Source organism: Mesorhizobium sp. M0478 (assembly GCF_040321305.1).
Lineage (GTDB): Bacteria > Pseudomonadota > Alphaproteobacteria > Rhizobiales > Rhizobiaceae > Mesorhizobium.
The window spans coordinates 308468-533909 of the sequence record NZ_JAMYRH010000001.1 but is presented as its reverse complement, the minus strand read 5'-3'; the positions used below and the strand labels follow the sequence as shown (position 1 = coordinate 533909).

The 225442-nt window shown below is 63.3% G+C and carries 225 protein-coding genes, 2 tRNA genes and 1 riboswitch (2 of these 228 cut by a window edge); of the genes, 125 read left to right on the top strand and 102 right to left on the bottom strand.

What is annotated here, in order from left to right; translation table 11 throughout:
* The 5 genes from tolB to ftsH all read left to right on the top strand — a co-directional run.
* A protein-coding gene (tolB, locus tag NKI64_RS02600; RefSeq protein WP_352666392.1) for a Tol-Pal system beta propeller repeat protein TolB crosses the window boundary here: on the top strand, nt 1-143 show its 3' portion. The gene continues 1162 nt to the left of window position 1, outside the view; only the last 143 of its 1305 coding nucleotides appear in the window; the start codon falls outside the window, past its left edge; its stop codon occupies nt 141-143.
* A 249-nt stretch (nt 144-392) separates the two neighbouring features.
* Nucleotides 393-899 (top strand): peptidoglycan-associated lipoprotein Pal, encoded by a 507-nt coding sequence (pal, locus tag NKI64_RS02595; protein ID WP_023684182.1) that lies wholly within the window; start codon nt 393-395, stop codon nt 897-899.
* Between the two features lie 211 nt (nt 900-1110).
* On the top strand, nt 1111-2193 hold the full coding sequence (gene ybgF, locus NKI64_RS02590) for a tol-pal system protein YbgF (RefSeq protein ID WP_023694601.1): 1083 nt from the start codon (nt 1111-1113) through the stop codon (nt 2191-2193).
* A gap of 51 nt (nt 2194-2244) precedes the next feature.
* On the top strand, nt 2245-3651 hold the full coding sequence (gene tilS, locus NKI64_RS02585; RefSeq protein ID WP_023824258.1) for a tRNA lysidine(34) synthetase TilS: 1407 nt from the start codon (nt 2245-2247) through the stop codon (nt 3649-3651).
* A 103-nt stretch (nt 3652-3754) separates the two neighbouring features.
* Nucleotides 3755-5680: an ATP-dependent zinc metalloprotease FtsH gene (gene ftsH, locus NKI64_RS02580; RefSeq protein WP_023673598.1), complete on the top strand. Its 1926-nt coding sequence runs from the start codon at nt 3755-3757 to the stop codon at nt 5678-5680.
* 66 nt (nt 5681-5746) lie between these two features.
* Here the strand turns inward: ftsH and NKI64_RS02575 are convergent, their stop codons facing one another.
* Nucleotides 5747-6115 carry a winged helix-turn-helix transcriptional regulator gene (locus NKI64_RS02575; protein ID WP_023726185.1) on the bottom strand — a complete coding sequence of 123 codons (369 nt, stop codon included), beginning with the start codon at nt 6113-6115 and terminating at the stop codon, nt 5747-5749.
* Nucleotides 6116-6300: 185 nt separating this feature from the next.
* Here NKI64_RS02575 and NKI64_RS02570 point away from each other — a divergent pair, with 185 nt between their 5' ends.
* Nucleotides 6301-7065: an SDR family oxidoreductase gene (locus NKI64_RS02570; RefSeq protein ID WP_023726186.1), complete on the top strand. Its 765-nt coding sequence runs from the start codon at nt 6301-6303 to the stop codon at nt 7063-7065.
* Between the two features lie 28 nt (nt 7066-7093).
* Nucleotides 7094-7969 (top strand): NAD(P)-dependent oxidoreductase, encoded by an 876-nt coding sequence (locus tag NKI64_RS02565; protein ID WP_023726187.1) that lies wholly within the window; start codon nt 7094-7096, stop codon nt 7967-7969.
* 73 nt (nt 7970-8042) lie between these two features.
* Here the strand turns inward: NKI64_RS02565 and NKI64_RS02560 are convergent, their stop codons facing one another.
* Both NKI64_RS02560 and NKI64_RS02555 read right to left on the bottom strand, forming a co-directional pair.
* A complete protein-coding gene (locus NKI64_RS02560) occupies nt 8043-8495 on the bottom strand; it encodes a hypothetical protein (protein ID WP_023726188.1) in 453 nt (150 codons plus the stop codon).
* A 239-nt stretch (nt 8496-8734) separates the two neighbouring features.
* Nucleotides 8735-9739, bottom strand: a complete 1005-nt coding sequence (locus NKI64_RS02555; RefSeq protein WP_023755560.1) for a hypothetical protein — start codon at nt 9737-9739, stop codon at nt 8735-8737.
* Between the two features lie 343 nt (nt 9740-10082).
* Between NKI64_RS02555 and glmM the strand changes: the two genes are divergently transcribed.
* The 5 genes from glmM (at nt 10083) to serA (ending at nt 16659) form a co-directional block, all read left to right on the top strand.
* Nucleotides 10083-11435, top strand: a complete 1353-nt coding sequence (gene glmM, locus NKI64_RS02550) for a phosphoglucosamine mutase (RefSeq protein ID WP_023704880.1) — start codon at nt 10083-10085, stop codon at nt 11433-11435.
* 251 nt (nt 11436-11686) lie between these two features.
* Nucleotides 11687-12532, top strand: a complete 846-nt coding sequence (locus tag NKI64_RS02545; protein WP_023673590.1) for an outer membrane protein — start codon at nt 11687-11689, stop codon at nt 12530-12532.
* A gap of 229 nt (nt 12533-12761) precedes the next feature.
* Nucleotides 12762-13622 (top strand): outer membrane protein, encoded by an 861-nt coding sequence (locus tag NKI64_RS02540; RefSeq protein WP_023694608.1) that lies wholly within the window; start codon nt 12762-12764, stop codon nt 13620-13622.
* Between the two features lie 201 nt (nt 13623-13823).
* A complete protein-coding gene (locus NKI64_RS02535) occupies nt 13824-14999 on the top strand; it encodes a phosphoserine transaminase (RefSeq protein WP_023726191.1) in 1176 nt (391 codons plus the stop codon).
* 58 nt (nt 15000-15057) lie between these two features.
* Entirely contained in the window at nt 15058-16659 is a 1602-nt protein-coding gene (gene serA, locus NKI64_RS02530) for a phosphoglycerate dehydrogenase (RefSeq protein WP_023726192.1), read from the top strand.
* Between the two features lie 64 nt (nt 16660-16723).
* On the opposite strand, the gene NKI64_RS02525 is transcribed toward serA, so the two are convergent.
* Both NKI64_RS02525 and NKI64_RS02520 read right to left on the bottom strand, forming a co-directional pair.
* Nucleotides 16724-17188, bottom strand: a complete 465-nt coding sequence (locus NKI64_RS02525; protein WP_023755561.1) for a DUF2231 domain-containing protein — start codon at nt 17186-17188, stop codon at nt 16724-16726.
* A gap of 105 nt (nt 17189-17293) precedes the next feature.
* Nucleotides 17294-18199, bottom strand: coding sequence for a DMT family transporter (locus NKI64_RS02520; protein ID WP_352666386.1), 906 nt, complete (start codon nt 18197-18199; stop codon nt 17294-17296).
* 208 nt (nt 18200-18407) lie between these two features.
* On the opposite strand from NKI64_RS02520, the gene NKI64_RS02515 reads away from it, so the two are divergent.
* Nucleotides 18408-19706, top strand: a complete 1299-nt coding sequence (locus NKI64_RS02515) for an adenylosuccinate synthase (RefSeq protein ID WP_023684197.1) — start codon at nt 18408-18410, stop codon at nt 19704-19706.
* Between the two features lie 76 nt (nt 19707-19782).
* Nucleotides 19783-21444, top strand: a complete 1662-nt coding sequence (locus NKI64_RS02510) for a hypothetical protein (RefSeq protein ID WP_352666384.1) — start codon at nt 19783-19785, stop codon at nt 21442-21444.
* 26 nt (nt 21445-21470) lie between these two features.
* Here NKI64_RS02510 and NKI64_RS02505 read toward each other — a convergent pair whose 3' ends face one another.
* From NKI64_RS02505 to NKI64_RS02490, 4 genes are read right to left on the bottom strand one after another with little or no spacing between them, the layout of a single operon-like run.
* A complete protein-coding gene (locus NKI64_RS02505; protein ID WP_023673676.1) occupies nt 21471-21770 on the bottom strand; it encodes a CcdB family protein in 300 nt (99 codons plus the stop codon).
* The gene (locus tag NKI64_RS02500; protein WP_023693600.1) at nt 21770-22012 is read right to left on the bottom strand and encodes a type II toxin-antitoxin system CcdA family antitoxin; all 243 of its coding nucleotides are present in this window, start codon (nt 22010-22012) and stop codon (nt 21770-21772) included. Before NKI64_RS02500 ends, NKI64_RS02505 begins: the two co-directional genes overlap by 1 nt.
* Before the next feature lie 54 nt (nt 22013-22066).
* A complete protein-coding gene (locus NKI64_RS02495) occupies nt 22067-23887 on the bottom strand; it encodes an ABC-F family ATP-binding cassette domain-containing protein (RefSeq protein WP_023690493.1) in 1821 nt (606 codons plus the stop codon).
* Between the two features lies 1 nt (nt 23888).
* On the bottom strand, nt 23889-24548 hold the full coding sequence (locus NKI64_RS02490; protein ID WP_352666382.1) for a thiamine diphosphokinase: 660 nt from the start codon (nt 24546-24548) through the stop codon (nt 23889-23891).
* A gap of 162 nt (nt 24549-24710) precedes the next feature.
* Nucleotides 24711-24825, top strand: a riboswitch (TPP riboswitch).
* 43 nt (nt 24826-24868) lie between these two features.
* On the opposite strand from NKI64_RS02490, the gene thiB reads away from it, so the two are divergent.
* From thiB to NKI64_RS02470, 4 genes are all read left to right on the top strand, one after another.
* Nucleotides 24869-25876, top strand: a complete 1008-nt coding sequence (gene thiB / locus NKI64_RS02485) for a thiamine ABC transporter substrate binding subunit (RefSeq protein WP_352666380.1) — start codon at nt 24869-24871, stop codon at nt 25874-25876.
* 220 nt (nt 25877-26096) lie between these two features.
* Nucleotides 26097-27695 (top strand): thiamine/thiamine pyrophosphate ABC transporter permease, encoded by a 1599-nt coding sequence (gene thiP / locus NKI64_RS02480; RefSeq protein ID WP_352666378.1) that lies wholly within the window; start codon nt 26097-26099, stop codon nt 27693-27695.
* Entirely contained in the window at nt 27692-28426 is a 735-nt protein-coding gene (gene thiQ, locus NKI64_RS02475) for a thiamine ABC transporter ATP-binding protein (RefSeq protein ID WP_352666376.1), read from the top strand. Before thiP ends, thiQ begins: the two co-directional genes overlap by 4 nt.
* Before the next feature lie 361 nt (nt 28427-28787).
* Entirely contained in the window at nt 28788-30194 is a 1407-nt protein-coding gene (locus tag NKI64_RS02470) for a M48 family metalloprotease (RefSeq protein ID WP_245260137.1), read from the top strand.
* Nucleotides 30195-30276: 82 nt separating this feature from the next.
* On the opposite strand, the gene NKI64_RS02465 is transcribed toward NKI64_RS02470, so the two are convergent.
* Nucleotides 30277-31134 (bottom strand): RNA polymerase factor sigma-32, encoded by an 858-nt coding sequence (locus NKI64_RS02465; protein WP_023693606.1) that lies wholly within the window; start codon nt 31132-31134, stop codon nt 30277-30279.
* A 396-nt stretch (nt 31135-31530) separates the two neighbouring features.
* On the opposite strand from NKI64_RS02465, the gene NKI64_RS02460 reads away from it, so the two are divergent.
* The 3 genes from NKI64_RS02460 (at nt 31531) to NKI64_RS02450 (ending at nt 33886) form a co-directional block, all read left to right on the top strand.
* Entirely contained in the window at nt 31531-32304 is a 774-nt protein-coding gene (locus NKI64_RS02460) for an amino acid ABC transporter substrate-binding protein (RefSeq protein WP_023702802.1), read from the top strand.
* A gap of 137 nt (nt 32305-32441) precedes the next feature.
* Nucleotides 32442-33122, top strand: a complete 681-nt coding sequence (locus tag NKI64_RS02455) for an amino acid ABC transporter permease (RefSeq protein WP_023693608.1) — start codon at nt 32442-32444, stop codon at nt 33120-33122.
* A complete protein-coding gene (locus tag NKI64_RS02450; RefSeq protein ID WP_023685808.1) occupies nt 33119-33886 on the top strand; it encodes an amino acid ABC transporter ATP-binding protein in 768 nt (255 codons plus the stop codon). The genes NKI64_RS02455 and NKI64_RS02450 overlap by 4 nt, the downstream gene beginning before the upstream one ends.
* Nucleotides 33887-34082: 196 nt before the next feature.
* Here NKI64_RS02450 and NKI64_RS02445 read toward each other — a convergent pair whose 3' ends face one another.
* From NKI64_RS02445 to NKI64_RS02420, 6 genes are all read right to left on the bottom strand, one after another.
* A complete protein-coding gene (locus NKI64_RS02445; RefSeq protein ID WP_023673664.1) occupies nt 34083-34664 on the bottom strand; it encodes a CarD family transcriptional regulator in 582 nt (193 codons plus the stop codon).
* Nucleotides 34665-35090: 426 nt separating this feature from the next.
* On the bottom strand, nt 35091-35429 hold the full coding sequence (gene fdxA / locus NKI64_RS02440; RefSeq protein ID WP_013529180.1) for a ferredoxin FdxA: 339 nt from the start codon (nt 35427-35429) through the stop codon (nt 35091-35093).
* Between the two features lie 253 nt (nt 35430-35682).
* Entirely contained in the window at nt 35683-36069 is a 387-nt protein-coding gene (locus NKI64_RS02435; protein WP_023673663.1) for an RNA-binding S4 domain-containing protein, read from the bottom strand.
* 75 nt (nt 36070-36144) lie between these two features.
* Nucleotides 36145-39654 (bottom strand): helicase-related protein, encoded by a 3510-nt coding sequence (locus tag NKI64_RS02430; protein ID WP_352666373.1) that lies wholly within the window; start codon nt 39652-39654, stop codon nt 36145-36147.
* A gap of 695 nt (nt 39655-40349) precedes the next feature.
* On the bottom strand, nt 40350-41075 hold the full coding sequence (phbB, locus tag NKI64_RS02425; RefSeq protein WP_023698448.1) for an acetoacetyl-CoA reductase: 726 nt from the start codon (nt 41073-41075) through the stop codon (nt 40350-40352).
* Between the two features lie 129 nt (nt 41076-41204).
* Nucleotides 41205-42389: an acetyl-CoA C-acetyltransferase gene (locus NKI64_RS02420; RefSeq protein ID WP_352652190.1), complete on the bottom strand. Its 1185-nt coding sequence runs from the start codon at nt 42387-42389 to the stop codon at nt 41205-41207.
* 302 nt (nt 42390-42691) lie between these two features.
* Here NKI64_RS02420 and phaR point away from each other — a divergent pair, with 302 nt between their 5' ends.
* A complete protein-coding gene (phaR, locus tag NKI64_RS02415; protein WP_023731809.1) occupies nt 42692-43306 on the top strand; it encodes a polyhydroxyalkanoate synthesis repressor PhaR in 615 nt (204 codons plus the stop codon).
* A 45-nt stretch (nt 43307-43351) separates the two neighbouring features.
* Here phaR and NKI64_RS02410 read toward each other — a convergent pair whose 3' ends face one another.
* A complete protein-coding gene (locus NKI64_RS02410; RefSeq protein WP_196813634.1) occupies nt 43352-43648 on the bottom strand; it encodes a GNAT family N-acetyltransferase in 297 nt (98 codons plus the stop codon).
* A gap of 224 nt (nt 43649-43872) precedes the next feature.
* Nucleotides 43873-44292 (bottom strand): rhodanese-like domain-containing protein, encoded by a 420-nt coding sequence (locus NKI64_RS02405; RefSeq protein ID WP_023707263.1) that lies wholly within the window; start codon nt 44290-44292, stop codon nt 43873-43875.
* A gap of 89 nt (nt 44293-44381) precedes the next feature.
* Between NKI64_RS02405 and ftrA the strand changes: the two genes are divergently transcribed.
* The gene (gene ftrA / locus NKI64_RS02400; RefSeq protein WP_502901364.1) at nt 44382-45374 is read left to right on the top strand and encodes a transcriptional regulator FtrA; all 993 of its coding nucleotides are present in this window, start codon (nt 44382-44384) and stop codon (nt 45372-45374) included.
* On the opposite strand, the gene NKI64_RS02395 is transcribed toward ftrA, so the two are convergent.
* The gene (locus tag NKI64_RS02395; RefSeq protein WP_352666370.1) at nt 45371-46510 is read right to left on the bottom strand and encodes a citrate/2-methylcitrate synthase; all 1140 of its coding nucleotides are present in this window, start codon (nt 46508-46510) and stop codon (nt 45371-45373) included. The genes ftrA and NKI64_RS02395 overlap by 4 nt on opposite strands.
* A 93-nt stretch (nt 46511-46603) precedes the next feature.
* Between NKI64_RS02395 and NKI64_RS02390 the strand changes: the two genes are divergently transcribed.
* The 9 genes from NKI64_RS02390 (at nt 46604) to NKI64_RS02350 (ending at nt 57546) form a co-directional block, all read left to right on the top strand.
* Nucleotides 46604-47692, top strand: a complete 1089-nt coding sequence (locus NKI64_RS02390; RefSeq protein ID WP_023727618.1) for a citrate synthase/methylcitrate synthase — start codon at nt 46604-46606, stop codon at nt 47690-47692.
* A gap of 385 nt (nt 47693-48077) precedes the next feature.
* Nucleotides 48078-49208: a patatin-like phospholipase family protein gene (locus NKI64_RS02385; RefSeq protein WP_023825035.1), complete on the top strand. Its 1131-nt coding sequence runs from the start codon at nt 48078-48080 to the stop codon at nt 49206-49208.
* Nucleotides 49209-49725: 517 nt separating this feature from the next.
* Nucleotides 49726-50904: an efflux RND transporter periplasmic adaptor subunit gene (locus tag NKI64_RS02380; protein WP_023713273.1), complete on the top strand. Its 1179-nt coding sequence runs from the start codon at nt 49726-49728 to the stop codon at nt 50902-50904.
* An 81-nt stretch (nt 50905-50985) separates the two neighbouring features.
* Complete coding sequence (locus NKI64_RS02375; protein ID WP_352666368.1) at nt 50986-54156, top strand: efflux RND transporter permease subunit; 3171 nt, start codon at nt 50986-50988, stop codon at nt 54154-54156.
* 95 nt (nt 54157-54251) lie between these two features.
* Nucleotides 54252-54410 carry a DUF3309 family protein gene (locus tag NKI64_RS02370; protein WP_023702789.1) on the top strand — a complete coding sequence of 53 codons (159 nt, stop codon included), beginning with the start codon at nt 54252-54254 and terminating at the stop codon, nt 54408-54410.
* Between the two features lie 348 nt (nt 54411-54758).
* Nucleotides 54759-55175 carry a DOPA 4,5-dioxygenase family protein gene (locus NKI64_RS02365; protein ID WP_245260353.1) on the top strand — a complete coding sequence of 139 codons (417 nt, stop codon included), beginning with the start codon at nt 54759-54761 and terminating at the stop codon, nt 55173-55175.
* Nucleotides 55176-55709: 534 nt separating this feature from the next.
* On the top strand, nt 55710-56318 hold the full coding sequence (locus NKI64_RS02360) for a hypothetical protein (protein WP_023696785.1): 609 nt from the start codon (nt 55710-55712) through the stop codon (nt 56316-56318).
* Nucleotides 56315-56707, top strand: a complete 393-nt coding sequence (locus NKI64_RS02355) for a phage holin family protein (RefSeq protein ID WP_023693628.1) — start codon at nt 56315-56317, stop codon at nt 56705-56707. The genes NKI64_RS02360 and NKI64_RS02355 overlap by 4 nt, the downstream gene beginning before the upstream one ends.
* A 56-nt stretch (nt 56708-56763) precedes the next feature.
* Nucleotides 56764-57546, top strand: coding sequence for a hypothetical protein (locus tag NKI64_RS02350; protein ID WP_245261172.1), 783 nt, complete (start codon nt 56764-56766; stop codon nt 57544-57546).
* A gap of 274 nt (nt 57547-57820) precedes the next feature.
* Here the strand turns inward: NKI64_RS02350 and NKI64_RS02345 are convergent, their stop codons facing one another.
* The 5 genes from NKI64_RS02345 to NKI64_RS02325 form a co-directional block, all read right to left on the bottom strand.
* A complete protein-coding gene (locus NKI64_RS02345) occupies nt 57821-58066 on the bottom strand; it encodes a MoaD/ThiS family protein (RefSeq protein WP_023684042.1) in 246 nt (81 codons plus the stop codon).
* A 24-nt stretch (nt 58067-58090) separates the two neighbouring features.
* Complete coding sequence (locus NKI64_RS02340; RefSeq protein ID WP_352666365.1) at nt 58091-60355, bottom strand: xanthine dehydrogenase family protein molybdopterin-binding subunit; 2265 nt, start codon at nt 60353-60355, stop codon at nt 58091-58093.
* Entirely contained in the window at nt 60352-60834 is a 483-nt protein-coding gene (locus NKI64_RS02335) for a (2Fe-2S)-binding protein (RefSeq protein ID WP_023822301.1), read from the bottom strand. Before NKI64_RS02335 ends, NKI64_RS02340 begins: the two co-directional genes overlap by 4 nt.
* Entirely contained in the window at nt 60834-61694 is an 861-nt protein-coding gene (locus tag NKI64_RS02330) for an FAD binding domain-containing protein (protein ID WP_352666363.1), read from the bottom strand. Before NKI64_RS02330 ends, NKI64_RS02335 begins: the two co-directional genes overlap by 1 nt.
* 178 nt (nt 61695-61872) lie before the next feature.
* A complete protein-coding gene (locus NKI64_RS02325; RefSeq protein ID WP_352666361.1) occupies nt 61873-62829 on the bottom strand; it encodes an SDR family oxidoreductase in 957 nt (318 codons plus the stop codon).
* Between the two features lie 94 nt (nt 62830-62923).
* On the opposite strand from NKI64_RS02325, the gene NKI64_RS02320 reads away from it, so the two are divergent.
* The gene (locus NKI64_RS02320; RefSeq protein ID WP_352666359.1) at nt 62924-63832 is read left to right on the top strand and encodes a LysR family transcriptional regulator; all 909 of its coding nucleotides are present in this window, start codon (nt 62924-62926) and stop codon (nt 63830-63832) included.
* Here the strand turns inward: NKI64_RS02320 and NKI64_RS02315 are convergent.
* The 3 genes from NKI64_RS02315 to NKI64_RS02305 form a co-directional block, all read right to left on the bottom strand.
* The gene (locus NKI64_RS02315) at nt 63796-64971 is read right to left on the bottom strand and encodes an MFS transporter (RefSeq protein WP_352666357.1); all 1176 of its coding nucleotides are present in this window, start codon (nt 64969-64971) and stop codon (nt 63796-63798) included. The two genes, NKI64_RS02320 and NKI64_RS02315, sit on opposite strands and share 37 nt — an antisense overlap.
* Before the next feature lie 155 nt (nt 64972-65126).
* Nucleotides 65127-65435, bottom strand: a complete 309-nt coding sequence (locus NKI64_RS02310; RefSeq protein ID WP_352666355.1) for a DUF1244 domain-containing protein — start codon at nt 65433-65435, stop codon at nt 65127-65129.
* Nucleotides 65436-65447: 12 nt separating this feature from the next.
* On the bottom strand, nt 65448-66245 hold the full coding sequence (locus NKI64_RS02305) for an N-formylglutamate amidohydrolase (protein ID WP_023737013.1): 798 nt from the start codon (nt 66243-66245) through the stop codon (nt 65448-65450).
* Between the two features lie 246 nt (nt 66246-66491).
* Between NKI64_RS02305 and NKI64_RS02300 the strand changes: the two genes are divergently transcribed.
* Both NKI64_RS02300 and pyk read left to right on the top strand, forming a co-directional pair.
* Nucleotides 66492-66980, top strand: coding sequence for a DUF1036 domain-containing protein (locus tag NKI64_RS02300; protein WP_023737012.1), 489 nt, complete (start codon nt 66492-66494; stop codon nt 66978-66980).
* Nucleotides 66977-68422, top strand: coding sequence for a pyruvate kinase (gene pyk / locus NKI64_RS02295; protein WP_023690053.1), 1446 nt, complete (start codon nt 66977-66979; stop codon nt 68420-68422). The genes NKI64_RS02300 and pyk overlap by 4 nt, the downstream gene beginning before the upstream one ends.
* Here the strand turns inward: pyk and NKI64_RS02290 are convergent.
* The 4 genes from NKI64_RS02290 to ykgO form a co-directional block, all read right to left on the bottom strand.
* Nucleotides 68380-68886 (bottom strand): hypothetical protein, encoded by a 507-nt coding sequence (locus NKI64_RS02290; protein WP_023822298.1) that lies wholly within the window; start codon nt 68884-68886, stop codon nt 68380-68382. The two genes, pyk and NKI64_RS02290, sit on opposite strands and share 43 nt — an antisense overlap.
* A gap of 5 nt (nt 68887-68891) precedes the next feature.
* Nucleotides 68892-69956: an alpha/beta fold hydrolase gene (locus tag NKI64_RS02285; protein WP_023822297.1), complete on the bottom strand. Its 1065-nt coding sequence runs from the start codon at nt 69954-69956 to the stop codon at nt 68892-68894.
* A gap of 115 nt (nt 69957-70071) precedes the next feature.
* Complete coding sequence (locus NKI64_RS02280) at nt 70072-70653, bottom strand: tetratricopeptide repeat protein (protein ID WP_352666353.1); 582 nt, start codon at nt 70651-70653, stop codon at nt 70072-70074.
* A gap of 113 nt (nt 70654-70766) precedes the next feature.
* A complete protein-coding gene (gene ykgO, locus NKI64_RS02275; protein ID WP_006327841.1) occupies nt 70767-70892 on the bottom strand; it encodes a type B 50S ribosomal protein L36 in 126 nt (41 codons plus the stop codon).
* A gap of 242 nt (nt 70893-71134) precedes the next feature.
* Between ykgO and NKI64_RS02270 the strand changes: the two genes are divergently transcribed.
* Complete coding sequence (locus NKI64_RS02270) at nt 71135-71563, top strand: lysozyme inhibitor LprI family protein (RefSeq protein ID WP_023684031.1); 429 nt, start codon at nt 71135-71137, stop codon at nt 71561-71563.
* A 38-nt stretch (nt 71564-71601) separates the two neighbouring features.
* On the opposite strand, the gene NKI64_RS02265 is transcribed toward NKI64_RS02270, so the two are convergent.
* From NKI64_RS02265 to NKI64_RS02230, 8 genes are all read right to left on the bottom strand, one after another.
* On the bottom strand, nt 71602-72678 hold the full coding sequence (locus NKI64_RS02265) for a 5-(carboxyamino)imidazole ribonucleotide synthase (protein WP_023698471.1): 1077 nt from the start codon (nt 72676-72678) through the stop codon (nt 71602-71604).
* Entirely contained in the window at nt 72675-73172 is a 498-nt protein-coding gene (gene purE, locus NKI64_RS02260; protein ID WP_023754121.1) for a 5-(carboxyamino)imidazole ribonucleotide mutase, read from the bottom strand. Before purE ends, NKI64_RS02265 begins: the two co-directional genes overlap by 4 nt.
* 74 nt (nt 73173-73246) lie before the next feature.
* Nucleotides 73247-74452, bottom strand: a complete 1206-nt coding sequence (locus NKI64_RS02255) for an aminotransferase class V-fold PLP-dependent enzyme (RefSeq protein ID WP_031244798.1) — start codon at nt 74450-74452, stop codon at nt 73247-73249.
* A 20-nt stretch (nt 74453-74472) separates the two neighbouring features.
* Nucleotides 74473-74934 (bottom strand): RidA family protein, encoded by a 462-nt coding sequence (locus NKI64_RS02250; RefSeq protein ID WP_023673109.1) that lies wholly within the window; start codon nt 74932-74934, stop codon nt 74473-74475.
* Between the two features lie 117 nt (nt 74935-75051).
* Nucleotides 75052-75846: an amino acid ABC transporter ATP-binding protein gene (locus NKI64_RS02245; RefSeq protein WP_352666350.1), complete on the bottom strand. Its 795-nt coding sequence runs from the start codon at nt 75844-75846 to the stop codon at nt 75052-75054.
* 4 nt (nt 75847-75850) lie between these two features.
* Nucleotides 75851-76501, bottom strand: a complete 651-nt coding sequence (locus NKI64_RS02240) for an amino acid ABC transporter permease (protein WP_023754124.1) — start codon at nt 76499-76501, stop codon at nt 75851-75853.
* A 1-nt stretch (nt 76502) separates the two neighbouring features.
* Complete coding sequence (locus NKI64_RS02235; protein WP_023673106.1) at nt 76503-77168, bottom strand: amino acid ABC transporter permease; 666 nt, start codon at nt 77166-77168, stop codon at nt 76503-76505.
* Nucleotides 77169-77237: 69 nt separating this feature from the next.
* Nucleotides 77238-78068, bottom strand: a complete 831-nt coding sequence (locus tag NKI64_RS02230; RefSeq protein ID WP_023673105.1) for a transporter substrate-binding protein — start codon at nt 78066-78068, stop codon at nt 77238-77240.
* Nucleotides 78069-78224: 156 nt separating this feature from the next.
* Here NKI64_RS02230 and NKI64_RS02225 point away from each other — a divergent pair, with 156 nt between their 5' ends.
* The gene (locus tag NKI64_RS02225; RefSeq protein ID WP_023673104.1) at nt 78225-79040 is read left to right on the top strand and encodes an IclR family transcriptional regulator; all 816 of its coding nucleotides are present in this window, start codon (nt 78225-78227) and stop codon (nt 79038-79040) included.
* A 24-nt stretch (nt 79041-79064) separates the two neighbouring features.
* Here NKI64_RS02225 and NKI64_RS02220 read toward each other — a convergent pair whose 3' ends face one another.
* Entirely contained in the window at nt 79065-79268 is a 204-nt protein-coding gene (locus NKI64_RS02220; RefSeq protein ID WP_023673103.1) for a YdcH family protein, read from the bottom strand.
* Nucleotides 79269-79507: 239 nt separating this feature from the next.
* Here NKI64_RS02220 and NKI64_RS02215 point away from each other — a divergent pair, with 239 nt between their 5' ends.
* The 6 genes from NKI64_RS02215 (at nt 79508) to NKI64_RS02190 (ending at nt 84791) form a co-directional block, all read left to right on the top strand.
* Entirely contained in the window at nt 79508-79687 is a 180-nt protein-coding gene (locus NKI64_RS02215) for a YdcH family protein (protein WP_023684024.1), read from the top strand.
* A 287-nt stretch (nt 79688-79974) separates the two neighbouring features.
* Nucleotides 79975-81228 (top strand): flavodoxin-dependent (E)-4-hydroxy-3-methylbut-2-enyl-diphosphate synthase, encoded by a 1254-nt coding sequence (ispG, locus tag NKI64_RS02210; RefSeq protein ID WP_023822294.1) that lies wholly within the window; start codon nt 79975-79977, stop codon nt 81226-81228.
* Between the two features lie 3 nt (nt 81229-81231).
* The gene (locus NKI64_RS02205; protein WP_352522058.1) at nt 81232-82089 is read left to right on the top strand and encodes a transglycosylase SLT domain-containing protein; all 858 of its coding nucleotides are present in this window, start codon (nt 81232-81234) and stop codon (nt 82087-82089) included.
* A 14-nt stretch (nt 82090-82103) separates the two neighbouring features.
* Nucleotides 82104-82655 carry a chloramphenicol phosphotransferase CPT family protein gene (locus NKI64_RS02200; protein ID WP_023693645.1) on the top strand — a complete coding sequence of 184 codons (552 nt, stop codon included), beginning with the start codon at nt 82104-82106 and terminating at the stop codon, nt 82653-82655.
* Between the two features lie 166 nt (nt 82656-82821).
* Nucleotides 82822-83958, top strand: coding sequence for a sterol desaturase family protein (locus tag NKI64_RS02195; protein WP_031208758.1), 1137 nt, complete (start codon nt 82822-82824; stop codon nt 83956-83958).
* Between the two features lie 80 nt (nt 83959-84038).
* Nucleotides 84039-84791 (top strand): Stf0 family sulfotransferase, encoded by a 753-nt coding sequence (locus tag NKI64_RS02190; protein WP_352666346.1) that lies wholly within the window; start codon nt 84039-84041, stop codon nt 84789-84791.
* Here NKI64_RS02190 and NKI64_RS02185 read toward each other — a convergent pair whose 3' ends face one another.
* The 3 genes from NKI64_RS02185 to NKI64_RS02175 all read right to left on the bottom strand — a co-directional run bounded on the left by NKI64_RS02185 (nt 84792) and on the right by NKI64_RS02175 (nt 88462).
* The gene (locus NKI64_RS02185) at nt 84792-87134 is read right to left on the bottom strand and encodes a response regulator (protein ID WP_352666344.1); all 2343 of its coding nucleotides are present in this window, start codon (nt 87132-87134) and stop codon (nt 84792-84794) included. It lies immediately after the preceding gene.
* An 85-nt stretch (nt 87135-87219) separates the two neighbouring features.
* Complete coding sequence (locus NKI64_RS02180; protein WP_023684018.1) at nt 87220-87405, bottom strand: hypothetical protein; 186 nt, start codon at nt 87403-87405, stop codon at nt 87220-87222.
* Nucleotides 87406-87442: 37 nt separating this feature from the next.
* Nucleotides 87443-88462: a LacI family DNA-binding transcriptional regulator gene (locus NKI64_RS02175; protein ID WP_031195645.1), complete on the bottom strand. Its 1020-nt coding sequence runs from the start codon at nt 88460-88462 to the stop codon at nt 87443-87445.
* 218 nt (nt 88463-88680) lie between these two features.
* On the opposite strand from NKI64_RS02175, the gene NKI64_RS02170 reads away from it, so the two are divergent.
* The 6 genes from NKI64_RS02170 (at nt 88681) to NKI64_RS02145 (ending at nt 95440) form a co-directional block, all read left to right on the top strand.
* A complete protein-coding gene (locus NKI64_RS02170) occupies nt 88681-89514 on the top strand; it encodes an inositol monophosphatase family protein (protein ID WP_023806515.1) in 834 nt (277 codons plus the stop codon).
* 61 nt (nt 89515-89575) lie between these two features.
* Nucleotides 89576-90601 carry an ABC transporter substrate-binding protein gene (locus tag NKI64_RS02165; RefSeq protein ID WP_023806516.1) on the top strand — a complete coding sequence of 342 codons (1026 nt, stop codon included), beginning with the start codon at nt 89576-89578 and terminating at the stop codon, nt 90599-90601.
* 90 nt (nt 90602-90691) lie between these two features.
* On the top strand, nt 90692-92896 hold the full coding sequence (locus NKI64_RS02160) for an ABC transporter permease (RefSeq protein ID WP_352666342.1): 2205 nt from the start codon (nt 90692-90694) through the stop codon (nt 92894-92896).
* Between the two features lie 14 nt (nt 92897-92910).
* A complete protein-coding gene (locus NKI64_RS02155) occupies nt 92911-94011 on the top strand; it encodes an ATP-binding cassette domain-containing protein (RefSeq protein WP_050588942.1) in 1101 nt (366 codons plus the stop codon).
* Between the two features lie 98 nt (nt 94012-94109).
* Nucleotides 94110-94583 (top strand): carboxymuconolactone decarboxylase family protein, encoded by a 474-nt coding sequence (locus NKI64_RS02150; RefSeq protein ID WP_023673089.1) that lies wholly within the window; start codon nt 94110-94112, stop codon nt 94581-94583.
* On the top strand, nt 94583-95440 hold the full coding sequence (locus tag NKI64_RS02145) for a sigma-70 family RNA polymerase sigma factor (RefSeq protein ID WP_023684011.1): 858 nt from the start codon (nt 94583-94585) through the stop codon (nt 95438-95440). Before NKI64_RS02150 ends, NKI64_RS02145 begins: the two co-directional genes overlap by 1 nt.
* Before the next feature lie 115 nt (nt 95441-95555).
* On the opposite strand, the gene NKI64_RS02140 is transcribed toward NKI64_RS02145, so the two are convergent.
* Complete coding sequence (locus tag NKI64_RS02140) at nt 95556-96140, bottom strand: TetR/AcrR family transcriptional regulator (RefSeq protein ID WP_023690068.1); 585 nt, start codon at nt 96138-96140, stop codon at nt 95556-95558.
* Nucleotides 96141-96241: 101 nt separating this feature from the next.
* Here NKI64_RS02140 and NKI64_RS02135 point away from each other — a divergent pair, with 101 nt between their 5' ends.
* Entirely contained in the window at nt 96242-97057 is an 816-nt protein-coding gene (locus NKI64_RS02135) for an oxidoreductase (RefSeq protein ID WP_352666339.1), read from the top strand.
* Nucleotides 97058-97125: 68 nt separating this feature from the next.
* Nucleotides 97126-98127: an NADP-dependent oxidoreductase gene (locus NKI64_RS02130; protein WP_023730811.1), complete on the top strand. Its 1002-nt coding sequence runs from the start codon at nt 97126-97128 to the stop codon at nt 98125-98127.
* Nucleotides 98128-98222: 95 nt separating this feature from the next.
* Here the strand turns inward: NKI64_RS02130 and NKI64_RS02125 are convergent, their stop codons facing one another.
* On the bottom strand, nt 98223-99140 hold the full coding sequence (locus NKI64_RS02125) for a polyprenyl synthetase family protein (protein ID WP_352666337.1): 918 nt from the start codon (nt 99138-99140) through the stop codon (nt 98223-98225).
* A 132-nt stretch (nt 99141-99272) separates the two neighbouring features.
* On the opposite strand from NKI64_RS02125, the gene NKI64_RS02120 reads away from it, so the two are divergent.
* The 4 genes from NKI64_RS02120 to NKI64_RS02105 all read left to right on the top strand — a co-directional run bounded on the left by NKI64_RS02120 (nt 99273) and on the right by NKI64_RS02105 (nt 102055).
* Nucleotides 99273-99980, top strand: a complete 708-nt coding sequence (locus tag NKI64_RS02120; RefSeq protein ID WP_050587122.1) for a biosynthetic peptidoglycan transglycosylase — start codon at nt 99273-99275, stop codon at nt 99978-99980.
* 153 nt (nt 99981-100133) lie between these two features.
* Entirely contained in the window at nt 100134-100316 is a 183-nt protein-coding gene (gene rpmF / locus NKI64_RS02115) for a 50S ribosomal protein L32 (RefSeq protein WP_008834724.1), read from the top strand.
* A 196-nt stretch (nt 100317-100512) separates the two neighbouring features.
* Entirely contained in the window at nt 100513-101460 is a 948-nt protein-coding gene (locus NKI64_RS02110) for an agmatinase (RefSeq protein ID WP_027050780.1), read from the top strand.
* A 193-nt stretch (nt 101461-101653) separates the two neighbouring features.
* Nucleotides 101654-102055: a hypothetical protein gene (locus NKI64_RS02105; protein ID WP_023670154.1), complete on the top strand. Its 402-nt coding sequence runs from the start codon at nt 101654-101656 to the stop codon at nt 102053-102055.
* A 122-nt stretch (nt 102056-102177) separates the two neighbouring features.
* On the opposite strand, the gene NKI64_RS02100 is transcribed toward NKI64_RS02105, so the two are convergent.
* The 3 genes from NKI64_RS02100 to NKI64_RS02090 all read right to left on the bottom strand — a co-directional run bounded on the left by NKI64_RS02100 (nt 102178) and on the right by NKI64_RS02090 (nt 103625).
* Nucleotides 102178-102609 (bottom strand): GlcG/HbpS family heme-binding protein, encoded by a 432-nt coding sequence (locus tag NKI64_RS02100; protein WP_023690074.1) that lies wholly within the window; start codon nt 102607-102609, stop codon nt 102178-102180.
* A 175-nt stretch (nt 102610-102784) separates the two neighbouring features.
* A complete protein-coding gene (locus NKI64_RS02095; RefSeq protein WP_023684002.1) occupies nt 102785-103018 on the bottom strand; it encodes a hypothetical protein in 234 nt (77 codons plus the stop codon).
* A 79-nt stretch (nt 103019-103097) separates the two neighbouring features.
* The gene (locus tag NKI64_RS02090) at nt 103098-103625 is read right to left on the bottom strand and encodes a winged helix-turn-helix transcriptional regulator (protein WP_352666335.1); all 528 of its coding nucleotides are present in this window, start codon (nt 103623-103625) and stop codon (nt 103098-103100) included.
* 115 nt (nt 103626-103740) lie between these two features.
* Here NKI64_RS02090 and NKI64_RS02085 point away from each other — a divergent pair, with 115 nt between their 5' ends.
* The 5 genes from NKI64_RS02085 to NKI64_RS02065 all read left to right on the top strand — a co-directional run bounded on the left by NKI64_RS02085 (nt 103741) and on the right by NKI64_RS02065 (nt 106558).
* Nucleotides 103741-104574, top strand: a complete 834-nt coding sequence (locus NKI64_RS02085) for an alpha/beta fold hydrolase (protein WP_023727309.1) — start codon at nt 103741-103743, stop codon at nt 104572-104574.
* Between the two features lie 116 nt (nt 104575-104690).
* Complete coding sequence (locus NKI64_RS02080; RefSeq protein ID WP_023683999.1) at nt 104691-105347, top strand: glutathione S-transferase family protein; 657 nt, start codon at nt 104691-104693, stop codon at nt 105345-105347.
* Between the two features lie 5 nt (nt 105348-105352).
* Complete coding sequence (locus tag NKI64_RS02075; RefSeq protein ID WP_023699361.1) at nt 105353-105679, top strand: ArsR/SmtB family transcription factor; 327 nt, start codon at nt 105353-105355, stop codon at nt 105677-105679.
* Nucleotides 105680-105702: 23 nt separating this feature from the next.
* Nucleotides 105703-106077, top strand: a complete 375-nt coding sequence (locus NKI64_RS02070; RefSeq protein WP_032893136.1) for a nuclear transport factor 2 family protein — start codon at nt 105703-105705, stop codon at nt 106075-106077.
* A 16-nt stretch (nt 106078-106093) separates the two neighbouring features.
* Entirely contained in the window at nt 106094-106558 is a 465-nt protein-coding gene (locus tag NKI64_RS02065; protein WP_023670148.1) for an SRPBCC family protein, read from the top strand.
* Nucleotides 106559-106587: 29 nt separating this feature from the next.
* Here NKI64_RS02065 and NKI64_RS02060 read toward each other — a convergent pair whose 3' ends face one another.
* From NKI64_RS02060 to NKI64_RS02050, 3 genes are all read right to left on the bottom strand, one after another.
* Complete coding sequence (locus tag NKI64_RS02060) at nt 106588-106851, bottom strand: ArsR/SmtB family transcription factor (protein WP_352666330.1); 264 nt, start codon at nt 106849-106851, stop codon at nt 106588-106590.
* A gap of 32 nt (nt 106852-106883) precedes the next feature.
* Nucleotides 106884-108122 carry an MFS transporter gene (locus NKI64_RS02055; RefSeq protein ID WP_023683997.1) on the bottom strand — a complete coding sequence of 413 codons (1239 nt, stop codon included), beginning with the start codon at nt 108120-108122 and terminating at the stop codon, nt 106884-106886.
* Between the two features lie 96 nt (nt 108123-108218).
* Nucleotides 108219-108413 (bottom strand): DUF1192 domain-containing protein, encoded by a 195-nt coding sequence (locus tag NKI64_RS02050; RefSeq protein WP_023670145.1) that lies wholly within the window; start codon nt 108411-108413, stop codon nt 108219-108221.
* Between the two features lie 136 nt (nt 108414-108549).
* Here NKI64_RS02050 and NKI64_RS02045 point away from each other — a divergent pair, with 136 nt between their 5' ends.
* The 3 genes from NKI64_RS02045 to NKI64_RS02035 all read left to right on the top strand — a co-directional run bounded on the left by NKI64_RS02045 (nt 108550) and on the right by NKI64_RS02035 (nt 111141).
* On the top strand, nt 108550-109560 hold the full coding sequence (locus NKI64_RS02045; RefSeq protein ID WP_032903975.1) for an NAD(P)H-quinone oxidoreductase: 1011 nt from the start codon (nt 108550-108552) through the stop codon (nt 109558-109560).
* Nucleotides 109561-109981: 421 nt separating this feature from the next.
* On the top strand, nt 109982-110122 hold the full coding sequence (locus tag NKI64_RS02040) for a DUF1127 domain-containing protein (RefSeq protein ID WP_023670143.1): 141 nt from the start codon (nt 109982-109984) through the stop codon (nt 110120-110122).
* 326 nt (nt 110123-110448) lie between these two features.
* Nucleotides 110449-111141 carry a DUF1013 domain-containing protein gene (locus tag NKI64_RS02035; RefSeq protein ID WP_023670142.1) on the top strand — a complete coding sequence of 231 codons (693 nt, stop codon included), beginning with the start codon at nt 110449-110451 and terminating at the stop codon, nt 111139-111141.
* Between the two features lie 63 nt (nt 111142-111204).
* Here NKI64_RS02035 and NKI64_RS02030 read toward each other — a convergent pair whose 3' ends face one another.
* The 3 genes from NKI64_RS02030 to NKI64_RS02020 all read right to left on the bottom strand — a co-directional run bounded on the left by NKI64_RS02030 (nt 111205) and on the right by NKI64_RS02020 (nt 112814).
* Nucleotides 111205-111924, bottom strand: coding sequence for a helix-turn-helix transcriptional regulator (locus NKI64_RS02030; RefSeq protein ID WP_023683994.1), 720 nt, complete (start codon nt 111922-111924; stop codon nt 111205-111207).
* Between the two features lie 126 nt (nt 111925-112050).
* A complete protein-coding gene (locus tag NKI64_RS02025; protein ID WP_031199867.1) occupies nt 112051-112461 on the bottom strand; it encodes a hypothetical protein in 411 nt (136 codons plus the stop codon).
* 182 nt (nt 112462-112643) lie between these two features.
* Nucleotides 112644-112814, bottom strand: a complete 171-nt coding sequence (locus tag NKI64_RS02020; protein WP_023670139.1) for a hypothetical protein — start codon at nt 112812-112814, stop codon at nt 112644-112646.
* Between the two features lie 204 nt (nt 112815-113018).
* On the opposite strand from NKI64_RS02020, the gene NKI64_RS02015 reads away from it, so the two are divergent.
* Nucleotides 113019-113180, top strand: coding sequence for a hypothetical protein (locus tag NKI64_RS02015; protein WP_023683991.1), 162 nt, complete (start codon nt 113019-113021; stop codon nt 113178-113180).
* A 9-nt stretch (nt 113181-113189) separates the two neighbouring features.
* Here the strand turns inward: NKI64_RS02015 and NKI64_RS02010 are convergent, their stop codons facing one another.
* The 8 genes from NKI64_RS02010 to tkt all read right to left on the bottom strand — a co-directional run bounded on the left by NKI64_RS02010 (nt 113190) and on the right by tkt (nt 122970).
* A complete protein-coding gene (locus NKI64_RS02010) occupies nt 113190-113510 on the bottom strand; it encodes a hypothetical protein (protein ID WP_155924185.1) in 321 nt (106 codons plus the stop codon).
* Nucleotides 113511-113535: 25 nt separating this feature from the next.
* Entirely contained in the window at nt 113536-114249 is a 714-nt protein-coding gene (locus NKI64_RS02005) for an SGNH/GDSL hydrolase family protein (RefSeq protein ID WP_023683989.1), read from the bottom strand.
* A 62-nt stretch (nt 114250-114311) separates the two neighbouring features.
* Nucleotides 114312-115052 (bottom strand): DUF899 domain-containing protein, encoded by a 741-nt coding sequence (locus NKI64_RS02000; protein ID WP_023752897.1) that lies wholly within the window; start codon nt 115050-115052, stop codon nt 114312-114314.
* Nucleotides 115053-115226: 174 nt separating this feature from the next.
* Complete coding sequence (locus tag NKI64_RS01995; protein WP_023727302.1) at nt 115227-116252, bottom strand: class I fructose-bisphosphate aldolase; 1026 nt, start codon at nt 116250-116252, stop codon at nt 115227-115229.
* Nucleotides 116253-116372: 120 nt separating this feature from the next.
* Nucleotides 116373-117575 carry a phosphoglycerate kinase gene (locus NKI64_RS01990; RefSeq protein ID WP_352666326.1) on the bottom strand — a complete coding sequence of 401 codons (1203 nt, stop codon included), beginning with the start codon at nt 117573-117575 and terminating at the stop codon, nt 116373-116375.
* Between the two features lie 145 nt (nt 117576-117720).
* The gene (locus NKI64_RS01985) at nt 117721-119607 is read right to left on the bottom strand and encodes a potassium/proton antiporter (RefSeq protein WP_023670131.1); all 1887 of its coding nucleotides are present in this window, start codon (nt 119605-119607) and stop codon (nt 117721-117723) included.
* A 205-nt stretch (nt 119608-119812) separates the two neighbouring features.
* Nucleotides 119813-120823, bottom strand: a complete 1011-nt coding sequence (gene gap, locus NKI64_RS01980; RefSeq protein ID WP_023683984.1) for a type I glyceraldehyde-3-phosphate dehydrogenase — start codon at nt 120821-120823, stop codon at nt 119813-119815.
* 155 nt (nt 120824-120978) lie between these two features.
* On the bottom strand, nt 120979-122970 hold the full coding sequence (gene tkt, locus NKI64_RS01975) for a transketolase (protein ID WP_023670129.1): 1992 nt from the start codon (nt 122968-122970) through the stop codon (nt 120979-120981).
* A gap of 273 nt (nt 122971-123243) precedes the next feature.
* Here tkt and NKI64_RS01970 point away from each other — a divergent pair, with 273 nt between their 5' ends.
* The 4 genes from NKI64_RS01970 to NKI64_RS01955 all read left to right on the top strand — a co-directional run bounded on the left by NKI64_RS01970 (nt 123244) and on the right by NKI64_RS01955 (nt 125761).
* On the top strand, nt 123244-123516 hold the full coding sequence (locus NKI64_RS01970; RefSeq protein ID WP_023670128.1) for a DUF4164 domain-containing protein: 273 nt from the start codon (nt 123244-123246) through the stop codon (nt 123514-123516).
* Between the two features lie 12 nt (nt 123517-123528).
* The gene (locus NKI64_RS01965; RefSeq protein ID WP_023670127.1) at nt 123529-123894 is read left to right on the top strand and encodes a cell division protein ZapA; all 366 of its coding nucleotides are present in this window, start codon (nt 123529-123531) and stop codon (nt 123892-123894) included.
* A 190-nt stretch (nt 123895-124084) separates the two neighbouring features.
* Nucleotides 124085-124744 carry a peroxiredoxin gene (locus NKI64_RS01960; RefSeq protein ID WP_023727298.1) on the top strand — a complete coding sequence of 220 codons (660 nt, stop codon included), beginning with the start codon at nt 124085-124087 and terminating at the stop codon, nt 124742-124744.
* A 144-nt stretch (nt 124745-124888) separates the two neighbouring features.
* Nucleotides 124889-125761: an MBL fold metallo-hydrolase gene (locus NKI64_RS01955; RefSeq protein ID WP_031199864.1), complete on the top strand. Its 873-nt coding sequence runs from the start codon at nt 124889-124891 to the stop codon at nt 125759-125761.
* A 308-nt stretch (nt 125762-126069) separates the two neighbouring features.
* Here NKI64_RS01955 and rpoH read toward each other — a convergent pair whose 3' ends face one another.
* Together rpoH and NKI64_RS01945 are read right to left on the bottom strand one after the other, a co-directional pair.
* Nucleotides 126070-126981 carry an RNA polymerase sigma factor RpoH gene (gene rpoH / locus NKI64_RS01950; RefSeq protein ID WP_023670124.1) on the bottom strand — a complete coding sequence of 304 codons (912 nt, stop codon included), beginning with the start codon at nt 126979-126981 and terminating at the stop codon, nt 126070-126072.
* A 244-nt stretch (nt 126982-127225) separates the two neighbouring features.
* The gene (locus NKI64_RS01945; protein ID WP_023735223.1) at nt 127226-128284 is read right to left on the bottom strand and encodes an RluA family pseudouridine synthase; all 1059 of its coding nucleotides are present in this window, start codon (nt 128282-128284) and stop codon (nt 127226-127228) included.
* Between the two features lie 26 nt (nt 128285-128310).
* Between NKI64_RS01945 and NKI64_RS01940 the strand changes: the two genes are divergently transcribed.
* The 6 genes from NKI64_RS01940 to tolA all read left to right on the top strand — a co-directional run bounded on the left by NKI64_RS01940 (nt 128311) and on the right by tolA (nt 132042).
* Nucleotides 128311-128691 carry a hypothetical protein gene (locus NKI64_RS01940; RefSeq protein WP_023735222.1) on the top strand — a complete coding sequence of 127 codons (381 nt, stop codon included), beginning with the start codon at nt 128311-128313 and terminating at the stop codon, nt 128689-128691.
* A gap of 13 nt (nt 128692-128704) precedes the next feature.
* A complete protein-coding gene (locus NKI64_RS01935) occupies nt 128705-129112 on the top strand; it encodes a VOC family protein (protein ID WP_023735221.1) in 408 nt (135 codons plus the stop codon).
* 91 nt (nt 129113-129203) lie between these two features.
* A tRNA-Glu gene (locus NKI64_RS01930) sits at nt 129204-129278 on the top strand.
* Between the two features lie 683 nt (nt 129279-129961).
* Nucleotides 129962-130543, top strand: a complete 582-nt coding sequence (locus NKI64_RS01925; RefSeq protein WP_023683976.1) for a VOC family protein — start codon at nt 129962-129964, stop codon at nt 130541-130543.
* A 25-nt stretch (nt 130544-130568) separates the two neighbouring features.
* Nucleotides 130569-131453 carry a glutathione S-transferase family protein gene (locus NKI64_RS01920; protein WP_352666322.1) on the top strand — a complete coding sequence of 295 codons (885 nt, stop codon included), beginning with the start codon at nt 130569-130571 and terminating at the stop codon, nt 131451-131453.
* 220 nt (nt 131454-131673) lie between these two features.
* Nucleotides 131674-132042 carry a cell envelope integrity protein TolA gene (gene tolA / locus NKI64_RS01915; protein WP_352666320.1) on the top strand — a complete coding sequence of 123 codons (369 nt, stop codon included), beginning with the start codon at nt 131674-131676 and terminating at the stop codon, nt 132040-132042.
* Between the two features lie 135 nt (nt 132043-132177).
* Here tolA and NKI64_RS01910 read toward each other — a convergent pair whose 3' ends face one another.
* Entirely contained in the window at nt 132178-132393 is a 216-nt protein-coding gene (locus NKI64_RS01910; RefSeq protein ID WP_023696431.1) for a hypothetical protein, read from the bottom strand.
* 292 nt (nt 132394-132685) lie between these two features.
* Between NKI64_RS01910 and NKI64_RS01905 the strand changes: the two genes are divergently transcribed.
* On the top strand, nt 132686-133597 hold the full coding sequence (locus tag NKI64_RS01905) for a DUF2865 domain-containing protein (protein ID WP_023754145.1): 912 nt from the start codon (nt 132686-132688) through the stop codon (nt 133595-133597).
* Nucleotides 133598-133715: 118 nt separating this feature from the next.
* Here the strand turns inward: NKI64_RS01905 and NKI64_RS01900 are convergent, their stop codons facing one another.
* Complete coding sequence (locus NKI64_RS01900; protein ID WP_023696429.1) at nt 133716-134072, bottom strand: hypothetical protein; 357 nt, start codon at nt 134070-134072, stop codon at nt 133716-133718.
* Between the two features lie 242 nt (nt 134073-134314).
* On the opposite strand from NKI64_RS01900, the gene NKI64_RS01895 reads away from it, so the two are divergent.
* The 7 genes from NKI64_RS01895 (at nt 134315) to phoB (ending at nt 145513) form a co-directional block, all read left to right on the top strand.
* Complete coding sequence (locus tag NKI64_RS01895; protein WP_023701342.1) at nt 134315-138823, top strand: PAS domain-containing hybrid sensor histidine kinase/response regulator; 4509 nt, start codon at nt 134315-134317, stop codon at nt 138821-138823.
* Between the two features lie 497 nt (nt 138824-139320).
* Nucleotides 139321-140349 (top strand): substrate-binding domain-containing protein, encoded by a 1029-nt coding sequence (locus NKI64_RS01890; RefSeq protein WP_023670113.1) that lies wholly within the window; start codon nt 139321-139323, stop codon nt 140347-140349.
* A gap of 96 nt (nt 140350-140445) precedes the next feature.
* Nucleotides 140446-141906, top strand: a complete 1461-nt coding sequence (gene pstC, locus NKI64_RS01885; RefSeq protein WP_023701343.1) for a phosphate ABC transporter permease subunit PstC — start codon at nt 140446-140448, stop codon at nt 141904-141906.
* Entirely contained in the window at nt 141903-143219 is a 1317-nt protein-coding gene (gene pstA / locus NKI64_RS01880; protein ID WP_352666316.1) for a phosphate ABC transporter permease PstA, read from the top strand. Before pstC ends, pstA begins: the two co-directional genes overlap by 4 nt.
* A 17-nt stretch (nt 143220-143236) precedes the next feature.
* Nucleotides 143237-144061, top strand: coding sequence for a phosphate ABC transporter ATP-binding protein PstB (pstB, locus tag NKI64_RS01875; RefSeq protein ID WP_023670110.1), 825 nt, complete (start codon nt 143237-143239; stop codon nt 144059-144061).
* A 41-nt stretch (nt 144062-144102) separates the two neighbouring features.
* A complete protein-coding gene (gene phoU / locus NKI64_RS01870; RefSeq protein WP_023670109.1) occupies nt 144103-144807 on the top strand; it encodes a phosphate signaling complex protein PhoU in 705 nt (234 codons plus the stop codon).
* Nucleotides 144808-144823: 16 nt separating this feature from the next.
* Complete coding sequence (gene phoB, locus NKI64_RS01865) at nt 144824-145513, top strand: phosphate regulon transcriptional regulator PhoB (RefSeq protein WP_031193203.1); 690 nt, start codon at nt 144824-144826, stop codon at nt 145511-145513.
* 30 nt (nt 145514-145543) lie between these two features.
* On the opposite strand, the gene NKI64_RS01860 is transcribed toward phoB, so the two are convergent.
* Complete coding sequence (locus NKI64_RS01860; protein WP_352666314.1) at nt 145544-146779, bottom strand: ROK family protein; 1236 nt, start codon at nt 146777-146779, stop codon at nt 145544-145546.
* A 266-nt stretch (nt 146780-147045) separates the two neighbouring features.
* Between NKI64_RS01860 and xylF the strand changes: the two genes are divergently transcribed.
* The 4 genes from xylF (at nt 147046) to NKI64_RS01840 (ending at nt 152159) form a co-directional block, all read left to right on the top strand.
* Nucleotides 147046-148086, top strand: coding sequence for a D-xylose ABC transporter substrate-binding protein (gene xylF / locus NKI64_RS01855; protein WP_023683968.1), 1041 nt, complete (start codon nt 147046-147048; stop codon nt 148084-148086).
* A 143-nt stretch (nt 148087-148229) separates the two neighbouring features.
* On the top strand, nt 148230-149546 hold the full coding sequence (locus NKI64_RS01850) for a sugar ABC transporter permease (protein WP_352666312.1): 1317 nt from the start codon (nt 148230-148232) through the stop codon (nt 149544-149546).
* Between the two features lie 12 nt (nt 149547-149558).
* On the top strand, nt 149559-150356 hold the full coding sequence (locus tag NKI64_RS01845; protein ID WP_352666310.1) for an ATP-binding cassette domain-containing protein: 798 nt from the start codon (nt 149559-149561) through the stop codon (nt 150354-150356).
* 156 nt (nt 150357-150512) lie between these two features.
* Nucleotides 150513-152159, top strand: coding sequence for a CHASE domain-containing protein (locus NKI64_RS01840; RefSeq protein ID WP_352666308.1), 1647 nt, complete (start codon nt 150513-150515; stop codon nt 152157-152159).
* A gap of 39 nt (nt 152160-152198) precedes the next feature.
* Here the strand turns inward: NKI64_RS01840 and NKI64_RS01835 are convergent, their stop codons facing one another.
* From NKI64_RS01835 to NKI64_RS01810, 6 genes are all read right to left on the bottom strand, one after another.
* A complete protein-coding gene (locus NKI64_RS01835) occupies nt 152199-152441 on the bottom strand; it encodes a YMGG-like glycine zipper-containing protein (RefSeq protein WP_023670102.1) in 243 nt (80 codons plus the stop codon).
* Nucleotides 152442-152524: 83 nt separating this feature from the next.
* Nucleotides 152525-152851: a hypothetical protein gene (locus NKI64_RS01830; RefSeq protein ID WP_023670101.1), complete on the bottom strand. Its 327-nt coding sequence runs from the start codon at nt 152849-152851 to the stop codon at nt 152525-152527.
* Between the two features lie 142 nt (nt 152852-152993).
* Complete coding sequence (locus NKI64_RS01825; protein ID WP_023690108.1) at nt 152994-153170, bottom strand: hypothetical protein; 177 nt, start codon at nt 153168-153170, stop codon at nt 152994-152996.
* Between the two features lie 128 nt (nt 153171-153298).
* Nucleotides 153299-154333: a sensor histidine kinase gene (locus NKI64_RS01820; RefSeq protein ID WP_023670099.1), complete on the bottom strand. Its 1035-nt coding sequence runs from the start codon at nt 154331-154333 to the stop codon at nt 153299-153301.
* A 163-nt stretch (nt 154334-154496) separates the two neighbouring features.
* Nucleotides 154497-154664 (bottom strand): DUF1328 domain-containing protein, encoded by a 168-nt coding sequence (locus NKI64_RS01815; RefSeq protein ID WP_023670098.1) that lies wholly within the window; start codon nt 154662-154664, stop codon nt 154497-154499.
* Between the two features lie 220 nt (nt 154665-154884).
* Nucleotides 154885-155679, bottom strand: coding sequence for a response regulator (locus NKI64_RS01810; RefSeq protein ID WP_023670097.1), 795 nt, complete (start codon nt 155677-155679; stop codon nt 154885-154887).
* A gap of 212 nt (nt 155680-155891) precedes the next feature.
* Between NKI64_RS01810 and NKI64_RS01805 the strand changes: the two genes are divergently transcribed.
* Together NKI64_RS01805 and NKI64_RS01800 are read left to right on the top strand one after the other, a co-directional pair.
* Complete coding sequence (locus tag NKI64_RS01805) at nt 155892-156095, top strand: NepR family anti-sigma factor (RefSeq protein ID WP_023670096.1); 204 nt, start codon at nt 155892-155894, stop codon at nt 156093-156095.
* A gap of 3 nt (nt 156096-156098) precedes the next feature.
* Nucleotides 156099-156650 carry a sigma-70 family RNA polymerase sigma factor gene (locus NKI64_RS01800; RefSeq protein WP_023670095.1) on the top strand — a complete coding sequence of 184 codons (552 nt, stop codon included), beginning with the start codon at nt 156099-156101 and terminating at the stop codon, nt 156648-156650.
* Between the two features lie 56 nt (nt 156651-156706).
* On the opposite strand, the gene NKI64_RS01795 is transcribed toward NKI64_RS01800, so the two are convergent.
* The gene (locus NKI64_RS01795; RefSeq protein WP_050485906.1) at nt 156707-157024 is read right to left on the bottom strand and encodes a response regulator; all 318 of its coding nucleotides are present in this window, start codon (nt 157022-157024) and stop codon (nt 156707-156709) included.
* A gap of 339 nt (nt 157025-157363) precedes the next feature.
* Here NKI64_RS01795 and NKI64_RS01790 point away from each other — a divergent pair, with 339 nt between their 5' ends.
* From NKI64_RS01790 to NKI64_RS01780, 3 genes are all read left to right on the top strand, one after another.
* The gene (locus NKI64_RS01790; protein ID WP_023670093.1) at nt 157364-158125 is read left to right on the top strand and encodes a Crp/Fnr family transcriptional regulator; all 762 of its coding nucleotides are present in this window, start codon (nt 157364-157366) and stop codon (nt 158123-158125) included.
* Between the two features lie 124 nt (nt 158126-158249).
* The gene (locus NKI64_RS01785) at nt 158250-158576 is read left to right on the top strand and encodes an ElaB/YgaM/YqjD family protein (protein WP_023670092.1); all 327 of its coding nucleotides are present in this window, start codon (nt 158250-158252) and stop codon (nt 158574-158576) included.
* Between the two features lie 11 nt (nt 158577-158587).
* Nucleotides 158588-159049 (top strand): hypothetical protein, encoded by a 462-nt coding sequence (locus tag NKI64_RS01780; RefSeq protein ID WP_023683962.1) that lies wholly within the window; start codon nt 158588-158590, stop codon nt 159047-159049.
* A 58-nt stretch (nt 159050-159107) separates the two neighbouring features.
* On the opposite strand, the gene NKI64_RS01775 is transcribed toward NKI64_RS01780, so the two are convergent.
* Entirely contained in the window at nt 159108-160682 is a 1575-nt protein-coding gene (locus tag NKI64_RS01775; protein ID WP_084627206.1) for a sensor histidine kinase, read from the bottom strand.
* Between the two features lie 115 nt (nt 160683-160797).
* On the opposite strand from NKI64_RS01775, the gene NKI64_RS01770 reads away from it, so the two are divergent.
* Entirely contained in the window at nt 160798-161025 is a 228-nt protein-coding gene (locus NKI64_RS01770; RefSeq protein ID WP_023683960.1) for a hypothetical protein, read from the top strand.
* 26 nt (nt 161026-161051) lie between these two features.
* On the opposite strand, the gene NKI64_RS01765 is transcribed toward NKI64_RS01770, so the two are convergent.
* The gene (locus NKI64_RS01765; protein WP_023701350.1) at nt 161052-161972 is read right to left on the bottom strand and encodes a diacylglycerol/lipid kinase family protein; all 921 of its coding nucleotides are present in this window, start codon (nt 161970-161972) and stop codon (nt 161052-161054) included.
* 256 nt (nt 161973-162228) lie between these two features.
* Between NKI64_RS01765 and NKI64_RS01760 the strand changes: the two genes are divergently transcribed.
* The gene (locus NKI64_RS01760) at nt 162229-163533 is read left to right on the top strand and encodes a PRC-barrel domain-containing protein (protein ID WP_023715017.1); all 1305 of its coding nucleotides are present in this window, start codon (nt 162229-162231) and stop codon (nt 163531-163533) included.
* Between the two features lie 104 nt (nt 163534-163637).
* Here the strand turns inward: NKI64_RS01760 and NKI64_RS01755 are convergent, their stop codons facing one another.
* Entirely contained in the window at nt 163638-165176 is a 1539-nt protein-coding gene (locus tag NKI64_RS01755) for an alkaline phosphatase family protein (protein WP_031197104.1), read from the bottom strand.
* A 217-nt stretch (nt 165177-165393) separates the two neighbouring features.
* On the opposite strand from NKI64_RS01755, the gene NKI64_RS01750 reads away from it, so the two are divergent.
* The 4 genes from NKI64_RS01750 to NKI64_RS01735 all read left to right on the top strand — a co-directional run bounded on the left by NKI64_RS01750 (nt 165394) and on the right by NKI64_RS01735 (nt 168563).
* Nucleotides 165394-166326, top strand: a complete 933-nt coding sequence (locus tag NKI64_RS01750) for a VOC family protein (RefSeq protein WP_023724468.1) — start codon at nt 165394-165396, stop codon at nt 166324-166326.
* Between the two features lie 4 nt (nt 166327-166330).
* A complete protein-coding gene (locus NKI64_RS01745) occupies nt 166331-166963 on the top strand; it encodes an alpha/beta hydrolase (RefSeq protein ID WP_023727286.1) in 633 nt (210 codons plus the stop codon).
* Nucleotides 166956-167255: a GNAT family N-acetyltransferase gene (locus NKI64_RS01740; RefSeq protein ID WP_023683956.1), complete on the top strand. Its 300-nt coding sequence runs from the start codon at nt 166956-166958 to the stop codon at nt 167253-167255. Before NKI64_RS01745 ends, NKI64_RS01740 begins: the two co-directional genes overlap by 8 nt.
* Nucleotides 167256-167504: 249 nt before the next feature.
* Entirely contained in the window at nt 167505-168563 is a 1059-nt protein-coding gene (locus NKI64_RS01735) for a dipeptidase (RefSeq protein WP_352666303.1), read from the top strand.
* A gap of 3 nt (nt 168564-168566) precedes the next feature.
* Here the strand turns inward: NKI64_RS01735 and NKI64_RS01730 are convergent, their stop codons facing one another.
* The 4 genes from NKI64_RS01730 to NKI64_RS01715 are packed head-to-tail and all read right to left on the bottom strand — an operon-like array spanning nt 168567 to nt 173264.
* Nucleotides 168567-168812, bottom strand: a complete 246-nt coding sequence (locus tag NKI64_RS01730; protein WP_023690115.1) for a hypothetical protein — start codon at nt 168810-168812, stop codon at nt 168567-168569.
* Between the two features lie 2 nt (nt 168813-168814).
* Nucleotides 168815-170041 carry an aminomethyl transferase family protein gene (locus NKI64_RS01725; protein WP_352666301.1) on the bottom strand — a complete coding sequence of 409 codons (1227 nt, stop codon included), beginning with the start codon at nt 170039-170041 and terminating at the stop codon, nt 168815-168817.
* 51 nt (nt 170042-170092) lie between these two features.
* The gene (locus NKI64_RS01720; RefSeq protein WP_352666299.1) at nt 170093-171658 is read right to left on the bottom strand and encodes a phytoene desaturase family protein; all 1566 of its coding nucleotides are present in this window, start codon (nt 171656-171658) and stop codon (nt 170093-170095) included.
* Nucleotides 171645-173264 carry a phytoene desaturase family protein gene (locus NKI64_RS01715; protein ID WP_352666297.1) on the bottom strand — a complete coding sequence of 540 codons (1620 nt, stop codon included), beginning with the start codon at nt 173262-173264 and terminating at the stop codon, nt 171645-171647. The genes NKI64_RS01720 and NKI64_RS01715 overlap by 14 nt, the downstream gene beginning before the upstream one ends.
* 201 nt (nt 173265-173465) lie before the next feature.
* Between NKI64_RS01715 and NKI64_RS01710 the strand changes: the two genes are divergently transcribed.
* The 5 genes from NKI64_RS01710 (at nt 173466) to NKI64_RS01690 (ending at nt 178597) form a co-directional block, all read left to right on the top strand.
* Nucleotides 173466-174266, top strand: coding sequence for a class I SAM-dependent methyltransferase (locus tag NKI64_RS01710; protein ID WP_023754158.1), 801 nt, complete (start codon nt 173466-173468; stop codon nt 174264-174266).
* A 27-nt stretch (nt 174267-174293) separates the two neighbouring features.
* Complete coding sequence (betI, locus tag NKI64_RS01705; RefSeq protein WP_352666294.1) at nt 174294-174974, top strand: transcriptional regulator BetI; 681 nt, start codon at nt 174294-174296, stop codon at nt 174972-174974.
* A 58-nt stretch (nt 174975-175032) separates the two neighbouring features.
* The gene (locus tag NKI64_RS01700) at nt 175033-176115 is read left to right on the top strand and encodes an ABC transporter substrate-binding protein (protein ID WP_352666292.1); all 1083 of its coding nucleotides are present in this window, start codon (nt 175033-175035) and stop codon (nt 176113-176115) included.
* Between the two features lie 113 nt (nt 176116-176228).
* The gene (locus tag NKI64_RS01695) at nt 176229-177305 is read left to right on the top strand and encodes an extracellular solute-binding protein (RefSeq protein ID WP_023670074.1); all 1077 of its coding nucleotides are present in this window, start codon (nt 176229-176231) and stop codon (nt 177303-177305) included.
* Nucleotides 177302-178597, top strand: a complete 1296-nt coding sequence (locus tag NKI64_RS01690) for a flavin monoamine oxidase family protein (RefSeq protein ID WP_023831997.1) — start codon at nt 177302-177304, stop codon at nt 178595-178597. Before NKI64_RS01695 ends, NKI64_RS01690 begins: the two co-directional genes overlap by 4 nt.
* A gap of 40 nt (nt 178598-178637) precedes the next feature.
* On the opposite strand, the gene NKI64_RS01685 is transcribed toward NKI64_RS01690, so the two are convergent.
* The 3 genes from NKI64_RS01685 to NKI64_RS01675 all read right to left on the bottom strand — a co-directional run bounded on the left by NKI64_RS01685 (nt 178638) and on the right by NKI64_RS01675 (nt 181541).
* On the bottom strand, nt 178638-179711 hold the full coding sequence (locus NKI64_RS01685) for an ABC transporter ATP-binding protein (RefSeq protein ID WP_023824984.1): 1074 nt from the start codon (nt 179709-179711) through the stop codon (nt 178638-178640).
* 91 nt (nt 179712-179802) lie between these two features.
* Nucleotides 179803-180627, bottom strand: coding sequence for an ABC transporter permease (locus NKI64_RS01680; RefSeq protein ID WP_023693704.1), 825 nt, complete (start codon nt 180625-180627; stop codon nt 179803-179805).
* Nucleotides 180624-181541, bottom strand: a complete 918-nt coding sequence (locus tag NKI64_RS01675; RefSeq protein WP_352666289.1) for an ABC transporter permease — start codon at nt 181539-181541, stop codon at nt 180624-180626. Before NKI64_RS01675 ends, NKI64_RS01680 begins: the two co-directional genes overlap by 4 nt.
* A 292-nt stretch (nt 181542-181833) precedes the next feature.
* On the opposite strand from NKI64_RS01675, the gene NKI64_RS01670 reads away from it, so the two are divergent.
* Nucleotides 181834-183246, top strand: coding sequence for an aminotransferase (locus tag NKI64_RS01670; protein WP_023751674.1), 1413 nt, complete (start codon nt 181834-181836; stop codon nt 183244-183246).
* A gap of 15 nt (nt 183247-183261) precedes the next feature.
* On the opposite strand, the gene NKI64_RS01665 is transcribed toward NKI64_RS01670, so the two are convergent.
* Complete coding sequence (locus NKI64_RS01665; protein WP_023751675.1) at nt 183262-184464, bottom strand: aromatic ring-hydroxylating oxygenase subunit alpha; 1203 nt, start codon at nt 184462-184464, stop codon at nt 183262-183264.
* Nucleotides 184465-184966: 502 nt separating this feature from the next.
* Between NKI64_RS01665 and NKI64_RS01660 the strand changes: the two genes are divergently transcribed.
* On the top strand, nt 184967-185347 hold the full coding sequence (locus NKI64_RS01660; RefSeq protein ID WP_023751676.1) for a hypothetical protein: 381 nt from the start codon (nt 184967-184969) through the stop codon (nt 185345-185347).
* 236 nt (nt 185348-185583) lie between these two features.
* On the opposite strand, the gene NKI64_RS01655 is transcribed toward NKI64_RS01660, so the two are convergent.
* Both NKI64_RS01655 and NKI64_RS01650 read right to left on the bottom strand, forming a co-directional pair.
* The gene (locus NKI64_RS01655; protein WP_352666287.1) at nt 185584-187668 is read right to left on the bottom strand and encodes an ATP-binding protein; all 2085 of its coding nucleotides are present in this window, start codon (nt 187666-187668) and stop codon (nt 185584-185586) included.
* Nucleotides 187669-187890: 222 nt separating this feature from the next.
* Entirely contained in the window at nt 187891-188667 is a 777-nt protein-coding gene (locus tag NKI64_RS01650; RefSeq protein WP_198018604.1) for a response regulator, read from the bottom strand.
* Between the two features lie 46 nt (nt 188668-188713).
* Between NKI64_RS01650 and NKI64_RS01645 the strand changes: the two genes are divergently transcribed.
* A complete protein-coding gene (locus tag NKI64_RS01645) occupies nt 188714-189418 on the top strand; it encodes a response regulator transcription factor (RefSeq protein WP_023670063.1) in 705 nt (234 codons plus the stop codon).
* 71 nt (nt 189419-189489) lie between these two features.
* Here the strand turns inward: NKI64_RS01645 and NKI64_RS01640 are convergent, their stop codons facing one another.
* Both NKI64_RS01640 and NKI64_RS01635 read right to left on the bottom strand, forming a co-directional pair.
* A complete protein-coding gene (locus NKI64_RS01640) occupies nt 189490-189660 on the bottom strand; it encodes a hypothetical protein (protein WP_023670062.1) in 171 nt (56 codons plus the stop codon).
* Nucleotides 189661-189693: 33 nt separating this feature from the next.
* Entirely contained in the window at nt 189694-190026 is a 333-nt protein-coding gene (locus NKI64_RS01635) for a hypothetical protein (protein ID WP_023713277.1), read from the bottom strand.
* Nucleotides 190027-190359: 333 nt separating this feature from the next.
* Between NKI64_RS01635 and NKI64_RS01630 the strand changes: the two genes are divergently transcribed.
* Complete coding sequence (locus tag NKI64_RS01630; RefSeq protein ID WP_023711689.1) at nt 190360-190821, top strand: L,D-transpeptidase; 462 nt, start codon at nt 190360-190362, stop codon at nt 190819-190821.
* A 165-nt stretch (nt 190822-190986) separates the two neighbouring features.
* On the opposite strand, the gene NKI64_RS01625 is transcribed toward NKI64_RS01630, so the two are convergent.
* Both NKI64_RS01625 and NKI64_RS01620 read right to left on the bottom strand, forming a co-directional pair.
* Nucleotides 190987-194070: an efflux RND transporter permease subunit gene (locus tag NKI64_RS01625; RefSeq protein WP_352666284.1), complete on the bottom strand. Its 3084-nt coding sequence runs from the start codon at nt 194068-194070 to the stop codon at nt 190987-190989.
* The gene (locus NKI64_RS01620) at nt 194067-195371 is read right to left on the bottom strand and encodes an efflux RND transporter periplasmic adaptor subunit (protein ID WP_023683944.1); all 1305 of its coding nucleotides are present in this window, start codon (nt 195369-195371) and stop codon (nt 194067-194069) included. The genes NKI64_RS01625 and NKI64_RS01620 overlap by 4 nt, the downstream gene beginning before the upstream one ends.
* A gap of 149 nt (nt 195372-195520) precedes the next feature.
* On the opposite strand from NKI64_RS01620, the gene NKI64_RS01615 reads away from it, so the two are divergent.
* From NKI64_RS01615 to NKI64_RS01580, 8 genes are all read left to right on the top strand, one after another.
* Nucleotides 195521-196057 (top strand): TetR/AcrR family transcriptional regulator, encoded by a 537-nt coding sequence (locus NKI64_RS01615; protein ID WP_023683943.1) that lies wholly within the window; start codon nt 195521-195523, stop codon nt 196055-196057.
* Nucleotides 196058-196391: 334 nt separating this feature from the next.
* On the top strand, nt 196392-197180 hold the full coding sequence (locus NKI64_RS01610; RefSeq protein WP_023683942.1) for a 3-hydroxybutyrate dehydrogenase: 789 nt from the start codon (nt 196392-196394) through the stop codon (nt 197178-197180).
* 140 nt (nt 197181-197320) lie between these two features.
* A complete protein-coding gene (locus tag NKI64_RS01605) occupies nt 197321-198139 on the top strand; it encodes a chromate resistance protein ChrB domain-containing protein (protein ID WP_023683941.1) in 819 nt (272 codons plus the stop codon).
* The gene (chrA, locus tag NKI64_RS01600; protein WP_023683940.1) at nt 198136-199527 is read left to right on the top strand and encodes a chromate efflux transporter; all 1392 of its coding nucleotides are present in this window, start codon (nt 198136-198138) and stop codon (nt 199525-199527) included. The genes NKI64_RS01605 and chrA overlap by 4 nt, the downstream gene beginning before the upstream one ends.
* Nucleotides 199528-199764: 237 nt before the next feature.
* Nucleotides 199765-200751 carry a methyltransferase gene (locus NKI64_RS01595; protein ID WP_023696403.1) on the top strand — a complete coding sequence of 329 codons (987 nt, stop codon included), beginning with the start codon at nt 199765-199767 and terminating at the stop codon, nt 200749-200751.
* 379 nt (nt 200752-201130) lie between these two features.
* Nucleotides 201131-202336 (top strand): pilus assembly protein TadG-related protein, encoded by a 1206-nt coding sequence (locus NKI64_RS01590; protein ID WP_348529196.1) that lies wholly within the window; start codon nt 201131-201133, stop codon nt 202334-202336.
* A gap of 19 nt (nt 202337-202355) precedes the next feature.
* A complete protein-coding gene (locus tag NKI64_RS01585; RefSeq protein WP_245260130.1) occupies nt 202356-202781 on the top strand; it encodes a TadE/TadG family type IV pilus assembly protein in 426 nt (141 codons plus the stop codon).
* Entirely contained in the window at nt 202771-203181 is a 411-nt protein-coding gene (locus NKI64_RS01580) for a TadE/TadG family type IV pilus assembly protein (RefSeq protein ID WP_023708223.1), read from the top strand. Before NKI64_RS01585 ends, NKI64_RS01580 begins: the two co-directional genes overlap by 11 nt.
* Before the next feature lie 278 nt (nt 203182-203459).
* Here NKI64_RS01580 and NKI64_RS01575 read toward each other — a convergent pair.
* Both NKI64_RS01575 and NKI64_RS01570 read right to left on the bottom strand, forming a co-directional pair.
* A tRNA-Arg gene (locus NKI64_RS01575) sits at nt 203460-203536 on the bottom strand.
* Between the two features lie 106 nt (nt 203537-203642).
* The gene (locus NKI64_RS01570; protein ID WP_023699100.1) at nt 203643-204806 is read right to left on the bottom strand and encodes a M20 aminoacylase family protein; all 1164 of its coding nucleotides are present in this window, start codon (nt 204804-204806) and stop codon (nt 203643-203645) included.
* Between the two features lie 233 nt (nt 204807-205039).
* Here NKI64_RS01570 and NKI64_RS01565 point away from each other — a divergent pair, with 233 nt between their 5' ends.
* Together NKI64_RS01565 and NKI64_RS01560 are read left to right on the top strand one after the other, a co-directional pair.
* The gene (locus tag NKI64_RS01565; protein WP_023694057.1) at nt 205040-206218 is read left to right on the top strand and encodes a D-alanyl-D-alanine carboxypeptidase family protein; all 1179 of its coding nucleotides are present in this window, start codon (nt 205040-205042) and stop codon (nt 206216-206218) included.
* Nucleotides 206219-206221: 3 nt separating this feature from the next.
* The gene (locus tag NKI64_RS01560) at nt 206222-207319 is read left to right on the top strand and encodes a CobW family GTP-binding protein (RefSeq protein ID WP_352666280.1); all 1098 of its coding nucleotides are present in this window, start codon (nt 206222-206224) and stop codon (nt 207317-207319) included.
* Nucleotides 207320-207322: 3 nt separating this feature from the next.
* On the opposite strand, the gene NKI64_RS01555 is transcribed toward NKI64_RS01560, so the two are convergent.
* The 5 genes from NKI64_RS01555 to NKI64_RS01535 all read right to left on the bottom strand — a co-directional run bounded on the left by NKI64_RS01555 (nt 207323) and on the right by NKI64_RS01535 (nt 211293).
* Nucleotides 207323-207580, bottom strand: a complete 258-nt coding sequence (locus NKI64_RS01555; protein WP_352666614.1) for a sulfurtransferase TusA family protein — start codon at nt 207578-207580, stop codon at nt 207323-207325.
* Nucleotides 207581-207638: 58 nt separating this feature from the next.
* Nucleotides 207639-208934: a L,D-transpeptidase family protein gene (locus NKI64_RS01550; RefSeq protein WP_023751683.1), complete on the bottom strand. Its 1296-nt coding sequence runs from the start codon at nt 208932-208934 to the stop codon at nt 207639-207641.
* Nucleotides 208935-209168: 234 nt separating this feature from the next.
* Nucleotides 209169-210119, bottom strand: coding sequence for an acetyl-CoA carboxylase carboxyltransferase subunit alpha (locus NKI64_RS01545; protein ID WP_023670665.1), 951 nt, complete (start codon nt 210117-210119; stop codon nt 209169-209171).
* 88 nt (nt 210120-210207) lie between these two features.
* Nucleotides 210208-211119, bottom strand: a complete 912-nt coding sequence (locus NKI64_RS01540; RefSeq protein ID WP_027050748.1) for a site-specific tyrosine recombinase XerD — start codon at nt 211117-211119, stop codon at nt 210208-210210.
* 21 nt (nt 211120-211140) lie between these two features.
* Nucleotides 211141-211293, bottom strand: a complete 153-nt coding sequence (locus tag NKI64_RS01535; protein ID WP_023670666.1) for a hypothetical protein — start codon at nt 211291-211293, stop codon at nt 211141-211143.
* 172 nt (nt 211294-211465) lie between these two features.
* Here NKI64_RS01535 and NKI64_RS01530 point away from each other — a divergent pair, with 172 nt between their 5' ends.
* Genes NKI64_RS01530 through NKI64_RS01520 form a run of 3 tightly spaced genes read left to right on the top strand, consistent with a single transcriptional unit; the run spans nt 211466 to nt 214100 of the window.
* A complete protein-coding gene (locus NKI64_RS01530) occupies nt 211466-212077 on the top strand; it encodes a shikimate kinase (protein ID WP_023670667.1) in 612 nt (203 codons plus the stop codon).
* On the top strand, nt 212074-213207 hold the full coding sequence (aroB, locus tag NKI64_RS01525; RefSeq protein WP_023694054.1) for a 3-dehydroquinate synthase: 1134 nt from the start codon (nt 212074-212076) through the stop codon (nt 213205-213207). Before NKI64_RS01530 ends, aroB begins: the two co-directional genes overlap by 4 nt.
* Nucleotides 213204-214100, top strand: coding sequence for an HlyC/CorC family transporter (locus tag NKI64_RS01520; RefSeq protein ID WP_023670669.1), 897 nt, complete (start codon nt 213204-213206; stop codon nt 214098-214100). Before aroB ends, NKI64_RS01520 begins: the two co-directional genes overlap by 4 nt.
* Before the next feature lie 41 nt (nt 214101-214141).
* On the opposite strand, the gene NKI64_RS01515 is transcribed toward NKI64_RS01520, so the two are convergent.
* The 3 genes from NKI64_RS01515 to NKI64_RS01505 are packed head-to-tail and all read right to left on the bottom strand — an operon-like array spanning nt 214142 to nt 218976.
* The gene (locus NKI64_RS01515; RefSeq protein WP_023685369.1) at nt 214142-215692 is read right to left on the bottom strand and encodes a SpoVR family protein; all 1551 of its coding nucleotides are present in this window, start codon (nt 215690-215692) and stop codon (nt 214142-214144) included.
* A 9-nt stretch (nt 215693-215701) separates the two neighbouring features.
* Nucleotides 215702-217009: a YeaH/YhbH family protein gene (locus NKI64_RS01510; RefSeq protein WP_023685368.1), complete on the bottom strand. Its 1308-nt coding sequence runs from the start codon at nt 217007-217009 to the stop codon at nt 215702-215704.
* A gap of 17 nt (nt 217010-217026) precedes the next feature.
* Entirely contained in the window at nt 217027-218976 is a 1950-nt protein-coding gene (locus tag NKI64_RS01505; protein ID WP_023686732.1) for a PrkA family serine protein kinase, read from the bottom strand.
* 173 nt (nt 218977-219149) lie between these two features.
* Here NKI64_RS01505 and NKI64_RS01500 point away from each other — a divergent pair, with 173 nt between their 5' ends.
* Nucleotides 219150-219401 (top strand): hypothetical protein, encoded by a 252-nt coding sequence (locus NKI64_RS01500; protein WP_352666277.1) that lies wholly within the window; start codon nt 219150-219152, stop codon nt 219399-219401.
* Between the two features lie 113 nt (nt 219402-219514).
* A complete protein-coding gene (locus NKI64_RS01495) occupies nt 219515-221068 on the top strand; it encodes an acetolactate synthase large subunit (protein WP_352666275.1) in 1554 nt (517 codons plus the stop codon).
* Between the two features lie 11 nt (nt 221069-221079).
* On the opposite strand, the gene NKI64_RS01490 is transcribed toward NKI64_RS01495, so the two are convergent.
* Nucleotides 221080-221382: a BolA family protein gene (locus tag NKI64_RS01490; protein ID WP_352666273.1), complete on the bottom strand. Its 303-nt coding sequence runs from the start codon at nt 221380-221382 to the stop codon at nt 221080-221082.
* 169 nt (nt 221383-221551) lie between these two features.
* Between NKI64_RS01490 and NKI64_RS01485 the strand changes: the two genes are divergently transcribed.
* The 4 genes from NKI64_RS01485 to NKI64_RS01470 form a co-directional block, all read left to right on the top strand.
* The gene (locus tag NKI64_RS01485) at nt 221552-222181 is read left to right on the top strand and encodes a J domain-containing protein (protein ID WP_032887126.1); all 630 of its coding nucleotides are present in this window, start codon (nt 221552-221554) and stop codon (nt 222179-222181) included.
* Between the two features lie 123 nt (nt 222182-222304).
* Nucleotides 222305-223291, top strand: a complete 987-nt coding sequence (cobS, locus tag NKI64_RS01480) for a cobaltochelatase subunit CobS (RefSeq protein ID WP_023670677.1) — start codon at nt 222305-222307, stop codon at nt 223289-223291.
* A gap of 11 nt (nt 223292-223302) precedes the next feature.
* Entirely contained in the window at nt 223303-225201 is a 1899-nt protein-coding gene (gene cobT, locus NKI64_RS01475) for a cobaltochelatase subunit CobT (protein WP_023706318.1), read from the top strand.
* Nucleotides 225198-225442, top strand: the start of a protein-coding gene (locus tag NKI64_RS01470; RefSeq protein ID WP_352443954.1) for an esterase-like activity of phytase family protein. The gene runs 781 nt beyond the window's last position; only the first 245 of its 1026 coding nucleotides appear in the window; the start codon lies at nt 225198-225200; its stop codon lies off the right edge, out of view. The genes cobT and NKI64_RS01470 overlap by 4 nt, the downstream gene beginning before the upstream one ends.

The following is a 225442-nucleotide window of genomic DNA, read 5'->3' as shown; positions in this document are numbered from 1 at the left end:
CCAACGGCCGCGTGCTGATGTTCTTCCGCGACTCCGCCGGCGGCCCAAAACTGGTTTCCGTCGATCTCACCGGCCGCAACGAACAGTCGATCCCGACCGCGAATTTCGCGTCGGATCCCGCCTGGTCGCCGCTGCTGGAGTAGGTTCGGCCGAATTGCCACACCTGCTAAAAAGGGGCCCGTTTGGCCCCTTTTCCATTCATTAGTCGCGTTTCGGCCGCATTTCCGCCTAGGGTCCGCGCCAACTGTGACCGTGGATTTGAAGGTCGTGGACGGACGATCGAAACCAAACATTAACCGTATTTCTTGAATGCCGGTTAACCCAAACGTGGTTACTGGGTGATCAACGAAATCACTCGAAATACGATCACTCGAATACGAAGGAGAGGCGGCATGGGCCGTATCGCAGCACTTACCAGAAACCCGGCGATGATCGCCCTGATCGCGATGCTCGCCATCACCGGTTGCGCCTCGAAGAAAACCCCGAACAACGCTGCCGATCTCGGCCTCAATGGCGCGGGTGCCGCAACGCCGGGCTCGGCGCAGGACTTCACCGTCAACATTGGCGACCGCATCTTCTTCGACACGGACTCGACCGCGATCCGCGCGGATGCGCAGACGACGCTGTCGCGCCAGGCGCAGTGGCTCAACCAGTACAAGCAGTACGCCATCGTCGTCGAAGGCCATGCCGACGAACGTGGCACACGTGAATACAATCTGGCTCTCGGCGCCCGCCGCGCCGCCGCCACCCGCGACTTCCTGGTCGCCAGGGGCGTTTCGGCGAGCCGCCTGAAGACCATTTCCTACGGCAAGGAACGTCCGGTCGCGGTCTGCGACGACATCTCCTGCTGGTCGCAGAATCGCCGCGCCGTCACCACGCTCTCCGGCGCCGGCTCCTGATGAGTAAGACGGCGGCCTTAGTCGCATAATTGCAACACTTCCATGCGAAAGGCGGCCTTGTGGCCGCCTTTTTCAGTTTCGGTCCCGGAAACAAACCCGGAAACAAAATTTGGCCGAAGTCTCGCCTCCTGCTAAGAGCCGAGGGCGTCGTGCCGGTCCCACTGTGATCGGAAGGCGCGAACAGGCTCACGATATTCACGGCGAGAGGCACATGCATTTCAGATCGGTCTTGAGCGGCACGCTTGCGCTGCTGCTCGTATCAGGCTTCGCGGCTTCCGCGAGCGGCACCGGACAACCCGCGGATAGCGGCTTTTCCTTCCATCTGCCGACGCTCGGCATTTTCGGCAAGAAGGAGAAGCCGGAGCAGCAACAGATCGCGCAGCAGCAGGACGGCACCGCCGCCGCGGGGCTGGAAGATCAGCTCCGGCAGATGAACGGCAAGCTCGAGGAACTCAACTTCCAGATCCTGCAGATGCAGGAGCAGATGCGCAAGCAGCAGGAAGACAACGAGTTCCGCTTCCAGCAGTTGGAAGGCGGCTCCAGCGGGCAGCCGCCGGCCCAGAAGAAATCGGAGGCCGCGCCGCAGGACGGTGGCGCGGGCACCGGCGTCGCCGAGGCCCCGGCAGACCAGGCGCCGGCCGATGCCGGCGCGCAGCCGGATGGCGGCCAGAGCGTCGGCGAGGTCATCGTCGAATCGCAGACCGGCGATCCCGGCAAGGTGATCAACGGCACGCCGCCCAAGACCTTCGGCACCATTACCGTCGACAAGAACGGCAATGTAATCGACGCCGGCGGCAACACGCAGGCAGCGGCGCCGGCGGAAGGTGCGGCTCCCGCCGCCGAGGCGCCGGCTGCCGGGGCTAAGACCGGCAAGTCGGACGGCACGGTGGTGGCGGCGCTGCCTGCCACCAACAACCCGGAAGAGATCTACCGCAACTCCTACCAGTTCATCCTGTCGGGCGACTACAGCACCGCCGAGCAGGGTTTTCGCGACCACATCGCCCGCTTCCCGAAGGACGCCAAGGCGGCGGACGCGCATTACTGGCTTGGCGAATCGCTGCTTGGCCAGCAGAAGTATCATGACGCTGCCGAGGTTTTCCTCTCCGCCAGCAAGGACTATCCGAAGGCCAAGAAGGCGCCTGACATGCTCCTGAAGCTTGGCGTGTCGCTGGTCGGCCTCAAGCAGAAGGATGTCGCCTGCGCCACCTTCGGCGAGATCGGCAAGCGCTATCCCGATATTTCGGCCGCGCTCAAGGAACGCGTCAAGCAGGAGAGGGCGCTGGCGGCGTGCTAGTCTTTGCCGTGTTGTCCCAGAACCGGGACCACTTTTGCGCGACATGCATTGATGCTCGATACCGAGCCTGACCTTTCGAATTTTTCGCAGATCGACTTTACCAACGGCGCGCTTGCGGCCGTGTCCGGCGGCAGCGACTCGACCGCCCTCCTTCTTCTCCTCAAGGCTCACCTCGACCGCAGCGCCCCGACAGCCCGGCTGCTGGCGGTGACGATCGACCACGGCCTGCGTCCGGAAGCAGCAGTCGAAGCGCGCAGCGTGGCAAAGCTTTGTGCCGAGCGCGGCATCGCGCACCGGACGCTCAACTGGTCCGGCGCCAAGCCGTCGGCCGGCCTGCCCGCGGCGGCGCGCGAGGCGCGCTACCGGTTGCTGGCCGAGGCAGCGCAGGCGCAAGGCATCGGTGTGATCGTGACCGGCCACACCGCCGACGACCAGGCCGAGACCGTCCTGATGCGAGTCGCGCGGAATGACGGGCGAGAGCTTGCAGGCCGAGGTCTCGCCGGCATGGCGCCGGCCACCCTCTATGACTGGCGGATCTGGATCGCGCGGCCGCTGCTCGGCGTACGGCGCGCGGCGTTGCGCGCCTTCCTGCAGCGCGAACATGTCGGCTGGGCGGAGGATCCGACCAACATCGACACGAATTTCGAACGCCCGCGCATCCGGGCCGTGCTCGGCGAAGACCGGAGCGGGCAGCGTTTTGCCGAGGCAATCGGCCTGGCTGGGCGGGCTGCCGGCGATCGCGAGGAACTCGGTCGCCGCGCCGCCGCCCTGATCGGTGAATTTGCCAGCCGGCCGGCGAGGGGTCTCATCCGTCTCGATCTCGGTTTGGCGGAAGCGGATGACACGCAAGCCGCGGTCTATGCGCTGCGTGTTCTGCTGGCGGTGACGGGCGGCACCGCCTTGTTGCCGGACCAGGCGCGCAGCGAAGCGCTGTTCGAGCAAATGCGGGCCGGTCGGCTTTGCGCCACATTGTCGCGGGCGGTCGTCGATATCAGGCGAAACGGCATCTTCCTGCGCCGTGAATCGCGCGACCTGCCGCGTCCCGCGCCGGTAGCTGGCACTCTGCTTTGGGACGGTCGCCGGCGGATCACGCCACACATCGAAGCCGGGGCGATCACATTGGACGACAGTCCGGGTGCATGGTTGATCGCGCCGCTTGGCGCCGCTGCCGCCGCCAAAACGCCGATTGCCGGGGATGGCGCGCCGCCAAGCCTTGTGCGCGCCGCCCTGGCTGCGGAACCGGCGCTGTGGCGCGGCGGCGAATGCCGTGGTTTTGCAGGGGATGTAGCGGCGGCGGCGGCAATCGCGGTCAGCCCCGCCGCTGCCCCCTTTGCCCGTTTCCTGCCTTGCTTCGATCTGGTGTTGGCGCAGCCCGTCGCCGAGTTGATCGGCGCACCGCCTGTTCCGGCTTGCCCTTTGGCCGCCACAGTGCCGGTTGATCATGGCGCGAAAGCTTAACCCAGACGTGCTGTTATGCTTGGCAAGGGGGGGCGCTCTCCCTATGTTAGGCGCAAGTTTCCTCTCATGACGCGTGTCCCAGCGGGCACCAACGGGACAATTGATGAATCCGAATTATCGCAATCTCGCGCTCTGGGCGATCATAGCGGTCCTGCTCATTGCTCTCTTCAATCTGTTCCAGACGCCGCAGACTCGCGGGGCCTCGACCGACGTTCCCTATTCGCAGTTCCTGCAAGAGGTCGCGGCCGGCCGGGTCAAGACGGTGGTCATCGCCGGCGCCCGCATCACGGGCACCTACGCCGACAACGCCAATGGCTTCCAGACCTATTCGCCTGGCGATCCGCAGCTGGTCTCGCGGCTGCAGGACAAGAACGTCACCATCAATGCGCGGCCTGAGTCGGACGGTTCCAACTCGCTGTTCAGCTATCTGATCTCCTACCTGCCGATGATCCTGATCCTTGGCGTGTGGATATTCTTCATGCGCCAGATGCAGTCCGGCTCCGGCCGCGCCATGGGTTTCGGCAAGTCGAAGGCCAAGCTTCTCACTGAGGCGCATGGCCGCGTCACCTTCCAGGATGTCGCCGGCGTCGACGAGGCCAAGGAAGATCTGGAAGAGATCGTCGAGTTCCTGCGCGATCCGCAGAAGTTCCAGCGCCTCGGCGGCAAGATCCCGCGCGGCGTGCTTCTGGTCGGACCTCCCGGCACCGGCAAGACGCTGCTCGCCCGCTCCGTCGCCGGCGAGGCCAATGTGCCGTTCTTTACCATTTCGGGTTCCGACTTCGTCGAGATGTTCGTCGGCGTCGGCGCAAGCCGTGTCCGCGACATGTTCGACCAGGCCAAGAAGAATGCTCCCTGCATCATCTTCATCGACGAAATCGACGCTGTCGGCCGCCATCGCGGCGCCGGCCTCGGCGGTGGCAATGATGAGCGCGAACAGACGCTGAACCAGCTGCTGGTCGAGATGGACGGCTTCGAGTCCAACGAGAGCATCATCCTGATCGCCGCCACCAACCGGCCCGACGTGCTCGACCCGGCGCTGCTGCGTCCGGGCCGTTTCGACCGCCAGGTGGTGGTGCCGAACCCCGACATCGTCGGCCGCGAGAAGATCCTCAAGGTGCATGTGCGCAACGTGCCGCTGGCGCCGAATGTCGACCTCAAGGTGATCGCACGCGGCACGCCGGGCTTCTCGGGCGCCGACCTGATGAACCTGGTCAATGAATCCGCTCTGATGGCGGCGCGCCGCAACAAGCGACTTGTCACCATGGCCGAGTTCGAGGACGCCAAAGACAAGATCATGATGGGCGCCGAGCGCCGCTCGTCGGCCATGACCCAGGCCGAAAAGGAACTCACGGCCTATCACGAGGCCGGCCACGCCATCCTGGCGCTCAACGTGCCGTCGGCCGATCCGCTGCACAAGGCGACCATCATCCCGCGCGGTCGCGCGCTCGGCATGGTCATGCAGCTGCCGGAAGGCGATCGCTATTCGATGAGCTACAAATACATGATCTCGCGGCTTGCCATCATGATGGGCGGCCGCGTCGCAGAGGAGTTCAAGTTCGGCAAGGAGAACATCACCTCCGGCGCCTCTTCGGACATCGAGCAGGCGACAAAGCTGGCGCGCGCCATGGTCACGCGCTGGGGCTTCTCCGACAAGCTCGGCCATGTCGCCTATGGCGACAACCAGGAAGAGGTTTTCCTCGGCCATTCGGTGGCGCGCACGCAGAACGTCTCGGAAGAGACCGCGCAGATCATCGACGCCGAAGTGCGCCGGCTGATCGACGAGGCCTATGTCACGGCCAAGTCCATTCTGACCAAGAAGAAGAAGGAATGGATCGCTCTGGCGCAGGGCCTGCTCGAATACGAGACGCTTTCGGGCGAAGAGATCAAGCAGCTGATCGCCGGGCAGAAGCCCGCGCGAGATTTGGGGGATGACACCCCCACAAGCCGCGGCTCGGCTGTGCCGAAGTCCGGCCGCCGCAAGAAGGGTCCCGAGCCCGAAGGCGGCATGGAGCCTCAGCCGTCGAGCTGAGCTGACATCACTTGATGCAAGAAAACGCCGCGGCTCAATCCGCGGCGTTTTGCTATTCAGGGTCTCTCAAATAGCATGCGGGACGGATGCATTTGCTTTGCCGGGGCGCACACCGTCAGTCCGGCCAGCATGTTGCTTGCCCCATCTGGCCAGCGGGATCAGGGCATTGTCCAGCTCGATGCCGAATTCGGTAATCGAGTATTCGACCCTCGGCGGCACCTCGGGAAAGATTTCGCGATGGACGATGCCGTCGGCCTCCATTTCGCGCAGCTGTTGGATCAGCATCTTTTCGCTGATGTCAGGCACCAGCCGCTTCAGCTCACCGAATCGTGCCGGCGCCTTGTGAATCTGCCAGAGCAGTAGCGCCTTCCATTTGCCGCTGATGACCTCCAGCGCCGGCCCCAATCCGCAACTATCTGGCTGTTTCTTTCCCATGTTTCATCCAATTCTGAGCAATCGGTGGGTAGCTTACATTTTTGTCGGTACTTGAGAAAAACCAAGCCGGTCCATAGCTTCAAACCAGCTCGCCGGCATCGGCGAACACCACAACATCATATCGGTACCTCGCTTCGACCTGCAAAGGCCGTCGGCGGCCGGATTTTGTCAAAAAGGGATGGATCATGACACGATACGCAAACAAGAAGGCCGTTGTCATCGGCGGGACGCACGGCATGGGGCTCGCCGTTGCCGAAGCCCTGATCGAAAGCGGCGCCGAGGTCCTGGTCACCGGCCGCGACCAGCGCAACATCGAGGCCGCGCGAGTCAAGCTGTTTTCGCGAGCTCATGTCGTGCGGTCCGATATCTCAGACATGGCCGATATCGTCACGCTCGGTGCCGAAGTGGGGCAGAAGCTTGGCCAGATCGACTTCCTTCACGTCAATGCCGGGGTGGCCAATCTCGAACCCGTCGAGCGGGTCACCGAGGACAGTTACGATCGCACCTTCGACATCAACACCAAAGGCGCTTTCTTCACCGCGCAGCGCCTGCTGCCCCTCATCAGGGATGGTGGCGCCATAGTCTTCACCTCGTCGATCGCCGACGAATCCGGCACTGGCGGCATGAGCGTCTATTCCGGATCGAAGGCGGCACTGCGCGCCTTCGCCAAGGTCCTGGCCGCCGAGCTTCTGCCGCGCCGGATCCGCGTGAATGTGGTCAGCCCTGGTTTCATCGATACGCCGACGATGGGTGTGGCCGACGCGTCGGCCGAGGAGCGGGCCGCCTTCATGGCGATCGGCGACGCGGTCACGCCGATGAGGCGCCACGGCACGATGGAGGAGGTGGCGCGCGCAGTGCTGTTCCTGGCGTTCGACGCGACCTTCACCACGGGCGCGCGGCTGACCGTGGACGGTGGCCTTGGCCAGGACCTGAGCCCGACACCGGCGTAACCGCGCAACCAAACCAAGGAGAAGCAGAATGAGCGACATAACAGTGATCGGTCTCGGCGCCATGGGCACGGCGCTTGCCGAAGCCTTTCTGAACCAGGGACATGCGGTGACGGTGTGGAACCGTTCTCCGGCAAGGGCTGAGGCTTTGGCAGCCAAGGGCGCCATTGTGGCCAAGAGTGTCGAGGAAGCCGTCAGATCGAGTCCACTGATCGTGGCGTGCCTGCTTGTCTATGACACCGTTCGTGAGGTGCTCGGCCCAAGCCGAGAGGCGCTGTCGGGCCGCACATTGGTCAATCTCACCAACGGCACGCCCGAGCAGGCGCGGGCGATGTCGGGCTGGGCGGTGAGCCAAGGCGCCAGCTATATCGACGGCGGCATCATGGCGGTGCCGCCGATGATCGGCGGGCCGCACGCACTGATTCTCTACAGCGGTTCGCGCCAGGCGTTCGATGCCTGTTCGGGGCAGCTCGGAGCGCTCGGCACCAGCAAATTCCTCGGTGAGGATGCTGGCCTCGCGCCGCTCTATGATATCTCGCTTCTGACCGGCATGTACGGCATGTTCGCGGGCGTTCTGCAGGCGTTGGCATTGACGGGCGCAGCAGGAATCCCGGCCGGCGAGTTCATGCCGCTGCTGGCCTCCTGGCTTCAGTCGATGCAAGGCCTGCTGCCGAAGTGGGCCGAACAGATCGACAGTGGCGATCACACCAGCAATGTCGTTTCCAATCTGGGCATGCAGGCTGATGCCTACGTCAATCTCATCGATGCCAGCAGGTCGGCTGATGTCAGCACCGAACTCGTCCTGCCGATGCAAAGCCTGATGAAGCGCGGGGTGGCTGCCGGCCAGGCCAATGCCGATCTTACAAGCCTGGTCGCACTGCTCCAGCTCTCGAAACAAGGCGCTTGACGGGGCAAGACCCGAGAGAAGGCCCGCCAACCTTGCGGTTGGGGGCCTTCGATCTTCAAACGCTGCTGGTCGATCAGCTCTTCAGCTTGGCGTTGCAGAGGCTGTAATAGCCGCCGCCCTTCTGGATCCAGCGAAGGCCGTTCAACGTACCCGCGTCCTTGTTGCCGTGGTAGCCCTGCAGGCAGGTCTTCATCCGCGCCTTCGAGGGCTTCTCGGTCTTGAATTCGGCGGCGAGGGTGGTCGGGAATGTCACGCCCGTCGGCGCTACAGCGGGGGCGATCCCCGCGCTGGCTTCCTTCTCCGGCTGCGGCTGGGTTTTGACCGCATCCGTACTGGCACTCTCCGCAGCTGACGTCGCGCATTTCTCGGTGCGGAAAGCGGTCCAATCCATGCCGTTCAGAGTGCCGCCTTCCTTGGCTGTGCGATAGGCCTCGCCGCATTCCTTCATCGTCAGTGCGCTTGCAGGGGCGACGCTCCAAGCAATCCATACCGTCACAGCGAATGCCGCCAATTTCAATCTGGACATAAGACCCTCCTGGTTGACAAAAGTTCGATGTCCTTTTGTATACCATTTGTTCTACATATGTTCAATTGGAATCTTGCGAACCACCGATATGTCTGGCGGTGGGCAGTGTGGGCGATAGATGATGCCGACAGCTTCCGCGGTATGTAGACGCGAGCAACTCCGGGTGTGTTCGAGCGCAACAAAAAGGCCCGCGCATGCTGCGATGCGCGGGCCTCTGTCTGGAGAATATGGCTACGCGATCAGCTCTTCAGCTTGGCATTGCAGAGGCTGTAGAAGCCGCCGCCCTTCTGGATCCAGCGCAGGCCATTCAGCGTGTTGGCATCCTTATTGGCGTAGTAGAGTTCGAGGCAGGTGTGCATGCGGCCCTTGGCCGGCGTCTCGCCGGCGTATTTCTTCGAGATCGCGGCCGGGAACTTCACGCCCTTGGGAGCGGTGACCGAGGGCTTCTCGGGCTCGCTGGTATAGGTCGCCTCGCTCGGAGCGGGCACGGTGTCGTCGTCATCTGCGCCTGCGCCGCATTCGGCCTTGCGGAAGTCGTTCCACTTCTTGCCGCCCAGAGTATTGGCAGACTTGGCAGCCTGGTACTTGGCGCTGCAATCGGCCATGCTCAGGCCCTTGCCGCTGCTGTCGGCAGCTGCCTTGGTGGTTGCCTTGGCGGGTGCTGCCGCGGCCGAGGCCCCGGCGGCGCATTCGGTCTTGCGGAAGTCGTTCCACTTTGCGCCATTGAGCGTACCGGCGGCCTTTGCCGCCTGGTACTTGGTGCTGCATTCCTTGGCCGTCAGGCCCTTGGCGCCATCGTCGGTTGTGGCTGCGGCCTTGGTCGTGGCCTTGGCGGGTTCTGCCGCGGCGGATGCGCCGGCGGCGCATTCGGTCTTGCGGAAGTCGTTCCACTTTGCGCCATTGAGCGTACCGGCGGCCTTGGCAGCCTGGTATTTAGCGCTGCATTCCTTGGCCGTCAGACCCTTGGCGCCGTCATCAGCAGCGGCGGCGGCCTTGGTCGTGTCCGTCTTGGCCGCAGCGGCCTTCTTGGCCGCCGGCTTTGCGGTCTCGGTGGTGGCCGCCGCGTCGGTGCCGCACTCGGCCTTCCGATACTGATTCCAGGTCTGCCCGTTCAGCGTGCCGGCGTCCTTGGCGGCATTATACTTGGTACTACACTGGGCCATGGTCAGCGCGCTGGCGGGCGCCGCCATGAACAAGGTTGCGACGGCAAGACCCGTCAAAGTTGCAAGTCGGTGGATGAGCATGGCGTTCTCCCGTTGCTGTGCCCATAGGTTGTACCTGTGTCAATCAATAGCTCTCAACGCTAGGCTGCGCCAGATGCTAAACGGCGTTCTCCCGATAAGGTGATGGACCCTTGCGATCTGCCGCTCCAACAGTCCGGCTTACCGGCCCAATCTGCGCAGTGTGGCCCAGTGTGAATGCTATATTGCGGCAACACCGTGTCATGATACGCTGCCAACGCTCCGAACAGCCTGCTACAATGATTTTCTAAGAATTGGTAATATACAATCACACAATGTGATAGTCGGGCTCGGACCAATTGTGGCATTACGAGCCGGCTGAAAACCGACGGGGATTCTGGCAAGCATGGCAGGACGTTATTTTGGCACCGACGGCATTCGCGGGCGCGCCAACAAGTTTCCGATGACGGCTGAGATCGCGATGCGGGTCGGCATGGCCGCCGGCCTGTCGTTCCAGCGCGGCAGCCATCGCCACCGCGTCGTGCTCGGCAAGGACACCAGGCTGTCCGGCTACATGATCGAAAACGCCATGGTGTCCGGCCTGTGCGCGGCCGGCATGGATGTGTTCCTGCTCGGCCCGATCCCGACACCGGCGGTCGCCATGCTGGTGCGCTCGCTGCGCGCCGATATCGGCGTCATGATCTCGGCCTCGCACAACCCTTATTACGACAACGGCATCAAGCTGTTCGGTCCCGATGGCTACAAGCTCTCCGACGAGATCGAGGAGCGCATCGAGAGCATGCTCGACAAGGATATCGAACTGGCGCTCGCCGATTCCGACGGGCTCGGCCGCGCCAAGCGCGTCGACGGCGTGCATGACCGCTACATCGAATTCGCCAAGCGCACGCTGCCGCGCTCGATGTCGCTGTCGGGTCTCAGGATCGTCGTCGATTGCGCCAATGGCGCAGCCTACAAGGTGGCGCCCGCCGCACTTTGGGAACTGGGCGCCGAGGTCATTGCCATCAATGTCGATCCGAACGGTTTCAACATCAACAAGGAATGCGGCTCGACCCATCCGGCCGGCCTGCAGAAGAAGGTGCATGAAGTGCGCGCCGATATCGGCATCGCACTCGACGGCGATGCCGACCGTGTCGTCATCGTCGACGAGAACGGCACCATCGTCGACGGTGACCAGATCATGGCGCTGATCGCCGAGTCCTGGCACCAGAGCGGGCGACTGGCCGGCGGCGGCGTCGTCTCGACGGTGATGTCCAATCTCGGCCTCGAACGCTTCCTTGGCGACATGAAGCTGCAGCTGCATCGCACCAAGGTCGGCGACCGCTATGTCGTTGAGCATATGCGCGCGCACGGGTTGAATGTCGGCGGCGAGCAGTCGGGCCACATTGTGCTGTCCGATTTCTCGACCACTGGCGACGGGCTGGTCTCGGCGCTGCAGGTGCTGGCCTGCATCAAGCGGCAGAACCGGCCGGTCAGCGAATTGTCGAAGAAATTCGAGCCGGTGCCGCAACTGTTGAAGAATGTCCGCATCGCCGGCGGCAAGCCGCTTGAAGAAGCCTTGGTCAAGGCGGCGATCGAAGATGCGCGCAACCGTCTAGGCAAGGCCGGCCGCCTGGTTATCCGGCCCTCGGGCACCGAGCCGCTGATCCGCGTCATGGCCGAGGGCGACGACCCACAGCTGGTCGAGGCCGTGGTCAACGACATCGTCGACATCATCTCGGAAACGCGCAGCGCCGCCTGATTGCGCTGCCTCCGACGGGAGGGGCGAACTGCCGGCTCAAGACTTCAAGCCCGCCTGCAGGCGGGCTTTTTGTTTCGGCCAGGGTTGGTCCCAGCGTCATGGCGGCGGAGGCCGTTTGCTAAAATGTCGAGAATTCGTGGTTAATCGACAGGGTTAAACGCCTTTTAACTTTTGCAATTCATTATCCACAACTGAGGTCAAACACATTCGAGCGGATTCAAAGTTCCGACGGGTTCTCAGGGGTGACAAACATGTTCAATGCAGCAAAAATGGCTTTCCTTGCCGCGCTGTTCGCAGGCGTGGCCGGGCCAGTATTCGCCGCCGATCTGGCGGAGCCGCCAGTGGTCGAAGAGGCGCCGGCGCCGATCGCCTATGAACAGCCGGCCGATTTCGGCGGCTGGTACATCCGCGGCGATATCGACTATCACTGGTCGAAGTTCCGCGGTGGTGACTACACCACCTACAGCCCGGCACCGCCCCAACTCCCCGGTTCGTTCGCCTCCGGCAAGTTGAAGAGTTCCTTTTCGGCCGGCGCCGGTGTCGGTTACCAGGTCAACCGGTACTTCCGCACCGATCTGACCTTCGACTGGATGGGCAAGTCCAATTTCCGCGGCTCGACCAATGGTTTCTGCGGCGGCGGCATAGCTTGTACCTCCGTCGACACATCGTCCTATTCGGCGATGCTGCTCCTGGCCAATGCCTATGTCGATATCGGCACCTGGCACGGCGTGACGCCCTATGTCGGCGCCGGCATCGGTGGTGCCTGGGTCAAGTGGGATACGCTGCACAATACCGATCTCGATGGCTCCTTCGAGCACAGCGGCGGCAAGGGCTGGCGCTTTGCCTATGCCCTCATGGCCGGCGCCTCCTACTGCCTGACCGACCGGGTCAAGCTCGATCTCGGCTATCGCTACAGCCACATCAATGGTGGCAAGATGTTCAACTACGCCTCCGACAGCGATGTCGGCCCGGGCTTCGATCGCGGCATCAACGTGCACGAAGTGCGCGGCGGCCTGCGCTACCAGTTCGGCCGGTCGGACTGCGCCCCGCCGCCGGAGCCCTACGTTCCCGAACCGGAGCCGGTCTACACCAAGTAGTCGCTTCGAAATCCAGGAATTTGCGAACCGCCCGGCCATGCCGGGCGGTTTTTGTTTGCCGATTGCGGTGCACTTCCAGGCCGCGGCGTGCGGAGAGAAAGCCTATCGAAATCAAATCGGTAACGTCGCGTTATCCTTAACCCGCACTTAACCACTATGGTTAACAATGCCTACTGAAACGGCGCTTGCGATCAAAATGAAGAGCGCCAATTTCAGGAGCCGGGGACCCATGAATTTCAAATTGCTGACAGCGCCGGCACTTGCCGCACTCGCGCTTGCGCTGCTGACGCCGGCGCAAGCCGCGGACTACGATCCGCCGATCTATGTCGATCAGGCGCCGGACTATCAACCGGTCGAGGTCGGCTCGGGCTGGTATCTGCGCGGCGATGTCGGCTACGCGTTCAGCCATCCCTTCGAGCATGAGGAAGCGACAACCGGCCCGCTTAACAGCTTTACCGATGAGAGCAGCCTTTTCACAGGCAGTTTCGGTATGGGGTATCATGTCAACGACTATCTTCGGGTCGAGCTGAACGGCGGGATTCTTCCGACCGACAAATTCGGGGAACACGCCAAGTTGGCAGCCACTTGCGACGGCCATACGCTTGTGGACGACGGTTTTGGCACCATCAATTCCGTCGCGGCTACGCAGGCATGCGATCTTTCCGACAATGCTTCCAACAAAGGCTACAGCATCATGGCCAATGGCTATGTCGATCTCGGCACCTATGTTGGAATCACTCCATATCTTGGCGGAGGGGTCGGTGTCGCATACAATAAATATTACAGGAGCATTGGGGCGAAGGATTGCGTGGAAGTGGCCCCCAATTCGTCCGGCACGGGCGGGTTCTCTTGTGATGATCCGGCCGGTTACGAGGGTGCAACGGATAAGGAGGGCAAATTCAACCTTGCCTATTCGATCGGGGGCGGTCTTTCCTATCAGGTGGCCAAGAACGTGTCGGTTGACCTTGGCTACGAATATTTCTCGGTGCCGGGCGCCAAATACGTCGCTTATGACAGCGGCGCCTTCAACATCCACAAGGGCATCAATTATCAGACGGTCAAGCTCGGGCTGCGCTACGACCTCTGGTAGGCTGGCTGCAGATACGAAACCCGACGGCGGATCTCTTCGATCCGCCGTTTGCGTTTGGGCTCACCAAATCCTGATCCCGGACTGCTTCTATCTTGTCAGCGACAAAAACTTTCCTCTTGACGCCTGAGGGCTGAACGCATATCGCCGTCCGTGGGCCACCCCTCCCCAACGAGGGGCCACTATCTGGAAGGATAGACCACGATGACGACGCATACGAAGCCCGGACTCCGTCCGGCAAACCCCAATTTCTCCTCAGGTCCCTGCGCAAAACGCCCCGGCTGGTCGGTCGAGGCGCTGAAGAATGCTGCGCTCGGCCGTTCGCACCGCGCCAAGATCGGCAAGACCAAGCTCGAACAGGCCATCGAGTTGACGCGCGAGATTCTCCAGGTTCCGGCCGATTACCGTATCGGCATCGTGCCGGCGTCGGACACGGGTGCTGTCGAGATGGCGCTGTGGTCGCTGCTCGGTGAACGCGGTGTCGACATGGTGGCATGGGAAAGCTTTGGCTCGGGCTGGGTGACCGATGTCGTCAAGCAGCTGAAGCTCGCCGATATCAGAAGGATCGAGGCAGGCTATGGCGAACTGCCGGATCTCACCAAGATCGATTTCGACCGCGATGTGGTCTTCACCTGGAACGGCACGACCTCAGGCGTGCGCGTGCCGAATGGCGATTTCATACCGGCGGATCGCAAGGGCCTGACCATCTGCGATGCCACCTCAGCGGCATTCGCGCAAAAGCTCGATTTCCAGAAGCTCGATGTCGTCACCTTCTCCTGGCAGAAAGTGCTGGGCGGCGAGGGCGCACACGGCATGCTGATCCTGTCGCCTCGCGCCGTCGAGCGACTGGAAACCTACAAGCCGGCGTGGCCGCTGCCGAAAATCTTCCGCCTGACCTCGGGCGGCAAGCTGATCGAAGGCATCTTCAACGGCGAGACCATCAACACGCCGTCGATGCTGTGCGTCGAGGACTATCTCGATGCGCTTCATTGGGCGAAGTCGATCGGCGGTCTCGATGCGTTGATTGCCAGAGCCGATGCCAATGCCGCCGTGCTCGATGGCTTTGTCGACAAGTCGTCCTGGCTCGGCCATCTCGCGGTCGATGCGGCGACACGGTCCAACACGTCCGTATGTCTGTCCTTCACCGACGCCGATGTCGCGGCGCTCGACGCCGACGGGCAGGCGGCTTTCGCCAAGGCGATCGTCTCTATGCTCGACAAGGAAGGCGTCGCGTACGACATCGGATCCTATCGCGATGCACCTTCCGGCCTGCGCATCTGGTGCGGCGCCACCGTCGAGACATCCGATCTCGAGGCGCTGCTGCCTTGGCTCGACTGGGCCTTCGCCACGCAGAAGGCTTCGCTGAAGGCCGCAGCCTGAGATTTCGTGGTGGCCTGCGGGCCGCCCTTTCCCGACAATCCAGTTCAAGGAGGCCGCCATGGCGCCCCGCGTTCTCGTCTCTGACAAACTCTCCACCACCGCCGTCCAGATATTCAAGGACCGCGGCATCGAGGTCGACTATTTGCCCGATCTCGGCAAGGACAAGGAAAAGCTGCTCGAAGTCATCGACCAGTATGATGGCCTTGCCATCCGCTCGGCGACCAAGGTCACGGAAAAACTGATCAACGCAGCGACAAGACTCAAGGTCGTCGGCCGCGCCGGCATCGGTGTCGACAATGTCGACATCCCCGCGGCGAGCCGCAAGGGCATCATCGTGATGAACACGCCCTTCGGCAATTCGATCACCACGGCCGAACATGCGGTGGCGATGATCTTTGCACTCGCCCGGCAGATCCCGGAGGCCAATGCCTCGACCCATGCCGGCAAATGGGAAAAGAACCGCTTCATGGGCGTCGAGATCACCGGCAAGACGCTGGGCGTCATCGGCTGCGGCAATATCGGCTCGATCGTTGCCACGCGCGGCGTCGGCCTGAAGATGCATGTCGTCGCCTTCGATCCGTTCCTGTCGGACAAGCGCGCCGAGGAACTCGGCGTCGACAAGGTCGAGCTGGACGAGCTTTTCGCCCGCGCCGATTTCATCACGCTGCACACGCCGCTGACCGACAAGACGCGCAACATCATCGACGCGGCGGCGATCGCCAAAATGAAGAACGGCGTGCGCATCATCAATTGCGCGCGTGGCGGGCTCATCGTCGAAGCCGACCTGGTCGCGGCGCTGAAGAGCGGCAAGGTGGCGGGCGCCGGCGTCGATGTGTTCGAGGTCGAACCGGCGGAAAACAACGCGCTGTTCGGCATGGAGAATGTGGTGGCAACGCCGCATCTCGGCGCCTCGACAGCGGAAGCGCAGGAAAATGTCGCGCTCCAGGTGGCCGAGCAGATGGCCGACTATCTGATCAAGGGTGCGGTTTCGAATGCCATCAACATGCCCTCGATCACGGCCGAGGAAGCACCGCGGCTAAAGCCGTTCGTCAAGCTCGCCGAAGTGCTCGGCGCCTTTGTCGGCCAGGTCACCGAGGACCCGATCAACGAGGTCGAGATCCTGTTCGACGGCTCGACCGCGACGATGAACACGCGTGCCTTGATCAGTGCCACGCTTGCCGGACTGATCCGGCCGCAGGTCGCCGACGTCAATATGGTGTCGGCGCCGATCATGGTGAAGGAGCGCGGCATCATCGTCGCCGAGGTCAAGCGCGACAAGTCGGGCGTGTTCGACGGCTACATCAAGCTGACGGTGAAGACCGAGCACATGACGCGCTCGATCGCCGGCACCTGCTTCTCCGACGGCAAGCCGCGCTTCATCCAGATCAAGGGCATCAATCTCGACGCCGAGGTCGGCCAGCACATGCTCTACACAACCAATGCCGATGCGCCCGGCATTATCGGCCTGCTCGGCACGGTGTGCGGCGAGAACGGCGTCAACATCGCCAACTTCCAGCTCGGCCGCAACCGGCCGGGCGGCGACGCGATCGCGCTGCTCTATCTCGACGCGCCGTTCCCGGAGAAAGTGCTGGAACAGGTCAAGGCGCACAAGTCCATCGACTCGGCCAAGCGGCTGCAGTTCGACGTCAACGCAATGTAGTTGACGGCGTGGCGGATGCGGCGGTCCTCCCCCCATCATTGGGGCGGCCGTCGCAGAGGCCGGTTCAGGTCAATTCGTCTGAGCCGTCGGAGACGCCCACGCGATGCCGATAGACCAGTTCCCAGCCCTTCCACCCTGTAAACAGCAGGATCAGCACCACGATCAGCGACAAGATAAAGCCGGTCGGGATCACAGCCGCCGCTCCACCGACATAACGCGAGTACCAGTTATAAAGCTCGATCAGCACGACGAGCACGTTGCCGCCGGCATGGAGCCATGCCGTCGTGAGATTGCGGATCTGAACATCGCCGAGGACATCCGTCAGGCCGGTAAGAGCGGCCAAGGCGCCCATGATCAGGCCGGCGCCGAGAAGCCAAAGCGATCCGGTGACCCACCCGGGATCGGCTGTTTGCCAGAAAATCAGATCGCAAACGAAGGTGCCGACAAAGAAGGCGATCGGAAACGGAATCAGCATTGGATGAATGGGGTGACCGGCAATGCTTGCTGTGCTGCGAGGGTTGTGGCTCATCTTGTTGCCTCCCACGCAAGCAAACTCCGCCAGAGGTAAAATGTTCCAGGTCGGCGCGCGGCAGCAGTTATCGCGACGGCGGCGCAGCGCGGCGGCAGCCAAATGTTATCCGCGGCGGTTCGGTGCCGCCATCTTGCGCCCGCTGTATTCGGCGAGCGAAATGCCGCCCAGCACCAGGACGAGCGCCAGCGCCTGGTAGAGCTGGAATGTCTCGCCGACGATCAGCACTGACAGCAGCGTGCCGAAGATCGGCACCAGATTGATGAACAGCCCGGCACGGTTGGCGCCGATCAGTTCGTTGCCCCTGATGTAAGTGATCTGCGAAATGACCGAGGCGCCGATCGCGGTATAGACGATGACCACCCAGCCGCTGATATCGGGGACGATAACCTTGCCGGCGGCGACCTCCCACAGGAAGAACGGCAGCGAGGTGATGAGGGCAGCGATCGCCAGGGACAACATCAGGCTCTGCCAGCGCATCACCGGCTTCAGCCGCAGCCCGACCGAATAACCGCTGTAGAGGACGACCGCGACCAGCATGATGGCGTCGCCGAAATTGAGTTCCAATGTGAGCAGCCGGCGCGGATCGCCGTGGCAGGCAGTCAAGATGACGCCGAAGATGGTCAGCACCACGCCCGCAATCTGAGCCCATCTCACGCGCAGGCGGAAGAAGAAGAAATTGGCAATGATGATCAAGACCGGCATCGCCGCCTGTTCGATCGAGACATTGATCGCCGTCGTGTAGTTGAGCGCGGTGTAGAAAATGGTGTTGAACAGAGTGAAGCCGCTGGCGCCAAGTGCAGCCAGGACGAACCAGTGTTTGCGCACCACCGGCCAGTCCTCCCTGATCGTGCGCCAGCCGATCGGCAGCAGGATCGCGACGGCCAGCACCCAGCGCAGGAAGACCAGCGTCATCGGCGAGACGTGACCGACCGCCAGCTTGCCGGCGACGGAATTGCCGCCCCACAGCAAGGTGGTCAGCAGCAGGAACAGGTAGGCGCGTCGATGCATGCGGGATTCCGGCCGCCTGGGAAGTTGTGTTTGCCGGCCTATTGCCCCCGCCGACGCAAGTAAATGATGTCAAAGCCGAAAATTGTTGTGCCTCAGGGCATTTTCGACGGCAAAGAAAGGTCGCGCTTGCGAGGTCTTGACGCTATAGAGGCCTGTCGTTTCGAACCATATCCAGGCCGCCAGGGCGGCATCTCAAGGGAAAAGAAACATGGCCAATGTGGTGGTCGTCGGCTCGCAATGGGGCGACGAAGGCAAGGGCAAGATCGTCGACTGGTTGTCGGAGCGCGCCGACGTGGTCGTGCGCTTCCAGGGCGGCCACAATGCCGGCCATACGCTGGTCGTCGATGGCAAGGTCTACAAACTGTCGCTGCTGCCGTCGGGCGTGGTGCGGCAAGGCAAGCTGTCGATCATCGGCAATGGCGTCGTCTTCGACCCGCACGCCTTTGTCGCCGAAGTGGCAAAACTCAAGGCGCAAGGCGTCGAGGTCACGCCGGACCGCCTGAAAATAGCCGAAAACACCGCGCTTATCCTGTCGCTGCACCGGGAGCTGGACGGATTCCGCGAGGACGCCGCCTCCAATTCCGGGACGAAAATTGGCACGACGCGTCGTGGCATCGGCCCAGCCTATGAAGACAAGGTGGGCCGGCGCGCGGTTCGGGTGATGGATCTGGCGGATTTGGAAACGCTGCCCCTCAAGGTCGACAGGCTGCTGACGCATCACAATGCGCTGCGTCGCGGGCTTGGCCATGGCGAAGTCACGCATGAGGCGATCATGACCGAGCTGACCTCGGTCGCCGATGAGATCCTGCCCTATATGGACCGCGTCTGGAAAATCCTCGACGACAAGCGCCGCGCCGGCGAACGCATCCTGTTCGAGGGCGCGCAAGGCACGCTGCTCGACATCGACCACGGCACCTATCCGTTCGTCACCTCGTCCAACACCGTTGCCGGCCAGGCAGCCGCCGGCTCGGGGGTGGGCCCCGGCGCCATCGGCTATGTCCTGGGCATCACCAAGGCCTATACGACGCGTGTCGGCGAAGGCCCGTTCCCGACCGAGCAGAAGAACGAGATCGGCGAATTTCTCGGTACGCGTGGCCACGAATTCGGCGTCGTCACCGGGCGCAAACGCCGTTGCGGCTGGTTCGACGCCGTGCTGGTGCGCCAGGCCGTCGCCGTCAACGGCATCAAGGGCATCGCCCTGACCAAACTCGACGTGCTCGACGGGCTGGATGAGATCAAGGTCTGCACCGGCTACCGTCTCGATGGCGAAACGATCGACTATCTGCCGGCCAGCCAGGGCGCGCAGGCGCGTGTCGAGCCGGTCTACGAGACGCTCGAAGGCTGGAAAGGCACCACAGCCGGCGCACGCAGCTGGAACGACCTTCCGGCGCAGGCCGTCAAATATGTCCGTTACATCGAGGAGCTGATCGGGGCACCCGTCGCGCTCCTTTCCACCAGCCCGGAACGGGACGACACGATACTTGTGACCGATCCGTTTCAAGACTAGTTTTCTGAAGCCTTTCCGGGCATCGCGGCCGATTTGCGGGGGCCGGCGCGGAAACACAATACAGGTCGACTGAAGCATGGCAGATTTCGTTGCTATTCTGAAAAAGGCGCTCGACAAGCACGGCGACGAAACGCCCGAAAAGCGTACGCGGATCTATGAAAGCGTTCGTACCATGCTGGCGAAGAAGCTTGCGGAGTATTCGCCGCCGCTCGCCGCCGAAGCCATAAGCACGCAGAAGCGATCCCTGGAAGATGCCATCTCGAGCGTCGAGCGCGACTATGCCAGGGCACTGCCGGCATCCGACCCACTGGCGGAGCTGGAGCACATCTTCTCCTCCATCGACCGCAACAAGAACCAGTCCAGTCATGTAAAGCCTTCCGCCACGCCTGCGCCGGCCTGGCAGCCGGCGAAACCCGTGCAGCCGGCGCCGACCACCAGGACAGAGCCGAGCTGGCAGAGGCCCGCTCCGACACCGCCTCCGCCTGTGGCGCGTGCAGAAACCATCGACAAGCAAGCCGCGGAGCTGGACGCCGACGACGATAGCGCCGATGTCTTTGCCAATGACGAGCAGCCGGCGGCGGACACGTTCCAACGCCTGCGCCCCGCCGAGCGCAGGCGCAGCTATGGCGGGTTGATCGCGGCTGTCGTCGCGCTTCTGGTGGTCGCCGGCGGCGGCTATGGCATCTGGCTGAACAAGGATGCCTTTGGCTCGATGCTGGGCCTTGGCGGCGACACCAAGACGGTCTCGACCGAACCGCTGGTAAAGCCGGCGCCGGCCAAGCCCGCGGCCGATGCACCCGCACCGGCTCCTGCCGGCGAGGGAACGAAGTTCACCCAGCGCCTGTCGCCCGAAGGCGGTGAGACCGACCCCGGTCCCGCGGCCGGTCAAAGCGGCATCGGCGAGGGCGAGTCCGTCGCCGCGCTGACCACACCGCCACCCCCGGCTCCAGCACCGCCTGCGGCGGCGCCAGCGCCTGCGACCCCGCCGGCCGGCGACGCCGCAGCCACGGGCGCGCCCACCACGCCGGCGCCCGCCGCTTCCGCCACGCCACCGGCAACGCCGCCCGCCGATGGCGCCGCTCCGCCGGCCAATGGGGCAGCACCGGCTGATGCCGCCGCCACGCCGCCCGCGGCCGGCACGCCGCCCGCTGCGCCGGCGGCCGCCGCTCCCGCGCCGACCGTTGCGGTCGGCCAGAAGGCGATCTTCTACGAGGAACGCACCTCGACCGCGCAAGGTTCGGCCGAACCCGGCAGCATCGTCTGGTCGCTGGTGCAGGAATCGCCCGGCGGCGACCTGCCGCCCGAGCCGGCGATCCGCGCCGAGGCGACCATTCCCGGCAAGGACATCCAGCTGCGCATGACCATCCGCCGCAATACCGACCAGACGCTGCCGGCCAGCCACATCATCGAGATGATCTTCCTGACGCCCGAGGGCTTTGACGGCGGTGGCGTCGACAACATCCTGCGCGTCGCCATGAAGAGTTCGGAACAGGATGCCGGCAGCCCGCTGATCGGCATTCCGGCCAAGATCGCCGACGGCTTCTTCCTGGTGGCGCTCAACGACACCAAGGCCGACGAGGACGCCAATATGACCTTGCTTCGAGGCCAGGACTGGATCGACGTGCCGGTGGTCTACAAGACCGGACGCCGGGCGCTGCTGACCATGGAAAAGGGCATTCCGGGCGAGAAGGTGTTCGACGAGGCGCTGAAGGCCTGGCAGGCCAAGACGGCAGGTTGACGGGCGGCAGTAGCGGCTGCCTTCGCTCAGAAGCCCTGGAACAGCATGTCGAGGGCGGCGACGATGTCGTCGTGATGTCTAGAAAGGTTTCCCTCTGGCATCCGCAATTCGGACGCGCTGAAGGCCGACACAAACTGTGTGACCATCACAAGATCTTTGCCGTTTATAGCGAAGGTCGGGTTCAGGCGGCGGCCAGGAAGCGGGGCAATCTCGGGCGGCATCAAAGGAACGACCACCCTCGTGCTCAGCCCTTCAAGCATATCTGACTGCACGTCGAGAAGATAACCGTCGCTCTCGGTACTCCGATAGAAATCGTAACGCGCCATCAGAACGGCCGGTGTTTAGCCAATGGCAGTCCGTTCTTTCGGACATATTCGTTGGAGCTTTCGATGGCTTCCCTGTTTTCTTCTTGCCATCGACGCGTTTTCTCCGCCGCAATCGCTTTCGCGATCCCTGCTTCGGCAGCGCGGGAGATGTTGATGCCCAACGCTTTGGCGTCCTTGATCAACTGAGAGTCAATGGACGTGTTGACAGAGGTCCGCTGAGTTTTTGGCGTCGATTGAAGCACGGAGATGCCTCCTTTCATGCGCACAATATACGCGCATAAAAGACGCAGGCAATGCTACCCCTCCATCTCCTCACGCAGCATTTCCAGTTCCAGCCACTCTTCCTCGAGTGCGGCCAGCGTGGCGCGTTCCTTGTCGAGGGCGGCGATGGTCTTTTGGAACGAGGCCGGGTCGCGCTCGTAATAGGCGGGATCGGCGATGTTGTTTTCCAAACGCGAGATCGAGGCCATTACCGCCTCGATCTTCTTGGGCAGCGATTCCAGGGCGAATTTCTGCTTGAACGACAGTTTCTTCGACGGCCCTTTTGGCGCTGCCGGCTCGCTCTTGCCCGGCGCCGGCGCATCGCTGGCTTCGGCCTTGGCGCGCGCCTTGCGGTCGTCGAGCCGGGTGCCGCCGCGCTGCGCCAGCATGTCGGAATAGCCACCGGCATATTCGATCCAGCGGCCGCCTCCGTCCGGGGCGATGATGCTGGTGACGGTGCGGTCGAGGAAGTCGCGGTCGTGGCTGACCAGGATGACCGTGCCGGCAAAGCCGGCGACAAGTTCCTGCAACAGTTCCAGCGTCTCCATGTCGAGATCGTTGGTCGGCTCGTCGAGCACCAGAAGGTTGGCCGGCCGCGCCAGAACACGCGCCAGGAGCAGCCGCGCCCGTTCGCCGCCGGACAGCTCGCGCACCGGGGTGCGCGCCTGTTCCGGCTTGAACAGGAAATCCTTCATGTAGGACACGACATGGCGCTGCTCGCCATTGATGACGAGGTTTTCGCCGCGCCCGTCCGTGAGATACTGCGCCAGGGTCTCGGCCGGATCGACCGCCTCGCGCTTCTGGTCGAGCGTGGCGATTTCCAGATTGGTGCCGAGCCGCACCGAGCCGGCATCGGGCTTCATCTCGCCGGTAAGCATCTTCAACAGCGTCGTCTTGCCGGCGCCGTTCGGCCCGACAAGGCCGACGCGATCGCCGCGCTGAATGCGGGTCGAGAAGCCCTTGACCACGGTCAGGTCGCCAAAACTCTTCTCGATGTTCTTGGCCTCGATCACCAGCTTGCCGGATTCGGCGGCGTCGCTGGCCACCATGGTCGCCGAGCCCTCGGCGCCGCGATGGCCGCGAAAACGCTGGCGCATGGTCTGCAGTTCGCCCAGGCGGCGCATGTTGCGTTTGCGGCGAGCCGTCACGCCATAGCGCAGCCAATGCTCCTCGCGCACGATCTGGCGGCCGAGCTTGTGCTGTTCGCGCTCTTCCTCTTCCAGCACAAGGTCGCGCCATTCCTCGAAATGGCCAAAGCCCTTGTCGAGGCGGCGGGTCTGGCCACGGTCGAGCCAGACGGTGGCGCGCGAGACGCGTTCGAGGAAGCGTCGGTCGTGCGAGATGACGATCAGCGCCGAAGACGTCCGGACGAGCTCCTCTTCCAGCCATTCGATGACCGACAAATCGAGATGGTTGGTCGGCTCGTCAAGCAGCAGAATATCGGGTTCGGGCGCCATGACGCGGGCAAGTGCTGCGCGGCGCGCCTCGCCACCGGAGAGATCGTTGGGGTTCTCCGTGCCGGCGAGGCCGAGATGCTCCATCAGATATGTGGCGCGGTAGGGATCGTCGGCAGGCCCAAGCCCGGCCTCGACATAGGCACGCACATTGGCAAAGCCGTCCATGTCGGGCATTTGCGGGAGATAGCGCACCGTTGCCGAAGGCTGGCGGAAGACCTCGCCGTCTTGCGGCTCGATCAGACCGGCGGCAATCTTCAGGAGCGTCGACTTGCCGGAGCCGTTGCGGCCGACGAGCGCGATCTTGTCACCGGCGGACGCCGTCAGTTCGGCGCCATCGAGCAGCGGCGTGCCGCCAAAGGTCAGTCTTATGCCGTCGAGGTTGAGAAGGGGCGGGGCCATGTCAGCTTTCAGGCAAGGGGTAGGGGTGGGCGAGCAGCAGCGCGCGGCCATGGCCGAGCTCAATTTCGAGGCCGCCCCCGGTCTTGTTGGACTTGACCTCGTTCGAGATGGTCAGCGACGAGCCGAACACGACCTCGACATGGTCGAGCGGCCACTTCGCGCCGGACACGGTGAGGCCCGAAAGATCGGAAAAGCCGAGCACCGAAAACAGCGTTCCGTCGGCATAGTCGAAGCCGGCCTTGCCGGGCAGCAAAGGGGCGCCTTCCTGCGCTCCGCTGGTCAACAGCACTTTTGTGCCTGTCTCTGCCAGTTGAAGGCTGAGCGCCAGATGCAGGAAGGCGTGGTCGGCGCGCTTGCCGCCGAAAGCGCCGGCCAGCACCAGGCTGGTGGCGCCGCGTTCCAATGCCGCCGCGATCGCCAGCTCGCCATCGGTCTTGTCCTTTTCGGGAGGAAACACCTCCCGCGGCACGGCGGCGAGATCGGCAGGCAGGTCCGCCGGCACGGAATCGAAATCGCCGACCCACAGCTCCGGCATCAGGCCGATCAGGCGGGCATGACCGATGCCGGCGTCGGCGGCGATGACGCGCGTGCCCGCGACCTGGCGGTCGAGCCGCGGCGTGCGGACGAGATCGCCGCCAAGCAGGATGGTGAATGTGCTCATATCCGCTGGCCCTTACCAGCCCCGCCGACGAAACGGAAGGCCGAGCGGCACCGTCACTCTTTGTTGGAGCATGATCTTTTTCCGGAAACGGATTCCACTTTCCGGGATCATGCTCGGGCAAACTTCCGCTTGCGTGGCACCTTGGCCGAGCCTATGTGTCGAAACGCTCTAACGGGGTGCCGGACGCGATCTTCGCGGGCCGGCTGAGAGGCAGTCTCGCCAACCCGCTGAACCTGATCCGGTTTGTACCGGCGGAGGGATTAGACGCTTCGGACAGCCCGACGCCTCAATTCCTTTCAACACGAATGAAGGAGGCGCCGATGCGCATGTTTTTGTCCCGTCTTGTCCCAGCGCTGGGGCTTGCTGTTTCGCTACTGGCAAGCCCTGCGTCAGCGCAGGAAAAACTCACGATCTATACCTATGAGAGTTTCACTGCCGACTGGGGTCCGGGACCCCAGGTGAAGAAGGAATTCGAAGCCGAGTGCGGCTGCAGCGTCGACTTCGTCTCGGCGGCCGACGGCGTCGCGCTGCTCAACCGCGTCAAGCTCGAAGGTGCCTCGACCAAGGCAGATATCGTGCTTGGCCTCGACACCAACCTCACCGCGGAAGCCAAGGCTTCCGGCCTGTTTGTCCGACATGGCGCGGTGGCTGAAAACAACGTGCCGGGCGGCTGGAGCGACGACACTTTTGTGCCCTATGATTATGGTTATTTCGCCGTCGTCTACGACACCGAAAAGCTGAAGAGCCCGCCGAAGAGCCTGAAGGAACTGGTCGAGGGCGATGCCGCCGACAAGATCGTCATCCAGGATCCGAGGACGTCGACGCCGGGCCTCGGCCTGCTGCTGTGGGTCAAGTCGGTCTATGGCGACAAGGCGCCGGAAGCCTGGGCGAAACTCAGGGGCAAAGTGCTGACGGTGACGCCGGGCTGGAGCGAGGCCTACGGCCTGTTCACCAAGGGCGAGGCGCCGATGGTGCTTTCCTATACGACGTCGCCGGCCTACCACATGGTGGCCGAGAACACCGGGCGCTACCAGGCCGCCTCGTTCGAGGAGGGCGAGTATCTGCAGGTCGAGGTCGCGGGCATCACCACCACGGGCGCGAAGAACCCGCTGGCGGCGAAGTTCCTGGCCTTCATGACCGGGCCGAAATTCCAGGATGTCATTCCGGAGACCAACTGGATGTTCCCGGCCGGGAAAACCGACAAGCCGCTCAATCCGGCTTTTGATAGGCTGGTCAAGCCGGCGAAGACCTTGCTGTTCAGCCCGGAAGAGGTCGCGGCAAATCGCAAGGCCTGGGTGGATGAATGGCTGGCGGTGATGAGCAAGTAGATTTGGCTGTATAGTCAAAAGATGAGTGCTCTACGGCGCCCCCCTCTGTCCTGCCGGACATCTCCCCCACGAGGGGGGAGATTGGCCTTTACGTTGACTTTCGCCAATCTCCGAAGCTGCAGGAATGAGCGGAGCGCTAAAACCGCCAATCTCCCCCCTCGTGGGGGAGATGTCCGGCAGGACAGAGGGGGGCGCGAAGGAACGCGACGCCCGGTAAAGAGTGCAACGCTCTGACCCCCGCATCACGGCCGGCATTGTCGCGCTTGCGGCAATCGCGCTGCTGATCGGTGGCGCCTTCGCCGGCCTTATCCGCGAAGGCGCGCACGACCTTTCCGGCGCCGCGTCCGCCTTTGACCTCTATCTCCTGCGCGTTGTCCGCTTCACGCTCTGGCAGGCTGCGCTCTCGACTCTGCTTTCCGCCGTACCGGCGCTCTTCGTCGCCCGGTCGCTGTCGCGGCATCCGCGCTTCTTCGGACGCGGCTTCATCCTGCAGCTGTTCACTGTGCCCCTTGCCTTGCCGGCAATTGTCGGAGCGCTGGGCATACTGGCGCTCTATGGCCGCGCCGGTTATTTCGCCGCGATCGGTGGCCAGAGCTGGCCCGACATCTATGGGCTGTCGGGCATCCTCGTCGCCCACGTCTTCTTCAACCTGCCGCTGGCCACCCGGCTCTTCCTCGAAGCGCTGGGAACGGTGCCGGCCGATCAATGGCGGCTGGCGAGCCAGCTCGGCATGGGGGCGAGGCCAGCCTTCCGGCTGATCGAGTGGCCGGTGCTGCGCGCCGCGCTGCCGGGCGTCGCCGGGCTTGTCTTCATGCTTTGCATCACCTCCTTCACCATCGTGCTGATCCTCGGCGGCGGGCCGGCGGCGACGACGTTGGAAGTCGCCATCTATCAGGCGCTGCGTTTCGACTTCGATCCGGCGCGAGCGGTGACGCTGACGGTGCTGCAGATCGCGCTGACTTTTGCCGTCATGCTGGCGCTGACGCGGCTCGGCGCCAATGTGACCGGCGACGCCAATTTGCCTGTCGCGCCGCGCCGCTATCACTTGGCCGGCAAAGCAGAAACAGCGTTCAACGCCGTCCTGATCGTGCTCGCCTTGCTGTTCGTCGCCGGACCAATGGCGGCCACCGTCGCGTCCGGCCTCGACGCCGATCTCGGCCGGTTGGCGGGCGAGAGTGCCGTGCGTCAGGCGACGCTGACCAGCGCCGGTCTCGCCTTCTCGGCGGCGCTACTTTCGGTGGCGCTGTCGCTGTCGCTGATCATGGCGCGTCGGGCATTGTCGCTGCGCCGCCGGTCCAGTGCCCGTTCATTGCTCGAACATGCCACCGACACCGGCGCCGGCTTCGTCCTCGTCGTGCCGCCCATTGTCATCGGCGCCGGCTGGTTTCTCCTGCTGCGCACGGTCAGCGATGTCTTTGCCATCGCGCCGGTCATGGTCGTCACCGTCAATGCGGTGATGGCGATGCCCTTTGCCATCCGCGCGATGCGCCCGGCCTATGATGCGGCGAGCGAGCGCCACGAAAAGCTGTGCGCGCAGCTCGGCATTGCGGGCTGGAACCGGCTGCTTCTGGTCGACTGGCCATCGCTCCGGCGGCCGCTGGCCACCGGCTTTGCCTTCGCCATGGCGCTGTCGCTCGGCGATCTCGGCGTCATCGCGCTGTTCGGCAGCGATTCGGTGCAGACCTTGCCCTATCTCCTGCTGGCGCGCATGGGCAGCTATCGCACGGCCGATGCTGCCGGGCTGGCTTTGCTGCTCGGGGCGGTCTGCCTTGCATTGGTGGTCGCGGCAGACTGGCTGGGACGGGGAGAGAGATCGTGACGTCCGCTGTGGAGAAAGGCACGACTGTCCGGCTGGACGAGGTCTCGTTCAGCTATGGCGAAACGTCATTCCTGTTCGATGTCGAATTCGATACATCTAAGATCACCGCCATCATGGGGGCAAGTGGTTCGGGCAAATCGACCTTGCTCGATCTGGTGGCTGGTTTCGAGACGCCGGAGTCCGGTCGTGTGCTGATCGGCGCCGCCGATGTCGGCGCCAAGCCGCCTTCGGCGCGGCCGGTGTCGATGGTGTTCCAGGAAAACAATCTGTTTGCTCATCTCTCGGTGGAGAAGAATGTCGGGCTCGGCCGCTCGCCATCGCTCAACCTGACCGACGCCGATCGCGCCGCGATCGCCGAGGCGCTTGACCGCGTCGGCCTGGCCGGCAAGGAAATGCGCCTGCCGCGCGAACTCTCCGGCGGCGAAAGGCAGCGCGTGGCGCTCGCCCGCGTTCTGGTGCGCGACCGGCCAGTGCTGCTGCTCGACGAGCCGTTCGCTTCGCTCGGGCCAGCACTGCGCGACGACATGCTCGACCTGGTGGCCGGCGTTCATGCCGAGCGGGCGATGACGGTGCTGTTCGTCACGCATCAGCCGGAAGACGCTCGCCGTATCGGCGAGCAGATGGTTTTTCTGGACAATGGCAGGGTTGCCGCGACGGGACCTGCCGCCGATTTTTTCGACGGCACTGGCCCTGAAGCGTTTCGGCGCTATATCGGCGCAAGTTCGGGCTGATCACGCGATATTGCCCGGAAGCGGACATAATTTACGACCAAACCGGCTACAGGTGATGTGGCGCTTGCTTGCCATGGTCCAGTCGATGTGGCTAGGTCCGCTTAGTACTGGTCCGGCACGAGCCGTGATTTGCCCCCTACAGCGCCGCATCCGGCCGGATGCGTAAACGCTGTAGGTTTTTTGATGTGTGCAGGATTGCCAACGAAAACCGATTTTTCGCTGGCGCGGACCCCGGTCCAAATCATGCGCCGAGAGCTGAAGGAACGCCGTGCTGCCGACCGGCACTGACACTTTGAAACGCAGACCGCTGGTGCGCTTCCTCGCGCTGGCCGGCCTTGCCGTGGCGCTGGCCAGCTGCCAGATGTTCACGCCTCCCGAAGTGCAGGAATCCGGCTTCCAGCCTTCCGACAAGCCGATCACGGTCGACAATGTCGCCGCCAACAGCAAGCTTGCCGAACTGGCGAAGGCGCAACATCCGCGCATCCTTGCCACCTATGGCGGCGAATATTCCGATCCCAAGCTCGAGCGCATGGTGGCCAAGGTTGTCGGCAGCCTGACCGTGGTGTCGGCCAATCCGACCCAGACCTATCGCATCACCATCCTCAATTCGCCCAACGTCAACGCTTTCGCGCTGCCGGGTGGCTATCTCTACGTCACCCGCGGCCTGCTGGCACTGGCCAATGATTCGGCTGAACTCGCCGCCGTCATCGCGCATGAGATGGGCCACGTCACCGCCAATCACGGCTTGCAGCGCCAGCAGCTCGAGGCCGAGGAAGGCCTGGCGACCAAGGTGGTCTCCGATGTGCTGGGCGACAGCCCGACCGCCAAGCAGGCATTGATCCGCGGCAAGCTGAGGCTGGCGCAGTTCTCGCGCAACCAGGAGCTGGAGGCAGACGCCATCGGCATCAAGTCGATCGGCGAGGCCGGTTACGATCCCTATGCCGCCGGGCGTTTCCTGCAGTCGATGTCGGCCTATACCGATTTCCGCTCGATCAGCGGCGCCACCGACGCCAGCCTCGACTTCCTGGCCACGCACCCCAACACGCCGCAGCGAATTGATCTGGCGCAGCGCCACGCCCGTCAGTTCGGCGCGCCGGGCATCGGCACCCGCGACCGCGATTCCTTCCTGGCCGGGATAGACGGCCTGCTCTATGGCGACACGCCGGAAGAGGGCTATGTGCGCGGCCAGACCTTCCTGCATCCGGGCCTCGGCGTATCGTTCACGGTGCCCGACGGCTTCATCATCGACAATTCGGCGGCGGCAGTGACGGCGACCGGTCCCGGCGACATGGCGATCCGCTTCGACGGTGTGTCGATCGACAAGGATCGTGCGCTGACCGACTACATCAGAAGCGGCTGGGTGGCCGGTCTCGACGAGACCAGTGTGCGCCAGGAGACGATCGACGGCAACCAGGCGGCGACCGCGCACGCCGGCGCCGATGGCTGGCAGTTCGACATTGCGGTGATCCGCGCCGGCGGTCAGGTCTACCGGCTTTTGACAGCGGCCCCCTCTGCCAGCACGACACTCGATCCGGTGGCACGCTCGGTCAGCGGTTCGTTCCGCGTGCTCAGCCCCGCCGAGAAAGCGGCACTGAAGCCGCTGCATATCCGCGTCGTCACGGTACAGGCCGGGCAGACGATGGGCACACTTTCGGCGCAGATGGTCGGCGTCGACCGCAAGCTCGATCTGTTCCGCGTGCTCAACGCGATGTCGCCGGGCGCCTCGGTTTCGGCCGGCGACAAGGTCAAGATCGTCACGGACAGATAGCGCCGGTCTTCGTCAGAAACCCCAGCCTTCGCATGCTTTTTTCTGAGATAACTCAGGGGCGGTACCCCTGTTCCTGGCAATCTCAGGCCGCCATGAACTCCGGATTCTGCTTCACCAGCGCGAGCTTGAGCTTTTCCATGGCGCGGGCCTCGATCTGGCGGACACGCTCCTTGGAAATGCCGAGCGTCTCGCCGAGCGCCTCAAGCGTCGCACCTTCGTCGGTCAGCCGGCGCTCCTCGATGATCCTGAGTTCGCGGGCATTGAGCGCGCGGAGCGCCGTCTTAAGCCACATCAGGCGCCGTTCAACGTCGATAGTGTCGCCGGCGACCTCGTCAGGCAATGGATCGTCCGAAATCAGGAAGTCCATCCGCTCGGTGGTGCCGGCTTCGTCGGCGAGCGGTGCGTTGAGCGAAGAGTCAGGTGCTGAAAGCCTGGAATCCATCTTCTCGACATCGGCCTCGGAGACGCCGAGGGCTACCGAGACTTCGCGGTAGAGCGTGGCGTTAGAGATCGGCTCGGCGCCATTGGCAAGACGGGCGCGCAGGCGCCGCAGGTTGAAGAACAGCGCCTTTTGCGCCGAAGAGGTGCCGCCGCGAACGATCGACCAGTTGCGCAGGATATAGTCCTGCATCGAAGCGCGGATCCACCATGTCGCATAGGTCGAGAAGCGCACCTCGCGCTCCGGCTCGAAACGCGCGGCTGCTTCCAGCAGCCCGACATGGCCCTCCTGGACCAGATCGCCGAGCGGCAGGCCGTAATGTCGGAATTTCGAAGCCATGGAGATGACCAGCCGCATATGGGCGACGGTAATCTGATGCAGCGCCTGCTGATCCTGGTCTTCCTTCCAGCGCAAGGCGAGAACATGTTCCTCATCGCGCTCGAGGTAAGGGGCTTTCATTGCCGTGCGGACCATGGTCCGTCCTGCCGTGTCTTCGATCATGCCGCGCTCCTGCTCCCGGACATTTTCGGACGGCCTGGCGGCCGTTATCTCTGTTTGACGCAATTCCGAAGGAAACCGCTTTCCCACTTTCCTGGAATTGCTTCGGGCCTAGCGCAGCCAAGGGTTCTTGAAATGGAAACGCGGCGCCCTACAACAAGCCATGAACGTGCCACACCGGGGATTGGTTCCGCCGCCGATGGCGGTTGTTTTGTGCGGTCCGACAGGGCGCATCGGCACCGCAGATCGGGACTATTGGCACCGATCCGAGCTGCTTTGAGAATCTGATTTCTGGATCGCCGTTTTTTTGAAATCTGGTTCCTTATTTTGCTGCGCTGTATCTGTCAGTTTCCGGCTCTCACAAGCGCCGGACACCGGCCAAGACGGGATCACATAGAAATGAAATGGCTCAATTCGCTCATCGTCGCCGGAACGCTTCAGGTTCTGGCTGTTACATCAGGCCATGCCGGCGCCAATCTTGACCAGATCAAGCAGGCCGGCACCCTCAAAGTCGGCACCGAAGGCACCTATGCGCCCTTCACCTATCATGATGCTTCCGGCGCGCTGGTCGGCTTCGACGTCGAGATCGCCAAGGCGATCGGCGACAAGCTCGGCGTCAAGGTCGAGTTCCTCGAAGGCAAATGGGACGGGCTGATCGCCGGCCTCGACGCCAACCGCTACGACGCCGTGATCAACGAGGTTGGCATCACCGACGCGCGCAAGGCCAAGTACGATTTCTCCGATCCTTACATCGCCTCCAAGGCCGTGCTGATCGTGCGCGGCGACAATACCGACATCAAGACCTTCGCCGACCTCAAGGGCAAGAAGTCGGCACAGTCGTTGACATCGAATTTCGGCAAGCTCGCCGAGACCAACGGCGCCGAACTTGTCGGCACCGACGGCTTCGACCAGTCGATCCAGCTGCTGCTCACCGGCCGCGCCGACGCCACCATCAATGACAGCCTGTCTTTCCTCGACTTCAAGAAGCACAAGCCGGACGCCAATGTGAAGATCGCCGCGCAGGAAGAGAACGCCGACTATTCCGGCGTCATCGTGCGCAAGGGTGATCCGGAGCTGGTCGCGGCGATCAACAAGGCGCTGGCCGACATCAAGGCCGACGGCACCTACAAGAAGATCGCCGATACCTATTTCGGCCAGGATGTCTCGCAGTAAAGACCATCTCCCGGCGGTTTGCCGGCAATGACAAATAGCGGCGGGCCGTCTTTGACGGCTCGCCGTTATTCGCATGATATGAGAAGCACACAATCGCACTGCCGTCACCGCGGCGGTCTGTGAGGGAGGAGCCGTTCGTGCCGCACTGGCTACACCTGATGCTGGACTCGTTGCCGACACTGCTGTGGGCGGCGTTGATCTTCACCGTACCGCTGACATTGCTATCGTTCGCACTCGGCCTGTTCGTCGGCCTGGTTGTCGCCCTGGTGCGGCTGTTCGGCCCCAAGCCTCTGGTTGCCGTGGTCCGCTTCTATGTCTGGATCTTTCGCGGCACGCCGCTTCTGGTGCAGCTGTTCCTGATCTTTTACGGCCTGCCTTCGGTCGGCATATTGCTGGATGCTTTTCCGGCGGCGCTGATTGGCTTCACCCTCAACATAGGCGCCTACAGTTCGGAAATTATCCGCGCCGTGATCGGCTCGGTGCCGAAGGGCCAGTGGGAAGCGGCCTATTCGATCGGCATGACCTGGAGCCAGGCGATGCGGCGCACCATCCTGCCGCAAGCCGGCCGCGTCGCCGTGCCGCCGCTGTCCAACACCTTCATCTCGCTGGTCAAGGATACGTCGCTGGCCGCCGCCATCACCGTGCCGGAGATGTTCCAGGCGGCGCAGCGCATCGTCGCCACCACCTATGAACCGCTGATCCTCTATGTCGAGGCGGCGATCCTTTATCTGGCGATGAGCTCGGTGCTTTCGGCCTTGCAGACGCGGCTGGAGGAGCGGCTCAACCGCTATGGCGGCTTCCTGGAGGCGCGCTCATGATCGGCCTCACCGATATCGAAAAGCGCTTCGGCGACAATCTGGTGCTGAAGGGCGTGACGGTCACCATTGCCGAAGGCAGCGTCACCGCGCTTGTCGGTCCCTCCGGCGGTGGCAAGAGCACTCTGCTGCGCTGCATCAACCTGTTGGAGATCCCGACCTCGGGCATGGTGCGCATCGGCGACGAGACGCTGGAATTCCGTCCCGGCATCAAGATCCCCAGCCGCGACATCCAGCGCCTGCGGCTGCAGACCGGCATGGTGTTCCAGAACTTCCAGCTGTTCCCGCATCGCACCGCGATCGAGAACGTCATGGAAGGCCTGGTGACGGTGCTGAAATGGCCGACGGCAAAGGCGCGCGAGCGGGCACTGGCGCTGCTCGAGAAGGTCGGCATGGCGCACAAGGCGGATGATTGGCCGGCAACGCTGTCGGGCGGCCAGCAGCAGCGTGTGGCGATCGCCCGCGCCCTGGCGCCGTCCCCGAAAGTGCTGCTTTGCGACGAGCCGACCTCGGCGCTCGATCCGGAACTGGCGCAGGAAGTGGTCGACGTGCTGGGAAAACTCGCCAGCGAAGGCACGACCATGGTGATGGCCACGCACGACCTTCGCCTTGCCTCCAAGATTGCGCAGGAGGTGGTGTTCCTCGACGCCGGCGTCATCGTCGAGAAGGGGCCGTCCGCCGTGGTGTTCTCCAACCCGGAGCGTGAACGGACGAAGCGTTTTATTGCGACGCTGAAGCAGGAGGCGGAGAAGGAAGCCGGCGGCTGAGCCTTCTACCTCCCCCTTGTGGGAGGTCGGACGGAAGGTCCGGGTCGGGTCTGGTGCCGTCCCCCATCCTCGCTGCTTCGCAGCGACCCTGCCTGGGCGAGCCACGGGTCTCGCCCTTCCTTGGAACCCCACAAGGGGGTAAAAACAAAAACCCGGCACAAGGCCGGGTTTTTCATGAATTCGACGGTGAAAGCGATCAGGCAGCTTCTTCCTGCTCGGCTTCCTCATTGTCGGCCTTGGCGCCGCGCTTCGGGCCCTTGTTGAGGTTGACCTCGATCAGGCGCACGGCTTCGGTTTCCGACATGCGGTTGACTGCCGCGATCTCGCGCGCCATGCGGTCGAGTGCCGCCTCATAGAGCTGACGCTCGGAATAGGACTGTTCCGGCTGGTTGTCGGCACGATAGAGGTCGCGCACGACTTCCGAGATCGAGATCAGGTCGCCCGAATTGATCTTGGCATCATATTCCTGCGCACGGCGAGACCACATGGTGCGCTTGACGCGGGCGCGGCCCTGGACGACCTTCAGCGCGCGCTCGACATAATCCTCTTCCGACAGCTTGCGCATGCCGATGGAGGTCGCCTTGGCGACCGGAACCTTCAGGCGCATCTTGTCCTTCTGGAAGTCGATGACGAACAGTTCCAGCTTGTGGCCCGCAACTTCCTGCTCGTCGATCGAGACGATCTGGCCGACGCCGTGCGCCGGATAGACGATGTACTCGCCGGTCTTGAAACCGTGGCGTGCCGAGGTGGACTTCTTCTGCGGGGTGATCGTTGCCATTACGCCCTGAACTCCTTGTTGTGGCACCGGCGGCCTGCCGGTCCGAACGCATGCGACCGGGGACACCGATCGTTAGCCGCACAACAGATGAACCCATCGGAAAAAGCCGGGACCGGCAAACCGCATACATAGCGACTGCCTGGCCCAGATCGCTCTGGTCCGATTGGGGATTTCACCTTTCAGTGATTTGGGGCGCTTGCGCCATAAATCGACGTTGTGTCACCGGCATGTTTCAACTGGTGTAGCACAAAAAGTCGGAAGAATCAAGGTTTTGCTGCAAACGCGAAGGTCGAGCGCCATCGCCGCCTGTCAAGGCAGTTAATGTATGATGCGCGTTACGCAGCGTTATGACGATCCAATAGGCCGCACTTTTTTGCTTTGCGCATCACCCTTTCCGAAATCGATTCCGATTCCAGCGTCATGTGCTCAGTCGCCTTCGCCGGGCTCGGCGGAGAAATATTTCTCGAACTTGCCGGCCTCGCCGTCGAAGCTCTTGGCATCTGCCGGAGGCTCCTTCTTGGCGGTGATGTTGGGCCATTTCTCGGCGTATTCGGTGTTGACCTGCAGCCATTTGTCGAGGCCCGGCTCGGTGTCGGGCTTGATTGCATCGGCCGGGCATTCCGGTTCGCAGACGCCGCAGTCGATGCACTCGTCGGGATGTATGACAAGCATGTTCTCGCCCTCGTAGAAGCAGTCGACCGGACAGACCTCGATGCAGTCCATGTACTTGCATTTGATGCAGTTGTCGGTCACGACATAGGTCATTGGTCGGCTCCGGGACGTCCCGTTCTTGCTAGAGCGACGTGCGTCCAATTGGACGCACAAAGTACGCTCTGACACTTTGAATCTGCGCATCGTGCCTTCCGAAAAATCGATTTCCGATTTTCGGGCCGATGCGGCGGCTTTTTTGGTGAGGTAACGCCTTTGCCTGCCGCTTGCAAGGGCAGCCATTGCAGGCGGGGCCCGCGTGTCCGGAATGAAATTCCAGACCGCCGGCATGGCGCAGACGGCCAAGGCTTCAGTCTTCCCCGAACAGCCGGTCGGTTTGCCTGCGCTCTTTCTTGGTCGGCCGGCCGCTGCCGGCGTCGCGCAGCGCCGGAATGGCATCGGCAACAGCCTCGCCTTTCGGCGCCGGCGGCGGGGACATGTCCTCGTAGAGCGTGCGCGCTTCCTCGGCCGGACCGCGCCGCACGCCGGTGCCAAGCACCTTCCAAATGAAAATACGGCGCTCGTGCGTAATGGTCAAAACGTCGCCAGGCTTGACCAGATCGGAGGCCTGCGCTGCTTTGTCGCTGTTGATGCGGACGCGTCCGGCGACAACCAGCTTGGCCGCCAGCGAGCGCGATTTTATCGCGCGCGAAAAGAACAGCCACTTGTCGATGCGCTGACGACCTTCAGCAACCATCGCAGCGAGTTATCTCTTGTTGGAGCATGATCTTGTCCGAAAACCGGTTCCACTTTTCGGGATCATGCTCAGAGCCTACTTCTTCAGCTGGTCGCGCAAGGCGGCGAGCTTGGCGAAGGGCGAGTCCGGATCGAAGCGCGCAGGGCGTTCCTCGCGTGGCTTGGCCTGGAAAGCCGGCTTGGCGCCTTGCGGTCCGCCTTTGCCTTCCGGCCTGCCGCCTTTCCAGTCAGGCCGGCCCTCGCGCGGACGCTCGCCTTGCGGCTTGCCGTCGCGGCGCTGTTCGCCCTCGGCCTGCGGCTTGGGCTTGAACTTCGAACGGTCGAAGCGTGGCTTGGCGGCACCGTCGCGCTGGTCGCGCCGGCCCTGATAGGCCGGCCGTTCGCCCGGTGCCGGCTGTCCGCCGGCAGCGTCGGCCGGCGCATCGGCGCGGCTAGCCTGGCCGTTACGCGGGCGATTGTCCCGGCCTTGACGATGGCGCGGGCGCTGCTCGAAACGACCCTGCCGCCACAGCAAGATGGGCTTTGGCGCTTCGGCCTCGGGGACAGGCTCAGCGCTTCCACCCTCCCCCTCGTGGGGAGGGTCGGCGCGCAGCGCCGGGGTGGGGGCAGCGCCGGCGTCGGCGGTTGCGCCTGCATCGGCTACGCGGTCTGCACTATCGGTTTCGTCAGCGCTGTCACCCCCACCCGCGTCGCTTCGCGCCGCGACCTCCCCCATCGAGGGGGAGGTAAAAGCGTCGGCGCTTTCGGTGACAGTGTCGTCAGCCTCTGCAACGGCCGGAGCGTGTTCTTGCGCTGCAGGCTCTGCAGTTGTTTCGTCGATGGCTGGGACCTCGGCGGTAGCTTCAACGGCCGCAGCTGGCTCCGAACCCTCGGCAGGCGCTTCCGGCTGAGCGTCTGCAACAGCCTCCGCTGCGGCTTCGGCGACGGGCTGCTCAGCCGCAGGCTCAGCGGCGGCAACCGCATCCGGCTCCGATCCAACGGCCGGCGCTTCAGCGACGGCTTCGCTTGCAGCGGCTTCCGCCGCCTTGGCCTGTTCAGCTTTTGCAGCCGCGTCCGCAGCCAGCTTGGCGGCAGCCGCTTCCCGCACCGCGTTGTCCTGTGCTTCCAGCCGCGCCTTGACCTCTGCCGGCGGCTTCGGCTCGGCGCGATAGCCGAGACCTTTCAGGATCTCTTCCATGTCGTCGGCGGTTGCGCCGAGGATGGACATCATCGGCGGCGTCACCATGAAGGACTGGCCGTCATAGGCGCCGTCCGGGCGCTGTCCCAGACCGGGCTTCCAGTTGGTCGCAGGCCGGATCAGGTCGGCCAGCCGTTCCAGAATGTCGATGCGCACGGCGCGGCGGCCGAGATTGCGGTAGCCGGCAAGCTTGTAGAAGCTCTTGTCGAAAGCAGGATCGATGACCACCGAGGTGCGGCCGGAAGCCAGTGCGTGCACCACGTCGCCAAAGCCCGGCTTGTCCTTGCCGTCGTTCTTCAGCGCCCACAACAGCGTAATCAGTCCGGCGGGCGCCGGCTTGATCAGCGCCGGCACGAAGACGTGGTAGGCGCCGAAGCGCACACCGAGCCGGCGCAAGGCGGCGCGACCCTCCTGGTCGAGCGACTTCATTTCCTCGGCGATGTCGCGGCGGTTGATGAGGCCGAAATGCTCGACGAGCTGGAAGGCGATGCCACGGCCGATGCCGGCGATCTGCTCGGCATTCTTCAAGTCGACCAGCGGCTTCAGCAGCGACTCGATCTGGAAATTGACGAAACGCTCGGCGCGCGCGGCGACCTTGTCTCGGGCGGGGCCGGTCAACTGCTCGTCGGCCAAAAGCACCAGGCGCGGCTTCAGCGCGTCCTCGCCGGCAACCAGCGTGCCGATCGGCGCGCCGATCCAGCGCAGCGTGCCGTCGGAGCCGAGCGCAAGGTCGCCATTGGCGCAGGCGCCGAAGCGTTCGGCACGCGCCTCGAACTCGGCGGCCAGCGCTTTTTGCGCTGCCGTACGCACGGCCTTGGCGTCTTCGCCGCCGGCGCTCTGGTCGGCGGTGAAGCGGAACCCTTGCAACTCGCCGACATGATGGCCTTCGACAAGGACGGTTCCGGTAGGACTGATTTCGGCTTCAGGCATTGTATTTTCTCTAAGGCGCCGCATGAGGACGGAAGTCCTGCGGTCTACAAACCGTTTCGTCAACCGCTCATGCAGCGCATCCGACAATCTGTCTTCGATTTCGCGCGTCTTTTCCCGCCAGTGTGCCTGATCGGCCAGCCAGCCCGGCCGGTTGGACACGAATGTCCAGGTGCGGATCTGCGCAATGCGGTGCGACAGCGTGTCGATGTCCCCCTCGGTCGTATCGGCGCGGCGCACCTGCTCGGCCATGTAGTTCTCGTCGACATGGCCGTGTTTGGCGAGGTCGGTGTAGATAGAAGCGATCAGGTCGGAGTGCTGGGCCGGCGCGATCTTGCGGTAGTCCGGCAACGCGCAGGCTTCCCACAGCAGCGCCACGCGCTTGGCATTGGTAGCCAGCGCGCGGATGTCCTCGTCGCGGGAGAGATGTTCGAGCGCCTGCGCATCGACCGCCGGCAGCGCCCGCGTCAGGCCTTCGACCGGCGCGTTGGTTTCGATCGAGCGCTTCAGCGCGTCGAGGCTGGCGAAGTCGAAATGCGCGGTGCGCCATTGCAGCACCTTCACCGGATCGAACTCGTGCCCCTCGATGCGCTTGACCAGTTCCTCGTCCAGCGGATCGACCTGACCGGTGACGCCGAAGGTGCCGTCGCGCAGATGCCGGCCGGCGCGGCCGGCGATCTGGCCGAGCTCGGCCGCCGTCAGGTTGCGGTACTGGTAGCCGTCGAATTTGCGGTTCTGGGCGAAGGCGACATGATCGAGATCAAGGTTGAGGCCCATGCCGATGGCGTCGGTGGCGACGAGATAGTCGACGTCGCCTGCCTGGAACATTGCCACCTGGGCGTTGCGGGTGCGGGGCGACAGCGCGCCGAGCACGACCGCCGCTCCTCCTTGCTGGCGGCGGATCAGCTCAGCGATGGCATAGACCTCGTCGGCGGAGAAGGCGACGATGGCCGTACGCCGCGGCAGGCGGGTCAATTTCTTCGAACCGGCATAGGCCAAGTGCGACAGGCGAGGGCGCGTCACCACCGAGACGCCTCTCAGCAGCTTTTGCAGGATGCCATGCATGGTGGCCGCGCCGAGCAGCAGCGTTTCCTGGCGGCCGCGCAGGTGCAGGATACGGTCGGTGAAGATGTGGCCGCGCTCGAGGTCGCCGGCGAGCTGCACCTCGTCGATTGCGACGAAGGCAACGTCGGTCTCGCGCGGCATGGCTTCGACGGTGCAGACCGAATATTTCGCGCCGGGCGGCTGGATTTTTTCCTCGCCGGTGATGAGCGCCACCTTGTGGGCGCCGACCTTTTCGCAGACGCGGGCATAGACCTCGCGCGCCAGAAGGCGGAGCGGCAGGCCGATAATGCCGCTCTCATGCGCCACCATGCGCTCGATGGCGAGATGGGTCTTGCCGGTGTTGGTCGGACCCAGCACGGCAGTCACGTCGCGACCCGACAGGATCAGCGGCTCGGTGTGTTTCGGCTGGATGTTCATCGGCCTGGAGATGAGGCTTTCTGCATCGTGTTGTCGGGAGCGCGCCTCGCATGGCGCGTATGACAGGCGACACATAGGGATTTCAGGCGCGAAGCGAAAGCGGAATGTTCCGGCCGGCAGTCCCACGGTTCGTCGTTGAGGTCTCAATTAACAGTTGGAACGAGTCTGGAACGAATCGGCGACGAATCAGTGACTCCGGCAGATTCAGCTTTTGTTCACGGCTACATGTGGATTTTGCGAGCCTGAGTCTCACCATATGCTGAATCGCGGAAACTGGCCCGATTCCTGCAAGGCGACCATTGGCGTTAACCTTTGCCGGCCGGGCATCGTCGTGATCCGATACGCCTCGGCCAACATTATGAAATTGCTGAATTTTCTTAATCGGCCTTAACCATTTTCCGGTGGTATTCGGCCCTGGTCGTTAACGTTCCGCTCAAAGCCGGAACGAATGGGTGACGAATCAGCGATGGCGGGATTTTCCTGGTTTGTTCACCCCAACATCTTGTGTTATCCACAGCTTGTCCACCGAGAATTCTCAGCTTGCGAACCGGGTTTTGCACAGGGCGCCTGGAAATCGTTAATCTTTGCGTGCCGGAACGGGTCATTGTCTCGCGCGCAGCCCGGGAACATCGCCGGCCGGCGATGAAAAAAACGGGCCATAAGCCGGCCCGTCCTACCGGGCGAAATGCTGTCGTTCAGGCGAAATACTGGCCGCCATTGGCTGTGATGGTCGAACCGGTGATGAAACCGGCGTCCTCAGAGGCGAGGAAGACGACGCAACGCGCGATCTCTTCCGGTTCGCCGAGGCGGCCGACCGGAATCTGCGGGATGATGCGTTCATTCAGCACCTTCTCGTCGATCGCCTTGACCATCTCGGTGGCGATGTAGCCGGGGCAGATGACATTGACTGTGATGCCCGCGCGCGCGCCCTCCTGCGCCAGCGCCTTCGAGAAGCCGATGTCGCCGGCCTTTGCGGCGGAATAGTTGACCTGGCCGGCCTGGCCTTTCTGGCCGTTGATGGAGGAGATGGTGATGACGCGGCCGAATTTGCGGTCGCGCATGCCGCCCCACAGCGGATGCGTCATGTTGAAGACGCCAGACAGATTGGTGTCGATGACTTCCTTCCACTGCTCGCGCGTCAGCTTGTGGAACATGGCGTCACGGGTAATGCCGGCATTGTTGACCAGCACCGAGACCGGGCCGAGATCGGCCTCGACCTGTTTGATTCCGGCGGCACAGGCGTCGTAGTCGGCGACCGACCATTTGTAGGCCTTGATGCCGGTTTGTGCGCTGAACTTCCCCGCTGCCTCGTCATTGCCGGCATAGTTGGCGGCAACGGTGTAACCGGCATTCTTCAGGCCGATCGATATGGCGGCGCCGATGCCGCGCGATCCACCGGTGACGAGCGCTACTTTGGTCATTGAAAGTTCTTCCTCCCTTTGGTCGGAAGAAGGGAATAGGGAGTAGGGAATAGCGAGTAGGGATCGATATCCCGCCGCGCTGCTCCTTCTTCCCTATTCACTACTCCCTATTCACTACTCACTTCTTGTTCACAGCGCTTCCACGCACAGAGCGACGCCCATGCCGCCGCCGATGCACAGCGTGGCAAGGCCCTTCTTGGCGCGGCGGCGGCGCATCTCGAAAACCAGCGTGTTGAAGACGCGGGCGCCCGACGCGCCGATCGGATGGCCGATGGCGATGGCGCCGCCATTGACGTTGACGATCGACGTATCCCAGCCCATGCCCTTGTTGACGGCGCAGGCCTGCGCAGCGAAGGCTTCATTGGCCTCGACAAGGTCGAGGTCCTTGACCGACCAGCCGGCCTTCTCGAGCGCCCGCTTCGAGGCGGGAATAGGTCCGGTGCCCATGATCGCCGGATCGACGCCGGCCGTCGCCCATGAGGCGATGCGCACCAGCGGGGTGATGCCGCGCCGCGTGGCTTCGGCCTCGCTCATCAGCAGCGCGCCGGCGGCGCCGTCATTGATGCCCGACGCGTTGGCGGCGGTCACGGTGCCGTCCTTGTCGAAAGCCGGCTTCAGCTTGGACATGGCGTCGATGGTGGCGCCGTGGCGGATGTACTCGTCCTGGTCGACGACAGTGTCGCCCTTCCTGCCCTTGATCGTGAAGGCGACGATCTCGTCCTTGAACTTGCCGGCCTTCTGCGCGGCCTCGGCCTTGTTTTGCGAGGCCAGCGCAAACTGGTCCTGGTCGTCGCGGGTGATCTGGAACTGGCGGGCGACGTTCTCGGCGGTGTTGCCCATGTGGTAGCCGTTGAAGGCGTCCCACAACCCGTCCTTGATCATGGTGTCGATCATCTTGTAGTCGCCCATCTTGACGCCGGCGCGCAGGTGCTCGGCGTGCGGCGACAGCGACATCGATTCCTGGCCGCCGGCGATGATCACAGTGGCGTCGCCGGCGGCGATCTGCTGCATGCCGAGCGCGATGGCGCGCAGGCCAGAGCCGCAAACCTGGTTGAGCCCCCAGGCGGTGGTCTCCTGGGGCAGGCCGGCATTGATCGACGCCTGGCGGGCGGGGTTCTGGCCCTGCGCGGCGGTCAGCACCTGGCCGAGAATGACCTCGTCGACTTCACCCGGCTCGACGCCGGCGCGCGCCAAAAGCTCCCTGATGACGACGGCGCCAAGTTCATGCGCCGGGGTGGCGGCGAAGGCGCCGTTGAAAGAGCCGACAGCCGTGCGTGCGGCGCTGGCAACGACGATTGAATTGGAAGCGGACATTTTTCTCTCCAGACTTCGAGGTGTCGTGTTCTTGGGGGCTTGCTGGGACTTTTCTTGCCCGTTCCACACCCCAAGTCAAACCGGAAATGGGCATGCCGGCCAAGCGCCGCAAGCAGGGCGTGAGCGGCCGGCGGGATCGCCCAACCTTTGCTGCGCAGCATAATTGGCCGGCCATGCAGCAATAAATGATGCCGCACTGCACAAAGCGCTTGGAATTATAGAGCTTTTGCGCATATCCTTAAAAATGGCGCAATCGTTACCGGCGGCTTACTCAGGCGCGCCGGTGTCCCGGGAGGATGCTGATGGCCGCGAAAGACGACCCTATCATTATCAAGAAATATGCCAATCGCCGGCTCTACAACACCGGCACCAGCACCTATGTCACGCTCGAGGATCTGGCCGAGATGGTCAAGAAGGGCGAGGAGTTCACCGTCCAGGACGCCAAGACCGGTGACGACATTACCCATCCGGTGCTGACGCAGATCATCTTCGAACTGGAGAACAAGGATGGGCAGAACATGCTGCCGATCCCGTTCCTGCGTCAGCTGATCGCTTTCTATGGCGACCAGATGCAGCAGATCGTGCCGAGCTTCCTCGAACAGTCGATGATGGCCTTCTCCAAGGAACAGGAGCGGTTCCGCGAGCAGATGAAGGGCGCGATCGGCAAGTCGCCGCTGGATGTGATGAAGATCGCCACTCCGATCAAGGCGCTGGAAGAGCAGACACGCCGCAACATGGAAATGTTCCAGAACGCGATGCGCCTGTTCACGCCCTTCCCGACCGCCGCCACAAATGCTGCGGCCGCGGCTGCACCCGAGCCGGCCCGCAAGGACGTCGCGGAAAAGAGCGGCGACGACCTTCAGGAACTGAAGCAACAGATCGCCGCCATGCAGCGCAAGCTCGACACCATGTCGTAAGCGACCGCCGCATGGTCGATCGCCCTCAGTTGGTCGAGGCGGCCGTCACGGGTCGATTTTCAGCTGCCACGGTTCCCAGATATCGTCGGGCTGGCCGTCGAGCGAGCGGTAGAAGGCTTTGGCCGGCGAGTTGGATTTCAGCACCGTCCATTTGATGGCGGAGGCGCCAATGCTCAAAGCGTGTTGGCGAAGCTGTTCAACAAGCGCATGGCCGACCCCCATGCCGCGCGTCGCTTCAGTGACGTAGAGTTCCTTCAGCCAGACAACCGGCTTCAGGTCGTAGGTCCAGGGGATGAGGTAGTGGACGGCGATGCCGACGATCACGCCCTCGCGCTCCGCCACCAACACGCCGAACCGGGGCGATGGTCCCAGCCCGTGCTCGATGAGGTTCGCTTAGGTGACGCGAAGCTTGTCGTCATAACCCTAAGACGGCTAGCGCCCGCATGAGGGCGAGCACCGCACCGACATCCTGGCGCACGAATGGACGAATTCTAACCATCGCCTTTGCATGCTTGCTCCAGCCCGACCATATCGCGTGGACGCTGCCGCGCAGCCTGGCCTTGGCCTCACGCGTGCAAGACACCGGGCTCCTTGCCTGAAGCGAAAGGAAGGTCCTCGTCCTGCCAACCGGTTATGCCGCCGATCATGATCTTCACGGGACGACCGAGGCTGGCCAGCTTGAAGGCCGCCTGATCCGCGCCATTGCAATGCGGTCCCGCGCAATAGACGACGAACAGCGTCTTTTCGGGCCATTGCACCATCCGCTCGGCCGATATTTCGCGGTGGGGCAGATGCAGCGCGCCCGGCACATGGCGGCGTCCATAGGCTTCCGGCGAACCGACCACATGCAGGAGAACAAAGTCCGGCTCCCCGGCACGCAGTGCGGCGGCGACGTCGGAACAGTCGGTCTCGACGGAAAGCCGGCGCAGAAAATGGTCGCGGGCGATATCCGGCGATGCCGCCGGAATGTCTGTCACGTGGCTCATCCTCGTATCTCCATTGCTGATGCGACGGAGAGATAAGACAGGAAGCAGGGCGATTGCAGCTGGCAGCTTTGCCATATATCGTCAAGATCATGCCATCCTCTGCCAATCCGCGCCCTGCCAACCCTCTTGTCGTTGCCGTTGCCTATGACGGGCTGTGCACGTTCGAGTTTGGCGTGGCGGTTGAGATCTTCGCCTTGCCCCGGCCGGAAATGGGTGAGGATTGGTACCGTTTTGCGGTTGCCGGTATTGATACCGGTGAAATGCGCGCGCTGGGCGGCGTGCGTATTGTTGCCGACGGCGGGATCGATCTGATCGGCCAGGCCGGCACGGTGATCGTACCGGGATGGCGCGGAACGGAGGCTCCGGTGCCGCCGGCGCTGATCGAGGCGCTTCGAAAGGCACACGAGCGCGGCTCTCGCATTCTTTCGATCTGTTCGGGCGTGTTCGTGCTTGCGGCGGCCGGCCTGCTTGCGGGCAAAAGAGCGACGACGCACTGGCGCTATAGCGAGAAGCTGACGGAGCTCTACCCTGACATCACCGTGGTTCCGGATGTCCTGTACATCGATGAGGGCAATGTCCTGACTTCCGCCGGCAGTGCCGCGGGCATCGACCTCTGCCTGCATCTGGTTCGGCGCGACTTCGGCACCAAGGCTGCAAACATGGTGGCGCGCCGTCTGGTCGTGCCGCCGCATCGCGACGGCGGCCAGGCGCAGTATGTCGAAAGTTCCGTTCCCGAGCTGCACGAGCGCAGCCGGCTTGGACCGTTGATCGACAGGATGCGCGCCGATATTGCCGCCGACTATCCCGTCGCCATCTTGGCCGAGCTTGCCGGTATGAGCGAGCGGACGTTCCTGCGCCGGTTCGCGGCCGCAACCGGCGTCACGCCGGCGCGCTGGCTGCTCTCGGAACGGCTTTCGCGTGCGCGCACGCTGCTGGAAGACACCGCCATGCCGATCGAACGGATTGCCGAGACTGCCGGCTTTGGCGCGGCAGGCACGCTGCGGCATCATTTTCGTCAGCAGTTCGCCACGACGCCCGTCGCGTACCGTGCGCGGTTCGGGAACACGGCCAGGTCGGCTTAAGTCACGCGTCCCTCATAGCGGCCACGCGGCCTGATGATGCTGCCGCTAATGATCTGTTCGACCATATGCGCGGCCCAGCCGACACTGCGTCCGAGCGCAAACAGCTGGAACGGTGCATCGCGCGGCAAGCCAAGGCCGCGCGTTAGTGCGGCCAGGGCGAAGTCGATGTTGGGCTGGGCACCGACCGCCGCCATGGCGGCTTTTTGCAGCTGTTGCAGCGTCTCGTCGACAGGGATGACTTCCAGAAGTGCGGTGGCACGGGGATCGCCGTCGGGATAGAGCGGATGGCCGAACGCCGGCAAGGGCCGATCATGGCCGAGCCAGCGCCGGATCGCCGCATCCGCGCCGTGGGCTGCTGCATCTTCAGCCAGTTGCATCACCGCTTCGCCGGCACCACCGTGGCGCGGGCCGGACAGCGTTGCCAGGCCGGCCAGCAGGCATGCGGCAGGCGAGGCGCCTGTGGACGCTGCGACGCGGGCGGCGAAGGTCGATGCGTTGAGTTCATGATCGGCGAGCAGGACGAGGGCGCAGCGGATCGCTTCCGCGCCGGCATCATTCACCGACCAGCCCTGCGCCAGGCGCTTATGGACGGGCGCTGTGCCGGTTCCGGCGCCCAGCGACTGCGCCAGCGCTGCGACTGTGTGCGCGGCTTCAGTGCACAGCGAGGCGGCGCTGCGCCCGAGCGAAGGCCGCCCCTGGCCGGCAAGCATGGCAAGCTGCCCAAAGGCCGAGGCGCGGCCGACTGGATGAGGCGCTTCAGGTGACGGAGCTTTGAACGTCACTGGTTCGGCCGAGGCCCACAGCAGAGCGGCGGTTTCCTCCAGCGTCGCCGATTTGGCGAGCGCAACGGCGTCTTGCCCTCGGTAGATGAGGCGCCCGTGCAGAACGGTCGAAATTGCTGTTGCGATCGAGGGTTCGCCCCAGGCGATCGCACTCTCGGCGATGGCCGAGGGACTGCGGCCGCGCGCCCGGCGGGTCGCCAGTGCGGCGATGTCGTCGGCGCGGTACTGGCTGCGGCGCGGGTCGCTCTCATCCGGCCGCATGCCGATGCGGCCACGGCTGACATAGGCGTAGAGCGTCTGCGGCCGGACCTTGAGCCTTTCCAGCGCCTCTTCCCGCGACAGCCATTCGGACATTTTCAGCCCATACATTGATTATATTGATCAAGATTGATCGAGGCGCAGCCTAACCCTTATCTCCCATGCAGAAAAGCTGCAAGGAGATGAGATATGGCGAACGGGCTCGATGATGTGGTGGCGGCGGAGACCGTGCTCTCCGATGTCGATGGCCTTGGCGGCCGCCTGACGATCCGCGGTCATTCGCTGCCGGAATTGGCGGGACGCTGGCGCTATGCGCAAGTGGTTCGCCTGTTGCTCGACGGCTTCTTCGACGGCCTTCCCGGCGATGCCGAACTGGCAGCGAGGCTGGGCAAGGCTCGCGTCGAGGTGTTCGAGCGGCTTGCGCCCTCGCTGCCGCTGCTCGCACCGCTTGAGATCTATAGCGCCATGCGCGCCGGCATGGCGCTGCTGCCGGATGGCGAGACACCGACGGACGCCTTGCGGCTGATCGCGGCGCCCGCCGTGCTGACGCCGGCTCTGCTGCGCGTGGCGCGTGGCGAGCAGCCGATCGCACCTGACGCGAAGGCCGATCATGCCGCCGACATGCTGAGGATGCTCGAGGGATCCGTCCCGTCGCCGGCGCTGGCAAGGGCACTCGACACCTATCTGGTGACCGTCTGCGATCACGGCCTCAACGCCTCGACCTTCGCCACCCGCGTCGTCGCATCGACGCTGGCCGGTCTGACATCGTCGGTGCTGGCCGGGCTCGGCGCGCTCAAGGGGCCCCTGCACGGCGGCGCGCCCGGCCCGGTGATCGAGATGCTCGATGCAATCCAGGCGCATGGCGACGCGGCCGGTTGGCTGCGCGAGAAGGTCGCGCATGGCGAGCGCATCATGGGTTTCGGCCATCGTATCTACCGCGTGCGCGATCCGCGCGCCGATGTACTGAAAGCCGTCGTGCGGCAGCTCGGCAGCGAGGGCGAAGCCGGCCGCCGCCTGGCCTTCGCCGAACAGGTCGAGCACACGGCGCTCGAAGTGCTGCGGATCGCCAAGCCGCAGCGCTCGCTGCAGACCAATGTCGAGTTTTACACAGCGCTTGTGCTTGAGGCGGCTGGCTTTCCGCCACAGGCGTTCAGCAATGTCTTTGCCGCCGGACGTGTCGCCGGCTGGATCGCCCATGCGCGCGAACAGCAGACGACGGGGCGGCTGATCCGTCCACAGTCGCGCTATGTCGGGCCGGTGCCGGACCTCGTGGCCTGAGGTTCCAAGTTCAGATTGTTGCGAAGAGGACCCCACCCTAGCTTGCCGGGGCGAGCCACGAATCTCGCCCGTCCTTCGGACCCCCACAAGGGGAGGGCAGCTGGCGCGCGCCGCCGAAACGTCGGTGGTTTGCTGAGATCAGCGTCTACCAAGTCTCCCTCCCCCTTGTGGGGAGGGATCAAGGGTGGGGGTATTCGTAGGGCGAAGACCTGGGCGTGGAGGACCATTCCCCATGACCAAAATTTCATGTGATCACGCGACCGTGTTCGTGTTCTTGCCTTGGTCATCCCTTATATGCTGCACTGCAATATAAGTCCGCTGCCGTCGAACCCGCCCGATTTCCGGGCGGAATGAGGCAGCAGCGACCAAACTGAACAGGAACGCCATGACCAAAAACGGCAAGGCGGAGGAAACGAAGAAGATCAACATTGCGCTGCAGGGAGGCGGCTCGCACGGGGCTTTCTCCTGGGGCGTACTCGACCGGCTGCTGGAGGATGGCAGGCTCGACATTTCAGCCGTGTCCGGCACCAGCGCCGGCGCGATGAATGCGGTGGCGCTGGCCGATGGTTTTGTGCGCGGCGGCGTCGAGGGTGCACGGCAAAAGCTCGACGATTTCTGGCGCGCGGTGGCGGCCAAGGGCCGCTTCAGCCCGGTGCAGCGCATGCCGTGGGACGTCGCCTGGGGCAACTGGTCGATCGAGAACACGCCCGGCTATTTCTTCTTCGACACCATGTCGCGAGTGTTTTCGCCCTATGTCGCCAATCCGCTGGGCTTGAACCCGCTGCGCGACGTGGTCGAGCAGGAGATCGATTTCAAAAATGTCCACGCCTGCAAGTCGATGGAGCTGTTCATTTCGGCGACCAATGTCGAGACCGGCCAGCTGCGCGTCTTTTCCGACGGCGAGATCGACCTCGACACGGTGATGGCCTCGGCCTGCCTGCCGCAATTGTTCCGCGCCGTCGAGATCAAGGGCGTGCCCTATTGGGATGGCGGCTATGGCGGCAATCCGGCGCTGTTTCCGTTCTTCAAGACGGCGGCGACGGAGGATGTGCTGCTGGTGCAGATCAATCCGGTGGTGCGCGAGGGCACGCCGAAAAGCGCCAACGAAATCCAGAACCGCATCGACGAGATCACCTTCAATGCCGGGCTGCTGAACGAATTCCGCTCGATCGCCTTCGTCAAGGAGCTGATCGCCGCCGGCCGGCTGCCGCCTGGCGAATACCGCGACATCCGCATGCACCGCATCGATGCCGACGAAGCGTTCAAGGATCTGTCGGCGTCATCCAAGGTCAACGCCGAATGGGCTTTTTTGACCTATTTGCGCGACCTTGGCCGCATAGCGGCGAGCGACTGGCTGGAGGAGAATTACGACGCCGTCGGCAAGCGGCCGACGCTCGATCTTTCCGGCGAACTAGATGACGGCTTCAAACCGGTGCGCGGGCCGGCACCGGGACGGCGGGTGAAGGAATTTCTCGCCGCCCGCAAGAAGCCGGACGCGGAACGCCGGCGGGCCTGAGTCCGCCCGGATCGATCAAGACGATCAGCGAAGTGTTCGGAAATCGGAGTAGCGCCGATGACTTTCCGTCCCGGAACAACCGTTGCGTGTGACGGTATACAAAATCATACTGACGCCTGCTGCCATTCACTGAGTGGCTACGCAGGTCGCGCCCACATTTGAGCGTCAAAAACTAGTGCGGGCACAGGGGGTATCAGTGCTCAAAACGCCTTGAAAACAAAGCGCCTCCAACATCCGTATGGTTCCGAGACTGTCGTTCCGCCGCCTGACGGGGCGCCGATAAAACCGTTTTCGTTGGCCACACTACATCGCCTGGCACAATGTTCCTGCAACTTTTCGACTGTATTGCGATGCTACTTTGATGTAGAAGCCCGGCTTCGCCGTTCACGGCAAATTGAACACGGCCTGGCGCGCACCCATATCGGCGACGCGCCCGAGTTGGAAGACACGGTAGCTGTTAGACGACGGACTCCTGTTGGATAACGACTTGGCCGAACCCCGCAGTGGAAAAACAATGATGCCGAAGATCAGGTTTCACAAGCTTGCCGCTATTGTCGTGCTCATCGGCTTCGCCGCCTGGATGGGAACAGGCGCGTTCTCGTCCGTCGGCAGCGCCGCTGTCGAAGGTGCTGGCAAGGCAGGCGATCAGGCCAAGCCGGGCGATCAGGCCAAGGCACCGGATGCAACCAAGACCGCCGAGGCCGAACCGAAGGCGCCGCTGCGCACCGTCGCTGTGGTGACGCCGCCGCGCAAGACCTATGCCCGCGCCATCCGCATTTCCGGGCTGACCGAGGCCGACAAGCGCGCCGTGCTGGCGACGCGCGTCGCCGGCGTCATCGAAAAGCTGCCGGTCAAGCAGGGCGATCACGTCAAGACCGGCGACCTGGTGCTGATGCTGGCGGCCGAAGAAAAGATCTCGATGGTCGACAGTGCCAGGCAGCTCGTCGCGCAGCGCCAGGCTGAACTCGACGCATCGCTGCGGCTCATGAAGACCGGCAATCTGCCCAAGCTGCAGCTCGACACGGCGCGTTCGAACCTGACCGCTGCGCAGTCGCAGCTGGAAACGGCGCAGGCCGAACTCGAGCGCAATCTGGTCAAGGCGCCCTTCGACGGCGTCATCGACCGGGTGCCGGTGGAGCTCGGCAGTTCCATCATGCAGGGCGGCGAGGTGGCAACCATCCTCAAGCTCGATCCGGTGATTGCGCGCGGCGAAGTCAGCGAACGCGACCTCGGCTATCTCAAGCTCGGCGACAAGGCTGCTGTGCGGCTGGTCAGCGGCCAGACCGTCGAAGGCACGGTGCGCTACATCAGCCGCGACGCCTCGTCGGCGACCCGCACCTTCCGCGTCGAGATTGCCGTGCCCAATGCCGATGGCTCCGTGCCGGCGGGCATGACGGCCGAGATTTCGCTCAGCGCGCAGCCGACCGATGCCGTCATGTTGCCGCGCTCCGTGGTGACGCTGGGCGACAAGGGCGACCTTGGCATCCGTGCCGTCGACAAGGACAACAAGGTGGTGTTCTTCCCGATCGACCTCGTTGACGACTCGCCGAAGGGCCTGGTGCTTGGCGGCATTCCAGCCGATGCCCGCGTCATCGTCGCCGGCCAGGAACTCGTCAAGGAAGGCGACGTCGTCAAGCCGGTCGAGGCCGACCAGGCGACCATCCAGAAGCTGTTGGGCGAAGCGACAACGCAGTAGCGCCGGAGCGGCCCCGGCCGGGGACAGCCGGGGCGGGGACAACCGGCGGCAATGCGGCTCCTGAAATCTTGAGAACAGGCCATGGATATCGTCAAACTCGCGATCAACAATGCCCGGCTGACCATTGCGGTGCTGGTGTTCCTGCTGCTGGCGGGCTGGGTCGCCTATCAGTCGACGCCGAAGGAAGCGGAACCCGACGTTCCGATTCCGATGATGTATGTCAGCCTGATCTATCAGGGCATTTCGCCTGAGGATTCCGAGCGCCTTCTGCTGCGGCCGATGGAAAGCAAGCTGAAGAGCCTCAAGGGCCTCAAGGAAATGCGCTCGGCCGCCTTCCAGGGCGGCGGCTATGTGCTGGTCGAGTTCCAGCCGCAGACCAATCTGGCGACAGCACTTCAGGACACGCGCTCCAAGGTGCAGGACGGCAAGGCCGACCTGCCGCAGGCGGCCGAAGAACCCGTCGTCACCGAGGTCAACATCTCCGAATTCCCCGTGCTGGTGGTGACGTTGTCGGGCGAATTGCCCGAGCGCGTGCTGACGGCTGCCGCGCGCGAATTGCGCGACCGCATCGAGGAAGTGCCCGGCGTTCTCGAAGGCTCGCTGCAGGGCGCGCGCGACGATCTTGTCGAGGTCGTCATCGACCCGATGAAGCTGTCCTCCTACGGGCTGCAGCTCGACCAGCTGATCGGCGCCGTCGGCGCTTCCAACAGCCTGGTCGCCGCCGGCAACATCGAGGGTTCGGAAGGCAAATACGCGGTCAAGGTGCCGTCGCTGATCGAGACACCCGAGGATGTGGCTTCGCTTCCGGTGGTCGCCGGGCCTAATGCCGTGGTGCAGGCGAAGGACATCGCCACGGTGCGTTCGACCTTCGCCGACGCCGAGACCATCACCCGCCTCAACGGTAAGCCGGCCATCGCCATCGAAGTCAAGAAGCGCATCGGCGCCAATCTGATCGACACGCTGGCCAAGGTGCGGGAAGTGTCCGACGCCTATGTCAAGACCATGCCGGAAGGCATGAACATCACCTACACGCAGGACAAGTCTGTCTTCGTCAACCAGTTGCTGGGCGACCTGCAGAACCACGTGATGATCGCCGTCATCCTGGTGTTCATCGTCATCCTCTATGCGCTGTCCGGCCGCGCCTCGCTGCTGATCGGGCTTGCCATTCCGTCATCCTTCCTGATCGGCATCCTGCTCTTGGCGATGATGGGCTACACCATCAACATGATCGTGCTGTTCAGCCTTATCCTGGCGGTCGGCATGCTGGTCGACGACGCCATCATCGTCACCGAATTCGCCGAACGGCGCATGGGCGAAGGCATGCCGAAGGCGGAAGCCTTCACGCTTGCCGCCAAGCGCATGGCCGGTCCGGTCATCGCCGCGACGATGACGCGCATCGCGGCGTTTTCGCCGCTGCTGTTCTGGCCCGGCATCATCGGCGACTTCATGAAATACATGCCGATCACGCTGATCGTCACGCTGTCGGCCTCGATGCTTTATGCGCTGGTGTTCGCGCCGACGCTGGGCGCGCTTTTCGCCAAGGCGCCGGAGCATCACGAGGAACAAAATCGCGACGGCTGGTACATGGCGCTGGTCAAGCAGGCGGTGCGCTTCCCCATCACCGTGCTGGTGCTCACCGCCGTGCTGCTCACCGGCGTCGGCTTCGCCTATTCGAAATATGGCGCCGGCGTCGAGTTCTTCCCCAGCGTCGAGCCCGATTACGGCCTGCTCTATGTGCATGCCCGCGGCAATCTCTCCCTGGCCGAAATGGACACGGCGACCAGGATCGCCGAAAACCGGCTGCTTGGCTGGCCTGGCGTCAAATCGGTCTATACCCGCGTCGGCAAGACGCAGGGCGGCGGACAGGACGTGCCGGAGGACGTCGTCGGCGTCATCCAGTATGAGTTCATCGACTGGCGCGAGCGCAAATCGGCGAACAATATCCTGGATGAGCTGCGCACCGTCATGGCCGGCATTCCCGGCGTCGATGTCGAGGTGCGCGTGCCGGAGGCCGGTCCTCCGACGGGCAAGGCGGTCCAGCTCCGGCTTTCGGCCATCGATCCCAAAGGGCTCGACGACCAGGCCCGCGCGGTTGCGGCGCGCATCGCCAAGGTGCCCGGCGTCATCGACGTGTCGGACGGCCTGCCGCCGCCCGGCGTCGACTGGGCGCTCGAGGTCGACCGCGCCAAGGCGGCGCAGTATGGCATCAGCCCGACGGCCGTCGGCACGGTGGTGCAATTGGTGACCAATGGGTTGAAGCTGTCGGAATACCGGCCGGCCGGCGCCGACGATGCCGTCGACATCAGGCTGCGCCTGCCCGAAGACCGGCGCACGCTGTCGACGCTCGACGAACTCCGGGTGCAGACCGCGCAAGGCTCGGTGCCGATCTCGAACTTCGTCGTGCGCAAGCCGGAGCCGACCGTCGGCATCCTCAACCGCATCGATGGCGCCCGCACCGTGGTCGTCCAGGCCAACGTCGCCGCCGGTAACCAGGTTGCGGCGGTGCAGGCGGAGGTGACCAAGGCGGTCACCGACATGAAGCTCGACAACGGCATACGCTGGAAGCTGGCGGGGTCGAACGAGGACAGCGCCGAAGCCAGCGCCTTCCTCGGCAAGGCTTTTGGCGCCGCGATCTTCCTGATCTTCCTGGTGCTGCTAATGCAGTTCAACAAGTTCACCAGCGTGCTGCTGGTGCTGTCCTGCGTGGTCATGGCGACGATCGGCGTGTTCCTGGGGCTGCTGCTGACAGGCGAAGCCTTCGGCATCGTCATGTCGGGCATCGGCGTCATCGCGCTGGCCGGTGTGGTGGTGAACAACAACATCGTGCTCATCGACACCTATGACCGGCTGCGCGAAGAAGGCTGGGACAAGATGGAAGCGGTGCTGCAGACCTGCCGCGAGCGCGCCCGCCCGGTGGTGCTGACGGCGGTCTCGGCCATCCTCGGCGTTCTGCCGATCGCCTTTGGTCTCGGCCTCGAAATCTTCCATCACGAGACGACGATCAACGCGCCGTCGACGCAATGGTGGATTTCGTTGTCCTCGGCGATCGTCTTCGGCCTGTCCTTTGCCACGCTGCTGACGCTGGTGGTGACGCCGTCCATGCTGATGATCTTCACGCGCAGCAAGAACAGCCGCTTCTATGCCTTCTTCCGCCGGCTGTTCGGCCGCGACAAGAAACGGGATGCGTCCACGGGGCCGAAGCCGGGTCCGCTCGATGAGCCGGCAATCGCCTTCCCGAAAGCCGCGGAATAGCTGCATTCGACCAGTCGGACAAAAGGCCGCCCGGAACAACCGGGCGGCCTTTTGCATTGTCCCCTCGCATCTGAAGAGCAAAGCGAGGGACTCTTATGACCGTCAGCACCATTCTCATCATAGTTCTGATCCTGATCCTGATCGGCGCCGTACCGGCCTGGCCGCATTCGCGCTCCTGGGGTTATGGGCCGTCCGGAATAGTCGGCGTTGTGCTTGTGGTGCTGCTGATCCTGGTGCTGATGGGCAGGGTTTGATCGGGGCAGGAGACCTCTGCGATCAGCGGGTCCTCGCCCGATGAAGTGCTGGCAATAGGCATACGGCGGTGCCAACCCCCACTCCGGCCGCTGCGCGGCCACCTCTCCCCATGTCCATGGGGGAGAGGAAATGCCAAGCTTTTCAAGGCAGCGATCTTGGCGATTAGCATTTCCTCTCCCCCACGAATGTGGGGGTAGAGGTGGCTGGGCGAAGCCGAGACGGAGCGGGGGAGCTCCATATGCGATTGGCCCGAAATCGAGATGACGAGCACACGCTGTGCCCCCTTGGCCACCCCGCACCCTTGCGTATACGCTGCCGGCACGACAATCACCGAGGGAGCCATCAAGGTGAACACCGCCAGCCCGCCCAGGCCGCTCGCCGAGATCGCCAGCTATCACGCCCACATCTACTATGTCGGGCAAGCCGAACGGCAGCAGGCCGAATGGCTGCGCCTGCGCATCGGCGAACGCTTCCGCGTGCGCCTGGGCAACTGGCGCGACGAGCCGGTCGGCCCGCACGAACAGGCCATGTACCAGGTCTCCTTCGCCACCGAGATCTTCGCCACGCTGGTCCCCTGGCTGATGCTTAACCATGGCGGCCTGAGCATCCTCATCCACCCCAACACCACCAACCCCAAGCGCGACCATCTGGTCGATCCGATCTGGATCGGGCGGCCGCTGGGGGTGCATGGCGAGGTGCTGGGAGAAGAGGATGAAGCGGAAGAGGCGCTGGAGGTGAATACGGAACCGACCCTGGGGGCTTAGGGAGGGCGTTCTGCAAAGTAGAGACTTGGCCCATGGAGACGCGTTCACCAATAGCCCAGTTCAGGCATGCATGACCGGCCGCTTTACGCCTCAAGCCGTATCCTATGCCTTCATCATTGCTTCGTCGAAGATGCCGAACCAGCGTGGGGCCGTTGGAGCGATGGACCGTCGATGGATGGCAAGGGAGAGTTCTCCCTGGTCGCCGGTACGCCGAGGCGGGGCCGCCGAATAGGCAAAAGATTGCAATAAGGACGCAGCCGGCACTCGGTTCCCGCGGAGTCGGGCGCACCGGTTCGTACGGGAGCAACTGGCGCTCCGCACGAGGGACAGGGCAACTCACTGGTGACTGGGTGCGTGCCTGACGAAGCTCTTCGTTTCGGCTGAGATAAATGCTCTCACTTACGGAACATCGCAGGTTCGTCGAAGTTGGAAAGCTACGGAGGACGTGCACATGAACAGTGTCATCTATCTTATCGGCCTTATCGTTGTCGTGCTCGCGGTCCTCTCCTTCCTCGGTTTTCACTAGGTGGCCTCATGCAGCATGAGAACGATCAGGGCGGACAGCCCACCGATTTCGACAAGGCGAAAAGCGACGTCTCCGACAGACTTCGCCAGGAAAATGAGCGTGCCAGCGAGTTGCTTCACGACGCGCGGGACGAGGTGACCCGTAAGGCTGGCGACTATGCATCTGAAGCCACGCAGGTCATCTCCGACAAGGCGGAGGAGGCGCAGCGCGACATCGGATCGAGCTTGGCGGCGTTGGGTGGTGCACTGCGAGCCGCCAGCGATCACCTTGCCAGCAACGATGAAAGGAACGCATCGAAGTTCGCTTTGGATGCTGCCAGTGGCCTTGAGCGGCTTTCATCGTCCTTGAAACAGAAGCCCTTTAGCCAAGTCCTTGATGACGTGCAGTCCTTCGGCCGGCAAAATCCCGGTGTCCTGCTTGCGGGATCGGTGTTGGCCGGATTGGCTCTCGGGCGGTTCATCAAGGCTTCTCCGCCGGCAACGCCCGATTCTGAGGCCGCTCCGGGAGGCCTCAGATCACACACCGATCAGCCACAGGGTTGGTCCGCTGATCGTCCACAAGATTTTGGCGTGGTCGGCGATGATGGCGCCACGCAGATCGCGGAGCAGGACAGATGAACAACCAGGACAATCCCAGCCTTGCCGGGCTAGTCACCGATTTGGCCCAGAATGTAACCACTCTGGTGCAAACCGAGGCGAGGCTGTTTCGGGCCGAGCTCTCTGAAAAGCTTACCAAAGCCGGAGCAGGTGCCGCGGAAGTGCTGGGCGGCGCGATTTGCCTGCTCGCCGCGCTCTTGGTGTTGCTGCAGGCGCTCATTATCGCACTGACGCGGGCAGGGCTTGGCGCGGGGTGGTCTTCCCTGCTGGTCGGTGTGGTCGTGGCGGTCCTCGGCGTCATCCTGCTGCGGACCGGGACGGCCAGCATGGCGCCTTCGGAACTTACCCCCGACCGGACCCAGGGACAGCTGAAGCGCGACGCGAGCGCGATTAAGGAACAGGTGAGATGAAAGAGAAATCCGCAGCCGAACTTGAACGCGAGGCCGAGGCGGCGCGCGCCCGGGTGATGGAGACCGCCGAATCCATTCGAGGCAAGATGACGCCGGGACAATTGCTGGATGAGTTCACCGGGCTGTTCTCGGGAGGGGAGAGCGCGGCCATGCTCAGCAATCTCAGAACGCAGGTCCGAGACAATCCTTTGCCGGTCACCATGGTGGGCGCAGGTCTGGCCTGGCTGATGTTCGGCAGCGGTGCCTCAAACACCGCCCACCGTTCGGCTGGCTATCCATTGCCTTCAGCGCCGGGACGACATGATGTAGCAGGGGAGCGCGGCGGTTTGGGCGGCACGCTCTCCGACGCCGCGGAATCGCTCTCCTCGAGCGCTACCAGCGTCGGCGACACCATATCGAGCACCGCAAGAGCCGCTGCGGCGGGTCTGACGGGAAGCGCTGCCAATGCAAGCTCGACGACTGGGGACATGGCGGCGAAAGCCAGCCGCTCCGCGCAAGATCTGTTGGAGGACCAACCCTTGGCCGTAGCGGCCGTCGGTCTCGCCATCGGCGCCGCTATAGGTGCAATGCTGCCCCATACCGCAACGGAGGACGAGCAACTAGGCGCCTATGGCGACAAGCTTCGCGATTCCGCCGAAACTTTGCTCAATAGGGGCCTCGATGAGGCCAAGCAGGTCGCCGCCGAAGCCTATGAGACCATCAAGCAGGAAGCTGGCCGGCAAGATATGGAAGCAGACACGATAGCCGATCAGCTCGGCGAGATCGTGAAGTCCACAGCAGACAAGACCGAGCATGCCGTGCGCGAACGAATTTCCGATACGTCTCAGCGCCAAACCTAGCTTGATGATCCTGGATCAACGATAGCCGGCCTCTCCAGAAAGGGGCCGGTGTTGTCCGTCAAACGGTGACCCGCTCGAGTCACTTCAGAGCCGTGTGCGGACTGATGTCCCTTGCCGATAGTAATCCAGCGGATCAGGTTCTCTGGATTGTTGGCCCCCGCCGCCGATAAGACGCGGTCAGCAAAACTGGCATCTAGGCGAGGACCGACATTGCACTTGAAGTTCGCAGACCGAGGATGCCGGTCCGCTCTGGGACGTAGGGCGACACCCCACTTCACCCCCCAGCCAGCCGCGGCAGCAGAAAAATCTCCGCCCCCGGCGGCAGTTCCTTCGACCACGTATCGCGATAAATCGTCCCGTCGATCGCCACCGCGATGCCCTTCTCGATCCAGGGCTCGATGCCGGGATACTGTTCAGCCAGTTTCCTGAACAGCTCCCTGATGTCCTTGGCCTCGACCTCGACCTTGCTCTGGCCGCCGGCGAGCTGGCCCAGCGCGCCCCAGAGCGTGACTTCGACCATTAGGGCAAGAACCTCATTTTTGCCCTAGCCTCCCCGTTCCGCCTCGATCGCGGCGAGGACCCTTGGCGGCGACATCGGGATGTGGGTCATGCGCACGCCGGCTGCGTTGGAGACGGCATTGGCGATCGCCGCCAGCGGCGGCACGATCGAGGTTTCGCCGACGCCGCGCACGCCATAGGGGTGGTTGGGATTGGGTATCTCGAGGATCTGCGTGTCGATCATCGGCAGGTCCGAGCAGACCGGGATGCGGTAGTCGAGGAAGCCGGCGTTCTGGAGACGCCCATCCTTTCCGTAGATGTACTCCTCGTTGAGCGCCCAGCCGATGCCTTGCGCCGCACCGCCCTGGTACTGGCCCTCGACATAGGTGGGGTGCACCGCCTTGCCGGCATCCTGGATCACCGTGTAGCGGATCACCCTGGTCGAGCCGGTTTCGGGGTCGACCTCGATGTCGCATATATGGGTGGCGAAGGAGACGCCGGCGCCGTCGGCGACGAGTTCGCTGTGGCCGGCGATCGGCCCGCCGGTCTTGCCGGAAGCGGCGGCGATCTCCTTCAGCGACAGGGCTGCAAGATTGCCGTACTTCTCGCCCTTGGCGATGGCGTGGCCGTTTTCCCAGACCACGTCGTCGACGGGGATGTCCCACGTCTGGGCGGCGCGCTCACGCAGGATCTTGATGGCGTTGCGGGCGGCCGAGATGGTCGCCATCGACGACGAGAAGGTGCCGCGGCTCCCATCGGTCATGTCGTTGTAGCCGAGCGAGGACGTGTCGGCGACCACCGCCTTGAGCTGGGCATAGTCGATGCCGAGCTCCTCCGCCGCCACTAGCGACAGCGACGCACGCGAGCCGCCTACATCAACCGTGCCGACGGCCAGCGACACCGAGCCGTCCATGCCGATGTTCAGGTCCACGCAGGTCTGGCCACCGAAGTTGAACCAGAAGCCGCATGCCATGCCGCGGCCCTGGCTCTTGCCCAGCGGCGCCTTCATGTGCGGATGGTGCTTGGCCGCCTCCAGCGTCGGGCCGATGCCGATCGGGCCGTAGACCGGGCCGTAGGAAGAGCGGGTGCCTTCCTGGGCGGCGTTCTTGATCCGGAACTCGACCGGATCCATTCCAAGCTCCTTGGCCAGCTCGTCGACGGCGCTTTCCACCGCGAACGCAGCCATGGGTGCCGAGGGTGCGCGATAGGCGGCGGTCTTCGGCCGGTTGACCAGCACTTCGAAGCCGACCGTCTGGACGTTATCGAGCTTGTAGCAGGCGAAGGCCGTCATGGCGCCGATCTCGGCCCAGGCGCCGGCATAGGGGCCGCTGGTGTAGCGCAGCGTCGCTTCGGCGGCAGTGATGGTGCCATCCTTGCGGGCGCCGATCTTGACGTCGATCGAGGTGGCGCTGGTCGGACCCGAGGCGCGGAACACCTCGTCGCGGGTCATCACCAGCTTCACCGGACGGCCGGCCTTGCGCGACAGCGCCAGCGCCACCGGCTCGGCCCAGACATGGGTCTTGCCGCCGAAGCCGCCGCCGATTTCCGACGAGGTGACGCGCAGCTTCGAGGCTTCCAGCCCGAGCAGTTGCGCACAATGCTGGCGGTAGACGAAATGGCCCTGCGTGCAGACCCAGAGGTCGGCGGTGCCGTCGGACGAGACGCTCGCCACGCAGGCATGCGGCTCGATATAGCCCTGATGCGTCTGTTCGGTCTTGAAGGAGCGCTCGACGATGACATCGGCGTGGCCGAAACCCTGATGGACATCGCCATGGCCAAACTGGCTGCGCTTGGTGACGTTGGACGGCTTTACCGGCTTTTCCTCGAGACCCTCGGTGAAGATCGTGTCGTTGATCAAGGGGGCGGTGTGCTTCATCGCCTCGTCGACATCGGTGACATGCGGCAACAGCTCATACTCGACCTCGATGAGCTTCAGCGCCTGCCTGGCCGTGCGGGCATCGACGGCGGCGACCGCGGCCACCGCGTGGCCGTCATAGAGCGCTTTGCCGCGCGCCATGCAATTGTCGAGGACGTCATACATGGCGGCATCGCCATCGGTGAGATCGGGCAGGTCGGCGGCGGTGATCACCGCTTTCACGCCGGCGAGCTTTTCCGCTTTCGAAGTGTCGATCTTGAGGATCCTGGCATGCGCATGCGGGCTGCGCAGGACACGCCCGACCAGCTGTCCAGCCATGTTGAAGTCGGCGCCGTAGCGGGCGCGTCCGGTCACCTTGTCGACGCCGTCGGGACGGATAGGCCGCGTGCCGACGGAGGAGAATTTGCGGCCCGAAAAGCGTGGATCGAAGTTCATGCGTGCGCTCCCTTCATCACATTGGCCGCATCCTGGACCGCGCGCACGATCTTGTCGTAGCCGGTGCAGCGGCAGAGGTTGCCGGCGAGGCCGAAGCGGATTTCTTCCTCGGTCGGATCGGGGTTCTTGGCCAGGAGGTCCTTCGCCGCGATCAGGAAGCCCGGCGTGCAGATGCCGCATTGCAAGGCTGCGTGTTCGAGGAATTTCTGCTGCAGCGGATGCAACTGATCGCCATGCGCCATGCCTTCGACGGTCTCGATATGCCGGCCTTCGGCTTCAGCGCCAAGCACAAGGCAGGAGCAGACCAGCCGATTGTCGAGAATGATCGAGCAGGCGCCGCAGTCGCCCGTGCCGCAGCCTTCCTTGGCGCCGGTCAGCCCGAGCCGGTCGCGCAGGACGTCGAGCAACGTCTCGTCGGGCTGGCAAAGGTATTCGACGCTGTCGCCGTTGATTGTCGTTGAAACTGCTACACCGGCCATCATTTGCCTCCTGCGCGTGCGTAGGCGGTCGTCGCGGCCCGTCCGGCCAGCACGCCCGCAACTTTTCGTCTGAACTCGATCGTTCCGCGCTTGTCGTCGATGGGGCGGCAGGCCCCGGCGCAGACCTTGGCGAGCCGCTCAAGTGCCGCCTTATCCAGCTTCCTGCCGATGAGAGCCTCGGCTGCTTCTTCCACCAGAAGCACGGTCGGGGCCGCGGCGCCCAGCGCGACGCGGGCGGCTGTTATGACGCCATGCTCGTCGAGCGTCAGGTTCACGCCGGCGCTGACCACCGCGATGTCCATCTCGGTGCGCGGGATGAATCTGAGGTAGGCGTCGCCCGAACGCGGCGCGCGCTTGTCGAGCAGGATCGCCTCGACGATCTCACCCTTGGTGAGCGAGGTCTTGCCAGGCCCGATCGGCACAGCCTCGACCGGAATGGTGCGCTTGCCCGACGGACCGGCAACCACGGCCTTTGCGGCGGCGGCCACCAAGGCCGGGACGCTGTCGGCGGCCGGCGATGCGTTGCACAGATTGCCAACGATGGTGCAGCGGCCCTGGACCTGTTTCGAGCCGATCAGCTTCGACGCTTCGACGACACCGGGCCAGGCCTTCTTCAGAACCGAGCTCTCGCCCAGGACGGCGCAGGGGACGGTGGCGCCGATGCTGAAGCCGTCGGCCGTCTCCCTGATCTCGCTCAAGCCCTCGATCGCCTTGATGTCGACGATCAGGTCGGGATCGACAAACCCGCCCTTCATCCGAACGAGGAGGTCACTGCCTCCAGCGAGAATGGCTGATGTGCCGGAAGCGTCGGCCAGCAGGCCAACGGCGTCTTCGATTGAAAGCGGACGTATGTAACGCATCGTCTCCCCTTGGTGATGGTGATCTCGCCGACCGTTATAAACAGTCTCCTCATAATGACCATCCGGTTGCTGATTTCCAGCGATTGGGCCAGCACCGCGAGAGAGATTTTTGTCTAAAGTCTTTGTTTTGATGCATGTCGTTGTCCCAGAACCGCGCACACTTCTGGGCGACATGCATTCAAGCGGCGTCTTTTGCACGGTCGAGGCTGATGCCGATGTCCTTCAAGGCCTCGGCCACGGCCTCGTCCAGCGGGGTGTGCGGGACTTCGCCGATGATGCCTGCCAGCCGGTCGGACACGAGCCGGTGCGGTTCGAAGCGCAGATAGGACATCGAGACGATCTCGCGCCACATCGCCACGAACGGGCTGCCGGCGCGCAGCACCCACCAAGGCATGAAGGCCAGTTTCAGCGGACGTCCCAACGCTTTCTCGGCCGCGGCCTTTATGTCCATGTCGGTGACGGCGTGGCCGGGGAAGTTGAGCGCCTCAAAGAAGCCGAGCTTGCCCTGATTACGCGCCAGGCCGACGAAGCCGATGCCGAAGTCCGGCAAATAGGCCCATTCGTGCACGAGGTTGGCAGGGCCAGGCGCGGTGTAGACGCCCTTGCTCATCTTGGCGGCGACGACGAGGTCGAACCATGATCCGCTGCCGGTGCCGCCGAAGAAATCGCCGGCACGCAGGATGATGGTGCGGACGCGGCCGGCATCGGCCTCGCGGCGAAACAGCGCTTCCATGGCGCAGCGGATGCGGCCCTTCTCGGTGGTCGGACGGAATGGCGTGTCTTCGGTGACCACCTCAGGCATCGGCGAGCCGTAATTGTAGACAGTGCCGGGGAAAAGATGCAGCGCGCCATTGGCATGGCAGGCGGCCATGACGTTCTCCGCCATCGGCAGACACTTGCCCCAGTCGGTGTAGATCGGGTTGAGGCCGTTGAAGATGATGTCGACGCCTTGCGTGGCGCGGATCAGCGCCTCGCGGTCGAGCGCATCGCCGGCGACGGCGGTGGCGCCCTTGAGTTCGGCTGGGACCTTGCCGCTGCGGGTGACGGCGCGGACGTCGAAACCGGCGTCGATGAAGGCCTTGCCAACCACGCGGCCGAGCCGGCCATTGGCGCCTAGAATTGCGATCTTGGTCATTTTCTTCTCCGTGTTTGTGTTTGCACGGCGAATATGATGCCTCCATATGCGAACGAAAATTGACTAGGGATGCAGCTTTGTTATTCATAATTGAATGGAAGATATCGACTGGAACCTGATCAAGAGTTTCGTCACCGTGGCGGAGACCGGCAGCCTGTCGGCCGCGGCGCGCAAACTGTCGGCCAGCCAACCGACGCTCGGGCGTCACATCGGTGAGCTCGAACAGGCGTTGGGCGTCACCTTGTTCCGGCGCGGGCGGCGCGGCTATGCGCTGACGGAAGCAGGCGCCACGCTGTTCGAACGCGGCAGAGCGGTGAGCGAGCAGGCGAGCGCGTTCGCACTGTTGGCATTGGGCTCGGTCGAGGCGATCGAAGGCACGGTGCGTATTGCCGCCAGCGAGGTGGTGGCGGCCTATGTGCTGCCGAGGATGACGGCGCGGCTCGGCATCGAGGAACCCGGCATCGAGGTCGAGATCGTCGCCTCGAACCAGGTCGAGAACCTGCTGCGAAGGGATGCCGATATCGCCATCCGCATGGTCAAGCCAGCGCAGAACGAGCTGACGGCGCGCAAGGTCTGCGATATCAAGCTCTGCTGCTGCGCGGCGAAATCCTATCTCGACAGGCACGGACGCCCGCTCAAGCCCGCCGACCTTCTCGACCATCCGCTGATCGGCTTCGAGCGCAGCGACGAGATGATCCGGGGCTTTACCCAGGCCGGCATCCCCGTCACCCGAAGCAGTTTCCGCTTCAGGACCGACAACCAGATCGTTCTGTGGGAAGCGCTGCGGGCGGGAAACGGCGTCGGTCTTGGCCAGGAGCCGCTGGCGGACAGCGACCCGTCGCTGGAGAAACTGCTGCTCGGCCTGCCACTGCCCAGCCTGCCGGTGTGGCTGGCCATGCATCGCGACGTGCGCACCAGCGTGCGCATCCGCCGCGTAGCGGATTTCCTCTACGAGGAGCTGAAGCGCTATTCGGCGGGGGCGGCCGCGAATTCGGCGCGGTGAGCGAGCCCGGCCATCAACAGCACGACGGTCAGCAGCCCCGACATGGCGACGAAGATCGGCCCGAAGCTGGAATGCTCGGCGACGAAGCCGATCGCCGACGGCGCCACCAATATGCCGGAATAGCCCATGGTGGTGACGACGCTCATGCCGGTGCCCGACGACATGCCTTCCTGGTTGCCGCCGGCCGAGAAGATGATCGGCACCATATTGGCGATGCCGAAGCCGCAGAGAGCAAAAGCCGCGATGGCGATCCAGGGCGAAGGCGACAGGCCGGCGACCAGCATGCCGGCGGCGGCGACCACCGCCGAGCCGCGCAGCGTCGCCACCGCGCCGAAGCGGTTGCGCACGCCGTCGCCGAAAAAGCGCATGACAGCCATGACGCCGGAGAAGGCGGCGTAGGCAAGGCCGGCGATGGCGAGGTCGGCGCCGAGCTCCTGCCTGAGATAAAGCGCTGCCCAGTCGAGCACGGCGCCCTCGGAAATCATCGTCAGCAGCGCCATCAGCCCTACAAGATAGACCAGCGGGTTGGCCGGCAGCGTTAATCTGTGATGCTCGGCGGCCTGCGGCTTGTCCTCGGCGATGAGGTAGCCGACCGCCACGGCGATGACGGCAAAAGCAATGATCGTGACTACAGCCGCATGGGCGAGGTGGCCGTAAGTCTGGATGGCGTAACCGCCCAGACCGCCACCGGCGAAACCGCCGAGGCTCCAGAAGCCGTGCGAGGACGACATGATGGCGCGGGACAGCCGGCGCTCGACCACCACGGCATTGGCGTTCATGGCGACATCCATGCCGCCGATCGAGCCGCCGAAGATGATCATGGCGATCGCCGCCAGCGGCACGTTGGGCGCCAGCGCCACGATCAGCAGGCCGAGGCTGCCGCACAGGCCGAACCAGCGCAACACGGTGCGCGAGCCATGCCTGGAGATCAGATGGCCGCACCAGCTCATGGCCGCGACCGCGCCGACGCCGAACAGAAGGATCAGCAGACCGAGGGTGAATTTCGAGATGTCGAGCCGGGTCAGGAACACCGGTATCTGCGGCGCCCAGCTGCCGGTCAGGAAGCCGTTGGCGAGGAAGATCGCGGCTACGGCCCATCGCCCCTGAAGGGCGCTCTGCATGGTGTCTTGCGCGTCCATGGTTCGAATCCGGTCAAGGAATGGCTTTGCGCGGCAAATTAAATCGATTCAATTTCTCGTCAAGCGCTTGGCTGCGAAAAGCTTGTGGGCCACATCTAAGGGGAAACCGTTAGGCGCTGTCCCGCCGACGTCAATCCTGTGAACCGCGCGCTACTTCAGTGATCCCTCGGCCGTCTTGCCTCGAACTCCGCTTTCTTGGCGTCCGAAGCCTCGGTCTGGTTCAGCGCCTGCCATTGCGCATAGGGCATGCCGTAGACGATTTCGCGCGACTGATCCTTGCCGAGATCGACGCCCTCAGCCTCGGCCGCTTCGCGATACCAGTTCGACAGGCAGTTGCGGCAGAAGCCGGCGAGGTTCATCAGGTCGATGTTTTGCACATCGCTGCGCTCGCGCAGATGATCGACCAGCCGGCGGAAGGCCGCGGCCTCGAAATCGCGTTTATGGTCATCGCTGAGTTCGGTCATTGCCTTGGATCCTCACAGCGGCCCGGTGCGCGAGCCGAACATCTTCACCTGATGTATATCGGGACGGCGGTCGATGGCGTCAACGATCGGCGCCAGCCGTTCCGTCCAGGCCAGCGCCCCCTTGCGGTCTGATATCAGGTCCTGGCGGATCTCGATCAGCGCATGGGCAAAGCCGTTGACGATGGCGTGCTTGAACATGGTGTCGCCGCGCAAAGCGCCGTCATAGGGTTCATTGTCGCCAACGACGAGGTTTTTATCCTGCGCCAGCATGTCGATCAGCGGCCGCGCCACGCGGTCGTCGAGGTCCCACAATATGCCGACATGCCAAGGGCGGATGAAGCCCTGCATGACAGGGGTGAAGGAGTGTACGGAGAAGATGAACGGCGCTTTGCCTGAGGCGTGCGCCACCGACGCGATCATGGCGCCGACCGCGTCCTGATAAGGCCGGTAGAAGCCGTCGAGCCGCCTTTCGCGTTCTTGCGGCGCCATAGGGTAGTTTCCCGGCACGACAGTGCCGTCATAGAGCTGGCGGATCAGCGTCGGGTCGTCCTCGCCGCGATTGGGATCGATCAGCAGCCGCGAAAAATTGGCGATCACCGCCGGCGCGTCGAGCGCTGCGGCCAGTTCGCGCGTCACCGTCTCGACACCGATGTCGTAGGCGATATGGCGATCGAGTTCCGCCGCCGGCAAGCCGAGACTGCCATACTCCTCCGGCAGGTCGCGGCGGGCATGGTCGGCGACAAGCACGATGCCTCGCTTGCGGTCGCCTTCGACGATATCGAAAGGCGCGAAAACTGTGGATCGGGTCATTGGCTGGAAAGGTCTGTTCGCTGGCTTCCGGGGAGGGTGGTATCGTCATTCCCACGAAGAGGACTGTTGCGCAATGCCGTTGTTTAGCCACGGTTTCTGCGAAAAACCTGTGACGTGCGGCAGATCGCGTGTCGGGGGCCTTTCTAAATCGATTGGAATTGGACAGAACGGCGCGTTGACATGCGCCCGGACTTTTCCGAAAAGGGGCGTTGAGAGATGCAGATGACGTTATTGAGGGGTTTCGGGATGGGTTCCGCCGGCAGGCCGCGTGCGCGCACCGCCTTTGCCGTGCCGCTCCTGGCCCTGACGCTAGGGCTCACCGCGCTGGTCGCGGCTTCGCCTGCCCGCGCCGATTTCCGCGTCTGCAACGCCACGCAGAACCTGGTCGGCGTTGGCATCGGCTACCGCGCCAAGGCAGGCTGGATCACCGAGGGGTGGTGGCACATTGAAGGATCGAGCTGCAAGACGCTGATCGAAGGTCCGCTGTCATCGAGGTTTTACTATCTTTATGCAGAAGACGCCGAGCGCGGCGGGCGCTGGGATGGCCCGATCAACATGTGCGTGGCCGAAAAAGAATTCAAGATTGCCGGCGTTACCGATTGCGTCGCCCGGGGCTTCCAGCGCGCCGGATTCCAGGAATATGACACGGGCGAGCAGGCAAGCTGGATGGTCCAGCTGACCGATGAGTCCACAACGGGAGGCGCTCCAGCCGCCCCGGGAACAAACAGTCAATGAGACGTAGCCGCAAGGTCAAGATCCTCGCCACCATCGGTCCTGCCTCCTCGTCCGAGGAGATGCTGCAGAAGCTGTTCGAAGCCGGCGCCGATGTCTTCCGCATCAATATGAGCCACACCGATCACGAGTTGATGCGCACGCTGGTCGGCCGCATCCGCGCGGTCGAGGAAAAGGTCGGCCGTCCGATCGGCATCCTGGCCGATTTGCAGGGACCGAAGCTGCGCGTCGGCAAGTTCGCCAACGGCAAGGAGGTGCTGACCCCGGGCCAGACCTTCACCCTCGACAACAATCCCGAGCCCGGCACGTCGACCCGCGTCTACCTGCCGCATCCCGAAATCCTGAGTTCGGTCGAGGCCGGCCACCGTCTGTTGATCGACGACGGCAAGCTGGAGCTCAGGGCGGTGAAGAGCGACGGCAAGTCGATCACCTGCGCGGTCGTCGCCGGCACCACCATTTCCGACAAGAAGGGCGTCAGCCTGCCCGACACCGACCTGCCGGTCGGTGCGCTGACCGAAAAGGACCGCAAGGACCTCGATGCGGTGCTGGCGGAAAGCGTCGACTGGGTGGCGCTGTCGTTCGTGCAGCGGCCGGAGGATTTGGCGGAAGCCCGCAAGATCGCGCGCGGCCGGGCGCTTATCATGGCCAAGATCGAAAAGCCGCAGGCGGTAGCCCGGCTGGCCGAAATCATCGAACTCTCCGACGCGCTGATGGTCGCCCGCGGCGATCTCGGTGTGGAAATGCCGCTGGAAGCGGTGCCCGGCATCCAGAAGCAGATCACGCGCGCCGCGCGCCGCGCCGGCAAGCCGGTGGTGGTCGCCACGCAAATGCTGGAATCGATGATCACCGCGCCGGTGCCGACCCGCGCCGAGGTCTCCGACGTGTCGATCGCCGTGTTCGAGGGCGCCGACGCCATCATGCTTTCAGCCGAATCCGCTGCCGGCGCCTATCCGGTCGAGGCGGTGGCGATGATGAACCGCATCGCCACCAAGGTCGAAACCGACCCGACCTATGCCGGCATCATCAACGCGCAGCGCTCGGAACCGGAAGCAACCGGCGCCGACGCCATTTCGCTCGCCGCCCGCGAGATTGCCGAGACGCTGAAACTGTCGGCGATCATCACCTATACGGCGTCGGGCACCACCGGCCTGCGCGCCGCGCGCGAGCGGCCGCAAGTGCCGATCATCGCGCTGTCGCCGATCCTCAACACGGCGCGGCGGCTGTCGCTTTTGTGGGGCACGCATTGCGTCGTCTCGCCCGACGCCAGCGACCTCGACGACATGGTCGATCGCGCCTGCCGCATCGCTTTCGAAGAGGGGTTCGGCCAGCCGGGCGACCGCGTCATCATCACGGCGGGCGTGCCGCTGAGGACGCCGGGTTCGACCAACATGCTGCGCATCGCCTATGTCGGATCGGACGTGCAGGCCACCCGCAACATAGGCTGAGACCTCGTCACAGTTCGCTGCGCTCTTGCCGCACCTTCGGCGTGATCGATGCGCCGAAGGAAGCGGCGAGCCCGGGGAACGGGGTGGTGCAGGTACTGGTCCGGACCCAGCATCTTTCGCCGGTTGAGTTCGACTGTGTCGAGCAGATCGAAATCGACCGTGGCGATCGTGCAGTGCCACCCGGGATTGCGCGACGCCCAGCCCCTCTTGTGGTGTTCCAAAAGCCGCTCGCGGGCGGAATAGCCGTGGTAGTCGAACGCGATCACGCCGTTGGTCGCGTAAATATGGTTCCCGGAAAAGCCCTCGCCAGGAATGATCCGTTCGCCGTAGAATCCTTCCAGAGGAGCATGCTCGAGAAAGGCGCCAGCAAGAATGGCGCACGCGCCATAGCCGAAGAAGATGCGGTCCGGCAACGCCCATCGCTTCTCCGGGTTTCTCTTGACGCCGTGTTTCAGGACATACATTGCGATCAGGTCGGGGCCAGTTCCGCGTCGGGCACTGTGATGTCGGGGCATCGCCCCTCATTGTACGCATCGCCGGCGATGCGTGCTTCCACGGTTTTTGCCATTGCCTGCAGGTCGACGACCTTGCCGGCGACTTTCTCGATCGCGCCGACGACGAGGTCGGAGGCGATCCAATCCGGCTTGTGGCCGAGATTGTGGACCCAGATCAGTTCGGCGCCGGGGATGTCCCTGACCAGGCCGACCGAATGGATCGAGGCATAGACCACCTTGTCGCGATCGCCCGAGATGACGATCGTCGGCGCTGTGATGTCGCGGTAATGCGGCGCGGCCTTCAGCGTATAGTCGTAGAGGCCGGCGACATCGATGGCGTTGGCGCGGAAAGCGCCGGGACGCAGCACCAGCGGAATCGAGGCATTGCCGACATAGCCTTCCGGCACCTTGTTGGGAGAAAACACGCAGGCCGTGGCGCTGTCCATCTGCAGCGTGCCTGCCGGATAGGTCAATGTCTGCGAGAACAGCCAGCCGATGATGGGGGTGGCGGTCAGCTTGTAGTACCAGGCGGTCGCGCCGCCCGGCCAGGGGTGGCTGACCGGCGACAGAAAGACCAGCCCGAGCGTCTTCTCCGGGTGTTCGCGGCCAAAGGCGGCGGTGATCACGCCGCCAAACGAATGGCCGACCATGATCGCCTTGTGGATGCCGAGACGGTCCATCAGCCTGGCGATGGTGTCGGCCTGCCCCGACGGGCTCTCATTGCCGGGGCCGCGTGCCGACCAGCCGAAGCCCGGCCGGTCGAGGAAGACCATCTCGGCGCGGCCTTCGAGCAAAGGCCTGATCGGCAGCATCTGATCCCTGAGGTTGGCGCTGGCGCCATGGATGAAGACGATCGCCGGCAGCTCGGCATTTTGAGGCGCCGGCACGTGGACATAGTGGATGCGGGTGGCGTCGATGTCGGCAAATTCGCCGGCCGGCGGGTTCCGCCACTCGATCAGCCACGTGCCGGCGCGGGTGACACCGGCCAGGGCAAAGACGAGCGCGAGGAGCAAAGCACAGGCGGCGTAAATGAGGTTCATGCGCGGAGATACGGGGGTGGAGGGGGATAAGTTCTAGGGAGTAGGGAGTAGGGAGTAGGGAGTAGGCGTCTCGACCAATCTCTCTACTGACTAATCCCTAATTCCTACTGCCTAATCAAATTCCTTCGCCGGCAAGCTCTTCCGAAATTGCCGCGACCTGGTCCTGGGCGCTACGCATCATCGGATAGATGGTAAGCACCTTCTGCCAGGCTTCGAGCGCCGATTGCTTGTGGCCGGTGGCGGACATGATCTGGGCCAGGCCGGAAAGCGCGCCGAAATGGCGTGGTTCCAGCTGCAGCGTCTGGTCGATGTCGGACATCGACTTCCCGAAATTCTTCATCATGTAATGGACGGTGGCGCGCCGGTTCCAGCCTTCGGCATATTTTGGCTGCAGGATGACAACCTGGTCGAGGAAGTCGAGGGCGACGTCGAACTTCTGGTCGTCCATCGCCTTTTGCGACCATTGCATCATCAGGTCGATCGAGGCGCTGCCGGACTGGAACCATTCGCCCCAGATGCGCCCGGCCATGCGCTCGGCCGCCTTTTCGTTGCGCTCGCGCTTCAGCTCGGCAAACAGTTGGTCGAGCCTGGCTTCCCTGGTCAGGGCAACCGGCGGCTTTGCCGGCGGATCGTCCGCCGACGCCGGAGCGACGCCGAAAAGAAACAGGGTCGCCAAAAATGCAAAAAGAATCCGCATCGCCGGAATCTAACCCCGGACGGCGGATCGTCAAACTGAAATTAGCGTGAAAGTGCCTGAAACCAGGCAATTACCATCGTATGGACGGAGGCAACGAGCCTCCGGCCGAACACTCAGCCCTGGCGCGCCTTGTAGCGTGGAGCGGTCTTGTTGATGATGTAGACGCGGCCCTTGCGGCGAACCAGCTGGTTGTCGCGGTGACGCGCCTTCAGCGCCTTGAGCGAATTCTTGATCTTCATGGTCTTGCCCGTCGGTCTGGGCCCTGTCCGGGCCGAATTATTAAGGCGCGCCTGAAAAGCGCGCCTTTGAACTTGCGGTGGCTCATAAACGAGGAGCCTTGCCCGTGTCAACCGCAAGCGTGCTGGATAGAGGCCGAGAATGGCTTTGGCCATCAAATATCCGCCATCTCGGCTCCACGCCATTGCGCGGCCGAAGGCGGGCTGGAATGGTGCGGCACCCGCAAGCCGATTTGGAGACCTCCATGCGCCTGTTGTTTGTGTCCGCGAGCCTTGCCGTTATGGCAGCCGCCTCCATCGCGCAGGCGCAGGAATGCGACCGCAACGACGACAGCCAGCAGATGATGAACATCTGCGCCGGCGAGGACTATCGGGCCGCCGATGCCAAGCTCAACCAGGCCTACAAGGATCTCGTCGGTCGCAACGACGACAAGGGCAGGAAGCTGCTGCAGGTCGCGCAACGCGCCTGGATCGCCTTCCGCGACGCCGAATGCGCCTATACGACGACAGACAGCGAGGGCGGCTCCATCCATCCGATGGAGGTTTCACAATGCCTGACCGAACTGACGGACCAGCGCATCAAACAGCTCACCGCGGGCGCCAATTGTAGGGAAGGCGATGCGAGTTGCGCCAGCCCCGACGAGGACGGAGATCTGAACGACGAGCTGCAATAGGGCTCGAGCCACGCCCTCGCGCAAAGTGCCGGAATGGCTTAGCTACGGCGGCTGATGCGCGTGAAATGGCCCATCTTGCGGCCTGGGCGCGCTTCCGCCTTGCCGTAGAGATGCAGCATCAGATCGGGCTCGGCGAGCAAAGCGGGTACGCGCAGCACATCGTCGCCGATCAGGTTTTCCATGACGCAGTTTGAATGCCGGCCAGGGTTGCCCAGCGGCAGGCCGGCAATGGCGCGGATATGCTGCTCGAATTGCGAAACGATGCAGGCGGCTTCCGTCCAGTGGCCGGAATTGTGCACGCGCGGCGCCATTTCGTTGGCCAGCAGCGTGCCATCGGCAAGAACGAAGAACTCGACGCCGATGACGCCGACATAGTCGAGGGCCGACAGGATTTTCGCTGCCGACCCCTGTGCCGTCGCCGCCGTCTCCAGCCTGATCTGGGCCGGCAGGGTCGAGGTATGCAGGATGCCGTCGCGGTGGACGTTCTCAGCCGGATCGTAGGCGGCGACCGCGCCGTCCAACCCGCGCGCGGCGATGACCGAGATTTCGCGCTCGAAAGCGACGAAGGATTCGAGGATCAGCGGCACATTGCCCATGGTCTCGCATGTGCCGGCAAAGCCGCCCGTCTCCATGTTGCGGAAGACGCGCTGGCCCTTGCCGTCATAGCCCATGCGGCGGGTTTTCAAGATGCCGCTGCCACCGAACTCTCTCAGCGCCGCCGTCAGCTCGTCGTCATTGTCGACGGAGCGGAAATCCGCTGTCCTGATGCCGATGCCGTTCAGGAATAGCTTCTCCGCCACCCGGTCCTGGGCGACTTCCAGCGCCCTGGGTGGCGGATAGACCGGGACCTTGGCGGCGAGCGCGCCGGCAGCCGCTACCGGCACATTCTCGAATTCGTAGGTGACGACGGCGCTGACTGCCGCCAGTTCGGCAAGGGCGTCCGCATCGTCATAGGCGGCGGTGATCTGGCGGTTGGCGACCTGAGCCGCCGGGCAATCGGCCTGCGGTTCGAGGATAATTGTGCGGTAGCCGAGGCGCGCTGCGGCAACAGCCAGCATGCGGCCGAGCTGGCCGCCGCCGATGATGCCGATGCTCGATCCCGCGGGCAGACTCACGGCGCGTCCGTCGGTTCGGTGGCGACCCTGGCGGTTTGGGCGGTGCGCCAGGCATCCAGGCGGGCGGCAAGTTCTTCGTCGTTCAGCGCCAGCACGGCGGCCGCCAGAAGGGCGGCGTTGGCCGCACCCGCCTTGCCGATGGCAAGCGTGCCGACCGGAATGCCGGCCGGCATCTGGACGATGGAGAGCAGCGAATCCTGGCCTGACAGCGCCTTCGATTCGACCGGCACGCCGAACACCGGCAGCGGCGTCAGAGCCGCCGTCATGCCGGGCAGGTGGGCGGCGCCGCCGGCCCCGGCGATGATCACCTTGTAGCCGGCCGCCTTGGCGCCCTTGGCGAAATCATAGAGGCGGTCCGGGGTGCGGTGGGCGGAGACGATCAGCCGCTTGTGCGGAATGCCCAGCGCCTCCAGCGTTTCGGCGGCGTGGCGCATCGTCGCCCAGTCGGACTGGCTGCCCATGATGATGGCGACGTCGGCGCGGTGGTCGGTCAAGCGCATGCTCCCGGCGGTAAAGGCGCGCCTTAGCGGAATTCGGGCTGGCCCGCAAGGATGGCGGCCGCCGCAGCCTAGTCCGGCCAGCGCAGGGCGCCGGATGAATCCTTTCGCGGCTGTCTCATCGCATCCGCCGGCCTGTCGGCCGCGGTGAGCACGGCGCGCAGCTGCTCGGCGACGATCTCGGCCTCGCCGGGGTGCAGATTGCACGGGTCGAGGAAGAAATGGCCGCGCTCGGCCTCGTGGTTGCGCACGATGATGGGCGGCGATCCGGCCGCCAATGCCGAGGCGAGGCCGGCGGCGGTGAAGCGGCTTTTGGGCAAGACAAAGATTTGCAGCCGGTCGAGCGGATTGGCGGTCGGGTCGGGAATGATGTTTGCGACGATGCCGGGTATTCCCTGTAGCGAATCCCTCCACAGATTGAGCGCCGCTTCCTCGCGCCGGCGGATGCCGGCATGGTCGCGCTTTTCCCAGGCTTCGAGCGCAGCCATGGTGCCGGCGATGCTTTCCTTGCCGACCTTCATGGCGCGGGCGACGCCGCGGTTTTGCAGATAGGCGGCGCGGACCAGATCCTTGCGGCCGGCGACGATGCCGCTGGTTGGCCCCGACAGGAATTTGTGGCCGCTGTAGACGACGATGTCGGCGCCGCGGACCAGGAAGCTGCGCAGATCATATTCGGAAGCCGCGTCGACGATCACCGGCACGCCCCTGGCGTGGCAGATATCGCAGAATTCCTCGAGGGAAAGCATGCCGTATTGCACGGTGTGGTGCGCCACGACGTAGAGCGCCGCCGCCGTGCGCTCGTTGATAGCCTCGCGCACATGATAATCCTGCGTGACGCTGACCGTGCCAGCCGGAATGACCTTGGCGCCGGCGACGCGGATCGACTGGTCGATCGGTGCGCCGTAATTGACGATATGGCCGAGCTGGATGACGACTTCGGACTTCAGCCCTTCGGTATCGTCGGGCAGCCGTTCGATCGCCAGCAAATTGGTGCCGGTCATCGCCCCGGCGATCGCCATTGTGATGCCTGAGGCGCAGCAGGCGGTGATGAAGCCGGCCTCGCTGCCGGTGAGGCGGGCGGTGATCACGCTTGCGGCGCGCTGCAGATCGTCCATCTCCACCCATTGCGAGGCGATCTCGGCCATGGCGCTGATCGCCTCGGGAACGATGATCGAGGCGCCGAGCGTCGTCATCGTGCCGGAGACGTTGATGATCGGCCTCAGTCCCAGTCGTTCACGGATCGTGGTGTTGGAGCCGGTGTCGGAATAGGTTTTCATGTTCAGCAATCCCTTGACGGTCAGGCGGCGATCTCGACGACCGCTTCGATTTCGACGGTGATGTTTCCAGGCAGCGAGCCGACCCCGATCGCCGAGCGGGCATGGCCCCCAATCTTGTCGAAGACGCTGGCGAACAGGTCCGAGCAGCCATTGACCACTTTCGGGTGGTCGCTGAAGGTCGGCGTCGCATTGACGAAGCCGAGCAATTTGACGACGCGCACGATGCGGCCGAGATCGCCGGCGGCGGCGTGCATGACGGCGAGCAGGTTGAGGCCGGTGAGGCGGGCATGCTCATAGGCCTGCTCGACGGTGACGTCCTCGCCGACCTTGCCGGTGCACAGCGTGCCGTCGGCGCGCAACGGCCCTTGACCCGAAAGAAAGATCAGCCGGCCGCTTTCCGCATGGGTGACGAAATTGGCGATCGGCGTCGGCGGCTCGGGCAGCGTCAGGCCGAGTTCGGCGAGCCGGATGTAAGGCGTCATGTAAGAATTCTCCTTGGGCCGGCCTGTTGTTTTACGCAATTCCCAAGGCAAAGCGCTTCGCGCTTTTCCCGGGAAAACCGCTTACACTTTTCCTGGAATTGCTTTGGGCCGCCCATGTCAGAAATGCGAGGCGCGGAAGCGCGCCAGGAAAGAGCGCAGGCGCTCATTGGTGGTCTCTTCGGCAAGGATCTCCTTCGGCGGGCCAACAGCGCTGACACCGCCATCGGCCATGAAGACAATGCGGCTCGAAGCGTCGCGGGCAAAGGCCATCTCGTGCGTGACCATCACCATGGTCATGCCGTCTTCGGCCAGGCTGTGCACAACGGCCAGCACCTCGCCGACCAGTTCGGGATCGAGCGCGGAGGTGATCTCGTCGAGCAGCAGGATCTTCGGCTCCATGGCGACTGCCCGCGCTATGCCGACGCGCTGCTGCTGGCCGCCGGAGAGTTCCGCCGGCAGGCTGTCGGCCTTGTGGGCGAGGCCGACGCGGCTCAGCCAATGCTCGGCGATCTGGCGCGCCTCGGCCTTGCTCTTGCCGCGCACCTTGGTGAGGCCGAGCATGATGTTGCCGGCGGCGGTGAGGTGCGGAAACAGGTTGAAGCTCTGGAACACCATGCCGGTTTCGGCGCGCATATTGGCAAGGTCGCGCTCGCTGCGCCGCTTGCGCGCGCCGACCTCACGAAAACCGACCTCCTTGCCGTCGATTCGGATCGAGCCTGAGTCGTAGCTTTCGAGAAAGTTGACGCAGCGCAGCAGGGTGGTTTTGCCGCTGCCGGAAGGGCCGATGACGGTGACCACCTCGCCCCTGTCCACCTTGAGGCTGACCGCGCGAAGCACCTCGACCGAACCAAAGGCTTTCGAGACCCCGGCAATGTCGAGAAGGGCAGCATTGTCGTTCGAGCTTGTGGCCATCGTGCTAGTCCCGGATGAAGGCAAAGCGCCGTTCCAGCCGCCGGCTGGCGTAGGAAAGCGCATAGTTGACGGCGAAATAGATCAAGGCGCCGAGGATGTAGAGCGGCATCGCCTCATAGGTGCGGCCGATGACCTGGTTGATCGCCTGCATCAGGTCGGTGATGCCGAGCAGCGAGACCAGGGCGCTGCCCTTGACCGCATCGGTGACGCCGTTGATCCAGGGCGGCAGGAAGCGCCGGAAGGCCTGCGGAAAGATGACGTAGGTGAGCCGCTGGCGAAAAGTCAGCCCAATCGCCATCGCCGCCTCGGACTGCCCTTTGGGAATGGAGCCGACGGCGCCGCGGAGATACTCAATGACCTGCGCGGTCTTGAACAAGGTGAGCGCCAACACCGCCGCCGAGAAGGATTGCAGATGCAGGCCGATGGCCGGCAGGCCGTAATAGACGAAGAACATCAGCACCAGGATCGGGATGCCGCGGATGGTGTCGGAGAAGATGCGCACGGCCCAGCGCACCGGCGCCGGGCCGTAGACCAGGCCGACGCCGAGCGCGACGCCGGCAATCAGCGACAGCACCACGACCAGCAGCGACACCCACAAAGTGATGGCGAAGCCCTGGGCGAGGAACGGTACGGCGTAGAGGATCTGGCTCAGCATGTCAGCGCGCAGCCCTGAACCGGCGTTCGACCAGCCGCAGTCCGAACAGCAGGGTGTAACCGGTCACCAGATACATCGCCGTCGTCACCAGATAGACCTCGACGATGCGGAAGGTGTTGAAGTTGATCCACTGGGCGCCGAAGGTGAGCTCGGGCACCGAGATCACCGAGGCGATCGACGTGTCCTTGAACAGCGAGATGAAGGTGTTGGACAGCGCCGGCAGCGTGATGCGCAGCATGGTCGGCAGGCGCACATGAACCAGCCGCTGCCAGGGCGTCAGGCCGATGGCTTTGCCGGCATCGAGCTGGCCGCGCGGCACGGCTTCCAGGCCGGAGCGGAACACCTCGACCAGATAGGCGCCGCTATAGACCGACAGCGTCAGCACGAACGAGGTCGGCGCGTCGTAGGCGACGTCGATCACCGTCGGCAGGCCGTAGAAGACGAGATAGACGAGCAGGATCAGCGGCACGTTGCGGATGAATTCGACGTAAGCCGCAATGATGGCGCGCACCACGCGTCCGGCCGAGACATACCAGACCGCCAGCATCAGGCCGATGACGACGCCGATGGCAATCGAAATCACGGCAAGCTCGAGGCTGAGCAGAAGGCCGCCCCACAACTTGTCGAAATGCCGCCAGATCAGGTTGAAGTTGAGCGTATAGCCCATGCGTCTCCCGCAATAACCAAGGGGATGCGAACTAGAAGGCGGAAGGGCTAACCCTTCCGCCAGCGCTTGTCAGACAACCGGGAAACCCGGATGGCGGGCCGGCGGCTCTTGGCCGAAATAGTCCTTGAAGGCGGCGTCGTAGAGTGCGGTCTCATGGCCGAACATGGCGATGGTGAAGGTCTGGTTGACGAAGGTCAGCCAGTCCAGGTCGCCCTGCCTGACCGCCGCGCCGTAGAGCATCGAGTACCAGCTCTTGCCGGCATCGAAATATTTGTCGGGGTTGCGCGAGGCCAGCCAGCGCACGGTTGAAAGATCGACAGCGGCGGCATCGGCGCGTTTCGATTCCAGTGCCTGCAGCACATTGGCCTGGGTGTCGATCTGCAGCACCTGCGCCTCCGGCAGGGCGTAATGGACCGAGCTTTCGGCGTCGACATTCTGCAGGATCGAGATGCGCGTCGCCGAACCGCCGGCGAGCAGCTTGTCGAAGGTCTTGTTTTCCGCCGTCGGCAGCGTCAGCAGGGCGACGCCCTCGACATAGTATGGCCTGGAGAAGTGGATCAGCTGCGAGCGCTGCGCGGTCATGGTCATGAACTGGATGGTAATGTCGACCTTGTTGGTGGTGACATTGGGGATGCGCTGCGCCGGATCTTGCATGACGAACTCGACCTTGCTCGGATCGTCGAACAGACCCTTGGCCAGGATGCGGCCCATGGTGATGTCCATGCCGACCAGCTCGCCGGCATCGTTTTCGAAATGCCATGGCGCGTTGGTGCTGCCGGTGCCGACGATCAGCTTGCCGCGGTCAAGCGCGGTGCGCAGAACGCTGTCGGATGCGGCTTGTGCCGCCGCCTTTTCGGCGCTGACAGCGGTCATCACGCCCGCCGTTGCAAGCCCGGCCATGCCCAGTTTCAGAAAATCTCGCTTGGATGCGTCGTTCACTGCGACCTCCTGTTGTTTGAGTTCCCCTTACAGACACACGTGTCGCCGACCTGAATTGTCTCTTACAATAGACACATGTATCCTATACAAGACAGATACTAACATCAGGAATCAGTTATGCAAGACAGCAATGGACTCACGGATCGGGCGGAGCTTGGTCCAGCCGAGAGCCCGACGCCCGACAAGACCTCCGGCTCGCGCGAGAAGGGCCTCAACCGGGTGCTGGAGATCCTGGAATTCCTGCATGTCACGCAGCGCGCCATCGGCATTGGCGATCTCGCCAAGGGGGTGAATGCGCCGCGCTCCACCACCTATACGCTGGTGCGTTCGCTGGTCGATGCGGGTCTCCTGGAGATGGAGGGCGACGGCAACCGGGTCTATTTCGGCAAGAAGCTCTACCTCTATGGGATGGACTATGTCAGGGGCAACGACCTGCTTAGGCGGGGCCGGCAGGAGGTCGACAATCTGTCGCGCGAGACCGGCGAGACCTCCGAATTGTGCATGCTGCAAAGCGGGCGCTATACCATCGTCCATTCCAGCCCCGGCACCAGGCCGTTCCGCATCAGCTCGGCCACTGGCCTGCAGATCCCGCTGCCATGGACGGCATCGGGGCGGCTGCTTCTGGCCGGATTGGAAAGGGCCGCCATCCAGGACATGGTCTCGGAAGACGACCTTTTGCTGCCCGACGGCCGCAGGCTGCAGTTCGACGACTTCATTGCCGATATCGCGACGGCCAGAACGACCGGCTATTGCATCACTTCGGGGCTGGTCGACGCCTACACCAAATGCCTGGCCGCCCCTGTCTTCGCGGCCGCCGGCAAGGTCGAGGCGACGATGTGCCTGGTGGTGCCGATCGACACTTCAGCGGAGAAGACCGACGAATTGCTGACGTTGCTGCGCCATCGCGCGGCGCGGCTGTCGATAGCGGGGTGAGCAGTTAGGCCCCGAGGCCGTCGGCTAAGCGATGATGTCCGGAATGATCTTGTCTTCCAGCGCCATCAGCCGGTCCTTGAGGAAAAGCTTCTTCTTCTTCATGCGCTGGATCTGCAAGGGGTCGCAGCCCATGGCGATCATCGCATTGATGGCCGCGTCGAAATCGGCATGCTCCTGCTTCAGGCGGGAAAATTCGAGGCGGACATCGGCCTTTTCCTGGTCGGACATTCTCTACCGTCTGCATGTCTGCGGCGCCCGGCAATGGGCATGATTGGGCGGGGGCGGCATCAATTGCCGCCGGCGCGCAGCCAATATCACATATCACATTGTCGTGGAATGCTACCACGCAGCATTCGACATCGCAGCCGGATGGTGGCAGACTGTCGTGGTGCCGTCACAGATGCGACCTGCGGTGGACGTGCCTTTGACGGCTGCAATCGAGGAAACCATGAAAGGGAGAACCAATCATGTCTCTTGCATCCCATCTTGATGAGTTGCAGCGGAAACACGGTGATATCGAACGCGAGATCGACGATGCGATGAACCATCCATCGGTCGACGACCTCGAAATCGTGAATCTGAAGCGACGCAAGCTGGCACTCAAGGACGAGATTGAAAAACTGAAGGCGAAACCGACGAGACACTGACGCCCTTCCAGGATTAGACGCGCCGCCTTGGCGCGTGACTATCGCTCCGGTGGCGACATGCCGCCGGAGGCCTGTTTTTGCTACTGATTCCGATACTGTTGGCCGGCGAAACCCGTCTGTGGGGTCGCCGCGCTGCTGCGATTTGGCGGCTCTGCTTGTCTGTCGCCATTGACAAGCCATCTTTGCTCCTCCACCTCATGCCCGAACCTCAGCGCTATGCGCTGATAGCTGATTGAGCGTGCGTCGACGTGGACGTGTGTCGCTCGGTTGATCAAGAGGCTGCCGGCATGACCGGGTATTTTTCCTCCCCCTTTGCGCGCCGGACATCGGTCGGCGTCGATGTCGGCGGCGTGATCGTCGGCGGCGGCGCGCCGGTCGTCGTGCAGTCGATGACCAACACCGACACGGCCGATATCGACCAGACCGTCGCGCAGGTTGCGGCTTTGCATCGCGCCGGCTCCGAGATCGTGCGCATCACCGTCGATCGTGACGAGAGCGCCGCCGCCGTGCCGCGCATCCGCGAACGGCTCGAGCGGCTCGGCATCAATGTGCCGCTGGTCGGCGACTTCCACTATATCGGCCACAAGCTGCTGGCCGATCATCCGGCCTGTGCCGAGGCGCTGGCCAAATACCGCATCAATCCTGGCAATGTCGGTTTCAAGGACAAGAAGGACCGCCAGTTCGCCGCGATCGTCGAAATGGCGATCAGGCATGACAAGCCGGTGCGCATCGGCGTCAATTGGGGGTCGCTCGATCAGGAGCTGCTCACCCGGCTGATGGACGAAAACCAGCGCCAAGGCTTTCCGCTGACGGCGCAGGAAGTAACCCGCGAAGCGATCGTGCAGTCGGCGATCCTGTCGGCCGAAATGGCCGAAGAGATAGGCCTCGCCCGCGAAAAGATCATCCTGTCGGCCAAGGTCAGCGGCGTGCAGGATTTGATCGCCGTCTATGCCGAGCTTGCCACGCGCTCCAACCATGCGCTGCATCTTGGCCTCACCGAAGCCGGCATGGGATCCAAGGGCATCGTCGCCTCGTCGGCTGCCATGGGCATCCTCTTGCAGCAAGGCATTGGCGACACCATCCGCATCTCGCTGACGCCGGAGCCGAATGGCGACCGCACGCGTGAGGTGCAGGTCTCGCAGGAACTGCTGCAGACCATGGGCTTCCGTCAGTTCGTGCCGATCGTCGCCGCTTGCCCCGGCTGCGGTCGCACGACCTCCACCGTGTTCCAGGAGCTCGCCCAGAACATCCAGGCCGATTTGCGCAAGAACATGCCGGTCTGGCGGGAGAAATATCCCGGCGTCGAGAACCTCAAGGTCGCGGTGATGGGCTGCATCGTCAACGGCCCCGGCGAATCCAAGCACGCCGATATCGGCATATCGCTGCCCGGCACCGGCGAGACGCCGACCGCACCCGTCTTCGTCGACGGCAAGAAGTCGGCGACGCTGCGCGGTCCGTCGATCGCCGCCGATTTCGAGAAGATGGTTGCCGACTATATCGAGCAGCGGTTTGGCCAACACGGCAAGGCTGCGGCCGAATAAGCCATGCGGGGGCTGCTCAAAGCCGGTGTGATCCTGCTCTGCGGGCTGGGTGCCGGACAGGCGCTCGCCGATCCACCGCAATCGCGCTCGGCGGCGAAACGATTGATTGGCCGTGTCTGTGACCTGATCGAGACGCATGCCGAGCGGAACGGCCTGCCGAAGGATTACTTCGCCCGGCTGATCTGGAAAGAAAGCCGCTTCGATCCCAATGCGGTTAGCCCGGTCGGTGCCGAAGGGATCGCCCAGTTCATGCCGGGCACCGCCAAGATGCGCGGGCTGGCCGATCCTTTCGACATCGACCAGGCGATCCCGGCTTCGGCGAAATATCTCGCCGAAATGAAGACCGGCTTCGGCAATCTCGGCCTGGCGGCGGCTGCCTACAATGCCGGCGAGAGCCGGGTTTCGCGCTGGCTGGGTTCCGGCGGTTTCCTGCCCATGGAGACCGAGAGCTACGTCTTCGACATCATGGGCGAACCGGCCGACAAGTTCTCCGACAGCGCCTACGCCGGAACGATCGAGCCGCTCGACGCGAAAACCAGCTTTGCCGTCGCCTGCCGCAAGCTGCCGGTGATCATGTCCAGAACCGTGGCGATGGCCTCGATCAATGTGAAGCCATGGGGCGTCCAGGTGGCCGGCAATTTCCGCAGGGGAGCTGCGATCAATCAGTGGCTGCGGGTCAGGAGCCGGTTTCCGGCGCTGCTGTCCGGTCGTGACCCGGTGGTCAGCCGGGTGCGCACGCCGATCGGCCGACGCGGCATCTACGCCGTCAGGATCGGTGTCGACGACCGTGCCGCCGCCAACGTCATCTGCCAGAAACTGCAAAGCGTCGGCGGCGCCTGTATCGTCGTGCGCAACCGATAGGCCGAGGGGGCGACATGACGGCCAAAATCGTCCTGCTCAATGGCGTCGGCAGCGCCGGCAAAAGCTCGATCGCCAGGGCGCTGCAAACGATCGCCACCGAGCCGTTCCTGCATGTCCAGATGGATGCTTTCATCGACATGCTGCCGCCGGCGCTGCAGGATCATGCCGACGGGTTTTCCTTTGAGACGGTGCTGGAGGACGGCAAGCCGTCGGTGGTGATCAGGAGCGGGCTGATCGGCGCGCGAACCATGCGCGGCATGCGCCATGCCATCGCCGCCATGGCCGGGCAAGGCAACAATCTCATTGTCGACGACGTGATCTTCAATGACGAGATAGCGGAGTATGTCGAGTTGCTGTCGAGCTTTGACCTGCATCTGGTCGGCGTCATGGCGCCGCTGGAGGTGCTGGAAGCGCGCGAGGCCGCGCGCGCCGACAGGCTGCCCGGTCTGGCGCGCTGGCAATATGGACGCATCCACAGGGGCATAGACTACGACCTCGAAGTCGACACCAGCCGGCTGACGCCGCTTGAATGCGCCCGTCGCATCCAGGAAAGATTCCGACTATAGTGGCCGGTGTCTTTGACACGATCGCAGCTTTTACCAATTGCCCCAAAAGCCGATAGCCGTCTCTGGCCTGCAAAGTCGTGTCGATTAAATATTTATGAGCCCTGCTGTAGTAAGACGGTGGAAATTTCCGGCGAGACCTTTTGAAGGCCGTTAACGGGGGAGCATCATGGCGGTGGCAAATTTCCTTAGACGCGTTGTAAGTGAACTTGAAACGCCGCGCGCCAAACGGCCGTTCGGTTCTGGCTGGCTGTCCGGCTCGATTGGCTTGCTTGCCGGGGTCACCGCCCTGCTGATGGTCATCGTGCTGCGCTACCCGTCGCTTACATCGATGCCGGATCTGGCCCCCATCCACCAGATGCTGTTCTTCAAGCCGGTGCTCTATTTCGTCCTCATCTCCGGCTATATCCTGGCGATCCTCAGCATGACGCTGCGCAGGCAAAAGACGCTCGGCGCGGCAGCGATGTTCACTGTGCTGCTGGCGTCGCTGGTCGGCATGCTTCCGGTGCGCCATCAACTGCACATCGAAGGGGTGTTCTTCGGGCTTGATTTCTTCATCCTGAACGCCCTGTTCATGGGTGTGCTGTTCGTTCCGCTCGAACGTCTTTTCGCGCGCAACAAGGATCAGACCGTGTTCCGCGACGAATGGCGCGAGGACCTGTTCTACTATCTGGTCTCATCGCTGCTGGTGCAGATTTTGACCTACCTGACCTTGGCGCCGTCCAACTTCGTCAATGCGCAGGGCGCCCTTGGTTCGGTGCGCGCCTGGGTCCACGACTTGCCGTGGCTGGTGCAACTGCTGGCGGTAATGTTCCTGACCGACTTTGCCCAGTATTGGGTGCATCGGGCCTTTCATCGCATTCCCTGGCTGTGGAAGTTCCATGCCGTGCACCATTCCGCCAAGTCGATGGACTGGATTGCCGGTGCGCGCATGCATTTCCTGGAAATCATCATGCTGCGCAGCCTGACGGCAACCCCGATGTTCGTGCTGGGGTTCGATGAATCGGCTATCCAGACGTATATTTTGATCGTCTACGTCTATTCGTCTTTCATCCATTCCAACATCGGGACCAGTTTCGGTCCAGTCGAAAAGATGCTGGTGTCGCCGCGTTACCACCACTGGCATCACGGCCTCGAGAAAGAAGCGATCGACGTAAATTTCGCCATCCATTTCCCGCTGCTCGACCGGCTGTTCGGTACCCACCATATGCCCGAAGGGCGCTGGCCGAACGGCTACGGCATTCACGGACATCCCGTTCCGAACGGATATTGGCAGCAATTCCTCTATCCCTTCCGGCGCGGCTAGACTGGAGTCCTTCGCGAAGCGCGCGTGTCACCGCGCCTGGCGAGGTTAGCCCAATCCATGACAAGCGACAGAGCCCCGAGATGCGTGACGGCTACATAATCTGCGGCACGCCGAGAACCGGAAGCACCTTGCTGTGCGGCCTTCTGGCCTCGACGAAAACAGCCGGCGATCCGCACTCGTTCTACGGGCGGCAGGACAAGGCGGAATGGGCAGAAGAGTGGAAATTGCCGCATCCCGATACGATGAGCGCGCATGACTTCGATGTCGCCTACCTCAAGGCGGCAATCAGCGCGGGAAAGGGCGGAACAGCCGTCTTCGGCTTGCGCCTGATGCGGGAAAACCTGGGTGAACTCTCGGCCATCCTCGACCGGATCTACCCAGACCTGCCATCGGACAAAGCACGCTTTGAAAAGGCCTTCGGCCGGATCCTCTACATCCATCTTTCGCGCGAAAACAAGCTGGCGCAGGCGGTGTCGCTGATCAAGGCCGAGCAGACTGGGCTTTGGCACATCGCGCCCGACGGAACCGAGATCGAACGGGTCGCACCGCCGCAGGAACCCCGCTACGATTTCAAGCGGATCCAGCGCGAGCTTGCCGAACTCGAAGCCTATGACGCGGGCTGGAACGTCTGGTTCGCGGAGCAGGGGATCGTCCCGCTGCGCATCGGCTATGAGCGCCTGTCAGGCGATCCGGCAGCGGCATTGGCATCCATCTGCAAGGCCCTGGGCGTTCCGGCGCCGAATGCCGCCGACGTAAAGCCGGGCGTCGCCAAGCTCTCGGACGAGATTAGTCTGGACTGGATGCGCCGCTATCGTCTGGACGCGGCGATTTGATCAAGCCCTCTTTACCGCGACCGTTTCGCTGAGCCATGTGCCGATCTTACTGCCGAGGCGGTCGGGCGACACCGGCTTGGGCAGATAGTCGTCCATTCCGGACTCGATACATTTGTCGCGGTCGCCCTTCAGTGCGTGAGCGGTGACGCCGATGATTGGTGTGTGATTGCCACTCGCTGCCTCCGCCGCCCGGATGGCGCGGGTCGCCTCGTAGCCGTTCATCTCCGGCATGGAGACGTCCATGAGGATCAGCTTCGGCCGCAGCGCCCGGTACATCTCAACGGCCGTGCGGCCATTGCTGGCGATGCGGTAGCTGAGGCCAAGCCCATTGAGGATTTGGCCGAACACCAGCTGGTTAACGTCATTGTCCTCGGCGATCAGAATATCGATCGGGCCGTTTGGCGTGGCGATCGATTCAGGCACTGTGGCCGCCGGAATTGCCGGGCCGCGAATGACGGTGAAGGCGGGTGGCGTCACGGGTGCCGCCTGCTGAACAACAGGCTCGCGAACGAACTGGGCCTTGCCGATCTGGGCCCGCGCTTTCTGGATGGCCGAGATGACGGTGCCGAGCAGGATGGCCGAGCGCGCCGGCTTGGTGAGATGCGCGGCGATGCCGAAATCGATGACCATCTTGCCGAAATCGACCTGGTCGACGGAGGTCAGCAGCACCACCGGGATGGCGGAGAGACGGCTGTCGGCGGAAATCGCCTTGGCGACATCGGCGCCGTTCATGCCGGGCATCTGGTAGTCGAGGATGATGCAGTCGACCGCAGCACCGAGTTGGCTGGCCCGGTCTAGAAAGGCGAGGCCGACGGCGCCGCTTTCGGCGGCCGCGCAGTCGAAGCTCCAGCTTCTGAGCTGCTCCAGCAAGATCTCGCGGTTGACCGGGTTGTCGTCGATGACCAGCACGCGGGCGCCGGTGACATCGACCGGCACGATCTCGTTGCGCGTGTCCTGCTGATGCGCCGGCAGCGGCACGGCGAACCAGAACACCGAGCCGCGGCCGATCTCGCTTTCGACGCCGATCTTGCCGCCCATCAGGTCGATGAGGCGGGCGGCGATGGCAAGGCCGAGGCCGGTGCCTTCATGGCGGCGCGTCGACGAGCCGTCGACCTGCGCGAATTTCTCGAACACGTTCTCGAGCTTCTCGGCAGGAATGCCGATGCCTGTGTCCTCGACGCGGACCTTGAGCTGGACCATGCCGTCGACCACCTCGCCGCCGACATCGATCAGCACATGGCCCTTCTCGGTGAACTTCACCGCATTGCCGAGCAGATTGGTGACGATCTGACGGAACCGTCCGGCATCGCCGACGACATGGGCAGGCAGGCGCGGGTCGACGCGCACGATCAGCTCGAGGTTCTTTTCGGCGACGCGCGCCGACACCAGTGTGGCCACGTCCTCGACCGCTTCGGCAAGCCGGAAGGGTGCAGGATCGAGCGTCAGCTGACCGGCATTGATCTTGGAGAAATCAAGGATGTCGTTGATGATGGTGAGCAGCGCATTGCCCGATTTGACGATGACATCGGTGAAGGTCTTCTGGCGCGCGTTAAGCTCGGTCTTGGCGAGCAGTTCGGCCATGCCCAGCACGCCATTCATCGGCGTGCGGATCTCATGGCTCATATTGGCCAGGAATTCCGATTTGGCGCGGTCGGCCGCTTCGGCCTTGAACAAGGATACGGCGGATTCGGTGAAGGCGCGGCGGATCGCCTTTTCCATCGGCCGGAAGATCCAGAGGGCAACGATGGCAAGAACCGCGAACAGAAGGCCGCTTGCCCACAACAGCAGCCTGTCGCTGGAGGCGTCGGCCAGATGGCGTTCGCCATCCATGGCGGTCCGCACACGCATCAGCATCGGCTGGACGAACAGGTCGTTCTGGTTGAGGATTTCGCGCGAGCTCCATTCGTCGGTCTGTTGCGCGGCCGACATCAGGTTGAAGTTGCGCACGATGTCACGCGACGACCAGAACAGGTCGCCGTTGACGGCGGCCGACGAGAGTTCGTCCAGCGTTTTGGCCGACAGGCTCGGCTTGATCGCGGCCAACTCCGCGGACAGTGTTTCGATCTCGCTGGTCAGGCGTTGCGAATGGCCGCGCGCGGCGGCGGCAAGGCCGTCACGGGTTTCGGTGCGCCAGGCCGTGCTGGCGGTTTCGGCAAAGCTGGAGGCGTTGCGCAGGTCGCGGGTGAAGATGACGAGATTGCTGCTCAGCGCGTCGATGTCGTGGCGGAAGGAATTGACGCGATTGAGCGCAAACATCACCGCGGTGGAAGCCAGCGCAAAGATGAGCAATCCCGAGATGTAGCGGATCCGGATCGAGCGGATGAAGAAAGAATATTCCGGCATGCGCAACCCCAACACATACGCATCATTTTAACGGTCGGGATTACGCTTGATTTACATTAAAATTCCGTTCGCGCCTGGCGGGCCGTCAAGATCCTGGCTGCACGTGCCCGGAGTTGGCGCCATAGAGGGTGGCATCGCATTCGCGCATCATGCGCAGTGCTTCTTCCTCGGTCAGGCCAAACTTGCGCATCATGCTCCGGATTTCGGGGCCTACAGCTATTTCCACCGGTCTTGCCGCCTGGCGGGTCTTCCTGGCCTTTTTCTTGGACATCAGTACGTTTCCCGTCTTGACCGACACATGTTTCGCATCAGCCCTGGCCCGGCCTCACCGTGCTGCGCCAGACCATGGGCGCATGGCAGATCAGGCGGCTGCCAGCCTCCTCCCGCGCGCCGGTCGCGAGCCGCACGGCGCGCCTGGCGATCTCCTCGATCGGCGGCGAGAACGTCGTCAGCCGGTAAGAGGCCCAGTCGGCCTGCTCGATGTCGTCAAAACCGATGACGCAGAGATCGCGGGGTACGTTGATGCCAAACTCGTGGCGGGCCGCATCGAGAAAGCCGCACGCAATCAGGTCGGTCACGCAGAACGCCGCATCCGGCCGCTGCCGGCCGGAAAAGAGCCGCCTGGCGCCATCGGCTCCGGTGGCATAGCCGGTGCGGCCCTCGCGCCACACGGTCACCTCCAGCCCTTCCTTCTGCGCGGCGGTAAGGAAGGCGGTTTCGCGGGAGAGCAGGCTGGGCGTGCCGGCAGCCGAGGTCACCAGGGCGGGGCGGGTACAGCCGGCCCGGATGAAGGCATGCAGCGCTGCCTCTGCGGCTGCAGCGTTGTCGACACCGATATTGTGCGGGCCGTCGAAGCGGTCATCGCGATTGATCAGCACCAGCCGCTGGCCGTTCTCAAGACAGGTGCGGATCAGCAACTGCGGCGGCGAGCCGGACAGAACGATGCTCGCATCGGCGCGATAGTTCAGCGTGTTGCGCAACGCCTGGTCGACATGGTGGCTGGGGCCGGAGGTGTTGAACACCATGGCCATTTTGCCGGCGTCCCGCAGATGTTGGGTCAGCGCCTTCTGCAGGCGGGCATGATAGGGCGTGTCGCCATCGGCAACGATGAGGCAGACAATGCCGGTCGAGGCCCGCATCAGGCCGCGAGCCAGATGGTTGACGTGATAGCCGAGTTGCTCGGCCGCCAGCATCACTCGCTCGCGGGTTTCCCCGGAAACGGAAGCGCCGGGCGTGAAGGTACGTGACACGGCCGAGCGTGAAACCCCGGCGAGGTCGGCAACCTGCTGGGCGCTGGAAAATCCGGTGCGGATTCTCGGAACCGTCAAGCGAACGCTCTCGCTGCTGTTTTCGTGATTCTTTGCACGCCCGTGCAATGTAATGCAACTCTCCTGCCATTGCCACCCACCGCACTTGACAGGCATGGCGGAATGCAACAGCTTTGCACAGCCGTGCAATACAAGCGGGCTCAAGAGTGGCATCGGAGGAATACCCTGTCCATTTCGCCGAAGACGGCATTGAGGGCGCGACTGTCCGGACCGGCTGCATGAGCAGGGCGGCGGCGCATTCGAAGGCGGACCGGCTGTCCGAGGCCGAGATGGACAGGCGTGCCGAGGTCTGCCGGAAACTGCTTGTCACGGCCGGGCAACTGGCGATGGAAGGCTATGCCCGGCAGGGCGCCGTCCAGCCGGTGGCGATGAAAGGCCCGCAGGATTTTCTCACTGAAACCGACGGCAAGGTCGAGGAGCACATCCGCGCGACGCTGGCAGACGCTTTTCCGCAGGACGGGTTTTTGGGCGAGGAAGGCGGTGGCATCGGCTCTGCCCGCATGTGGGTCGTCGACCCGATCGACGGCACCGCCAATTTCATGCGCGGTATTCCGCATTTCTGCATTTCGATAGCTTTCGTCGAGGACGGCCGCAGCGAGATCGGCGGCATTGCCAATCCGGCCATCGGCGAAACGTACTTTGCCCGTCGCGGGCAGGGCGCGACGCGCAATGGCGCGCCGATCCATGTGTCGCCGACGCAAGCGTTCGACCGCGCCTTTGTCGAGTTCGGCTGGTCGCCCAGGATTCCCAATCGCGACTATCTGGACAAGGTGAGCCTTGTCTGGGCACTCGGCGCCAATGTGCGGCGCTCCGGCTCCGGAGCGCTTGGGCTGGCCTATGTGGCCGACGGCCGCTCGGATGCCTATGCCGAGCTGCACATCAATTCGTGGGACTGCCTGGCCGGATTGCTGCTGGTGGAGGAGGCCGGCGGCCGTGTGAACCGGTTCCTCGACGGCGACGGCATGGCGAAGGGCAATCCCGTGCTAGCGGCAGCACCCGGCGTTGCGGCGACATTGTCCCAGGTGATCGGAGTGCCGCTCGACGACGGGTAGATCGTTTCCAGTGAGAAGACAGGGAGGAATATCGATGAAGACATTTGACAGTAAGCAAGGCTTGCGCGCCGCCTGGCTTGGCCTTGGCGCGGCGCTGGCCTTGTTCGGATTGGCGAGTGCCGCCCAGGCGGCCGCCCGGAGCCTCACAATGTATTGCGCCGTCGACGAGGCCTGGTGCCGGGCGATGGCGACCACCTACCAGAAGGAGACGGGCGTCAGCGTCGACATGACCCGCATGAGCGCCGGCGAAATCTACGCCCGCCTCCGGGCCGAGAAGGACAATCCGCAAGCCGATATCTGGTGGGGCGGCACCGGCGACCCGCATCTGCAGGCGGCGGAAGAGGGCCTCACCCAGGAATACAAGTCGCCGCAACTGGCAAACCTGCGCGACTGGGCGCTGAAGCAGGCCGACAGGTCGAAGAACCGCACGGTCGGCATTTATCTCGGTGCGCTCGGCTACGGCTACAATGAGGAAGATCTGAAGCAGCGCGGGCTGACCGCGCCGGCGTGCTGGGCCGATCTGGTCAAGCCGGAATTCCAGGGCGAGATCGAGATGGCCGACCCGAATTCATCGGGTACGGCCTGGACCATGCTTGCCACCATCGTCCAGCTGATGGGCGAGGACAAGGCATTCGACTATCTCAAGCAGCTCAACAAGAACATCGCCGAATACACCAAGGCAGGGGCCGCGCCGGCGCTCGCCGTCGGCAAGGGCGAGACGCTGATCGGCATCTCCTTCCAGCACGACGTGATCAATGCCGCGAAACAGAACCCTGCCGTGAAGGTGGTGTCGCCTTGCGAAGGCACCGGCTTCGAGATCGGTTCGATGAGCATCGTGACGGGCGCCAAGCATGCCGAAGAGGCGCAGAAATTCTACGACTGGGCGCTGAGCCCGGACGCGCAGAAGCTCGCGGCGCCGAACGGCAGCTTCCAGATCCCGTCGAACACCGCCACGCCGGTGCCGCCCGAGGCGCCGGACCTCTCGAAGATCAAGCTGATCGACTACGACTTCGCCAAATACGGCTCGTCGGCCGAACGCAAGCGGCTGTTGAAGAAGTTCACCGATGAGGTCCGCAATGGCGGCTGAGCGCGTTCTTTTGCGCTCACTCTAGCATCTGATCGCCGGCTGCCCCTCGCGGCAGCCGGCGCACCATCCTTTGGCACAGAAAGACATTGAATGGCCGCGGCCGGTTCCATGGTCAGTTCCGCTCCTGGACGCAGCGCGCTCGCGTGGGTGATGGCCGCGTGGGCGAGCTTCGTGCTCTTGCCTTGGTACAAGGTCGAAGGCGGCTTCCTGTCGTTCGACTGGCTGGCACAGCCGGCGGATGCGACGCCGGCCATACTGCTGGTCCTTGATGGCCGGCTCTGGCTCTTGCCCCTCATTCTGCCGCTTCTGCTGGCGAGCTGGCTGGTGGCGCGCAACAACCCCAAGAGCCTGGCGGTTGCAGGCGCGGCGGGCCTGCTGTGGCTGGCCATCGAAGGCTTTTCCATCATCCATTCGGGCTGGGGATTTGGCTTGCTTACCCGGATCGCCGGCACGCCGGGACCGATACAGCCGGGGCTCGGCTGGGGCGCGACGCTCTATGCCGTGGCGATGCTGATGTTCATCGCCGAGGCGCTCGCCGCGCGCGGCTGGTGCAAGGGCGACCGTTTCGTCGTCGGCTCGCTCTCAATCGTGATTGCTTCGCTGATCCTTTTCGTCGCCTATCCGCTGCTGTCGATCCTCACCTCGGCCATCAAGGACAATGACGGCAATGTCGTGCCGGCGCTGTTCTTCGATAAGATCTTCAGCGCCAACATATGGAGCCTGCGCTGCCTCTATGGCGAGGGCTCCTGCGGCGTGGCGTGGAACACGGTGGCGATCGCAGTCCTCGTCGGCTTTTTCTGCACGGCGCTCGGCCTGGCCCTGGCGCTGATCGCGCTTCGCACCAAGCTGCCGGCCAAATGGCTGCTGCGCGGCCTGTCCATCCTGCCGATCATCACGCCGCCCTTCGTCATCGGCCTGGCGCTGATCCTGCTGTTCGGCCGCGCCGGCATCGTCACCAACCTCATGTCGGTGCATCTCGGCATTCCGCGCAGCCGCTGGATCTACGGCATGGCCGGCATCACCATCGCGCAGGTGCTGGCCTTCACGCCGATCGCCTTCCTGGTTCTGGTCGGCGTGCTGCAAGGCGTCAGCCCAAGCATGGAGGAAGCATCACAAACCCTGCGCGCCAGCCGCTGGCGCACATTTCGCACCGTCACCTGGCCGTTGATCCGGCCGGGGCTGGCCAGCGCCTTCCTGATTTCGTTTATCGAGAGCATGGCCGATTTCGCCAATCCGCTGGTGCTGGGCGGAAACTTCAACGTGCTGTCGACCGACATCTTCTTTGCAGTGGTCGGTGCGGCGCACGACCAGGGCCGCGCGGCGGTGCTGGCGATCGTGCTGTTGATGTTCACGCTGGCAGCCTTCGTCATCCAGCGCCGCTGGATCGGCAGCCGCAGCTACGTCACCGTTGCAGGCAAGGGCGATGGCGGCGTACCGGCGACGCTGCCCAAGGCCTTGCGGATCGGCTGCTACGCCACCGTCGTTCCGTGGCTGGTTCTGACCATCGTGGTCTACGGCATCATCCTGGGCGGCGGTTTCGTGCAATCGATCGGGCGCGACAACACGCCGACGCTCCAATATTTCCTCACCGCCTTTTCGATCGAGAAAGGCGTCAATGGCTGGTTTTTCAGCGGCTCGGCCTGGCCGTCGCTGCTGATGACCATCGGCCTGGCGCTGGTGGCGATGCCGTTCACCGCGGCGCTCGGCATCCTGACGGCCTATCTGCTCGACCGGCAGCGTTTCGCCGGGCGTACCATGTTCGAGTTCCTGGCCATGATGAGTTTCGCCATTCCCGGCACGGTGATCGGCGTCAGCTATATCCTTGCCTTCAACGTGCCGCCGGTGCAGTTGACCGGTACCGGGTTGATCATCGTCATCTCCTTCATCTTCCGTAACATGCCGGTGGCGATCCGTGCCGGGCTCGCCAATCTCGGACAGATCGACAAGAGCCTGGACGAGGCATCGCTGACGCTTGGGGCGCGATCCTTCGCCACCTTGCGGCGGGTGATCCTGCCGATCCTGAAGCCGGCGATCGTGACCGCGATGATCTACAGTTTCGTGCGCGCGGTTACGGCGGTCAGCGCCGTCATCTTCCTGGCGAGCGGCCGGTTCAACCTTGCCACGGTCTACATTGTCGGGCGCGCAGATGTCGGCGAATACGGCATCGCGATTGTCTATTCGGCGGTGATGATCGTCGTCATGATGGTCATCCTCATCGGCATCCAGCTGCTGGTCGGCGAACGCCGGCTCGGCCGGCGCCGTGCGGGTCCGGAAGCCGTCGTGGCGGCAATCTGATGGGGAGAAGCGGCGTGGATCAGACGGCGAAGAATGCTGCCCCGGTTGTCACGGACAGGCCGGCCGTGCGGTTCGAGGGCGTCACCAAGAAATATGGCGCGGTGACCGCCGTCGACAACGTCAGCTTCGACATCGCGCCGGCCAGCCTGGTGACGCTGCTCGGGCCCTCGGGTTGCGGCAAGACGACGACGCTCAGGTTGATCGCCGGGCTGGAACAGACCAGCACCGGGCGCATCCTGATCGACGACAAGGACGTCACCTTGCTGTCCGCCGCCGAGCGAGATGTCTCCATGGTGTTCCAGTCCTATGCGCTGTTCCCGCACATGAACGTGATGGAGAATGTTAGCTACGGCCTGCGGGCGATGGGGCTTGGCAAGGCGCAGGCAGCCGAGCGCGCCGCCGAAAAGCTGTCGCTTGTCGGCCTGTCCGGCTACGAGAAGCGCCAGCCGAGCGAGTTGTCCGGCGGCCAGCAGCAGCGCGTCGCGGTGGCGCGCGCCATCGTACTGGAGCCGAAGGTGCTGCTGTTCGACGAGCCGCTGTCCAATCTCGACGCCAAGCTGCGCCGGCGGGTGCGCGACGAAATCCGCGGTCTCCAGCAAGATCTGGCGCTGACCATGGTCTATGTCACGCATGACCAGGAAGAGGCGCTCGCCGTCTCCGACCGCATCATCGTCATGAACGCCGCTCGCGTCGCCCAGGACGGCACGCCGCGCGACCTCTACAACGAGCCGACCAACCGTTTCATCGCCGACTTCATGGGCGACGCCAATCTGCTCGACGTCGAGGTGCTTTCCAGCAATGCGACCAGTGCAAGGGTCAAGGTCGGACCCTTGCTGCTCGACATGCCGGGTCGCGGTAACGCTCCGGGGCCGGCGATGCTCGCTGTACGCCCGAATGCCGTGCGCATCTTGCCCGGCCAGGCAGCGGGCACCATGAAGGGCCGGGTGGTCAAGAGCTCGTATCTCGGCGCCCACATGGAATACCGGATCGCGATCAGCGATCCGGCGGTCGAACTGTTCGCGACATCGCCTGATGTCACACCCGCCGTGGCGGAAGGGACGATGGTCGGGATCGATTTCGATCCGGCGAAGATCGTGCTGATCAAAGACGATTGAACGCGCCGGGAAAGCACCTTCGAAAAAATCCAGCCTGAATGTCACACCGGCCGGTCTTGTCTCGTCATGATGGCGTACCCAACACAAGGACTGCAATCATGACCGCCAAGATCGACCTCTTCGCCGCCGCCCCTGCGCTGATCAAGCAGTGGCAGCGCGCATCGACCGAACTCTCCGTCGCCGCCGGGCTCGAGCACAGCCTCAACGAGCTGGTGAAGCTTCGGGCGTCGCAGATCAATGGCTGCGCCAACTGCATCAATCTGCATGCCACCGAAGCGCGCGAGAATGGCGAGACCGAGCAGCGCATCTATCTGCTGCCGGCCTGGCGCGAAGCGCCCTGCTACAGCGACCGCGAGCGTGCCGCGCTCGGCTGGACCGATGCGCTGACGCGCCTCTCGGAAGGACAGGACCGCGAAAGCGCCTATGATGATCTTAAGGCGCATTTCACCGAGGAGGAGCAGGTGAAGCTCACCGTTTTGATCAACATCATCAATGGCTGGAACCGCATCGCCGTTGGCTTCGGGCTCTACACCGACGCAGCAACGATACGCGCCAGCGCCAAGGCGGCCTGATGACGGCGACGGCACCCGACGACGCGGCAGCGGGCTTCGGCCCGCTGCGTCCGAAGCTGATGCGGGTCGCCTATCGCATGCTGGGCTCGGTGAGCGACGCCGAGGATGTCGTGCAGGATGCCTTCATCCGCTGGATGGGGACCGACCGCTCGCAGGTTCGCGAGCCAGAAGCGTTCCTGCGCCGCACGGTGACGCGGCTTTGCCTTGACCAGCTCAAATCCACGCGGCGCCAGCGCGAGACCTATATCGGCCCTTGGCTGCCCGAGCCGATCGTCGAAGAGGACGATCTTGAAGATGTCACCTTGCCGCTGATGTTGGCGCTGGAGCGGCTTTCGCCGCTCGAGCGGGCGGCCTTTCTGCTGCACGATGTGTTCGGGCTGGAATTCGAGGAGGTCGCGACCGCCATCGAGCGCGATTCAGCCGCCTGCCGCCAGCTTGCCGCTCGCGCACGGGGCCATGTCCGCGAGGCGCGGCCTCGCTTCAAGGTGGAGAAGCAGCGTGGCCTGGAGATCGCCGAAGCCTTTTTCGCGGCATCGCGCAGCGGCGACATGCAGGCGCTCGGCGCGCTGCTGACGGAAGATGTCAGCGCTCATGCCGATGGCGGCGGCAAGCGTCCGGCGGCTTTGGCGCCGGTGCTGGGCTTCGACGCCGTCATGAAGCAATACGCGCAAGTCGCGGCCTGGCTGCGCGACAATCGCTCGACGCTGGTGCGCATCGGCTTCGTCAATGGACTGCCGGGGTTCGTCACGCGGGAGGCCGATGGCGAACTGCAGACGACCGCGCTTGACATCGAGGACGGGAAGATCGCGGCCGTCTATGTCATGCGCAATCCCGACAAGCTCAGGCATCTGCGTTAGACCCGATTGAATCGGAGCGAAATACCGGTTCGGCCCGCCTCCAAAAGCCGGCCCTTCCTGTGTGCGACCCGAGGACGATGTCAGGGCTGCCCTTTGCCGCTGCCGCCACCGACCTCTAGGATGCCTTCTCCCCGTCACGTGGCTGGATCAGCCTGCGCGCGGCATCTGCTCCTGCCGCAAGGAAGCGATCCGACAATTCGGTCCCTGCCACCGCGCGGGCCAGTTGAAGCGCGCCGATGAGGGTCGCAAAGACGCCCGTGGCAACGCCTTCCGGATCCCTGGCCTGCGGAAGCGCTGCAGACAACTGGCGCACCAAAACCAGCAAGCGTTCGGTGTAGACTTGGCGCGTTTCGGGCGGCTGACGCGCGAGTTCCGGCAACAGGGCGGCCGACGCGCAGCCGGCTCCCGGATTGTCCCGGTGCTCAGCTGACAGATACGCCGCTATGCCCATCTCCGGACCACCGGCTGCCAATACCTCCTGCAGTTGCTGCGACTGGGCCTCCAGTGCCGCTACAAGGCTTTCACGCACAAGCTCCGCCTTGGACTGGAAATGCGGATAGAAGGCTCCGTTCGTCAGTCCGGCGTCGCCCATGATGGCTGCCAGTCCGGACGCGGCGATGCCGTCACCGCGAAAACGCTGGGCTGCGACCTCGACGATGCGATCGCGAGAGGCGTCCTTTCGGCCCTTTTCGTAGCGCATGGGCTCTTCCTTTCTGCTATTGCATTATAGGTGTAATGTGATATTACGATCATAATTCAATCAACGGCAAAAAGCTAGCCCTCATGTCTCTGGAGTATCAAATGAATACCCTTTCGGGAAGAACCGCAGTCGTGACCGGAGCCTCTTCGGGCATCGGCCGCGCAAGTGCCGAGGCCTTGGCGGGGGCGGGGTATACCGTCTTCGGGACAAGCCGCAGCAAGGCCGGCAACGGCCCGGCGCAGGTGTCCATGCTAACCTGCGACTTGACCGACGGGGAGTCGGTCAGCGCCCTGGTTTCAGCCGTGCTGGCCCAGACCGGCCGCATCGACCTCTTGGTCAACAATGCCGGTGTCGGCCTGCTTGGCGGCGCCGAGGAATCTTCGGTCGCACAGGTGCAGGCTCTGTTCGACGTCAATCTGTTCGGCGTCATGCGCATGACCAATGCGGTGTTGCCGTCGATGCGGCGCCGCGGCCAAGGGCGCATCGTCAACATCGGCTCGATTCTGGGATTGGTGCCCGCGCCATACTCAGCGCACTACTCGGCGGTCAAGCACGCGCTGGAGGGCTATTCGGAATCGCTCGATCATGAGGTTCGCGCCTTCAACATTCGCGTCTCGGTCATCGAGCCGGCATTCGTGCGCACCGTCTTCGACCAGAACGGCATCGAGCCGGATTCCCTGTTAAAGGAGTACGATCAAGCGCGCGCCGGGCTCAAGGCGCTGCTTGCCGATGTGATGCCCAAAGCCGATCGGCCGGAAGTGGTGGCGGATGTGGTCGTCAAGGCAGCGACCGACGCCCGTCCGCGACGGCGCTATACCGCAGGGAAGGCAGCGCGCCAGGTCAGCCTGCTGCGCCGCTTCGCCCCCGCGGGGATGTTCGACAAGACCTTGCGCAAGCAGTTCCGCCTGCCGGTCTGAACAACGGTGGGACGGAGAATTTCACGCACAGACAGCAGGCCAACAGACACTCTCAGAAAGTCACTGCCATGAAGGCATTCGTTGTCGACAAATATAGCAAGAAAGGCATTTTGCGGCTGGCCGAGATGCCGGAGCCGGAGCTGCTGGACAATGACGTCCTGGTCGAGGTCCATGCCGCCGGGGTGAACCTGCTGGATTCCAAAATCAGGACCGGCGAATTCAAACTCGTCCTTCCCTATCGCCGGCCCTTCATCCTCGGTCACGACGTTGCCGGGAGGGTTGTCAGGGTGGGCTCGAAAGTCCGCAAATTCAAACCCGGCGACGCCGTCTATGCGCGGCCGCGCGACGGCCGGATCGGGACATTCGCCGAATTCATCGCAATCGATGAAGCCGACGTGGCGCTGAAGCCGGCGAACCTCAGCATGGAAGAGGCGGCCTCGATCCCGCTGGTCGGTCTGACCGCCTGGCAGGCTCTCATCGAGAGGGCGGGTCTGAAGACAGGCCAGAAGATCTTCATCCAGGCTGGCTCCGGCGGCGTGGGGACATTCGCCATCCAGTTGGCAAAGCACCTCGGCGCGATCGTTGCGACAACAGCGGGCGCGGCAAGCAACGATCTGGTCAGGGATCTCGGCGCCGATGTCGTCGTCGACTACAGGAAGGACGACTTCGAGAAAATCCTGTCGGGCTACGACGTCGTCCTGAACAGCCAGGACGCCAAGACGCTTGAGAAATCCCTGACTGTGCTGAAACCGGGTGGGAAGCTCATCTCGATTTCCGGTCCTCCGGATCCCGAATTTGCCAGGAAACAGAGACTGAACGTGGTGCTAAGGCTGCTGCTGCGGCTGCTGAGCCGTGGTATCAGGACCAAAGCCAAGCGCCGGGGCGTGGGATTTTCGTTCCTGTTCATGTCGGCGCAAGGTGAGCAGCTGAGCAAAATCACGTCCCTCATCGAAGATGGGGCGATTCGCCCGGTCGTCGACAGGGTCTTTCCTTTTGAAGCGACCAATGAGGCGCTGGCTTACGTCGAAACAGGACGCGCCAAGGGCAAGGTCGTCGTCAAGGTCAGATAGCGCGCCCAGTTGCTTTGGGGCATTTGAGAGACACCAAGCAGGCAGCGCAAGGCCGACAAATTCCGAAAACGGTTCGGCATCCGATTGCCCAAACCTCAGTTGTTGCGGATTGCCACGAAGCTTGCCGCTGCCTTCAGCAAGGATGCCTGTTCACCGTATGGCTCAAGCAATTCATGGGCCTGCTTGACCAGCCCATGGAGCTGGCTGCGCGCCCAGTTCGCGCCATGCAGCGCCACCAGCGTCGCCTTGCCGGCGGCTGCGTCCTTGCCGGTCGCCTTGCCCATCTGGCTGGCATCGGCGGTCAGGTCGAGCAGGTCGTCGGCGAGCTGGAAGGCAAGCCCGACCGCCGAGCCGAATTCGGCCAGCCGGTCGCGGTTCTGCGGTGCGGCGCCGGCAATGATCGCGCCGGCTTCGCAGGCGAAGCGGATCAGCGCGCCGGTTTTCATCGCCTGCAGCCGGATAATGCCGGCTTCGTCCGGCCTGTTGCGCTCGGCTTCGAGATCGAGCGTCTGCCCGCCGACCATGCCCCCAGTGCCGGCCGCGCGCGCCAGCGCCAGTACCAGTGCCGCCCTGCGCTCCGCCGGCAGCGCCGTCGCCTCATCGGCGAGGACATCGAAGGCAAGCGTCAGAAGCGCATCGCCGGCAAGTATGGCGGTGGCTTGATCGAAGGCCTTGTGCACGGTCGGCTGGCCGCGGCGCAGATCGTCGTCGTCCATGGCAGGCAGATCGTCATGGATCAGCGAATAGCAATGCACGCATTCGAGCGCTGTCGCCACGCGAAGCGACGCCTCGCCATCGGCGCCGAAAAGGGCGGCACTTTCCATGACCAGGAAGGGGCGCAGCCGCTTGCCGCCGTTCAGCACGCCATGGCGCATGGCCGCCATCAGACGCTCCGGCCGGGCGATCTCGCCGGCAAGCGTGCGGCCGTCGAGCAGCAGCCTGAGCCCGGCCTCGATCGCCGCCGCCCGCCCCAGAAGTGCGGCCTCAAAGGCCAATTGCTCGTCTTTCGTCATGGCCGGGAGCGGTAGCCGACACTCAGACGTTGCGCAAGAAGCCTCGCGCCATTATGCCGGAGGCGGGAGAGTGGCGCGGGTGGGGGCGGCTTGACGGAACCGATCGTCGATCATGAAACCGAAGGGTTTGAGATGGCGCGACCAAGGCGCGTGAACCGCGCCGGTCTGAAGCGCCTGGCACGGCGCGGCCTGGTCGTCGCCGTCGTGCTGGCGGCGATACCCATTGTGCTGACCTTCCTCTATCTGCCGTCCTTCGTGCATCCGATATCGACCTTGATGGTCAAAGACCTCGCGACCTTCTCCGGTTACGACCGGCGCTGGGTGTCGATCGACGATGTGTCCCCGGTGCTGGCCAATTCGGTGATCATGTCGGAGGACGGGCAATTCTGCTTCCATCGCGGCATCGATCTCGGCGAATTGCGCGGCGTCGTCGACGATGCGCTGGCCGGCGAGGCGACGCGCGGCGCCTCGACCATCACCATGCAGACGGTGAAGAACCTTTTCCTGTGGTCGCGGCCGCTGGGCTCGGTGCGCAAGGTGGTCGAACTGCCGCTGGCCGTCTATTTCGACGCGGTGATGTCGAAACGGCGGATCATGGAGATCTACCTCAACATCGCCGAATGGGGGCCGGGCATTTACGGCATCGAGGCGGCGGCGCAGCACCATTTCGGCGTTTCGGCCAAACAGCTGTCGCGGCGGCAGGCGGCATTGCTGGCCGTCTCGCTGCCCAATCCGATCGCCCGCAATCCGGCCAAGCCCGGTCCGGGTCTGCGGCGGCTGGCGTCGCTGATCGAACGCCGCGCCGGCCGTTCGGGCGCGTATGTCGGTTGTCTTGATTAGGTAGAACCGCTGCCAGTTCAAAAAAAATCGCCACGGTGCTGGCCAAAACGGCGCAGGGCGTGTATAGGCACCCGACTTTCTCAGATTATGGCCCTGACGCGGCCCTTTCACGAGGGCTATCGGGGCATTTTGACCATGTAGTGGAGCATATCCATGGCCGTTCCGAAACGAAAAACCTCTCCGTCCAAGCGCGGCATGCGCCGCTCGGCCGACGCTCTCAAGGCCCCGACCTATGTCGAGGACAAGAATTCCGGCGAAATGCGCCGCCCGCACCATATCGACCTGAAGACCGGCATGTATCGCGGTCGCCAGGTGCTGACGCCCAAGGAAAGCTGAGACCAGCTTTCGAAGGGTTTGAATGCCAAAAGAACCGGCCATTGGCCGGTTTTTTTGCGTTTGGTGCGCGTCGCGCCGCCAACTATGCCAAAGACCGGGCGTCCGTGGCGATACAAGCTGCGGCGGCGGTGCTGTATTGAGTGATGCCTTGTCGCGGCGCTTCCGCGCGATGATCGGCCGGCTTCAGAGGGACCGCATGACCAAGCTCACCACAGCACCGCGCGATATCTTCCAGACCTTCATGAACTTCCCGCTGGTCGAGGACCTCGATGCGCTGAAGGCGGATGTCGCCATCATCGGCATGCCTTACGGCAGTCCCTACACGATCGACGAGCTGGTCAACGACCAGACCAACGCGCCGACCGCGGTGCGGCGCGCCTCGCAGCGCATCAGCCTCGGGCTCGACCGCTATGATTTCGACATTGGCGGAACCCTGTTCGACGGGCAGGACGTCAAGGTGGTCGATGTCGGCGATGTTCCCGGCGATGCCGCCGGCGGCCACTACAGGTTGGCCGAAACGGCGATCCGCAAGATCCGCGTCGCCGGCGCCTTGCCGATCACCATTGGCGGCGATCACGGCATTCCAATCCCGATCCTGCGGGCGCTTGACGACGAAGGGCCGATCACCCTGGTTCAGATCGATGCCCATCTCGACTGGCGCGACAATGTCAACGGGGTCAGGGAAGGCTATTCCAGCCCCATCCGCCGCGCTTCGGAGATGGCGCATATAGCCGGGATTTTCCAGCTCGGCATCCGCGGCCAGGGCAGCGCCCGGCTCGAGGAGGTCGAGGCGGCCCGCGCCTACGGCTCCAACATCGTCACCGCCAATGAATGGCAGGATATCGGTACGGCGGCGCTGCTCAAGCGCATCCCGGACCGTGGCCGCTATTACCTGACCATCGATGCCGACGGTCTCGATCCCGCTGTCATGCCGGCGGTCGAAGGGCCGGCGCCTGGCGGCATCAGCTACCGGCAGACGATCGAACTGATCAAGGGCCTGTTCGCCAAGGGACGTGTCGTCGGCATCGACATCGTCGAGATCGCGCCGGCGCGCGACGTCAACGAGATCACCTCGATGACCGCCGGCCTTTTCATCCTCAACGCTATCGGCGCCGCCGTGCGGACAGGCCAGTTCAAGCGCTGAATCCCGGCGTGTCGGTGGTCAGCCGGGGCAACTGTGGCTGACAGGGTTGTTTCGCGCGGTCTTTTTCCGTGTTTGCGGGCGCTAGCGAAAAATCTTGACGGCGTGCCTGCGGGGCATTCTACAGAAGGTGCCCCCATTGTTTAGGCAATTCCTTGGGAAACCGCTTTCCTGGAATTGCTAGAGGAGACGCCTGATGTTCGGTGCCATCCCGCTGCTGATCGTGCCCTTCGTGGCCTACAATCTCGGACTCCTCGGAATATTCGGCAGCGGCGACGATCCGTGGGCGACCGAGATCTTCTCGTTCAGCATGATGTCGGGCGGAGTGTTTTCGATGACGCTCGGCGACTTGATGGTCGTGATCGGGCTGATCTTCCTGTTCCTCGAAATGGTGAAGTCGGTGCGCACCACGAACGCTTCGATCATGGACCATCTGTTGTCGACGCTGGTCTTCGTGGCGTTCCTGGTCGAGTTCCTGCTGGTGAAGGGCGCGGCGCACTCCGTCTTCTTCACGCTGATGGTGATCGCCCTGTTCGATGTGCTGGCCGGGTTTTCGGTGTCGATGCGGTCGGCGAGTAGAGACATAAATTTGAACTAGCCGCCTTCGTTGGATGGTCGCATCCGTTCGCGATTGGCGTGGCTGCTCTTTCTGGTCGTCATCCCAGGGTCTTCGCGACGGAGTTTCGCTCCTGCTTCGCCCTGGGATGACGAAGCTCCCCCTCAGCCCGGATCGGCGGTGAAGCCCGCCGCTTCGATGCCGGCGATGGCGGCGGCCTCGTCATTGTCCGACGTATCGCCCGAAATTCCGACGGCGCCGATGACGGCGCCTGCCTTGTCGCGGATCAACACGCCGCCGACGACCGGCAATACGCGTCCACCCGAAACGTCCGAAATGCCGGCGACGAGATGCGGCCGCTCCTTGGCGAAAGCCTCGACACGGCGCGAGCCCATGCCGATGGCCAGCGCCCCATAGGCCTTGCCGGCCGACATTTGCGGGCGCAGGAACGAGGCGCCGTCCTGACGCTGGAAGGCGACGAGATGCGCGCCGGCATCCAGCACGGAAACGCCGAGCGGCTTGAGCTTCAGCTCGGCGCCCTTGGCGAAGGCGGCGTCGATGATGTGCTTGGCTTTTTCGAGGGTCAGTGCGGTCATGGCTGTCTCCTGATCAAAACGCGTCAATCATCGCCTGACATGCGGGATGCGAAATCCCGGTTGCGGTTGAAATTGCTTCGCGTGGGAAAGCGGAAATGGCGGGCATTGCTGATCGTGGCACATGGCCGATACGATCCGCCGGCATCCAGATCGGGCGTCGATGAAGAAGGCCGCGCTATTTTTTCTTGGCTCGGGGCGCTTTCTTGACCGGAACGGCAGGGGCGTTGGCGAGGTCTTCCGCTTCCTTGGCAAGGCGCAATGCCCGGAGCTTGTTGGTCTTGGCCTGGCGGGCGTCGGCCTCGGCGACATACTCCGCCATCGCCTTTTGCCGCACCGTGGCTGCCTCTTCCTGCTTCTTGAAACGCATATCTGCCCTGGCGCGGGCAGTATCCTTAGAGTTCTCGACCAAGAGCGTTATCCAATCCCGTAAATTATGTTTTTCAGCCCCTTGATAGCAGAGCCGGCCTGATAATGGGGAAATAAGTTGGTCAAGCGGCCGGGGCCTCGATGCCGCTCGACGCCTTGCGGGCTACCACCGCCTCATATCCGGCCTGCAATGTAGCGCGGACGGAAGGCTGCGCGGGTGTGGCGACAGGCGTGCCCAGATGGTCGTGGCGCAACTCGTCCATGAACTGCTCCCACATTGACGGCCCGCCTTTCTCCAGCAGCTCGGCGCGGATCGAAAGCTCCTCGCTCACCGGCAGCCAGACGCGGCCCCAAGCGCCGAGATGCGCCATGATCGGCACCAGCGTGATGGCCATCTCGGTCAGGCTGTAGATCGCCTTCTGCTTGTGCGAGGGGTCGTCGGCCTTGGTCAGCATGCCGAGTTCCATCAGCCGCTTCATCCGGTCGGCCAGGATATTGGAAGCGATGCCCTCGATCGAGCCGTTGAGCAGTTCGCGAAAGTGGCGTTTGCCGCCAAAAATCATGTCGCGCAGGATGATCAGGCTCCAGCGATCGCCGAACACTTCCAGCGACAGATTGATAGGGCATCCCGAGCGGTGTTCGGTTTTCATCCGACTCTCCTCAAAAAACCGGTTGCATTATCGTATCAGTTTTATTATCGTGCAACCGATTGCAAAATGCAACCAGTTTGATTGGCCTTTGATTGGCCGATAGGAGGAGAGTCCCATGACAAGGGCCGCAGCACCCGAAATCGTCTCCCAGACGTTTGGCGATCCCGGAGATCCAGCCATTCTGCTGATCATGGGCGCCATGGCCTCGATGCTCTGGTGGCCGGAGGCGCTCTGCAAAAAGCTCGCCGGCGAAGGCCACTTCGTGATCCGCTACGACAATCGTGACACCGGCCTGTCGACCAAATATACGCCGGGCGAGCCGCCGTATACGTTCGACGACATGGCGGACGATGCGGTGCGCGTCCTCGACAGTTGCGGCATCGGCAAGGCGCATGTGATCGGGATGTCGATGGGCGGCATGATCGCGCAACGACTGGTGTTGAAACATCCCTTGCGTGTCATCTCGCTGACCGTAATCAGCAGTTCGCCGGTGGGGATCGACACATCGCAGCTGCCGGGAACGACCGAAGCCTATATGGAGCACTCGGCCGATGGCGCCAGAGTCGACTGGTCGAACCGCGACCAGGTGGTCGGCTTCGTCGTCAAGGATGCGCGTGCGATCGCCAGCACCGCGCATCCCTTCGACGAGAAGGCGATGCGGGCGTTCGTCGAACGGGACTACGACCGATCCGGCGGCTTCCTGAGCGCGACTAACCATTTCATGCTGAAGAGCTGCGAGGATCTGAAAGGACGCCTGCGCGAGATCAAGGTTCCGCTGCTCGTCATTCACGGGACATCGGATCCGATCTTTCCGGTCGAGCATGGCGCAGCCCTTGCCGACGCTGTTGCCGGCGGGCGGCTTGTCCGCGTCGAAGGCGGTGGCCACGAACTGCATCCCGACGACTGGGGCACGATCGTTGCCGCCATCGTCACGCATACCAAACCCTGAAGGCAGTCTGGAACCTTGACACATTCGCCTCACGGAAATAGTTAAGTAATTGCTTCAGTGTCGGCGCAGGCTGGCACCGCTCCAGCATCGGCGAACCACAAACAGACGAGCAAAAAATGTCCCTGACCTTCCATTTCCATCCGCTGGCATCGTTCTGCTGGAAACCGCTGATTGCGTTCTACGAGAACGACACGCCCTTCACGCCGGTTATCGTCGACCTCGGCGACGAGCAGTCGCGGGCAGCATTCCTGAAGGTGTCGCCGACCGGCAAGATGCCGGCGCTGCGTGACGATGCACGCAATCGCACGGTGCTGGAATCGACCATCGTCATCGAATATCTGGCCGCGCATTATCCCGGGCCGGTCGAGCTCATCCCGGCCGAGGCCGACCTTGCTCTCCAGGTCCGCCAGGCCGACCGTTTCTACGATTTCTACGTGCAGGCTCCGATGCAGAAGATCGTCGGCGACAGGTTGCGCCCGCAGGACAAGACCGATCCGTTCGGGGTCGAGGAAGCGCGCGCGCAACTGCGCAACGCCTATGCGATCATCGAGGAGGAGATGCGTTCGAAAATCTGGGCGGCCGGCCCCACCTTCACCATGGCCGACTGCGCGGCCTCGCCGGCGCTGTTCTACGCCAACAAGGTCGAGCCGTTCGGCGACAGCTATCCGGCCGTGAAACACTACCACGACCGCCTGCTCAAGCGGCCGTCCTTCGCCCGGGTGGTCGAGGAGGCGCAGCCCTACTTCAAGTTCTTTCCCTACAATAACGGCTGATCGCGATGCTGCACGATCCCGCCCAGCTCGACCTGATGTTCCAGGCGCTCGCAGACCCGGCCAGGCGCAGCATGGTCGAACGGCTGTCGCGTGGGCCGGCCTCGGTCAGCCAGTTGGCCGAACCGCTGGCGATGTCGCTGTCGGCCGTCGTCCAGCATCTCAACGTGCTCGAAGCAAGCGGGCTGGTGCGCTCGGAAAAGCTCGGCCGCGTGCGCACCTGCCAGATCGCGCCGCAGGCGCTGCGCAGCGCAGAACACTGGATCAACGAACGGCGGCTGACATGGGAGCGTCGGCTCGACCGGCTCGGCGATTTTCTCGCCGGGACCGAATGACCTGAAGCAGAGGAGAAATGACCATGCCCGGCAAAAGCAGAGCGGAGTTGATCCGCGGCTATTTTTCCGCCTACCAGGCGAATAACAAGGCTGCCGTCGCGGCGGTGCTCGCCGACGATTTCACCTTCACCAGCCCCTATGACGACGCCATCGACCGTGCGACCTATTTCGAGCGCTGCTGGCCGGACAGCCCGGCCTTCAGCTCGATCGTCATCGAGCGGATATGCGAGGACGAGGACGCCGCCTTTGTCCTCTATCGCTGCGAGACGGCGGACGGAAAGACCTTCCGCAACACCGAACTGCATCTGTTCCATGGCGACAGGTTGCGCGCCGTCGAAGTCTATTTCGGCGCGTCCTATCGCGACGGCGTCTTCGTCGCGCAGAAACCATCAAGCTGACCAAGAGGACCCGACCATGGCCGAACGATCCGTCGTCCACTCCACCTTCGTCCTCGAGCGCCTCTATCCAGTTGCGCCGGCGAAAGTCTATTTCGCGCTCAGCGATCCGGCCGCCAAGCGGCGCTGGTTCGCCGACCCCGACAACCCGATGACCCACAGGCACGAAATGGATTTTTGCGTCGGCGGCCAGGAGGTCAATGCCGGCGGGCCGAAGGACGGGCCGATCCACACCTATACCGCCACCTATCAGGACATCGTGCCCAACCAGCGCATCGTCTACAGCTACGACATGCTGTTCGGTGATGTCAGAATCTCGGTTTCGCTGGCGACAATTGAGCTTCGCCCGGAAGGCACGGGCACGCGTCTGGTGCTCACCGAGCAGGGCGCGTTTCTCGATGGGCACGACACACCGTCATCGCGCGAGCATGGTACCGGATTCCTGCTCGATGCGCTGGGCAAGGCGCTGGCAACGGACACTTGAAAGCCAGGGAGGCGAGCTGGAATCGCGGCCTATGCTTCCCAGAACTGATCAAGCCAAATATTGAGCTTGAGGAAGCCGCCACTGCTGACTGTATAGACCCGCCTCGTGCCCTCGGCCCTGGCCTGAACCAGACCGGCGTCCAGCAACACTTTCAAGTGCTGGGACACGGCCGGGCGGGAGACTGGAAGGCCCGAAGCCAGCTCGTTGACGGTTTTCGGGCCACGCCGGAGCTCTTCCAGAAGATAGCGCCGGTTGGGGTCGGCAATCGCCATGAAGGCGTCAGAAAAGATCATGCCTATACTTGTGGGGCAAAGCTTTTCAAATCTCAACCGTCGGCTTCCGCTTTTCTGAGCCGCAGTGCTTCAGGGGTGACCGAGCGATCGGCCGGCTGGGTCTTGAAGGCATCGCGGTCTTCGATCGGCACCGGCGCGCGGCGGCTGATGCGCAGCAACGTGTAGGCGGCGAGGCTGAGATGCGCCAGCGCGGTGGCCAGGAACAGGCCTTCGGGGCGGAGCCAGCCCATCAGGGCGGCAGCCAGCAAGGGCCCGATCATGGTTCCGAAGCCATACAGAAGCAGCAGGCCGCCCGAGACCTTGACGAAATCCTCCGATCGGGCGTGGTCGTTGGCATGCGCCACGGCGATCGAATAGAGCGTGTAGGCAAAGGCGCCGTAGGCAGCGGCGAAGACAATGACGAGGACGGCGGAACGCGGTTCGAACAGGAAGATCAGGATGGCGAACAGTGCGGCGCCGAAAGCCGCGCCCGCCAGCACGAAACGGCGGTCGGTCTTGTCGGAGAGGCGTCCGGCCGGAAGCTGCATGGCCGCGCCGGCAATAACGACAAGGCTCATCATCAGTGCGATCTGGGCGGTGGAGATGCCGATACGGGCGCCGTAGACGGCGCCAAGCGTGCCCCAGGCGCCATTGGCGATGCCGACCAACAGGCAGGCGATCGCCGACACCGGCGAGTTGGCGTAGAGACCTTTGACGTCGAGCTTGACGTCCTGCAAAGGCTTGGGAGACGAAGCCGACGACACCGCGGTCGGGATCAGCGACAGGCAGAACAATATGCCGGTGATCATGAACAGCGATGCCGATCTGACGTCGCCGCCGGCAACGATCATCTGGCCGCCCATGATCGAGGCATAGGTGACCATCATATAGAGGCCGAAGACGGTGCCGCGGTTCTCGTTGGTGGCCTTCTCGTTCAGCCAGCTTTCGATGACCATGAAGGCTCCGGCCATGGTGAAGCCGGTGAAGGCGCGCAGCAGGATCCAGACATATTCGTCGATGATCAGGCCGGTAAGCAACGCCACGATGGCGCCCGAAGCGGCAAAGGCGCCGAACGCCCGGACGTGGCCGGCGCGGCGCACCAGGCGCGGTGCGAAGAAGCAGCCGGTGACGAAGCCACCGGCCCAGGCCGTGCCCATCAGGCCGAGCGATGCGGTCGAAAACCCTTCGAGCTGGCCGCGCAACGGCAACAACAGGCCGTGCAATCCCGAAGCCGCGAGCAGGAAAGCGGTGCCGCGAAGCAGCGAGAGGATCGGCCTGTAGCTTGCAAACATTGTTTGATCCGTCTGGAGATTCGGTGGCGGGGTCTGAAGACAGGCGCATTCGGGCTTTTCGGCGGCGGATGCTCAACGCCGAAACTAACGCGAAAACTAGCCGCGGCGAAACAGGGCTTCGGCCGCCGATTTGGTGCTGCCCTTGGTCTGGAGCTCGGCTTCGAGCCGGGCAATCTCCTCGCGCAGGATGCTGATCCGTTCGGTCAGGTCACCGACCGAAAGCAGCGACAGATCCTGTCCGATCTCATGCGGGCGGGCTTTCTTCTTGGGTTCGTCGTCGAAGATCGCCATCGTCGCTCCTCCCTATTCAGTATTGGGGCTGATTTGGCCATTTGCCTGATCCGGCAATCAGCATACATAGGGCAGGGGCGTAGATGCAAACAGCCGGCAAGAAGCTGGCAGCCGGCGGACCGAGACGGGAAATTTCATGGCGAGCGGACATAAAATTCCAGCCACGATGACGGCCATTGCAATCTCGCAACCGGGCGGGCCGCGGGTGCTGAAACCGGAAACGCGCGACGTGCCGGTGCCTGGTCCCGGCGAAATCCTGATCCGGGTGCGTGCGGCCGGCGTCAACCGCCCCGACGTGCAGCAGCGCAAGGGCGCCTATCCGGCGCCGCCCGGCGCTTCCGACCTGCCCGGTCTCGAGGCATCGGGCGAAGTGGCCGTCCTTGGCGACGACATATCGCGCTGGCGCATCGGCGACCGGGTCTGCGCGCTGACGCCGGGGGGCGGTTATGCCGAATATGTAAAGGTTCATGCCGGCAGCGTGCTGCCGCTGCCCGCCGGCTTCACCCACACGGAGGCGGCCGCGGTTCCGGAAAACTATTTCACCGTCTGGCACAATGTGTTCGAGCGCGGCGGCCTGAAAAAGGGTGAGACGCTGCTGGTCCATGGCGGCTCATCGGGCATCGGCACCACGGCGATCCAGCTGGCGTCGGCCTTCGGCGCCTATGTCGTCACCACCGCCGGCAGCAAGGAAAAATGCGACGCCTGCCTGAAACTCGGCGCCGACCGGGCGATCAACTACCGCGAGGAGGATTTCGTCGCGGCGGTCAAGGATGCGACCGGCGGCAAGGGGGCCGACGTCATTCTCGACATGGTCGGCGGCGACTATATCGCGCGCAACTACGAGGCCGCCGCGGTCGAGGGCAGGATCGTCCAGATCGCCGTCCAGGCCGGCGCGGTGGCGAGCGCCGATTTCTCGAAAATCATGGTCAAGCGGCTGACCCACACCGGCTCGACGCTGCGGCCTCGCACGGTCGAGTTCAAGGCGGCGCTCGCCGCCGCACTGGAAGCACAGGTGTGGCCGCTGCTCGGCACCCGGAAGGTAGCGCCGGTGATGGACATGATCTTCCCGCTGACCGACGCCTGGCGGGCGCATGAGCGCATGGAAGAGGGCGAGCATATAGGCAAGATCGTTCTCGACGTCGGCTAGATGGGGCGAGATTTAGGTGAGGCCGGCCTGCGAATGGCGGCTCCCTGCGCTTCCGGCCTTCGCCGGCCGAAGCCCTCATGAGGCGTTGCGGCAGTTAAGGCTACGGCCGGCGTAGGCCGGTGCTTCGTACTGAAGTACGCTTCGCTCCGGCCTTCGCCGGCCGAAGCCGTCATAAATGCCTCCGCTCTATGAAGGCTACGGCGGGCGTAGGCCGGTTCTCGGGAGCCGCCATTCTCTGCTCGGCCTGACCTGAACCTCGCGCCATGCTCCGCGCTCAGCCTGTCGGCAAGATGAACACAAGCTTAATGCTGCAATGCAGCATTTGCATTGCGGCTATGCAAAGACGTCTGTTCAATTCGTGGGCAGCACTGCCTATCTAAGCGTCATCGAAACGATTTGATCTAACAACTGGAGGACAACCATGAACCCGATCCGCGCTTTCCGTAACTGGCGTATGTACAACGAAACCGTGCGCGAGCTGAACAAGCTCAACGCCCGTCAGCTCAGCGACCTCGGCATCAGCCGCGGCGACATCGAGAGGATTGCCCGCAAGGCCATCTAATTCGAAGCCTGGTCGGCCGATGAGGCCTGACCACGCGGCAGAAGCAAGAGCCGCCGCAGACGGTATCCCGTCGCCGGTTCCGAGCCCGCTGGACCCTGTCCGGCGGGTTTTGTCGTCTTGGACCCCCTGTACAACTCGGCATCAATGATCGCCGGAGCCGAGGTCCTCCTGGCCTCCCCCGCTGTCCGGTGTCCGACGGCTGCGCCCTGCGCCAAAAACATTGCGAAACGGCAGCGGAGCGGTTATACAGGCCGCGAATTTCCCATTTTGGTGGCTCTAAACCACCGCCCGCGCGGGAACGCGGGCGAACGAGAAGGATTTTTGAAATGGCCAATACGCTGCTGATGCCCAAGGCGACCGCCGTCTGGCTGGTCGACAACACCGCGCTTTCCTTCGAGCAGATCGCGCAGTTCTGCGGGTTGCATCCGCTCGAGGTCAAGGCGATCGCCGACGGCGAATCGGCGCAGGGCATCAAGGGCATGGATCCGATCATGACCGGACAGCTGACCCGCGACGAGATCGCGCGCGCCGAGAAGGATCCGAACCAGCGCCTGAAACTGTCCGACCCCAAGGTGCGGGTGCCGGAATCCAAGCGCAAGGGTCCCCGCTACACACCGCTGTCGAAGCGCCAGGACCGGCCCAACGCCATCCTGTGGCTGGTCCGCAACCATCCGGAATTGAAGGACGCGCAGATTTCGCGCCTGGTCGGCACGACCAAGTCGACGATCGAACAGATCCGCGAGCGCAAGCACTGGAATTCGGCCAATCTGCAGCCGATGGACCCGGTGACGCTGGGTCTCGCTTCGCAGATCGACCTCGACATGGAAGTCAACCGCGCCTCGCGCGGCCGCGAGCAGGCGCAGCCTGTCGGCGACACGCTGCTGCCGGCTGCCGTGACCGAGCGCCTGGTGCCGGCGCCGGAGAAGCCGAAGGACGAGGATGCCGAGCTCGACGCAAACGCCGTGTTCGCCAAGCTCTCGGCGCTCAAGTCCAAGAAGGAAGATGCGGACGACGAGTAAGGTTTGCGACAGTTCATCAAAAAAGCCCGCTTCGAGCGGGCTTTTTCATTGATTATCGAAGTCTCAGCTGCGCGCCGCCCGGTCCGGCGTCATGCCATAGTCCTCCGAGCGTTCGACGGCGCGGTAGAAGTCGGCAAGCTGCTTGCCTCGCTCAGGCTTGAAGATGCGGCCGGCGATGACCACCGAGGCGATGCGGTCGATGCGGAAGGCGCGGAAATCGTCGCGCATCTCGCACCAGGCAACCAGCGTCCATACCTTGCCCCAGAACCACAGACCGAGCGGACGGATGTCACGCCCGGTGCCGCGGCCGGCCTCGTCGCGGTAGTCGATGGTCAGCACCTGTCGCTTCTCGACAGCGCGCTCGATCACGTCGATCGCCTCACGCGCGGCGTCGCTCACCACCCACATCGGCGTGTGGATCTCGGTGCGGGCGATGCGGTCCTTCTCGGCGTCGGGCAGGACGGCGCCGATCTTGACCAGCGCCTCGTCGGCCGCACGCGCCATGGCCGCGCCGCCAAAGGCCCGCACCATGCGGGCGCCGGCGACCAGCGCGACGATTTCGTCACGCGTGAACATCAGCGGCGGAAGGTCGAAACCCTCCCTCATCATGTAGCCGACGCCGGCCTCGCCGTCGATCGGCACTCCGGTCGACTGCAAATCGGCGATATCGCGGTAGATGGTCCGCTCGGAAACCTCGAGCCATGTGCCGAGCTTCTGGGCGGTGACCAGCCGGCCGCCACGCAGGTGCTGCACGATCTGAAAGAGCCTGTCGGCACGTCGCATCGTATGGTCCCTCGGCTGCTTGTCTATGAATGTCATGGGGCCAAAACCGGTTCCGGGTGACATCCATGTCCTGTTTTATGCTTGTCGTTCTCCCAAAAACCGCTGCGCACTTTTGGGCGACACGCATTATGGTTTAAGTCCTTCGCGCTTGCGCTGCACGGCGACGAATTCCGCGCCGAAGGACAACTTCTTCGTTGTCGGCGTGTTCACGTCGAGCACACGCCAGTACGGCGTGATATCGTTCAGCGTCATGCCGCGTTCGAGATCCTCATTGGCGGCTTCGGCGACGGTTCGCAGATGATAGCCGATGGTGACCGGACATGTCACTTGCGCCCCATGCTCGATGGCGAGCGCGGTGCGCAAGGCGCGTACATCCATCTCGAGGCCGTTGGGGATCGTGCGGATGAAATCATCGACCTGACGGGCCGTCGGCACCAGCATCGGCTGGCCCTCGACGACGTCGCCCATTGTGCGTGGCGTCGGCTTCACGCCGTTGACGCCCGGCGTGTTCAGCCTGTCGTTCCAGCTTTTCACCATTCATGTCTCCTGACACGTTTATGGCATGGTGCTCCTGACAGCATTCTGTCAGGAGCCTTCAGCATTGTCCGTAGCAGGCGCCAAAAGTCTTTGCGCCAGCCCAAGGCGTCGCCGCCCGGGGGTCCATGTCAATGATCCGGGCGTTGCGGGGTCCGCATCCAAGCATTGTCATGTAAAACGCCTCAGATCTCGCGAATGCGGCTGTGACCCTCATACATATCCGGCCAGCCAATGTCCTTGCGGATGTCCGCCGGCAAGGAGTTCAGGAAGCGCTGGGTACGGACTTCATTGCGCATCGTGCGGATCTTGCCGACATAGTGCTGTACGCTGTTCAAAATACCAAAGCTGTTCATGACCATCTCCTCTTCTCTGATGGAGACACTATCGCATACCCCTCCTGACAGCAGTCTGTCAGGAGCATGTCAGCTCGTTGAAGAAAGCTGCGAGGTGCTTGGCGGTCGGTTCGGAAACGAGCCTTTTGTCAGGAATGGCCAAGTCGACCGAGACCATGCAAGAACCGCTTTGACAGCCTGTCGCGATGCTGCTCAAAGGCGGGCATGTCGAAACTCCTCGCGCTCGTCATCATCGGCATGATGGCCATTCAGCTGATCAAGCCGCTCGGCTGGCCGGGCCTGAAGCGGCGCGGCGATTTCTGGAAGCTGGCCCTGATCGCCATGGCGGCCATCGCGCTGGCGGGTGCGCTGGGGCACTGGGCATAGCCTTGAGGGTCAGGTCGGGTCCACCGTTCCCATGGCAATCATCCGGATGGCGTTGAGGCTGGGCACGAAGAAGTAATCGCCACCGCGCGTCGTCATGAATTCCGGCAGGTTCGCCGCAATAAAAGGCGTGGCGTTGGCCGGGCCGGCCGGAATGACATGCTTGCTCGATTCGGCGCGGTTGCCGGTCAGCGTGCAGGTGTCGTTGCCGGTTTCGGAATCCAGGCCGTAGCTCGTCCATTGCTGCTGGATGATATTCTGGCTCAGATCCATTGGAAGCAGGCTGCAATCAACAGTATTTGGAAATACTCGCGTCAGTTCTCTGAAGCCCACCAGTCCGAGCTTGTGCCCCCTCAGGTCAATCGGCGAGCACCCATCCGACCAGATGTTCGGCCCAGGCGCGGTAACCGGCTTCCGAGGCATGAAAGCCATCGGAGGCAAAGCCGGCCTCAGGGTTGGTGATCGGCAGCCGTGGCGCCGGCACGGCGCCGCGCTCGAAACAGAGGCGCTCGCCCATGCGGTTCATTGCGGTAGCGCGGATTTCGAGTATCTTGCCGAGCAGCGGCGGCATGGCCGGCGCACGGGTGAATTCCAGCACCGGCGACCAGACGACGCGGGCCTCCGGCCATTTGGCGCGCAGCGCGTAAAGCAGGCCGCCGAACTCTTTCTTGAAGCGCGGCACCGAGTGGAAATTCTTGGTGTCGTTGGTGCCGATGGCCAGCACTATATGCGTCCACCGATCGGCCGACAGATTGGGCAGCACATGGTCGCGGATCTGGCCCGACGTTGCCGAGTTGAAGCCGGCGGCGCGCCAGCGCACGGCAAGGCCGGTTCGCTGCGCGATCATGACGGCAAGCTGCGCGGCAAGCCCGTTCTCGGAATTGCCGATGCCGACGGAAGCGGCCGAGGAATCGCCCAGCACCAGCAGCGAGATGGCCGGCGCCTTGCCCGATATTTCGTGCATGACCGGCCCTTGTGCCGGCAGCATGCGGGTGGTGCGGCGGCGCACGCCGAGGCCCTGCCAGACATAGACGGGGTAGGCGAGCCAGGTAAGAAGGGCCGGGAAGCGCATGGCAATACCGTTAGAGGTTAACGGCAGCCTTAGCGCATGTTTGGGCGCAGGTGAACGCGCTTCTAGTCGCAGCAGTTTTCCTTAGCCGCCTGCTTTTCCTGATATTCGTCATGCAGCCGCACCCAGTCCATCAGGCTTTGATAAGGGCCATTTTCGCCGCGGCCCTTCGGCGTCATATCGAGATAGTCATAGGTGCCGATCTGCGCCTCGCCGCCGCGGGCGCGCGACATAAAGGTGAGAAAGATGTCGCCGTTCTCGTCCTTGTAGAAAACACTGGTGCCGGGAAGGTCCTTTGACGTGCGCGGACGCGTCTCGAAATTGTAGGTGGTGTCGCCGGCCGCGATCTGCTTGTCGGTGAAGGAGACCTGCATGTCGAAGTTGAAATCCGAGGCGTAGGACGACACCCAGTCGAATTTCCAGCCCATACGCTGCTTGTAAGGCAGCAGTTCCGCCAGCGGCGCGCGCGCAACCACCACCAGCGACACGTCGTGGCGCCTGAGATGCTGATCGGCGCCGTCTATATGGTCGGCAAGGAAGGAGCAGCCTTCGCAGCGGTGGTTCGATCCTGGCGTCATCATGAAGTGGTAGACGATCAGTTGGCTGTTGGCGCCGAACAGTCCGGCCAGGTTCTTCGGACCCTGCTCGGTCTCGAAGACATAGTCCTTGCGGATTTTCATCCAGGGCAGTTCACGCCGCTCGGCGGCGATGCGCTCACGCAACCGTGTCAATTCCTTCTCGCGCGCCAGATGCGCCTTGTGCGCCTCAAACCAGTCTTCACGCGAAACCACCTTCTTGCGAGTCATGAAGTTCTCCCTGTCTGTTCACCCAAGGACGTTTGGGGTGGGCAGAAACCGACATCGCCGTCAGCTTTTGCCGAAAAGGAGATAAGGATGGGCGAACTCCGTCCCAAGCCCGCCTTGTCATAAACAAAACCCGGGCGCATCGGCCCGGGTTGTATGACAACGGGAGGACTGCGCTCAGGCGGCCTGTTCGAGGCTCGCCGTCCATCGTCCCAGCGCCGCCAGATGGTTCATGTGGGCACGATGGGTGAAGGCGGCCTGGCCGGAGGCGACGTTCGATGCCTTGCCGCTCCAGGCCTTTTGTGGGGCGGCCTGCAAGGCGCGGCCATAGGAGAAGGTCAGCTTCCACGGATGCGGCCCGATGGCGTTGATGGCGTTGAGGTTGGCGGTCGCCTCCTCGTCCGACTGCCCGCCCGAAAGGAAGGCGATGCCCGGCACCGCTGCCGGTACGGTTTCGCGGAACAGTTTTATGGTCTTTTCCGCGACCTCTTCGGGGCTGCTCACCTTGCCCGACTTCCTGCCGGCCAGCACCATGTTCGGCTTCAGGATGGTGCCTTCCAGCACAACGCGCGCCGCATGCAGCTCGTCATAGAGCTTGATCAGCGTTGCCTTCGAGATGTCGTAGCAGGTGTCGATGTCGTGCGCGCCGTCCATCAGCACTTCCGGCTCGACGATCGGCACGATGCCGGCCTCCTGGCACAGTGCGGCATAGCGGGCCAGCGCATGGGCGTTGGAGCCAATCGAATTGACCGAGGGCACGCCCTTGCCGGTGTCGATGTCGATCACCGCGCGCCATTTGGCGAAGCGGGCGCCGAGCTTGTAATAATCCGCGAGCCGTTCGCGCAGGCCGTCGAGGCCTTCGGTAACGGTATCGCCGGGAAAGCCGGCCAGCGGCTTGGCGCCGGCGTCGACCTTGATGCCGGGGATGGCGCCCGCCGCCTTGATGATGTCGACCAGAGGCGTGCCGTCGGCAGCCTTCTGACGGATGGTCTCGTCGTAGAGAATGACGCCGGAGATGTACTTCGTCATCGCGTCCGTGGCGCGGAACATCATCTCGCGGTAGTCGCGGCGGCTATCGGCGGTCGATTCGACGCCGATAACGTCGAAGCGCTTCTTGATGGTGCCGGAGCTCTCATCGGCGGCCAGCAGGCCCTTGCCGCCGGCCACCATCGCGGCGGCAATGTCTTCGAGACGTTCGCTCATTTTGCTTCTCCTTGACGGCGTTGTTCCGCGCTTAACGGAACTCTACCGCCAAAGGAATGGCATCGGAAAGCTCGAATCGGTTGAAAGTTCCTGGCGTCCGTTTTTGTGCCCCCGATCCGGTCAGGCTTGTTTCTTCAGCACGTCGACGCCGGGCAGCGGCTTGCCTTCCATCCATTCGAGGAAAGCGCCGCCGGCGGTCGAGACATAGGTGAAATCGTCGGCGACGCCGGCATGGTTGAGGGCGGCCACCGTGTCCCCGCCACCGGCGACCGAGACCAGCTTGCCGGCCCTGGTGCGGGACGCCGCGTGCTTTGCCGCAGCCACCGTGGCGTGGTCGAAAGGCTCGATCTCGAAGGCGCCGAGCGGGCCGTTCCAGACCAGCGTCGCGGCGCGGTCGATCCATTCACCGATCGTCTTCACGGTCTTTTCGCCGACATCGAGGATCATGCCGTCAGCCGGGACATCCGAAATGGCAACGGTCTCGCTGGCCGCACCCGCCTTGAATTCCTTGGCGACGACACCGTCGACAGGCAGGATGATGGCGCAGCCGGCTTCGGCGGCCTCGATCATGATCTGCTTGGCGGTCGCGGCAAGGTCATGCTCGCACAGCGACTTGCCGACAGCGGTGCCACGCGCGGCGAGAAAAGTGTTGGCCATGCCGCCGCCGATCACCAGCGCGTCGACCTTCTTCACCAGGTTCATCAACAGGTCGATCTTGGTCGAAACCTTGGCGCCGCCGACAATGGCGACGACAGGGCGGATCGGATTGCCGAGCCCCTTCTCCAGCGCCTCGAGCTCGGCCTGCATGGTGCGGCCGGCATAGGACGGCAACAGCCGCGCCAGGCCTTCGGTCGAGGAGTGTGCCCGGTGGGCGGCGGAAAAGGCGTCGTTGACGAAGATATCGCCATTGGCGGCGAGCCGCTCTGTGAAGGCCGGGTCGTTCCTCTCCTCGGTCTTGTGGAAGCGGGTGTTTTCCAGCAGCAGCACATCGCCCTTGTTCATGGCGGCGACCGCACTGCCCGCCGTGTCGCCGACGCAGTCGCCGGCAAAGCCGACGGGGCGGCCAAGCACCTCCGCGGCAGCCTTGGCGATCGGCTCCAGCGAGAATTCGGGTGAGGGACCATTCTTCGGGCGGCCGAAATGCGCGAGCAGGATGACCTTGGCGCCCTTGCCGGACAGTTCGGCGATGGTCGGCGCAATGCGTTCGATGCGGGTGGCGTCGGTGACCTTGCCGTCGGCGACGGGCACGTTGAGGTCGACGCGCACCAGCACGCGCTTGCCGCTGATATTGCCGATATCGTCGAGTGTCTTGAAGGCGGCCATGCGGGTTCCTTTCCGTGGAAAATCGCCGGGACCATACCTCGCATCGATGACGATGCAAGGCTTGAGCCGGGGTGCGAGCTAAATTTTGAGATCAAGGCGAAGGCTGTCGTGATGATGCGGGACGTCAGCGTGAACCGATCGCTTGTCAGCCTTCGGTCGTTATCTTTTCCGCCGTCGGCTCAAGGGCCTTCTCATTGGCTGTCGCCTCTGCAGTCTGCGTCTCGGTCGGCTTGCGCCAGTTGCGGATGAAGGCGGAGACACGATCGCCGATCTCGCCGGCGCTCAGGAACACCGGAACCCGCGCCACCGGCGCGGTCGGCTCGAAGGAGAGGCCGAGACCGGTGATCTTGCCCTTGTCGTCGACGTCGCGGACGATCAATTCGATCGGGCCGATCAGCACCCGGTCGGCATATTCGGCATGGCCGCCGAGCCGCGCCGTCACCAGCGCGCCGACGGTGAGCTTCTGCTCGGCTTCGCTCAATCCCGGAGTGTATGCGGCCTCGAGCTCTGCGGCCGAGCGGGCGGGATCGACGGCGAAGGCGCCGAAGAAGTCGGCATCCTCGGGGTCGACCACGGCGCGGCTGGCGAACAGCTTGTCAAGCAGGCGCGGATAGCGGTCGGGCACGAAGATGTAGACCTGGTCGCCGGCCGCGAGCCGGCCCATGTCCTGGAAACGCATCGAGCGGCCGTCGCGCAGCACCAGCGAGGGCCGTGCCCAGCGCGGGATGCGCTCGCCGCGCGCCACCGGGCTGCCGGGCGCGACGCGGTAGGCGAGCAGTTCGTGGTGGGCGGAGCCCGGCAGTTCGAGTTCGACCTTGTCGAGCGGCCCGAGTCTCGCCGGCACGATCAGGCCGAGCCGGCGCGCCAGCGGACCGACCGACCAGCCCTGCACCACCAGCGATACCAGAACGATGATGAAGGCGACGTTGAAGATGGTGCGGCCGTTCTCCAGCCCTCCGAGCAGCGGAGTGATGGCAAGCAGGATGGACACGGCGCCGCGCAGGCCGACCCAGGAGACGAAGGCGATCTCGGGACGCGGCAGGCGGAACGGGATCAGGCAGAGCCAGACGGCGACAGGGCGCGCGACAAACATCAGGAACAGGCCGAGCAGCACCGCCGGCACCATGATCGCCGGAAACTGCGAGGGTGTCGCGAACAGGCCGAGGATCAGGAACATGATGATCTGTGCCAGCCACGACATGCCGTCCTGGAAGCGCTTCAGGATGGTGACGGCGCGGATGTCGGAGTTGCCGGCAATCAGCCCGGCGAGATAGACCGCCAGGAAGCCCGAGCCGCCAATGGCGCCGGCGGCGGCGAACACCATCAGCGACAGGGTCAGCACGAAGATCGGCAGCAAGCCATGGTCGAGGTTGAGCCGGTCGACGAGGCGCACGATGCCGAGCCCGCCAAGCACGCCGACGACGGCGCCGAGCCCCATATTGAGCAGGAAGCCGAGGATCAGGTCGGTGACCAGCACATGGGTCTCGGGATTGGCGTGGGCAGCGATGATCTCGACCAGCGTGATGGTCAGGAAGATGGCGATCGGGTCGTTGGTGCCGGATTCGACTTCCAGTGTCGCGCGCACGCGCTCGCGCAGATTGATCTCGCCGGCGCGCAGCAGGAAGAACACCGCAGCCGCGTCGGTCGAGGCGACGGCAGCTCCAAGCAGGAAGGATTCCAGCCAGCTGAGGTCGAGCAGGTAATAGGCGGCGGCGCCAAACAGGCCAGTGGTCAGGATTACGCCGAAGGTCGCCAGCGACAGCGCCGGTCCGGCCGCCTGGCGCAGCGCGTTGAGCGGCGTGCCGAAACCGGAATCGAACAGGATGACCGCCAGCGCCAGTGAGCCGGCAAAATATGCCACGCGCGCATTGTCGAATTCGATGCCGAGACCATCGACGCCGCTGGCGAGGCCGATGCAGAGGAAGAGCAGCAGCAAAGGGGCGCCGAAGCGGAAGGCGATCAGGCTCGAGAACGCTGCGGCGACGACTAGCGCTGTGCCGACCAGCGTGACGAGATAGATCGCATGCTCCATCCGTGATTTGCCCCTCGAATTCCTCTTTCTACCGATTCACGGGAGAGTGGGGCGAAGGCATGGCCGGTGCAAGGCGCAAGGATGGCTTTTTGCCTGATGCCGCTGATTTTCCGGCGTTTGGCGGCTTGGCGCGCCTTGCCCGCCGCCCTGACGAAAAACGCCCGGACAAGCCGGGCGTTCGAAGCTGCGAGACGATGCCTTCAGGTCAGGCGATGGTCTTGCCAAAGGCGACCGAGGTGTCGGCCATGCGGTTAGAGAAGCCCCACTCATTGTCGTACCAGGACAGCACCGAAACGAAGTTGCCGTCCATGACCTTGGTCTGGTCGAGCGCCAGGATCGACGAGCGCGGATCGTGGTTGAAGTCGATCGACACATTCGGGTGATGGGTGACGCCGAGAATGCCCTTCAACTTGCCGTTGGAGGCGGCGATCACCGCTTCGTTGATCTCCTGCACGGTGGTGGCGCGCTTGGCGATGAACTTGAAGTCGACAACCGAGACGTTGGGGGTCGGCACGCGGATCGAGATGCCGTCGAGCTTGCCCTTGAGGTCGGGCAGCACCAGGCCGATCGCCTTGGCCGCACCGGTCGAGGTCGGGATCTGCGACAGGGCAGCCGCGCGGCCGCGGTAGAGATCTTTGTGCATGGTGTCCAGCGTCGGCTGGTCGCCGGTGTAGGAGTGGATCGTCGTCATCATGCCCTTTTCGATGCCGACGGTCTCGTGCAGCACTGCGGCCAGCGGCGCCAGGCAGTTGGTGGTGCAGGACGCATTCGAGATGACGATGTGGTCCTTGGTCAGCTTGTCGTGGTTGATGCCGTAGACGACGGTGAGGTCAGCACCTTCGGCAGGCGCGGAGACCACGACGCGCTTGGCGCCGGCGGTCAAATGCGCGGCAGCCTTGTCGCGGGCGGTGAAGATGCCGGTGCATTCGAGCGCGATGTCGATGCCGAGTTCCTTCCACGGCAGTTGCGCCGGGTCCTTGATCGCGGTGACCTTAAAGGTCTCCTTGCCGACGGTGATCTGGTCGCCCGAGACCGACACTTCGTGCGGGAATCGGCCGTGCACGCTGTCATAGCGCAGCAGATGCGCGTTGGTCTCAACCGGGCCGAGGTCGTTGACGGCGACCACGTCGATATCCTTGCGGCCGGATTCATGGATGGCGCGCAGGATGTTGCGGCCGATGCGGCCAAATCCGTTGATGGCAACTCTGACGGTCATTTTACTCTCCCTGGGAGCTGGAGGCGGCAGATGGGTCCGCAGCTTCATAGCGGCGGATGGCACAAGAATCCAGCCGCAGAAGGCCGAATTTAAATCGATTAGGTTGGTCCAGCCCCGCGAATCCGCCTTGGAGGTGCGCGGGACTGACCCTGATCTTACTTGCCGTGCAGGCGGGCTTCCGCAGCCTTGGCCGCGGCTTCGGCGGTGATGCCGAAATGCGGGTAGAGCTGCTCGATGGTGCCGGAAGCGCCGAAGCCGGTCATGCCGATGAAGATGCCGTCGGAGCCGATCAGGTGATCCCAGCCCTGGCGGATGCCGGCCTCGATCGCCATCTTGATCGGCGCGTTGCCGATCGTCTCCTTGCGGTAGGCGTCGCTCTGCTGGTCGAACAGTTCGAAGCAAGGCACCGAGACGACGCGGGTCGGGTGCCCATGCTTTTCAAGCAAATCACGGGCGCCGAGCGCGATCTCGACCTCGGAGCCGGTGGCGAAGATCGTCACCGCCGCTTCGCCGCTCGCCGCGGCCAGTTCATAGGCGCCCTGGCTGCTGAGGTTCCTGGCCGAGTGCTCGGTGCGCACCGTCGGCAGGTTCTGACGGGTCAGCGCCAGGGTGGACGGGGTCTTTTCCGATTCAATGGCGATCTGCCAGCATTCGGCGGTTTCCACCGCGTCGGCCGGGCGGAAGACATTGTGGTTGGGGATGGCGCGGAGCGCCGCCAGGTGCTCGACCGGCTGGTGGGTCGGGCCGTCTTCGCCCAAACCGATCGAATCATGGGTCATGACGAAGATCGAGCGGATGCCCATCAGCGACGCCAGCCGCATCGACGGACGGGCATAGTCGGAGAAGCACATGAAGGTGCCACCATAGGCGATGAGGCCGCCATGCAGCGTCAGGCCGTTGAGGGCGGCCGCCATGCCATGCTCGCGGATGCCGTAGTGGACATAGCGCTGGCCGTAATCGTCCGGCGTGATGTTCTTGGTCTGGCTGGTCTTGGTGTTGTTGGAGCCGGTGAGGTCGGCAGAGCCGCCGATGGTTTCCGGCACCGCGCCATTGATGACTTCCAGCGCCATTTCCGACGATTTGCGGGTGGCGACCTTCGGCTTGTCGGCCGACAGCTTCTTCTTGTAGTCGGCAATGACGGCATCGAAATTCGACGGCAGCTTGCCGGCGAGGCGGCGCTCGAACTCGGCCTTCAACTCAGGCTTGGCCTTGGCCAGGCGGCCTTCCCAGTCGGTGCGCGGCTTGACGCCGGCCTTGCCGGCGGTGCGCCAGGCGTCGAGAATGTCGGCCGGAATTTCGAAGGGCGGCGAGTCCCAGTTGAAGAATTTCCGCGCGCCTGCGATCTCGTCGGCGCCGAGCGGCGAACCGTGCGCCTTGTTGGTGCCGGCCTTGGTCGGGGCGCCGAAGCCGATGGTCGTCTTGCAGGCGATCATCGTCGGCTTGTCGGAATGGCGGGCGGCTTCGATGGCGTAGGCGATCGCCTCGGGGTCGGTGCCGTCAATGTGGCTGGCGTTCCAGCCCGAGGCCTGGAAGCGGGCGACCTGGTCGGTGTTGTCGGCAAGCGAAACCGGACCGTCGATCGAGATGTTGTTGTTGTCCCAGAAGACGATCAGCTTGTTGAGCTTGAGGTGGCCGGCCAGCGCGATGGCTTCCTGCGAAACCCCTTCCATCAGGCAGCCGTCGCCGGCCAGCACATAGGTGTAGTGGTCGACGAGGTCGTTGCCGAAGGCGGCGTTCATGATGCGCTCGCCGAGCGCGAAGCCGACCGAATTGGCGAGACCCTGGCCAAGCGGGCCGGTCGTCGTCTCGATGCCGGTGGCATGGCCGTATTCGGGATGGCCGGCGGTCTTGGAACCCAGCTGGCGGAAATGCTTGATCTGGTCGAGGGTCATGTCCTCGTAACCGGTCAGATGCAGCAGCGAGTAGAGCAGCATCGAACCATGGCCGGCCGACAGGATGAAGCGGTCGCGGTCCGGCCAATGGGGGTTCTTCGGATCATATTTCAGGAAGCGGGTGAACAGCACTGTGGCGATGTCGGCGCAGCCCATGGGCAGGCCGGGATGGCCGGACTGCGACTTCTCGACGGCGTCCATGGAGAGAAAACGGATCGCATTGGCCATCCGGTCATGTTGTTCACGCGACGTCATGGTACCTCCGGGGTGGGGATTTGTGGGCTTGGCAGAGCCCAGGAAAGAGTGCGCGACACATAGCAGCCACGGGCTTTTAGTCAACAAATCGGCTGCACATTTGCCGGTCTTGTGATGGCTTTGAGACCTCATGGGGCGACCTACATTAGCGTTAGCGGGGGACAGTCGCGAGAGCTTTGTTGACGTTGCCTTCACCCGGTGCCTAATGTTTCCTTGTTAACGCGTTCTGAACGCGAAGCGATTCGGTGATGGGCAGGGCACAGGACGAAGGCCATGACCGGCGAAACCACACTCAAGGAAGTCATCCACAGGCTGGGCAAGGCCATCGAGGGGCTGGAAAACGCAGTCGCGGCCAAGCTTGAGCATGAACGCGACTATTCCGAAGCCGAGGCTGAGGTGCAGCGCATGAACGCCGACCGTTCACGGCTGGCGCAGGAACTCGACAATTCCGAAGCCCGCGCCGAACGTCTGGAAGATGCCAACAAGGAAGTGTCGCGCCGCTTGGTGACCGCCATGGAAACCATCCGCGCGGTGCTGGACAGGTAGGAGCTGCAGGCCATGGCACAGGTCACGGTTTCCATCGACGGCAAGCAGTATCGCATGGCTTGCGACGAGGGTCAGGAAGAGCACCTGATCGACCTCGCCGAGCGGTTCGACCGTTATGTCTCGCATCTGAAGGATTCATTCGGCGAGATCGGCGACCAGCGGCTGACGGTGATGGCCGGCATCATGGTGATGGACGAGCTTTCGGAGCTGCAGAAGCGGGTCAAGGGCATGGAGACCGAAGTGCAGACGCTGCGCAAGACGCGCGACGAAGCGCTGACCAAGGCCGACAAGAACGACACCGTGCTGACCAGCGCGCTCGGCGCGCTCGCCCAGCGCATGGAAGACCTGGCCACGTCGCTGGCGGTCAACAAGGCCTGAGCCTTCCCCGCACAAACGAAAGATTGTCGGCCCAACGTCGGTCCGTAGAACGAAAGTGCTCGTTCCGTCGCCAATAATAGTTTCCTATTGTCCTGCAGCCGCGATTTTTGCGCTAAGATGCGGCAATGCCGGAGCGTTGACGCCGTCCACGGCCGCTCCTGACGAAATCTGTTGCTGGGGAAATAATGCCATGAGCCTTCGTATCAACGACATCGCGCCTGACTTCACCGCCGAGACCACGCAAGGGCCGATCAAGTTTCATGACTGGATCGGCGACGGCTGGGCGATCCTGTTCAGCCATCCGAAGAATTTCACCCCGGTCTGCACCACCGAGCTGGGCACGATGGCGGGGCTCGAAGGCGAGTTCAAGAAGCGCAACGTCAAGGTCATCGGCATTTCCGTCGATCCCGTTGCGAGCCACGACAAGTGGCAGGCCGACATCAAGACGGCGACCGGCCAGACGGTGAACTACCCGCTGATCGGCGACAAGGATCTCAAGGTGGCCAAGCTTTATGACATGCTGCCGGCGGGCGCCGGCGAGACGTCGGAAGGCCGCACGCCGGCCGACAACGCCACGGTGCGCTCGGTCTATGTCGTCGGGCCGGACAAGAAGATCAAGCTGGTGCTGACTTACCCAATGACGACGGGCCGCAACTTCGACGAGATCCTGCGCGCGGTCGATTCCATGCAGCTGACCGCCAAGCACCAGGTGGCGACGCCGGCCAACTGGAAGCAGGGCGAGGATGTGATCATCACCGCCGCGGTTTCGAACGAAGATGCGGTCAAGCGTTTTGGCGCTTTCGAGACGATCCTGCCCTATCTCAGGAAGACGAAGCAGCCGTCAGCCTAGGTTTTCTCCGTCGGAGCTATTTGGGGCTTCAGTCCTATTTGTGGCAAGGCGTGCTTGACCGGCGCGCTTTGCCAGATGACCATGCTCTTGTTCAACCCGACGGAGAAAACGGTTCCTGTCGGGCAAGGGGCAGGGGGCCGGACATTGGACATCGCTTCGGCCAAACCTGAGGTCGCCGGCTTCTACGACAAGCCGACCGGCGCCATCCAGTATGTCGTCACCGACCCGGTGACGAGACGCTGCGCCGTCATCGACCCGATCCTCGACTTCGACGAAAAATCCGGCGCGACGGCGACGAAGAATGCCGACGCCTTGCTGGATTTTATCCGCGAAAACGGGCTGGAGCTCGAGTGGATCCTGGACACCCATCCGCATGCCGATCATTTCTCGGCGGCGCACTATCTCCGGGAAAAGACCGGCGCGCCGACGGCGATCGGCGACAGGATCATCGAAGTCCAGGCGCTGTGGAAGGCGATCTACAACTGGCCGGATTTCCCCGCAGACGGCTCGCAGTGGGACCGGCTGTTTGGGGAAGGCGAAACGTTCATGATCGGCAACCTGCCGGTCAAGGTGCTGTTCTCGCCCGGCCACACGCTGGCCTCGATCACCTATGTCATCGGCGACGCAGCCTTCGTCCACGACACGCTGTTCATGCCCGACAGCGGCTCGGCAAGGACGGACTTTCCCGGCGGCAGTGCCGCGCGGCTGTGGCATTCGATTGAGGGCATTCTGGCGCTGCCGGACGATACGCGCGTGTTCGTCGGCCACGACTATCAGGCCGGCGGGCGCGAGCCGTACTGGGAGAGCACGGTCGCCGAGCAGAGGGCAAAGAATATCCACCTCGTTGCGGCGCGCAGCGAAGCCGAGTTCGTCGACTTGCGCGAAGCGCGCGACAAGACACTGCCGATGCCGCGGCTGATCCTGCATGCGCTGCAGGTCAACATGAATGGTGGACGGCTGCCGGAACCGGAGGCCAACGGCCGAAGGTATCTCAAGTTTCCGCTGGATGGGCTGTAGATCGGTTCATGCTGTTGGCGCCGTCGCCGAAGCTGCCAACCTCCCCACTTGAGGGGGAGATGCCCGGCAGGGCAGAGGGGGGTGCTGTCCCGCCGACCTTTGCTGTGTGCTCGAACAATTCCAGGTTGGGGATAGTTAAAATCGCAAGCTGCGATCCGTCACGCCCCCCTCTGTCCTGCCGGATATCTCCCCCTCAAGGGGGGAGATCAGCTGTTGCCCGACTTTCGCTAACCGCCGACGGACGACAAAACAAAAAAGGCGGCGCCGGTTTCCCGACGCCGCCTTCTGTTCCTTAGCCGAACCCGGCTTTACGCCGCGGGCTGCGCCTCGATCGTGCGCAGCGCCTGCATCTGGCGCTTGGCGGCGGCCTTGACCGCGTCCTGCACCTTCTCGAAGGCGCGCACCTCGATCTGGCGCACGCGCTCGCGGCTGATGTCGAACTCGGACGACAGCTCTTCCAGCGTCAGTGGCTCCTCGGCGAGGCGGCGTGCCTCGAAGATGCGCCGCTCACGATCGTTCAGCACGGCCAAAGCACCCGACAGCATGCCGCGGCGGTTTTCCAGCTCGTCCTGTTCGATCAGCATGTCTTCCTGGCTTTCGTGGTCATCGACCAGCCAGTCCTGCCATTCGCCGGATTCACCTTCGCTGGCGCGGATCGGCGCGTTCAGCGACGCGTCGCCCGACAGGCGGCGGTTCATCGACACGACTTCGGCTTCCGACACGTTCAGCCGGGTGGCGATCTCGGTGATCTGGTCGGGCTTGAGGTCGCCATCGTCCAGCGCCTGGATCTTGCCCTTCACCTTGCGCAGGTTGAAGAACAGGCGCTTCTGATTGGCGGTCGTGCCCATCTTGACCAGGCTCCACGAGCGCAGGATGTACTCCTGGATCGAGGCCTTGATCCACCACATGGCGTAGGTCGCGAGGCGGAAGCCACGCTCGGGTTCGAATTTCTTGACGGCCTGCATCAGGCCGACATTGCCTTCCGAGATCACTTCGCCGATCGGCAGGCCGTAGCCGCGATAGCCCATGGCGATCTTGGCAACGAGCCGAAGGTGGCTGGTGACGAGCTTGTGCGCAGCGCTGGTGTCTTCATGCTCGGCGTAGCGCTTGGCGAGCATGTACTCTTCCTGCGGCTGAAGCATGGGAAAGCGGCGGATTTCTTCCAGGTAGCGGCTGAGGCCGCCTTCGCCGGAAACAATACTGGGTAGTGACTGGGCCATGATTGCGCCCCCTCTCTATTGGAGTGATGCCCCCGAAACGCGGCGGGCATGTGACGCGAGCACCAAAAGGCTCGCCCGCGGCAACTGATTTATATAGGAACAAAACCAGAAAAGACAGGCATTTGTTCAACACGAAACAGTGTGTCACGCTGAAGTGAACAATGCCGCTCAGGTTTTAGCTGGCTTGTTTAGACGCAATTCCGGACGGAAAACCGTTTCACACTTTTCCTGGAATTGCTCGGGTTCAGAGCTTGCGGAAGCCGCCGACGAGTTCCTCCATGTCCCCCGGTATCGGCGCCTCGAACCTCATCGATAAATGGGTAGCCGGGTGCCGAAATGCAAGAAGCCACGCATGCAAAGCTTGCCTGGAAAATGCCTTGACCTGACCCTTCAGCAGTTCGGGCAGCCGGTTGGCCTTGGTGCGGAAGGCCTGGCCGTAATCGGGGTCACCGATGACGGGATGGCCGATATGAGCCATGTGAACGCGGATCTGGTGGGTGCGGCCGGTTTCCAGCCGGCATTCGACCAGGCTGGCGGTGGCGAACGCCTGCTGGCCCTCGCCGAAACGCTCCTTGACGGTGAAATGGGTCACGGCGCGGCGGGCATCGTCACGGCCTTCCGGCACGACGGCGCGGCGCACGCGGTCGGCAGCACGGCCAAGCGGCGCGTCGACCGTTCCGGTCGGCCGTGGAGGGATGCCCCAAACCAGCGCCAAATAAGCACGTTCGAGGTCGCCGGTGCGGCCGTGGTCGGCAAAGGCCTCCGACAGCGCCTTGTGGGCGCGGTCGGTCTTAGCCACCACCATGACGCCGCTGGTTTCCTTGTCCAGCCGATGGACGATGCCCGGCCGCCTGACGCCGCCAATGCCTGAAAGACTGTCGCCGCAGTGGTGGATCAGGGCATTGACCAGCGTGCCGGTCCAGTTGCCGGCGCCGGGATGGACGACGAGGCCGGCCGGCTTGTTGATGACGATCAGCTCGTCGTCCTCATAAAGCACGTCGAGCGCGATGGGCTCGCCTTGCGGTTCGGCCGGTTCGGGCTTGGGCATGACGACCGATACGCGCTCGCCGGCACTCATTTTGCGCTTGGTCTCGTCGACCGGCTTGCCGTCGATCGAAACGGCACCTTGCCGGATCAGCATCTGCACCCGGCTGCGCGACATGTCAGGCCCGAGGGCGCTCGCCAGCCACTGGTCGAGGCGCTGGCCGGCCGCTTCCGCGCCGGCTTCGAGCACGGTCGGCGCCGCCTCTATGAATTGTCCAGCCTCTATCAATTCAGGGGTCTCTTCGCTATGAGCGCTCATCGAAAAAAGTTCCGGAAAGTTCTGCCATGGCCCGGCCCGTTGCCGATGAAGAAGAAAAGCCGCTCGATCCCGAGATCGAAAAGGTGCGCGGCAGGCTCATCCGTTTCATGGCCATCAATCTCGGCCTGCTTTTGCTGGCCCTTATGGTGGTGATCGCGGCCATTGTCTACAAATCGCGCAAAGCGCCGCCCGCGAACCCGCCGCTCGCCAACGACATTCCAGTTCCGCCCGGCGAGCCGCTCGTGGCCGACATAGTGCTCCCGGTCGGAGCCAAGGTGATCAGCCAGGCTCTGTCGGGCAATCGCATTTCGATCGACGCCGAGATCAGCGACGGCAGCCGCACCATCTTCGTCTACGACATCGCCGAGCGCCGTATCATCGGCCGCTTCGCCATCCGCAACAAATGAGCGGGCCGAAACAATGACCGGGTTTGCCGACCATCGCCGCATCGCAACCATCACGCTCGTCGTCGCCGACTATGACGAGGCGATCGCCTGGTATGTCGGCAAGCTTGGCTTTGTCCTCTGCGACGACATCGAGCTCGGCGACGGCAAGCGCTGGGTGACGGTAACGCCGGCGGTCGGGCAAGGGCCCCGGCTGCTTCTGGCGGAAGCGTTGGACGATGTGCAGAAGAGCCGCGTCGGCGACCAGACCGGAGGCCGCGTGGTTTTGTTTCTCGAAACCGATGATTTTGCCAGGGACCATGCGACGATGCTGGAAAACGGCGTCGAGTTCCACGAAACGCCACGCCATGAGCCTTACGGCACCGTGGCGGTTTTCGCCGACCTCTATGGCAATCTGTGGGACCTGATCGAGCCGAAACGCTAGGTCCACGAACCGACATTGCACAGAAGCGGTCCGGCCGTTCGAAGCCAGTTGCTTTTTCCAAACCGTCAGCCTATATCGCCGGTTCTTGAACGCGCCCATCGTCTAGCGGTCAGGACACCGCCCTCTCACGGCGGGAACAGGGGTTCGATTCCCCTTGGGCGTACCAAGCAACGACTTTCCTTCCGCATCATCGAAAATTTCGGGCAGCAGCCGCGCGGATCGCGTGTGACCGCGAGGGTCGGCGGCATCAGCGAAATTCGGCAAGTCCGCGCACCCGAATACACCCAATTTAAGTCAGGCCGCGACGCTTGAAAGCGTAGCGATCTCTGTTACTTGCGGTGCGGGGATAGCATCTGCGGCAACGCGGATTTGGTTGGGCATAGCAAGTATGAGTTCGGCAAAAATGATATGCTCGCGCTGTCACGGCAGCGGGCAGGTTTTCGATTGCTTGAAATGGCGTGAGTCGAAAGGGCATTGCTGCCCGCAAGGTACGCATCGGGCCGGCTGTCCCGGGCAGACCATGGCATGCGCCGAATGCGCGGGCCTGGGCACGCTGGCGGAGGCCGAACTTAGAGCCGTCGCTTAGCCAAGATTCGACAACCTTGAGCGCTTGGCTCTCCACGCATCGTTAGCTATCGTCGCTTCTGGCGCGGCGCTGCCAATTGCACTAGCATCATTGTACGAAGCCTTTCCAAAGGGCTCGTTACGGCGCGCAAAACGCCGGGGAACAGATAGGGGGAAACGCCGCCAGGCATGCACATCGGCCACGCGCATGGCGTGCGGCGATGGTATGAGGTGGCGGGATCCAAGCTCGCCCCGGAAGGCGAGGGGTCGGCGAGGAGGAGACCGATGCAGAAACTGCAGTCGCAGGGCGTCCATCACATCACGCTCGTCGGCGCCGGCCGCCAGACCTCGATCGATTTCTGGGAGGGCGTGCTCGGCATGCCGTTCATTTTCGAGCAGCCCAACCTCGACAAGCCAAGCGAAAGCCATCTTTATTTCGATCCCGGCGACGGCAGGCTGATCACCGTCTTCACCGACGAGAGCCGCACGCCGGTCAAGCGGCGCACGCCGACCGAACCGGGCTGCGTCCATCATATTGCGTTCTCGGTGTCGCGCGTGACCTTCCTGCAGGCGGTCGCTCGGCTCGATGAGCGCGCCATCAAGCACAGCGGCGTCAAGGATCGCGGCTTCATGGATTCGATCTATTTCGAGGATCCGCTCGGCCTCTTGATCGAACTCGCCTCCTATCGCTTCGATCCGCCGGCAGGTTTCACCCATGCCGACGTGCTGATGCAGGCGCACAAGCTGCGCGTTGCGCGCGGCGACTACAACATCGCCGAAGTACACCTTGCCGACGCGATCCAGACGCTGGTCGAATGGTCGCGCGCGACCTTGTCAGACGACCGGACGCCGAAGAATCCATACTGACTGCCAGCAAAAGGGGAGGACCATAATGGCAAAGACAGTGACCAAGAGCGCTGGCAAATCAGCGGCCAAGCCTGCGGCAAAAGCGGCTGCGAAGCCGGCGGCAAAAATGGCCGTAAAGGCCGCGCCGAAGGCAGCCGCAAAGCCGGCCGCGAAAGCCGCGACAAAGCCGGCTACTAAGATGTCGGGGCCGAAGGCCAAGGCGGCGAAAAAACCGGCGCTGAAGCTCTCGATGCTGAAGCCGAGCGTCAACAACATGACCGTCCGGGTGTTTGCCCGTGCGGCTGGGTTCGACGCCGCCGAGACCGACGCTTGGGGCCACACGCGCTCGCCCGAATATATGGCGCGCAATCCGGCGCATCTGACGCCGATGATCGAGGACAAGGGGCTGCCGCGCGGCGTGCTCTGGGAGAGCTGTGCCATCATGCAGTATCTCGCCAACAAGCACGGACTGGAGAAATTCTATCCCAAGGCGCCGGCCAAGCGGGCGATGGTCGACAGCGCCATGTTCTACCTGATCGGCACGCTCTACCCGTATGTGGCGCGCGCCACCTATCCGGCGCTGGGTTTTCCGCATTACGCCGGCGAGGTCGGCCATAGCGACGCTCATCCGGAGAAGAAGTCCGAGGCGCAGAAGGCCGCCATGGCCGCCATTGCCGAGCCGCTGGAGGTGTTTCACTCCTTCTTCAGGGACGGCAAGCCGTTCATCGGCGGCAAGCACCCGTCGATCGCCGACATACGCCTGGCATCGACGCTGGAGTTCCTGGCCGTCATCGACTATGCGCTGCCAAAATGGGCCAAGGAGTATGTCACGGCGATGGAGAAGAAACTCGGCCGTGCCTATGCCGAGCCGGCCGGCGACGTGCGCGGCTACATCGCCTATGTGAAGTCGCAGGCCAGCGCGCAACGCTAAGGATTCATTAACCAGAACGCTGTCTATTGAAGGCACCGCGCGACCACGGATGTACTGGCGCAAGGGTGAAGGGAAAGGTCGGCGCAATGCCGGCCTTTTGCTTTTCGCCGATGCGCCATCAGGCCCGTCTCATGCCGCAAAGTCTGACATCAGGCATATTGCCACAGTCTGCTTCGACCCTACCATCATGGTCGGCGGACGACACACGAGGAGCTTTGCGATGAAGGGCGTAGCGAGAGTGTTTGCGATTGCCGGTGTTGTGTTGGTCGGAGGCTACCCGTGCAATGCCGCGCCGCTCGACACGATGGCGGAGGTCGGCGATGCCATCCAGGCGTGCTGGACGCCGCCGGCGGGTGCTGGAAATGCCAGCGTCACCTTGAGCTTCAGCTTCAAGCGCGACGGCACGCTGATCGGTACGCCGCGGCCGACGGCGATCAAGGTCGATGGCGATGCGGATACCAGGAAGTCGTTCGTCGACGCCGCAACCACTGCCCTGCAAAAGTGCCTGCCGTTGAGCTTCTCGCCGACGCTGGCGCAAGGCGTCGCGGGCAATGTCTTCACCGTGAAATTCGCTTCGCCCAAGCAGTAGGCGAGCGGGCGAGCGTTTCACCGTTTTCACAGAAACGGCGACCCCCTCTCTCGTTGTCTTGACGCAATTCCCAGGGGAAAGCGCTACGCGCTTTTCCCGGAAAAACGACTCACACTTTTCCTGAAGTTGCTCTGATCAGTTGTGCAGGCGTCTGATATCGACATGCCGCTGCAGTTCCGGCGTCTCGAAGACGTAGTCGGCCCAGGCGGATTCCGGAATCTGTCCGGCCAGATAGCATTCCAGCAACAGGCTCTGTTCGGGATCGAGCGCTCTCGGCGCCCGCTCATGGTCCAGCCCCAGCGAGTGGAACAGGTTCCTGGTCAGGCCAGAGACAGTGAAGTGAATAGACATCTTCGTCTCCTTTGCCCGACACAACGCGAGACACCGGAGAAAGGTTTCATCCGCAAGGGCCCGATAACGCGGGATCGATGATTGCGGGCGGCCTGGCTCGCCCGAGCCTGGCTTCGTCTCATCTTGAAACAAAAGTGTAATAGCGAATTTACAGGAACCGGCATAATACACTCGGCATAAAATACCTGGCGGTTGCTGGCGTCTCTTGAATTAGACTTACCTCCCGCATTGAGGCTCAATCGGCTGGAGCGGCGATCGGCTCCACAGGGGTACAAGGAACCAGGTGTCGCCGATGATGCGTTTGTGGCTTGTCGTGACCTTTGCACTGGTGTCGGTAGCGGCAAGCGTCCTCGGCATTTCGGCTTCCCTTGCCGATCCATGCGCCGCGCTCAGGAGCCAGCTGGCACCGTCCGGCCGCAGCGGCGGGATCAGCTCCGAGCTTGCGCAGCTACGTCGCCAGCTTGCGGCGATCCAGGGGCTGGAGAGGCAACGCCGGTGCACGGCGCAAAGTGCGGTGGGGGGCTTCTTCAATGCTTGCGCCGACCTCGCCAAAAGCCGCACACAGGTGCAACGCCAGATCGCCGGCGCCGCGATTTCGCGCCGGGATGCGTCCGGACTGCAGGCCAGGCTCGTCGCGCTCGGCTGCACGCCCGCCGCCGGGCAACAAAGACAGCGTCCGGCTGGCGCCATGATCGGCAGCAATTCGATGCTGTTTTGCGTTCGTCTCTCGGACGGCTATTTCTTCCCGGCGCCGAAATCGCAGTTCGTGCAAGGCGGCGATGCCAAGGAGATGGTCGATCAGTGCCGCTACATCTGCGACGATGCCGGCGTCGACCTATACACGCTCAGTGACCCAAGCCTTGAAACCGAAGAGATGGTCGCGCTCGATACGCGCACATCCTACAAGGACCTGCCGACGGCCTTCAAATATCGCAATGATGCGAACTTCAGGGCCTGCGACCTCAAGCGCTATCACCGGCGCGTTGCCGAGCTGAGAGCGCGCACGGTGACGCCAGCCAATATGGCCAACGCGATCATTCCTTTGCCGTCAGCGAAGCCGGATCTTGGCACCGTGGCGCAACTTCTCCAGCCTGGCGCAGACGCTGCAGAGGCCAGGGGCGCCGCCCAGCGACAGTCGGTCGAGCCATTGGCCGGCTCGCGGCCGGTCAGGGTGGTCGGGCCGGCTTTCTTCCCGGCGGAGTAACCTGCGCCTAGAGCGTTTCACCGTTTCACCGAAACGGCGAACCGCTCTATGTCTTTGTTTTACGCAATTCCGGACGGAAAACCGTTTCACACTTTTCCTGGAATTGCTCTAGTACCAGCTATTCGCAAACCATCCTGTAGCGTTTGCCGGGTTCGCTGACATTCTTGCAGGTGAGCGGATTGGCCGGTTCGGAAGCCATGCTGGGCGGGCTGGACCTGACGTGCCGCCTTGGCGCAGCTATTTGTGTCGTGTGCCTGCGTGCCGCGGGCCGGTAGGGCTCCTGCGGCGGTGGCGTCGGAAACACACCGGCTGCCGCCTGCATCTGGCTGGCCTCAGTCTGCGACGGATCGCGATCCCAGACCCGCCTGATATCGAGCGGCTTCGGGATCACCACCGTGCCGTCATAGCTGCGTGCGCAGCCGCTGCCCGCAAGCAGCGCCAGGCACAGGAAACAAGGCACGATCCAACCGGTCATCAGCAACACCCCCGCTGACTTATAGCCCGGCCGGGGTTCCGCCGACAACCGGCGGAATACCGCAGGGCAATGTGGCTCTGGCCGCAGTCTGGATTGGTTATAGTTAGCGGATCATTAATGCTTCTCGGGCACATTCCGCCGGCGAACCGCTGAGGGGGTTCGGCCTTGGCTTTCGGGGTGGGAACGGGATGGCTGACGGGACTGTTGGAACACGTGGCGGACGCGGTTCCCTAAAAGGGGTGGTGAACGGCGAGGATACGTCCGTCGGGGGTTCGCCCGAAGCGCTGCGCGAACTGGTCGGGGCCGGCGCCGACTGGGTCTGGGAGACCGACGCCGAGCTGCGCTTTTCCTGGCTTTCGGAGAACTACCAGGCCGCCACCGGCATCGATCCCGCCAGCATTCTTGGCCGTTTCCGCTTCGATTTCCTCAAGCAGATGGTGCACGGCAATCGACACGCCGCCGCGCATCTGGAGGATCTGCAGGCGCATCGGCCGTTTCGCGACTTTGTTTATGAGTTGAAGGGCGGCCGTCCCGGCTGCCGCTGGGTTTCGATCACCGGTTCCCCGCGGTTCGACGGCGAAGGCGAATTCATCGGCTATCGCGGCATCGGCCGCAACGTCACGGCACTGGCCGGTGCGCTGGACGAACTGCGGCAGGACGAGAGCGATCCGCCGGCCGGCGAGGCTACGCAGCACCTCGCCGATCTCGAGCGGACAATGGATGCCATGCATATGGGCGTCGTGGTGCTTGACGCGAAGTTCGACACGCTCATCGTCAACAAGGCCTATCGCGAGCTCTCCAGGATCCCCGACGGCGCCGTCACGGTCGGCGCGCCGTTCAGCCTGTTGATGGAACTCAACCGCCGCAACGGCATCTACGGCGATCTCGATGGACAGCAGTGGCAGCACTACCTCGCCACCCGCATCGAGGAGATCAGCGCCGGCTCGGTTGCGCCACGCGAATTTCTCCATGCCAATGGCAGGACGATGATGTTCTCCGTGACGGCGTTGTCCGGCGGCAAGCGGCTGTTGACCTACTACGACGTCTCCGAGCTCAAGCGTCGCGACGCCGAGATCGAGAGTGCCAACGCCAAGATCACCGAGACCTTCGCCAATCTTCGCACGATGGTCGACCAGATGCCGATCGGCGTGCTCGTCCTCGATGCCGACATGCGCGCGGAGGTGATCAACCGCGCCTTCTATGATTTCTGGGAAATCGATCCCCGGCGCGCCGGCATCGGCTGCGGCTTCCGCGAACTGATGCAGGCCAGCCGCGATATGGACCCGTACGGTGCTGACGATGCGGAATGGCAGGACCACATCGCCGAGCGCGAAGCAGAAATCTCGGCCGGCCTGGTGGGCTCCAGGCAACTGCCACGCAATGACGGCCGTACGCTGATTGCCTCGCTGGCGCCGCTCGCCGGCGGCAAAAGGCTGATCTCCTATGTCGACGTCACCAACATGAAGGATCGCGAGGCTGAACTCGCCCAAGCGCTGGAGAAATCGCGGCTGGCCGAGGCGGTGATCAACGGCGTCAAGGACCCGATCTTCGTAAAGGACGACAATCTGCGTTTCGTCTTCGTCAATGAGGCGTTTTCGGCACTGTTCGGACAGAGCCCGCAAGCGATGCTGGGCAGGCCCGGCGGCGACTTCCTCAAGCAAAAGGACGCCGCGCAATTCGAAGACAGCGAACGCGCCGTGCTGGCGACCGGCACGCCCTACGAGGTCGAGGAGACTTTCGACGCCGAGGGCGCCAGCCGCTCGCGCATCGTGCGCAAGAACCGCGTCGGCATGCCCAGTGGCCGCAACTATGTCGCCGGTTTCCTGTTCGACATTTCCGACATGAAGCGCCGCGAGACCGAGGCCGAGGACGCGCGCAAGAACCTCGCCACGGTGCTGGAGTCGCTGCCGGCGGCCGTCATCATCTATGACCGCGACGACAAGTTCATCTTTGCCAATCGCAAGCTGCAGGACACGCTGCCGGCGCTGAAACCGGCATGGCAGCCCGGCCGCACCTTCCGCGAGGCGTTGGAACTTGGACATTCCGTGGGATATTTCCGCTTCAGTGGCGATCCGGAGACCGACAAGCTCTATGACGGCGATCGAGACATCTGGCTGGATGCCATTCTCGCCCGCTACCGCCTGCCGAACTCCTCCTACGAACGGAGCAATCCCGACGGCCGCTGGTATCAGGTCTACGATATGCGCACCGAGGACGGCACCTTCATCGGCGTGCGCGTCGACATCTCGGAGATCAAGAGCCGCGAAAAGGCGCTGCAGGAAAGCATGCGCCAGATCGACCTGTTCCGCCACGTCATGGACGAACTGCCGGTCGCCGCCTTCATCAAGGCGCAGGATCTGAGCATGGAATTCGTCAACAAGGCCTGGTGCGCGCTGACCGGCATCCCCAAGGAGGAGGTCATCGGCCGAACCGATCTCCAGCTTTTCGGCATAGACGACGCCGAAACCTACACCCATGACGACACCCAGGTCGTCGTCACCGGCCGCGGCCGCGAGATCGAGGAGCCCGTTACCCATCGCGACGGCACGGTGCGGCAATTGATGACGCGCAAGAGCCGGCTGGTGGCGCTCGATGGGTCGGTGCACCTGGTCGGGTCCAGCACCGACATCACCGACGTCAAGGCGCGCGAGCAGGCGTTGGAAGAGAGCATGCGCGAGAACGAGGTGTTCCGCAATCTCATCGACAACGTGCCGGTGTCGATCTACGCCAAGCGCTCCGACCTCAGGCAGTTCTACGTCAACAAGGGCTGGTGCGACCTCACCGGCCTCCGCAGGGAAGACGCGATCGGCAAGACGGACATCGAGATTTTCGGCGAGGACGGCGAAGCCTTCGTCAACAGCGATCTCGCCGTGCTGCGCACAGGCGATACACAGGAGATCGAGGAAACGGTGACGCTTGCCGACGGCAGCGTGCGCCACCAGTTCGCCCGCAAGGGCGCGATGATCGCGTCCGATGGTTCGCTCTATCTGATTGGGTCGACCACCGACATCACCGAACTGAAGCTGCGCGAGGCCGAACTGCGCGAGGCGCGCCAGCGCGCCGTACTGGCCGACCGCGCCAAGTCGGAATTCCTGGCCAATATGAGCCACGAGATCCGCACGCCGATGAACGGCGTACTCGGCATGGCCGAGTTGCTGGCCAAATCCGACCTCGATCCCAAGCAGAAGACGTTCACCGACATCATCGTCAAATCGGGTAACGCGCTCTTGACCATCATCAACGACATACTGGACTTCTCCAAGATCGATGCCGGACAGCTGGTGCTCGACCCTGCGCCCTTCAACCTGCCCGAAGCGATCGAGGATGTGGCGACGCTGATATCGACGCGCGCCAAGGAGAAGGACCTCGAGCTCATCGTGCGCGTCGAGCCGGGCCTGGAAAGCCTGTTCGTCGGCGATGTCGGTCGCATGAGGCAGATCGTCACCAATCTGGTCGGCAACGCGGTGAAGTTTACCGACGAAGGCCACGTGCTGGTCGACGTGACCGGACAAAGGGGGCCGACGGGGACAAAGCTTACCGTTTCGGTCACCGACACCGGCATCGGCATTCCGCAGCAGAAACTGAAGCTCGTCTTCGAAAAATTCAGTCAGGCCGACACCTCGTCGACCAGACGCCACGAAGGCACGGGGCTCGGGCTCGCCATCACCTCGCGGCTGGTCGAGTTGATGGGCGGCGAGATCGGTGTCGAGAGCGCCGAAGGCAAGGGCTCGACCTTCTGGTTCACCGTGACATTGCCCAGGGCCGAGGAACAGACCGGACGGCGGATCATGCCGGTCGACGTGACCGGCTCACGGGTGCTGATCGTCGACGACAATGCCGTCAACCGATCGATCCTGAGCGAGCAGATGGCGTCATGGACCTTCGATTCCTGCGCCGCCGAAAGCGGACCCGAAGGGCTCAAGGTGCTGGTCGCCGCGGCTGCCTACGGCGTGCCGGTCGATTGCGTCGTGCTCGATTATCAGATGCCGGGGATGAGCGGCGCCGAGATGGCGCGCGTCGTGCGCAGCACCGCAGGGCTGGCCGACACGCCGATCATCATGCTGACTTCGGTCGACCAGTCGCTCGCCAACACCAGCTATCGCGATCTCGGCATCGACGCCCAGCTAATCAAGCCGGCGCGTTCCTCGGTGCTTCTGGAAACGCTGGTCGCCACCATCCAGCGGCACCATCACAATATCACAGACGGCCGTGTGCTGCCGGCGGCAAGCAGCGGTTCCGGCGGCGGCAGGAACGAACCGTCGCCGGCAAAGCCGCCGCTCGCTGCCTCGGAACGCGCCCTGCTGCAACCGCCGCCGGTTCGTGCCCGCGCCCGGGCCGCCGGGGATGAACGTCGGCTCGACATCCTCGTTGCGGAGGACAATGAAGTGAACCAGATGGTGTTCACCCAGATAATCGGCGAAACCGGCTACAGTTTCGAAATCGTCGGCAACGGCCGCAAGGCGCTTGATGCCTTCGGCCGGCTTAATCCGCGCATGATCCTGATGGACGTCTCGATGCCGGAGATGAACGGGCTCGAGGCCACCGCCGCAATTCGCCGGCTGGAAGAACATACGGGTATGCATATCCCGATCGTCGGCGTCACCGCGCATGCCTTGAAGGGCGACCGTGAGCGCTGCCTGGAAGCCGGCATGGACGACTATCTGCCCAAGCCGATCAGCCCCAGGGCGCTGCTCGAAAAGGTCGAGCGCTGGGTCGGCATATCAGGCGAAGCCCAACGAGACGCTGGATAGCAACCTGCGGCGCCGGCCGGGATTCGGCCGCGCCGCAACAGCCAAGGCTATGGTGCGATCGCACCATATCAAAGCTGGCGCCCAGTCAGGACAATGGTCGCAACGAAACCGCTCATTCAGTTACGGGCGGGAGCAAGCGACCGCCGACAAGAAACAGCGTCGAATCTACCCCAACGGACCTGTTTTTGGCGATGGCTCGGCCAAAATTCGCTCTGGCCACGGGCAACGCGCTCCCGTCCGGTTTTTCTTTCTCGGCATCGCGGCCTGCGATCTGCCGGGACTTGATGCCAGCACGAATCGCGCAAGCGTCTGATTCCAGCGGCAACTTCCATCCCCACAAACCGGCTTAAAGGCTGCGGCTCACGAGGCGTCTGTGCGACGTTACCGGGCTGACACGAAACTGTCATGCGACTGTAATAATCGAAGGCTATTGGCCTCAGCGGGCGCCGGTTTGAAGAGGGCGCCAAGAGACCATCTTCCGAACAGGAGCAGGCCACATGAAGAAATTCCTCGTTACGGCATCGGCCGTGGCGGTAGCGTTCGCCGCATCGTCCGGTGTCGCCGCTGCGCGTGACCAGATCCAGGTCGCCGGTTCGTCGACCGTGCTGCCTTACGCCAAGATCGTCGCCGAGCAGTTCGGCGAAACCTTCACCAACTTCAAGACCCCGGTGGTCGAGTCCGGCGGCAGCGGCGCCGGCATCAAGGAGTTCTGCAAGGGCGTCGGCGAAGACACGATCGACATCGCCAACTCCTCGCGCCCGATCAAGAAGGACGAGCTGAAGTCCTGCGCCGACGCCGGCGTCAAGGACGTCCAGGAAGTCCGCATCGGCTATGACGGCATCGTCTTTGCCACCGACATCAAGGGTCCGGACTGGGCGCTGGTTCCCGCCGACATCTACAAGGCGCTCGCCGCCAAGCTGGTGGTCGACGGCAAGCTGGTCGACAACCCGAACACCAAGTGGAACCAGGTCAATCCGAAGCTGCCCGACTGGGATATCGCCGCCTATATCCCGGGTGAGAAGCACGGCACCCGTGAAGTGTTCGAGACCAAGCTGCTCGACGCCGGCTGCGACAAGGCCGCTTTGAAGGCTGCCGGCATCGCCGACGACAAGGAAATCGGCAAGACCTGCATCGCCATCCGCAAGGACGGCAAGGCTGTCGACATCGATGGCGACTACACCGAGACGCTGGCCCGCATCGACTCCAACAAGACCGGCGTTGGCGTGTTCGGCCTCGCCTTCTACGAGAACAATGCCGACAAGCTGAAGGTCGCTACCGTGGAAGGCATCGTGCCTTCGACGCAGACCATCGCCGATGGCACGTACCCCGTGTCGCGGCCGTTGTTCTTCTACGTCAAGAAGGCGCATCTGGGCGTCGTTCCCGGCCTCAAGGAATATGTCGAGTTCTTCCTTGATGACCAGATGATCGGCCCGGAAAGCCCGCTCGCCCAGTACGGCCTGGTTTCCGCTCCCGACGCCGAACGTCAGGGCCAGCGCGACGCCTTCGCCGCCGGAAAGACAATGTAATCAACCGACCGGATCAGGGCGCGGACCAAATCCGCGCCCTGATTTCGCCGCTTGCCGCAACGGCGGCGGCGATCTGAATTTTCCCTGGGGTGGGTGATGTCGTCCTTGCTCGTACTCGCCATAGTCATTGCCATAGGCGTGGTCGCTTTTGTGATCGGCCGCCAGCGCGCCGCGGCGCAGGATACCGGCAAGGTCAAGCCGCATTCGCGCGCGCATTATCATGGCTGGTGGGCCTTTCTGATCGCGGTCCTGCCTGCCGTCCTTTTGCTCGCCGTCTGGGATATCGGCTCTTCCTTCTATCTCGACCGGCATATCCATGCCGCTTTGCCCGAGCGCACCGCCGACACAAAGGTGGCCAGCGAAGCGCTCGACGCCAGCCTGGTGAAGAGCCTGGCCAAGGGCCTGCGCCGGCTCGATGGCGATACCGCACTTCCCGCTACTTTCGCCGAATTGCAGCCGCTGCTCGCCGCCAAGGGCGTGGCACTGGCCAGCGACACCCAGGACTATATGATTCCGATCGCGGTCGAGGCGAACCAGGTCCAGGACCGGCTCGGCCTGTTCAGCGCCGTGCTGACCTTCGCGCTGTCGGTCGCCGGCGCCTTCTATGCGCTGAGGCAGATCGCGCCGCGCGCCAGGGCGCGCAACAACGTCGAGAAGCTGATGCTGTGGGGGCTGCTTGCGGCCTCGACCATCGCCATCCTGACCACGGTCGGCATCGTGCTGTCGATGCTGTTCCAGACCATCACCTTCTTCGAGAGCGTGTCGCCGATGAGCTTCTTCTTCGGAACGGTGTGGGATCCGCGTTTCGCCGCCGCCGGTTCCGGCGGCAGCCAGGGTCAGTTCGGCCTGATCCCGCTACTGGCCGGCACGCTCTACATCGCCGCCGTTGCGCTTCTGGTCGCAGTGCCGGTCGGGCTGATGTCGGCGGTCTACATGTCCGAATACGCCTCGCGCAGCGTCCGGTCGGTGGTCAAGCCCGCGCTTGAACTGCTGGCCGGCATCCCGACCATCGTCTACGGCATCTTCGCCGTGGTCACGCTCGGACCGTTCCTGCGCGACCTCTCGGCAGCCCTCACCGGCGGCTCTCCCTTCATCCAGGGCCAGAGCATCTTCACCGCCGGCCTGGTGATGGGCGTCATGCTGATCCCGGTCGTGTCCTCTTTGTCCGACGACATCATCACCGCGGTGCCGCGCGCAATGCGTGACGGCTCGCTCGGCCTCGGTGCCACGCGCTCCGAGACGATCAAGCGGGTGATCCTGCCGGCGGCACTGCCCGGCATCGTCGGCGCCATCCTGTTGACGGCGTCGCGCGCCATCGGCGAGACGATGATCGTCGTGCTGGCGGCGGGCGTCGCCGCCAATCTGACGGCCAATCCGTTCGAGGCGATGACGACCATCACCGTCAAGATTGTCAACCAGCTGACCGGCGATCTCGAGTTCAACTCACCGCAGACGCTGGTCGCCTTCGCGCTCGGCCTGACGCTGTTCGCGCTGACGCTGGTGATGAACATCGTCGCCCTCTACATCGTGCGCAAGTACCGGGAGCAGTACGAATGACCGACATCCCCCTGGACACGATGGCGGGTGCCGTCGCGCGTCCGCGCCGCGACATCGGGCTGAAGGCGCGCTATGCCGCCGAACGCCGGTTCCGCATCTATGGCGTGATTGCGATCTCGGTGGGCCTGGCGTTCCTGGCCATCATGCTGATCACCATCGTCTCGAAAGGCTACACCGCCTTCTGGCAGACGACCGTGACGCTGCCGGTGACCTTCGACGAGAAGGTGATCGATCCCTCCGGCAAGCGCGCCACCGACCCTACCGTGCTGATCAAGGCGAACTATCCCAAGCTCGCCGAAAACGCGCTGGTGGCCAAGCTCGGCATCGATCCGGCCAACAAGCCGATGATGCTGAAGCTCAAGGGCTTCCTGTCGGAAGGCGCCCGCGTCCAGCTGCGCGACATCGTCTCCGCCGATCCGTCGGTGATCGGCAGGACGCGTGACGTCGACATCCTGGCTGCCGCGAACCTCGACTCGGCCTTCAAGGGTCAGATCGACCTCGGCGTCGATGAAGCGCGCCGCAAGGTGTCCAACCAGCAGATCGACTGGATGAACAAGCTCAAAGCCGATGGCGCGATGGCCGAGCATTTCAACACCGGCCTGTTCAGCTATGGCGCCTCCAGCCGGCCCGAAACGTCGGGCATGGGCGTGGCCATCATCGGCTCGTTCTACATGATGGTGATCGTGCTTTTGCTGGCGCTGCCGATCGGCGTCGCCGCCTCGATCTATCTGGAGGAGTTCGCCAAGAAGAACCGCTTTACGGACCTGATCGAGGTCAACATCAACAATCTCGCGGCGGTGCCGTCGATCGTCTTCGGTCTGCTTGGCCTTGCCGTGTTCATCAACTTCCTCGGCATGCCGCGCTCGGCTTCCTTCGTCGGCGGCCTGGTGCTGACCTTGATGACATTGCCGACCATAATCATCACCACGCGCGCCGCCCTCGCCGCGGTGCCGCCGTCGATCCGCTCGGCGGCCCTAGGTCTCGGCGCCTCCAAGATGCAGATGGTGTTCCATCACATCCTGCCGCTTGCCGCCCCAGGCATCCTTACCGGCACCATCATCGGCCTGGCGCGTGCGCTCGGCGAGACAGCACCGCTGCTCTTGATCGGCATGGTCGCTTTCGTCGCCGATTATCCGACGACGCCTTTCGATCCGGCGACCGCGCTGCCGGTTCAGATCTATATGTGGGCAAACGAGGCTGAGCGCGCTTTTGTCGAGCGCATGTCCGGCGCCATCATCATCCTGCTCGTCTTCCTCATGGCCATGAACATCACCGCGATCGTGCTCCGGCGCCGCTTCGAGCGGCGCTGGTAGAAAAAAGGCAATTTGGTATGAACATCATGACCGAACAGTCCCTTGAGAATGCAGTGGGCGACAAAATGAACGCCAAGTCGAACGAAGTCATCAAGATGCGCGGCGACAAGGTCGGCGTCTTCTACGGCGAGAAGCAGGCGTTGTTCGACGTCAATCTCGACGTCCGCCAGAACCAGGTGACGGCGCTGATCGGCCCGTCCGGCTGCGGCAAGTCGACCTTCCTGCGCTGCCTCAACCGCATGAACGACACCATCGATTCGGCGCGGGTGACCGGCAAGATCACGCTCGATGAAGACGACATCTACGACAAGAACATCGATGTCGTCGAACTGCGCGCCCGCGTCGGCATGGTGTTCCAGAAACCCAACCCGTTCCCGAAGTCGATCTACGAGAACGTCGCCTACGGCCCGCGCATCCATGGGCTGGCCAAGCGCAAGTCCGACATGGACCAGATCGTCGAGCAGAGCCTGAAGAAGGCGGCGATCTGGAACGAGGTCAAGGACCGCCTGCAGGAGCCCGGCACCGGCCTGTCCGGCGGCCAGCAGCAGCGCCTGTGCATCGCGCGCGCCATCGCCGTGTCGCCGGAGGTGATCCTGATGGACGAGCCCTGCTCGGCGCTCGATCCGATCGCCACCGCCCGTGTCGAGGAGCTGATCGACGAACTGCGCCAGAACTACACGATCGTCATCGTCACCCACTCGATGCAGCAGGCGGCGCGCGTGTCGCAGCGCACGGCGATGTTCCATCTCGGCTATCTCGTCGAGGAGGGCGCCACCGACAAGATGTTCACCAACCCCGACGACAAGCGCACCCAGGACTACATTACCGGCCGCTTCGGCTGAGCCGTCCGGCGGGTGAATTTTCAGGCACGAGGACCAAGATCATGGGTGAACATACCGTCGCCTCCTTCGATGAAGAGCTCGGGCAGATCAGCAAGCTGATCCGCGACATGGGCGATCTGGCAGGCTCGATGGTCAGCGGCTCGACCAGGGCGCTGCTCAATTCGGACAATGCGCTGGCACAGCGTGTCGTTTCCGACGACGCCATCATGGATGCGCGCCAGCGCGAACTGGACGACCGCGCCATCACGCTGATCGCCAAGCGCCAGCCGATGGCCAACGATCTGCGCGCCGTGGTCGGCTCGATCCGCATGGCCGGCGACCTCGAGCGCATCGGCGATCTCGCCAAGAACATCGCCAAACGCGTCGGCACCGTGGGCTTGAGCGTCACGCCGCGCGACCTCTCGCACTCCATCGATGCCATGGCGCAACTGGTGCTGATCCAGGTGCAAGGCGTCGTCGAGGAATATGCCGCCACCGATGCGGCAGCTCTTGCAAAACTCAGGAATGACGACGAGCGCATCGACGTCAAATACACGTCCGTGTTTCGTGAGCTCTTGACCTACATGATGGAAGACCCTCGCAACATCACCGCCTGCACGCATCTCTTGTTCTGCGCCAAGAATCTTGAGCGCATCGGCGATCATGTCACCAACATCGCCGAAAATGCGTATTATGTGCTGACCGGCCAGCAATTGCCCGCCAATCGTCCGAAGCAGGACGAGACGGCGATGGCCACGCCGGCCTGATGAGGGTGAACTGCCTATGATCGCGCCACGCATCATGGTCGTGGAGGACGAGGAGCCGCTAGGCGTGCTCCTCCGCTACAACCTCGAATCCGAAGGCTATCACGTCGAGGTGGTGACACGCGGCGACGAGGCCGAGATCCGCCTGCAGGAAAACGTGCCCGATCTCCTGGTGCTCGACTGGATGGTGCCCGCTGTTTCCGGCATCGAGCTCTGTCGGCGGCTTAGAGTGCGGCCCGAAACCGAGCGGCTGCCGATCATCATGCTGACCGCGCGCGGTGAGGAAAGCGATCGCGTGCGCGGCCTGTCCACCGGTGCCGACGACTATCTGGTCAAGCCATTCTCGACGCCGGAGTTCATGGCGCGCGTGAAGGCGCTGCTGCGCCGGGCCAAGCCGGAAGTGCTGTCCAGCGTGCTCAAGGTCGGCGACATCGTGCTCGACCGCGAGTCGCACCGTGTCTACCGCAAGAAGAGCGAGATCAGGCTCGGACCGACCGAGTTCCGGCTGCTCGAATTCATGATGCGCCATCCCGGCCGCGTGTTCTCGCGCAGCCAGCTGCTCGACAATGTCTGGGGCGAGACGATCTACATCGACGAGCGAACCGTCGACGTCCATGTCGGGCGCTTACGCAAAGCGGTCAACAACGGCCGCATGCCGGATGTCATCCGTACCATTCGCGGCGCCGGCTACGCGATCAGGGAAGACTAGGATGCTGCGCGTCGCGCCGTTGCCGGCCATTCAGGCGACATGCTTGCCGGATTTGGCCTGAATGCCCGGCGCGAAAATCTCCTGATCGACGAAGCCGAGCGCGCGCATGGCACAGCCTTCGCGGATCAGCGGCAGCTCGTTGGGCTCGGTGTCGAAGGAGATCGATTTCGAGTGCTGGCCGCCGGCGGTCTGGGCGATCGCTTCGCGCAATGCCGGTTCGATCAAGTCGAAGGCGGCGGCGCTGACGCCGACCATGGCGACGGGTGCCGGATCGATCAGTGCAAACAGGCTGCCGAGGCCGAAGCCGAGCGCCTCACCGGCCTTGCGATAGGCTTCGCGCTCCGGGCCATCGGTTTCGCGGGCGCGCGCGGCGAGTGCGCGCATATCAGCGTCGCCGATATCGACCGGCTCGGCATCTTCGCTCATCATTTTGGCGCTGCGCCAGATGGCGTAGTTTCCGGCATAGGCCTCGACGCAGCCGCGCCGCCCGCAGCGGCAGAGCGCGCCGCCCGGACGGTGGATCATGTGGCCGAACTCGCCGCCCGAGGAATGGGTGCCGGTGAACAGTTCGCCTTTCAGCACCAGCCCCATGCCGATGCCGTGCGACAAGAGGATCGCGATGAAATTGTCGCGGTAGCGCTCGGGCTGGCGCCATTGCAGGGCCACCGCCATCATATTGCAGTCGTTCTCCATGGTGGCAGGAATGCCGAATTCCGCTTCCAACATGTCGGCGAAGGCAATGTCGGTCAGTGGCGTGATTGGCGACCACAGCATGGCCCGCGCCTGCGAATCGGTGATGCCCTGGATGCCCATGGCAATGCGGGCGATGCTCTGGACATCGAGGTCGGGATCCTCAAGCCGCCGCCGGACGATTGCTACGCATTCGCCAATCAGCTCGTCGCGCGGCTTGGTCAGCGTGTCCAGCCGGCGCTGTTCCTCGGCGACGACGTGGCCGGCATAGTCGATGACGGTGACGGACAGGAAATTGAGCGACAGCACCACGGTCATGACCGCCGCCGCTTCCGGGTTGAGGCCAAGGCCGACCTGCGGCCGGCCGCGTTTCAGCGAGCCGGTCTCGCCAGGCTTGCCTTCAATCAGGATGCCTTCTTGAATTAGATCAGACGAGATTGCCGATATCGTCGAATGGCTGAGGCCGGTGGTCGCCGCAATCTCGGTCCGCGACGGCTGGCCGGCCCGGCGCACGGCCGAAATCACCATCGCACGGTTGCGACGGCGCAGATCGTCGTGGCGGATCCCAACCGACATTTGTTTTCCTCCCGGCCTCCTCGCGCCTCATGATAGTGAAGGCGTTCGACGGCACCAGCCAAATATTGGCAGACGCCGGCAGCCCTGTCATTGTTTATTGCGGAGCTCGAAAAAATTCGGCAACGCCATCAGAATCCATCATAATCGATGTTGACAGTGCCTTATCATTGAACCAGTATTTTTTCGAGGCTCGAAAAAATGGAGCCTCTTTGTGCAGGCCTTCGGGCCGGTTTTGTCGCGCCGTGGGCGGCGCAGGGAGGGTTATAATGAACAGATTTGCAGCCGCCATGCTGGCGGGTGTCGCCATGTCGCTGGCGCTGATGTCGGTCGCGCAGGCGAAGGACAAGGTCATCGGCGTGTCGTGGTCGAACTTCCAGGAAGAGCGCTGGAAGACCGACGAGGCGGCGATGAAAACGGCGATCGAAGCCGCCGGCGACAAGTACATTTCGGCCGACGCGCAGTCCAATCCCGGCAAGCAGCTGACCGACGTCGAAAGCCTGATCTCGCAGGGCGCCAACTCGCTGATCATCCTGGCGCAGGACGCCTCGGCCATCGGCCCGGCGGTGCAGAAGGCGCTGGACGAAGGCATTCCGGTCGTCGGCTATGATCGCCTGATCGAGAACAAGGACGTCTTCTACCTGACCTTCGACAACAAGGAAGTCGGCCGCATGCAGGCCCGCGAAGTGTTCAAGGCGAAGCCCGAAGGCAACTATGTCTTCATCAAGGGCTCGGGCTCGGATCCGAATGCCGATTTCCTGTTCTCGGGCTCGATGGAAGTGCTCAAGGAAGCCATCGACTCGGGCAAGATCAAGAATGTCGGCGAGGCCTATACCGATGGCTGGCTGCCGGCCAACGCCCAGAAGAACATGGAACAGTTCCTGACCGCCAACGACAACAAAGTCGATGCCGTGGTTGCGGCGAATGACGGCACCGCCGGCGGCGTTGTCGCCGCGCTGACGGCGCAGGGCCTTGCAGGAACGGTTCCGGTCTCGGGCCAGGACGGCGACCATGCCGCTCTGAACCGCATCGCACTCGGCACGCAGACGGTGTCGGTGTGGAAGGACGCGCGCGAACTCGGCAAGAACGCCGCCGAGATCGCCTCGCAGCTTGCCGATGGCAAGAAGACGGGCGACATTGCCGGCGCCAAGGACTTCACCACGCCTGGCGGCAACACCGTCAAGTCGCTGTTCCTGACCCCCGTCGCGATCACCAAGGACAACCTCAACGTCGTCATCGACGCCGGCTGGATCAAGAAGGACGAAGTCTGCACGGGCGTCGCCGCCGGCAGCGTCGCGGCTTGCAACTGATCTCGACGACTTGAAGAAATGAGGCGCCGCGGCTGTCAAGCCGCGGCGTTTTCTCTACGAGAATTGTGTGTTTCCGCCATCGGCGGCAAACTTCTAGGCTGTGGTCCGGCATCCGCGCAGACGGCAAGCCGCTGGAGGACATCATGACCGACACGACCTCAAATCCGCAGGCCGATACGGCACGAGCGTCTGAACTCGGCGCGGTCGCCCGGTTCCTGAAAGCGACCGAGCTCGACACGCGCATGCTCGGCATGGTCGGCGCGCTGCTGGTCATCTGGGTCGGCATACATATCCTGTCGGGCGGGCTTTTCCTGACGCCGCGCAATCTTTGGAACCTGTCGGTGCAGACGTCCTCCGTCGCGATCATGGCGACCGGCATGGTATTGGTCATCGTGATGCGCAACATCGACCTTTCGGTGGGCTCCGTCGAAGGCGTGATCGGCATGATCATGGGCGTGGCACAGGCCGAATTCCTGATTCGCATCATCGGCTTCCAGCTTGGAAACCCCTGGCTCTGGATCGTCGCGCTTGCCGCCGGCGTGGTGCTTGGTCTGCTGATCGGCGCGTTCCAGGGCTTCATCATCGCCTATATGCAGGTTCCGGCCTTCATCGTGACGCTTGGTGGCCTGCTGGTCTGGCGCGGCATGGCATGGCTCATCACCAGCGGGCGCACGGTCGCGCCACTCGACGCCACCTTCCAGCTGATGGGCGGCGGACCACGCGGCTCGATTGGCGCCGCTGCCAGCTGGATCGTCGGGATCGTCGCCTGCGCGGCGGTCGCCTTCGCGCTGCTCAACGGTCGCTCGCAGCGCAAGCGCTTCAGCTTTCCACTGCGCCCCGTCTGGGCCGAGACCTTGCTTGGCGTGGTCGCTTGCGCGGCCATCCTCGGCGCCGTGTGGATCGCCAATTCCTATCCATGGCCGATCGGCATCGTGCGCCAGTACGCACAGCAGAACGGCATCACCGTTCCCGAAGGCGGGCTGTTCATCGCGCATGGCATCGCCATACCGGTGCTGATGGCGGTGATTGTCGGCATCATCATGACGTTCATCACCAAGCGCACGCGTTTCGGCCGCTATGTCTTCGCCATCGGCGGCAATCCGGAGGCAGCGGAACTCGCCGGCATCAACACGCGCTGGGTGACCATGAAGGTGTTCATGATCATGGGTGTGCTGGCTGCAATCAGCGCGGCGATCTCGTCGGCCCGTCTCAATGCGTCAACCAATGCGCTGGGCACACTGGACGAGCTTTTGGTGATCGCGGCCGCTGTCATCGGCGGCACGTCGCTCGCGGGCGGCGCCGGAACGGTGATGGGCGCCATGCTCGGCGCGCTTCTGATGCAGTCGCTGCAATCCGGCATGGTGCTGCTCGGCATCGACTCGCCGCTGCAGAGCATTGTCGTTGGCGCTGTCCTGGTCATCGCCGTCTGGCTCGACACCGTCTACCGCAAGCGCGTCTAGGGAGGAACGATTATGGAAAAAACTGCTCCCACCGGTACGCCACTGATCGACATGCGCAACATCTCGATCGCGTTCGGTGGCATTCGCGCCGTCGACGATGCGTCCATCGATCTTTTCCCGGGCGAAGTGGTGGCGCTGCTTGGCCACAACGGCGCCGGTAAGTCGACGCTGATCAAGATCCTGTCGGGCGCCTACAAGCGCGATGCCGGCCAGATCTTGGTCAACGGCCAGGAGGCCTCGATCTCCAATCCGCGCGACGCCAAGAAATACGGCATCGAAACGATCTACCAGACGCTTGCGCTGGCCGACAATGTCGACGCTGCCGCCAACCTCTTCCTCGGCCGCGAACTGATGACCGCGTGGGGGACACTCGACGATGTCGCCATGGAGGCCGAGGCGCGCAAGGTGATGGGCCGGCTCAATGCGCGCTTCCAGCGGTTCAAGGAGCCGGTAATCAAGCTGTCGGGCGGCCAGCGCCAGTCGGTGGCGATCGCACGCGCCATCCTGTTCAACGCCCGCATCCTGATCATGGACGAACCGACGGCCGCGCTTGGGCCGCAGGAGACGGCGCAGGTCGGCGAACTGGTCAAGCAGCTCAAGGCCGACGGCATCGGCATTTTCCTGATCAGCCACGACATTCACGACGTGTTCGAGCTTGCCGACCGGGTCTGCGTAATGAAGAACGGCCAGGTCGTCGGCACCGCGCTCACCACCGATGTGACGCAGGACGAAGTGCTCGGCATGATCATCCTGGGAAAGTGCCCGCCCGGCGCCATTCCCGGTCCGGGTGCGCTGAAGATCGCGGCCTGAGACCACGCTATCGTCAGCTGTAATGTTCACTGATGCTCGAGATCGATAAGCCGGCTAAATATGCATGATATGCCAGCTGTCATTATGGCTTGGCCGCGCCATTGTCTTGCCGCGGCGACTTGCCCATAAAGGTCCCGAACCGTCCATGGGCCTGCGTTGAAGAAGTTTTTCCCGATCCTTGCCTTCATTGCCGTTGCACTGATCAGCCTGACGATGGCGGGCTTCGCCTATTTCGCGACCCAGGAAGCGGCGCGCATCAAGTTCGAGGCGACGGCCGACGACGCGCTCAACCGCATCGAAAGCCGTATCGATCTGCATCTGTCACTGCTGCGCTCGACGCAGGCGCTGTTCGACGCCCGCAATGGCGAGATTTCAGGTAGCGAATTCAAGGCCTTCTTCAGCGCCCTCGATGTCGATAACAATTTCGCCGGCCTGCGCGGCATCGGCTATCTCAGGCTGGCCAAGACCGGTGACGAAGCGGCGGTCGAGCGCGACATGTTGCTCGACCGCGGCGCCGCCCACACGGTCTATCCGGACACGACACAGCCATGGCGCACGCCCGTCGTGCTGTTCGAGCCGCTCGACCCTGCCAACGAATCCACCATCGGCTACGACATGTTCACCGAGCCGGTGCGGCGCGAGGCGATCGAAAAAGCGATGGCCGATGACGCACAGCACGCAAGCGGTCTGGTCCAGCTCGGCCAGGACACTGGCGCGGCGCAGACCTTTACCGGTTTCCTGGTCTTCGTCAGGCTCAATGTCGAAACCGCGCCGGATGGTATCAATGCGTCCAGATCATCGACATCAGGCCTTCTCTACGCGGCCTTCCGCGCCCGCGACCTGTTCCAGACCGCGCTCAGCCGCACGCCTTTGCTGCCGGTCAACACCGCGGTCTATGACGGCACGGCCGACGCCGACAATCTTCTGTTCCAGTCGGAAACGCCGCCGGTTGCGAGCTTTGGCGACAGGCTGTTGGTGACGCGCAAGATCATCGTCGCCGGTCGGCCGTGGACGGTGCTGTTTCGGCCGACAAGTGCATTTTCGCAACCGTCCTCGCGCGCCATTCCGGTCATGCTCGGGCTGTTCGGCCTGCTTCTGGCCGGGGCCATCGCGTTGGTGGCGCGCTACCAGGAGCGCGCCTACGACGCCAAGTCGCTGCTGCATGAAACGACGGAAAAAAGCCTGCTCGAAAAGGATTTGATGCTGCAGGAGATGAAGCATCGGATCAAGAATTCGATCACGCGGGTGCTGGCGATTGCGCGCCAGACGGCAGCGCAAGCAACCGACGTGAAGGAGTTCTCAACTTCCTTCTCAGCCCGCCTGCAGGCAATGGCGGCTTCCCAGGATATGCTGACGCGTTCGCGCTGGCAGAAGGCCGATCTTGGCGACCTGCTGCGCATCGAGCTCGGCCAGGTGTTCGGCAAGGAGCTTCCGGAAGGGATATTGTCAGGGCCTCAGGTGCTGCTCGACGAGAGGACGACGCAGGCGCTTGGCCTGACCTTTCACGAACTGGCGACGAATGCGCTGAAATATGGCGAGGCCGGCAATTCCGTGGGTGCGCTCAAGGTCGACTGGTCGTTCGAGGGGCGCGGGTCCGAGCGGATGCTGGTTCTGAACTGGCGCGAGGCCGGGCAGAAGGAACTCGAAGCGCCGGCGAAGACCGGCTTCGGCACCAAGCTGATCGACCTCAATGTCACGCGCGAATTGCGCGGCACGATTGCCCGAGATTTTCGCATCGATGGGCTTACGGTGGAAATCAGGATCCCGCAGCCTGATGCAGTCAAACAAACGGAGACCGGCTGACCGGTCTCCGTCGCGATTGTCTGACGCTTTTGAAGCGGATCAGCAGCGAGCGGTGTAGAGCCGGCCGCGATTGTCGCGATACTGGCAATAGCCGTTGCGCAGGTTGCGCACCAGCAGGCCGGAACCGGCGCCAACGGCTGCGCCGATCAGCGCACCCTTGCCGCCGCCGATCAGTCCGCCGGCCAAAGCACCGACACCGGCGCCGACACCGACATCCTGCTCGGTCGTGCTGCAGCCGCTGACGGCGACCACCGCAACCATGGCAATAATCAATTTCCGCATAGAATCTCTCCTCACTTTTGTCCTCACTTTAGTAAGCTCCAGCCGCTATTTAGCACGAAACAGCAGCCTTTGCCCGCTCGATCTTATTGTTGGCTAAGAGAGTCTTTTTCGCGGCGCGTGGCGTTCGACGCGACCACGACACTGGAAATCTGCAAAGACGCGTCGAGGGTGCCGTCCGGGCGCACGTTCCAGACGATCTGGTCGTAATCATCCTCCAGCGCGGGGTCGACCGTAAGACATTTGGCAACGACGTGCTCGGCCTGACCCTGCACGTCGCCGGCAGCGAATGGACGTTCTGCCGTGCATGCTTCGGCGGTTTCGAAAACACTGACCGGCACCGGCAGTTCACGACATTCGGTCATGTTGTTCGAACAGCCAATTACCAAAAGCAAAGCGGCGATGTGTTCCACGGCGATACGTCCTCTCGCCATAAGAACGGTCCACAGCCGTCAAAGTTCCTGTGCCGAAAGGGGCGTTAATAATTCGTCGGCTACGAGCTGGACAGCTTCTGAGCCAGGCTGCTTGGGAGCAGCGTGAACCTGAGCATCTGGCTCAGGCCAATTGCGACGCCACGATCAGCACAACAGCGGCGACGAGCGCGACAGCGGCGAAGCGAAGCAAGGGGTGCCAGGCGTGCTGCAAAGGCGAGGCTGAAGCATCAGGATCCTGAAAGCCGCTCATCGAGACCCGCGCGGCCTGCTCCAGCCTGTTCATATCGGCCACCGTCATGATCATTCCTCCCATACTTGCGTTGCAGGCCGCGGCCGAACATCGGTTGAATCGGTCAAGATCCAGCAATCTCTGGGAACCACAGCATCGGATTTTATGGTGAACAGCCGGTTAAGGAATCCCGCCGCTCATTCGGTTTCGAAATTGCCGTGCGGAACCACCAGGCGATATTCGAGGCGGTCACTGGTGATCTCCAGCGTCGCCGTGCCGTTCAGCGATGCCGGCACGACACGTTCAAGGGCAACGCTGCCGAAGCGTTTCTCGGTGCGCCTGTTATCATTGGCGACAATGGCCTCGACCCAGGTCAGCGACAAAGCCGGCTTGTCTGCGGCCTCTGCGACGTTCGACAGATCGGCGGTTACCTCGACAAAGCCGTCCGGCCGCGCCAGGGCGCCGTAGCTGAATGAATTGACGGCGAGTTCGTGCATTGCCAGTCCAATATGAATGGCCGCGTTGGGATTGAGGTAGGGGTTGACGCCATTGAAGCGCAGGCTCTGCGCGGGATCGGCGCCGTAGCGAACGACCTGGCCGCGGATAAGCTCGCGAAGTGCTGCACCCCGCCAGTTCGACGACGTAACCAGATCCTGGGAGGAAGCCAGTGACTGCAGGCGGCCGCGAAAGCGCTTCAGGAAATCGTCGGGTGTCTCGGAATAGCGGCCGGTCTGGGTGGCAATACTCTGGATGATGGCCAACAGGTTCTTGGAGCGGTGGCTGACTTCGCGCAACAGCGTCTTCAGCGTCTGTTCGCGGCGTTTCTGCTCGGTGGTTTCCACCATCGTGGTGACGACGCCCTGCACGTCGCCGCGATGGCCCCGATCGGCATCGACCCATACCTGGAACCAGCGCATGCCATCACCGGTGGGAACACTCAGTTCAAGGCGTTCCGGATTGCCGGAAGCGATCACATTGCTTTTGGCGGCGGCGATTTGCTCAGCTTGCGCCGGTGGCAACGCGCCGTTGCTGTCGGCTGTGTCGGAAACCCACGGCGCACGCATGTTGCGGGCCCATACAGTCTTCAATTCACGATCCTGATAGAGGACGGAAATGCCGGCATTGTGCAGAGCGTGAAGCAAGGCCCGGCCAAGCTGCATTCCGCTTTCAGCCGGGTGCAGTGCGATCACCTCGTCGCCCTGTCCGCTCTCGCCTCCGCCAATGGAACGCATCAATCACCTGTCCACCTGATCAGGACCGAACGATTCACTTGGACTCAGTTCCTGAGTAGGTCCCCAGAAAAGGTCCGCCGGACGATGTCCCGTTGGAGGACATCGCCCGGCGGTGGCTGGAAACCGTTTGAGGGGTGCGGCTTCCAGTGTTCTTCGCCCGCTCCTACGATGCCCGTCTGAACAGGCCGGCCAGAAGCGAGATGACGAGGAAGGCGAGAAAGATGAAGAACAATATTTGCGCGATACCGGCCGAGGTACCGGCGATGCCGCCGAAACCAAGCGCGCCGGCGATGATCGCCACGACGAGAAATACGAGCGCCCAGTAGAGCATGATCTGTCTCCTTCCGATACTGGATCAAAAACGTGAGTGATTGCTGTTTGTTCCACCATTTGCCGAAAAAGAAAGTCTTTGGAAGAGGCCCGGATGCGAATTGATTCACGCGCGTGCGTCCCATACGGAGCGACGGGCAGCCGCCGATCGCCAGGTTAGGCGATCGCCAGTGCCGGCAACGCTGCGAGGCGGCGAAAAGTTGGAGATTGAAGGCCCTACTTCACGCGGCGGCCTTGGCCTGCCGGTCGAAGAACAGCGCTTGGCTGATCAGCGCCTTTACCATGTCGGGATTGAACGGCTTGGTGACGAGGAAGGCCGGTTCAGGCCGCTCGCCGGTCAGCAGACGTTCGGGGAAGGCGGTGATGAAGATTACCGGCACCGAAGTCGACGACAGGATTTCGTTGACCGCATCGATACCCGAGCTGCCATCGGCAAGCTGAATGTCAGCCAGCACCATCTTCGGCCTTGTCTTGCCGAACATCGCCACCGCCTCGGTATGGGTGCGCGCGGTTCCGACCACGTGGTGGCCGAGGCTCTCGACCATTTCCTCGATGTCCATGGCGATCAGCGGCTCGTCCTCGATGATCAGCACATCGGTCGCCACCTGGCGAGAGATCTCGTTGCTCGCCTGGGCAAGCAGTTCGGAGAATTCCTTGGCGTCGACATCGAGAATTTCAGCTGCCTCGTCTTCACCGAAGCCTTCGACCGCGACCAGCAGGAAAGCCTGGCGTGGCCGTGGCGCAATGGCGTTCAGATTGGCGGCGGCGCGCTGCTCCCATGCCGATTGCGCCTGCTCCTGCGGAACGCGGATGGCAATGGAGGTGAACAGTTTGGCGAATACCTTATAGAGCGCGATGCGGTCGCTTGACGCTTGCGGGAAGATGTCGACGTCGGCGATGATGGCTTCGAGCATCGCGGCTACCAGCGCATCGCCACTCTCCTGCGATCCGGATACGGCGCGTGAAAAGCGGCGCAGGAACGGCAGGTGCGGAGCGATGGTTGCGGAAAGGCTCATGGTAGACGTCTCCCTCAGATGACGTGATTGCATAGATTGCAGGTCAAGCTGATTGCAAGCCCCAACACCCAAACGCGGGTTTTGCGAAAAAGTTCCGACACTTGTGGAACGAAACTGCACGGGCGACGTTTGTGGTGCGATGGGCAACCAGACGAGGGGGCCGCTTTGCGTTGTGTAATGGGGCGGCTCGGGGCGCTGGATTTAAGGGCGAAATGAAGGACATGAATAAAGAAACGCTGGCTGGCGCCGCTGACAGGCGCCGGGCCAATTCCGGCGACCCGCTCGGGGCGAATTCGGAAATTGGCCGTAAACTCAAACAGTATTATGACGAACTGGTCTCGGACAATGTGCCGGATCGCTTTGCCCAGTTGCTCAGCCAACTGGAAAAGGCCGAACCCGCACAGAAGAAGGACTGAGGCATGGCAGCTGTCTCACAAGGGTTCAAGACCGACCTGCTCGGCTCGATCCCGAGCCTGCGGGCCTTTGCCGTGTCGCTGACGCAGAATGCCGACAAGGCCGACGATCTGGTGCAGGAGACGCTGGTCAAGGCCTGGGACAAGCATGAGAGCTTTCAGCCCGGCACCAATCTCAAGGCATGGCTGTTCACCATCCTGCGCAACGAGTTCTATTCCCAGATGCGCAAGCGCGGCCGCGAGGTGCAGGACAGCGACGGCATCATGACGGCCAGGCTTGCCGTTCATCCGGCTCAGCACGGCCAGCTTGACCTCAAGGATTTTCGCGGCGCGCTCGAGCAACTCCCCGAGGACCAGCGCGAAGCCATCATCCTCATCGGCGCTTCAGGCTTTTCCTATGAAGAGGCCGCCGAAATCTGCGGCTGTGCGGTCGGAACGATCAAGAGCCGGGTCAGCCGGGCCCGCACGCGGTTGCAGGAGATCCTCAAAATCTCCGGCGAAGACGAATACGGGCCGGACGCGATCTCGTCCCAGGTGACGGGTTCAAACGCTGCCTGACGGCGGAGGGCCCGTTTGCGGGCCTGGGCTCTCTACACATACGCATCGAAGATATCTCAGACTGGCGCGCGGCCGCAGGCCGCCGCCAGAGCCTCGACGAGATCGGTCCCCGAATAGGGCTTGGTGACCAGGCGGATGCCGGGAAAAGACCCTTTGATCTCATCGGGGTCCGAATAGCCGGAGGCAAAGACAAACGGCAGGCCCGATTGGCGCAACCGCGCGGCAAAATCGAGTGTGGACGTTCCGCCCAGCATGAGGTCCACGATAGCGGCGTCGAACTCGCCAACGACCTTCTGCTCATCGATCTCGGCCAGAGCGCGGGCAATCACTACGTCGTTCGCGCCATGGTCGCGGCAAAGCTGCTCGACATCCATGGCGATCAGGAATTCATCCTCCAAGACAAGAATTCGCAATCCCTCAAGCAATGGCGGCACTTGGCAATCTCTCCTCAATTCTTGCAGCATCGGGTACAGTGACTCCAGTCAACCGCATCGCGGACCTTGGGGGATCGGTCAGGCCTTAATCCGAAAAGTTCGCCCACCGGCTCTACTCCACAAGCGGGCTTCGAATTCGCCTCAGTGGAGTGTAGCGAGTCATGATCGCTATTTGCCATCCTGTCATTTAAAAAAGACATGCCATCGGCAGCGGAACCGCGGCCTTGCAAAAGCGTAGCACTCAGTCTCTGGCAAGAGACGTTCGAAAGAGGGATCGAAATGTCTGGCCAGAATGGTCGTTCGTTTTCCAGCCGTCAGTACCCATGCGAGATCTGCCCGCTTCGGCCATTGCCGGTGTTCCGGGAATTCGAGAAGCAGGAGCTTGCCTATGTCAGCATGTTCAAGAAGGGCGAACTGGCCGTCGACAAGGGCGCCACAGTGCTGGTCGAAGGCAGCCAAAGTGCTCATCTCTACACCGTGCTTTCGGGCTGGGCCTTCCGCTACAAACTATTGTCGGACGGCAGGCGCCAGATCCTGAACTACTCCATGCCCGGCGATCTTATCGGGCTGCAGGGCAGCCTGATGGGCGAAATGCAGCACTCGGTCGAGGCGCTGTCGCCCATGCTGTTGTGCGTCTTCGAGCGTGAAAACCTGCACGAGCTCTACCGCAACCATCCGGGCCTTGCCTACGACATTACCTGGCTGGCGTCGCGCGAGGAGCGCATGCTGGACGAGAACCTGCTCAGCGTCGGCCGGCGTACGGCGGTCGAGCGCACCGCCTATCTCATTGCCTTCATCGCCAGCCGCGCGGCGGCAGTCGGGCTCAACGGCAAGGCGCCGGTGCAAATCCCGATTACCCAGCAGCATGTCGCCGATACGCTCGGCCTGTCGCTGGTCCACACCAACAAGACGATCCGCAAGCTCATCGATCGCAAGCTGATCGCCTGGCGCGACGGCGGTTGCGAAGTGATCGACGGGGAGGGGCTGAAGGATCTCGCGCGCTGGGAGGGCCTAAGCGAAGGCCGTCGGCCGCTGATCTGACAGGCAGGCCTCCATCTGGGGCTGGACTCGCACTTGCAAACACCCTTTCATGGATACGGTCTCCGATTTCGGAACCATGACGTGTGTCGGGCGTTTGAAGCCAAGCAAACGCAAGGAGTTTAGAATGGCAACTGCCGCAGGAAAAACCGCCAACGAAAGTCAGACGAACGCCGACCTGGAAGCCGACATTCGGCAGTTGAAGGCGGATATCGAAAAGTTGACCAAGCAATTGGCCAAGACCGGCGAACATGGTTACGGCACGGCGCGGCGCGCTGCTGCCGAAGGCGTCGACCAGTTGCGCGCCCAGGGTGAAGCCGTCTTCGACAGCCTGCGTGGCAACGCCAAGGATCTTGAGGCCCAGATCACGGCCAATGTGCGCGAGAAGCCGGTCACTTCACTGGCGATCGCGGCCGGCGTCGGCTTCCTGTTTGCGCTTCTTGCCCGGCGCTAGTTTCGACAGAGATGGGCATGCTGGCACCGCTTATCTCGGCCTTGGCCTCGGGTGAAGCCATTGCCGCCATGCGCCGCGCGCGCACGGCGGCAATCGTCTACGGGCTCGCCGCCGTGGCTGCCCTGTGCGGCCTCGGGTTTCTCCTGGGGGCGGCCTACATCTGGGCGGCTGACCGTTATGGCTCGATGGCCGCCTGTCTTGGCTTCGCCGCTGGTTTCCTGGTACTGGCCGGGCTTATCGTGCTCATTCATCAACTTGCGGCTGGAACGCGTGCACGCCGACGTGCGCGAAGGCGCAATGCCGACCTGAAGGCGCTCGGTATCACCGCGGCGCTTGCCGTGCTGCCGGCCTTGCTCAAGGGGAAAGGCGGGAAGGGCGTCATTCTCGGCCCGATGATCGCGCTCGCGGCCTATGCCATCTACCGCGAGAACGTCAAACCGGATCCGGGCGATCCAGACAGCGAAGCCGACTAAAGCGCGTCGCGCTGATACGCTGTTCCCGGGAAAACCGCTTCGCACTTCTGAAATTGCTTTAAGCCGGCAGATCTTCAAGCGGCATCGATATTTCGGCGAACACGCCTTCGCTGCGGAATTCGTGGGTCACTTCGCTCGACAAAACCTTGGCGAGGCTGCGGCGGATCAGGATAGAGCCGAAGCCCTGGCGTTCCGGCGGGTCGACTTTCGGCCCGCCGCTTTCGATCCAGGTCAGCACAAGGCGGTGCGCGCCTTTCTTGCCCGCCGCCTTCCAGTCGACATCGACCTTCCCCGAGCCAACCGACAGCGATCCGTATTGCAGCGCGTTGCTGGCCAGTTCGTGCATGATCAGGCCGAGCCCCACCGCCTGGTCGGGCGAAAGCAGCAGCTCCGGACCGGAGATCACGATGCGCGGCCGTTCTGCCGAATCGAACGGCTTGACCTCGATCTGCATCAGTTCGCGAATACCGATGCCGCGCCATTCGCGATCCGACAGCAGGTTATGGGCAGCGCCCAGCGCCTGCAGCCTGGCGCCGAAGGCTTCCAGGAATTCGCTTGGGCGGCGAGCGTGGCGAACGGTCTGCGTCGCCAGCGCCTGCACCGTCGCCAGCGTGTTCTTGACCCGATGGTTGAGCTCGCGCAGCAGCAGCCTTTGCCGGTCCTCGCCGAGCTTGCGTTCCGAGATGTCGTAGTTGACGCCAAAGATAAGCGTCGGCTTGCCTTCGCCGTCGCGCTCGATGACGCGGCCGCGGGTGACTATCCAGCGCGGCGGATCGAAGCCTTTGACCCGGTATTCGCCGAAATAGTCGTCGCTGCCGGTCAGGGCATCGCGAAAGCGCGTCTCGGTCTGGTAGACGTCGCGCGGGTCGATGGCGGCCAAAATGTCGCGCGCCCGCAGCCGGTTCGAACGCGGCAGGTTGAACAGCTCCGACAAACGCACGTCGCATTCGATCATGTCGGTGCGGATATCCCAGGCCCAACTGGCGAGCGAGGCGGCATCGAGCGCTATGGCTCGGCGCTTTTCCTCCTGCGCCAAAGCAGCCGTGGCAATGGCGCCGCTGCGGGTGGCGTCCTTGAGGGTAAACAGGCTGGCGGCGAGGCTGGCCAGCGATTTCAAATGATCGAGCGCGGCAGCGGACGGAAGTTCATGCGGCTCCCGGTCGAATACGCACACCGTACCGACGCGCGCGCCGGCGACCACCATCGGCGCGCCGACATAAAAGCGGACATGGTGTTCGCCGGTGACCAGTGGGTTGCGGGAGAAGCGAGGGTCGATGCTGGCATCCGGCACCACCATGGGCTCGTCGCCGGCGGCAATGGTATGGGCGCAGAACGATATGTCGGTCGCGGTTTCGGTCTCGTTGAAGCCGACACAGGATTTGAACCACTGTCGTTCGGTGTCGAGCAGCGTGACGAGCGCGATCGGCGCCTGCATCACGGCTGCGGCAAGGCCGGTGATGCGATCGAAGTCGGGATCGGAGTCGGTGTCGATCGCGTCAAGCCTATGCAGTACGGCAAGCCGCTCCGGCGCCGCCACAGCGCGGCGGACCTCAACCGGCAAACCAGCCTGCTTCGCCACCTTGCTATCCACCAAGCCCCCTCGCTTGCAGGCCCCACCTGCGGCGGCGCGCATCTCGCGCGGCCGTCGTCGCGCGCCGGAACTTTTGTAGCAAGCAATCGTTACCCCACCATGTTTCGCCGGCGATGGTTTTATCCACCATCCCGGTTGCGCGATAGGAACGCCGCCAATGACCAAGATCGCCCCTGAAAACAAAGCCCGTCAGGGGCGGTGGGGTTGGCACGGCCTGCGCATATTGGTCGCCGCTTTGCTCCTGGCTTTCATTGCTTGGGGAGCGGCCGAGATTTATGGCCAAAAGATCGATCCAGATACCCCTGAAAGCCAGGGGCAGCCCACCGGCCAGAGCGCGCCGGCCAACCAGAGCGCGCCAGCCGGCGAGGGGCAGTCGGGCGGCTAGGGTTTTCCGCGTCATTCGTAATCGCATCAGGCGGCCTTCGCCTGGGCGGCTTGCGCCGGAACCAGGACGTTCAGTGCGCCAGGGTGGATCTGGATTGTCGTTTCGCGCTCCAGCTTGACCAGTTCGCCGTCGATGACGGCGCCGAATTTCTTGCTCCCTGTATGGATCTTCACGATTGCCTTGTCGGCCTGATGAGTTTCGACATGATCGCTGTCGCGCCACCTGCCTCGAGCCATGTCGAAGAGCGCCCTGACCAGCTCGCCACGCTGCCGCGCCACGGTGACATAGATGCCGAGCACGCCGCCGGCAGGATTGTCGGCATAAGGCAGATGGCCTTCGCCAAACAGATTGTTGGAAATGCCGATGCCGCTGATGCGGGTCACGATCTCGGCTTCGCCGACCGTCAATGTCACCTTCATGGCGGGAGGATTGTTGATCGTAGTCCAGGCGGCCTTGGCCGAAGCGCGAATCTTTCCCAGGCGCGAGGCGAATTCCATATTGTCGCGCAGCTTCACCATCCTGGCGTGCAGGCCGATCGAGAACTGATGCACGAACGGCCGGCCATTCGCGCTCGCGATATCAACCGCCATGATCTCGCCGTCGGCAAAGGACTTCAGCGCGCCATCGATGGTCTGCGGAATTCCAAGGCCGCGGGCGAACAGGTTCATTGTTCCTGCAGGCAGGACGGCCAGCGCCTTCTTGCCATTCATCAGCCGCCCCGCGGCGGCCGAAATGGTGCCGTCGCCGCCACCGGCCAGCACGACGTCGAAGTCGCGCCGCGCGGCGACCTTGTCGAGCGCCGCGACAATCTCCTTGCCGGCGACGATGTCGATCTCGATGGAGTGACCAGCCGCCTCGAGCGTCTGGCGCATCCGGTCGGTTAGCGCTGAAAGATCGGTGGTCCGCAAGGTGCCGCCGTCCCGGTTCAGCACCGCTGCAAATCGCATGCCCCACTCCGTATTCTTTAGCGGCCGGAATGCCAGCCGCAGGCTGAAACGGGCAAGCTTGGGAAAGGTTCCATCGGCCGGGTGGGAATGTCGGGCGATTCCGCGGACTTGCCCAGAGTATTTCGATGCTCCCGTTTTTTCGGAACAAGCGCCTTGTCACAACGTTGTGATCCCATTGGAGGCGCCGCCTTCGGTCTCCCGGCAAGTGGTTTGCCGATTGCGGCGCACATGAGATCACGCAAGAGGAGACTTAATCATGATCCGCACACTGTTCGCGACGACCGCACTGGCAACGCTGATCGCTACCGGTGCGTTTGCGCAGTCAACGACGACCCCGGCGACGACCCCAGCGCCGGCTGAAGCCCCTGCTACCATCGCGCCGGCGCCGCAACAGGCCGACGGCGCGCTGATGACCAATATCATCGGCGAGTCTGTCTACAATGGCACTGGCGACGATGCGCAGAAGATCGGTGACGTCAGCGACGTCGTCCTCGATGAAAACGGCCAGGCGAAATCCGCCATTATCGGCGTTGGCGGCTTCCTCGGCATAGGCAGCAAGAACGTCGCCTTCGACTACGGCAAGTTGCAATGGGTCGAGAGGAATGGTGATCGCTGGCTCGTCGCCGAGACGACGAAAGAAGCGTTGACGGCGCTGCCCGACTTCGACCGTAAGCCTTACGATCCGGCCCCGGCGCCTGCTTCCACGGCGCAGAACGACCCGCAGAAGCCGGTTGATCTCAACGCCGCGCCGTCAGAACCGGCGGTGAAACGCGCTGACGGCAATCTCGCAACCAACATCATCGGCGAGAATGTCTACAATGGCACTGGCGACGATGCCCAGAATATCGGCGACGTCAATGACATCGTGCTGACCAAGGATGGCAAGGCGCAGTCGCTGGTGATCGGCGTCGGCGGCTTCCTCGGCATGGGTGAAAAGAACGTCACCTATGATTTCGCCAAGGCACGGTGGGCCGAAAAGAACGGCGATCGCTGGCTGGTGGCGCAGACGACCAAGGAGGAACTGCAGGCGCAGCCTGATTTCGACCGCAAGCCCTATGATCCGGCGCCGGTGACGACAACCTCCGACGCAACGCAGCCGACTGCTCCCGCTGCCCCGACGGCCGTTGCACCGGCTGACAATGCTCAGCCAGCGGACAAGACCGCGGAAGCTCCGGCCGGTACAAAAGCCACCGATCCGACGCAAACGGCAGCGATCGACAAGTCGACACTGACCGAAATGCCGGTCGGCAACATCAGAGGCGACGACCTGAAGGGCACCACCGTCTATGGCGCCAACGACGCCAAGGTCGGCGAGATCGGCGACGTCGTGCTCACGCCCGACAGCAAGCCGGATGCCGTCATCATCGATGTCGGCGGCTTTCTAGGCATCGGCGCCAAGGAGGTCGCGGTCGGCATGGACAAGCTCAAATTCATGACCGACAAGGACGGCAACAAATATCTCTACACCAACTTCACCAAGGAGCAGCTGCAGGCGCAGGCTGCGTATGACAAGGGCAGCTATGCCGAGAAGCGCGACCAGCAGCGGATGATGGTACAGTAAGGGAATAGGCAGTAGGGATTGGGCAGTAGGCGAAACCGAGTGACGAGGCAATCAGGCCGCCAGAACATTCTACTGCCTACTGCCTACTGCCTACTGCCTACTGCCTACCACATATCCACCACCCCTTCGTCCGTCAGCTCTGCAAGCGCCAACGACTGGTCAAGATGCTCGGCGCGCCAGGCAAGCAGTCGCTCGGCAAATTCAAGCCGCACGCTGAGATAGGCCGGGTCGGCGGCAACGTTGGCCAGTTCGCCCGGATCCTTCTGCATGTCGAAGAGCAGCGGCGGCAGGCCGCCGCCGAAATGCACGTATTTGAATTTTTCCGTACGGATGACGGCGAGGTTGCACTGGCGCGAGCCGATGCCGAAATGCCGTTCGGCCTCACCGCTGGCAATCGAGCGGAAGTCGAACTCCCAATGCGCCGCGTCGCGCCAATCCTTAGGCGGTTCATCTTGCAGGAACGGTTTTAGCGAGCGGCCGTCGAGATGCAGCTGGGCGTCGGCGTCCAGCAGATCGAGCAAGGTCGGGAAGATGTCGACGGCCTCGGTGAAGTGGTTGACGGTCGAGCCGGCTGCATTGCCGTGACGCGGGTCGCGCACGATCAATGGGATGTGATAGCTGCCGTCGAAGAAGCCGCCTTTGCCCAGCATGAAATGGTCGCCCATCATCTCGGCGTGGTCCGAAGTCAGCACGATGATGGTGTCATCCCATGCATTCGCCGTCTTGATCGCTTGCCAGATGCGGCCAAGCTGCGCGTCGACCTCCGAGATCATGCCGTAATAGATCGCGCGGATGGCCCGGATGTTGTCGTCGCCCCAGTCGCGCACGTGGCCGTCGGTGCCGGGGCGGAAGCTTCTCCGCTTCTGGCGACCAAGGTCGTAAGCCAGATAGGGATGCCTTTGCGCCTCGGCCTGCCAAGTCTCGACATGGCGGAAGGGCGGTCCGTCCGCCGGATCATACAGCGTGTTGTAGGGCCGCGGTACGACAAAGGGCGGATGCGGGCTGATGAAGGAGACATGCGCGAACCATGGCGAATCCTGTTCGTCCAGCCAGCGAATGAATTCGCCGGCAAGAAAAGCGGTCGGCGTCTCGTCCCTGGAATAGACAGGCGGCGCGCTGGTCACGGCGTCGCCCGCTTCCCCGCCCACGGGGCGGTGAATGCCGGGAGAGCCCGCGCTGGTGTCGACGCCACGTGCCTTCAGCCATGACAGCCATGGTTTCTGATGCTCAGGCAGGAACTGGCGAACGCTGAAGCCGGGCAGCACGCCCTCATAGCTTTTCAGCCGGGGATCGCCCGGCGCCATCGTGCGCGGATCGGGCGAGACGTCGGTGTAGCCGAACAAAGTCGGATCATAGCCGAGGGCGCGGGCCGAAAGCGCCATGTTGCCGTGGCGGGCGTCGAGCGGCGTGCCGTTGCGGCAGACGCGATTGTTCATCTGGTAGAGGCCGGTGTAGAGGCACGCGCGGGCCGGCGAGCAGGGCGCCGCGCCGCCGTAATGCCGCATGAAAAGGACGCCTTCGGCGGCGAGCGCATCGGCATTCGGCGTCTTCACCACGGCATGGCCGGCAGCCGACAGGCAATCGCCCCGCCATTGGTCGCAGGAGATCAATAGGATGTTCGGGCGTCTGCTTTTCGCGGCCAATGCTCTATCCTGTCACGTCGGGAAGACGTTCAATGAACCGGAATTTGGCGGCAGCGCAAGCCTGTCAGTCTTGCTTAAATGGTGAACGAAAATTTCCTGCTGTTCACTATTGGGATACAGTCCATTCTGAGTTTGCCGCCTTTGCCATTGCCAGGCGGCCCCTCATATAGGCGTGGACAGCGGCAAGAGCCGCAAACCGAAGGGAAGGAGCAAGACAATGCTCGACCAGATCAAGGGCCTGCATCACGTGACGTCGATGGCCGGCGATGCGCGCCAGAACAATAATTTCTTCACGCACAAGCTCGGCCTGCGCCGGGTCAAGAAGACCGTCAACTTCGACGCGCCAGATGTCTATCACCTCTATTATGGTGACGAGCACGGTACGCCCGGCTCGGTGATGACCTATTTTCCGTTCCCGGACATTGCCAGGGGCCGCCATGGCGTCGGGGAAGTCGGTACCACGGCCTATTCGGTGCCGGCCGGCACGCTCGGCTATTGGGAAAAGCGCTTCGCCGATGAAGGCGTTGCGGGTGTCTCCCGCGAAGAGACGTTCGGCGAGAAGCGGCTGGCCTTCGCCGGTCCCGACGGCGACGGTTTCGCGCTGGTCGAAGACAAGGCGGACAGCCGCGCGCCATGGTTGAAAGGCGGCATTCCCGCTGATGAGGCGATACGCGGCTTCCACTCGGTCTCGCTCAGATTGAAGGATGGTGGCGCCACGGAAGAGCTGTTGAAGTTCATGGGCTATGAGCAAGTGGACAAGTCCGGCAGTGTCAGCCGGCTCGCCATCAAGAACGGCAACGGCGCTGATGTCGTCGATATCGAATCGCTTCCTACCGCGGGCTTTGCCAATCTCGGCGCCGGCTCGGTCCACCATGTCGCCTTCGCGGTGGAGAACCGCGCCCAGCAGCTCGAAGTGCGCAAGGCGCTGATCGATACGGGTTATGGCGTGACGCCGGTGATCGACCGCGACTATTTCTGGGCGATCTACTTCCGAACGCCGGGCGGCGTGCTGTTCGAAGTCGCCACCAATGAGCCGGGCTTCGACCGCGACGAGGACACCGCCCATCTCGGCGAAGCCCTGAAACTGCCGACGCAGCACCAGCATCTGCGGCCCTATCTTGAAGAGCATCTGCAGAAGCTGGAAGGCTGAGACGATGAGCAAGGAAGCTTACATCCATAAGGCGCTGCCGGGTTCGCCCGGCGGCCCGCTGCTCTTCGTCTTTCACGGCACCGGCGCGGACGAGAGCCAGCTGCTGTCGCTCGGGCGCGACCTCGCGCCACAGGCGACGATCGTATCGCCGCGCGGCGATGTTTCCGAGCATGGTGCGGCGCGTTTCTTCCGCCGCACCGGCGAGGGCGTCTACGACATGGACGACCTCGCGCGGGCGACCGCCAAGATGGCCGGTTTCATCAAGGCGCAGGTGGCAGCGGCAAGGCCATCTTCGGTCTTGGGTCTCGGCTATTCCAACGGCGCCAACATCCTGGCGTCCGTAATGTTCGCCGCGCCCGAGCTGTTCGATGCGGCGGTGCTGATGCACCCGCTGATCCCGTTCGAACCGCAGGTGCAGGGCAGCCTTGCCGGACGCCGCATCCTGGTCACCGCCGGCAAGCGCGACCCGATCTGCCCGCCCAACCTGACATCCCGGCTGGAGGCCTATTTGCGCGCCGATGGCGCCGATGTCACAGTGGAGTGGCACGATGGCGGCCACGAAATTCGACCAAACGAGATCGAAGCGGCGAGGCGGCTTTTTGCCGATGCGCCGGTTGAAGGAGCAAGCGATGCCTGACGAATTGCCTGAGATCGAACTCGAGGACCGCGGCTCGAAGGGACGTTATGTGCTGCGCGGACCCGGCGGCGCCGAGGCGGAAATGACCTTCACCAAGGTCGGCGAGCACCAGATCATCATCGATCACACCGAAGTGCCGGACGTGTTTCGCGGCCAGGGCGCCGGCCTTCGGCTTGTCACACGCGCCGTCGAGGACGCGCGGGCAGTGGGCAAGAAGATCATCCCGCTCTGCCCCTTCGCCAACGCCCAGTTCCGCCGCCATCCGGAATGGGCGGATGTGCTGAAGCAATAGACCTTTTTCCCTTCTCCCCTTGTGGGGTGAGTTGCCGGTCGCCGAAGGCGAATTCATCGTGCCGGTGGCACGATGAAAGGCCGGCGAACGCCGGGACGCTGCGAAGCAGCGGGGACCCGGCAGGTGGTCGGAGTCGCTCAGCCACAAGAGCGAACGCCTCTCTGGCATTTGCGCAGTTCGGCCTTCTTGCCTAAGTACACAGTTCGCTGCGGTTCGTCCGCTCCTGCCAACTGACCGAATGGCTTCCTGATGACCGAATCCGATCTCGTCCCCGTCTTCGACGGCCACAACGACACGCTGCTGCGACTGTACCAGTCGAAAGACACCGACGTCGAAAAGCTGTTCATCGAGGGGACGCAGGGCGGTCATATAGATCTGCCGCGCGCCAAGAAGGGCGGCTTTGCCGGCGGCATGTTCGCGATCTTCCCGCCGCCGGTCGAGAAGAGCAAACGCTCTGCGGTGCCGCCGGCGCCGAGCGACAATGAGCCATTGCCGCCGGAACTGCCACGCGCTGATGCGCTCAATTCCACCATCGGCATGGCCTCGATCCTGTTTCGGCTGGAGCGAGCGGGGGCGCTGACCGTCTGCCGCAGTGCCGGTGACATTCGCGAGGCGATGGCGAAAGGTTCGATCGCGGCGGTGTTTCACATCGAAGGCGTCGAGGCGATCGATCCCGAACTTACCTTGCTCGACGTGCTCTACGAAGCCGGCCTGCGCTCGCTCGGCATTGTCTGGAGCCGACCCAACGCCTTCGGCCATGGCGTCCCGTTCCGCTTTCCGTCGTCGCCCGATACCGGACCGGGGCTGACCGATGCCGGCAAGGCGCTGGTCAAGGCCTGCAATCAGCTCAAGATCATGGTCGACCTGTCACATCTCAACGAAAAGGGCTTTCGCGATGTCGCCGCGCTCAGCGATGCGCCGCTGGTCGCCACTCATTCCAACGTGCATGCGCTGTGCACCCATTCGCGCAACCTGACGGACTGGCAGCTCGGCGCTATCCGCGAGACCGGCGGCATGGTCGGGCTCAACTTCGCCACCGGCTTCCTGCGCGAAGACGGACGGATGAACTCGGACACCAGCCTCGACATCATGGTGCGCCATGTCGACTCGCTGCTGCAGGCGCTGGGCGAGGACGGCGTCGGTCTCGGCTCCGATTTCGACGGCGCCATGATCCCGGCGGTCATCGGCGACGTTGCCGGTCTGCCAAAGCTGGTAGATGCGCTGGCCGCGCGCGGCTTCGGACGCGCGCTGATCGAGAAGATCGCCTATCGCAACTGGCTGAACGTTCTCGAAAGAACCATAGGCTGAGGCTTAAGCGCCCATGCGCTTCAGCCAATCCTGGCCGCCGCGATCCCTGATCATCGGCAGCGGGTTCTCCCAGTCCAGCCGCGCGCAGATGCGGTAGACTTCGAGCGTCTCGGCGCTCATTTCGCCGCGCTTGTAGAAGTACATGGCGGCGGCATAGCGGGTACGACCCGACCATTTTTCGCCGAGCGGCGTGTTGACCAGCTGCCACTGTTCGGCGGCTTCCGTCTCATCATCCGGTTCGTCGGCCATGATCAGAAATCCGCCGGCGGATTGGCGGTGCGGCGGTCGAGCTTGATGAAAGGACGGGCCACCACCTTGGCCCGCTTCATCAGCTTCTGGTACTGCAACTCGCGCATGGCGTAGATCTCGACCCAGAGGTCTTCCACCATCGTATCACCATAGGGACGCGTCAGCGAGGCGATGGCGATATTGCGCTTGGCCATCGGCGACCAGATGGCGGCGCTGACCAGCCCGACCTCCTGATGCTTCTTGTGGTAGACGATGGCGTGCTCGGCCGGGATGTTGCCTTCGATCTCCAGCCCGACCAGCATGTGGCGCAGCTTGCGTTTGGCGCGCGCTTCGAGCATGGCGCGGCGGCCATTGAAATGGCCTTTTCCCAAATCGCCCATAACGCCGAGACCGAGCTCGTCCGGCATGCGCAGACGGTCGGCGCGAATGGCATGCTCGGCGGTGGTGAAGTCGGCATTGGCGACGATGAGGCCGGCTTCCAGCCGGGCGCGGTTGAGGGCGGCGTAGCCGATGGCGCGGATGCCGCGCAGTTCGCCTGCCGTCATCAGGCGGTCCCAGAGGCTGAGCGCTTTTTCGGCCGGCACGAACAGTTCGTAGCCGAGATCGCCGGTGAAGCCGGTGCGTGAGATGGTGACGGTGCTACCGTCATGCGGGAACTCGGCGAGATCGAACACTTTGAGTTTTTCAACGCCGGCAAAGCCGGCCTCGCGCAGCACGGCGAAGGAGGTTGGGCCTTGCAGAGCGAGACCAGCGACGCTTCCAGTCTCTTCTTCGACGGTCACTTCGAAACCGATGGCGCTGTCGAGCAGCCAGGGCAGGTGCCGCTCCTGCGAACACAGGCGGAAGCGGGTCGGCGACAGCCGGAACAGCGTGCCGTCATCGAGGACAAAACCTTCGTCGTCGCACCATGCGGTGTAGTGGACGCGGCCCGGTTTCAGCTTGGTGACATCGCGCAGCGTGACGCGATCGAGGAAGGCTTCGGCATCCGGCCCCTCGATGCGGTATTTGGTCATCGGCGAGATGTCGAACAAAGCCGCCTGGCTGCGGATGGCGAAATATTCGAGTTCCTCGTCCCACAGCGAACGCGGCGCGCGATAGCCGGCCCAATTGTACCAGTCCTGAGTTTTGGCCAGCGCATCGATGCGCGGCTGGAACGGCGTGCCGAGACGCAGTGTGCGGAAATGCGACTGCGCTGTGGTGCGGGCGGCGTTGTTGATCGGACTCGTCATGACGGCATTCCTTCGCCGTAAAGTGCGGCGTTGACTGGCTGAAACATCAGATCATCCCTTCATCGCGATGATGCGCCGCGCCGCATTCAAACCGGCAGCACCCGAAACGCCGCCGCCCGGATGCGAACCGGCGCCGGCCAGGAACAGCCCCTCGATCGGCGTGTCGTAGCCCGACCAGCCGGAGACGGGCCGCGACATCAACATCTGGTCGGCCCGCAATTCGCCGTGGTGCCAATGGCCGCCCGGCATGCGGCAATTGGCTTCGATATCGGCTGGCGTCAAAAGCTCGGCATGCAGCACGGACTTGCCGATACCGGGGGCGTACGCTTCGAGCTGCGCCATAACAGCCTTGAGGAATTTCGGCTTGCCGGCATCCCAACCCTCTTTCAGCGCATAAGGCGCGTATTGCACGATCGCCGACAGCACGTAGGCGCCGCTTGGCGCGAGCGACGGGTCGGAGAGCGACGGCAGTGTGATCTCCATCACCGGTTCGGCTGAGAACTCGCCATATTTTGACGGGTTGAAGGCGCGCTCGACATGGTTGGCCGAGGGCGCGATGACCAGACGGCCCTTGTGGCTGGCGGCGTCGACGCCGGCGAAGTGCGGCGGCCGGTCGAGCGCCAGATGGAGCTTGGCCGCATCGCCCTTCATGCGAATGTTCTTCACCTTGCGCACGAAGCCGGTGCCGATCTCGCGTGACCCGACCAGGCCGAGCATGGTGGTCGCCGGGTTGATGGCGGAGATGATGGTTCTGGCTTGCAGCACCTCGCCGCTGTCGAGGGTCACGCCGACGGCGCGGCCTTTCTCGACGACTATCCTGGCCACGGGCGCTGCCGTGCGGATGGTGACGCCGGCTTGCTCCGCCGCCGCGCGGATCGCGGCGACGACCGCACCCATGCCACCTTTCGGCAGCATCTGTGCCCCTGCCGCACCGCCGGTCTCGCCGGCCAGCCGATAGTAGAGGCCGAGCAGGGAGGTCGGCGAACGCGGGCCGAGATGGCTACCAAGCGTGGCGTCGAAGGCAAGCAGGCCCTTCAGCCTGATATCGGCAAGCTGCTCGTCGAGCAGGTCGGCGACGTTCATCAGGAGAACGCGCAGGAAGTCGCGCATGTCTTCCTTGCCGAGCTTTTTCAGCGCCACGACCGTCTGGCCGAGCGCTGCGGTTTCAAGCAGCGACATGCCACCGAGATCGGGCGGGCGCCGCGACAGGAACGGTTTCAGGATGCCGGCATAGCGCATGAGTTGGGCGCGCAATTCCTTCCAGGCGGACTGCTCGGACGGAGTGGAGCCGGTCAGCACTTCGCCATAGGCGCCATGCAGGACAAGCGGCGGGCCGTCCTTCGCCAAGGCGACCGACGGCATGAAGTCTGTACGGGTGACCTGCACCCCGTGTTTCTCCAGCTCCAATGTCTTCACCACGTCGGGGTGCAGGCGGTTCAGCACATGCGCGATCGAGGAGACCCGAAAACCCGGCGCAAACTCTTCGGTGCGCGCCGCGCCGCCGACATCGCCAGCGGCTTCCAGCACCAGCACCTTGCGGCCGGCCTTGGCCAGCGTGGCGGCAGCGACAAGGCCGTTGTGGCCACCGCCAATGATAATGGCATCAAATGACGTCATGGGCCGGGCTCATATGGGAGGTCGATTTGGCGAGGTCGCGCAGGATTTCGGCTGCCGCATTGCGGCCGGGTGCGCCCATGACGCCGCCGCCGGGATGTGTCGAGGAGCCGCACATATAGAGCCCGCCGACCGGCGAGCGGTATTGTGCGTAGCCCGGCACCGGCCGGTTGAACAGCAGCTGGTCGAAGGTCAGCTCGCCCTGGAAAATATTGCCTTCGGTCAGCCCAACCTCGGCCTCGATCTCGCGTGGCGTGCGCACCTCCATATGGACGATGCGGTCGCGGAAGCCTGGCGAGTATTCCGCGATCTGCGCAACCACGCTTTCAGCGAAACCGTCGCGGTCGGCATCGGTCCAGTCCTGGCCATTCACCTTGGGCGGCGCGTACTGCACGAAGCAGCTCATAAAATGCTTGCCCGGCGGCGCCATGGTCGGGTCGAGCGTCGTTGGGATGACCATGTCGAGGAATGGGTCGGCCGACCAGCGACCGGCCTTCCAGTCGTCATAGGCGCGCTCCATGCGCTCCATGGAATCGGTGAAATGCATGTCGCCGCGATAAACGGGTGAATCCTTCGGCAGTGCCGGGAATTCCGGCAGAGAATCCAACGCGATGTTGACCTTGCCGGAGGAGCCGCGGATCTTGAAGTTCCTGACCCGCCGCAGGAAAATGTCGGGCAGTTCCTTCTCCTCGACCAGTTTCAGGAATGTGCGTTTGACGTCGGCGTTGGAGACGACGAGCTTGCCGTAAATCTCCTCGCCGCCAGCCAGCACCACGCCCTTGGCCTTGCCTCGGCTCACCAGCACATGGTCGACCTCGGCGCCGGTACGGATGTTGCCGCCGGACGCCTTGAAGGAAGCGGCGAGCGCCTTGGTGACGGCGCCCATGCCGCCGCGCGCATAGCCCCAGGCGCCGACCGAGCCGTCGACCTCACCCATATAATGGTGCAGCAGCACGTAGGCTGTGCCGGGCGACATCGGCCCGAGCGCGGTACCGATGATGCCGGACAAAGCGAAGTTCGCCTTGATGACATCGGTCTCAAAATATTCGTCGAGGAATTCCGAGATCGACATGGTCCAGAAGCGCAGCGTCAGCGCCATTTCTTCTGATGACAGGCCGACGAATTTCTTGCCGAGATAGAGAAGCTCTCCGAGGTCGCGCGGCTTGAGACTGGCCGGGTCCGGTGCGGTGCGCATCAGCAGCGGCTGGATGAAACGGCACTGCCGCGTCACGTCGCGCGAATAGCGGTCATAGGCCTCCGCGTCGCGCCTGGAGAAGCGGGCGAATTCGCGCCGGTGCGCATCGTGGTCACGGTAGTTGGCGAGGTAGTCGCCGTCGCGGGTGAACACGGCGCCGCCTTCATAGGAAATAACCTGCAAGCCGAAACGCGGCAGTTCGAGGTCGCGCATGATCTCGGGGCGAAACAGCGAGCAGACATAGGAGCAGTTGGAGTAGAGGAAGCCCGGCGTCAGCTCGCGGCTGGTGGCGGCGCCGCCGACCCAGTCGTTCTTTTCCACCACCAGCACGTCGAGCCCGGCGCGTTGCAAATAGCAGGCGTTGACCAGGCCGTTGTGTCCGCCGCCGATGACGATCGCATCCCAAGCTTTCATTCGCGCCCAGCCTTCATGGTGCTCGACCCTTCATTTTCGCGTGATTTGTCGCCGAATGCGCGGAATTTGGCACGGCAGCGGCTATTCTGTCCAGCCATTCTGAATGAATGTTCAACAAATGATATTGCGTTTTCCTGTTAATACGCTACGCTTTGCCGGCATTCGAACCTGCGCAATTCGGCTGACGGGACTTAAGGTCTGATGATCGAAACGGCAGATGGCGAGCCGGAATATGACGACGCCGCGATCCGCTTCCTCGAGGCGCTGTGGGGCGAGGGCTATCTGTCGCCGGGCGGACCAGACGAGGTCGACCGGGTGGTCGAAGGGCTGTCGCTCAGGGGCAAGACGATCCTCGACATCGGCTGCGGCTCCGGCGGCATCGCGCTGCATCTGGTGGAGCGCCACGGTGCTGCTCATGCCACCGGCTTCGACATCGAGCGGCCGGTGATCGAGGCGGCCAGAAAGCATGCCGCTGCACGATGGCTTTCAGACCGCGCCAGCTTCGTCCAGGCGCCGCCGGGGCCGCTGCCTTTTGCCGACGCTTCGTTCGATGTCGTCTTCTCCAAGGATGCGCTGGTGCACGTGTCCGACAAGGACGCGCTGTTTGCGGAAATCTTCCGCGTGCTGAAGCCGGGCGGCGTCCTTGCCGCCTCCGACTGGCTGATCGGCCATGACGGCGAGCCGTCATCTGAGATGAAGGCCTATGTCGCGGCCGAAGGCCTGTCCTTCGCCATGGCCTCGCCGGCACGCTATGCGCAAGCGATGCGCAGCGCCGGCTTTGCCGATGTCACTGTGAAGGACCGCAATTCTTGGTACCGCGAGGTCGCACGCGGCGAGCTGGAAAGGCTGAAAGGCCCGCTCTACGAGACGGCGGCAGTCGCGGTCGGAGCGGCCTATGTCGACAAGAACATCAAGACCTGGGAAGCCATGCAGAAGGTGCTTGACAGTGGCGAGCACCGTCCCACTCATCTTCGCGGGTGGAAGCCGGCTGTGGTGGGATAGCCGGCAATGTGGAGCATGACGGCACCGATGAAAGCTGCAGCGCGCGAAGAGCGATCCTCCGACACGTCTGGAAAAACCGAGCCGGAAAAACGCGGCCGCAAGGCGTCGAAGGAGGTCAGGCAACAGCAGCTGATCGAAGCGACCATCGATTCGCTGGCCAAGCGCGGTTATTCGGAAACGACGATGGCCGATGTCGCTGACGGCGCCGGCCTGTCGCGCGGCATCGTCAACTTCCATTTCGAGAGCAAGGAGAAGCTGCTCGTCGCCACGCTGGCCTATATGGCCGACGAATATGCGGCGCATTGGCGCGTCGCGCTGACCAAGGCCGGCGAGGATCCAGCCCGGCAGCTGCGGGCGCTGGTCGCCGCCGATTTCGACCGTTCGATCTGCAACAAGCGCAAGCTCGCGGCGTGGTGCGCGTTCTGGGGCGAGGCCAAGTCGCGGCCGACCTACCAGGCGCTGTGCGGCGCGCGCGACGCGGCCTACCAGAAGATCTTCATCGACCTCTGTGCCACGCTCAAGCACGGCGGTGGTTATGCCTATGAGCCGCAGGTCATGGCGCTGGCGCTCAGCGCCATGCTCGAGGGCTTGTGGCTGCGGCTGATGATGGGGACCGAGGACGTCACCCGTGAGAGCGCGCTGCAGGCGGCAAACGAATTCCTGTCGGCCGCCTTTCCGAAACACTACCCGCCGGACAGCGGACGTTGACAACAACCGGCGGATCCAAGCCGGAGCGAACAATCAGAAACAAAGAGGATGGAACAGCATGAAAAGAATAACCCGACGCCTGACACTGACATTGGCGCTGACGGCGACGCTGGCTGGTTCGGCCGCGGCGATTGCGGTCGCCGCCGACAAGGACCTGATCGTGTTCGACTGGTCGGGCTATGAGGACCCGAGCTTCCACCCCAAATATGTCGAGAAGAACGGCGACTCGCCGACCTTCGCCTTCTTCGGCGACGAGGACGAAGCCTTCGAGAAAGTGCGCTCCGGTTTCAAGGCCGATCTTGGCCATCCCTGCTCGCAGAGCGTGACAAAGTGGCGTGAGGCGGGGCTGCTGCAGCCGCTCGACACCTCGAAGATCACCGGCTGGAAGGATCTCAATCCCGGCATCATGGCGATGAAGGATCTGGCCACCACGTCGGACGGGAAGGCCTGGTTCATGCCGTGGGACTGGGGCAACACCCAGCTCACCTACAACTCCGACAAGATCGACGCGAAGGATGTGCAGTCGCTGAAGGCCTTCGCCGATCCCAAGTTCAAGGGGCGGGTCTCGATCGGCGACAATGTCGACGACGCCTATGCGCTGGCCAGCCTTGCCATGGGGCTCAAGGACTGGACCAAGATGACGGACGACCAGTTCAAGCAGGCGTCCGACTTCCTGCGCCAGGTGCACAAGAATGTCCGCTCCTACTGGACCGATACCACGGACGTCGTCCAGTTGCTGAGCGGCGGCGAGGTCGATCTCGCCTGGGCATGGAACGATGCCACGGTACAATCCGTCGCTGCCGGTGTGCCGATCAAGTCCAAGAAGGATACGGACGAAGGCATCTCGACCTGGGTCTGCGGCTACGTGCTGTTCAAGGACGCACCTGGCAATGTCGACAAGGCCTATGACTACCTCAACGCGATCAACGATCCCGAGACCGCCAAGGTGCTGGTCAAGGACTGGGGTTATGGCCAGGCCAACGCCAAGGGCATGGCCGGCGTCGACCCGGCGATCCTGAAAGAAAAGGGCTATGACGATGTGCAGAGATTCGTCGACAAGACCCTGTTCCAATCGCCCGTGCCGTCGTCGCTCAAGCTCAAGATGATCGCCGAATTCGAGAAGATCAAGGCGGGGTACTAAAGCTCTGTCCGGCTTCCTCCGTCCTGTCAGTGCGCCGGGCAGACGGTCTCGCCAAGGCCGCTGAAATTCCGTAACGTCGCCCGGCCGCTTTTCGCGATGAGGAGTTTCGCGCCATGAATTCCATGCTTCGCCGCCTTGCTCTTGCTGCCGCCCTTACGGTCGGCGCAGGCGCCGTGCTTGCTTATGCCGAAGGCGGCGGAGACCTCGTCGTGTTCGACTGGTCGGGTTATGAAGATCCGTTGCTGCACCCCGACTACACCGCCAAATACGGCGCCGAGCCGACCTTTGCTTTCTTCGGCGACGAGGAGGAAGCGTTCCAGAAGATGCGCGCCGGCTTCAAGGCCGACATCGCCCACCCCTGCTCGCAAAGCGTGACCAAGTGGCGCGCGGCCGGCATTCTGCAGCCGCTCGACACCTCCCGGATCGCCGGCTGGAAGGATCTCAATCCCGGCATCATGGCGATGAAGGATCTCGCCGTCACCGCCGACGGCAAGGCCTGGTTCATGCCGTTCGACTGGGGCAACACTTCGCTGCTCTACCGCACCGACAAGGTCACGGCGGAGGAAGCGCAGTCGCTGAAGATTTTCGCCGATCCCAAATTCAAGGGCCGCGTCACCATCGGCGACAATGTCGATGACGCCTATGCGCTGGCCAGCCTGGTCATCGGCCTCAAGGACTGGACCAAGATGACCGACGCGCAGTTCCAGGAGGCGTCCGCCTTCCTGCGTGACGTCCACAAGAACATCCGCTTTTACTGGACCGACGACACCGACCTCAACCAGGCCTTTACCGGCAATGAGGTCGACCTCGTCTGGGGCTGGAATGAGACCTTCGTGACGCTCAAGGGCCAAGGCATGCCGATCGCCATGAACCGCGACACCAGGGAAGGCATATCCACCTGGGTGTGCGGCTATGTGCTGATGAAGGATGCGCCGGGCAAGCTCGATCAGGCCTATGATTTCCTCAGTGCGGTCAACGCGCATGCCGTGTCCGATTACTTGGTCAAGACCTTCGGCTACGGCCACGGCAACAGCGCCGGGATGGCCGCGATCGACCATCAGGTGCTGAGCGACCGTGGCTTCGACAATCTCGACAAGTTCTTGGACAAGACGCTGTTCCAGCAGCCGGTGCCGCCTGAGCTCAAGCAGCGCATGGTCACGGAATTCGAGAAGATCAAGGCCGGCTATTGAGCGACAGGACTGAAAGAACCGATGTCGTCATCGTCGGCGCCGGTTTCACCGGCCTGTCGGCTGCGCTTGAGCTGAGAAAGGCCGGCATCGATGTCGTGCTGCTCGAAGCACGCGACCGCGTCGGCGGCAGGGTCGAGGCTATTCGCAACGGGCTTGGCGAGCGCATCGACAGCGGCGGCCAGTTTTTCTGCGAAGACATGCCGGAGGTGACGGCGCTGGCCGCGTCCCGTGGCAAGGCCTTCGTCGAAACCTATGTGAATGGCGATTTCATCACCCATCCGTCGCTGTCGGTCGAAGAGGCCGAACGGACCTATCATGGCGCGATGGCAATCCGCGAGCGGATGAATGCGATCGAGCCGGACGATCCCTCGATCGCCGGCATGAGCGCTGCCGCCTGGCTCGAACGCCAGCCTGATCCCACTGACGCCAAGACGGCTTTCCGCTCGATGATCGAAGGCCTGTGGTGCCTGGCGATGGACAAGGTGCCGCTGTGGTACCTCATCGACAATGACCGCCGCATCACCAACGAGGTGCCCGAGCTGCAATATTCGCTGCTCGAAACCATGCAGTCGCTGGCCGAGGACATGGCGGGAGATCTCGGCGACAGGGTTTGGCTGAACGAGCCGGTTACGCGCATCGAGCACGGGCCGCAAGGGGTTCGTGCCGTCTCGGCAAGCAGCGCCATCGAAGCGCGAAAAGTGCTGGTCGCGCTGCCGCCGGCGACGGCCGCGAAGCTGGATTTCGCGCCCGCTCTGCCGCCGGCTCTCGCAAAGGCGCTCGGCGTCTGGGAAAGCGGTGCGGTGATCAAGATCCTGGTGCGCTATCCCACGCCGTTCTGGCGCGAGCGCGACCTGTGCGGCATGGTGATGTGGCGCGACCTGCCGGGCCTGTTCGCCTGTGACGCCAGCAAGGATGCGCAACATGCCGCGCTGGTCGTCTTCGTCGGCGGACCACTGGCGTTGCGTTGGCGTCCGCTCGCGGACGCGGCGCTGCGTGCGGAGGTCACGGCAAGGCTCGTTGATGCCCTTGGCCCGGAGGCGGCCGGCATTATCGATTTCAGCCAGCGCGACTGGATCGATGACCGCTGGAGCGGCGGCGCCTACAGCGACCTTATTGTCGATGTGACGGCACGGGATGCCGAGCGCACGATCCGTGCCGGCGCTGCCCCGGTTCATTTGGCATCGTCGGAACTGTCGCCGTCATTCCCGGGCTATGTCGAAGGCGCTATCGTGATGGGGCGGATCGCAGCCAAACAGATCGCGACGGAACTTAAAATTCTTAGTGGAGCATGATCTTATTCCGAAAACCGGTTCCCACTTTTCGGGATCATGCTCAGTCCGCCATCGCCACCAGGGCCTCGGGATCGTAGCCGAGGCGGATCGAAGTGCCGACGGGGATATCGTCGGCGCCGAAATCGTTGGTCTCGGTGACCGACAGTGGCTTTTCCAATCCGGGTATCTCGACGATGAGGTGGGTGATCTCGCCAAAATAGTGGCGTTCGACCAGCTTGCCGGCCACTTCGAATTTCGCCGTCGCATTGTCCCACAGCACGCGCAATCGCTCCGGCCTGATGCCCAGCGTGGCGCCGCCGCCATTGCGCACGAAGGCCTTCGGCTTGTCGGTCCGGACTCGGCCGAAGCCCAGCGTGTCGACGACCAGCGAGGCGGCATTCTCCTCGACGATCTGCGCTTTTACAAAATTCATGCCGCCGAGGAAGTCGGCGACCTGACGGTTGACCGGCCGCTGGTAGATTTCCTTGGGCGAGGCGACCTGGGCGATCTTGCCGCCGAACATTACGGCGATGCGGTCGGACATAGCGAGCGCCTCATACTGGTCATGGGTGACCAGCACGAAGGTGATGCCGACCGCCTGCTGCAGGCGGCGCAGTTCGACCTGCATCTGCTCGCGCAATTTCTTGTCGAGAGCCGACAGCGGCTCGTCGAGCAGCAGCACCTTGGGCCGCATCACCAGGGCGCGGGCGAGCGCCACGCGCTGGCGCTGGCCGCCCGAAAGCTCGGTGGCGAGGCGTTTGCCGAGGCCGGTGAGCGACACCTGCGCCAGCGCTTCCTCGACGCGGCGCTTTTCTTCCGTTCCTCCCAGCCTGAGCCGTTTCAGCCCATAGGCGACATTCTGCTCGACATTGAGATGCGGGAAGATGGCATAGCTCTGGAATACCATGTTGGTCGGCCGGCGGTTGGCGGGGATGCCTTCCATCGACTGGCCGCCGACCGAGATCGAGCCGCTGGTCGGGTTGTCGAAACCGGCAATCATGCGCAGCAGCGTGGTCTTGCCGCAGCCGGAAGGGCCGAGCAGCGAAAAGAACTCGCCCTCCTTGATGGTCAGCGAGGCGTCGTCGAGCGCCTTGAACGTCCCATAGCTGCGGGTAACGCTGCGGATTTCGATCATTGCTCGGTCGGTTTGGGGTCGATCAGATTGGGCCCGCTCGGACTTATCTTGCTTGGATGGCTCATCCTGAGGCCGTTCGGCCCGGGACTGCTCAGGCATAGAGGCCTCCCTCGCTCTGGGTGCGTCTGGCCGCATGGCGGCGCAGGATCTCGGCAACGGTCATCAAAACGAAAGAGGCAACCAGCAGCAGCGTGCCCAGCGCCAACACACCCGGCAGCTTGGCGGCAAAGCGCAGCTGGCCCCAGATATAGATCGGCAGCGTCGTCTCGGTGCCGGTCAGGAAGAAAGCGATGACGAACTCGTCGAGCGAGATGGTGAAGCAGACCAGGAGGCTGGAAATGATCGCCGGCGCCACCATCGGCAGCGTCACCCGCCGGAAGGTGCCGAAGGCACTCTCGCCGAGATCGGCGGAGGCCTCTTCGAGGCTGCGGTCGAAACCCTCGAAGCCTGCGGTCAGCACCGTCATCGAATAGGGAATGCAGATCAGGACATGGCCGAGTACGACGGTGAACAGCGAAAGGCTTAAGCCCAGTTGCAGCATGACCAGCAGCATGGAGATGGCGAGGATGATTTCCGGCAGCACCAGCGGCGCCATGATCAGGCCATTGATTGTGCGGCGGCCGGGATAGCGGTAGCGGGTGATCGAGCGGGCGGCGAGGATGCCGAGCAGCGTCGCCAGCACCGATGCCGAGATACCGACGATCAGGCTGTTCCAGGCGGCGTCAAGCAGCGCCGGCGTCTTCGGCAGGTCTTGGTACCATTTCAGCGTATAGCCGGTGAGAGGAAATTTTGGCGTCGGCGCGGTGTTGATCGAGAAGATCGGCAGGAAGATCACCGGCAGATAGAGAAAGACGACGTAGAGGAGGGCGTAGGCGGACAGCCAGCCGCCGGGGAAAAGGCGCCGCCTCGCTGTCATCGCGCCAGCCTCTGCAGCGCGCGGATGATGAGCACGGTGGCGCCCGCCATCAGCGTCACGACCAGCATGGTGGTCACGGACAGTGCCGCGCCGAGTGGCCAGTTGGAGGCCTTATGGAACTGCGACTCGATGGCATTGGCGATCATCACGCCATCCTTGCCGCCGACCAGCCTTGGGGTGACGTAGTCGCCGACGGTGGGGATCATGACGATGAGAGCGGCCGAGATGACGCCCGGCGCCGACAGCGGCAGCGTCACGCGCAGGAAGGAGCGCAGCGGGCCGTCGCCAAGATCGGTGGCAGCCTCGACCAAGGTGCGGTCGACCTTCTCGAGCGAAACGAAGATCGGCAGGATGGCGAAGGCCGCCCAGGCGTGTGTGAGCGTGATGATGACGGCGCTGGAATTGTAGAGTAGCGCGGTCGATGGTTCGTCGATGATGCCGAGGCCCATCAGGCCGGAATTCAGCACGCCATTATAGCCGAGGATGACTTTCCATGACATCACGCGCAGGAGATAGCTGGTCCAGAACGGGATGGTGATCAGGAACAGCCACAGGCTCTTGTGGCGGCCGCCATGGAACGAAATGAAATAGGCGATCGGATAGGCGAGGATGACGGTGAAAAAGCTCACCGTCAGCGAAATGTAGAGCGAGCGCCAGAGCAGATCGCGGTAGATCGGCTCGGTCAGCGCGATGCGATAATTCTCCAGCGTGAATGTATGGTCGATGGTGAGGTAGTTCTGCGTCCAGAAGGAGTGGGCGAAGACCACCAGGATCGGCACGAGCAGCAGGATCAAACCGTAGACCAAGGTCGGGCTGATCAGGGCAAGGCCCTGGACGGACTCGGACTGCAGAAGGGCGTTTCGCCTTGCTCGCGTCATGCGCCGCGTGGGCACCCCTTCGGCAGCTACCGTCATTGCAGCGACCCGGGCGTGATCTCGGTTGCTGGCTCGAACTGTTCCGCCATGATGCTCCCATCGACCGGGCCGGCTGCCTGTTCCCAATTTTTGCGGAGCGCGCTTTGCTGGTTGCGCTCCAAGCTTGCCGGCTTTCTTTCATCATGAGCGCATCCGTGCATTGAAATCAAGCGCTATTTCTGTAATATTGATTGAACGGACATTCAAAATGAAGTGAAGAAAGCCGGCTTTCCTGCCCTTGGCGCTTCGCTTTCTGTCCGGTGAAATTACGCTCAGACGATGCGAGGCAATGATGGCGGCTGCAAGAGACCTAAGAGCGATGGAAATGGCTGACGGTGGCGATGCGGTCGAGCTGGCCAAGCGCCATCTCATCCAGCCCTGGCCTTATGCCGGCTCGGTCGGCAATGAAGCGCGTGCGCTGATTGGCGAGGGCGATGGCATCTACATCACCGATGTAACAGGCAAGCGACTGATCGACGGGCCGGCCGGCATGTGGTGCATCAATGTCGGCCACCGCCGCGAGGAGCTGGCCAGGGTGATGTACGACCAGGCGATGATGCTGTCCTACAACACGCCCTGGTATACGATGAATGCGCCGTCGGCCGAGCTCGCCAAGCGCCTCGCCGATCATGCGCCGGGCGGTCTCAGCCATACCTTCTTCACCACCGGCGGATCGTCGGCTGTCGAGACGGCGCTGCGCTTCATGCAGTTCTACAACAATGTGCGCGGGCGGCCGGAAAAGAAGCTGATCCTCAGCCGCGGCGGCGCCTATCACGGCTCGACCTATCTGTCGGCCTCGCTCAACGGGCGGCCGCGCGACCGCGACTGGATGGACGGCGCCGACGATCTGGTCGTCAAACTGTCCTCGCCAGACCCGTTCCGGCGGCCGAAAGGCATTGACATCGCCGCCTTCTGCGATTTCCTGGTCGATCAGTTTCGCGATGCGGTCGCCCGCGTCGGCGCAGAGAAGATCGGTGCTTTCGTCGGCGAACCGGTGCAGGCATCCGGCGGCGTCGTCGTGCCGCCGGATGGCTATCTCAAGCGCATTCGCGAAATCTGCAGGGACAACGATATCCTCTATATCTCCGATGAGGTGGTGACCGGCTTCGGGCGGCTCGGCCATGTCTTTGCCTCCGGCGACGTGTTCGGCATCGACCCCGACATGATCACCTTCGCCAAGGGCGTCACATCAGGCTATTTCCCGCTTGGCGGCGTCATCATCTCGGAGCGGCTGCTTCAGGAAATGCGCCGTTCCAACCATCCCGATGCGATGTTCGGCCATGGCCTGACCTATACCAGTCATCCCATCGGCTGCGCGGTGGCGCTGAAGAACCTCGATATCCTGGAAGACAGCGTGCTTGCCCACACGCGCGATGTCGCGCCCTATTTCCAGGCGCAGTTAAAGACGCTGGAGGAGCTGCCGCTGGTTGGCGAAGTCCGCGGCATGGGCCTGATGGGCTGCGTCGAGTGCGTAGCCGACCGCGAAAGCAAGGATCCGCTGCAGCTCGACAAGGATGTCGGCAAGCGCATCGACGCGCATTGCCACGAACTCGGCCTCCTGGTCCGGCCGCTGATCAACATGTGCGTGATGTCGCCGCCGCTGATCATCACGCGAGAGCAGATCGACGACATGGTGGCGATCCTGCGCGAAGGCATTTCGCGGACCATGGATGATCTGCGCAAAGAGGGCGTGTGGCAGGGGTGACTGGCAGTTCCGCCCCTACACCTGCGAGCGCATAGCCTCATTGAGGTTCCACATGTCCTTCTCCTCCGGCGCCGTCTCCAGGCCCAGCACCGGGATCTGCTTACGCAGATGGTCGTGGTGGGTGCGCACACCGTATTCGAGGTCGGAGAGATAAAAACCCTCGAAGGCCTCCGAGATCATGGACTCGTTCGACCACACGGAAAGCTGCACGTCCTCGTTCATGGTGTCCCGGTCGATGCGGTAGGCGAGATAGCGGGCGGCCGCCTGTTCCCGGGTCTCGTCGGGGTAGCGGTAGATGGCGCCGCGCAGCAGCGTCTCGCCGGTCGACAGCGGGAACTCCTGATAGAACTGCACCGATTCCGGCATGATCGACAGCGCGTTGTTGGGGAAGATGCCGTAATAGATCCAGGCCCTGCGCAGATGCTCCGGCAGGTGTGAGGCATCGGGCGTGAGCTTGATGTATTCGCGCACGCTCCAGCGCCGGCCGGCATGCGGACTGTAGGTGGCGAAGGAGCGCGACACGCCGTTGATGAACGGCTCGTCGAAATAGGTCGAGCCGTAGAGATCCTGCAGCGCCGGATGCGCCATGGCGACGTGGTAGCCTTCATTGTCGACGTCGCGCACCGACTTCCAGTTGACCGGCGTCTTCTGTGTCCAGATGCCCCAGGACGGCACCATCTCGGCCACGTTGTAGTGTGCCATCTCGGCCTCGATCGGCTTCAACAGTTCGGCCACCGAAGGCTGCGGGCCGCCCTTGCGAAAGCGGACAAAGATGAAGCCCATCCATATCTCAAGGTCGAGCGGCATCAGGCCGAATTCGGTCTTGTCGAGCTCGGGGAAGGAGCGCGGCCGGGCGGCGCCGCGCAGCGTGCCGTCGAGATTGTAGACCCAGCCATGGAACGGGCAGACCAGCGCGTTCTTGCAGGTGCCCTGGCTGTCGGCGACGACGCGGCTGCCGCGATGCCGGCACATGTTGTTGAAGGCGCGCACGACGCCGTCCTTGCCGCGCACGATGAGCGCCCGCTCGCCGACCACGTCCATAGTCAGATAGTCGCCGGCATTCGGCACGTCGCAGACATGGCCGGCGATCTGCCAATGGTTGCGGAAGACGTATTCCTTCTCAAGTTCGAGAAGCGCGTCGGAGTGATAACTCCAGCCCGGCAGACCCCGCCGGTCCCAATCATTGGGGATCGCCACGTCACGGAGATGCGGGTTCATAAAAAAGCTCTTCTTTTATTGAATACTCATTCAATAAAACCATATTTTACATTGAAATGCAATGGTTTGTAGAAATCTCAACTTTTCAAGTCGGCACAACAGGACCAGCTGAAAGCCAGAAAATCCCGGAATACGGGCGTTAACCGGGGGGCGTGAAATAGTTGTCCGGCATGCGGATTTGGCCGTGCCGAGCTTGCAAACACGGCCCGCTCCGAGACGAAAATACCTGGCGTCCGCAAATTCGATCCGCAGTGTGAGCTTGTTCATAGTGCGGCCGACAGGAAGCGGGCTTGGTGCGTTCGCGGCCCGCCTGTCGTCAACATTTGATTGCCCGCATGAAACAGCTTCGCAAACGCATCTTGTCGTCGGCACATGACCGGATCTGTCCGGATATGCCCGAATTTCTTGTTTCAAACCTGTTACGCGGGCAAGCCAAGCGCATCATTCGCCCGTTACCAGGCGCGCTTAGGTTCGTTTCATAAGAAAACGAAGGGGAGCAGCAATGCATACGAAAGTCGAGATCACTAGCAACGAACGACGCGCCAAACCGGCACTGCGTCAGCGCGCCAGCGACCATCCGGTTGCGATGTTCTCCATGCTGGGCGCCTGCGCTCTGGCCGTCATGTTCCTGACACCGGCTTCCGGTCCGGCCTTCGCTTCGCTCAACCCGCCGGCCAATGTCGTCCAGGGCGCGCCGACCACCATCAAGACCGCCCGGCTGCCGGAGCCGGAAATCGATTTTGCCTGCCAGGGCCAAGCCTGGGGCGCCGAGAGCGCGGAGTGCCTGCGCGTCATCGCCGCCCAGTCCGGCGTGCACAAGGCGCGTGCCGTCCGCATGATCGCCAACGCAGCGCCGCTGACCACGACACCCAACGTTTTCTGAACCTCCCGAGCGCTTCCTCCCGCGCTCGTTCTTGGCTCCCGCCGCTTCCCTCGGTCGGGAGCCTCTTTTTTAGGGCCTATCGACATTCGGGTGAGGCCGGCCTGCGCATGGAGGTTCCCTGCGCTTCCGGTGCTCGCGTACTTCAAGTACGCTCCGCTCCGGTTCTCGGGAACCACCATTCTCGACTCCGCCTGACCCGAATCTCGATAGACCCCTACGTGGGTGCTTCGGAAAACTTAGCCGGCGGCGGCGACCTGGTCGGCTATTGCCGAGAGTACGCCGCGGACGTCCAGCGTCGAGAACGGCTTTTCCAGGATTTGCGGGCGCTGCGGCGCCGGCAAGGCTTCGATCTCGGCCTTGGCGCCGATCAGGTCGCCGGTGACCAGCACGAAGCGTTTGGCGAGCGCCAGGTTGTCGGCGAGCAATTCGCGGTAGATGGCAATGCCGCTGGTGCCGGGCATGCGCAAGTCGGAAAAGACGATGTCTGGCGGCATGTGGCCGGTCAAGGTCGCCGCCGCCGACGTCCAGGCCGGCACAACCCGCGACTTGATACCCATCAGTTCCAGGATGTCGGAGAGGGAGCCGGCGACGTCGGGTTCGTCGTCGATGATCAGCGCATGGCGCAAGCCGCTGGAACGAGCCGGGCTGTCGCCGGCTGCTGCCGCGCCGCCGGTGATTACCGGCAGCTGGACGACGAAGCGCGCGCCGCGCGGCGGCACCTCCTCGAACCAGATATTGCCGTTGTGGCGCTCGACGATCGATTTCGAGATCGACAGGCCGATGCCGGTGCCGACGCCGACCGGCTTGGTGGTGAAATAGGATTCGAAGATGCGGCTGCGGATCGCCTCGGGAATGCCCGGTCCGTTGTCCTCGACCGAAAACCCGGGGTTGCCGCGATCGCTGCGGAATGTCCGCACCTTGATCAGGCGGTCGCCGCCGATACCGGCCAGAGCGTGTTGGCTGTTGATCAGGAAATTGGCGGCCACCTGCGTGACGTGGTCGGCATCGGCCATCGCCAGCAGCGGGCCGGGCGCGAAATCGGTGTCGATGATGATGCCGCTCGAGCGTGCGCCATAGGCGGTCACTTCGAGTGCGGCGCGGATCACCTGGTTGAGATCGGTCTCGGCCTGCGCCGCCGGATGCAGGCGCACCATCGACAGGAAGCTTTTGACGATGCGGCCGCAGCGCTCGGCAGCGGCGCGCACTTTCTCGGCGCGAACCTTGGTCTGCGGGTCGGTGGCGAATTCATGCAGCAGCGTCGACTGAGCAACGACCACGGCGAGCGGGTTGTTGAGCTCGTGCGAAACACCGGCCAGCAACGAACCCATTGCCGCCATCTTCTCGTTCTGGTGCAGTTTTTCGCGCTGGCGGTTGATCTCTTCTTCGGCGCGCAGCTTATCGCGCAGGTCGCGGATCGAACCGAAGATGAGCTGACGGTCGGCCACCCGCATCTCGGTCGCCGTCAATTCGATGGGAAACACCTCGCCGGCCGCATTCTGTGTCACGGTCTCAAGCCGCTGGCCAACCATCGGCGCGCCGCGGCCAGACATGTATTCGGCGCCCGAGACATAGCCCTTGCGGTAATATTCCGGCACCACGGTATCGAGCAGGTCCTTGCCGAGGATGTCGCTGCGCTGATAGCCGAACATCTTTTCGGCGGCCGGATTGAATTCGATGATCGAGCCGGTCTCGTCGATGACGATGATGGCGTCGAGCGACGCCTGCAGCATGGTGCGGCGGATGACTTCGCTGGCATGGGCGTCGGACGGCGAGTGCTCGATGGCGTCGCCGATGGCGAGCGCGATGATGTGCATCGTCGCCTCTTCCTCTTCGGTCCATTCGCGCTCGTTTAGGCAGTCATTGACCGCGAACGTGCCCCACAGATGACCGTGCGCGAACACCGATACCGACAGGAACGACTTGATGTGCTGCTTTTCGAAATCGGCCCTGAGGAACCCGTCGAGATCGCGCGTATGGCCGGCGAAGATCTTGCCTTGCCGCTCGTCCTCTCCAATCCGCTCCAGCAGCGGATCGGTATCGACGATCGACTGCATGATCACCGTCGGCGAAGCCAGTTCGCCGCCGAAGCGAGGATCGATCCAGTAGGCGGCGACCGATTGGGCGAAGCCCTGGCCGGGCAATTCGCGCAGCCTGAACAGGATGCCGCGCTGGCAATTCATGGCGCTGCAGAGCGTTTCGAGGATGGTTTCCATCTCGCGCTGCCAGTCGCCGGCATCGCGCAACCGGCGGACGACGCGCACAGCCGCCATCGCGGCGCTCTGGCGAGCGCCTTGCGGGTCCATACGTGGTTCAGCGGTCATGTCAGCCATCAGTAAAGGGCCGTCGAATTAGGCAGCTATGGAGCATTTCACGAAAAAGGTGAAACGCTCCATGTTTCAATGCAATCCCGAACGGAAAATCGCTACGCACTGTTCCTGGAATTGCTAAAGCGCTTCACCGTTTCACGGAAACGGAGAAGCCTCTATCTCTTTGTTTTCACACAATTCCGGGCGGAAACCGCGTACACTTTTCCTGTAATTGCTCTAGTGCCCGTCACCGGTCGGCAGCGAGAAGATATAGCCTTCGCCGCGCACTGTGCGCAAAAATTTCGGATTGGCCGGATCGGTTTCGATCTTCTTGCGCAGCCGCATGATGCGAATGTCGACGGCGCGCGACGATTCAGGATCCTCAACAAAACCAATCGCCTCGGAGATCGCCGATCGCGTCAACAGCCGGTTGGCGCGGGTCAGGAAAACCTCCAGCACATCGAACTCGCTCTTGGCCATGTCGATGACGGCGCCGTTGGCGCCGGTGACAAGCCTGCCGTCGAGGTCGGCCTGGAACGGGCCGAAGGTCAGGCGGCGGCCGCCATCGGCTTGTGCCTTCGCCGCCTGGGGCGGGCTCGGCTGCGGCACGCGGCGCAGCACGCTGCGCACACGAGCCAGCACCTCACGCAACTCGTAGGGCTTGACGATGTAGTCGTCGGCGCCAAGCTCCAGCCCGACAATGCGGTCGAGTGCGGTGCCGGCGGCCGTGGCATAGATGATGCCGACCGGTATTTTCGAGCGCAGCCAGCGGCCGAGCGACAGTCCGTCCTCGCCCGGCATGGCGATGTCGAGAATGGCCAAATGAAACGATTCCGTCTCCAGCAAGGCGCGCGCCTCGGCCGCGCTTCCGGCCTGGGTCACATCGTAGCCGTTGGCGCCGAGATACTCGGCGACCGCGTCCCGGAGATCGGGCTCGTCCTCGACGATGACAATCCGTGCCCGCACTATGGCCTCGCTCCCGCTTTCAGCGGAAAGTAGATTGGGTATAAACATGATGTCCAGCACTCATATCCGGTTGCGGGGGAACGGGAAGAAAAACATGGCTGCACGATCCGTCATCGCGCTGGTTTCCGTCGCCGATGTGGTGGCCGGCGATCTTGCCGATCATCTAGACCGGCGCGGCCATGACGTGCGCGAGGCGCGGCAGCCCTGGGAAGCTGAATCCCTGCTTTCGGCCGGAGGCATCGATATCGTCATCGTCGGCGACAGCCTCAGCCAGGCGGAGGGGCGGGACCTGCTCAGGCGTTATGGCGGCGGCCAGAGCGCGGACGGGAAGGCGGGGCCGGATTTCATCCTGATCTGCCGGCCGGCCGATCTGGTCGACAAGGTGCTGGCGCTCGAGCTTGGCGCCGCAGATGTCGTCGAAAGTCCGCTCAATGTCAGGGAGCTTGCCGCGCGCATCGGCGGCCTGCTGACGCGGCGCGGCAGGTCCGCCCAGGAACTGATCGTGCTGGAAAATGCCACCGTCGATTTGCGGTCGGCCATCGTCATGCACCGTTCGGGTACGGAAGAACAGCTGTCGCCGGGCCAGGTGGCGCTGCTCAGGCTGTTTCTGGCCAGCCCGCGCAAGGTGCTGACGCGCGACGACATCATTGCGGCGGCGCCCGCCGAAAATGCCGATGCCTTCGACCGCTCGATCGATTCGCGCATCGTGCGGCTGCGCCGCAAGCTTGACACCGAAACCATCACAACTATACGCGGCGCAGGCTACCGGTTCGACCCGCCGACGCAGCGCGCCGACTGAGGGTCGGGAGGCTGGATTGTTCCTCGGCTCGCCCAAAAAAGCTGCGCAATCTCGGGCGCCATGCATAGGCGTCAGCGCACCACCAGAAGCGATGGTCCCGACGGCAATTCGCTGGCGACTACGATTTCGCTGGCGGCATGCGCGCGGTCCTTCAGAAGAACCGTGGCGAGACCGGCAAAGCCGAGCAGGCCTTGTGCATAGAGCAGTACCGAAAGCACGGAGGCTGCAGATTTCGTCTTCATCGGTTGTCCCCAAAAATCAGAACCGCGGGTGCTTCAGGATAAACCCGAAGTGCCCGCGTCGCCCACGGAGCCCCCCGTTGCGACGCGGGCCTTCGGTCCTCTCGGCAGCAAGTTGCCGGAGGGGCCGCGCATCCACTTCAACCCGAGGCCGACCCGCCAGAGGGCCCTGAGACGGTTGATGCGCAGACTGGAGACAATCCAGACCAAGGCTATGAACAGCGCGGCATGCAGCGTCGAAATCTCACCCGAATTCATCACCGCCAGTTTCGTCATCGGGGTGCCGGCTACTGTGCCGATGCCGCCGACGACAAATGCGGCGATGCTTATCCTGAAGTACCAGGACAGGGTGGTCGATTTGATGCTCATTTTCGTTGGCGCCGGCTGTTCTCGTTGGGATGACTGTGCCGCGAGCCTGTAACCAGATCATGCCGCCCAGGCCGCGCTTTGTTGCAAGTCGGTTTCGAGCGAAGCCAATCTTCTTTCATATAAGGACATCAGCACTTTCGTTTGTGGGCGCGGTGGGTGATCGGGAGTGCGCAGCGAAGACGGGAGCACGCTCCTTGTTGTCCACCTTGCTTGTTAATCCGAGGAAACAGATTCGAAACACAAACGAGCGTCAACCGAAATCAGCTTGAAACATGACGCAGGGATAAACGGCCATCGAATTGACGCCGGCCGGGCCGGCAAAGGGGAGCCATCATGTACAAAGCCATTTCCGCCAAACTCATCAGCGTCACCGCCGCCGCTGCCGGCGCCGCGCTTCTGCTTGGCGCCGCCAACAGCACCGCCCATGCCGCGGCAAACCAGATCGTCGCGCGTGTTTCGCTGTCGCAGCAGACCATGGAAGTGCTGGTCGATGGCCGGCCGACTTTCGCCTGGAAGGTCTCGACCGGCGACAGTGCGCATGTCACGCCGACCGGCTCGTTCAAGCCGACTCGCATGCACGAGATGTGGCATTCGAAGAAATACGACAACGCGCCGATGCCGCATTCGGTCTTCTTCAGCGGCGGCTACGCCGTGCATGCGACCAACGCCATCAAGCGGCTGGGACGGCCGGCGTCGCATGGCTGCGTGCGGCTGCATCCCGACAATGCCGCCGACTTCTACCAGTTGGTCGAAACCTTCGGCCCGACCAACACCAGCATCGTCATCGTCAAGTAGCAGACTGCGTTTGGAGCGATGGTGCAGCGCAGCCGGACAGGTCATGCCGCACCGCAAGTTCCCGCCTTGGAGCTCCATCGGGGCTTCGCGGTAAATCAATCCAGTCAAAAAAAGAGGCCGGAAATTTCCGGCCTCTTTTCGTTTGTTCGCTGACGCCGTTCGCGCTCAGTCCGCGTGCACCGGCATCAGCTTCGGGTCTGGCTTTTCGGCGTGGTGCGGCAGGTCCTTGCTGGCGATGAAGGTGTAGAACATCGGCACCACGAACAGGGTGAACATGGTTCCGACCAGGATGCCGGTGAAGATCACGAGGCCCATCGAATAGCGCGCCGCCGCACCAGCACCACTGGACACGATCAGCGGCACGACGCCGAGCGCCATCGCCGCTGTCGTCATCAGGATCGGCCGCAAGCGCACCTTGGCCGAGGCGACGATCGCATCGCGCCGCCTCATGCCATGCAACTCGCGCTGCTGGTTGGCGAACTCGACCAGAAGAATGCCGTGCTTGGTGATCAGACCTATCAGTGTGATCAGGCCGACCTGCGTGTAGATATTGAGCGTTCCAAGCCCCAGATTGAGCGGCACGATGGCGCCAAAGATCGACAGTGGCACCGCCATCATGATGATCAGCGGGTCGCGGAAGCTTTCGAACTGCGCCGCCAGCACCAGATAGATGACGATTACGGCGGCTGCGAACGCGATAAGGATCGTGTTGCCCTGCTCCTTCTCCTGCCGGGACTGGCCGGAATAATCGATGAAGAAGGTATCGGGCAGGCTCTCCTTGGCAAGGTTCTCCAGGGTCTGCAGCCCGTCGCCCGTGGTGACGCCGGGAAGCGGCAGCGCTGATATCGTCGCCGAGTTCAGCTGGTTGAACTGCTCGATCGCGGCCGGCGCGGCGTTGGTCGAAATCTTCACCACCGCTGAAAGCGGCACCATTTCGCCGGTCACGCTACGCACGAAATATTCGCCGAGCTTCTCGGGATTGTCGCGGAATTCCTTCGGCACCTGCGGGATGATGTCGTAGCTGTTGGAGTCGCGGTCGAACTGAGCCACTTCGGCGCCGCCGACCAGCAGCGTCAGCGTCTGGCCGATGTCGGCGATCGGCAGGTTGAGAGCCGCCGCGCGGTCGCGGTCGATGGTCACCGTCACCTGCGGAGCGTCAAAGGACATCGAGTTTTGCACGACGATGAAGCGGCCGGAGGCCTGCGCCTTGTTCTTAATCTGCTCGGCCGCCTCGTAGACCTCGGCGGAACCACCGGTCGAGCGCACCACCATGGAGATCGGCAGTCCGCCGCCGGAGCCCGGCAGCGTCGGCGGCGCAAAGACGAAGGCCTCGACGCCGGCCACCTTGCCGAGGCGTCCCTGGATATCGGCTTGAAGCTCCTTTGAGTTGCGCTGGCGCTCGGCCCAATCCCTAAAGGCGAAGCCGACAAAGGCGCCGTTGGTGGCGCCGCCAAAGGCAACGGCGGAGAATTGCGCCCTGGTTTCGGGAATGTCCTTCACCAAGCCGAGGATCTGGTTGACGTAGGTCTCGGTGTAGTCCGAGGTCGCGTAGCGCGGTGCCGTCACGATCGACAACAGGAAGCCCTGGTCCTCTTCCGGCGCCAGTTCGCTCGAGGTCTTGGTGAACATGAAGCCGGTGAGCGCAACCAGCGCCACGACCATCAGCAGCGTCACCGGTCGATTTCTCAAGGAGGCGGTTACCGCCCGCTCATAGACATGCTCGACACGGCTGAAGGTTCCGTCGACGACGCGCTGGAAGCGACTGTGCGATCCCGCCTTGAGCAGACGCGCCGCCATCATCGGCGTGATGGTGACGGCTATGAGGCCGGACAGCACCACCGAACCGGCGAGCGTCACCGCGAACTCGCGGAACAGCGCACCGGTCAGGCCGCCGGTGAAGGCCAGCGGCGCGAACACGGCGGCGAGCGTGATGGTCATGGCCACGATGGCGGAGAAAATCTCGCGCATGCCGTTGAAGGCCGCCTGCATCGGCGACATGTGGTCCTCCTCCATGTGGCGATGGATGTTCTCCACCACCACGATAGCGTCGTCGACGACAAGGCCGATGGCCAGCACCATGGCCAGCAGCGACAGAAGGTTGATCGAATAGCCGACCGCAAACAAAAGGAAGCAGACGCCGACCAGCGACAGCGGGATGGTCACGATCGGCATCATCACCGAGCGGAATGAGCCGAGGAACAACAGGATGACCACGACGACGATGGCGACGGCTTCGGCGATGGTCTTGAACACTTCATCGATCGAGGCGCTGATCTGTTCGGTGGAATCGTAGACGATTTCGATGGTCATGCCTTTCGGCAGCGTCTCTTGAATCAAAGGCACGATCTTGTGGATCGCCTCCGCCGTTGTCAGCGGGTTGGCGGCCGGCGTCGGGAAGATGGCGAGGAAGGTGCCGGGCTTGCCATTGAAGCTCACCCTCGTGTCGGTGCTCTCGGCGGCAAGCTCGACTCGCGCCACGTCGCGCAAGCGCACCACCTGGCCGTCCGTCGAGCGCAGCGGAAGCTCGGCAAAGGCCTCAGGCGTCTGCAGCGTCGAGCGAACCGTGATCGAGGAGACGACATATTCGTTCTCGGTGTTGCCGGGCGCCGACAGGAAGTTGGAGTTGTTGATCGCCGCCAGCACTTCGGCGGCGGTGACGCCACGCGCAGCAAGCTTGACCGGGTCGATCCAGACCCGCATCGAATATTCCTCGGCGCCGAAGATCTGCACGTCGGCGACACCTTCGACCGTCGACATGCGGGGCCGCACGACGCGCTCGATATATTCGGTGAGTTGCTCCTTGCTCATGTTCGGATTCTGCATCGAGATGTACATCATCGCGAACTCTTGGCCGGTGCCCTTGACGATGACCGGGTCCTTAGATGCATCCGGCAAGGTGCCGCGTACGCCCTGCACTTTCGACAGGACCTCGGTCAGCGCGACATCCGGATTGGAGCCGAGCTTCATCTGGACGACCACAGTGCTCGAAGACGGCCGGCTGGACGAGGTGACGTAGTCGATGTTCTCGGTCGAGGCGACGGCCCGCGCGATCGGGGCGGAGATGAAGCCCTGGATCAGGTCGGCGCTGGCGCCGGGATAGGCGGTGGTGATGGTGATCGCCGTCTCGTCAACCTTGGGATACTGCCGGATCGACAGGTTGAAGATGCCCTGGAAACCCAGGAGCAGGATCATACAGGCGAGGACGGTGGAGAGGACCGGCCGGCGAATGAAGATGTCGGAAAAGTTCATTGCTGAGCCTGCTGGTTCGCCGACTTGCTGGGGTCAATGGTGTTGTCGACAGCGACGGACATGCCGTTGAAGAGACGGTTTTGGCCGGCGGTGACGACCTCGTCTCCAGCCTTGATGCCCTCGACGATCTCGACCATGCCGTCGTTGCGGCGGCCGGGCTTCACGAACACCTGCGACAGCACGAGCGCCGGCTTTTCCGGTTCTGCCGCGGGCTTCGCCGGGTCGACAGCCGGCTTGTCCGCGGGCTTCGCCGCGGCGTCTTCGGCAGCCGGTTTCGCGTCTGCCGGCTTTGCATCTGCCGCCGGCTTTGCCGCGTCGGCCCCTGCAGCAGGCTTTTCCTCGGGTTTCGCGGCTGGGGCGCCTTCCGCCGGCTTCGCCGGAACGACGACGAAGACGAAGTCGCCATAGAGGCTCGACGTCAATGCCGTCTGCGGCAAGGACAGAATGTTTTTCTCCTGCGGCAGCTCGACGCGAACCTGGACGAACTGGCCGGGCGTCAGCTTGCCGTCAGGGTTGGCGACCTCGCCGCGGACGGACACCAGGCGGCTTGAAGCGTCGATCTTGGGATCGATGCCGCGAATGGAGCCGGCAAACGGCATGTCGGCGCCGCCGCCGGTGCCGCCGAGGCCGAGCCGCACCGCCTGGCCTATCTTGAGCAGCGGCAGCTGCTGTTCGGGTACCGAGAAATCGACCCGCATGGTGTCCAGATCCTGCAAGGTCACCACTGCGTTGCCGGGCGAGAGATATTGGCCGAGGTCGATCTTGGGGATGCCCACGGTGCCGGCGAACGGCGCCGTCAGCTGCTTCTGATCAAGCACGGCCTGCAGCTTGTTGACCTGCGCGGCGGAGGCCGATGCAGCGGCTTGAGCGGTGTCGAGCGTGGCATCCGTTCCGACGCCGCGCCGCTGCAGCTCCAGCGCGCGTTCGAGCGCCGTCTTGTCGGACACGGACTGCGCCTTGGCCGCGACCAGATCCGCGCGTTCGACGGCATCGTCGAGCTGCAGCAGGACCGAATCGACCGGCACCTTCTGGTTGGCATGGAAAAGGATGTCCTTGACGATGCCGCTGGTCTCGACGGTAAGGTCGACACCGCGCACGGCGCGTACCGTGCCGATCGCCTCGACCCCCGGCGTCCAGTCGGAAGGCTTGACGACAACCGTCGATACGGTCGTCGCCGGCGGCTTCATGGTGGCGAAATACTGTTTGATAGCGTTGTCGCGGAACAGGTTGAAGCCGACAACGCCGACGCACACCAGAGCGAGCAGAAGCAGAATTGCGGTGATAGAGATGAAGCGCTTCACGAACTGTCCCCTCGGCCGATGTCCGGCAAAATAGCCGAATAGCGGGACACTTATCGACGCCAGGTCCCGATTACAAATGACGGCGGACTTACTGTACCGTCTGGACGGTCTTGTCAATTCCGCCTAGGCTGGTGCGGGGGAAGGGATCGATGAAGACCCAAAGGGCAAATTCGCGCGACAAGATACTCGCCGCCGCCGCCGATGTCGCACGCGAGGCCGGTCCCGGCAGCCTGTCGCTTGACGCCGTCGCCAGCCGCGCCGGCGTGTCGAAAGGCGGCCTGTTATATAACTTTCCGACCAAGGCCAAACTGATGCAGGGCCTGGTGGAGAATTACCTGCGCGCGTTCGAGCTGGCGCTGGAATCGGGCCGTGTCGCCGGCGCCAGCGGCGAGAGCCTGCTCGCCACCTATATCCGGCTCTCGGCGGATGATTGCGAGGAGCCGAAGCCGACGGCTTCGTGGATATTCTCGGCGATCGCCGAGGATCCGGATTTCCTGACGCCGATAAAAGCCTTCAAGTCGCAGCTGCTGCAGCGGCTGAAGAGCGAGACGCCGGACCTCAAGACGCTGCTGGTCTGCTTTCTGGCCATCGAAGGGCTGCGCAGCATGAACCTCTTCGATTCCGACGTGCTGTCCGCCGACGAACGCCACTTGCTGGTATCGGCCCTACTGGAGATTGCGGGATAGCTTAGGGCGTCGCGGTCGAAGAAGCGATACGGGCCGGGCGGAAAGGACGGTTGGTGAGCGTCATGGCATAGGCACGCATCACGACATCGGCGATTTCAAGCTACAGCCCCCCTGATTCGTTGGATCGATGCTTCAGGAATGACTGTGCGAATGCGCGGCCGACTATGTTGCGCCGCACCATAACACTGCCGTGTCAGCCTTGAGACGGCGCTCGGCGAGGCCGGCAAAGCGCGTTTTAGGGCTGTGATGGCGCCGACATATGGTTATGGCATTGTCATGTTGCGGCGCACAAACTATGTGCCTTTGTAGTCCTCCTAACAGTCGCGAGATCTCCATGGGTTCCCTTTCTTCGAAGAATGCGCTCGTCACCGGATCGACCAGCGGCATTGGCCTGGCCATTGCCCGCGCCCTTGCCGCCGAGGGCGCCAACGTCACGATCAACGGCCTTGGCGAAGCCGCGGCGATCGAACAGGAGCGCGCCGGCATCGAGAAGGATTTTGGCGTCCAGTGCCGCTACTCCGGCGCCAACATGATGGACGGCGCAGCGGTGACCGCCATGGTGCGCGAAGCCGAGCAGGCCTTGGGCAGCCTCGACATTCTGGTCAACAATGCCGGGATACAGCATGTCGCGCCAATCGAGGAGTTTCCCGACGACAAGTGGGAAGCCATCATCCGCATCAATCTGCTTGCCGCCTTTTACGCGATCAAGGCCGTGGTGCCCGGCATGAAGGCGCGCAAATGGGGCCGCATCATCAACACCGCGTCGGCGCATGCACTGGTCGCCTCGCCGTTCAAGTCGGCTTACGTCTCGGCCAAGCACGGCATAGCGGGTCTGACCAAGACGGTAGCGCTGGAAGTCGCGCAGGACGGCATCACCGTAAACGCCATCGCGCCCGGCTATGTCTGGACGTCACTGGTCGAAAAGCAGATCCCCGACACGATGAAGGCGCGCGGCATGACCGAGGAACAGGTCAAGCGCGACGTGCTCCTGGCGGCACAGCCGACGAAGCAATTCGTCACCGTCGAGGAGCTCGCCGCGCTGACGCTGTTTCTGTGCTCGGACTCGGCCAGGCAGATTACCGGCACGACTTTGCCGATGGATGGCGGCTGGACGGCGCAGTAGGCGCGCTCCCCCGGCGCCGCTCTTTCCTTGACAAAGACGAAAGATCAATCCAGCATTGTGGCAAGGGGTTCCTTCGCGACGACCCCGTGAGGCGTCAGCCCAATGATCGCGTCCAAACTCTCACTCTGGAGGTGGACGCCATGCCGTCAACAACCGCAATCACCGTAGCGCAGCTTTCCCGCCTTGTCGGTCTGTCCGACGCGCCTGTTCTTGTCGATGTCCGCATCGACGAAGACTACGACGTCGATCCGCGGCTGCTTCCGGCCTCGTGCCGGCGCGACTTCAAGTCTGTTTCGAGCTGGGCGGCCGAGTTCACGGGGGCTCATGCTGTCGTCATCTGCCAGAAGGGGCTGAAGCTCTCGCAAGGCGTTGCCGCGTGGCTGCGCCATGAGGGCATTGCTGCCGAATCCCTTGAAGGCGGCTTCGAGGCGTGGCAGGCGGCCAAGGGACTTCTGGTCAAGGCCGACAAGATACCGCCCCGCGACGACAAGGGCCGCACGGTCTGGGTGACGCGTGCCCGCCCCAAGGTCGACCGCATCGCCTGTCCTTGGCTGATCCGCCGCTTCGTCGATCCCTCGGCGGTGTTCCTGTTTGTCGAGCCGTCTGAAGTGCTGGCGGCCGCCGATCGGTTTGGGGCGGTTGCCTTCGACATCGACGACGTGTTCTGGAGCCATCGCGGCGAGCGCTGCACCTTCGACACGATGATCGAAGAGTTCGGGTTGCGGTCCGAAGCGCTCGATCGCCTTGCGCTGATCGTGCGTGCAGCCGATACGGCGCGCCTCGATCTCGTACCGCAGGCGGCCGGGTTCCTCGCTGCATCGCTCGGGCTGTCGCGCATGTTCCGCGACGATCTCGAACAGCTTGATGCCGGCATGCTGCTCTACGATGCGTTCTTCAGATGGTGCCGCGATGCCACTGACGAAACCCACAATTGGCCCAGCGCGGGCAAAGCGCCATGAGCGCCCTCGCCGCGGACGACGATGCACAGGCTACCGAGGCTCCGATCGTCCCGACCTTCCGCCAAGCCGCGAAACTGTGGGCAAGGATCGGCCTGCTCTCCTTCGGCGGGCCGGCCGGACAGATCGCGCTGATGCACAAGGAATTGGTCGAGGATCGCCGCTGGATCGGCGAGCAGCGGTTCCTGCATGCGCTCAACTACTGCATGCTTCTGCCAGGCCCCGAGGCACAGCAGCTCGCCATCTATATCGGCTGGCTGCTGCACCGGACCGCCGGCGGCCTCGTTGCCGGCATCCTGTTCGTGCTGCCCGGTGCGTTTGTCATGCTGGGCCTCAGCATCTTCTACGTGCTTTACAATGATGCGCCCGTCATCGAGGCGCTGTTTTTCGGCATCAAGGCGGCGGTGCTGGCCGTCGTCGTCGAGGCGGTCCTCCGCATCGGCAAACGGGCGCTCAAGAACCGGGTGATGATGGCGATCGCGGTGGCCGCGTTCCTTGCCATCTATGTCATCAGGCTGCCGTTTCCGCTGATCATCCTGGTTGCAGGGCTGACCGGCTGGATCGGCAACCGCTTGGCACCGGCGCGTTTTTCCGGAGCCGCACGCGGCAAGGACAATTTGCCCGATGTCAGGGGCGCCGTCGACGTCATGTTCGAACGCGGCGACCTCGCTCACACCAAGCCGACGAAATGGCACGCGCCGCGCACCATCGCGATCTGGCTGCCGATCTGGCTCGGGCCGGTCGTACTGATCCTGGCGCTGACCGGCCCTGCCAGTGTTTGGGCACAGCTTGGCGGCTTCTTCAGCCTGATGGCGGTGGTCACATTCGGCGGCGCCTACGCTGCGCTCTCCTATGTCGCGCAGGCAGCGGTGACCTCGTTCGGCTGGCTGGCGCCGGGTGAAATGGTCGATGGGCTTGGTCTGGCCGAGACGACGCCGGGACCATTGATCCTGGTGCTGCAGTTCGTCGGCTTCGTCGCCGCCTATCGTCACGCCGGTGCGATGGGACCGCTTGTGGCCGGATCGCTCGGCGCATTGCTGACGCTCTGGGTGACGTTCGTGCCGTGCTTCTTCTGGATCTTTCTGGGTGCCCCCTACATCGAGGCGCTGCGCGGCAACAAGGCGCTGTCGGCGGCGCTGAGTGCGATCACGGCGGCTGTGGTCGGCGTGGTGATGAACCTTGCGCTGTGGTTCGCACTGCATGTCGTCTTCGGCGCGGTGCACCGTTTTGGTCTTGGGATGGAGCTACCGGTGCTGTCGTCGCTGGATTGGCGCGCCGCGCTGCTGGCGGCGGCCGCCATGGTCGCCATGCTGAAACTGAGGATCGGCATGCTGCCGACATTGGCCGGCTCGGCGCTGGCCGGACTGGCGCTGCTGGCCTTGCCTGCGTAGCGTCCGAAGGCGCGACCAGCCATTATCACAGCCGGATTTTTGAGGTATGCCGGGCCGGCGCACAACGGTCGCGGGCGCTGGTAGGATCAGCGCTGGCCCCGGAGATACGCTTTACGTCGAACCCGATACCGCCAAGCTGAACCTGCTCGACGCGGAGAGCGGCGCGCTGGCGAACTGATTTGACGAGGTTGGCCGAGCTGTTCAAAGTCGATCCTGGATCGCACAACGGGATATGACATGGTGGATTCCGATCGGATCGACAAGCTGATCGCAGGGGTGCCCCCCGCCTTGGCGCTTCGTGCCGGGCTGGACCTTGGCATCTTCACCTGGCTCGGCGGCGATGCTGCGACTGCCGACAGCCTTGGGGCAGCGCTCAAAGTCGAGCCCGCTCGTCTGTCGCGGTTCCTCTACGCGCTCGCCAGCATCGGTCTCCTCGACGTCGAGGATGGTCAGTTTCGCAACGGAGCCGAAGCGTCGGAGTTCCTCGACGCGTCCAAGCCGACCTATCGCGGCGGCGATCATGTGCTGCTGCGCGAACTCTGGGGAGCCGACCTTTTGACCGCAGAGTCGCTGCGGCAGAATCGGCCGGCCGCGCTGCACGACTTTTCCGAAGCGGGGCCAGAATCCGCAGCGGCCTTCAGCCGCATGCTCGCACCGGGAGGGGTGATTTTCGGCCGAAATCTCGCCCGTGAACTGGACTTCTCGGCGGTCAGTTCGGTGATCGACATCGGCGGCGGCGCCGGGACCATTCTGGTCGGTCTTCGCGAGCGATGGCCGCATATTGCGGCGACTTTGATGGAACTCCCGACGGTCGCGGCGGTCGCACCAGCGATCCTGTCGGAATACGGTGCCGGCGATGTGGTTGTCGAAGAAGGCGACATAACGGTCGCGCCATCGACCGGCCGGCATGACTTGGCAATCCTGAAGGCTGTCGTCCAGGTCCTGCCGCCGGACCAGGCGCGCAGTTCGATCCTGAACGCGGCGCGTTGCCTCACCCAAGGAGGCGAGATCGCAATTGCGGGGTGGGGTGTCGTCGATGACGACCGTCTCGGCCCGCCTGAGGGTGTCTTTCTCAATCTCACCTTCCTGAACCTTTACCGCGCAGGCGAATCGTACACGGAAGGTCAGTATCGCGGGTGGATGGCCGAAGCTGGGTTCCGGGATATCTCCAGGTCGCAGCTGACCGACGGCACCACGTTGTTTCGTGGGCGCCTCACGGACTGATTGTGGCTGGAGTGGTTGGTTTCGGGCGTGTGTGGCCCTCAGAGCCAGCCCCGGACGGATTGCACAAAGTTCCTGAGGCGGCGTGAGCCGATCTTTCCCCGTACCGGCAGCGCGGTGTCCCCTGTCTTCTCGATAGCTTCTTCGCAGAGGGGGCATTTAAATGTCACTTGGTCGACAACAAAGTTCGGGATAGCGGCATATTTCGCATTCGTCGATTGGGGCGGAACCTCCGACAGGATGTTGCGCGGTCGCTGCAACTTGCGCCTAGCTAGCCCGTTCGACTACGTCGAATCGGAATGGAGTTTTTAGACATTCGTTTATCTATTCGTGGTTTCTAATACATATGGCATCCAACGCGTTCACCCGGATTTGGTTTGCTTTGAGCCGCCTAAGGCGCGCCACGAACGGTAACGTTGCCGTCATCGTTGCCTTCACCTTGCCGGTCGTGGTTGGCGGCGCCGGCCTCGGTGTGGAGACATCCTTCTGGTATTACAGCAGCCTCAAGCTGCAGGCCGTTGCCGATGCCGCGGCCTATGCCGGCGCGCTCGAGAAAGTCGCGGGTTCCGATAACCCGACCATCATCGCCGCCGCCACGCAGTCCGCGACCTCGAACAATTTTGCCACGCCGGGCACGATCCAGGTCAACACGCCGCCATTGTCCGGCCCGAACACCGCGAAGAAGGCAGTGGAGGTCATCGTCAAGCAGAACCTCGACCGCTACTTCACGGCGATTTTCAACCAGGCGCCCGTTGCCGAACAGGCAAGGGCGGTGGCGCTGATCAATGACGCCTCCAAAGCTTGCGTGCTGGCGCTCAGTCCGTCGGCCTCCCAGGCTGCGCTCTTTTCCGGCAACACCACCGTCAACCTCACCGGCTGTTCGGTCATGTCGGACTCGATTGCCTCGGACGCCATAAAGACGCAGGGCTCGGCGGTGCTCAAGGCCGACTGCCTGATCACGGTCGGCGGCATGGTGCTGAACAATCCAGCGACCACAGTCTGCAAGTCCAACATCACCCGAGCCTTGCCGGCAGCCGATCCTTTCTCCGGCTTGGCGACGCCGACAGCCGGCAACCCTTGCAAGAATGTCAATGGCAACAAGACGTCGCAAACACTCCAGCCTGGCACCTACTGTAGCGGCATGAGCCTCAGCGGCAACGTCACCCTGCAGCCCGGCGTCTACGTCGTGCAGGGCGGTATGAAGGTCAACGCCAACGCGGTCGTCGCCGGCAGCGGGGTAACCATCTTCATGGCAGGCAGCAACACCGTCAGCATGAACGGCAACGCCAAGGTGACGCTGAGCGCGCCTACCTCCGGAGCCTATTCCGGCGTGCTGTTCTACGGCGACAGGACCGGGACTGCGGCACAGAGCACCTTCAACGGCACAGCGGACTCGCTTTTGACCGGCGCCATCTATTTCCCCAGGCAGCAGGTCAACTACCTTGGCAACTTCTCGGGGAACGGCGGCTGCACTCAGGTCGTCGCCGACACCATCCAGTGGTCCGGCAGTACGACCATCAAGCAGGACTGCACCAGCCTCGGGATGAAGAACATTCCGGCGACGCAATCCGTTCAGCTCGTCGAGTAGCGGGATGGGTGGGCGGACCTTGCGCATTGTCCTGGACAAATCCGGGATAGCTGCCGTCGAGTTTTCCATGTTGCTGCCCATCCTGTGCCTCGTCTGCCTCGGCATCGCCGACGGCTGGTCCTACGTAACGAGTTACCTGCAGATGCGCGCGGGCGTCAAAACCGCGGCCAATCTCGTAATGGCCGGCGCGTCCAATGACACCGGAACGCAGGCGGTCGCGCTTTCGAGCTGGAACGACAAGCCCGAGGACGCCGCGGTCGTACTGGTCCGCTCCTATTTGTGCGGCGCCACGGTCGTGGATGCGACCACCATTTGCGGCGGAACGAAGCTGCCGACCGTCTTCGTCCAGATAACGGCGACGGGCACCTGGGTGCCCCCGTTTAACTTCGGTGTCTTCCCGGACCCGCGCGCGATCAGTCATCAGCAGGTGATCCGTGTCCGCTGAAAGGATCGGATCCAGGTGGCGCCGTGACTGCTCCGGCGCAGCCGGGCTGGAATTCGCCTTGATCGCGCCTTTCCTGGTGATGCTTTTGTTCGGAATCTTCGCCTTCGGCTGGGCCATGAATGCCGTGTCGACCGTCCGCTATACACTGGAAACCTCTTCCCGGGCGCTGCAGCTGAACAACACGCTTTCGCAGAGCGACATCCAGGCCATCGCCACGCAGAAATTGGTGAACCTGGGTCTGAAGAACGTCATTGTGACGATCGCGACCGACCCTGCCAGCGGCGGTTTCAAGATGGCGCATCTGACCGCCAGCTATGCCTTCGTCATCGCTTTCCCGTATTTCGACCAGTATCCGATAAATTACGCCACGACCGTCACGGTGCCCCTGGTTGCCAGCTAGGATACGGCCGGCTTCGTTGAGTTGGCGGCGCCGAACTCAGACCGTAACGGATCGACTGGGAACCATCGCTCGATCTGAAATTGTACTTGCAAGAGGTCGATTCTCTTCGCGGCTGTAGATGCTTAAAGCTCGCTCCTGAGACCTCAGGGATGGACTTTTTCTATGGAACTAAAGTCAGGCTGCTTGCTTGGTCGCGTCCGTGAAAATCACCGAAAACCAGTCCATCAGTGCTGCAACATGCCGACAGGCTATCTCAGTCACCAAGCCTTTGATCTTGCTGGTGATCCCGACAGGAATCGAACCTGTGACCTACAGATTAGGAATCTGCCGCTCTATCCTACTGAGCTACGGGACCACGCGGCCCGACACATAGCCGCTTCCGATCGTTTCGCCAAGAGGCTCGCCGAAGGCAATGAAGAGGCCGGCCGAAGGCTAATCGGCCGGCCTTTCGTCGGGGCAGGTCAGGCTGCCAGCGCCGTTTCGGCCAGTTTCACCCAGTAGCTCATGCCGTGCGGTATGACTTCGTCGTTGAAGTCGTAGGCCGGATGATGGAGGCCGGCGGTCTCGCCATTGCCGATGAAGATGAAGGCGCCAGGTCGGGCTTCCAGCATGTAGGAGAAGTCTTCGCCGCCCATCACCGGCTGGATGGCGCGGTGGACCTGGGTGTCGCCGGCGACATGTGCCGCGACATCGCCGGCAAAGACCGTTTCTTCCGGATGATTGAAGGTCACGGGATAGTTGGCGTCATAGTCGACAGTGATCGTCGCGCCGAAGGCGGTGGCTATTCCTTCGCAGATGGTGCGGATGCGCTCTTCCGACTTCTTGGCGATCTCTTTCTTCAGTGTGCGCACCGTGCCGGCAATCTCGGCGGTCTCGGGAATGACGTTGTAGGCGTCGCCGGCGTGGAACTTCGTCACCGAAACCACCACCGCCTCGACCGGATCGGTGCTGCGCGAAGCGACCGTCTGAAGGGCGCCGACCAACTGGCTGGTGATGACGATCGGGTCGATCGTGCCGTGCGGCATCGCCGCATGGCCGCCGCGGCCCTTCACGGTGATGGTGAACTCGGCGGTCGCCGCCATGATCGGGCCCGGCCGGATGGCGAACTGGCCCACCGGCAGGCCCGGCATGTTGTGCATGCCAAAGACGCGCGAAATATCGAAACGCTCCATCATGCCGTCCTTGACCATCTCGTTGCCGCCGCCGCCGCCCTCTTCCGCCGGCTGGAAGATGACCGCGACCGAGCCGGCGAAATTGCGCGTTTCGGTCAGATATTTGGCGGCGCCCAAAAGCATCGCCGTATGGCCGTCATGGCCGCAGGCATGCATTTTGCCAGGAATGGTCGAGGCATAGGGCTTGCCGGTGATCTCGTTGATCGGCAGCGCGTCCATGTCGGCGCGCAAGCCGATGGTCGCGCCTTGCCCCTTGCGGCCATGGATGATGCCGACGACGCCGGTCTTGCCGAGGCCCGTCACCACGTCGTCGCAGCCGAATTCCTTCAGCTTCTCGGTGACGAAGGCGGCGGTCTTGAAGACATCGAAATTCAGTTCTGGCGTCTGGTGCAGATGGCGTCGCCAGCCGGCAACTTCATCCTGCATCTCGGCGGCGCGGTTGAGAATCGGCATAATGGTTCCATCTCGCTGTTGGAGCAGACGATCTGGCCTGCTTGATTGCAATTGTGATTGCCATGCTTGTTGCCATCTTGGCACTTTGCCATCTTGGCGTCACATAGGGTAAATAGCACCCCAGACAATGTGATCCGGAAATTGAGGGCCGGATCAGGTCATGCTGGCCATCGCGTAACGAAATCTTACGGAGCCAGGGGCGACTACGGCAAGAGGCGATTTCGGATTCCATGATGCGGCACAGCCATATCCTCAAATTACTGCTAACGGGCGGCTTGGCGCTACCTATGCTGGCTGGGCCAGCTTTGGCCAATCCGGTGATCCTGTTCGACCTCAACAGCGGCAAGGTTCTGCAGCACCAGGACGCCTTCAAGCGCTGGTATCCCGCTTCGCTGAGCAAGCTGATGACCGCCTATGTCACCTTCCGGGCGATTGCCGCCGGCGAGGTCCAGCTCGATTCACCGATCAAGGTGACCAAGCATTCGGCGGGCGAACCGCCGAGCAAGATGGGCTTCAAGCCGGGCTCGGTGATGCGGCTCGACAATGCGTTGAAGATGATGCTGGTCAAATCGGCCAACGATATCGCCATGGCCATCGGCGAAAACATAGGCGGCTCGCAGGCCGGATTCGCCGTTCGCATGAATGCGGAGGCGGCGCGGCTTGGCATGACCGGAACGCATTTCGTCAATCCGAACGGCCTGTTTTCGCCGGAGCAGTACACGACGGCGCGCGATCTTGCCCTGCTGGTGATGGCGATCCGCAAGGAATTCCCGCAATACGCCCCCTGGTTCTCGATCGAAGGCCTTGCCGTCGGCAAGAAGGCGATCTCCAACTACAATCTCTTGATCGGGCGCTATCCCGGCGCCGACGGCATGAAAACCGGGTTCGTCTGTCCCTCGGGCTTCAACATGATCGGCTCGGCGACACGCAATGGCCGCACGCTGGTCGCGGTCGTGCTCGGCGAAAAATCGGCGATCAGCCGTGCCGAGACCGCCGCCAGGCTGCTCGACCAGGGCTTTGCCACGCCCGACCCGAACTGGCTCACGGTCGCGGCCATGCCTTCCTATGGCGATACAATGTCACCCAACGACATGCATGATGAGATCTGCAGGAAGAAGGCGCCGCACGAGCAGTCCGAGGCGGCTCCGCCGGTGGCCGCGAAGGGTGCCGACGTGCCGAAATCGCCCTATCAGGAAAAGCTCGACCACGTGCCGACGCTGGTTGCCGTGGGCCTCGGCGGCGCCACCGGGCCGGCGCCGAAGGCGATGCTCGACCAGGGCGGCCAGGAATACGCCGATGTGCCGCTGCCGAGCTGGCGGCCAGACATTCCGGCGCCAAAGGGCGCCGAACCGGCCGTGGTGGGCCAGGCAACCGCGGTGCAGGGCGACCAGCTGGTCAAAGCCGCGAACTAGGCGATGGCTGGCTTTCCGATACCCGTCACGGTGGTCACCGGCTTCCTCGGCGCCGGCAAGACGACATTGCTCAACCGGCTGCTCAAAGATCCGGCACTGGTCGACACGGCCGTCATCATCAACGAATTCGGTGAGGTGGCGATCGACCACCTGCTGGTCGAGCAGGCCTCGGACGGCATCATCCAGTTGTCCGACGGCTGTCTGTGCTGCACGGTGCGCGGCGAACTGGTCGATACGCTGGCTGACCTCGTCGACCGGCTGCAGACCGGCCGTATCGCCCGCCTTGCCCGCGTCGTCGTCGAAACCACCGGGCTCGCCGATCCGGCGCCGGTGCTGCAGTCGATCATGGCGCATCCCGCCCTTGTGCAGGCCTTCCGACTTGATGGCGTCATCACGCTGGTCGACGCGGTCAACGGCAACGCGACGCTCGACGGCCATGTCGAGGCGGTCAAGCAGGTGGCAGTCGCCGATCGCATCGTGCTGACCAAGGTCGATCTGGCCAGCGATCCCGGCGACGTCGATGCTTTGCGAACGCGACTCCATCAGCTCAATCCAGGCGCCGTGGTGCTGGACGCCGGCGACGGCCGAACCGGCGTCACGGCGCTGTTCGATTGCGGCCTCTACAATCCGGCGACCAAATCCGCCGATGTCCGGCGCTGGCTCGGCGAAGAAGCCGCCCATGAGCACCACCATCATCATGATCACGGCGAACATGAGCACCACCACTGCCACGATTCCCGCGTGCGCTCCTACTCGCTGGTCCATGACGGCCCGGTGCCGTTTTCGGCGATCGAGATGTTCCTCGACCTGCTGCGTTCTGCGCATGGCGACAAGCTTTTGCGGATGAAGGGCGTCATCGAGCTTGCGGAGGACCCGTCGCGGCCGCTTGTCGTCCACGGGGTGCAGAAGATCCTGCATCCGCCGGCGCGGCTGCTGGCCTGGCCGGACGGCCAACGCGGCACCAGGCTGGTGCTGATCACGCTCGATATGCCGGAAGATTATGTGCGCCGGCTGTTTTCCGCCTTCACCAACCGGCCGTCGATCGACACGCCGGATCGCGCGGCGCTGGAGAGCAATCCGCTGGCGATAGCCGGGGGCTGATTGTCAGGCTCGCTCTGCGCCGCGTTCGACCAGGAAGCGGTGGCCGCCGCTGACGGCTGATGTTTCAACAAGCTGGTGGCCAGCGTCGGCGCAAAAGGCGGGGATGTCGATGACCGCCAGCGGGTCGGTGGTCTCCAGCCAAAGCCGGCTGCCCGGCCGCATTGCCGCCAAGCGTTTTTTCGCCTTGAGAACGGGCAGGGGGCAATTCAGGCCCTTGAGGTCATAGATCGCGGTGTGATTTGTTTGTTTGTCTTCATGCATGTCTTTGTCCCAAAACCGCGGCGCACTTTGGGCGGCATGCATCGACAAGGCGAAAACCTCAGCCGCCGAACATGCCTAGCAGCTTGTTCTTGATCTTCGACATCCGGCTTTCGTCCGCCGGCGGTTCTGCAGGCGCCGCCTCGACGCTCGCAGTGGCGACCGGCTGCTGGGCGGCCTGCTTGGCTGCTTCCTTTTCGGCCAGCGCTTGGGCCTTTGCCGCTTGCTTTTCAGCCAGTGCCTGGGCCTTGGCGGCCTTCGCTGCCTCAATGGCAGCAACCCGCTGTTCCTCGGCCTTGCGCTTGGCCTCCTTCTCCGCGTCCAGCGCCGCCATTTTGCGGCCGGCCGGCGAATCGATGCGGCCCATGCGCGCCGTCTCGGTCAACGTGCCGTCGGAATTCAGCGACGGCGGTTCGATCGGCACGCGCTCGCCCCGGGCGCGGCGCTTCGACCAGTCGGAAACGATGCTGGCTTCCTTGATGCCGGCAATGGTCGGCTTGGGCGCCGGAACACTGGCCTTGACCGCGCCGGTGAAGGCCGCGTCATAGCTGCTTTGATAGGCGTTGAGTGCGCTCTTCAGCGAATCCGGCTGCGTGGTCGCGGGGCAGGCGCCAGTCGGATCGAATGTCGTGCCCTCAGGCGCCACCTGGTTGAAGACATAGCGCTTGTCGCAGACATCGACCTTCGGCGGCACCTTGGTGATCTCGAAATTGTCGTAACCGACCTTCAGCATCTTCCAGAACTCATAGTTCGGGTCGTTGCGGTAGCGCGCCATGTTGGCGGCGGTCATGCGGAATGGGAACGCCTGGATCTGGAACTCGGTCTGGCCGCCCTGGAAGGCATCGCGACCAAAAGCGTAGATCTGCTCGATCTGCGGGTCCGTCATCGAATAACAGCCCGACGACGAGCAGGCGCCATGCACCATCAGATTGGCGCCGGTGCGGCCATTGGCACGGTCATAGGCGTTGGGATAGCCGATGTTGAAGGACAGGTGATAGTTCGAGCGCGGATTCATCTGCGACGGGCGGACCGTATAGAAACCTTCCGGCGCCTGGCGGTCGCCCTCGGTGTATTTTGGGCCGAGCTTGCCCGACCATTTGCAGATGTCGTAGCTGGCGACCATCTCGTAGCGGCCGGTGGTCTTGGCCTTCCAGATTTCGAGCTTGCCTTCTTCCTTGAAGATGCGAGCCATCACCGACGAGGTGCGGATCATGCCCTTGGCCTTCATGTCGGCCAGGATCTTGTCCGGCAGCGGTTTGCTGGCTTCCGGCGCAAAATTCTTCATCGAGGAATCGTTGCAGCCGGCAACGCCAAGCGCGGCGATCAGAAGTCCAGTGCGGGCAAGCTTTGTAAACATGGATACGGCTATGTCTTTTTCTCGCGGCACGGCCGGATAGCGCCCGGTCCTGTATGCTGAACACTGACGGACACCCTAAGCCCGTTAACCTTGAAAATTCCTTACCGCAAGCGTCGGACGGCGTCCCCCACCGCATTCGCCCGGTGTCACGGATTTTTTATTGAGCCGAATGCGGCGGCATTTTTGTGGCGAAATTGCTCCTTACGCCACATTGCGGTGCGTTGCCCGCCGAAATCAGAGGCTGCGGCCCATCGCCAGGTATTTTTCGCGGCGCTGCTCGCGAAAATCGGTATTGGCGCCGGCAAATTCCTTCATCGTCTTGGCAATGAGGTCGCCGGTGGCGGCGATCACCGTTTCGGGCGCGCGCTGGGCGCCGCCGAGCGGCTCGGCAATGATGGCGTCGATGATCTTCATTTCCAGAAGGTCCTGGGCGGTGATCTTCATGTTGGTCGCCGCATCCTTCGAGCGCGTGGTGTCGCGCCACAGGATCGAGGCAGCGCCTTCCGGCGAGATCACCGAATAGATGGCGTGTTCCAGCATGTAGACGCGGTTGGCGGTGGCGATCGCAATGGCGCCGCCCGAACCGCCTTCGCCGATTACAACCGAAATCGATGGCACTTTGAGGCCGAGGCAGGCCGAGGTTGAGCGGGCGATGGCTTCAGCCTGGCCGCGTTCCTCGGCGCCAACGCCGGGGTAAGCGCCGGCGGTGTCGACCAGCGTCAGAAGTGGGATCTGGAAACGGTCGGCAAGTTCCATCAGCCGCACGGCCTTGCGGTAGCCTTCAGGGCGCACCGAGCCGAAATTGTGCTTGAGCCGGCTCGCCGTGTCGGAGCCCTTTTCCTGGCCGATGACGGCCACCGGTTCGCCGCGGAAGCGGGCGAAGCCGCCGATGATCGCCTGGTCCTCGCCGAAATTGCGGTCGCCGGCGAGCGGCGTGAAATCGCTGAACAGACCCTTGATGTAGTCGAGGCAATGCGGCCTGTCGGTGTGGCGCGCGACCTGCACCTTCTGCCACGGCGTCAGCGCCTTGTAGATGTCGCGCAGCGCGTCGCGCACGCGCTTCTCGAGCCGGCTGATTTCGTCGCCGACGTCGACCGCCTCGCCATTCTCGGCAAGCTTCTTCAGCTCGAGGATCTTGAGTTCAAGGTCCTGCACCGGCTTTTCGAAATCGAGGTAATTGTACATTCTTGAGCGGACCGATGCGTCGGAAGGCAAACATCGCGCAGATGTAGGCTCCGCGCGGGCACGTTGCCCTCACATAGCGATATGAGGCCTAGTCGGCAAGCGGATGATGATCGTTGACCAGCCGCACCAACCGCTCTTCCAGCACATGCGTGTAAATCTGCGTGGTCGAGATATCGGCGTGGCCGAGCAGCTGCTGCACCGCCCTGAGATCGGCGCCGTTCTGCAGGAGATGGCTGGCGAAAGCATGGCGCAGCACATGCGGCGAAATTTTCGCCGCCGATATGCCGGCCCGCGCGGCAAGGCCTTTGAGATCGCGGGCAAAGACCTGCCGGGAGAGAAAGCCGCTGTCGCCGGCGGCCGGGAACAGAAACGGGCTGTCGGCGAAAGCCGGCACCGTGGCCCGGGCTGTGAGCCAAGCCCGCATCGCCGTGCGGGCCTTGGCCGACAGCGGCACCATGCGCTCCTTGTCGCCCTTGCCGCGCACCATGAAGAAGCGGTCGTCGCGCTGGGCGACGGTCACCGGCAGGCCGACTAGTTCGGAGACGCGCAAGCCGGTGGCATAGAGCACCTCCACCAAAGCGTGCAGGCGCAGTGCAGCCACCCGGTCACCATTGACGGCATCGCCTGTCTCAAGCGCGGCGCGGTCGAGCAGCCGACCGGTATCGGCCTCGCTCATCGTCTTGGGCAGCGGCCGGCCCTTTTTCGGACTGTCCAGCGTGCCGGTCGGGTCGTCGCCGCGCAAGCCCTCGGCGTAGAGAAACTTGAAGAACTGGCGGATCGCCGACAGTTTGCGCGCCTGCGACGTCGACGCAAAGCCGCGCGCCGCGATATCGTCGAGATAGGCGCGGATGTCGGCTGCGGCGGCAGCGGCAAGCCCGCCGGCAATCTGCTGCGAAGCGTCTTCGAGATCACGGCGGTAGGAAGACAGCGTGTTTGCAGCGGCACCGCGTTCGGCGCTCATCATCTCGAGAAAGGCTTCGATGCGAGCCGCGCTGTTCATGTTCCAGGGGTCAGTTTTGGGTCAGTTTTTCTTGGGGTTCAGCTTTTCCGGTGGAATGCGCACGGTGATTTCGGCTTTTTTCGGCTCGACGAACATCGCCAACGCCACCATCGTACCATAGGCAATGCCGGCAAGAATCATCATCGTCACGACAAAGCGGAACAGTGTCGGCATCAATCTTCGCCCGTCTTCTTGCTCTGCGATTCCAAGCCCTGTGTCCTTATGGGACGCTAATTCCGTCAATTCAAGGACGAAGGGCTCTGCGTGCGAAAGGCGCTGTGCTTGACGCAAACGGGCTTTTGATGTCGATACGCCGGCAAAGACGGCTTAGAAACAGCATGGTCTCATGAACGCGTTACCAGCAAATCCTCCCGGCGATAGCCATGCCGCGCTGCTCGACAGGCTGGGCAGCCGCTCGATCGTCTTTGTCGGCCTGATGGGCGCCGGAAAGACGGCGATCGGCCGCAAGGTGGCGACGATGCTGTCGCTGCCCTTCGTCGACAGCGACCAGGAGATCGAAACCGTGTCGCGCATGACGGTGCCGGAACTGTTCGAACGCTATGGCGAGACCGAATTCCGGGCATTGGAGCAGCGCGTCATCCTGCGCGTGCTGGAGAGTGGGCCGCAGGTGCTGTCGACCGGCGGCGGCGCGTTCATGAATGCGCAGACGCGGGAAGCGATCGCCGGGCATGGCGTGTCGGTGTGGCTGAAGGCCGAGATCGACCTATTGATGGAACGCGTGTCCAAGAAGCAGAACCGGCCGTTGCTCAAAAGCGCCGATCCGCGCGCCGTGCTCGAGCGACTGATGGGCGAGCGCTACCCGGTCTATGCCACGTCCAACATCACCGTGCCGACACGCGACGACCGCAAGGAGGTCATTGCGACGGAGGTTGTCGACGCGCTGTGCGGGCATTTCGGCATTCCGGCTCCGACTGCGCCAGGCGAGGTGCGGCTGTGAGCGAACCGGTCACTGTCGAGGTCGGCCTTGGCGAGCGTGCCTATGACATCCTGATCGGCCCTGGCCTTTTGGCGCGCGCCGGCGCCGAGATTTCGCGCCGCCTGCCCGGCACGAGGGCGGCGGTGGTCACCGACGACAATGTCGCGGCGGCACATCTCGACGCGCTGAAGGCCGGTCTGGAAACAGGCGGCATCCAGCCTGCCGTCATCACTTTGCCGGCCGGCGAAAAGACCAAGAGCTTTGCCCATCTCGAAGAGGTGGTCGACGGCGTGCTCGCCGCCAAGCTGGAGCGCGGCGATGTCGTCATTGCGCTCGGCGGTGGCGTCATCGGCGACCTGACCGGCTTTGCCGCCGGCATCGTGCGCCGCGGCATGAATTTCGTCCAGATTCCAACCTCGCTGCTGGCGCAGGTCGATTCCTCGGTCGGTGGGAAGACCGGCATCAACAGCCCGCGCGGCAAGAATCTGGTCGGCGTCTTCCATCAGCCGAAGCTGGTGCTGGCCGACACCGAAGTGCTCGACACGCTGCCGATCCGCGAATTTCGCGCCGGCTATGCCGAGCTTGCCAAATACGGGTTGATCGACCGACCGGCGTTTTTCGCCTGGCTGGAAGCGAACTGGGAAAAGGTGTTCGCCGGTGGTGCGGAACGGGCGGAGGCGATTGCCGAGGCCTGCCGCGCCAAAGCCGATGTCGTCGCCCGCGACGAGTTCGAAACCGGCGACCGCGCACTGCTCAATCTTGGCCACACGTTCGGCCATGCGCTGGAAGGCGCCACACAGTATGATGGCGCCCGCCTCGTCCATGGCGAAGGCGTCGCCATCGGCATGGCGCTGGCGCACCGCTTTTCCGCAAGGCTCAATCTGGCCAGCCCGGACGACGCGGCGCGCGTGGAGGCGCATCTTCGCGCCGTCGGTCTACCCTGGCGGATGGCCGACATCCCTGGTGAGTTGCCCGATGCCGAGGCGCTGCTTGGCTTCATCACCCAGGACAAGAAAGTGTCGCGCGGCGCGCTGACCTTCATCCTGACGCGCGGCGTTGGCCAGGCTTTTATTGCCAAGGATGTACCGGCGTCGGAAGTGCTTTCGTTCCTCAGGGAGAACCACCCGGGCCAGGAAAGCCGGCAGCGATGATCAACGAGCCCGGCTGGACCGTCGTCGCCGTCCTTGCCATCCTCATCCTGCTGGTCCTGGCCGTGCGCACGCGCCTGCTTGCCATGTTCGGCTATGAGCTGTCGCGCATCGAGCCGCAGCGCTCGACACAGGACGAGTTGCGCGGCGCGGTCGACGATTTCCGCCGCGACGGCCAGATGGTGCGTGAGGACCGCGACCGCGTCGGCGGGCTGTTCGATCTCGCCGAGCTCGAAGTCTCCGACATCATGGTCCACCGCACCAATATGCGCTCGGTCAATGCCGACAATGGGCCGGAAGCGGTGGTGCGCGAGATCCTGCAAAGCCCGCACACCCGCATGCCGTTGTGGAAAGGCTCTCTCGACAACATTGTCGGCGTGCTGCACGCCAAGGACCTGCTGCGAGCGCTGAACGAGGTCGGCAACGACTTTTCCCGGATCGACGTGATGAAGATCGCTTCGAAGCCTTGGTTCGTGCCCGACACCACGACGCTGCAGGAACAGCTCAACGCCTTCCTGCGCGCCAAGGCGCATTTCGCTATCGTCGTCGACGAATATGGCGAGGTCGAAGGGCTGGTGACGCTGGAGGACATTATCGAGGAGATCGTTGGCGAGATCGCCGACGAGCACGATGTAGACATTCAGGGCGTGAAGCAGGAGGCGGACGGTTCCGTGGTCGTCGACGGCACCGTGCCGATCCGCGATCTCAACCGGGCGCTCGACTGGAACCTGCCTGACGAGGAAGCGACCACCATTGCCGGCCTGGTCATCCACGAGACGCAGTCGATCCCCGAGGAAAAGCAGGCTTTCACCTTCCACGGCAAGCGCTTCGTGGTGATGAAGCGCGACAAAAACCGGATCGCCAGAATCAGGATCAGGCCGGCGGGCGAATCTTAAAGGTACCGAGCAGGCCCGCCACATGACGCTCTTTGCCGAGCTTATGCCGCGATCTGGCTCGTAGACCGTTCGTGGATGGTCGCACCGGTTTGAGCGTCAACTGCGACCAGGCTGACCTCGTAGCCCCAGAGGCTGCGGACATGGCGCAGCGTCGCGTCACGGCTGGCCCCTTCGAGCACAACACCATCCTTTACCCTGTGTTGCAGTCGCAACTGCCGGTCGCCGAGCAGGTCGACATCAATCACCTGGATGTCCGGCCGATTCGCTCCAAGGTCGTAACCGTGGGCTAGCTCGGCCCGTATCTTGTGATAGCCACGTTCGTTGTGGATCGAGGCGACTTCGAAATGCGGTTGGTCGGCTCCATCGCCAAGCACGAAGAACCGCCATTTTCGGATCAAGCTCGGGCTGAGGTACTGGCGGATAAAGGATTCGTCGCGGTGGTTGGCCCAGGCCTCAAGCAGGACCTCGCGCCAGTTGCCATGTCCTGCAATGTCCGGGAACCAGTCGCGGTCCTCCGCCGTCGGCTCGGTCGAAATGCGCTGTATGTCCTGCATCATGTCGAGGCCGAGGGCATAGGGATTGATGCCTGAAAACCGGGGATCGTCAAAGGCCGGCTGGAAGATCACGTTCGAATGGTTGCGCAGGATTTCGAGCATGGCACCTTCGCCGATCCGGCCGCGATCGAATAGCATGTTCATGAGCGTATAATGCACGAAGGTGGCGCAGCCTTCATTCATGACTTGAGTCTGTCGCTGCGGGTAGAAATATTGCGCGATGACGCGGACGATCCTGATGATCTCGCGCTGCCAGGGTTCCAGGATCAGGCTGTTCTTCTCGAGGAAATAAAGGAGGTTTTCCTCGGGAAGGTTGAGCGATCTCTTGCGCTCCGCCATCCCTTGATCCTCATTGCCGGACTTGTTTTTGTTCTGCGACGGCGGCAGCGTGCGCCACAGATCGTTGTAGGAGCGCTCTTCGTATTCGAGGCGCTCGCGAAGCCCTTCGCGCTGTCGCTCCGACGAGAGCTTTGGCGGCCGGTGGTAGCGGAACACCCCTTGTTCCATCAGCGCATGGGCGGAATCGAGAATAGCCTCCACTGCTGCAAGGCCGTGCCGCTCCTCGCACCGGGCGATGTAGCCCTTGGCGAAGTCCAGATAACCCAGGATTGCCCCGGCGTCGGTCCATTGCTGAAACAGATGATTGTTCTTGAAGAAATGATTGTGGCCAAGCGCCGCGTGGGCCGTCACAAGGGCCTGCAAGGCCATGGTGTTTTCCTCCATGAGGTAGACGATGCAGGGATTGGAGTTGATGACCAGTTCATAGGCCAGCCCCCGACCACCCTTACGGTAAAGAAGCTCCTGGTGAAGGAAATGTTTGCCGAACGACCAATGCCGATACATCAGTGGCATGCCGATAGATGAGTAGGCGTCGAGCATCTGCTGGGAGGAGATTATCTCCATCTGGACCGGGTAAGTATCGAGATGCAACTCGTCGACCGCGATCGCCTCGATCTCTTCAAAAGCCCGCGATAATTTCTCGAAATTCCAGTCGGAACCGGAAAACAACAAATTCGTTTCGTTGGCTCGCCTGACCATCTCTCTCTCTCAAGCGCTCTTGATGGCCACCGGCTGCCTGGCGAAGAGCCGGTGGAAGACCGGGTAAATATCCGCGGGAGCAGCGATGCGGCTCATCTGGAAGTTGGGCCATTTCAGCTCGATCGTACTGTAGGCGCGCCAAAGCGACGTCCCGTTTTCGGTAGCACCGAATATGTGGCTCTCGCGTTCGTCGATGATCTCGACATAGGCGAAATACTGGCACAGGCGCATGAGCTTGCCGTTCATGAGCTCTATGCATCGCTCGGAATCGGTGGTGAAATTGTCCCCGTCAGAGGCCTGCGCGGCGTAAATGTTCCACTCGCTGGCAGGATAGCGCTGGCCGATAATGCGGTGCATTTCGTCGAGCGCGGTGGAGACGATCGTACCGCCGCTCTGCGTGTTGTAGAAGAACGTGTCCTCATCCACTTCGTGCGCCTCATGGGTATGGCGGATGAAGACGATCTCCGTGCGTTCGTAGCGCCGTTTCAAGAACAGGTGCAGCAGCACGAAGAAGCGTTTGGCCAAGTCCTTTTCGCGTTGGCCCATCGATCCGGACACGTCCATAAGGCAGAACATGACGGCATTGGCATTCGGCACCGGCCGGGCGTCGAAGCGGTTGAATCGGATATCGACCGGATCGACAAAGGCAATTCGCCTGCGCCGTCGCTCCAGCCGGTCAAGCTCGTCGCGTAATTCCGCGATGCGCTGGCGCACCGCCGCGCCGGCCGGGGCCGACTCAAGCGTGACGATTTCCCGGAGGATCGCCTCCAGTTCCTGCTGCGTGGGGCGCCTCAGCGCAATGCGCCGGCCTAGGCTGTTGCGCATCGTGCGGCCGGCATTGATGTTGGTCGGGGAACCAGTTGCCGCGAAGCCGGCCCGGCGCGGCTTGAAGGCAAGGATTTCCTTGAGATTGAGCTTAACCAGGTCGGGCAGTTCGAGATCCTCAAAAAAGAGTTCGAGCACCTCCTCGCGTGACAGCACGAAACGAAAATCGTCTTCCGACGCCGTGTTTCCTGGCGACGACGCCGCGCCGCCCCCATGCGGCTTCGGGAGCAGGTCTCCAGGGGAAAAATGCCTGTTGCCCGGAAGGATGTGTCGGCGCCGTCCGCTGGCCCTGTCATCGTTGAAGCTCGGCTCGGCCGTTTTCCTTTCAGGCATGGGCACGGCGTGCTCGGTATCCACGTCGGCGATCCTGCCAGTGCGGATTTGATCGCGAATGCTCCGCTTCAACTCCTCGCGAGCACGCCTGAGGAAGCGCTGTCGATTGCCAAGGCTCTTGTCCTTGGGGTTCAGGCGACGGTCGATGAAGATCGGCATGGAACCATCCGGCTCTGTCAACCCGCCTTGTTCACCCGCATGTACCAGTCCACCAGCCGGCGTACCTGCCGTTCTGTGTAGCCACGCTCGATCATGCGCTGTACGAATTCGTTATGGCGCTTTTCCGTAACGCTGTCTTGCTTGGAGCCGAAGCTGATCACCGGCAAGAGGTCCTCGACCTGTCCGAACATCCGCTTCTCGATGACCTCGCGCAGTTTTTCATAGCTGGTCCATGACGGGTTGCGGCCGTGGTTTCTCGCGCGAGCGCGCAGAGTGAACTTCACCACCTCGTTACGGAAGTCCTTGGGATTGGCGATGCCTGCCGGTTTCTCGACCTGCGAAAGTTCGTTGTCCAGGATCTCCCGGTTGAGGATCTGGCCGGTGTCGGGGTCCTTGTAGTCCTGGTCCTCAATCCAGGCATCCGCATAGGCGATGTAGCGGTCGAAGAGGTTCTGGCCGTATTCGCTATAGGACTCCAGATAGGCCTTCTGGATTTCGTGGCCGATAAACTCGGCGTAGCGCGCCGCAAGCTCCGACTTGATGAATTCAAGATAGGCCGCTTCCGTTTCCTTCGGGAACTGCTCCCGCTTGATCGCCTCCTCCAGAATGTACATCAGATGCACAGGATCGGCGGCCACCTCCTCATTATCGAAGTTGAATGTCTGCGAAAGGATCTTAAAGGCAAAGCGCGTGCTGACGCCCGTCATGCCTTCATCGACGCCGGCGGCGTCGCGATACTCTTGGACCGACTTTGCCCTGGGATCGACTTCCTTCAGATTTTCGCCGTCATAGGCGCGCATCTTGGTGTAGAGCGGCGAGTTGTCGTGCTCGGCCAAGCGCGTCGAAACTGCAAAGCGGCTGAGGATGTCCAAAACTTCAGGGGCACAGGGGCTGGCGGCCAACTCGCTCTCACGCAGCAATTTCTCATAGATCTGCCTCTCTTCGGTGATCCGCAGGCAATAGGGTACCTTGACCACCAGGATGCGATCGAGAAACGCCTCGTTGTTCTTGTTGCTCTTGAACTGTTGCCATTCCGACTCGTTGGAATGGGCGACGATGATCCCCTGGTAGGGAAAGGCGCCGAAATTTTCAGTGCCGTTGTAGCTGCCTTCCTGTGTCGCGGTCAGCAGCGGATGCAGAACCTTGATGGGTGCCTTGAACATCTCGACGAATTCAAGCAGACCTTGCGTGGTCCGGTTCAGGCCACCGCTATAGGAATAGGCATCGGGGTCGGACTGGCTAAAATTTTCCAATTGCCTGATGTCGACCTTGCCGACCAGGGCCGAGACATCCTGATTGTTCTCATCGCCAGGTTCGGTCTTGGCAATGCCGATCTGGCGCAGCCGCGAAGGCATCAGCTTGACAACGCTGAATTTGGAAATGTCGCCAGACAATTCGTCGAGGCGCTTGGCCGCCCATGGCGAAATCAATCCGTTCAGCCGGCGCCGGGCTATGCCGTATTTATCCTCTAGCAGATCACCCATGTGATCGGGATGGAACAGCCCAAGCGGCGACTCGAAAACCGGGCTGATCTGGTTGCCGACCTTCAGCGTGTAGATCGGGCGCTGCTCCATCAGTTTCTTCAGGCGCTCGGCCAGAGAGGATTTGCCGCCGCCGACCGGGCCGAGGAGATAGAGGATCTGCTTGCGTTCTTCGAGCCCCTGCGAGGCATAGCGGAAATATCCAGCTATGCGCTCGATCGTATCCTCCATTCCATAGAAGTCGGAAAAATGAGGGTAGATCTTGAGGGTCCGATTCGCGAAAATGCGGCCGAGGCGCTCGTCTTTGCTGGTGTCAACCAGTTTTGGTTCGCCGATTGCGTCGACCATCCTTTCGGGCGCCGAAGCGTACATCGATTTGTCTTCCCGACAGGCAAGAAGATACTGTTGGATGCTGACCTCTTCGTCCGCCGCATTGGCATAAATTTCCGAAAAAAGATCGAAGACGTCGGATTGGGTTGCACGCATGATGTTCTGCCCTCGGAGCCGATCTGGATTCCAATCGCCTCATCACCTTCAACTGTCGGAAAGCATTGTTGGTTCCCTTCACATGAAGGAGAGTGGCTGCAATCCGGGTAGAAGGCTTGGGAGGAAACATTCGGAGTGGCTGGAATGGCGGGTTGCCCGGTGCTGCGGCGCTGATGGGCGGCGTTGTCGCCGGCCAGCTATCTCGATGGACACAAGCATCCGCCGACCTTCATCGCCTATTCGCGCGCCGAAGGCCGCGACGACCAATCGAAGGCTTTGCCAAACGCCTGCGCGCCATCGGCACTGAAGTGACGCTGTTCGACGGCAACGCCTACACGCATATGTCGATCAATCACGACTTCGGCGAGGACGGCGACGCGTTGACCGCCGCGATGCTGGCCTTCCTTGAATGGACCGTCGGTTGATCGCCGGATCCCCGCGAGGCGTCCTGGATCAGACCAAAAGCCCCGGCGGGACATTGCCGACCCGGCGCCTACAGGTGCAATTGTTCCTGAATTGTCGATTGGGAAAGAAAATCATGAATGGCGCCGATCTGCTGTGCGACGTGCTCCTGGCCAATGACGTCACGGTCTGCTTCGCCAATCCTGGCACATCCGAAATGCATTTCGTTGCCGCACTGGACCGCAAACCTCAGATGCGTTGCGTGCTCGGCCTGTTCGAGGGCGTGGTGACCGGCGCCGCCGACGGCTATGCGCGCATGACCGACCGCCCGGCAGCAACGTTGCTGCATACCGGACCGGGTCTCGCCAACGGTTTGGCCAACATGCACAACGCAAGGCGTGCGCGCAGCCCGATGATCAACATTGTCGGCGACCATGCTTCTTACCATCTGCCGCTCGATGCCCCGCTGACCAGCGACATAGAAGGCCTGGCGTCGCCAATGTCGAACTGGGTTGGCCGCGTCAAAGGGCCGGCCGATATTGTGCCGGCCGCAGAGGCGGCTTTCCGCGCCTCACTCACGCCGCCTGGCGTCACGACGCTGATCCTGCCTGCGGATGCCGCCTGGGGCGAAGTTGCTGCGATTTCACCTGGCAAGGTGGAGCTGGAGCCGCCGCCCGCCGTCGACATGGCTGTTGTGCGCACGATCGCCGAAGCAATCCGCGCCGCGCCGGGCCGTGTCGCCATGGTGGTGCGTGGGCAGGCGGCGCGCGCCGATGGACTTGAAATCGCAGGGAGAATCTCATCGGGAAGCGATGTCAGGCTGTTCAGTGAGGTTCTGATCGCCCGCATGCAGCGCGGCCGCGGGCGGTTCGCCCCGACCCGCATTCCCTATCCGGTCGATGCGGCGACGGCCACGCTCCGGGATATCGATTTGCTGGTGCTGGTCGGCGCCAAGGAGCCGGTTGCCTTCTTCGCTTATCCCGGCAAGCCCGGGCGGCTGGTTCGGGACGATTGCAAGGTGCTTTCGCTGGCGGCGCATGGCCAGGATCTGAAAGCGGCGCTGGAGGCGCTGGCCGACGAGCTCGGCATCAAGCCGCCGCAGCAATTCGCCGCCGCAACCGCCTTTCCAGACGAACCGACGCTGAGCGGCAGACTGACGGACGATGCCATCGCGCTGTCGGTGGCGCGCAAACTTCCGGCCAATGCCATCGTCTGCGACGAAGCGGTCACCTCGGCGAGACGGTTCTTCACGCTATCCGCCTTTGCGGCGCCGCACGACTACATGATGGGTACGGGCGGATCGATCGGCGGCGGCATTCCCATGGCTACCGGCGCGGCGATCGCCTGCCCGGACCGCAAGGTGATCAATCTCGAAGCCGACGGCAGTGGCATGTACACGGTGCAGGGACTGTGGACCCAGGCCAGGGAAAAGCTTGACGTCGTGACCATCATCTTTTCCAACCGGACCTACGCCATCCTGCATGGCGAAATGAAGAATGTCGGGGTCAATGAGATCGGCGAGAACGCCAGGCGCATGCTCGATCTCGACCATCCGGCGCTGGACTGGGTTGCGCTGGCCAAAGGCATGGGCGTCGAGGCGGCCCGCGCCGACACGTGCGAGCGGTTCGACGCGCTGCTCGACAGTGCCCTGTCGCGTCCGGGACCGTTTCTCATCGAAGCGGTGATCTGAGGCGGAGAGACTTACCAACGGGTCTTTTCGCCGGGTGCAGCCGGTTCGATTGCCAGCGCATGGACGCCGGCTTGCAGCTCCGCTGCGAGCAATTCGTTGACGGCGCGGTGGCGGTCGATGCGGCTCATGCCGGCAAAGACGGATGAGACGATGCGGACGCGAAAATGCGTCTCGCCGGTGCCGTCATAGGCACCGTGATCGTCGGAGCCGTGGTGGTGATGACCGGCATGAAGGTGGCTTTCATTGACGATCGCCAGCCGCTCCGGCGAAAACGCCTTGTTCAGCTTGTCTTCAATCGTCGCCTGTATGGACATCGCCATCTCCCTTCACCATATCTGCAAGGCGTGATCGGGAAATCGGGATCGATCCCGCCGGGCCGCCTCAAAAATCTGCCATTCGCCCTGCTTTATGCCGCGATTCAGCGGTTAGGGCGATGATCGCGAAAATGTCAATTCTTGTTTCGCACGTGCGAACAGCCCATAAATGGGTGAGATGAAACCGTACCCCAAATATTTCGAGAAAATTCGGGTCCGTCCCGACAAGGATGCGGAGCTGAAGTCGCACTCGCCGATCTGCCAGTGGGACGGCTGCAAGGAGGCCGGTACCCACCGGGCGCCGGTCGGACGCATGAAGGAAGGCGAGTATTTTCAGTTCTGCTTCGATCATGTGCGCGAATACAACAAGGGTTTCAACTACTTCTCCGGCGTGCCGGACACCGAGATAGCCCGCTTCCAGAAGGAAGCGATGACCGGCCACCGGCCGACATGGAAGATGGGCGTCGCCGGCGCCTCGACGCGCTCCTCGCCCGATTTCGCCCAGCAGCGTTCCGGTCGCGCCGGCTATTACAACCGCATGCGCGATCCTTTCGACCTGTTCAAAGGGCCGAAGGACCCGCGCGAGGCGCGCGAACGCAAGGCCAAGCCGCTTGAGGCCAAGGCGCTGGAAACGCTTGGCCTTGATACAAAGGCGACTGGCAAGGACATCAAGGCGCGCTATAAGGAACTTGTGAAGCGCCACCATCCGGATGCGAATGGCGGCGATAGAGGTTCGGAAGACCGGTTCCGCGATGTGCTGCAGGCCTATCGCGTGCTCAAGCAGGCGGGTTTGTGCTGAGCAACCTAACGGTTCGTGTCGTTTTCCAACTTTCATAAGGGTGGAAAAGGCTCTAAGACCGCCCCCGGACAAAATCGATTGCCGGCGAAATCAGGCATTTCGCCCGTGGAGACTTGGATAGAGATGAACAAGGTCGATCGCGACATCGCCAATTTGCCCGACACGACGGTGTCGGTGAAAGACAAATTCGGCTTCGAGTCCAAGATGGTGGTGCCGGCTTATTCGGTGACCTCGGAACATGTGCCGGACATCGATCCGGACTATCTGTTCGACAAGGCGACGACGCTGGCGATCCTTGCCGGCTTTGCCTACAATCGCCGCGTCATGGTGTCGGGGTATCACGGCACTGGCAAATCGACGCATATCGAACAGGTCGCAGCCCGCCTGAACTGGCCCTGCGTGCGCGTCAACCTCGACAGCCATGTCAGCCGTATCGACCTCGTCGGCAAGGACGCCATCGTTGTCAAGGATGGCCTGCAGATCACCGAATTCCGCGACGGCATCCTGCCCTGGGCCTACCAGCACAATGTCGCGCTCTGCTTTGACGAGTACGATGCAGGCCGTCCGGACGTGATGTTCGTCATCCAGCGCGTGCTGGAATCGTCGGGCCGCCTGACGCTGCTCGACCAGAGCCGGGTTATCCGCCCGCATCCGGCGTTCCGGCTGTTTTCGACCGCCAACACGGTCGGCCTCGGCGACACTACCGGCCTCTATCACGGCACGCAGCAGATCAACCAGGCGCAGATGGATCGCTGGTCGATCGTCACCACGCTGAACTACCTGCCGCACGACAATGAGGTGAACATCGTGCTGGCCAAGGCCAAGCACTATCGCGACGGCAAGGGCAAGGACATCGTCAACAAGATGGTGCGGGTCGCCGACATGACGCGCTCGGCCTTCATCAATGGCGATCTGTCGACCGTGATGAGCCCGCGTACCGTCATCACCTGGGCCGAAAATGCCGAGATCTTCGGCAATATCGGCATGGCGTTCCGGCTGACCTTCCTCAACAAGTGCGACGAGCTGGAGCGTTCGGTGGTGGCCGAGTTCTACCAGCGCGCCTTCGGCGAGGACCTGCCCGAGAGCGCCGCCAACGTGGTGCTGGGCTGAGCAGAGCCTCGATGGCGGGTCCGGGCGACAACACGCGCAACAAGTCGAAGACGGGGTCTGAAGCCGACAGCTTCAAGCGTGCCGTCACCGTCTGCATGCGCGCCATCGCCGGCGACAAGGAGCTCGAAGTTGGTTTCGCCAAGGACCGCCCGGCGCTCGCCGGCAGCCGCGCCCGACTGCCCGAACTGCCGAAGAAAGCGTCCAAGACAGATATCGCGATTACTCGTGGCCTGGGCGATTCCATGGCGCTGAAGCGCGCCTGCCACGATCAGCGCATCCACACCAAACTGGCGCCGGAAGGCAAGCTGGCGCGCTCGATCTATGACGCCGTGGAACAGGCCCGCGTCGAGGCGATCGGCAGCCGCGCCATGCAGGGCGTCGCCGACAATATCGGCTCGATGCTGGAGGACAAATACGCCAAGGCCAACCTTGTCGACGTCAAGGACAAGGCCGACGCGCCGATCGAGGAGGCGCTGGCGCTTATGGTGCGCGAAAAGCTGACCGGACGGCCGATCCCGAAGAGCGGCGAACGGCTGGTCGACCTCTGGCGGCCCTGGGTCGAGGAAAAAGCCAAGGCCGATCTCGACGGACTGTCGGCCAAGCTTGGCGACCAGCAGGCCTTTGCCCGCGTCGTGCGCGAGATGCTTGCGTCCATGGAGATGGCCGAGGAACTCGGCGACGACCAGGAAACCGAAGACTCCGAGGACAATGACGACAACCAGCCGCAAGGCGAGGAGCAGAGCGAGGAGGGCGGTGAAGACGATTCCGGCTCCGAGCAGTCGCAGTCCGAGGATGCCGAGGCCTCGGCCGACGACGAACAGTCGTCCGAGACTGAGGCCTCCGACGCCACTGCCGACGATCTTTCCGACGATGACGATGCGGACGCCGAAACGCCGGGCGAGGCGCGCCGTAACGACAACCCCTTCGCCAACCTGCCGAAAGAGATCGACTACAAGGTTTTCACCACCGCCTTCGACGAGACGGTCGGTGCGGAAGAGCTGTGCGAGGAAGAAGAACTCGACCGGCTGCGCGCCTTCCTCGACAAGCAGTTGGCCAATCTCTCCGGCGTCGTCGGCCGGCTCGCCAACCGGCTGCAGCGCCGCCTGATGGCGCAGCAGAACCGTTCCTGGGATTTCGACCTCGAAGAGGGTTATCTCGATCCGGCACGCCTGGTTCGTGTCGTCATCGACCCGATGCAGCCGTTGTCGTTCAAGCAGGAGCGCGACACCAAATTCCGCGACACGGTGGTGACGCTGGTGCTCGACAATTCGGGCTCGATGCGCGGTCGGCCGATCACGGTTGCCGCCACCTGTGCCGACATTCTGGCGCGCACGCTGGAGCGCTGCGGCGTCTCGGTCGAGATCCTCGGCTTCACCACGCGGGCGTGGAAGGGCGGACAGGCTCGCGAGAAGTGGCTGAAGGACGGCAAGCCGCCGAACCCCGGCCGGCTCAACGATCTGCGCCACATCATCTACAAATCCGCCGATCATCCATGGCGCCGTGCCCGGCGCAATCTCGGCCTGATGATGCGCGAGGGCCTGCTCAAGGAAAACATCGACGGCGAGGCGTTGTTATGGGCGCACAACCGGCTGATCGCCCGGCCCGAACAGCGCAAGATCCTGATGATGATCTCGGACGGCGCGCCGGTCGACGATTCGACGCTGTCGGTCAATCCTGGCAACTATCTCGAGCGGCACCTGCGCGCCGTCATCGAGCTGATCGAGACGCGCTCGCCGGTCGAGCTTCTGGCCATCGGCATCGGCCACGACGTCACCCGCTATTACAGGCGCGCCGTCACCATCGTCGATGCCGAGGAACTGGCCGGCGCCATGACCGAGCAGCTGGCCTCGCTGTTTGCCGAGGAAAACGTGCGCGATACACGCCGCGGCGGCTACCGGCGCGCTGGATGATTTTTTTGCGCGGCGGGTTTCGGCAGATGCTCTTCGCGGTCACTGCCTTGTTCGGCATGGCGTTTGCGCCGGCCATCGCCGCCGGCCCAAGCGCGGTCGAGCCGGTCGAAGTCTCGGCGCGGCCGATCACCACCTTCAATATCGGCAGCGCCGACAAGCAGTTTGGGCTGCTGGAATTCGTCGGCGGTCTTGAGATGAACTCGACGACGCGCGATTTCGGCGCGCTGTCGGCATTTCGGTT

Coding starts and splice junctions, on each gene's coding strand:
- NKI64_RS02235 (WP_023673106.1), bottom strand. CDS start 77,168: ATGGGCTATACGCTCAACTTCAACCTGATCTGGCGGCATTTCGACAAG.
- NKI64_RS01990 (WP_352666326.1), bottom strand. CDS start 117,575: ATGGCCGCCTTCAAGACACTCGACGATATCGGCAATATCAGCGGCAAG.
- NKI64_RS02140 (WP_023690068.1), bottom strand. CDS start 96,140: ATGCGCTACGAAAAGGGCCGAAAGGACGCCTCTCGCGATCGCATCGTC.
- NKI64_RS02025 (WP_031199867.1), bottom strand. CDS start 112,461: ATGGTGAAAAGCTGGAACGACAGGCTGAACACGCCGGGCGTCAACGGC.
- NKI64_RS02575 (WP_023726185.1), bottom strand. CDS start 6,115: ATGGGAAAGAAACAGCCAGATAGTTGCGGATTGGGGCCGGCGCTGGAG.
- NKI64_RS01985 (WP_023670131.1), bottom strand. CDS start 119,607: ATGGAGCATGCGATCTATCTCGTCACGCTGGTCGGCACAGCGCTAGTC.
- NKI64_RS01945 (WP_023735223.1), bottom strand. CDS start 128,284: ATGAGCGCTCATAGCGAAGAGACCCCTGAATTGATAGAGGCTGGACAA.
- NKI64_RS02200 (WP_023693645.1), top strand. CDS start 82,104: ATGACGGCCAAAATCGTCCTGCTCAATGGCGTCGGCAGCGCCGGCAAA.
- NKI64_RS01900 (WP_023696429.1), bottom strand. CDS start 134,072: ATGACCGGTTGGATCGTGCCTTGTTTCCTGTGCCTGGCGCTGCTTGCG.
- NKI64_RS02225 (WP_023673104.1), top strand. CDS start 78,225: ATGCAAGACAGCAATGGACTCACGGATCGGGCGGAGCTTGGTCCAGCC.
- NKI64_RS01625 (WP_352666284.1), bottom strand. CDS start 194,070: ATGAACTTTTCCGACATCTTCATTCGCCGGCCGGTCCTCTCCACCGTC.
- rpoH (WP_023670124.1), bottom strand. CDS start 126,981: ATGGCCCAGTCACTACCCAGTATTGTTTCCGGCGAAGGCGGCCTCAGC.
- NKI64_RS02015 (WP_023683991.1), top strand. CDS start 113,019: ATGTCGAAACTCCTCGCGCTCGTCATCATCGGCATGATGGCCATTCAG.
- NKI64_RS01780 (WP_023683962.1), top strand. CDS start 158,588: ATGGGCATGCTGGCACCGCTTATCTCGGCCTTGGCCTCGGGTGAAGCC.
- NKI64_RS02105 (WP_023670154.1), top strand. CDS start 101,654: ATGTTCGGTGCCATCCCGCTGCTGATCGTGCCCTTCGTGGCCTACAAT.
- NKI64_RS01905 (WP_023754145.1), top strand. CDS start 132,686: ATGATGCGTTTGTGGCTTGTCGTGACCTTTGCACTGGTGTCGGTAGCG.
- cobS (WP_023670677.1), top strand. CDS start 222,305: ATGAACAAGGTCGATCGCGACATCGCCAATTTGCCCGACACGACGGTG.
- NKI64_RS01750 (WP_023724468.1), top strand. CDS start 165,394: ATGCTCGACCAGATCAAGGGCCTGCATCACGTGACGTCGATGGCCGGC.
- NKI64_RS01825 (WP_023690108.1), bottom strand. CDS start 153,170: ATGACGGTGGCCGATATGAACAGGCTGGAGCAGGCCGCGCGGGTCTCG.
- phoB (WP_031193203.1), top strand. CDS start 144,824: ATGATCGCGCCACGCATCATGGTCGTGGAGGACGAGGAGCCGCTAGGC.
- NKI64_RS02565 (WP_023726187.1), top strand. CDS start 7,094: ATGAGCGACATAACAGTGATCGGTCTCGGCGCCATGGGCACGGCGCTT.
- xylF (WP_023683968.1), top strand. CDS start 147,046: ATGAACAGATTTGCAGCCGCCATGCTGGCGGGTGTCGCCATGTCGCTG.
- NKI64_RS02560 (WP_023726188.1), bottom strand. CDS start 8,495: ATGTCCAGATTGAAATTGGCGGCATTCGCTGTGACGGTATGGATTGCT.
- NKI64_RS02310 (WP_352666355.1), bottom strand. CDS start 65,435: ATGACCGAACTCAGCGATGACCATAAACGCGATTTCGAGGCCGCGGCC.
- NKI64_RS01535 (WP_023670666.1), bottom strand. CDS start 211,293: ATGCCGACACTGTTCCGCTTTGTCGTGACGATGATGATTCTTGCCGGC.
- NKI64_RS01495 (WP_352666275.1), top strand. CDS start 219,515: ATGAATGGCGCCGATCTGCTGTGCGACGTGCTCCTGGCCAATGACGTC.
- NKI64_RS02055 (WP_023683997.1), bottom strand. CDS start 108,122: ATGTTTGCAAGCTACAGGCCGATCCTCTCGCTGCTTCGCGGCACCGCT.
- NKI64_RS01970 (WP_023670128.1), top strand. CDS start 123,244: ATGACCGGCGAAACCACACTCAAGGAAGTCATCCACAGGCTGGGCAAG.
- tilS (WP_023824258.1), top strand. CDS start 2,245: ATGCTCGATACCGAGCCTGACCTTTCGAATTTTTCGCAGATCGACTTT.
- NKI64_RS01715 (WP_352666297.1), bottom strand. CDS start 173,264: ATGAAAGCTTGGGATGCGATCGTCATCGGCGGCGGACACAACGGCCTG.
- NKI64_RS01630 (WP_023711689.1), top strand. CDS start 190,360: ATGTACAAAGCCATTTCCGCCAAACTCATCAGCGTCACCGCCGCCGCT.
- NKI64_RS02290 (WP_023822298.1), bottom strand. CDS start 68,886: ATGTATGTCCTGAAACACGGCGTCAAGAGAAACCCGGAGAAGCGATGG.
- NKI64_RS02535 (WP_023726191.1), top strand. CDS start 13,824: ATGACGACGCATACGAAGCCCGGACTCCGTCCGGCAAACCCCAATTTC.
- NKI64_RS02350 (WP_245261172.1), top strand. CDS start 56,764: ATGGAGACCGCCGAATCCATTCGAGGCAAGATGACGCCGGGACAATTG.
- NKI64_RS02030 (WP_023683994.1), bottom strand. CDS start 111,924: ATGCGACGTGCCGACAGGCTCTTTCAGATCGTGCAGCACCTGCGTGGC.
- NKI64_RS02145 (WP_023684011.1), top strand. CDS start 94,583: ATGACGGCGACGGCACCCGACGACGCGGCAGCGGGCTTCGGCCCGCTG.
- ykgO (WP_006327841.1), bottom strand. CDS start 70,892: ATGAAGATCAAGAATTCGCTCAAGGCGCTGAAGGCGCGTCACCGCGAC.
- NKI64_RS01615 (WP_023683943.1), top strand. CDS start 195,521: ATGAAGACCCAAAGGGCAAATTCGCGCGACAAGATACTCGCCGCCGCC.
- NKI64_RS02420 (WP_352652190.1), bottom strand. CDS start 42,389: ATGTCCGCTTCCAATTCAATCGTCGTTGCCAGCGCCGCACGCACGGCT.
- pyk (WP_023690053.1), top strand. CDS start 66,977: ATGAGACGTAGCCGCAAGGTCAAGATCCTCGCCACCATCGGTCCTGCC.
- NKI64_RS02360 (WP_023696785.1), top strand. CDS start 55,710: ATGCAGCATGAGAACGATCAGGGCGGACAGCCCACCGATTTCGACAAG.
- NKI64_RS02335 (WP_023822301.1), bottom strand. CDS start 60,834: ATGGCCGGTGTAGCAGTTTCAACGACAATCAACGGCGACAGCGTCGAA.
- NKI64_RS02280 (WP_352666353.1), bottom strand. CDS start 70,653: ATGCGGATTCTTTTTGCATTTTTGGCGACCCTGTTTCTTTTCGGCGTC.
- NKI64_RS01595 (WP_023696403.1), top strand. CDS start 199,765: ATGGTGGATTCCGATCGGATCGACAAGCTGATCGCAGGGGTGCCCCCC.
- NKI64_RS01685 (WP_023824984.1), bottom strand. CDS start 179,711: ATGATCGAAATCCGCAGCGTTACCCGCAGCTATGGGACGTTCAAGGCG.
- NKI64_RS01650 (WP_198018604.1), bottom strand. CDS start 188,667: ATGTTTATACCCAATCTACTTTCCGCTGAAAGCGGGAGCGAGGCCATA.
- NKI64_RS01665 (WP_023751675.1), bottom strand. CDS start 184,464: ATGAACCCGCATCTCCGTGACGTGGCGATCCCCAATGATTGGGACCGG.
- cobT (WP_023706318.1), top strand. CDS start 223,303: ATGGCGGGTCCGGGCGACAACACGCGCAACAAGTCGAAGACGGGGTCT.
- NKI64_RS02495 (WP_023690493.1), bottom strand. CDS start 23,887: ATGGCCCCGCCCCTTCTCAACCTCGACGGCATAAGACTGACCTTTGGC.
- NKI64_RS02270 (WP_023684031.1), top strand. CDS start 71,135: ATGCGCCTGTTGTTTGTGTCCGCGAGCCTTGCCGTTATGGCAGCCGCC.
- NKI64_RS02135 (WP_352666339.1), top strand. CDS start 96,242: ATGAATACCCTTTCGGGAAGAACCGCAGTCGTGACCGGAGCCTCTTCG.
- NKI64_RS02505 (WP_023673676.1), bottom strand. CDS start 21,770: ATGGCGCGTTACGATTTCTATCGGAGTACCGAGAGCGACGGTTATCTT.
- NKI64_RS02510 (WP_352666384.1), top strand. CDS start 19,783: ATGGCAGATTTCGTTGCTATTCTGAAAAAGGCGCTCGACAAGCACGGC.
- NKI64_RS02315 (WP_352666357.1), bottom strand. CDS start 64,971: ATGGACGCGCAAGACACCATGCAGAGCGCCCTTCAGGGGCGATGGGCC.
- ftsH (WP_023673598.1), top strand. CDS start 3,755: ATGAATCCGAATTATCGCAATCTCGCGCTCTGGGCGATCATAGCGGTC.
- NKI64_RS02080 (WP_023683999.1), top strand. CDS start 104,691: ATGTCCCTGACCTTCCATTTCCATCCGCTGGCATCGTTCTGCTGGAAA.
- NKI64_RS02170 (WP_023806515.1), top strand. CDS start 88,681: ATGAGCAGGGCGGCGGCGCATTCGAAGGCGGACCGGCTGTCCGAGGCC.
- NKI64_RS01700 (WP_352666292.1), top strand. CDS start 175,033: ATGAAAAGAATAACCCGACGCCTGACACTGACATTGGCGCTGACGGCG.
- NKI64_RS02040 (WP_023670143.1), top strand. CDS start 109,982: ATGAACCCGATCCGCGCTTTCCGTAACTGGCGTATGTACAACGAAACC.
- NKI64_RS02525 (WP_023755561.1), bottom strand. CDS start 17,188: ATGAGCCACAACCCTCGCAGCACAGCAAGCATTGCCGGTCACCCCATT.
- NKI64_RS02375 (WP_352666368.1), top strand. CDS start 50,986: ATGGATATCGTCAAACTCGCGATCAACAATGCCCGGCTGACCATTGCG.
- NKI64_RS01925 (WP_023683976.1), top strand. CDS start 129,962: ATGCAGAAACTGCAGTCGCAGGGCGTCCATCACATCACGCTCGTCGGC.
- betI (WP_352666294.1), top strand. CDS start 174,294: ATGAAAGCTGCAGCGCGCGAAGAGCGATCCTCCGACACGTCTGGAAAA.
- NKI64_RS01710 (WP_023754158.1), top strand. CDS start 173,466: ATGATCGAAACGGCAGATGGCGAGCCGGAATATGACGACGCCGCGATC.
- NKI64_RS01485 (WP_032887126.1), top strand. CDS start 221,552: ATGGGTGAGATGAAACCGTACCCCAAATATTTCGAGAAAATTCGGGTC.
- ybgF (WP_023694601.1), top strand. CDS start 1,111: ATGCATTTCAGATCGGTCTTGAGCGGCACGCTTGCGCTGCTGCTCGTA.
- NKI64_RS01610 (WP_023683942.1), top strand. CDS start 196,392: ATGGGTTCCCTTTCTTCGAAGAATGCGCTCGTCACCGGATCGACCAGC.
- NKI64_RS02555 (WP_023755560.1), bottom strand. CDS start 9,739: ATGCTCATCCACCGACTTGCAACTTTGACGGGTCTTGCCGTCGCAACC.
- tkt (WP_023670129.1), bottom strand. CDS start 122,970: ATGACGTCGCGTGAACAACATGACCGGATGGCCAATGCGATCCGTTTT.
- NKI64_RS02000 (WP_023752897.1), bottom strand. CDS start 115,052: ATGACTCGCAAGAAGGTGGTTTCGCGTGAAGACTGGTTTGAGGCGCAC.
- NKI64_RS01655 (WP_352666287.1), bottom strand. CDS start 187,668: ATGACCGCTGAACCACGTATGGACCCGCAAGGCGCTCGCCAGAGCGCC.
- NKI64_RS02470 (WP_245260137.1), top strand. CDS start 28,788: ATGTTCACGCCTCCCGAAGTGCAGGAATCCGGCTTCCAGCCTTCCGAC.
- NKI64_RS01550 (WP_023751683.1), bottom strand. CDS start 208,934: ATGTTTACAAAGCTTGCCCGCACTGGACTTCTGATCGCCGCGCTTGGC.
- NKI64_RS02085 (WP_023727309.1), top strand. CDS start 103,741: ATGACAAGGGCCGCAGCACCCGAAATCGTCTCCCAGACGTTTGGCGAT.
- NKI64_RS01850 (WP_352666312.1), top strand. CDS start 148,230: ATGACCGACACGACCTCAAATCCGCAGGCCGATACGGCACGAGCGTCT.
- rpmF (WP_008834724.1), top strand. CDS start 100,134: ATGGCCGTTCCGAAACGAAAAACCTCTCCGTCCAAGCGCGGCATGCGC.
- NKI64_RS02395 (WP_352666370.1), bottom strand. CDS start 46,510: ATGTCCGAATGGCTGTCGCGGGAAGAGGCGCTGGAAAGGCTCAAGGTC.
- NKI64_RS01645 (WP_023670063.1), top strand. CDS start 188,714: ATGGCTGCACGATCCGTCATCGCGCTGGTTTCCGTCGCCGATGTGGTG.
- NKI64_RS02430 (WP_352666373.1), bottom strand. CDS start 39,654: ATGAACATCCAGCCGAAACACACCGAGCCGCTGATCCTGTCGGGTCGC.
- gap (WP_023683984.1), bottom strand. CDS start 120,823: ATGACCGTCAGAGTTGCCATCAACGGATTTGGCCGCATCGGCCGCAAC.
- NKI64_RS01760 (WP_023715017.1), top strand. CDS start 162,229: ATGATCCGCACACTGTTCGCGACGACCGCACTGGCAACGCTGATCGCT.
- NKI64_RS02330 (WP_352666363.1), bottom strand. CDS start 61,694: ATGCGTTACATACGTCCGCTTTCAATCGAAGACGCCGTTGGCCTGCTG.
- pstB (WP_023670110.1), top strand. CDS start 143,237: ATGAACATCATGACCGAACAGTCCCTTGAGAATGCAGTGGGCGACAAA.
- NKI64_RS02020 (WP_023670139.1), bottom strand. CDS start 112,814: ATGAACAGCTTTGGTATTTTGAACAGCGTACAGCACTATGTCGGCAAG.
- NKI64_RS01490 (WP_352666273.1), bottom strand. CDS start 221,382: ATGTCCATACAGGCGACGATTGAAGACAAGCTGAACAAGGCGTTTTCG.
- NKI64_RS01890 (WP_023670113.1), top strand. CDS start 139,321: ATGAAGAAATTCCTCGTTACGGCATCGGCCGTGGCGGTAGCGTTCGCC.
- NKI64_RS02125 (WP_352666337.1), bottom strand. CDS start 99,140: ATGACGAAAGACGAGCAATTGGCCTTTGAGGCCGCACTTCTGGGGCGG.
- NKI64_RS02520 (WP_352666386.1), bottom strand. CDS start 18,199: ATGCATCGACGCGCCTACCTGTTCCTGCTGCTGACCACCTTGCTGTGG.
- tolA (WP_352666320.1), top strand. CDS start 131,674: ATGAAGGGCGTAGCGAGAGTGTTTGCGATTGCCGGTGTTGTGTTGGTC.
- NKI64_RS01670 (WP_023751674.1), top strand. CDS start 181,834: ATGGCGGCTGCAAGAGACCTAAGAGCGATGGAAATGGCTGACGGTGGC.
- NKI64_RS01505 (WP_023686732.1), bottom strand. CDS start 218,976: ATGCGTGCAACCCAATCCGACGTCTTCGATCTTTTTTCGGAAATTTAT.
- NKI64_RS01725 (WP_352666301.1), bottom strand. CDS start 170,041: ATGACGAGTCCGATCAACAACGCCGCCCGCACCACAGCGCAGTCGCAT.
- NKI64_RS01545 (WP_023670665.1), bottom strand. CDS start 210,119: ATGTACAATTACCTCGATTTCGAAAAGCCGGTGCAGGACCTTGAACTC.
- NKI64_RS02005 (WP_023683989.1), bottom strand. CDS start 114,249: ATGCGCTTCCCGGCCCTTCTTACCTGGCTCGCCTACCCCGTCTATGTC.
- NKI64_RS01800 (WP_023670095.1), top strand. CDS start 156,099: ATGGCAGCTGTCTCACAAGGGTTCAAGACCGACCTGCTCGGCTCGATC.
- NKI64_RS01920 (WP_352666322.1), top strand. CDS start 130,569: ATGGCAAAGACAGTGACCAAGAGCGCTGGCAAATCAGCGGCCAAGCCT.
- NKI64_RS02515 (WP_023684197.1), top strand. CDS start 18,408: ATGGCCAATGTGGTGGTCGTCGGCTCGCAATGGGGCGACGAAGGCAAG.
- NKI64_RS02070 (WP_032893136.1), top strand. CDS start 105,703: ATGCCCGGCAAAAGCAGAGCGGAGTTGATCCGCGGCTATTTTTCCGCC.
- NKI64_RS01520 (WP_023670669.1), top strand. CDS start 213,204: ATGATCAACGAGCCCGGCTGGACCGTCGTCGCCGTCCTTGCCATCCTC.
- NKI64_RS02065 (WP_023670148.1), top strand. CDS start 106,094: ATGGCCGAACGATCCGTCGTCCACTCCACCTTCGTCCTCGAGCGCCTC.
- ispG (WP_023822294.1), top strand. CDS start 79,975: ATGACCGGGTATTTTTCCTCCCCCTTTGCGCGCCGGACATCGGTCGGC.
- NKI64_RS02545 (WP_023673590.1), top strand. CDS start 11,687: ATGTTCAATGCAGCAAAAATGGCTTTCCTTGCCGCGCTGTTCGCAGGC.
- NKI64_RS02445 (WP_023673664.1), bottom strand. CDS start 34,664: ATGGCAACGATCACCCCGCAGAAGAAGTCCACCTCGGCACGCCACGGT.
- NKI64_RS02570 (WP_023726186.1), top strand. CDS start 6,301: ATGACACGATACGCAAACAAGAAGGCCGTTGTCATCGGCGGGACGCAC.
- thiB (WP_352666380.1), top strand. CDS start 24,869: ATGCGCATGTTTTTGTCCCGTCTTGTCCCAGCGCTGGGGCTTGCTGTT.
- NKI64_RS02325 (WP_352666361.1), bottom strand. CDS start 62,829: ATGACCAAGATCGCAATTCTAGGCGCCAATGGCCGGCTCGGCCGCGTG.
- NKI64_RS02230 (WP_023673105.1), bottom strand. CDS start 78,068: ATGGCCGGGCTTGCAACGGCGGGCGTGATGACCGCTGTCAGCGCCGAA.
- NKI64_RS02110 (WP_027050780.1), top strand. CDS start 100,513: ATGACCAAGCTCACCACAGCACCGCGCGATATCTTCCAGACCTTCATG.
- NKI64_RS01515 (WP_023685369.1), bottom strand. CDS start 215,692: ATGGTCAGGCGAGCCAACGAAACGAATTTGTTGTTTTCCGGTTCCGAC.
- NKI64_RS02460 (WP_023702802.1), top strand. CDS start 31,531: ATGAAATGGCTCAATTCGCTCATCGTCGCCGGAACGCTTCAGGTTCTG.
- serA (WP_023726192.1), top strand. CDS start 15,058: ATGGCGCCCCGCGTTCTCGTCTCTGACAAACTCTCCACCACCGCCGTC.
- NKI64_RS02405 (WP_023707263.1), bottom strand. CDS start 44,292: ATGAGCCACGTGACAGACATTCCGGCGGCATCGCCGGATATCGCCCGC.
- NKI64_RS01740 (WP_023683956.1), top strand. CDS start 166,956: ATGCCTGACGAATTGCCTGAGATCGAACTCGAGGACCGCGGCTCGAAG.
- NKI64_RS02185 (WP_352666344.1), bottom strand. CDS start 87,134: ATGCCGGAATATTCTTTCTTCATCCGCTCGATCCGGATCCGCTACATC.
- NKI64_RS01845 (WP_352666310.1), top strand. CDS start 149,559: ATGGAAAAAACTGCTCCCACCGGTACGCCACTGATCGACATGCGCAAC.
- NKI64_RS02345 (WP_023684042.1), bottom strand. CDS start 58,066: ATGGTCGAAGTCACGCTCTGGGGCGCGCTGGGCCAGCTCGCCGGCGGC.
- NKI64_RS01730 (WP_023690115.1), bottom strand. CDS start 168,812: ATGGCCGACGAACCGGATGATGAGACGGAAGCCGCCGAACAGTGGCAG.
- NKI64_RS02240 (WP_023754124.1), bottom strand. CDS start 76,501: ATGCTGAGCCAGATCCTCTACGCCGTACCGTTCCTCGCCCAGGGCTTC.
- NKI64_RS02120 (WP_050587122.1), top strand. CDS start 99,273: ATGGCGCGACCAAGGCGCGTGAACCGCGCCGGTCTGAAGCGCCTGGCA.
- NKI64_RS01735 (WP_352666303.1), top strand. CDS start 167,505: ATGACCGAATCCGATCTCGTCCCCGTCTTCGACGGCCACAACGACACG.
- NKI64_RS02255 (WP_031244798.1), bottom strand. CDS start 74,452: ATGAAAACCTATTCCGACACCGGCTCCAACACCACGATCCGTGAACGA.
- NKI64_RS02205 (WP_352522058.1), top strand. CDS start 81,232: ATGCGGGGGCTGCTCAAAGCCGGTGTGATCCTGCTCTGCGGGCTGGGT.
- NKI64_RS02490 (WP_352666382.1), bottom strand. CDS start 24,548: ATGAGCACATTCACCATCCTGCTTGGCGGCGATCTCGTCCGCACGCCG.
- ftrA (WP_502901364.1), top strand. CDS start 44,382: ATGCCATCCTCTGCCAATCCGCGCCCTGCCAACCCTCTTGTCGTTGCC.
- NKI64_RS01835 (WP_023670102.1), bottom strand. CDS start 152,441: ATGCGGAAATTGATTATTGCCATGGTTGCGGTGGTCGCCGTCAGCGGC.
- NKI64_RS02390 (WP_023727618.1), top strand. CDS start 46,604: ATGGCGAACGGGCTCGATGATGTGGTGGCGGCGGAGACCGTGCTCTCC.
- NKI64_RS02355 (WP_023693628.1), top strand. CDS start 56,315: ATGAACAACCAGGACAATCCCAGCCTTGCCGGGCTAGTCACCGATTTG.
- NKI64_RS02180 (WP_023684018.1), bottom strand. CDS start 87,405: ATGTCCAAGAAAAAGGCCAGGAAGACCCGCCAGGCGGCAAGACCGGTG.
- NKI64_RS01500 (WP_352666277.1), top strand. CDS start 219,150: ATGGGCGGCGTTGTCGCCGGCCAGCTATCTCGATGGACACAAGCATCC.
- NKI64_RS02220 (WP_023673103.1), bottom strand. CDS start 79,268: ATGTCCGACCAGGAAAAGGCCGATGTCCGCCTCGAATTTTCCCGCCTG.
- NKI64_RS01680 (WP_023693704.1), bottom strand. CDS start 180,627: ATGACAGCGAGGCGGCGCCTTTTCCCCGGCGGCTGGCTGTCCGCCTAC.
- NKI64_RS02370 (WP_023702789.1), top strand. CDS start 54,252: ATGACCGTCAGCACCATTCTCATCATAGTTCTGATCCTGATCCTGATC.
- NKI64_RS02465 (WP_023693606.1), bottom strand. CDS start 31,134: ATGATCGAAGACACGGCAGGACGGACCATGGTCCGCACGGCAATGAAA.
- NKI64_RS01530 (WP_023670667.1), top strand. CDS start 211,466: ATGAACGCGTTACCAGCAAATCCTCCCGGCGATAGCCATGCCGCGCTG.
- NKI64_RS02450 (WP_023685808.1), top strand. CDS start 33,119: ATGATCGGCCTCACCGATATCGAAAAGCGCTTCGGCGACAATCTGGTG.
- NKI64_RS01795 (WP_050485906.1), bottom strand. CDS start 157,024: ATGGATGTCGAGCAGCTTTGCCGCGACCATGGCGCGAACGACGTAGTG.
- NKI64_RS02540 (WP_023694608.1), top strand. CDS start 12,762: ATGAATTTCAAATTGCTGACAGCGCCGGCACTTGCCGCACTCGCGCTT.
- NKI64_RS01565 (WP_023694057.1), top strand. CDS start 205,040: ATGCGGCACAGCCATATCCTCAAATTACTGCTAACGGGCGGCTTGGCG.
- glmM (WP_023704880.1), top strand. CDS start 10,083: ATGGCAGGACGTTATTTTGGCACCGACGGCATTCGCGGGCGCGCCAAC.
- NKI64_RS02195 (WP_031208758.1), top strand. CDS start 82,822: ATGGCGGTGGCAAATTTCCTTAGACGCGTTGTAAGTGAACTTGAAACG.
- NKI64_RS01820 (WP_023670099.1), bottom strand. CDS start 154,333: ATGCGTTCCATTGGCGGAGGCGAGAGCGGACAGGGCGACGAGGTGATC.
- NKI64_RS01695 (WP_023670074.1), top strand. CDS start 176,229: ATGAATTCCATGCTTCGCCGCCTTGCTCTTGCTGCCGCCCTTACGGTC.
- NKI64_RS01815 (WP_023670098.1), bottom strand. CDS start 154,664: ATGCTCTACTGGGCGCTCGTATTTCTCGTCGTGGCGATCATCGCCGGC.
- NKI64_RS02245 (WP_352666350.1), bottom strand. CDS start 75,846: ATGGCCACAAGCTCGAACGACAATGCTGCCCTTCTCGACATTGCCGGG.
- NKI64_RS02060 (WP_352666330.1), bottom strand. CDS start 106,851: ATGATCTTTTCTGACGCCTTCATGGCGATTGCCGACCCCAACCGGCGC.
- NKI64_RS02075 (WP_023699361.1), top strand. CDS start 105,353: ATGCTGCACGATCCCGCCCAGCTCGACCTGATGTTCCAGGCGCTCGCA.
- NKI64_RS02150 (WP_023673089.1), top strand. CDS start 94,110: ATGACCGCCAAGATCGACCTCTTCGCCGCCGCCCCTGCGCTGATCAAG.
- NKI64_RS02285 (WP_023822297.1), bottom strand. CDS start 69,956: ATGAACCTCATTTACGCCGCCTGTGCTTTGCTCCTCGCGCTCGTCTTT.
- NKI64_RS01935 (WP_023735221.1), top strand. CDS start 128,705: ATGACCGGGTTTGCCGACCATCGCCGCATCGCAACCATCACGCTCGTC.
- NKI64_RS01770 (WP_023683960.1), top strand. CDS start 160,798: ATGACCAAGATCGCCCCTGAAAACAAAGCCCGTCAGGGGCGGTGGGGT.
- NKI64_RS01995 (WP_023727302.1), bottom strand. CDS start 116,252: ATGAGCGAACGTCTCGAAGACATTGCCGCCGCGATGGTGGCCGGCGGC.
- NKI64_RS02035 (WP_023670142.1), top strand. CDS start 110,449: ATGGCCAATACGCTGCTGATGCCCAAGGCGACCGCCGTCTGGCTGGTC.
- NKI64_RS02130 (WP_023730811.1), top strand. CDS start 97,126: ATGAAGGCATTCGTTGTCGACAAATATAGCAAGAAAGGCATTTTGCGG.
- NKI64_RS01805 (WP_023670096.1), top strand. CDS start 155,892: ATGAAGGACATGAATAAAGAAACGCTGGCTGGCGCCGCTGACAGGCGC.
- NKI64_RS02250 (WP_023673109.1), bottom strand. CDS start 74,934: ATGACGCCTTACATCCGGCTCGCCGAACTCGGCCTGACGCTGCCCGAG.
- NKI64_RS01860 (WP_352666314.1), bottom strand. CDS start 146,779: ATGTCGGTTGGGATCCGCCACGACGATCTGCGCCGTCGCAACCGTGCG.
- pstC (WP_023701343.1), top strand. CDS start 140,446: ATGTCGTCCTTGCTCGTACTCGCCATAGTCATTGCCATAGGCGTGGTC.
- NKI64_RS02305 (WP_023737013.1), bottom strand. CDS start 66,245: ATGACCCGATCCACAGTTTTCGCGCCTTTCGATATCGTCGAAGGCGAC.
- NKI64_RS01765 (WP_023701350.1), bottom strand. CDS start 161,972: ATGCGATTTGCAGCGGTGCTGAACCGGGACGGCGGCACCTTGCGGACC.
- phoU (WP_023670109.1), top strand. CDS start 144,103: ATGGGTGAACATACCGTCGCCTCCTTCGATGAAGAGCTCGGGCAGATC.
- NKI64_RS02190 (WP_352666346.1), top strand. CDS start 84,039: ATGCGTGACGGCTACATAATCTGCGGCACGCCGAGAACCGGAAGCACC.
- NKI64_RS02320 (WP_352666359.1), top strand. CDS start 62,924: ATGGAAGATATCGACTGGAACCTGATCAAGAGTTTCGTCACCGTGGCG.
- fdxA (WP_013529180.1), bottom strand. CDS start 35,429: ATGACCTATGTCGTGACCGACAACTGCATCAAATGCAAGTACATGGAC.
- NKI64_RS01570 (WP_023699100.1), bottom strand. CDS start 204,806: ATGCCGATTCTCAACCGCGCCGCCGAGATGCAGGATGAAGTTGCCGGC.
- phbB (WP_023698448.1), bottom strand. CDS start 41,075: ATGACCAAAGTAGCGCTCGTCACCGGTGGATCGCGCGGCATCGGCGCC.
- NKI64_RS02160 (WP_352666342.1), top strand. CDS start 90,692: ATGGCCGCGGCCGGTTCCATGGTCAGTTCCGCTCCTGGACGCAGCGCG.
- NKI64_RS02380 (WP_023713273.1), top strand. CDS start 49,726: ATGCCGAAGATCAGGTTTCACAAGCTTGCCGCTATTGTCGTGCTCATC.
- NKI64_RS01965 (WP_023670127.1), top strand. CDS start 123,529: ATGGCACAGGTCACGGTTTCCATCGACGGCAAGCAGTATCGCATGGCT.
- NKI64_RS01745 (WP_023727286.1), top strand. CDS start 166,331: ATGAGCAAGGAAGCTTACATCCATAAGGCGCTGCCGGGTTCGCCCGGC.
- NKI64_RS01560 (WP_352666280.1), top strand. CDS start 206,222: ATGGCTGGCTTTCCGATACCCGTCACGGTGGTCACCGGCTTCCTCGGC.
- NKI64_RS01555 (WP_352666614.1), bottom strand. CDS start 207,580: ATGCATGAAGACAAACAAACAAATCACACCGCGATCTATGACCTCAAG.
- NKI64_RS02385 (WP_023825035.1), top strand. CDS start 48,078: ATGACCAAAAACGGCAAGGCGGAGGAAACGAAGAAGATCAACATTGCG.
- NKI64_RS01775 (WP_084627206.1), bottom strand. CDS start 160,682: ATGCGCGCCGCCGCAGGTGGGGCCTGCAAGCGAGGGGGCTTGGTGGAT.
- NKI64_RS02340 (WP_352666365.1), bottom strand. CDS start 60,355: ATGAACTTCGATCCACGCTTTTCGGGCCGCAAATTCTCCTCCGTCGGC.
- NKI64_RS01940 (WP_023735222.1), top strand. CDS start 128,311: ATGGCCCGGCCCGTTGCCGATGAAGAAGAAAAGCCGCTCGATCCCGAG.
- NKI64_RS01810 (WP_023670097.1), bottom strand. CDS start 155,679: ATGAGCCTTTCCGCAACCATCGCTCCGCACCTGCCGTTCCTGCGCCGC.
- pstA (WP_352666316.1), top strand. CDS start 141,903: ATGACCGACATCCCCCTGGACACGATGGCGGGTGCCGTCGCGCGTCCG.
- phaR (WP_023731809.1), top strand. CDS start 42,692: ATGGCCGCGAAAGACGACCCTATCATTATCAAGAAATATGCCAATCGC.
- NKI64_RS01675 (WP_352666289.1), bottom strand. CDS start 181,541: ATGACGGTAGCTGCCGAAGGGGTGCCCACGCGGCGCATGACGCGAGCA.
- NKI64_RS01660 (WP_023751676.1), top strand. CDS start 184,967: ATGCATACGAAAGTCGAGATCACTAGCAACGAACGACGCGCCAAACCG.
- NKI64_RS01720 (WP_352666299.1), bottom strand. CDS start 171,658: ATGACGTCATTTGATGCCATTATCATTGGCGGTGGCCACAACGGCCTT.
- NKI64_RS02045 (WP_032903975.1), top strand. CDS start 108,550: ATGGCGAGCGGACATAAAATTCCAGCCACGATGACGGCCATTGCAATC.
- NKI64_RS01635 (WP_023713277.1), bottom strand. CDS start 190,026: ATGAGCATCAAATCGACCACCCTGTCCTGGTACTTCAGGATAAGCATC.
- NKI64_RS01510 (WP_023685368.1), bottom strand. CDS start 217,009: ATGCCGATCTTCATCGACCGTCGCCTGAACCCCAAGGACAAGAGCCTT.
- NKI64_RS01640 (WP_023670062.1), bottom strand. CDS start 189,660: ATGAAGACGAAATCTGCAGCCTCCGTGCTTTCGGTACTGCTCTATGCA.
- NKI64_RS02100 (WP_023690074.1), bottom strand. CDS start 102,609: ATGACCGCACTGACCCTCGAAAAAGCCAAGCACATCATCGACGCCGCC.
- NKI64_RS02215 (WP_023684024.1), top strand. CDS start 79,508: ATGTCTCTTGCATCCCATCTTGATGAGTTGCAGCGGAAACACGGTGAT.
- NKI64_RS01605 (WP_023683941.1), top strand. CDS start 197,321: ATGCCGTCAACAACCGCAATCACCGTAGCGCAGCTTTCCCGCCTTGTC.
- NKI64_RS01960 (WP_023727298.1), top strand. CDS start 124,085: ATGAGCCTTCGTATCAACGACATCGCGCCTGACTTCACCGCCGAGACC.
- NKI64_RS01910 (WP_023696431.1), bottom strand. CDS start 132,393: ATGTCTATTCACTTCACTGTCTCTGGCCTGACCAGGAACCTGTTCCAC.
- pal (WP_023684182.1), top strand. CDS start 393: ATGGGCCGTATCGCAGCACTTACCAGAAACCCGGCGATGATCGCCCTG.
- NKI64_RS02300 (WP_023737012.1), top strand. CDS start 66,492: ATGGGTTCCGCCGGCAGGCCGCGTGCGCGCACCGCCTTTGCCGTGCCG.
- NKI64_RS02435 (WP_023673663.1), bottom strand. CDS start 36,069: ATGGTTGCTGAAGGTCGTCAGCGCATCGACAAGTGGCTGTTCTTTTCG.
- NKI64_RS02090 (WP_352666335.1), bottom strand. CDS start 103,625: ATGAAAACCGAACACCGCTCGGGATGCCCTATCAATCTGTCGCTGGAA.
- NKI64_RS01790 (WP_023670093.1), top strand. CDS start 157,364: ATGTCTGGCCAGAATGGTCGTTCGTTTTCCAGCCGTCAGTACCCATGC.
- NKI64_RS02050 (WP_023670145.1), bottom strand. CDS start 108,413: ATGGCGATCTTCGACGACGAACCCAAGAAGAAAGCCCGCCCGCATGAG.
- NKI64_RS01540 (WP_027050748.1), bottom strand. CDS start 211,119: ATGAACAGCGCGGCTCGCATCGAAGCCTTTCTCGAGATGATGAGCGCC.
- chrA (WP_023683940.1), top strand. CDS start 198,136: ATGAGCGCCCTCGCCGCGGACGACGATGCACAGGCTACCGAGGCTCCG.
- NKI64_RS01785 (WP_023670092.1), top strand. CDS start 158,250: ATGGCAACTGCCGCAGGAAAAACCGCCAACGAAAGTCAGACGAACGCC.